This is a genomic window from Brachybacterium paraconglomeratum (assembly GCF_003994255.1).
GTDB lineage: Bacteria > Actinomycetota > Actinomycetes > Actinomycetales > Dermabacteraceae > Brachybacterium > Brachybacterium conglomeratum.
Window position 1 is genome coordinate 1 of record NZ_ML133860.1, and the last position, 164,741, is coordinate 164,741.

Consider the following 164,741-nt stretch of genomic DNA (forward strand, 5'->3'; position numbering starts at 1 on the left):
GACGACGAACTCCGCACCGTTCAGGACATGCTCAACGCAAGACCCCGAGTCATCCTCGACGGCGCCACCCCCAGTGAGACACTCGACGAACTGATCACCACAGTCGCACTCACCGACTGAAGCGGCCTGAGGTGAAGCGGTCGAAACCTGCCACTCGAATTCTTTCGCGCCGCGCCCGTTCGCGGCCGGCCTGCGGCGCGGAGGGGAGCACAGGTGCGCGGGCCAGGGCACGGGCGCCGGAGCACGTCGGGCCAGGGCACGGGCTCAGTGAGGGGCACGAGCGCCGGTGACCGTCCAGCGGCGCCTTCAGACGATGCCGCTCAGGCGGCGCCCATGTACGCCAGCGCCCGGCGCACCAGCAGGTCGCGGCCCCCGTCCATCTCGTGGAGCGGGGAGGAGTCACCCAGCAGCTCGTCCACCCCGAACCAGGACAGCTCCAGGGCATCCTCCTGCGGGGCGGTCTCCCCGTCGATCGGGACCACGTAGGCCAGCGAGATCGCGTGCTGGCGCGGGTCGTGGAAGGGGGAGACGCCGGGGGTGGGGAAGTACTCCGCGACCGTGAACGGGACGGGGGAGACGGGGATGCGCGGCATCGCCATCGGCCCGAGGTCCTTCTCGACGTGCCGGGCGATCGCCTCGCGCAGCGTCTCGTGGATCAGCACCCGTCCGGAGACGATCGCGCGCACGATCTGACCGGCGCCGGAGGCGCGCAGCAGCAGCCCCACCTCGGCCACGGCCCCGTCCACGTCGGTGCGCACGGGCACCACGTCGACGTAGGTGATCGGCAGGTGACGGCGCAGGTCGGAGACGCGCTCCGGATCGAACCAGGAGCCCTCGGAGTCCACGGCGGTGCGGCTGCTCATGCGTTCCCTCCCGGGATCGGTGCGGTGGTGGCGGCGGCGCTCGTGGCGCCGGCGGTGGTGCGGGGCGCGAGCTGCGCCTTGTCGACGATGAAGCGGGGGTTCTGCGCCCGGGTGGGCACTTCGACGGCGTGGTCGACCTGTTCGCCGGCGATCATCCGCACCCGCCAGGTGGTGCCCTCGAGCTCGATCAGCGACAGCGTCGCGTTCGGGATAGAGGGCAGGGGGCGCTCGATGATCCCCGAGAACAGGAAGCGGATCAGGGTGCCGTGCGCGACCAGCAGCACCTTCTGGCCGGGGTAGCGGGTCTCGAGGTCCTCGAGCGCGTCGTAGCCGCGGTCGGCGACGGCCTGATGGTCCTCGCGGCCCGGGAACGAACGGCCCGGATAGCGGGCCTCCATCTCCTCGACGGGCTGTCCCTCGGCCGCGCCCCAGTCGATCTCGACCAGACGCGGCTCCGTGCCGCCGAAGGGGATGTGGTGGTCCTCGCCGATGATGCGGCCGGTCTGCTCGGCGCGCTGCAGCGGGGAGGTGATGACCACGTCCCAGTCCACGGCGGGCAGCTGGTCGAAGGCGGCGTGGGCCTGCGCGATCCCCGTGTCGTTCAGCGGGATGTCCGAGGACCCCTGGAAGAGGTTCTGCAGGTTGAAGTCCGTCTGCCCGTGGCGGACGAGCCCGAACAGGGTCATGGGGCGCTCTCCTCGATCTCGAGCCGTGTGCGGTCGTCTGCGCGGCCGCCGCCTCCGCGGCCGCCGCATGCGTGCGCGAGAAGGGACTCGAACCCTCACGCCCTCGGGCACTGGAACCTAAATCCAGCGCGTCTGCCAATTCCGCCACTCGCGCGCCGGACCAGCCTAGCGGGCGCGTCGCGGTGCGCCCGAACCGCCTCGTCGACGTGCTCCGGTAGGCTCGGGCGGTCGGAGGCGCATGACCGGACCGGTCCCGGTCGGCACAGCGCGCCCCACCCGTCACGGACACCGATCCCCGACCTCTCAGGAGTTCCCCATGAGCGCCCTCGCAGGCAAGACCGCCGTCGTCACCGGATCCTCGCGCGGGGTCGGTGCGGCCACCGCGAAGCTGCTCGCCGCCGAGGGCGCGAACGTCGTCATCAACTACCGCCAGAAGGCGCCCCGGGCGAACAAGGTCGTCGCAGAGATCGAGGCCGCGGGCGGGAAGGCCGTCGCCGTGGGCGCGGACCTCACCACGGCCGAGGGCCTCGAGGCGCTCATGTCCGCCGCGATCGAGAGCTTCGGCGGTCTCGACCTTCTGGTGCTGAACGCGTCCGGCGGCATGGAGAAGGACCTCGGCGAGGACTACGCCATGCGCCTGAACCGCGATGCGCAGGTCGCCGCGCTCGAGGCCGGCCTCGCGCACCTGCCCGCGGGCGGTCGCGTCGTGTTCGTGACGAGCCACCAGGCGCACTTCATCGACGACGTCGAGACCATGCCCGAGTACGAGCAGGTCGCCCGCTCCAAGCGCGCCGGCGAGACCGCCCTGACCGAGCGCCTCCCGGAGATGCGCGACAAGGGCGTCACCTTCGTCGTCGTCTCGGGCGACATGATCGAGGGCACCGTCACCGCGACGCTGCTGGACCGCGCCCGCCCCGGCGCGCTGGAGCAGCGCCGCGAGGCGGCCGGGAAGCTGTACTCGGTCGAGGAGTTCGCGGCCGAGGTTGCGAAGATGGCGACGGCCGACGTGGAGACCGGGCACGTGGAGCTCGTCGGCGGCGCCGACGACTTCCTGGCCCGCACCCAGGGCTGATCGTCCGACCCGTACCCTCGATCACGATACGATCTGCACAGCAGACCCTGATCAACCCGGAGGCAGTGGTGGCAGACAAGAAGAGCCTGGACGACATGCGCGACGAGGCCTATCGGCGTCAGGACAACCTCGCGTCCGACATCGATGAGCTGATCGACCGCGTGAACCCGAAGAACGCCGTGACCCGCTGGAAGAACGAGCTCGTCGGCTCGGTCAAGGGTTTTTCGGCCGCCGGTGACGGGAAGTCCGACTCGACCCTTCCTGTGGTCGTGGGCGGCGTCATCGGCGCGGTCGTGCTCGGCGCGGGCATCGCGGTGCTGGTCGCCCGCTCGCGTCGCGAGCCGACGCGGGGCGAGAAGGTCGCCGCCGCCATGAAGGAGGCGCGGCGCAGCACCGAGCGCTCCGCGAAGAAGGCCGCGAAGTCCGTGAAGAAATCCTCGCTGCCCCGCTCCAAGGGGGCGGAGAAGCAGGCCGCCGAGCTCGGCGCGATCCTGCAGGAGGCCGCGAAGCGGGCCGAGAAGAAGGTCGCCGCCGCCGGCAGCTGACCTCCGGCCGAGAGGCATCCACGGCGCCCTGGACCCCCGAACGGGTCCGGGGCGTCGTCGCGTCCGGGGGCGCGAGCACGTGGCCGACGGGCTGGCACACGGCCAGCATGCGGCCGACGAGCCGATACACAGCCGACGGCCCCGCGCCGCCCCGCTGCGGACCGGCCGGTCGGGACTCAGTCCACCCGACCGTCGAGGTAGAGCCACACCCCGTGCTCGCGCACGAAGCGGGAGAGCTCGTGCTGCACGGACCGGCCGTGGGGCCCCTTCGAGATCGCGGTGAACTCCACGGTGCCTGCGTCGTCGAACGGGCCGCCGGCTGTCGTCGAATGGATCTCGAGCCGGAGCCAGCGCACCTCCTCGGCGAGCGAGGCGGCGAGATCCTCCCGTGAGGGGGCGGTGGTGGGGTGCCAGCTTCGCAGCAGGTGCTCGAGGTCCTGCACGGCGAAGGCGGTGTACCGCGAGCGCATCAGCGCCTCGGCCGTCGGGGCACGACGCTCGCGGCGCAGCACGGGCCCGCAGCAGGCGCCGAGCACGTCACCGCTTCCGCAGGGGCAGCGGGCGTCGTCGGGCAGGGGAGCGGGGGAGTCGGCCATGGTCCCAGTATCGCGGTCGGACCTGGCAGGATCGCCCCATGACCGATCGCGACCCCGACAGCCCGGCCACCGGCACCGACGACGGGCCCGGCGCCGCCGGCCCGGCCGCACTGCCCGGCGGCTACCGCCTGGAGCACGCCGCTCCGAGGAACGAGGAGTACGTCCGTCTGCGCGAGATCGCGGGGCTCAGCCCCCGCACCTCGGAGCAGGCGGTCGGCGCGCTCGAGAACAGCTGGGCCTGGACCACGATCCGCACCGCCGACGGCGGCCTCGCCGCGATGGGCCGCACCCTCGGCGACGGCACCTGGTACTTCCACCTCGCCGACATCGCCACCGACCCCGACCATCAGCGCCGCGGCCTCGGACGCGCCGTGATGGAGGACCTCATCGACCGGATCGAGCGGGCCGCGCCCCCGCACCCGTACATCACCCTGCTCGCCGATCCGCCGGGCCAGCACCTCTACCGCTCCCTCGGCTTCATCGACTCGGACCCCAGCCTCGGCATGCGCCTGCCCCGCTGACGGGGCCGCCCGGGAGGCCTCGTGGGCCCGGCCGGCCGACACCGCGCCGGCAGGCCCGTCGGCCGCACGACCGACGCCGTCCCCACGGGGCCATCGGCCGAGGTGCGGAGCGCCGTCGTGGTTCCCTATTCTGGATTGATGAAGTCCTTCGAGATCGACGAGAACGACCCCCGCACACCGCTGGAGCGGATGCTCGCGGGGGACTGGTACCGCGCCGACGACCCCGAGATCCAGGCCGCCTTCCGCCACGCGCTGGAGGAGTCCGACCGCTTCGGTCGCGAGTACCCCGCCGATCCCGACGGTGCGCAGGAGATCCTCCGCGAGCTGCTGGGGACCTTCGGCGAGGGCGCGCACGTGCGGGCGCCGCTGCAGGTGGACTACGGCAGCCGTCTCCACATCGGGGAGGGCACCTTCGTGAACTTCGGGCTGACGGCCCTGGACGTCGTGGACATTCGCATCGGCCGCAGCTGCCAGCTCGGCCCGAACATCCAGCTGCTCACCCCGATCCACCCGCTGGAGCCCGGGCCGCGCCGGGACGGCTGGGAGGCGGCGGAGCCGATCACCATCGGCGACAACGTCTGGATCGGCGGGGGAGCGATCATCATGCCGGGCGTGACCATCGGCGAGGACTCCGTGATCGGCGCGGGGTCCGTGGTCACCCGGGACATCCCGGCGCGCAGCCTCGCTGTCGGCAGCCCCGCGAAGGTGATCCGCGAGCTCTGAGCGGTCGGTCCGGTCGGCGTCGGCAAAGGCGCGGTCAGACGCTCGTCGGCGGCGCGATCAGGCGCTCGGCGTCGGCGCGTCCGCGTTCCTGCCCATGCGCTCCTGCCGACGGCCGCGCCCGCGTCGCTCAGCGGCGCGACCAGCCCTTCGTGGACGGGCCCACCGTCGGCCGCCATCCGGTCTCGGACATGAACCGCACCGAGGAGACGCGCAGCGAGCGCCGCTGCACCTCGAGCCGGGTGCCGACGATCGCCTGCGTGATCTCGGGATAGAACTTCGCCGGCGTCTCGACCCCGGCTTCCATCGCGAGATCCTTCGCCCAGCGGCCGCGGGTGATCGGCTCACCGCCGACGTTGTAGAAGCCGCTGTCGGCCCGCAGCGCGGCGACGAAGGCGAGACCGGCATCGGTGTGGTGGAGCAGGGTGATGTAGTTCTCGGGCTTGCCCAGCAGGATCGGGTCGCCCTCGCGGGTGGCCTTCAGCGCATGGGTGGTCTGCGGGTCGCGGCCGAACAGCTGGCCGAGGCGCAGGACCACGGCGCTGCGGCCGGAGGTCGCGAAGTCCACCGCCGCTCGCATCTCCCGCACCCGGGGGCGGAACGCCTGGTTGCGCACGGACAGCGGCTGGTCCTCGGTGATCCAGTCGGTGCCGTTGTCCGGGTAGAGGAAGACGGAGGACTCCTGGATCAGCTTGCGCACGCCCGCGTCGGCGGCGGCCTTCGCGATCGCGATGGAGGCCTCGAGGTGGAGGCGGTCGTCCTCGCGCCAGGCCAGGGGGCGCAGGCCCGCCATGCCGACGGGCACGTGGGCGAGGGTGTTGATCACGACGTCATGGCCGCGGAAGGCGCGGGCGAGGTCGGTGGCGTCGAAGACGTCGGCGACCACGGCGGCGCCGCCGCGGCCCTCGACGATCGGTACACCGGAATCGCGGCGGGTGATGCCTGTGACCTCGTGCCCGGCGGCGACGAGCGCCTCGACGGCCTCCTGACCGAGCACTCCGGTGGCACCGGTGACCGCGATCCTCACGCTGACCTCCTCCGCTGAGGGCCGTTCCCCGGCCCTCGCGCTGACTTCCCTTGGGAGGTCCGAGTCTAGGGGACCGGCGCAGGTCCCCGCGCCGCCGATGGTCTCTGTGGCTCGGGCGGCACCATCGGTCCGACGGTCTCACCTTTCGCCGCATGATCGACCTCGAGCTGTTCCCGTTCCGTGCGGAGGGAGGGCTGTGGGCGCACGGTGCTGGCACCCGAGAGGCGCGTGAAGGCGTGCAAAGGTCGCGTGACGCCGCATGGAGGAGGCTCTCTGCCGCTCGCCCTTCCATTCGGTTCACGGCCTGGGCATGGTCCGCCGGTCGGTCTACGGTCGAAGGAGAGCACAAGGCTGAGCCGGCCCGAACGCTCTTGCTGCCGACGTGATGCACGTTGCGACGCTGCTCGCGGACAGTGCCTCTCCCGGACGTCGGCTCGTCTCATGTCCGGCGGCCCCACGCCTCCTCGTCTCACGTGCCCACCGCGTGAAGGCCATCGTCCGGAGGCAGGTCGATCACGTCGCAGAGAGCCGACAGAACGGAGAGTTCGACGATGCCGCGGAAACGCCGCCCCTTCGACGCCACATGGCTGCCCTTCGGAATGATCATCGGCTTCGCGCTGTCCATCGGCATCCTGCTGCCCCTCACCGGCAGTGTGCTGATCACCGCCGGAGCAGGCCTCCTGCTCGGTGCCGCCCTCGGCATCGTGCTTGGCCTTCGGCCTTGACGTCGCCCGGTCTCGGGCTCGCAGGGTCGCACGTCCTGGCCGCTGAGGGAGGGCCGACCAGATCAGCCGCGCCTGATCACGACGTGTCCGTGGGGGGACCTCGTCGATGGCCTCGGACTGTTCCGGGACACGAAGAAGCCCCACCGGATGACCGGTGAGGCTTCTTCCTCGGGTGCGCCATCAGGGACTCGAACCCCGGACCCGCTGATTAAGAGTCAGCTGCTCTAACCAACTGAGCTAATGGCGCCGACAGAGAAGAACCTTACCCCCGCGACGCCCGCTGTCCAACTCGAGAGGCCGCGCTGTGAGCGAGGGAACAGCGAGGGGCGACGAGGAGGGCCAGCGAGCAGGGGCATGGGGGCCGTCGACGCCGCGCTCACGCGAAGCGCTGCACGGCCACGGGATGGGCCGCGACGAGCTCGCGGATCTCCTCGTCCTCTGGATCGGCGAGCACCTCGGCCAGCGGGCCGCGGGCAAGGATCCGGCCGCGGCCGAGCACCGCGATCTCGGGGCACAGCCGCTGCAGCAGCTCGATGTCGTGGGAGGCGATGAGCGCGCCGATGCCGAGGCGCTCGATGGTCGCGCCGAGGGAGCGGGCGAGGCGGGCGCGGGTATTGGGGTCCACGGCGGTCAGCGGCTCGTCCAGGACGAGCAGCTCTGGCCGGGTCGACAGCGCGGTCGCGAGGGCGACGCGTTGGATCTCGCCGCCGGAGAGGGTGCGCATGGTGCGCGGCAGGAAGCGCTCCTCGAGCCCGACGCTCTCCAGCATCTCGGCGGGGGAGACGGAGTGGGTGCGGCCGCCCTTGCGGGCCTCCTTCGCGGCGAGCTGGAGGCGGGAGTCGACGGTCTCGCGAGGGTCCGTGATCGTCATCGCGTACTGGGAGACGAAGCGGACGGCGGCGCGGAAGCGGCGCCTGTCCTTCCCCCGCAGCTTCGCGACGTCCCGCCCTTCCCACTGGACGCGGCCGGCGCTGGGACGGTGCTCCCCGGCGAGGGCCGCCAGCAGCGTGGTCTTGCCCGCGCCCGAGGCTCCCAGCAGGCCCAGCGGCCCCTGCCCGGCACGCAGCTCGAGGTCCACCCCTTCGAGCACGACCTCACCGGGATAGCCGGCGTGCAGGGCGGTAGCGGTGAGGGCGGTGGGTGCAGGCATCGGTGACTTTCTCGCGGAGTGTGCGGCCTCGGTCACTCTAGCCAGCCCGGCTGGACCGCGCCGGGGAACACCCTCGGAGCGGACCACCCGGGCGGGCGACCAGACGGCTCCCGACGAGGCCCGACGCGGTCCCACGGAGTCAACCCACGACGTCCTTCGAGAGGAACGAGCGCATCATCCGGGCGAGCTCCTGGACGGGACCGTCGTCATGGGTCGGACCCTGCATCGCCCGCACCGTCTTCTCGCGGACGGCCAGGTTCAGCACGAGCCCGAGCAGCGCCCTGCCGGCGAAGCCGGGATCGACGCCCCTGCGCAGCATCCCCTGCTCGCCGTAGGCGGTGAAGCACTGCTCGAAGATGTTCTCGTGCACGCGTCGCAGCCGCGCCATGCGGAAGCGTCCCGGGTGATCGCCACTGACCGCTTCGGCGGCGAGCGTGGCCAGCAGCCGCACGTGCAGGGCCCCCGGGTGCCAGGTCGCCGCGAGCTCCTGCATGAGCGCCTCCGGCTCGACACTCAGCCGCTCGACCTCCTCGAGGGTCCGCTGCGTGCGGTCCTCGAGAGAGTCGATGACCGTGTGGAGCAGGCTGTCCTTCGAGGGGAAATGGTGCATGAGCCCCGGATGGGAGATCCCGATGTGGCCGGCGATGTCGCGCAGGCTCGCCCCGTGATAGCCGTGCTCGGCGAACATCTCGGCGGCCCCGGCGAGGATCTCCTCCCGCCTGCTGCGCGGTGCGATGCCCCGACGGGCGCGCTCGGTGAGGATCGTCGGGCTCGCCGCGGCGGACGGGAGCCGTCGGGAATCGTCGGATCCAGCGGTCGCCGGGGCATCGGCCCGCCGGTGGAGCCGCAGCGGCGGCGAATCCGAGCCGTCGGCCCTCGGGGCGGCGGAGCTGAGCGGGCACGACGGGAGCGTCCCGGGTGCCTTGATGCTCAGGGGCACCGCCTGCTCGGGATCGGCGAGGTCGATCGCCTGACGCAGGGGGAGGAGCCCATCGACGTCGATGTGCTGCATGTCCAGGAGGTCCAGGGTGAGGCGCGGAGCAGGTTCGAGACCCCGGGCCTGGGCCACGACGGGGAGCACGGAGTCGTAGGTCCGGGCGGTGAGGCATCCGGCGATGGAGAGGACGACCTCGTGGAGGTCCAGATCGACATGGACCGTCACGGAGAGGGAGTGGGGCATGAGAGGAGGCCGTTTCGTGCACGCTGGCGGAGAGGCCTCCTGCTAGACCTCACCCGGAGCCTAGCCCACCCGGGGACGAGCCGCGCTCCTGCGTCTCGAACGACGTGGTCGAGGGCGCGGAACTCACCGAGGCGACGAGCTGGGCCGCCAGCTCGCTCCACGTGACGTCGCGGTGTTCGAGGCCGTCGTGGGAGCTCGACGGCCTCCTCCCGGCTGCATCGGTGGCGGCCCGTGAGGATCCCTACCGCATGGTCGGTCTCCGTGCGGGACGCCGACGCGGCCCGGCCCCGGCATCGCTCGTCCGGGAGCGCTGCCGGGGCCGGCCCGGTCGGCGCGCGAGGACAGGGGCCGGGCGCGCCGACGCGGGTGGGTGGGTCAGCGGGCGCCGAGACGCCGTGCCAGCAGGCCCTCGGCGAGCTCCGCACCCTTCGTGCTGTCGCTCTGCGCCCTGCCGAAGAGGTCGGCGCGCTCGGTGTCGCCGGCCTCCTCCGCGTCGGTGCGGTAGGTCTCCAGTCGCAGGGCGTTGGAGGGGCACTGCTCCGCGAACCAGATCGGGTCGTCGTTCTCGTCCTTCGTCCCGGTGATCCGTCCACCGCCGTCGGCGAGGTGCATCATCGCCCCTCTCTCCGGTCGTCCGTCGATCGGTCGTGCGGCACAGTCGTCAGGACGGCACCTGCGTGTCCCACCCCATGCCCCGTCGCCATGAGGGTCAACCGGCCACGGCGCCCCTGCAGGCCGGAGTCGTGGACCGATCGGACGGCCGGGCGCGGACCGCGCTGAGTAGGGTCGAGCTCATCGAGTCGCGCCCTGAGACAGGACAGCGGTGCGGAGACGAGCGGTGCGCGGCGACGCGCACGGAGGACACGAGGAGACGGAGGCGCGGGCATGACCAGTCCCCGACGGCCCACGGCGCTGCTGCTCGTCGCGGCGGCGTCGATCCTCCTGGCCGGCTGCCAGGGCGGCTTCCCCGCGGATCCCCAGGGCACCCTCGACCGGGCCCGAGAAGGCGTGCTCCGGGTCGGTGTCAGCGAGAACCCGCCCTGGACCGACGTGGCCCCGGACGGCACCGTCGGCGGCTCCGAGGCCGAGCTGCTCACCGACTACGCCCAGACGATCGACGCCGAGGTCGAGTGGGTGCCGGCAGGGGAGAGCACCCTGGCGGCGATGATGCGGGAGGGACAGCTCGACGTGGTCGTCGGCGGGCTCGCCTCCGACGTCCCCTGGACCTCCGAGATCGCCACGACGCGCCCCTACACCACGACCACGGGGCCCGACGGCGCAGAGGTGAAGATCGTCGTCGGAGTCCAGCCGGGCGAGAACGCGCTGATGACCGACATCGAGCGGTTCCTCGCCGAGCGCGGGGGCGAGCTGTGAACGGCTCCGAGGGCGAGGGCGGCGAGGAGGCGACGGGGTCGGGCCACGACGCCTTCGGCGAGGAGCAGCGCGAGACGCTGCGCCGGGCCCGACGCCTCGAGTGGATCACGCTGGCCTGGATGTCGGCGACCGTCGCGCTGGTCGCGCTCGTCGCGGGGCAGTCCCAGGCGATGCGGGCCGCCTGGGCGGAGGACATGCTCTCGCTGCTGCCCCCGATCGCCTTCCTCGTCGCGGCGCGCCGGATCCGCAAGAGGCCCGACCGCCTGCACCCCTACGGCTTCCACCGCTCGATCGGGGTCGCCCACCTGGTCGCCGCGATCGCGCTGCTCACGATGGGCGGCTATCTCGCGATCGACTCGGTGATGACCCTGGTGACCGTCGAGAGGCCGCCGATCGGACTGACCGTCCTCTTCGGCCACGCGATCTGGTCCGGCTGGCTGATGGTCGCCGTGATGGCGGTGACCAGCATCGGCCCGGTGTTCCTGGGGTACAAGAAGCTCGCGCTCTCCGAGACGCTGCACGACAAGGTGCTGTTCGCCGATGCCGACATGAGCAAGGCCGACTGGTCCACCGCGGTCGCCACCATCGCCGGTGTGATCGGGGTGGGGCTCGGACTCTGGTGGGCGGATGCGACCGCCGCGCTGCTGGTGTCCGTCTCGATCCTGCATGACGGGGTGAAGAACCTTCGCAGCTCGATCGGCGGGCTCACCGACGCCGAGGCGCGGACCTTCGACGACTCCGCACCGCATCCGCTGACGCGCCGGATCGAGGAGCGGGCGAAGGAGGAGTCTTGGGTGGGGGAGGCCTCGGCCCGGGTCCGCGACGAGGGGCACGTCTTCCATGCCGAGGTGTTCGTGGTCCCCGCCGCGGGGACCGAGCCGACCCTCGACCGGATCGCCGCGCTGCGCGACCGGATCGAGGAGCTCGACTGGAAGGTGCACGACGTCGTCATCGCCCCCGTTCCCGAGCTGCCGCCTGCGCAGACCTTTCGGTCGACACTGCGGACGGGGCCGACGGCGCCCCCTAGCGTGGAATGAGAACCCCGAGATCACCACCGGAAGGCTGGACCATGAGAGCAGTGACCTGGCAGGGCACCGAGCACGTGAGCGTCGAGACCGTGCCCGACCCGATCCTCCAGCAGCCCACCGACGCGATCGTCCGCATCACCTCCACCGCGATCTGCGGCTCCGACCTCCACCTGTACTCGGTGCTCGGACCGTTCATGACACCCGGCGACATCATCGGCCACGAGCCGATGGGGATCGTCGAGGAGGTCGGCTCCGAGGTGACCGGGGTGCGCCCCGGGGACCGGGTCGTGGTCCCCTTCACGATCTCCTGCGGGCACTGCGCCATGTGCGGGCAGGGGCTCCCCTCCCAGTGCGAGACCACCCAGGTGACCGAGCGCGGCACGGGAGCCGCGCTGCTGGGCTACTCGAAGCTCTACGGCCAGGTCCCCGGCGGTCAGGCCGAGCACCTCCGGGTGCCGCACGCCGACTACGGTCTGATGAAGGTCGGCACCGAGCTGCCCGACGACAACTACCTCTTCCTCAGCGACATCCTCCCCACCGCGTGGCAGGCCGTGCAGTACGCCGGTGTTCCGGCGCACCGCACCCTCGCGGTGATCGGCCTGGGACCTGTCGGCCAGCTGTCGGCCCGGATCGGGCGTCACCTGGGGGCCCGCGTGTTCGGCATCGATCCCGTCCCCGAGCGCCGGGCCATGGCCGAGCGTCACGGCATCGAGGTGCTGGACCTGAACGAGGACGCCGTGGGCGAGATCCGCGAGCGCACCCAGGGACGCGGGCCCGACGCCGTCGTCGACGCCGTGGGCATGGAGGCCGAGGGCAGTCCGGTCGCCGGTCTCGCCCAGACCCTCGCCGGCAAGCTTCCCGACGCGGTCGCGCAGCCGCTCATGGAGCGCGCCGGGGTGGACCGGCTCGCTGCCCTGCACACCGCCATCGACCTCGTGCGCCGCGGCGGGACCGTGTCCCTCTCCGGCGTCTACGGCGGCGCGGCCAGCCCCATGCCGCTGCTGACGATGTTCGACAAGCAGCTCCAGCTGCGCATGGGCCAGTGCAACGTGCGGGTCTGGACCGACGCGCTGCTGCCGCTGGTCGAGGACCCCGAGGACCCACTGGGCGTCGGCGACCTGGTCACCCACCGGCTTCCTCTGGAGGAGGCGGCCGTGGGCTACGACCTCTTCCAGCGCAAGCACGACGGCTGCATCAAGGTGGTCCTCGACCCGACGATCGCCTCCGCCCCGACGACTCCCTGAACCGCTCCCGACGCACCGCCGCGGACACCCACCACCGAGACCGAGGAGGACACATGTCCGATCAGCTCACCTTCACGAACCCCGTCACTCGCTTCCCCGACATCTCCCCGCCGAAGCAGGACCAGCCCGAGCCCGGACTGGATGCCGAGCTGATCCCCGGCACCGACCGCGGCGAGAAGTCCTATCGCGGCACCGGCCGCCTCGAGGGCCGTCGCGCGCTGATCACCGGCGCCGACTCCGGCATCGGCGCAGCGGTCGCGATCGCCTTCGCGCGGGAGGGTGCGGACGTCGCGCTGAACTACCTCCCCCAGGAGGAGGAGGACGCCCAGCACATCGCGGGCGTGATCCGGGAGGCGGGGCGCACCGCCGTGCTGCTGCCCGGCGACCTCACCGACGCGGACTTCTGCCGCCGACTCGTCGAGGACGCCGTGGAAGGGCTCGGCGGTCTCGATGCGCTGGTGAACAACGCGGGCCGACAGATCGCGGTCGAATCCCTCGAGGAGATCGACGACCAGCAGTGGGAGGACACCTACGCGGTGAACATCCACGCGATGTTCCGCATCACCCAGGCCGCGCTGAAGCACCTCCCCGCCGGCTCCACGATCGTGAACTCCACCTCGATCCAGGCCTATCAGCCCTCGCCCACGCTCGTGGACTACGCCTCCACCAAGGCGGCGATCAACAACTTCACCAAGGGGCTCGCCCAGCAGCTCGCTCCGCGCGGCATCCGCGTCAACGCAGTCGCGCCGGGCCCGATCTGGACCCCGCTCCAGGTCTCCGACGGACAGCCCAAGGAGGCGCTGCCGGAGTTCGGCAAGAGCACGCCGCTCGGCCGCGCCGGCCAGCCCACCGAGCTCGCGCCGGCCTACGTCTTCCTCACCTCCTCCGAGTCCAGCTACGTGCTCGGGGAGACCCTCGCCGTGACGGGAGGGAGCCCGACCCCGTGAGCCCGGACCGCACGACGCGCACCGCGGAACCGGGAACGACGCCGCGCACCGCGTTGCTGCTCGTCGACCTGCAGGAGGCCTTCTTCGAGGCTCCCGGCCTCGCCGGCGCCCGCGCCGACGTCCTCGCCGCGGTGGGGGCGCTCGCGGACGGAGCTCGCGAGGCCGGGGCCCCGATCCTGCTGGTGACGACCGAGCACAGTCGCGATCGCTCCACCTGGACGCTGAGCATGCTCGAGGACGACCACGGCTACCTGTTCCACGACGATCCGAGCACCGCTGTGGTGCACGAGCTGGACACCTCCGGGATGACCGGCGTCGAGAAGACCCGCGACAGCGCCTGGTTCGGGACCGACCTCGCCCTGAGGCTCCGGAACCTGGGCGCGGACCGGGTGCTGATCGCCGGCGTCTCGACCCACGCCTGCATCGCCCAGACCGCCCGGGACGCCTATGCCCACAACGTCCGCGCCGCGGTGGTCGAGGATGCGGTCGCCGACGAGCGGACCGAGCACATGCGCACCGTCCTCGACCTCCTGGTCGACGATCGGCAGGCGGAGCTCGTGACGCTCGAGGATGCCCTCGGACGTCTGCGGTCCTGAGCGTCGCGCGGCACGCTCTCAGGAGGCGCGGTGGGCCTGGCGATCCGGATCGGGGTCCTAGTGGCCGGGGCGCGGGGCGCCGTCGTCAGGCCGCAGCCGGACCGGCAGACGTTGTACCCGTGCTCGGCGAACATCTCCGACGCGCCGTCGAGGATCTCCTCCCGACGTCCTCGGGGCGGTGTGCGCAGGTTGTCGCCGTCGGGCTCTGTCCGTGGGGATGACGGTCGGTGGTCCCCGTCCGTCGCGTCGTGGCCGTGAGACGGCTCAGTGGCGGCTCCATGCATCGGTGTGCTCCTCGTCCCTCGCGGTGCGTCGGTCAGAGGCGGTATGTCGCGTCCGCTCCGTCCGGGCATGTGATCGGCGCCACGTCGTCACCAGCGTAGGCGATGCCCGGCTCCGCGGACCCCGAAGCCGTCCTGTCAGGAGCGCACGAGCCGGGCGATCGCGGCAGAGGCCTCCTTGAGCTTCTCCTCGCCCTCGGGGCCGCCGGAGCGGGCCGCGTCCAGGACGCAGTGCTGCATGTGGTCGTCCAGCAGGCCCATCGCCACGCCGTCCAGCGCGCTCTTCAGCGCGGAGATCTGCGTGAGGATGTCGATGCAGTACTTCTCCTCGTCGACCATCCGGTGCAGACCCCGGGCCTGGCCCTCGATCCGCTTCAGGCGCGCGAGATAGCGGGACTTGTCGGTGATGTAGCCGTGGTGGTGCTCGTGGCCCTCGGCGGCACCGGCCTCCGCGGCGCCCGTCACGGGAGCCTCGGCGGCGCCGGCGACGGCGTCAGTGGGATCGATGGTGGGCATGGGGTCCTCCTGGGGTGGGCGACCGGGGAGAGCGGAGCGGGCGGTCAGGCCGCGGCCTTCTGACGGTTCTCGGGCGTGGCGGAGGCCGACGCCTGCGGGTTCTCCAGCGCACGGCTGCGGAAGGACCGCAGGCGCAGGCTGTTGCCGACCACGAACACGCTGGAGAACGCCATCGCGGCCCCGGCGAGCATCGGGTTCAGCAGGCCCAGCGCCGCCAGCGGGATGGCCGCGACGTTGTACGCGAAGGCCCAGAACAGGTTGCCCTTGATGGTGGAGAGGGTACGACGGGACAGGCGGATCGCGTCGGCCGCGGAGCGCAGGTCGCCGCGCACCAGGGTGATGTCCCCGGCCTCGATCGCGACGTCGGTCCCGGTGCCCATCGCGAGCCCGAGGTCGGCCTGGGCGAGCGCCGGGGCGTCGTTCACGCCGTCGCCGACCATCGCGACGATCCTCCCCTGCTCCTGGAGCCGGGTGACCTCGGCGATCTTGTCTTCGGGCATGACCTCGGCGATGACCTCGCCGATCCCGACCTCGGCCGCGATGTGCTCGGCCACGGCGCGGTTGTCGCCGGTGAGCAGCACAGGGGTGAGGCCGAGGCCCTTCAGCTGGGTGATGGCCTCGGCACTGGTGGGCTTGACGACGTCGGCGACGACGAGCACGCCGCGCGCCTCGCCGCCCCAGACCACGACCACGGCGGTCTCGCCGCGGGCCTCCGCGGACGCCTTCGCGGTGGCGAGCTCGGCGGGCATCGCGGCGCCGTCCAGCAGGTTCTCCCGTCCGACGAGGACCCGGGCGCCCTCGACGGTGCCGCGCACTCCGCGACCGGCGAGGTTCTCGAAGTCGGTCACCTCGGGCAGGGTGCCGTCGGCCCCCGCCGCCCCCCGGGCGGCAGCGCCCTGCGCGATGGCCTGGGCGATCGGGTGCTCGGAGGCGTTCTCGACGGCGCCGGCGCGGCGCAGCAGCTCTGCCGGGTCGGTGTCGGGGGCGGCGACCGCCTCGGTGAGGGTCATCCTCCCGGTGGTGACGGTGCCGGTCTTGTCCAGCAGCACGGTGTCGACGCGGCGGGTGGACTCGAGCACCTCGGGCCCCTTGAGCAGGATGCCCATCTGGGCGCCGCGGCCGGTGCCGACCAGCAGGGCGGTGGGGGTGGCGAGGCCGAGCGCGCAGGGGCAGGCGATGATCAGCACCGCGACGGCCGCGGTGAAGGCGGCCTCGGCGCCGTTCCCGGTCAGCAGCCAGGCGGCGAGGACGACGATCGCGATGACGAAGACGATCGGCACGAAGATGCCCGAGACCCTGTCGGCGAGGCGCTGGATCTCGGCCTTGCCGGACTGGGCGTCCTCCACCATCTGCGCCATGCGGGCGAGCTGGGTGTCGGCGCCGACGCGGGTCGCGCGGACCACGAGGCGGCCGCCGGCGTTGACGGTCGCGCCGGTGACGGCGTCGCCCTCGCCCACCTCGACGGGCACGGACTCGCCGGTGAGCATCGAGGCGTCCACGGCGGAGCTGCCCTGCTCGACGACGCCGTCGGTGGCGATCTTCTCGCCGGGTCGGACCACGAAGAGGTCTCCCTCGGCGAGCTCGCCGACGGGCACGCGCACCTCGGCGCCGTCCTTCAGCACGGCGACGTCCTTCGCGCCCATGTCCAGCAGGGCGCGCAGCGCGGCGCCGGCCTGGCGCTTCGAGCGCTTCTCGAGATAGCGGCCCAGCAGGATGAACATGGTCACGCCCGCGGCGACCTCGAGGTAGATGTTCGCCGCGCCGTCGGTCCGGCCGATCGTCAGCGAGAACTCATGGGTCATCCCCGGCATCCCCGCGCTGCCGAGGAACAGGGCGTACAGCGACCAGAGATAGGCGGCGGTCACGCCGACGGAGATGAGCGTGTCCATGGTCGTGGCGCCGTGGCGGAGGTTGATCGCGGCGGCGCGGTGGAAGGGCCAGGCCGCCCACACCACGACGGGGGAGGTGAGCGTCAGGACGAGCCACTGCCAGTTCGTGAACTGCAGCGCCGGCACCATCGACAGCACGATCACCGGGATCGTGAGGAGCGCCGCGCCGATCAGGCGCTGGCGCAGGGAGCGCAGCTCGGGATCCTCCGACTCCTCGGCGTCCTCCCCCTCGGAGCGCTCCTTCGGCGGGGCGGGGAGGGCGGCGGTGTAGCCGGCCTTCTCGACCGTGGTCACGAGCTGCTGGGGGTCGTAGCCTTCCGGCGCCATGACCCGCGCCTTCTCGGTCGCGTAGTTCACCGACGCGCTGATGCCGTCAAGCTTGTTGAGCTTGCGCTCGATGCGGTTCGCGCACGAGGCGCAGGTCATGCCGCCGATCTCGAGCTCGATGCCGACGTCGAGCGGCCGCGGGGCCTCTCTGGTGCTCATCCTGGGGCTTCTTCCTCGCGGGCTGCGACCGCGTCGTATGAGGGGTCGGGACGGGTCCGCGGCGGCCGGTGGGGACCGGCCGCCGCGGGAGGGGAGGGCCGCGCAGGGTGACGTCTCTGCCGCGGGGCGACCCTCGGAGGTCTCAGGCGCGGACGGCGGAGTAGCCGGCCTCCTCGACGGCGGCGAGCACGGCGGCCTCGTCGACCGCGGCGTCGGAGCCGACGCGGAGCAGGCCGGTCTCGTGGCTGACCTCGACGCCGGTGACGCCGGGGACCTCGCCGACCTCCTCGCGGACGGACATCTCGCAGTGGCCGCAGGTCATGCCGGTGACCTGGAAGTCGATCGTGGTCGCGCTCATGGAACTCTCCTCGTGATGATCCGGGTATACCCTCAAGGGGTATCGAACTATCTCCATTTATACCCCCAAGGGGTATATGGATTCAAGGTCCCCGCGGGGGAACGGGGTGTCGTCCGTCACCCCGGGGTGCTTCGATGGGGCCATGAGCATCGATGCCGTTGCCCACATCCGCGAGGAGACCGAGCGGTCCGTCGCCGCCCTCACCTCCGTCGACCCCGAGCAGAGCGTTCCCACCTGCCCCGACTGGACCGCCGACGACCTGCTGTGGCACCTCGCCGAGGTCCACGAGTTCTGGGCGGCGATCCTCGAGTCCGGGGCGACCGACGAGGAGCAGGTCATGGCGATCGAGGAGGGCAAGGACGCGCGGCCCGCCGAGCGCGACGCCCTCCTCGCCCGCCGCGCGAGTGCGACCGAGGCGCTGCTGTCCCAGCTCGTCGCACGCGCCGACGACGAGCCCGCCTGGTTCTGGTACTCCGCCGTCCAGGGCGTGGGGATCACCCGCCGCATGCAGACCCACGAGGCGACGATCCATCGCGTCGACGCCGAGCTCACCGCCGGCCGCTCCGTCACCCCGATCCCGCGGCAGATCGCGGCCGACGGGCTCGCCCACGTGCTCGAGGTGATGTGGCCCGCCGGCTTCGAGTGGATCCCCGACTGGGCCGAGACGCGTCCCGTCGCCGTCGTCGAGATCGCCCCCGAGGGCGGCACCGCCCGGATGCTGGAGATCAGCCGCTGGAGCGGGACCCGGCCCCGTGACGGGAAGGAGTTCGACGCCCCCGTCGGCCGCCTCCTGTCCGAGGGGCAGGCTCCCGGCGACCTGCCTCGGGCCCGCGCCGCCGGCACCGCGCAGGCGCTGGACCTGTGGGCCTGGGGGCGCGAGCAGGCCCTCGCGCACCTGGAGGGCGAGGAGCAGCGCGTGGCCGTCCAGGGAGACTCCGCCGGCATCGCCCAGCTCGCCTCGCTCATCGCCGAGGGGCACGACTGACCTCTCGATCTCGTGGTGCGCCGGCGCCGGCCGTCGGCCGCGCAGGGCCCGCGCGCAGGTGCGGAGCACCCCCGCCCTGCCGCGCGGCGACGGCGCTCAGCCCCGCGGCACCAGAACCACCGGGACATGTGCCCAGCCGCCCACCGGCGCGATCTCCCGCTCGCCGGGCGTCTCGCCGGGGCGCACGTCCGCCGCGGAGAGCAGCGCCTTCAGCAGCGTGAGCAGCTCGAGCGTCGCGAGGGGGCGGCCCGGGCAGACGTGGGGACCGGCGCCGTAGACCAGGTTCCGCTCCGCGTTCCCCGCGGGGTCCAGCGCCTCCGGATCGGGGAAGACCCGCCCGTCACGATTGGCCGAGGTCCAGTGCACCAGCACCCGCTCGCCCGCACCGATCTCGTGACCGGCGAGGGACACGGGGCAGGTCGTGACCCGCCTGTTGGAGACGAAGGGGTCGTCGATGCGCAGCAGCTCGTCGATGATCGCGGTCGCCTCCTCGTCCGAGCCGTCCCGAACCCGGTCCGCGAGAGCGGGGGCATGGGCGAGGGCGTGGAGCAGCACCCCGGTGCACAGCGCGATCGAGCCGAGGTCCCCGCCGGTCCAGTTGCGCAGGATCGAGACGATCTCCTCCTCGTGCAGCGCCCGCTCCGTCGAGCCCGGCACCTCGGGATCCGGCAGCGGCACCCGCAGCCGCAGCAGCGCGGTGGTCGGATCCTCCGGTGCGTCCTGCTCGGCGGCCCGACGGGGTGCGAGCACCGAGCGGATGATCGCGTCGAAGTGCTCGGCGACCTCGCGGGTCCGCTCCAGCTCTCCTGAGCGCGAGGCCTCGTGGTTGTCGGACATCCACTGCAGCAGCTCGGGCTCGAGCACGGCGGGCCAGCCCAGCCACGCGGTCTGCCCGCGCACCGCGAACACCGCGCCGAGCGCCGCGACCGCGTCGATCTCCGTGCCGGCCGCTCCCACCCCGTCCAGCAGCTCCTCCACGAGGCCCCCGGCGACCTCGCGCAGCACGGGGGCGAGGCGGGCCATCTCCTCGGGACCGAAGAACGGATCGGTCGCCGCGCGCATCGCGGCGTGCTCGGCGCCGTCGAGGCCGTTCGGCACCTGGAGGAAGCGGGAGACCTCGGAGGAGAAGCTCTCCGCGTCCTCGACGACCGCGAGCGCCTCGGCGTGGCCGAGCACCACCCAGGTCCCGTCGGGCGTGCGCGCCAGCGGCGAGCGCTCGCGCAGCTCGTCGGTCGCGGAGCGGGGTTCGAGTCCGGCGGGGTCGAAGGTCGGCAGGCTCATGGCCTCACCCTAGCGAGCGCTCCAGGGCCCCGGCCGGGACCTCCTTCCTGCGCAGCCGACCCTCCGCCAGGTGCACGAGCGCCGCGAACAGGAGGAAGGCGAGCAGCACCACGCCGGTCGTCGCCAGCACATGCGGCCAGGACGACGCGGTCGGGTCGAGGAAGGCGTAGGGGTACCAGCCGGTCACGCCCCGCGCACCCAGGTCGCGACGAGATACACGACCGGATACGCCAGCCATGCCAGGACCCGCCGGGCCGACGGGGTGCGGCGCCGCGGGGTCAGGAGCCAGTCCAGCAGCGCCGCGACCGGGGCGAGACGGTGGAGCACGATCCCCGTCCAGCCGATGTCCCAGCGCAGCAGCTCGTCCAGCGGCGCGACCAGCAGCGCGTAGATGGTCCCGGTCATCACGAGATAGAACGCGACCGCGCCGCGCAGGTCGTCCCACCACGGCGGTCGCCGTCGCCGGGACAGCGCCGTCCCCGCCAGCAGCAGGGCGGCGAAGGCGAGGTTGGACTGGTTCGTGAAGAAGGAGAGGTGCTGAGCGAGGGAGCCGTCCCGGATCGCGGTGAGGGTGCTGGTGAGCAGGGCCGCCAGGACGAGGATCGCGACGGCGACCCGTGCGCCGCGGGCCGCGCGGACGGCGGTCGCCGAGCGGCCCGATGGTGCCGCCGGCGGCGGCGTCGCCGCGGGCGCCGCCGATCCGGACTGCTGCGGCGTTGGGCGAACGGCGGGGGAGGAGCGCGGCTCCTGGGCGCCGCTCATGAACCGCGCGGCCAGGAGTCCCGCACCGGGGCACCTCCCTCGACGACGTGCTCTCTCGCACCGGGCAGGGACGTCCAGGCGTCACGGGGACGGTAGCCGAGCTCGAGATGGGTGTTCGTCATGGACCAGCGTCGGTCGGGGTTGTCGGAGATGGCGTAGTACAGCCCGAAGCGGACCTCCGCCTCGATCGCGCACCGCACCACCTCGGTGCAGTCCGCAGGGCTGAGCCACATGGCGCGCAGGATCTCCTCCTCCGCCTCGAGCGGGTCCTCGCTGAACCAGCCGATGCGGAGGCAGATCACGTCCAGGCCGTGCTCGTCGTGGTAGAAGCGGCCGAGGGTCTCGCCGAAGACCTTCGAGACCCCGTACAGGGAGTCCGCCCGCGGCGGCTGGTCGGGGTAGACAGGCCACAGCTCGTGGCGGTCGTACATCCCGAAGGCATGGTTCGAGGAGGCCAGCACCACGCGCCGCACGCCGGCCCGGTGCGCCGTCTCGAGCACGTTGCGCACGCCGACGATGTTGGCCTCGAGCACCGCCTCCCAGCTCGACTCCGGCGAGGAGGCCCCGGCCATGTGCACGACGGTGTCGACGCCGTCCATGAGCGCGGCCACCTCCTCGAGGTCCGCGAGGTCGGCGAGGCGCAGCTGCCTCCCCGGCGGCGCCTCGTCCGGATCGCGGCCGTGGAGGACGAGCTCGTAGTCCTCCGTCAGCGTGCGGGCCAGGTGGGAGCCGATCCCTCCGGTCGCTCCGGTGATCAGGACTCGTCGTCGAGCGGTGTTCCCCGTCATGCCCCCAGTATGGGCCTCGTGGTCCCGGTCACGCAGGCGCGAGGCGAGGATTCTCCGCCGTCCGGGCCGCCTCCAGCAGCGCCTCCGCCACCTGCCCCGTCGCGGAGTTCTGCTCGGCGCCGGGGCGCTGCACCAGCATCAGCGTCGTGGTGCGCGGGCGCTCCGGCTCCTGGAGCTGCACGAGCGAGCCCGCGGCGAGGTCCGCCGCGCACAGCGAGCGCGGCAGCACCGAGTAGCCGGCCCCGGCCCGCACCGCGGCGATCACTGCGTGCAGGGACGGCACCGTCAGGGCCGGGCCCACCGCGGGATGCTGCTTGCCGTACTGGGTGCGCCAGTAGCGGCGCACCACGGGCATGTCGTCGGCCGTGGAGACCAGCGGCACCGCCGCGAGGGCCGCGCAGACCGGCACGCCCTCCGAGCGCGCCTCGACGCGGCCGGCCCAGGCCGGGGCGGCGACCAGCAGATGCTCCTCCTCCGCGAGCTCCGTGACCGAGAGCGCCCGGCCGCGCGGCCGCTGGGCGGTGATCAGCAGGTCGTGCCGGCCCTCGCGCAGCTGCTCGAGCAGCTCCTCGTCCTCCCCGGTCGCCACGTGCACGCGCACCCCGCCCGCGACCAGCGGGGCGAGCGCGGGCAGCACGTGCGAGCACAGCAGCTCCGGGGGCCCTGCCAGGTGCACCGGCGCGGTGCGCCCGTCGAGCTCGCAGTTCCCGCCCGCGACCACGTCGAGATCGTCCAGCGGTCCGGAGATCCGCTCGGCGAGCTCCCGGGCGAAGGCGGTGGGCTCCACCCCGCGCGGCAGGCGCTGGAAGAGCTGGCGCCCCAGCTGCTCCTCGAGGCTGCGGATCTGCGCCGTGACGGTGGGCTGGGTGAGCCCGAGCGCGGGGGCCGCCGCGGTGAAGGAGCCCGCCCGGTGCACGGCGAGGAAGGTGCGCAGCAGGTTGAGGTCCTGGACGGGAGCGAGAGTGGAGGTCGTCACAGCGCCGAGGCTAGCCGCGCCGATGACCTCACGCCATAGGAAGAGGGATACCTCCCATAGGGCCTGCTATTGGCGTGCGCATGTCGGGCCGCACTAGCGTCCCGGACATCGCCGCGCTCGGCGTCCCGCACGGAGCGCCGCCGGCCCGACCGCCCCCGACCCACGGAGGTCCCTCCATGTCCCAGCACCTGCTCGCCCCGATCACCCTGCGCGACCTCACCGTCCGCAACCGGATCTGGGTCCCGCCCATGTGCCAGTACTCCGTCGCCGCCGGTGACGGCGTCGCCACCGACTACCACCTGATGCACTACGGCTCCTTCGCCCGCGGCGGCGCCGGCGCCGTGATCCTCGAGGCCACCGGCGTGGTCCCCGAGGGGCGCATCGCCCCGCAGGACCTCGGCCTGTGGGACGACGCCCAGCGCGAGGCGCTGCGCCCGATCGTCGACCTGATCCACTCCTTCGGCGCGGCGGCCGGGATCCAGCTCGCCCACGCCGGGCGCAAGGCCTCCACCGAGCCCGAGTGGGGCACCCCGCACCCCGGCGCCTCCCTCGCAGGCGCCGACGGCGGCTGGGAGACCGTGGCCCCCTCCGCGATCGCCTACGACCAGCTCACGGAGCCCACCGCCCTGGACGAGGCGGGGATCGACGAGGTCGTCGAGGCGTTCGTCGCCTCCGCCGTGCGCGCCGTCGAGGCGGGCTTCGACCTGATCGAGATCCACGCCGCCCACGGCTACCTGCTGCACGAGTTCCTCTCGCCGCTGAGCAACCAGCGCACCGACTCCTACGGCGGCGAGCTCGCCGGCCGTGCCCGCCTCCTGCTGCGCGTCGTGGACGCGGTGCGCGGCGCTGTCCCCGTCGGCATGCCGCTGCTGGTGCGCATCTCGGCGACCGAGTGGGTCGAGGGCGGCTTCGACCTCGACCAGGCGACCCAGGTCGTCACCTGGCTCGGCGAGCACGGCGTGGACATGGTCGACGTCTCCTCCGGCGGCAACGCCGTGCTGCCCGAGGGGGCGGAGATCCCCGTCGGCCCCGGCTACCAGACGCCGCTGGCCGCGCACCTGCGCGAGCACACCGAGATGCCGGTCTCCGCGGTCGGCATGCTCGATACGCCCTTCCAGGCCGAGCACGTCCTCGCCACCGGTCAGGCCGACGTGGTGCGCGTCGGCCGCGCCTTCCTGCGCGAGCCGAACTGGGGCCTGGACGCCGCCCTCGCCCTGCGCGGCGACGGCGAGATCGTCCCGCCCCAGTACCGGCGCGCCTTCCGCCAGGCCCTGCGCCGCGGCTGAGCGGCTCAGCCTGCCGCGCTGCCCGTCGGCGGCGCGGCAGGCCCGGGCCTGCCCGGGAACAGGCCGCTGCCCCCGCCGGGCGCGGCCTGCGGACGGATCTCCCCGCGCAGCCGCTCCATCCGCTGGTCGAGCTCGTCCGCGACCCGGGCCGCGTCGTCGAGCTCGGCCCGCAGCGCGGGCGGGAGTTTCTTCTCGTACTTGTAGGAGAGCTTGTGCTCGGTGCTGGCCCAGAAGTCCATCGCGATCGTACGGATCTGCAGCTCGACGGGCACCTGCTCCACATGGGTGGAGAGATAGACCGGCACCTGCACGATCAGGTGCAGGGAGCGGTAGCCGTTGGGCTTCGGGGAGGCGATGTAGTCCTTGACCGTGAGCACCTCGAGATCGCCCTGGGCGGCGAGGATGTCCGCGATCCAGTAGGCGTCCGCGACGAAGCTGGTGGTGATGCGGATGCCCGCGATGTCGTGGATCCGCTCGCGGATCGCGCGCACCGTCATCTCGCCCTCGGTGCGCAGCGCCTTCTCCATCAGGGACTCCACCGACTTCAGCCGAGTGCGCACGTGCTCGATGGGGGAGTAGTCGTGCATCTGCTCGAACTCCTTGCGGAGGACCTCCACCTTCGTCAGCACCTCGTCGATGCCGAACTGGTAGTGCATCCGCAGCGCGATGAACTCCTCGTACACCTGCCGCAGCCCCGCCGCGATCTCCTCCTGCTCTGCCGGGGTCGGGACATGCCCGCCGGTGCGCGCCGTGACCAGCTCACGGACCCTGTGCTCAGGGGGCTCCTGCGGTGAAGGGGCTGCGTCCATCCGTCGACTCTCCTCGCGGGATGCGGGTTCGGGAGGTCGATCCTGCCAGAGCGGACTGGGCGCGACGTGGACGCGCGCCGACCGTGGACGGGGCGGTGCCCGAGCCGCCGAGCCGTCGCTCGAGAGGAGCGGGCCGTGGTCCGACCGACCCCGGGATCAGGCGCGCCCGATGCGCGCCTGCCACCACGCCGCCGTCTCCGCGAGGGAGTTGAAGGTGAACACGTGCGGGGCGGCGAGTCCAGGGAGCTCGGCCGCCGCGAGCGCGTCCAGCAGCGGGTCGGGGTCCCAGTGGCCGGGTCCCAGCAGTCGCCGCACGCCGGAGGACTCGGCGGTCAGCATCCGCAGGGAGCGGCCCACCCCGATCCGGGTGCCGATCCGCAGCAGCCGGGTGCGGCTCGCCGGCGCCGCGACGCCCGGGCGCACCGCCATGTCGATCCCGGCCTCCCGCAGCTGCTCCGCCCAGGTCAGCAGGGGGTCCGGGGAGAACAGCATCTGGGTGGCGACATAGGAGGCGTGCTCCGCCTTCCGCCGCAGCAGCTCGAGCGCCGCCGCGGGGTCGGCATGCGGATGCCCCTCGGGATGCGCGCCGACGCCGACCACGAGCCCGCGCCCGGCCGGGGCGATCGCCTCGAGCAGCGTGAGCGCCCCGTCGTAGGGGCCCGCGGGCGGGGTCGCGTCCCCGGCGATGACGAACAGCTCCTCGATGCCCGCGCCGCCGAGCCGCTCCAGGATCCTCTCGAGCGCGTCCGGCCCCTCGACCATCCGCGCGGCGAGGTGCGGGACCGCGACCATGCCCCCGGCGGCGAGCGCCGTCGCCGCCTCGAGCGTCGCCTCGAGCCCCTGGGCGGGGGAGGCGGTGACCGTCACCCGCGACCCGGCGGGCAGGTGCTCGAGCGCGCGCTCGGCGATGCCGGGCAGCGGGATCACCTCGAACTGCGCCTGCCGTGACGCCGGGTTCGGGGGAGGGGAGCCCCCGGGGCCCGACGTCGCGGACGTGCCTGCCCGGTCAGCCACCGGCGGCGGCCTCCCCGGCGAGCGCTCCGACATCGGCCTTCGGCTGCTCCTTCGCCGGGTCGATGAACGGCTTCGGCACCACGGTCGCCGCCACCGGCGGGACGGTGGAGGGGAGACGGGCGCCGGGGCGCTCGCCGACGTCGACCGTGAACTCCGTGCCGAGGGCGGAGAGTCCCGCCGGCACGAGGGCGAGGCCGATGTTCTTCTCGAGCCGCGGGGAGAAGCAGGCGGAGGTCACCTTCCCGACCACCTCGCCGTCGTGCATCACGGGGAAGTGGTCGATCATCGAGCCGTCGTTGTAGGTGCCGAGCCGCTCGCCGCCGATCTCGAGGCCGACGAGCATGCGCCTGGGCCCCTCGGCCTTGACCTTCGCCAGCGCCGCCTTGCCGAGGAAGTCGGCCTCCTGGTCGAGGTCCACCATCCAGTCGTAGCCCATCCCCACCTCGAAGGGGTTGGTGTCCACGGTGATGTCGGCGCCGTGGGCGAGCATCCCGCCCTCGATGCGGCGCATGTGGCACGGGCCGATGACCCGCAGGCCGTGCGGCTCGCCGGCCTCGAGCACCTTCGCCCAGAGCCGCTCCGCGTCGTGCGAGGCGTTCTTGACGTAGATCTCGTAGCCGATCTCGCCGGTGTACCCGGTGCGGGAGACGATCACCTCGATCCCGTCGATCGTGAACTCGTGGAGGTAGTAGTAGCGGATGTCCGCCACCGCTTCGCCCACGAGATCGCGCAGCACGGCATAGGACTTCGGGCCCTGGACCTGCACGGGGCCGACGTCGATCTCCTCGATGCTGACGTCCATCCCGGCGTAGGCCGCGACGCCGCGGGCCCACAGCAGGATGTCGCTGTCGGCGAGGGAGAGCCAGAAGCGGTTCTCCTCCAGGCGCAGCAGGATCGGGTCGTTGAGGATCCCGCCGTGCTGGTCGCAGAGGAAGACGTACTTGCACTGGCCCACCTTGCACTTCGAGAGATCGCGGGTGACCAGCAGGTTGGTGAAGTCGAAGGCGTCGGGGCCGGAGATCTCGATCTGCCGCTCCACGCCGACGTCCCACAGGGTCACGCCCTGCAGCAGGGCCCAGTACTCCGCGAGCGGATCGCCGTAGTGCCGGGGGTGGTACGTGTGGTTGTAGACGCTGTAGAGCGCCACCACGTGCTGTCTCGAGGCGTAGAAGAACGGGGACTTGCGGATCCGGGGGTAGAGCATGACCCCGGGATCGGGGTTCACCGCCATGGTGTCCTCCTCGGGTCGGGACGTCGATGTCCGCTGTCCTCCTACTCTGGCACCCGCGTGCAGTATGCGCAATGGTGTGCGCAATGCGCAACGAGGGCGGTATCCTCGGGCCGACGGCGTCGGAGCGGACGAGGCACAGAGCCCCGGACGCGGCGCCGAGCAGAAGGAGGACGGAGCGAGGGATGACCGAGCGAGCCACGACGGAGCGGAGCACGACGGCCCACGGGGCGGTGCAGTCCGTGGACCGGGCGGTGAAGGTGCTCGAGACGATCGCGCGCGAGGACGGGGCGAGCGTGGCGGCGATCGCCCGTGAGCTGGAGGTCCATGCCTCCACCGCCTCGCGCCTGGTCGCCTCCCTCGAGCGGCACGACCTCGTCGAGCGAGGGGACGACGGCGCCGTGCAGCTGGGCGTGGGTCTGCTGCGCCTGGCCTCCGCTGCCCGGCCGCGCCGGGACCTCACCGCGATCGCGGGCCCGGTCTGCGAGGCGCTCGCCGAGGAGCTCGGGGAGACCGTCAACGTCGCGGTGCTGCGCGGCGGCGTCGCGGTGAACCTCTACCAGGCCCAGGCCCGCAGCACCGTCGCGATGCACAACTGGGTGGGCGACCGGACCGTGCTGCACGCGACCTCGAGCGGGAAGATGCTGCTGGCGCACCTGGACCCGGCCCAGCGACGCGAGCTGTTGCGCGGCGAGCTCGAGTCCTTCACCGCGCGCACCCTCACCGATCCGGCCGCTCTCGAACGGCAGCTGGACGAGGCGCGCGAGCGCGGCTGGGCCCAGGCCGTCGAGGAGTTCGAGGAGGGTCTGGTCGCGCTCGCCGCCCCGGTGCGCGGCCCCGAGGGCACCGTGATCGCGGCCGTCTCCGCCGCTGGCCCCGCCTACCGGCTCGCCCCGGAGCGGCTGCCCGAGGCGGCGGAGGTGCTGCGGGCCGCGACAGAGGAGATCTCCCGCCGCCTCGGCCACCGCGGCGACCTGCGCGACCTCTAGGATCAGCAGATGCTCCTCATCGCCCGGGCCTCGCAGGACGAGATCCTCGCTGCCTTCGCCCCGCTCCGCCTCCCCGAAGACCCTGACCGGACGTGGCACGTGGGGCCCACAGCCCCGAGCGGGTGGACCGCGGCCTGGGTCGAGGAGGAGACGACGCTCCCCGAGACCTGGGACCTGGTGCTCCTCGGCGAGGTCGGGGATCCGCGCGTGGTGCGCGTCCGCACCGGGGGAGCGGAGCGGAGGTTCGCCTGGGACATCCACGACGCGAGCATCCCGGGGGAGGTTCCCGCCGCCATCGCGGCGACGCTCGGGATGCCCGGCACCGAGGCGGCGTTCCGCCTCGCTCTCGAGGAGCACCTGCTCGGGGAGACGACTGCGGAGGAGGAGGACCTCGCCCTCTCCCAGGTCGCCGAGGCCCTCGGCGGGGCCAGAGGCAGGAACGGGCTGCCCGAGCTGGAGAACGACACCTTCCGGGAGGTGCTGCTGGACCGCGGCGATGCCTCGCGACGCCGCGATCTCGCCGAGCAGTTCTTCTACGGGGAGGAGGGCTGGGTGCTCACGGAGATCGGCGGGGACTGGTTCACCGTGCATTCCGCCGACACACCCGAGCTCGGCGCGGGGCCCTTCGACCTCGACGACGCGTCGGGCGAGGACCAGCCGGTGCTCGTGCTGTGGCGCGGCAGCGGCTCCGGCGCCGTCCTCGAGGACCGGGAGGACCTCATGGAGCTCATCCAGTGGAACACCGGCTGGGTCGAGCAGATCGACGACTCCGCAGAGCGTGCCACGACCGGCGAGGCGCTTGTCGAGGCCTTCGGCGTGGGGGAGGGAGCGCGTCGCCTCCGCGATCTGTGCGCCGTGCGGACCGTCGACGGCGATCCCCTCGCCCAGCTGCTCGAGCTGCTGGACATCCCGCGCACCGCCCTGCTGGTCCTGGACGACGACCCCTCGGCCCCCGAGCCGATGTCGATCGACGCGCCGGGCGGCTTCCTCCGCGGGGTGAGGCGGCTCTTCGGAGGGCGCGGCTGACGCGGGCCGGGAGCGATGGTCCCGGCGGGCACGGTCAGCGCCGACGGGAGGAGCCGGCCGGTTCGTGGTCCTCGAGCGGGGCGAGGAAGCGCTCGATCCCGTCCACGACGGCGCGGAAGCGCGGGGAGGCGAACACGTCGAAGCCGTGCTGGGCACCGGGCAACTCCGCGGAGAGGACCGGGGAGGGCGAGCCGGCGCGCAGGTGCGCCGCGAGGTCCCGGGCCTGCTGGACCGGGACCCAGTTGTCCAGCGTGCCGTGGAGCACCAGCATCGGCGGTGCGCCATGCGGTGCATCAGGTGGCGGGACTCGAAGTGTCTGCTGCCGGTGGAGTACCCGCCGCCGTGGAAGTACAGCAGCACCGGGGCGGGGGAGTCCGCCTCATGGTCGCGGCGACGGTACAGGTCCAGGCGGTGCTCGCGCCCGCCCGGGCCGTAGGCGAGGCCCGGGACGCGCTCGACCTCCCGCGGGCGCAGCGGCAGCGGAGACAGCCAGGCCCAGCGGAAGGGGCGCGCCCCCTCCGGGCGGCCCACGATCCGGAGGATCACGGCGCGGCTGCGGGAGATCCGCCGCTGGATCAGCACGAGGCCGAGGAGCACGAACAGCCCGAGGGTGATCCCGGCCGCAGCGGCGAGCGGCCCGAGCGCGGGACCGTCGTCGGAGGGCAGCAGCGAGGGGGCGAGGTTCAGCGTGAGCAGGAGCAGCACCAGCATCGGCAGCTCGTTCAGGGCGACGCTGAGGTAGTACACGGCCCGGGCCAGCAGTAGGGGGCGACGCGGGGGCCTGAGCATGAGGGCGATGACCCCCGCCCAGATCACGAGCGTGAGGAGGAGACCGTAGGACATGGGATCCTTCCGCCGCCCCGCACCGATGCGCCGCGGCCTACGGCGCCCGCAGGACGGGGAGCCGACCGGGATGCGGCGTGTCGCCGCCATCGACCCTAGAGCGAACCGCGGCGTCGGGCCAGGCCCCCGGCGCCGCCGGCACCGTCCGCCGCCGACTCGCCGTGCGAGTGTCGGTAGCCTGCCTCCGAGGCCGCGTGCTGCGGTCGGAGCGAGGAGGAGAGCCGTGGAGCTGCAGGACCTGCTGGACGCGATGAACGCCGGGGAGCGGATCGAGGGCGGCTCGCCGCTGCACGAGGTCATGCACGTGGCGAGCCAGCAGGCGATGCGCGTGACGGCCGAGCTCAACGGCTCCTATCACGAGCCCGCGCGGGTGCGGGAGCTGCTGGCCGAGCTCACCGGCATGGAGATCGCGGAGAGCGTCACGCTCTTCCCTCCGTTGACCGCGGACTTCGGGCGGAACCTCCGCCTCGGCGAGCGGGTGTTCATCAACTCCGGCTGCCGCTTCCAGGACCAGGGCGGCATCACGATCGGCGACGACTGCCTGATCGGGCACGATGTCGTGATGGCGACGCTGAACCATGACATGGACCCGGCGCGCCGTGCGGATCTGCACCCCGCGCCGATCGTCGTCGGGAACCGGGTGTGGATCGGCGCGAAGGCGACCGTGCTGCCCGGGGTCACGATCGGGGAGGACGCCGTGGTGGGCGCCGGGTCCGTGGTGACGAAGGACGTCCCCGCCGGGACGGTCGTCGTCGGCTCCCCGGCGCGGGTGGTGCGCGAGGTGCCGCGGAGCTGAGGGGAGGGCCGGCCGTCGGGCTGCGCGCTGAGGGGCGACCCGACGAGCGAGGGCTGCCACGGAGGTCTCCTACGAGGTGCGGCGTAGTCCGCAAGGTGGCCCGCACGAGCGGCGGGTAAAGAAAAAACGCCCTGTCACCAGGGCGTTTCTTGGGGTGATCGACGGGATTTGAACCCGCGACCGCCTGGACCACAACCAGGAGCTCTACCAACTGAGCTACGACCACCATGTGCGACCTGACGGCCTGCAACGAGAGATCAGCATACCCGGTCCGAGCGGTGCTTTCCTCCACGAAGCGGCTCGCAGGAGTGTGAGACGCATTGCATCGGCGACAGCGGCCCGGACGGCGCCACGACGGCGGGCGCGATCCTCGCTCGGCGTCGCCGGGTGATGCGCCCCAGCAGCCGCCGGACGGATGGCCCGCACGGCACCTGCCGACCGGGCCCTCCCGCGGTCACAGCGGGGCGCCGCTCAGAGCAGCTCGGCGCGCAGCTGCTCGGGCGACTTCGGGGAGAGCAGGCCCGGCGCCACGTCGAAGGGGGTCCGCGCGCCGTGCTCGCCGGTGGCGGCCAGGCGTGCGGCGGCCCGGGCGTAGGCGACCAGCACGCTCGCGGTGAACTCGGGGTTCGACTCCTCCTGCGGGTGGTATTCGATGGTCTGCGTCGTGCCGGGGGAGGACTCGCCGGAGCGGATCACGAAACCGCCGTGGGGCGCGCCCCGGTGGTCGCGGGCGAGCTCCTCGGCGGTGATGAAGTGGACCGTCGTGTCGTAGGGCTCGAAGTAGTGCGGCATCGTCACGATCTCCTCGCGCACCGCCTCGGCGTCGGCGCCCTCTTCGAGCACCACGAAGCACTCGCGCACGTGCTTCTCGCGGGTGCTGAGCTCGGGCCGTTCGCCGGCGCGCACCCGCGCGATCGCGTCCTCGGAGGGGATCGTGTACTGGACGGCGCCGGCGACCCCGTCCACGCGGCGCACCGCGTCGGAGTGCCCCTGGGACAGGCCGCGGCCCCAGAAGGTGTAGGTGTCGCCGGAGGCGAGGATCGCCTCGCCGAAGAGGCGGTTGATCGAGAACAGGCCGGGGTCCCATCCGGTGGAGATCAGCGCCGTGGTGCCGGCCTCGCGGGCCGCGGCGTCCACGGCCGCGTAGTGCTCGGGGATCCGGGCGTGGGTGTCGAAGCTGTCCACGACGGTGAAGCGGGCGGCGAGCTGCGGGGTCTGCGCGGGCAGATCCGACTTCGAGCCGCCGCATAGCACGAGCACGTCGATCTCGCCGGGCATCGACTCGAGCGCGTCCATCGAGCGGACCGCGGTGTCCTCGAGGGCGGTGGTCAGGGTCGACGGGTCGCGGCGCGTGAAGACGCCCACCAGCTCCATGTCCTCCTGGAGGGAGACGGCGAGCTCCACGCCCCGTCCCAGGTTCCCGTAGCCGACGATTCCGAGGCGATGTGCAGTCATTGTCCTTGCTCTGGTCGAGGGGAGGCGCCCGCAGCGGCGGACGCCCTGGTCGATGCTACTGAAGCGCCGCCGACCGGGAGCAGGAGAGCCACGTGACGGGCTCGCGTCCCGCGTTGCACCGCCCCTGGGGGAGGGGGAGACTGGCGGCATGATCGTCGCCTTCTCCGTCCAGCCCACCGGTGCCCCCTCCGACCCGGCCCTCGCCCGCGATCTCGGGGAGGGGGCCGACGCCGCGAGCGTGCACGACGCCGTCGCCGCCGCGGTGCGGGTCGTGCGCGACTCCGGCCTGCCCACCCGCACCTCCTCGATGTTCACCGAGATCGAGGGGGAGTGGGACGAGGTCATGGACGTCGTCAAGCGCGCGACCGACGAGGCGGGCCGCTACGGCTCCCGCGTCTCGCTCGTGCTCAAGGCCGACATCCGCCCCGGCCACGACCGCGGCGAGCTCGACGGGAAGATCGAGCGGATGGAGGCCGCCGCGTCCCGGCTCGAGCAGAGCTGACCTCCGCCCGCCGACAGGACCTGCCCCCGGTGCAGCACCGGGGGCAGGTCCTGTCATCAGCGGCGGGACCTGATCAGAGGTCGCTGTCCAGCAGCCCGTCGCGCAGCGCTGCCGACAGCGCCGGGGCGAGGGGCAGGCGCGGGATCAGCACGCACTGCAGCGCGTGGTAGATGTCGGGCTTGCCCGGCCAGGTCACGCCCTGCGGCTCGTTCTCGGCGTCGAGCTCGTGGAACCACGAGCCCTCCTCGGGATCGAGCAGATAGGTGGAGATGTACTCCCACCACTGCTCGTAGCGCTCGGCCCAGACGCGCTCCCCGGTCACCCGGTGCATCACGGCGGCCGCGGCGACGGCCTCCGCCGCCACCCAGTGCATCCGCTCGGAGGAGACGGGCGCGCCGTCCCAGTCCACGGTGTAGACCCAGCCGGGCTTTCCGTCGGCGCCGAAGGCCGCGGCGGACTTCTCCATCAGGGCGGTCGCGGCCTCGAGCATCCACTCCGGCGCTTCGCCGTCCAGCGCGATGAGGGACGCGCGGGCCTGGAGCACCAGGCGGGACCACTCGATCCAGTGCCCGATCGTGGCGCCGTAGGGGCGGAACGGGTGGGCGGGCTCGTCGCGGTTGTAGTCCAGCAGCGGCGACCACTCCACGTCGAAGTGCTCGGGCAGCGCCCAGTCGTTGGCGCGCGCGAACTCATCGATCGCCCGGGTCGCGATGCCGACGGCACGGTCCAGCCAGCGCCGCTGCCCGGTCACGTCGGCCGCGGCCAGCAGCGCCTCGACCGTGTGCATGTTCGCGTTGATCCCGCGGTACTCCTCGCACTCGGAGAAGCTGCGGTCGAAGGTGTCCACGCTCATCCCGGAGCGCTCGTCGAAGAACTTCGTATCGAGCACAGCGAGCGCCTCGTCCAGCAGCTGCTTCGCACCGGGCCGGCCGGCGGCGGTCGCGGAGGAGGCGGCGAGGACCACGAAGGCGTGGGCGTAGGCTTGCTTGGAGTCGTCCACGGTGCGGCCGCCCTCGACCGAGGCGAACCAGCCGCCGTGCTCGTCGTCGTGGAAGACGCCGCGCAGCGAGGCGATGCCGTGATCGGCGAAGCGGCCGAAGTCCGGGCGGCCCAGCATGTGGCCGAGCGCGAAGGCGTGCGTCATCCGGCAGGTGATCCACAGCTCGGAGGGGCGGGAGAGGTCCGGGGCGCCGGTCTCGTCCAGCCAGGCGAATCCGCCGTCCTCCCGCACCGACTCGGAGCCGAAGACGAGCAGCTCGTCGGCCTCGCCCTCGAGCCAGCTGCGGTGCGAGGCGCGGTCCAGCCAGGGCACGTGCGGAGCGGGCGCGGGCAGGGCCGGGGCGGTCTCGGCGTCCTCGCGCAGCTCGAAGCGGCGCGCGGCTTCCTGGGCCTGGGCGGTGGTGGGGCCGGGCTCGGAGACCAGCAGCACCTCGCGGTAGTACTTCAGCTCCTGGATCGACTCGCGGATGTCGGCGAGCGCGCGGTGGCCGCCATGCTTGGCGGGGATGTTGTAGTACACCCGCGGGAACCAGCGCTTGGCCAGCTCCTTCAGGCTCGAGACGTCGATGGTGCGATAGGAGAGCCAGCCGGCGAACTCGGGCACGTCGCGGTCCAGGAAGGCGCGGTCGGTGCCGACGCTGTTGCCGGCCAGCGGCGCCTTCCCCGGCTCGGGGCAGTGCTCCTTGACGTAGGCGAGGCACTGCGCCTCTGCCTCGGCGAGGGTCATGCCGCCGTCGAGCTCCTCGAGCAGGCCGGAGACGGTGTGCATGTTCACCACGAAGGGATCCATGCCCTGCAGCGCCTCGGCCGGGGGCTTGATCACGACGTCGACGCCGTCCCCGAGGATGTTCAGATCGGCGTCGGTCACGAGGACGGCGATCTCGACCAGCGCATCACGCTGCTTGTCGAGCCCGGTCATCTCGCAGTCGACCCAGATGATGCGGTCGTTGATGGCACGAGTGGAGCTGGAGGTCACCGGACAACAGTAGCGCGAGGCCCGATGCCCCGGGCGGCCTCCGGGGAGGGGTGGGGACGAGCGTGCCGTCCCCGGGTAGTTACCCTGAGGTCATCTGGTGTCGACGACGAGCCGACGAGAGCCCCGGGAGGGATCCGCCATGAACATGTACCTCCGCCTGCTGCTGTTCCTGCTGCGAGTGCGCGCGAAGTCCCCGCTCGGCATCTGGGACACCTCTCGTGCGAGCTTCCGCGTGAACCCGGCCGACCTCGACGTGCAGCGCCACATGAACAACGGCCGGTACCTCTCGATCATGGACCTCGGCCGCATGGACCTCATGCTCCGCTCCGGCTTCTGGAAGCGGATCACCGACGCCGGCTGGTACCCGGTGGTCGCCGGGCAGACCATCACCTACCGCCGCTCTCTCACCCTCGGGCAGAGGTTCGAGCTCGCCACCCGCGTGATCGGGTACGACGAGCGCTGGATCTACATGGAGCAGGTGTTCCGCCGCGGCGACACCGTCATCGCCGACGCGATCGTCCGCGCCCGCTTCCTGCGCAGCTCCGGCGGGTCGGTCGACGTGCAGGAGGTGCTGGACCTGGTCGGGCAGCCGCCCGCGGACCTCATGCTGCCGGACTGGGTGGAGACCTGGAACCGCGAGTCCTCCGCGCACAGCCGGGCGCTGGCGGACCAAAACCGCGGCCGCTGAGCTCTCGTCGGCCCGACACGGCGGACTGCACGGATGACGGCCTGTGACAGGAGGGCGTGACGAGCGCTCGGCCCGTCCCTACGGTGGCGCCGTGACACTCTCCGACACCACCACCGACACCTTCTCCCTCACCACCGCGACCTCCGTCTCCGCCGCCGACCTCGCCGACAGCGCCGCCGCCCGCGCCGACCGCCTCGACGCGGCGGGCACCGCCTGGGGCGAGCGCATCGACGCCCGCCGAGACTCCGCACAGCTCACCTACACCGTCAACGGCCAGGGCGTCGGCGCCGTCGCGAGCACGCTCCGCGCCGGCCGCCACGAGTTCGCCGTGGACGAGCCCGCTGCCCTCGCGGGCGACGATCTCGCCGCGAGCCCCGTCGAGGTCGCGCTCGGCGCCCTGATCTCCTGCCAGGTCGTGGTCTACCGGCTCTACGCGCACGCGCTCGGCATCCAGGTCGACGACATCGACGTCACCGCGGAGGGAGACCTCGACGCGGCGCGGCTCTTCGGCAAGGACGAGTCCGTGCGGGCCGGGTTCGGGGACGTGCGCCTGCGCGTCCGCCTCACGGGACCGGAGAGCGCCGAGCGCTACGAGGAGCTCCGCGCGGCCGTCGACGCCCACTGCCCCGTCCTGGACCTCTTCCAGAACCCGACGCCCGTCACCACCCGCGTCGAGGTCGCCGCCGGCTGACCTCGACCGCGTCGGGCGCCCGGCCCGCAGTGCCGAATCGGTGTCGCGGAGGGGGATATCCGGCGCGACGGACAGCAGCCGGATCCGGTCGGGAACGGAGCATCTCCGCGCGCGCCGCCTCGGCCTGGACGACGTAGATCCTGCCGGTGCGGGACATGCCCACACCCCTCTCGCGTCCGTCGGTCGGCTCGACGGCACGGGCGCGCCCTGCCTCGAGGCCGCGGCTCCGCGGCACGCTCCGCCAGGGGAGGCGGGGTCACTCCAGTGCCGCGGAGCGCCGCCTGACCTCCTCTACCAGGCTGATCACCAGCAGGACCACCACGACAGCCAGCAGGACCCACTGCTCGTACGGGATCGCGAGCATGCCGGCGACCCCGAGCGCGGCGAGATAGACGATGTGCAGCACCTTCAGCGGCACGCCCAGCAGGCGCGCGCCGAAGGGGGTGCGGGCGAGTCGCAGGAGGAGCAGCAGCGCGATCGCGCCGAAGCTCAGCACCTTGAGGATCATGGGCGGCCTCTCGAAGGCGGTGCGGGGCTATGAGCGCCCCCAGCAGGACTCGAACCTGCAACCTACGGATTAGAAGGCCGTTGCTCTATCCATTGAGCTATGGAGGCTGACGGCGCACGAGTCTACCGACGCTGCGGCGCCGCCACGGCCAGGAACGCAGTCCGTCTCAGCGACGTCGGCCACGCCGCGGGGCCGCCGACGGGGCCGGCGCGCCGGGTCCGGCCTGGCAGCGGGGGCAGAACCACAGCACCCGTGCCTCGGTGCCCTCGAGCCGCGGTTCGGCGAGCTCGTCGCGCTGGATGCGGGTGCGGCAGCGGCGGCACTGCTTCCCGCCGCGGCCGTAGACCCACAGGTCCCCGTCCCGGCCGAGCATCCCGCCGGTGGTCACCCGCACCTCCCGGTCCCGGTTCAGCTCGAGCAGACGATGGGCGAGGTCGACGAGCGCGCCGGGGTCCTTCTCCGCGGAGACGGGAGCGGCGGGGTGGAGCCGGCGCAGGAAGCACAGCTCGCTGCGGTAGATGTTCCCGATCCCGGCCATGATGTGCTGGTCCAGCATCGCGAGGCCGATCGGTCGCTCCGGCTCGGCAGCGAGGTTCGCGAGCGCCCGCTCCCGCAGGGAGGGGTCCTCGTCCCAGGCGGGATCGAGCAGGTCCGGGCCGAGGCTCCCGAGCAGCTGCTCCTCGTCGGCCGTGCGCAGCAGCTTCACCTGCTTCACGTCGTAGGCGATCGCCCGCATCTCACGCCCGTCCTCGTGCCGGGCCTCGAGCGCGATGCGGATCGTGGACGGGTCTCGAGGCCCGGCGCTGGTGTCGCTCGAGCGCAGGGCCCTGCCGTCCACGTGCCAGATCCCGTCCATCATCAGATGGCTGTGCAGCGTCATCGGCGGCGCACCGGGCACTGGCGGGACGAGCCGGATCAGCAGGTGCTTGCCCCGCGGGCGCACCTCGCGGACGGTCCAGTCGACGAGGTCCGCGGTCGCCGCACGCGGGACCCGGAGGTCGCAGACGGTGAGCACGGCGCCGGCGAGCGCGTGGTCGAGGATCCGGCACTGGCGCGCGACGGTGTCGCCCTCGGGCATCAGCGATCACCCGCCCGCAGCCTCAGCGAGCGCGGGGAGCGGTAGCAGCCGGCCTCCGCGAGCGCGGCCGTGATCGCCGCGACCGGCTCGGTGTCGATCCCGTGCCCGTCGATCCGCTCGATCCGCAGCTGCGGGAGGCGGGAGTCCTCGGCGATCGCACGGACGAGCTGGGCGGCGGCCTCGGGCGTCGCCTCCTCGTCGGCCCACCACAGCAGGTGCTTGCCCCCCTTGTCGACATAGGCCTGGACGTGCCCGTCCCGCAGCAGCACGAGCGCACCGGCGCGGCGGGCGGGCCGTGCCGTCGTCCCTTCGGGCGGGGTGATCGGCAGCGCCGGCCAGGGCAGCGCCGCGCCGTAGGGGTTCGCCGGATCGGTCGCGGCGAGCGCGACGGCGACCGCCTCGGCCGACGGGCCTGCCGCGCCGCCGTCGGGCCCGTCGGCGCCGCGTCCGGCCTCCGCCTCCCGGTCCCGGTCGCGCAGCAGGTCCACCGCCTCGGCGGGCGCGAACTGGGAGGCGCCGAGCCCGTCGACGAAGTAGCCGCGGCGGCAGCTGCCGTTCTCCTCGAGCGCGGAGAGCACCCGGTACACCGCGGCGAACCCGCCGGTGACGTCCTCGACGTCCATCGCCCCGCGGGTGACCACGCCGTGACGGTCCAGCAGCAGCGTCGCGAGCGCCGCGGCACGGGCGGCGGGGTCGACCGGCTCGACCCGCACCGCGGACCAGCGCCCGGCGCCGACGGGCCGGGTCACGAGCTCGGAGCGGCTGGACGCGCCCTGGCGCATCATCGCTGCGGAGAGCCGCGCCGCGCCCCGCCGTCCCAGGCTGCGCGAGCGTGTCGGGGTGCGGGCCGACGGTGCCTTGGCCGGCCCGCGGCCGTAGGAGCGCAGCGCCTCGAAGGAGTCGTTGGTGACCAGGCCCGTGAAGGCGAGGTCCCACAGCGCCTCGTGCAGGTCCTGCGGCCGGGCCGCCTCCCCGTCGTCGGCCAGCGCGGTGAGGATCTCGCCGTGCCGCAGCGCGCCCGGGGTGGTGCGCAGCAGGGCCAGGATCCGGCTCGCGATAGAGCCGTCCGGGAGGGCGTCGGCGGCCGCCTCGAGCGCGTCGGCGTCGAGCCCCAGGGGGAGGGCGTCGGCGAGGTGGAGACGGATCCAGCCGTCGTCGGCGCCGAGTCGGCCGTGCCCGGTCCACACCAGCTCCCCGCTCGCGAAGGCGGCATCCAGCAGGGCGGGCGTCACCTCCGGCAGCCTCGCCGGCAGCACTTGGGACTCCCAGGCCGACAGCGGCAGCGACACCCCGGCGAGCTGATCCACGACCGAGAGCAGACCGTCCTGCCCGGTCCAGGTGCCGCGCTCCCGTCGGCCGCCGGGGCGGCGCCCCACCAGGTGCTGCCACTGGCCGAGGAAGCGCGCGTAGACGGGCCCCGCGACGGGCGCGATCTCGCGCCGGGAGGCGGCGAGGCTCGCGCGGCGGATGCGGCGCAGCACCTCGACCTCGACCCATTCCTCGCCCTCGCGCCCGGGCGTGAACTCGCCCTGGGACAGGACCCGCTCGGCGGTGAGCTGCTCGAGTGCGGCGCGCGCCACGCCCGGGGCGAGACCGAAGGCCTGCACCGGTGCGTCGGCGAGGAAGGGGCCACGGCCGCGCGCCCAGCGGGAGAGCAGCTGGGGGACCGCCCGGTCCACCGCGGCCAGGTGCACCTCGGGGATCCCCGGCGGCAGCGCCGTGCCGAGCGCATCGCGCAGGAGGCCCGCGTCCTCGATCGCCGCGAGATGCTCCGCCCCGGCGATCCGCACGGTGATCACGCGGCGGGACTGCTCGAGCTCGCTGCGAGCCGCGTCGAGATCGAGGCCGTCCACAGCGCGCTCGGCGAGCTGCGCGGGGGTGAGCGGGCCCAGACGGCGCAGCGCGTCCGCGATCTGCTCGGGCCCGCGCAGCGCCCGCTCCTCGGTCAGGCCCTGCAGGCGCTGCTCGACCTCGGCGATCACCTCGGCATCCAGCAGCTCGCGCAGGCTCACCGTGCCCAGCAGCTCGGCCAGCAGCGACTGGTCCAGCGCCAGCGCGGCGGTGCGACGCTCGGCCAGCGGCGCATCGGTGTCGTACAGGAACTGCGCCATGTAGCCGAACAGCAGCGAGCGCGCGAAGGGAGACGGAGAGGGAGTCTCGACCTCGCGCACCTGCAGGCGACGCCGCCTGACCTTCGTCATCAGCTCGACCAGGGCCGGCAGGTCGTAGACGTCCTGGAGGCACTCCCGCGCCGCCTCGAGCATGATCGGGAAGTCCGGATGCGGCCTGGCCACCTCGAGCAGGTGCGCGGCGCGCTGACGCTGCTGCCACAGCGGCGCCCGCTGGTTCGGGTCACGGCGCGGCAGCAGCAGCGCCCGGGCCGCGCACTCCCGGAACCGGGCGGCGAACAGGGCGGAGGAGCCGACGAGACGGCGCACCTCCTCCTCGATCTCCTCGGGCGTGAACACGAACAGGTCCGCGCCGGGCGGCTGCTCGCCGTGCGGGATGCGCAGCACGATCCCGTCGTCCCCGGCCATGACCTGGCCGTCCAGGCCGTAGCGCTCCTCGACCCGGGCGCCGACGGCGAGGGCCCACGGCCCTGTGATCCGCTGCCCGGCCGCGCAGTGCAGCACGACGCGCCAGTCCCCGAGCTCGTCGAGGAAGCGCTCGACGACGAGCTGGTCCGGGCCGGGCACCGCGCCGGTGACCTGCTGCTGCTCGTCGAGCAGGTCGAGCAGGACGGTGCGCGCGTTGTCATCGAGGCCGAGGCCGGTGAGGCGTTCGTCGGCCTCGGAGCGGGGGAGGGCGGCGAGCTCGGACTGCGCGGCGGAGATCGCTCGGCCGAGGCTCGCGGGCCGCCCGTCCCCGTCGCCGTGCCAGAACGGGATCCGCCCGGTGAGCCCGAAGGCGGGGGAGACCGTGACGCGGGAGGCGGTGATCTCCTCGATGCGCCAGCTGCTGGTCCCCAGCGTGATCACGTCCCCGCGTCGGGACTCGTAGACCATCTCCTCGTCGAGCTCGCCCACGCGCCGCGGCTGGGTGTCGCCCTCGGCGGCGACCAGGTGCACGGGATACAGGCCCCGGTCGGGGATGGTGCCGCCGCTGGTGACCGCGAGACGCTGCGCGCCGGGCCGGGCGGTGAGTGTGCCGGCCTCGCGATCGTGGACGAGCCGCGGCCGCAGCTCGGAGAAGTCGGTGGAGGGATAGCGCCCGGCGAGCAGGTCGACGGTCTGGTCGAAGGCGGAGCGGGGCAGCGCCCGATAGGGGTGCGCCGAGCGGACCAGGTCGTACCAGGCGTCGACCTGCAGGTCCTCCATCGCGGCGGCGGAGACGGTGTGCTGGGCGAGGACGTCCAGGGCGTTGCGCGGCACGGTCAGCGGCTCGATCCGCCCGGCGACCGCCTCCTGCACCGCGACGGCGGAGCGCAGCACGTCCACTGCGTGCAGCGGGTGCAGTGATCCCTCGGAGACCGCGCCGACGTCGTGCCCGGCCCGGCCCACCCGCTGCAGCAGGCTCGAGACCGACATCGGCGCCGCGACCTGCAGCACCAGGTCCACCGCGCCCATGTCGATGCCGAGCTCGAGGGAGCTGGTCGCGACCACGCAGCGCAGCGTCCCCGACTTCAGCTGGTCCTCGATCCCGGCCCGGACCTCCTTGGACATCGAGCCGTGGTGGGCGCGGGCGATATCCTCGACCTCGACGAGCTCCTCCGCCTCCCCGTCGGGCCCCGCAGCCGCCTCCGTCGTGACCCGTCTCGCGTGCAGCCGGTTCAGCTTCCCGGTGAGGCGCTCGGCCTGGCTGCGGGAGTTCGTGAACACGATCGTGGAGCGGTGGGCGAGGACCTCCTCCAGCACCGCCCGCTCGACGTGGGGCCAGATCGTCCCCGAGACGTCCTCGTCGTCGACCGCATCGGCGGGCGGCTCGATCGCCTGCAGGTCCGCGACCGGGAGCGTGATCCGCATGTCCCAGCGCTTGGTCGACGGCGGCCGCACCACCACCGCGTCCCGTCCTCGCGCAGAGCCGGCGAGGAAGGCGGCGACCTCCTCGACCGGCTCCACCGTCGCCGACAGCCCGATTCGCTGCGCCGGGGCGGGGAGCATCGCATCGAGCCGCGCCAGGGACAGCGCCAGGTGCACGCCCCGCTTCGTGCCGGCCACGGCATGGACCTCGTCGAGGATCACCGTGTCCACGCCGCGCAGCGTCTCCCGCGCCTGCGAGGTGAGCATCAGGAACAGCGACTCGGGGGTGGTGATGAGGATGTCCGGAGGATGGGTCGCGAGCCGGCGCCGCTCCGCCGGCGGAGTGTCCCCGGTGCGTACGCCCACGCTCAGCCGGCGCCGGGGCAGGCCGAGCCGCTCCGCCGTGCGCGCGGTGCCCACGAGCGGCGAGGTCAGGTTCCGCTCGACGTCGACGCCGAGCGCCTTCAGCGGCGAGATGTACAGAACGCTCGTCGCGGCAGACGACGGCGTCGGAGAACCGGCCAGTCGGTCGATCGCGCTGAGGAACGCGGCGAGGGTCTTGCCCGACCCCGTCGGCGCGACCACGAGGGTGTCCTGCCCCTGCTCGATCGCCTCCCACGCCGCGGCCTGCGCCGGGGTGGGCGCCTCGAAGGACTCCTCGAACCACGCCGTCGTGGCAGGGGAGAACGAGGAGGGCAGGCGCGGACGGGGCGTGGCCATCGCACCATTGTGGACCGCCGCCCCGACACCCGGGCCCGCCGGCCGACCGGGGGACCGTTTCCCGGCCGCCCCTGCCCCTGCTCAGCGCCTCGTGGCAGGATGGATCACACGGCGGGGTCCGCACCGGCTGGTCCCGCGCAGAACTGACGAAGGGATGATCCATATGGCGGAGTACACGCTTCCCGATCTCGATTACGACTACGGCGCGCTGGATCCCTCGATCTCGGGGAAGATCATGGAGCTGCACCACTCCAAGCACCACGCGACCTACGTCAAGGGTGCGAACACGGCGCTGGAGAAGCTCGCCGCGGCCCGCGAGGCCGGGGACTTCGGATCGATCAACCAGCTCTCGAAGGACCTCGCCTTCAACCTGGGCGGTCACACGAACCACTCGATCTTCTGGAAGAACCTCTCCCCGGAGGGCGGCGACAAGCCGACCGGCGAGCTCGCGCAGGCGATCGATGAGTACTTCGGCTCCTTCGACTCCTTCCGTGCGCACTTCACCGCGGCGGCGCTGGGCATCCAGGGCTCGGGCTGGGCGGTGCTGGCCTACGAGCCGATCGGCGGGAACCTGGTGATCGAGCAGTTCTACGATCAGCAGAACGGTGTGCCGGTGGCGACGATCCCGCTGTTCCAGCTGGACATGTGGGAGCACGCCTTCTACCTCGATTACCAGAACGTGAAGGCGGACTACGTCAAGGCGATCTGGAACATCGTGAACTGGGCCGACGTGCAGGCCCGCTTCGAGGCCGCGCGCTCGTCCGCGTCCGGTCTTGTCGTGCCCCAGGCCTGAGCCTCTCGCACCTGACGCCGACGGGCGGGCCTGATGGTCCGCGTCCCGGCGGCACGAGCGGCCGGTCCCTCCTCGGAGGGATCGGCCGCTTCGCGTTCTGACGCCGCGGTGCTCCGTGTCCGGGCAGACCACGCCCCGCATCCTGGAGGCCTGCCGCTCCGGGTGCGGGCTCCGCCCGTGACCGTTCCTCCCCAGCCCCTTGCCGTCCACAGGATCGGCCCCGCCCTGGAACGGGCGGCACCGCCCGGCGACGCTGAGGTCACTCGGCAGGGTGCCGAGGCCGGGGAGCTCCCCGGCAGCCAGGAAGGACAGCGCCATGCGCGACATCCAGACCACGCTGATGGGGAACGTCACCGCCGATCCCAGCGAGCACCGGCAGGAGGACGGATCCACCAGCGTCAAGCTTCGGATCGCCGTCACCGGCCGCTACTACAACACCGCCACGCAGGACTTCGCCGACCGCAAGACCGAGTTCGTCACCGTCTTCGCCCGCCGCGGGCTGGGCCAGAACGTGATGCGCTCGATCCACAAGGGACAGCCGCTGCTGGTCACGGGCCGGCTGAACACCTCGGAGTGGCAGGGCACCGACGGCATCACCCGCTACTCCCTGAACCTCCAGGCCGAGTCCATCGGCCACGACCTCACCTACGGCTCTTCCCAGTTCACCAAGCCGCTGCGCGCGCAGGACGTCCCGAACCTGGACCCGAACTCGGGGGAGATCCTCACCGAGGCGAGCTCGGCGAACCCCGAGGATGCGGACGAGACGGAGGGCGAGGACTCGCTCGCGCCGGCCTTCTGAGCCGCACCGCGGTGCAGGCGGACGAGGCGGCGGTCGACCGACGGGACGCGCTCCGTCGGTTGAGCCCGTCAGCGGATCCCGACGGGGGAGGGGGTCAGCTCCCGGACTGCAGGGTCTGCACCAGCGCCTCGGAGATCTCCGGCAGCAGCGCGGCGCCGAGGACGTAGCCGTCCTCGTCGCCGCGGTGCGCCGCCGACCAGGTGGTGCCGTCGCCCAGTGCCGCGACCACCACGCGCAGCACACGCCCCGACGGCAGCGCGGCGCCGCCGGCGCTCTGCTCCCCGTCGCGGACCGACCAGGCCGCGGGCGCGAGATCGCAGGCGATCGCGCCGCCGGCGGCCATGTCCGGCCACTGCACCTTCTCGAGCGCCGCGAGCGGATCCTCCTGCCCGTCGGACGGACCGGAGGGAGCGGCGCCCTCGTCGAGGTCGATCGGTGTGAGGTGCAGGTCGTCGTGGGCGTTCGCGCCCTCGCCCTCGGCGCCCAGCAGCGCGGCGAGGGCGGGGGAGGCGGCGATCAGCTCCGCGCTGCGGGCGAGCGCGAAGAGGCGCGGAGCGGGCAGCGGGCCGTCCTCGACATGGCGGGCGACCTCGAGCACGGCGGCGGCGAGCGCGGCCGTGGGCGCGTCCAGCGGGTCCTGGGCAGGAGTCGTCATCGGATCGAGAGGTCCCTTACAGGTTCGGCCTGACAGAATGGGGTGACCGCCGTGCGACACGGCGGCACCACACTGTACCCGGGCCGCGTTCTGGGACCCCACGACGTCGGGGGCCCCGTGTGCGCTCCGACTTCGAGGCACCAGAGGTTATCTGTGAGTTTCTCCGCCCAGTTCGGCGACATGCCGCGGCCGCGCCCACGACCGGCCCCCGACGGAGGCTCCGGCGAGCCCCGGAGGATCTCCCCTCTGATGATCACGGTGATCGCGCTCGGCGTGCTCATCGCGCTCCTCGTCCTCGCCTCGGAGGTGTGGACGAAGTACCTGTGGATGGACCAGCTCGAGTTCACCGACGTGCTCGTCACGCGGTGGGTCACCCAGGCGCTGCTGTTCGTCGCCGGCTTCGTGGTGTTCGCCGTGCCGCTGTTCCTCAGCCTCCGCATCGCGTACACCAAGCGCCCGGTCTACCCGCCGATCACGCGGGAGCAGGAGGCGCTGGAGCAGTTCCGCGCCGCGGTGGACCCGCTGCGCCGCGGCCTGACCTACGGCGCGCCGATCGTGATCGGCGCCTTCGGCGGGCTCGCGCTGTCCCGTCGCTGGCAGGACGTGCAGCTGTTCCGGCACCCGCAGGACTTCGGGCAGACCGACCCGGTCTTCAGCAACGACATCTCCTTCTACGTCTTCATCCTGCCGGTGATCGACGTGCTGGTCTCCTTCGGGCAGTTCGTGCTGCTCGTCTCCATCGTCGGCGCCCTGATCGGCCACTTCGTCTACGGCGGCGTGAGCTGGGGTCAGGAGAGCGGGCTCGAGGTCACGCGCACCGCGCGCCGCCACCTCGGCGTGCTCGCCGCGATCTACGTGCTCTTCCTCGGCGCGGGGCACTGGTTCCAGCGATACGACCTGCTGACCGCCTCCCACACCCGCTTCGAGGGCGCCTCCTACGCGGACGTCCACGCGATCCTGCCCGCGCAGACGATCCTCGCGATCGCCGCGGTGGTGGTCGCGGCGCTGTTCGTGGTGTGGATCTTCCGCTCGGACTGGCGCATCCCCGCGATCGGCGCCGGGCTGATGATCCTGTCCACCCTCGCCGTCGGCAACCTCTACCCCTGGGCCATCCAGCAGTTCCAGGTCCAGCCCAACGAGCGCGCGCTCGAGCAGCCCTACATCCAGAACAACATCGACGCGACCCGCACCGCGTTCGACCTCGACGACGTCACCGAGGTCCCCTACACGGCCAGCACGGACGCGACCTCGGGTGCGCTGCGCGAGGACGCCTCGACCACGGCGCAGATCCGTCTGATGGACCCCAACGTCATCTCGCCCACCTTCGAGCAGCGCGAGGCCAACCGTCGCTACTGGGGCTTCGACGACGTGCTCAGCGTGGACCGCTACGAGATCGACGGTCAGCTGCAGGACACCGTGATCGGCGTGCGCGAGCTGCGGCCGGACAAGTTCGGCCTCTCGGACCGCTCCTGGGTGGACCAGCACATCACCTACACGCACGGCTACGGCGCCGCCGCCGCGCACGGCAACCGTCGCAACTCCGACGGCGAGCCGAGCTTCCTTCAGTCGGGCGTGCCCGGCGAGGGCGCGTTCGGCGAGTACGAGGAGCGGGTCTACTTCGGTCGCCACTCCCCGGACTACTCGATCGTCGGAGCGCCCGAGGGGGCCGACCCCCAGGAGTTCGACTACCAGCAGGGCAGCACGGACGACGAGCAGGGCGGCGAGCAGGTCTACAACACCTTCCAGGGCGACGGCGGTCCCGCCGTCGGCAGCTTCTTCAACCAGCTGCTGTACGCGATCAAGTTCCGCGACCCGAACATCGTGATCTCGAACTACCTCAACGAGGAGTCGCAGATCCTCTACGACCGCGACCCGCAGCAGCGTGTCCGCGAGGTCGCGCCGTTCCTGTCGCTGGACTCGCAGATGTACCCCGCCGTCGTGGACGAGCAGATGGTGTGGGTGGTCGACGGGTACACGACCACGACCGAGTACCCCTACGCGCAGTCGGTCGACCTCGAGCAGACGGTCAACGACTCCCAGACCGATCCGAACGCCTCGGCGAGCAACCGCCAGCGTTCGGCGAACTACATGCGCAACTCCGTGAAGGCGACCGTGAACGCCTTCGACGGCTCGGTGACGCTGTACACCTGGGACACCGAGGACCCGATCCTGAAGTCCTGGGCCGAGGTGTTCCCGGACGCCCTCCAGCCCGCCTCGGAGATCAGCGGCGAGCTGATGTCGCATCTGCGCTACCCGGCGGACTACTTCAAGGCGCAGCGCCAGATCCTCTCCACGTACCACGTCACCGACGCGGACGACTTCTTCACCCAGCAGGACTTCTGGCAGGTGCCGCCGGACCCGACGGTCCCGGCGCCCACCAACCCCGACGGCAGCGCCGGCCAGCAGGCCCCGCAGCCGCCGATGTACCTCACCATGCAGATGCCGGACGAGGAGCAGCCCCGCTTCACGCTCTCCTCGAGCTTCATCCCCTCCGAGGGGCAGAACGTGCTCACCGGCTTCCTCGCGGTCGACTCGGAGACGGGCAACACCGAGGGGAATCCGGCGGACAGCTACGGCGACATGACGCTGCTGCGGCTGCCGACCTCCAATCCGGTCAACGGTCCCGGACAGGTCCAGGCGACCTTCAACGCCGAGCCGAACGTGTCCCAGGCGCTGAACCTGCTGCAGCAGGGCGCCTCCGAGGTCATCAACGGCAACCTGCTCACCCTGCCCGTCGGCGGCGGCCTGCTCTACGTGCAGCCCGTCTATCTGCAGTCCTCGCAGACCGGCGGCGGCACCCAGTACCCGCTGCTGCAGATGGTGCTGGTCTCCTTCGGCGACCGGATCGGCTTCGCGCCGACGCTGGACGAGGCGCTCGACCTGGTCTTCGGCGGCGACTCGGGAGCCTCCGCCGGCGATGCGGAGGTCACCGACTCCGATGCCCCCAGCGGCACGGCCGACGCCGAGACCGGCGAGGGCACCGTCGAGGAGGGAGACGGGGAGGCCCCCGCTGAGGGCGAGCAGCCGCCCGCCGAGGGCGAGCAGCAGGCTCCCGCGGCTGACGGCACCCCCCAGCAGCGCCTCGACCAGGCGCTGACCGACATGGACACCGCGGTCGCCGACTCCGAGAAGGCGATGGCAGAAGGGGACTGGGCCGCGTATGGCGACGCGCAGGACCGTCTGGCCGATGCGCTGAACCGGGCTGTCGAGGCCAACCAGGAGCTCGGCGGGTCCGGCACGCCGGCGGCTTCCGACGGTGGCGGGGAGGGCTGACCCCCCGCCTTCGACCGCCGGGAGCATCCCGGATCCGAGGACGCCCGTCGCGGCGCCGGCTGAGGCCGGTGCGCGGCGGGCGTCCTCGTCGTCGGAGGGGCGCGGAGCTGCGCAGCGGAGGCCGCGGACGTGGTGCGCGACGCGGGTCGCGAGAGTCGCAGCAGGGCCGTTCAGGCACGAGAGCGCAGGTGAACTGCCCGTGAACGTGGCATGGCCCACGTCGGAGGCCTTTCGGCTGGACTCGGGGGCCGGGTCGTCCTAGAGTTACTGATGTCGCCGCGGGGTGGAGCAGTTCGGTAGCTCGCCGGGCTCATAACCCGGAGGTCGTAGGTTCAAATCCTGCCCCCGCTACGAAGGAAGGCCCTCGATCAGCAGAAATGCGGATCGGGGGCCTTCGTGTTCTGCCGTGTTCAGCGCCGGGGGCTCGTAATCGGTCCTGCCGGTGCCGCCGAGCACCTCGACCTCGGCCGAAGCTGCCTCCACCAGGCAGGCCTCGACCGGACCCAGGACGACGCTTCCCCGCTCACCCGCGAGAAGAACCCCCCCCCCCCCCCGCCAGCGCCGGCATCCTGCCCAGCACCTGCTAGTGGCTGAACGACCCACTGCCGACGATCACGAGCCCTCCTCGGTGTACTTCCGCTGGCGCTCCCTCTGCCCATGGGTGAGCGTCTTGAGGTCGGTGCGCTGGTCGAAGCTCGAGCCGAGCGCGCCGGCCACGACGCCCATGGCGGCACTGAGCCACGCGATGTCGAGGTAACGGGTGAAGACGGGAGGCTGCCCGGTCACGTCCTCCATGTACTCGGGAGCGATGACGATCAGGCCTCCGGCGAGGATGAGCAGGACCAGCGCCGCGTAGAGCACGAGGACGCACAGCACCAGAGTGACCACCGTGGAGAGGTTGTAGAGCAGGACGACCCGTGCGAGATTCTCCCGCTCCGGCGAGTCCCAGAGCCCGTTGCTGGCGATGAGCCATGCCGTCATCGCCGCGATCGCGAGGAGCCCGACGCCGATGAGCCGCGGCGTCGACAGGTAGGTGGACATGACCCAGATCGAGTTGTAGAAGATGCCGAATGCGCCGGTGGCCGCTGCCGCTGCAAGGGCGCTCGAGAGGCGCGGCGCCGTCTTCACGGGCTCGTTGCCGGCGACCATCCCGAGGACGGTGCGGAGACCGCCGGTGAACCGGCGTGCCCGGAGCGTCGAATGGTCGTTGCCGTCCGGGCTCTGGGCCCAGCGGAGCCAGGACCGGTCGAACATCGAGGGGTCCCGGGGCTCGCTGGTCGGCTTCAGCCGCACGGTGCACGCCATCAGTGTGTCGAGGACGCGGCGGCGGCTGAAGAACGCTCCGAGCGTGGGGCACGAGACGACGGCGATCCTCTCGTCGGGGAAGATCTCTGCGATCAGGGGATGGCCATCGTCCAGTCGCGGGATCTCGGTCAGCAGCAGCACCGCGTCCGGTGATCCGTACTCGCGTGCCAGCTCGACGGCGTCGGAGAGATCGAGGGAGTTGTCGGGGCGCAAACGGAGCATCGCGGTCTGGACGTTGAGAGTGATCGGGGGGCTGAACTCCTCGTCGAGCAGCTCCTGCAGGTCATCCTGGATCGATCGCGCTCGGGCCGTGGGTAGGCCCGGGTCGGCCACCAGCAGCACGTTCACCCCGGACTTCGGACTGTCGCCCATATGATCTCCTCCCATGTCCTCGGACGCTTGCAGGCTACGTCACAGCCGGAGGGTGCGCCGAGTCGTCGACCGGCCGGTGGGGCCGGCCTGTCCGGGACACGCTCCGCGCGCTGTTCGCGGGGATCGAGGGTGGCATCGGGTCTGCCATCCCCACGGCGCGACCGCGGACCGGGCAGTGTGCACGGCGTCGGTGGCAAGCCCCCGGAGCTCGTGACGATCTACTTGGGCGTGAACGACTCCTGGCACTGCACGACGTGTAGGGGTACGCCCTCGTCGATCTCGATCACCGCGGAGCCCAACATCAGGAGCGGACGGCCCTACCCGTCACCGCAGCGGCGCGGTGACGTCGACGGACAGGAACCCGCGCTGGAACGAGCGCGCATCGAGGACGAGCAGCTCCGCCGGCCGCACCGGGTTCCGCAGATGCACGTGTCCGCTCGTCGCGTCGGCGCCGACGACGGCGAAGACATGGTTCGGCGGCAGGGGACCGGCCGCCGACGGCACCCGCGGGCTCAGCGGATGCGTGGAGGCGCAGAGTGCGCGTCCTTCGGTCAGCCAGGCGAGGATCCGGGCGGCATCGGGAAGGCGCAGCCGGGTGCTCACCCGCTCGCCGAGCAACAGCGCGAAGCCGTAGCGGGCCAGGCCCCGCTGCAGGAAGGCGTAGTCCCCCGCGATGTGACCGGCGATCGCCTTCTCGAGCACACCCACCCAGCCGGGGTTCGCGCCGTCGCGCTGGCCGTACTGGAACACTCCGCGCGCATCGACGGGGAGGCGACGGTCTACCCGCAGCGGCTCCTCCAGGGCCGGCAGGCGGACAGCCGCGATCCCGTCCGCCTCCTCGCCGATCAGCGCCCGCAGGCGCTCCGGCGCGGTCTCGTGGACGGCGAGCATCGGCGCCATCAGCCAGCAGTCTCCGAGACGTCCCTGCCGGGGGCGCAGCAGCACCGGAGGGGAGAGCGGGCCGCGGTCCAGGGCGAGCGCGGTGGCGTGCGGGCCGGGGGAGAGGTGCAGGACGCCGTCGGCCCCGGGACGCGCTGCGCGCGCCCGCCCTTCCAGGGCGAGCGCGCGCAGGGTGCGGCGCCAGGTGCGCACGCGCGGGCGGGAGCCGCTCACGAGGTCTCCCGCCCGATGACTCATCGGGACGCTCAGTGCGCCTCGGCCGGGACGATCTTCTGCCCGGTGCGCTCCATGACCTCGGCGAACCAGGGCTGGGAGATGTCGAAGGCCTTGTGGCCGGCGACGCGGTCGAACTCGACCGCGCGCAGCACGTCGCCGCGCTCCTCGTCGTGGCCGATGAGACCCGAGCCGCCCTCGAGGGCGACCTGCACGGCGTAGTCCGTCATCGACTTGATCAGGCGGATGTCCTCGGGGTTCGCCTTCGCGGAGCGGGAGAAGTAGCCCGACTTCTGGACCATGACCTTCTCCGCGCCGAGCTTCTCGGCGAACTGCTTCGCGAACCACTGGCCGGGGTTGATCGTGTCGATCTTGACGTGGCCGAAGGGGTCCTTCTCCGGCTCCTCGCCGCGCTCCTGCATCTCGGCGACGATCTCGGGGATGCCCGCGCCCTCGGAGAGGAAGATGTTCACGCAGCCGGTCTCGTCCATGACCTTCCGCAGACGAGCGGCCTCGGCCTCGATGTCGAGCTTGAGCTCGGGCAGGAACACGGCGTGCACGTCCCAGCGGTCGGCGGAGTGGCCGATGCCGGGCAGCCACTCCTGCTGGGAGTGCCACTGCTGGTAGTACTCCGCCGCCTGCGCGGTGAGATACCCGCAGGCGCGGCCCATGATCTCGTGGACGATCAGCATCTTCGGGTTCGAGCCGTGCTCGGCGATGATGTTCTGCGCGAAGATGCTGGTCTGCTCCGCGGCGGACTTCGCGCCGAGCGACTGGCGGATCGGGACGATGTCGTTGTCGATGGTCTTGGGCAGGCCGACGACCTGCATCTCGTGGCCGTGCTCGTGCAGGTAGGCGGCGAGGTCCGCGGCGGTGGTGTTGGTGTCGTCGCCGCCGATGGTGTGCAGCACGTCCACACCGTCGTCCTTGAGCTTGTTCGCGGCGACCTCCAGGGCGTTCTCGCCCTCCTGGATCAGGCCGCGCTTCACGAGGTCCTTCGTGTTGGTGAGCTTCACGCGGGAGTTGCCGATGGGGGAGCCGCCGTAGTTGTGCAGGATGCCCGCCTTCGCGCGCACCTCGTCGTCGACCACGATCTTCTCGCCGGAGAGCAGGCCCCAGTAGCCGTGCTTGTAGGCGATGATCTCCACGTCCGGCACCAGCTCGGTGTAGCGCTCGATCAGTCCGCCGACGGCGGAGGAGAGGCACGGGGCGTAGCCCCCGGCGGTGAGCAGTGCGACGCGCTTGACGGTCATAGGGCGGAACCTCCGAGAGTCCGGGAACGGGCGCGCGGGAGGACAGGGTCGATCCCGCGACGCTGGGTCCCGCCATCGTACCGAGCGCCGGCCCCGGCTGCCGCCGCGCGGGTCCCGGCGGACAGCGGCCGGCCGGGGCTCAGCGCTCCCGGGCGACGAGCGCCTCGAGGACCTCCTCGTGCAGCAGCGAGTTCGTCGCCACCGCATTGCCGCCGAACGGCCCGGGCTCGCCGTCCAGGGAGGTGAAGCGGCCGCCGGCCTCGGTGACGATCGGGACCAGCGCGGCCATGTCGTGCAGCTTCAGCTCGGGCTCGCAGGCGACGTCCACCGCGCCCTCGGCCACGAGCATGTAGGACCAGAAGTCGCCGTAGGCGCGGGTGCGCCAGAAGCGCTGCATGAGGTTCAGCATCTCGGGCAGCAGCTCGTGATCGGCCCAGCCGTGCAGCGAGGAGTAGGACAGCGAGGCCTCCTCGAGCGTGCTCACCGTCGAGACCTGCAGGCGCGTCGCGCTGCTGAGTCGGGAGCCGGTCCAGGCCCCGGCGCCCTCCCCGCCCCACCAGCGGCGTCCCAGCGCCGGCGCGGAGACGAGGCCGACGACGGGGCGGCCGTCCTCGATCAGGCCGATCAGGGTGCCCCAGACGGGCACGCCGCGCACGAAGTTGCTGGTCCCGTCGATCGGGTCGATCACCCACTGCCGCGGGGACGCGCCGGTGGAGCCGAACTCCTCGCCGATCACCTGGTCCCGCGAGCGGGAGCGCGAGAGCTGGGAGCGCACCAGCTGCTCGGCGGCCCTGTCGGCGTCGGTGACCTCGGTGAGATCGGGCTTGGTCGAGATCTCGAGGTCCTGCGCCTTGAACCGGGAGGTGGTCAGCTGGTCCACGGCATCGGCGAGCACATGGGCGAGGCGCAGGTCATCGGCGTAGCGGCTGGACATGGGGTCCACGATAGGGTCCCGCGCCCCCGTCGGGCCGCAGCGACTCGGCGCTCAGACGTCCCAGGGGTCGTTGCGGCGCAGCGCCTCGGCCAGGCGACGGTAGGAGGCCAGGCGCGCAGGGCCCGCGGTGCCGGCCTCGCCCTCGTCCACGAGATCGTCGAGGGCGCAGTCGGGCGCGTCCTCGAGGTGAGTGCATCCGCGCGGACACTGCTCGGCGAGACCGGCGAGGTCGGCGAAGGCGTCCAGCAGCTCGTCGGGGTCCACGTGCCCCAGGCCGAAGGAGCGCACGCCCGGGGTGTCGATCACCCAGCCGTCGTCCTCCGGCAGCTGCATCGCGAGCGCCGAGGAGGAGGTGTGGCGGCCGCGCCCGGTGACGTCGTTGACCACGCCGGTGGCGCGGCTCGCGCCGGGGACCAGGGCGTTCAGCAGGGTGGACTTGCCCACTCCGGAATGGCCCACGAGCACGCTGATCCGTCCCGAGAGTCGCTCGCGCAGCTGCTCGAGGCCGATGATGCCGGGGCGCTCCGGATCCTCCGCCTCAGTGGGGGACTCCCGACGGGTCACCACGTGCTCCAGGCCGAGCGGGGCGTAGGCGGCGAGGAAGTCCTCCGGGGCGCGCAGGTCCGCCTTCGTCAGCACCAGCAGGGCGTCGATGCCGGCGACGTAGGCCGCGACCAGGCAGCGGTCGATCATGCCGCCGCGCGGCTCGGGATCGGCCAGCGCCGTCACCATCACCATCACGTCGACGTTCGCGACCAGGGGTCGCTCGGTCGAGTCGTCGTCGTCGGCGCTGCGGCGCAGGAAGGAGCTGCGCTCCTGGATCCGCACGATCCGGGCGAGGGTCCCCTCGCGCCCCGAGGTGTCGCCGACGAGGCCGACGAGGTCGCCGGGGACGACGGGGGAGCGGCCGAGCTCCCGGGCGCGCATCGCGGTGACCGCGCGCTGGTCCTCGGTGCCCTCGCCGACGACGGTGCGCCAGCGGCCGCGGTCGACGGACACGACGCGAGCCGTGATCGCGTCGTCGTGCGTGGGGCGGTCCTTCGTGCGGGGGCGGGAGCCGCGTCGGTTCGGGCGGATCCGCACGTCGGACTCGTCGAAGTCGCGGACGGACCGCCTCACCACGAGGTGGCCTCCTGGGCGCGCGGGGACCGGTGCGCCCCGTGCCTGGGCGCACCCGATCCGCGCGGCACGGGGCTCACGCGTCGCCCTCCGCCGGCTCGGGGTGGAGCATCGACAGCCACATCCCCACGAAGTCGGGGAGGGTCTTCTGCGTGGTGCCGACGTCGACCACCTGCACGCCGGGGACGCGCAGGCCGATGATCGCGCCGGCGGTCGCCATGCGGTGGTCCTCGTAGGTCTCGAAGACGGCGCCGCGCAGCGGGCCCGGCGTGATCACGAGCCCGTCGGGCAGCTCCTCGGTGCGGGCGCCGACCTTCGTCAGCTCGGTCGCCAGCGCCTTGAGGCGATCCGTCTCGTGCCCGCGCAGGTGCGCGACGCCGGTGATCCGCGAGGGGGAGTCCGCGAGCGCGCACAGCGCCGCGACGGTAGGGACGAGCTCGCCGACGGCCGACAAGTCCGCCTCGATGCCGTGCAGCGCATCCGTGCCGCGCACCACCACCGCCTCGTCCTCGCGCCACACCTCGGCGCCCATCCGCGTCAGCAGCTCCCGGTACGCGTCGCCGGGCTGGGTGGTGGTCTCCGGCCAGTCGTCCACCGCGATCGTGCCGGCGGTGACCATCGCCGCGGCCAGGAACGGCCCGGCGTTGGAGAGGTCCGGCTCGACGACGACCTCCAGCGGACGGATCGGGCCGCACGCGACCCTCCAGGAGTGACGGCCCTCGGCGTCGACCTCGTGCGAGGCCTCGACCCCGGCGCGGCGCAGCGTCTCCAGGGTCATGTCGATGTGGGGCAGGGAGGGGAGCTCCTTCCCGACATGGACGAGCTCGAGGTCCGTCTCCGCCCGCGCCGCGACCAGCAGCACGTTGGAGATGAACTGGCTGGAGGCCGAGGCGTCCACCTCGACCCGGCCGCCGGGCAGCGTGCCCCGGCCGTGCACCGTGAACGGCAGCCGGCCCGGCTCGCCGTGCTCGGTCACCTCGACGCCCTGGCCGCGCAGCACCTGGACGACCGCGTCCATGGGCCGCACGAGCGCGGCGTCGTCACCGGTGAAGCGCACGTCGCCGTGGCGCAGCGCCGCCAGCAGCGGCACGAAGCGCATCACGGTCCCGGCCAGGCCGGTGTGGATCTCGATCGGCTCGGCGGGGTGCTCGCAGGCCGGCGGGATCGGGGAGACGTGCAGCACCCCGTCGCGCACCTCCAGCACTGCGCCGAGCCGCTCGAGCGCATCGCGCATCAGCCGCGTGTCGCGGGAGACGAGCGCGCCGCGCAGCGTGGACGGCTCGCTCGCCGCGGCGGCGAGCAGCATCCAGCGTGCGGTGAGGGACTTCGACCCGGGAACCCGCACCAGGGCGTCGACCGGCTGGTCGGCGACCGGTGCGTTCCACAGCACCTCGGAACCCACGGAGATCAGCCGTGCTGGTCGGCGAGCTGCTTCTGGGCGGTGGAGACGGCGCCCTTGGCCTTCTTCTCCAGCTTCCCGGCCTTCTTCTCGAGCTCGCGCTGCTTCTGCGCGGCCTTCTTCTGGCTGCGCTCGACGAACTTGTTCGCCCGGTAGCCGAGCGAGGGGCGGCCGTCGTGGTCGACGACGGCCAGGAGCACGCCGCCCAGCAGGCCGGCGTCGGTGAGGATGGACTGCACCTCGGCGACGAGCTCCTCGCCGCGCAGCTCCCAGACCTTCTTCCGACCGGCCCAGCCGACGGAGGTGGTCACGAGCAGGGCAGCGGCGGCGGCGCGGGGTGCGCGGTTGGTCGCGTAGAGGACGCCGGCGCCCGCGGCGACGACGCCGGCGGCGCGCACCACGGCGCGGGAGTCGATGAAGCCCGGCGCGGAGCTCTTGGTCAGCGCCGAGTCGACCGCGTCGAAGGCCTGCGGGTAGACGTCGATCTCGCGCTCGGGGTGGAGCGCGGTGCGCACGCCCTCGAAGACGAAGGGGGCGGCGAGCAGCGGTCGTGCGATCCGGCGGACCAGGGCCATGGTGTCCTCACGTTCTGAGCGGGTAACGACGGTCCGGTGATCAGCCCTGTCGGGAAGATCACCGACCCCCACACTACCGCCCGAGGAACATCCCCTACGCCCGTCGCGTTGCACTGGACGGTGCGGACACGGTTCCGCGCCCCCGTCGGGACCCCGACGGGACGGTCGAGCACGCCGGCGGGTGCCGGGGAGGGAGCGGCGCATGACGACCGGACTGCTGGAGCGCGCCCCCGCGATCCCGGGTGGCGTAGGTTTGGGGACGATGACGCAGACACAGCCCACTTCCGACCACGGGACCGGCATGCCCTCCGCGGAGCAGCCCGATCCTGCGGCGGACTTCGACTTCGAGACCGAGGCGCTCTCGCATCTGGACTCCCTCTACGGCGGCGCGCTGCGGATGACCCGCAACCCGCACGACGCCGAGGACCTGGTCCAGGACACCTTCGTGAAGGCGTTCCGCGCCCAGGACCGTTTCACCCCGGGCACGAACATGCGGGCGTGGCTGTACCGCATCATGACCAACAGCTACATCTCGAGCTACCGCAAGCAGCAGCGCCGCCCCAAGGAGGCCTGGACCGACACGGTCGAGGACTGGCAGCTCGCAGAGGTCTCGAGCCACTCGAGCACGGGCCTGCGCTCGGCGGAGGCCGAGGCGCTGGACCACCTGCCGGACTCCGCGGTGAAGGACGCGCTGTCCGAGCTGCGGGAGGACTACCGCATGGCGGTCTACCTCGCCGACGTCGAGGGCTTCGCCTACAAGGAGATCGCCGAGATCATGGACACGCCGATCGGCACGGTCATGTCCCGGCTCCATCGCGGGCGGCGCCAGCTGCGCGAGAAGCTCACCGATCATGCCCGGCGCACGGGCTTCCTGCGTGCGCAGCCCTCGGCGGGGGACGCCGCCGACGACACCGGAGCCGGCACCGCGGACCGGGAGGAGGAGCGATGACCCAGAACGACCGCGCGATGCGCGAGACCTCGAGGCGCGAGACGGCGACCGGCTCGACGCGCGACATGAGCTTCGGGCTCGAGGAGGCGCTCGACGGCGAGCTCCCCCGCGAGACCGTCGAGCGGATGCGCCGCCACACCGACGACTGCCCCGAGTGCGCCGACGAGTGGGAGCGCCTGCGCCGGCTGAAGGAGCTGGTGCGCCGCAGCTGCGCGGACCGCGCCCCCTCCGACCTGCGGGCCCGCATCGCCGACACGTGCCGCACCATCACGGTGACCACCACCAGCACGAGCACGACCACCGAGGCCGACGGCTCCACGGTGCGCGTCACCCGCTCGACGACCACGCGCCGCACTCTGCCCCCGGCCTGAGCTGCGGGGCGTCGGCTCCGTCGCCGAGCATGACGAAGGGCTCCTCCCATCGGGAGGAGCCCTTCGTCATGTCGCCATCGGCGACGGCGCGGTCAGCTGTTGGGCCGCTTGCCGCGATTCGCGCTGTTCTTGCGGCGAGCCTTGCGCTTGCGTCCTCGCTTGCTCATCACGCTCTCCTTCCTTCACCCGGAATGAACCCGTCGATCATGCCATATCGGAGGCTCCGCGCGGAGCCTCGTCCGAGCCCCTCGCAGCACCTGAGTCGGACCTCACCCGCCCGCGGGCCGGCCGCCCGCTGCTCGGCCCGCGTCCTCGCCCAGAAGGACCGAGTGGCAGGTTCGGACCGGTATCCCTGCGTGATACCGGTCGATACCTGCCACTCGAGGAGAGAGGAGGCCGGCTGGGCCGTCCGAGGCGTCCTGGGTGGACGAGCGGGTGTGCGGGCAGCCGGAGAGCCGACCGGGCCGGGCGACTCCGAGCGCTGCATCTGGACCGTCACAAAGCCGTGGAAGCGGTCCAGATGCAGCACTCGGTGGAGCGGAGGTCAGCGGGAGGTGCCGAGCCAGGCGCCGAAGCCGCTGTGCAGCACCAGCCAGGCGATCAGGCCGTAGCCGGTCTGCCCGGGGTGGTCGCCGGCGGAGCGGGCGAGGTCGCTCTCCCACTGGTCGTGGCCCACCAGCCCGCCGACGGTGTCGACGTAGGGGATGCGGCGCCGCGCGCAGACGTCCTCGAAGGCACCGGAGAGCTCGCGCACGCCCGCGGTGGTGGCCGGGTCCCGGCTCGGGGCGGGGCCCACCACGAAGGCGGGGATGCGCAGACGCTCGAGGCCGTCGAGGATCTTGGCGAGGTTCAGGCGCGAACGGGCCAGGGAGATCCCGGCCTCGACGTCGGCGCGGCCCATCGCGAGCACAACCCGGTGGTCGACGGAGCCGTCGGCGCGGCCCTGCTCGGAGAAGCGACGCTTGACGTCGGCGTCCCAGCGCTCGGCCAGCTCCGCGGAGGTCTCGCCCGGCAGCGCCGCGGAGAACACGTCGATGCGGCAGTCGGCACCCTGCTCGCTGGCCACGGCCCGGCCCAGCCAGCCCAGCGCTCGGGCGTCGCCGATCCCGGCGAGGAGCTCGTCGCCGAGCGCGATGATCCGGATCCGGGAGCCCGGATCCGGGACGGGCGAAGTGGGCACGGTCTGCACCGGGACCTCCTGGAAGGGGACGGGGTCGGTTCACTCTAACGGCGGCGGGGGGCCCCCGCGGCGCCCCGGCCCCCCCCCCCCCCCCCCCCCCCCCCCCCCCCGCGGGTCGCTCAGGCCTCGAACGCGCGGGTGAGCAGATCCTCCTGCTCGGCCTTGTGCGCGGAGGTCGAGCCGGTGGCCGGGGAGGCCGAGGCCGGACGGGCCACGACCCGCAGGGTGCGCCCCACCTCGACGGCGAAGTTCATCGCCATGAAGCTCCAGGCGCCCTGGTTCTGCGGCTCCTCCTGGACCCACACCAGCGGCGCATCGGGGTAGGCGTCCAGGGCGGTGCGCAGCTGCGCCTCGGGCAGCGGGTAGAGCTGCTCGACGCGGACGATCGCGGTGTCGGTGGCACCGAGCTTCTCTCGGCGCGCCACGAGATCCCAGTACACCTTGCCCGAGGCGAGCAGCACGCGGCGCACGCCTGCCGGGTCCACGGTCGTGTCCGGCAGGACCGGCTCGAAGGTGCCGGAGGTGAAGTCCTCGACCGCGCTGACGGCCGCCTTGTTGCGAAGCATCGACTTCGGGGTGAAGACGATCAGCGGCTTGCGCGGCTCGGTGAGCGCCTGCTTGCGAAGCAGATGGAAGTAGCTCGCCGGGGTGGACGGCACCGCGACCCGCATGTTCTCCTCCGCGCACAGCTGCAGGAAACGCTCGATCCGGGCGGAGGAGTGGTCCGGCCCCTGGCCCTCGTAGCCGTGCGGCAGCAGCATGACCACGCTCGAGTTCTGGCCCCACTTCTGCTCGGAGGCGGAGATGAACTCGTCGATGATCGTCTGGGCGCCGTTGACGAAGTCGCCGAACTGCGCCTCCCACAGCACCAGCGAGTTCGGGCTCTCCACGGAGTAGCCGTACTCGAAGCCCAGCGCCGCGAACTCCGAGAGCGAGGAGTCGTAGACGTTGAAGCGTGCCTGGTCGTCGCTGAGATAGGACAGCGGGGTCCAGGTGTCGCCGCTCTCGTGGTCGATCAGCACGCTGTGACGCTGCACGAAGGTGCCGCGGCGCGAGTCCTGGCCGGCCAGGCGCACCCGGTGGCCCTGCATCAGCAGGGAGCCGAAAGCGAGCAGCTCGCCGTAGGCCCAGTCGATCCCGCCCCGCGAGGACATCTGCGTGCGGCGCTCGAGCACCTGGCGCAGCTTGGGATGGACGGTGAAGGACTCGGGGACCTCCGCATGCGCCTGCCCGATCCGCGCCACGACCGATGCGTCGACCGCGGTGACGGCCTGCTCGGGCGCGTCGCCGCCCTGCTGCGACTCCGGCAGGTCCAGGCCCTGCACGTTGGCCTCCGCGGGCTTCGCGGAGCCGGCTTCGGAACGGGTCGAGGCGAAGGCCTCGTCGAGGTGCTCCTGGAAGTTGCGCACCAGGCCCTCGGTCTCCTCCTCGGTGAGGTCGCCGCGCTCGACGAGGGTCTCCATGTACTGCTTGCGGGTGGAGACCTTCTCGTTGATGAGCTTGTACATCTCCGGCTGGGTCATCGAGGGGTCGTCGCCCTCGTTGTGGCCGCGGCGGCGGTAGCAGACCATGTCGATGACCACGTCGCGGTGGAACTTCTGGCGGTACTCGAAGGCGATCTCGGCGACCCGCACGCAGGCCTCGGGATCGTCGCCGTTGACGTGGAAGATCGGCAGCTGGGTCGACTTCGCGACGTCGGTGGAGTAGAAGGACGAGCGCGAGGAGTCCGGCAGCGTGGTGAAGCCGATCTGGTTGTTGATGATCACGTGGATCGTGCCGCCGGTGCGGTAGCCGCGCAGCTCGGAGAGGTTCAGCGTCTCCGTGACCACGCCCTGGCCGGCGAAGGCCGCGTCGCCGTGGACGAGCACCGGCAGCACCGGGAACTCCTCGGGACGCTCGAGGCGGTCCTGCTTGGCGCGGACGATGCCCTCGAGGACGGGGTTGACGGCCTCGAGGTGCGAGGGGTTGGCGGCGAGGTAGACCTTCGTGGACTTCCCGTCGTGGGAGGTGTAGGTGCCCTCGGTGCCCAGGTGGTACTTCACGTCACCGGAGCCGACCTTCTCGCCGTAGTTGCCCTCGAACTCCTGGAAGATCTGGCCGTAGCTCTTGCCGGCGAGGTTGGAGAGCACGTTGAGGCGGCCGCGGTGGGACATGCCGATCGCGACCTCCTCGAGCCCGTCGTGGGCAGCGCCGTGCAGCACCGCATCGAGCATCGGGATGACCGACTCGCCGCCCTCGAGGGAGAACCGCTTCTGGCCGACGAACTTCGTCTGCAGGAAGGTCTCGAACGCCTCGGCGGCGTTGAGGCGATCCATGATGTGGGCGAGCTCCGCCTTCTCGAAGGGCTTGCGCGGCGTCTCCATCTTCAGCTGGATCCACTGGCGCTCCTCCGGGTCGGAGATGTGCATGTACTCCACGCCGATGGTGCGGCAGTACGCATCGCGCAGCACGCCGAGGATGTCCCGCAGCGTCATCTGCTCCTTGCCGCCCACGCCGCGGGTCGGGAAGGTGCGGTCGAGGTCCCACAGCGTCAGGCCGTAGGTCTCCACGTCGAGGTCCGGATGGTTGCGGGCCTTGTACTGCAGCGGATCGGTGTCCGCCATGAGGTGCCCGCGCACGCGGAAGGAGTGGATCAGGTCCATCACCCGGGCCAGGCGCTCCGAGGTGGTGTGGCGGAAGGGGTTGTCCGGCACCCAGCGCACGGGCTGGTAGGGCAGGCGCAGCGAGGCGAAGACGCGGTCGTAGAAGCCGTCCTTGCCCAGCAGCTTGTCCGCCATCCGCTTGAGGAACTCGCCCGAGGCGGCGCCCTGGATGATGCGGTGGTCGTAGGTCGAGGTCATCGTCATGACCTTCGAGACGGCGAGCTCGGCGAGGGTCGCCGGGCTCGCGCCCTGGAACTGGGCGGGGTAGTCCATCGCGCCGACGCCCACGATCACGCCCTGGCCCTTCATCAGGCGGGGGATCGAGTGGACGGTGCCGATGCCGCCGGGGTTGGTCAGCGAGACGGTGGTGCCGGTGAAGTCGTCCATCGTCAGCTTGCCGGCGCGGGCCTTCTTGACGACCTCCTCGTAGGCCCTCCAGAAGCCGCGGAAGTCGAAGCGCTGCGCCGCCTTGATGTTCGGCACCACGAGGCCGCGGGAGCCGTCGGGGCGGGGCATGTCGATGGCGAGGCCGAAGTTGACGTCCTCGCGCTTGAGCAGGAGCGGCTTGCCCTTCTCGTCGACGTCGAAGCCGTTGTTCATGTCGTTGATCTCGGTGACCGCCTCGACCATCGCCCAGCCGATCAGGTGGGTGAAGGAGACCTTGCCGGCGCGGTGGCGCTTGAGGTGGTTGTTGATCACGATGCGGTTGTCGAACAGGAGCTTGACCGGCACGTCGCGCACCGAGGTCGCGGTCGGGACGGTGAGGGACTCGTCCATGTTCCTCACGACGGCGGCGGCCGGGCCGCGCAGCTTCGTGGGCTCCGGCTCGTGCAGCTCGACCGCGGGGATCTGCGCGGTGGTCGTGGGGACCTTGGCCGGACGGTCGGAGGTCGTGGAGACCGCGGGAGTCCTCGGGGCGGGCGTCGAGGTGGGTTCGTTCACGGCAGGGGATTCCTTCGCGGGCGTCGAGGCGGCCGACGGGGCGGCCGGGGAGGAGGGGGCGGGCGTCGGCGACGGGGCCGGAGCGGGGGTGGAGGTGGCCGGCGCGGGCGCCTCGTCAGCGGCGTCGTCGGGCGCGGTCGCGGCGGCGGGCGCCGCATCGGGGGACGAGGGAGGAGCCGTCACGGGCGGCGCCGTCGCCGCCTCGGAGGTCTCCGGGCCCGGCCCGGGGGCGTCGGGGGCCTCGGCGCGTGCCGAGCTGGTGGAGGCGAAGTGCTCCGCCCAGCTGGGGTCGACGCTCGAGGGGTCCTCCCGCCACTGCTCGCGGAGCGCGTCCACGAGCCACTGATTGGGGCCGAACTCCGCGGAATCGGAGTCCTGTGTCTGCTGTGACACTCTGAGATCGCCAGCCTTCTCACAATCGAGAGATACGGATGGCTCCAGCGTAACGGCCCGCGGGTCCCGGTGCGCGCCGCGGCGCAGGTCGCGCGCGGCACGGGACGCCGGTGGTGGGGGACATCACGCCACCGGGCCGTGATCGGGGATCACGACCCGGATCAGGGAGGACCGACCCTCCTGCGCTCCGGTGCTGCGGGGGTCGTCGAGCACCTCGATCGTGCCTCCGTGCAGGCCCACCGCCCAGCGCGCGATCGCCAGGCCCAGGCCCGTCCCGCCGGAGGAGTCCGCGGCCCCGCCGCGCTGGAAGCGCTCGAAGACCCGGTCGCGGTCCTCGCGCGCGATGCCGGGGCCCTCGTCGTCGACGTCGATCCGCACCCCGTCGTCCTCCCCGGTGCGGGAGGCGCTGATGCGGATGCGTCCGCCGGCGGGGGAGTGGCGGGCGGCGTTCTCCAGCAGGTTGTGGATCACCTGGTGGAGCCGGGCGGCGTCGGCCGCGACGGAGAGGTCCGGCGGGTCGACGTCGACGATCCAGCGCACGTCCCGCCCTCCGGCGGCGAGGGCGGCGGCGTCGACGACCTCGTGGAGGAAGGGGGTCAGCTCGACCTCCTCGAGGTCGAGGTGGATCACTCCGGCGTCCAGCCGCGAGAGGTCCAGGAGGTGGTCGACGAGCTGGGAGAGCCGCTCGGTCTCGGTCAGGGCCACCTCGAGCGCGGCGGGATCGGGCTCGGTGACGCCGTCGACGAGGTTCTCCAGCTGGGCGCGCAGTCCCGCGACGGGCGTGCGCAGCTCGTGGGAGACGTTCGCGACGAGGTCCCGGCGCGTGCGGTCGGTCTGCTCGAGCTCGGCGGCCATGACGGAGAAGGCCTCGGCCAGCTGCCCCACCTCGTCGCGGCTCGTGGCGCGCACCGGTCCGCTGTAGTCCCCGCGCGCCATCGCCTGGGCGGCCGCGGTCATCTGCCGCAGCGGGGAGGTCATGCCCCGGGCGAGCAGCTGGGTGGAGACCAGTGCGGCGATCACGACCAGCGGCAGGGACAGCAGCGGCTCGATCCCGGCGCGGATGCTCACCTGCGTCAGCAGCGCCGCGACGGTCACGCTCACGCCCACCAGGATCCCGAGCTTGACCTTGAAGGAGCGGAAGCGGTCAAGCGGGCGCACGTCCAGCCGCTCGGGGACCCGGCGGCGGGCGTGCGGGGCAGGGGCCTCCCCGCCTCCGGAGCGGGGCCCGATCACGAGTCCGAGGTCGGCTCGTGCGGGGTGGGCATCGAGTGCAGGTCCGTCACGGCGCCCTCGGAGCCGGCGGCCGGGGCGTCCTCCTCGGGATTCTCCGGGATCTCGAGCGCGTAGCCGACGCCGTGCACGGTGCGCACGAGGTCCGCGCCGAGCTTGCGGCGCAGCGCCTTGACATGGGAGTCGACGGTGCGGGTGCCGGTCGCGTCGACCCAGTCCCACACGTCGGCGAGCAGCTGCTCGCGGGTGAGCACGGTGCCGGGGGCGTTGGCCAGGCACAGCAGCAGGTCGAACTCGGTGGGCGTGAGATGGGCGGGCACCCCGGCGCGCATCACCCGTCGGCCGGCGCGGTCGATCACGAGGTCGCCGAACTGCAGCGCCTCCTGCTTCTCCGTCTCGCCCGGTGCGGGAGGGCCCGCGCGGCGCACCCGGCGCAGCAGCGCCTTCAGCCGCGCGACGAGCTCGCGGATGGAGAAGGGCTTGGTCATGTAGTCGTCGGCGCCGACGCCGAGGCCGACGAGCATGTCGGTCTCGTCGTCGCGCGCGGTGAGCATGAGCACCGGGACCGGCTCGTCGGCTTGGATGCGTCGGCACACCTCGAGCCCGTCGAAGCCGGGGAGCATCACGTCGAGCACGACGAGGTCCGGGCGCACCTCGGCGACGGTGCGCACGCCGGAGGGGCCGTCGAGGGCGGTGGAGACCTCCCAGCCCTCGGCGGTGAGCCGGTCGGCGATCGCGCGGGTGATCGTGGGCTCGTCCTCGATCACCACCACGCGCACGGGTGAGGAGTCGGCGGCTGAGCTGCGGTCCGGGGTCGACATGGGGGTCACTCTAGACGGCGTGCCTCGGACGATCGCGGAGGCGGAGGGTGCCCCACGACTCCTGCACAGAACTCCCACGGCGCCTGCCGGAGCGCTCCCCAGCAGGGGTGCGCGGGACCCCGCGGAGTCCGCATCGCGGGCCTGGAACGGCCCGCAGCAGTGACGCGCACCCCTCCCGGGTGGCGCTCCCGTCAAGATCTCCCCACCTTTCAGCCGACATGGCAAAAACTTGGCAATGACCCGGTCGCCGAGCTCGCTCAACGCGCTGACCTGCACATAGGTTGGTCGACGTTGTTCAGCGACGCGTACTTCCCCGTCCGGCGTCGCGCACGGGACAGCTGCCGTGCCCGAACGGATACACGGACGAGACTCGCAGTCGAAACGGAAGAGGATCTCAGGTGGCGAATCATCGCGCTGATGGACGCGCCGCGGTGCGCAAGCACCGTACGGTCGGAGGAACGCACCGCGACCACGCCCTGCCCGCGGGCGCCGTGAAGGCAGGCGTCCTCGGCGTCCTCGCCACCGCCACCATCGCCGCTCCTCTCGCCGCCGCCGCCGCGGGCGTCGACGAGGCCGCCCCGGCCGAGCCGATCGCCCAGGCCCCCGCCGCCGCACCGCAGGCCGCCGCCGCGATCGCCCCCGTGGCCCTGCCCGGCGCGACCGACGCCGCGGCTGCGACCACCGAGGCGGCCGTCGAGGAGCGCGCCGTCGAGGGCGGCGCCGCGAGCCGCTCCGAGGAGCGCACCGCCCCCGCCGCCGCGGAGGACCCCGCCGACGACGAGGCCGAGAGCACCGGCATCGAGGTCTCCGTGCCCGAGCCCGAGCCCGTCGTGACCGAGGCCGCCGCAGGTGCGGAGGGCGCCGACGGCACCGCCTCCGCCGACGGCACCGACTCCGTCGAGGGCTCCGACTCCGCTGAGGGCGAGGCCGTCGTCGGCGGCGACTCCGGCTACATCCGCCCCTCCTCCGGCGCCATCACCTCCGGCTACGGCGGCCGCATCCACCCCGTGCTCGGCTACTACAAGGGCCACGACGGCGTCGACTTCGGCGCCGCCTGCGGCGCCCCGGTCAAGGCCGCCAAGTCCGGCACCGTCGTCGCCGTCGAGTACCACCACGCCTCCGGCAACCGCGTGAAGATCGACCACGGCAACGGGGTCGTCACCGGCTACTACCACCTCCAGGGCTTCAACACCTCGGTCGGCGCGACCGTCGCCCAGGGCGACACCATCGGCTACGTCGGCTCGACCGGCCGCTCCACCGGCTGCCACCTCCACTTCGCGAAGATGGACGAGGCGGGCAACTACTCCGACCCGATGTCTCTGCTGCGGTGACCTCCTCCGGCGCGCCCGTCGTCCTCGGGGTCGAGTCCTCCTGCGACGAGACCGGCTTCGGGATCGTCTCGGACGGGATCCTGCTGGGCCAGGGCCTCGCCTCGAGCGCCTCCCAGCACGCGATGTTCGGCGGCGTCGTCCCCGAGATCGCGGCCCGCGCGCACCTCGACGCGGTCGTCCCGACGCTGCAGATCGCCCTCGACGACGCGGGCGTGCAGGCGCGGGACATCACCCATGTCGCCGTGACCTCCGGTCCCGGCCTCGCCACCGCCGTCCACGTGGGACTGGCCGCCGCGAAGTCCATCGCCTGGGCGCTGGACAAGCCCCTGTACGGGGTGCACCACCTCGCCGGCCATGCCGCCGCCGACACCCTCGAGCACGGCCCCCTGCCCGAGCAGTCCATCGTCCTGATCGTCTCCGGCGGGCACACTTCGATCCTCGCCGTCGGCGACCTCGTGCGCGATCCGATCGAGCACCTCGGCGACACCCTCGACGACGCAGCGGGGGAGGCCTTCGACAAGGTCTCGCGCCTGCTGGGCCTCGGCTACCCGGGCGGGCCTGCGATCTCCCGCGCCGCGGTCGGCGGCGATCCGGCCGCCTTCGCCTTCCCGCGCGCCATGCTGCGGCCCCGGGACGCGCCCTTCACCTTCTCCTTCTCCGGGCTCAAGACCTCCGTGGCCCGCACCGTGGAGACCCTCGAGCGCGCCGGCGAGCCCGTGCCCGTCGCGGACATCGCCGCCTCCTTCGAGCAGGCCGTCGTCGACGTGCTGGTCACCAAGGCGCTGCGCGCCGTGCAGGAGCGCGGGCTGGACACCCTCGTCATCGTCGGCGGGGTCGCCGCGAACGCGCGCCTGCGGGCTGTCGCCCAGGAGCGCTGCGACGCCGCCGGGGTCGAGCTGCGCATCCCGCCGCCGCGGCTGTGCACCGACAACGGCGCGATGATCGCCGCGGTCGGCGACCTGCTGGTGCGCTCCGGCGCCGAGCCCAGCGGCCTCTCCATCGCCGCGGACCCCTCCGCCGTGCTCCACGGGGCCCAGCTCCCGCTGCTGCGGTGAGGTCCCTCTCACACCCTCGGTCGCTCGCGCCGCCGGCGTGCTCGATCGCCCCCAGGTGTTGCTAGACTCCTGGAGTCCGCCCGCGTAGCTCAGTGGATAGAGCGTCTGCCTCCGGAGCAGAAGGTCGTAGGTTCGAATCCTGTCGCGGGCACCGAGTTCCGAGCCGCGTCCCCGATCGGGGACGCGGCTCGAGTCGTCCCGGGGGCTCAGCCCTGCTCGCCGCGCAGCTTCCGCAGGCGCTGCAGCACCTCGCGCGCCGCGACGGTGTCCGCGATGCGCAGGGCCGCCGCGGTGTCGCCGCCGCCCACCTTCAGCGTGACGTCCTGCTCCTCGGCCTCGGCGAAGACGGACTCGTCGGTCACGTCGTCGCCGAGGTAGAGCCAGGCGTCGGAGGCGCTGGCCCGGGCGAGCGCGTCGACGGCGACGCCCTTGGACGTGTGCACCACCGAGAACTCGACGACCTCCTTGCCGGGGGTGACGGTCACGTCCGGCAGGGTGGTGGCGTACTCGAGCGCGGACTCCGTGGCGTTGATGCCGCCTCGGCCCCGGGCGCTGCGGGTGTGCAGCACCGCGGCGGTGGGCTTGGTCTCCACCTCGGTGCCCGGATGCGCTCGTGCGATGCGGCGCAGAGTCGCCGTGATCGTCGCGAGCAGCTCCTCCTTCTCCGGTGTCATCGACAGCGCGGAGCGGTCCAGCACCTCGGCCTGCATCCACGGCGGCAGCGCACCGACCTCCGCGCCGTGCGAGCCGACGAGCACCACCGAGCTCGGCATCTGCGTGTGCCGGTCCAGATCCTCCAGTGCGCGGCCGGAGACGAGCGCCACCGCGACGCCGGGCATCTCGGCCAGGTCCCGCAGCGCGCCGAGCGCCTCGGCATCGGGCTGGACCGCATCGCGGTCCTCGACGATCGGGGCGAGCACACCGTCGAAGTCCGAGGCGATCAGCAGACGCGGAACGTCGGCGAAGGCGCGCAGCGCCTCGTCGATCTCCTCGGGCGCGCTGGGCTCGTCGCCGCGCAGCCTCACCACGGGCACCGCGGCCTGCGCTTCGCGCCCGGCGTGCTCGAGGTGCTCGAGGAAGTCGTGCGCCCAGGACTGCACGTCGTTCTCCATCACCTGATGGCGCAGGGAGCGCATCGCCTCCTCCTGCTCCTCCTCGGGCATCGCCAGGGCGCGCAGGATCGCGGACTTCAGCTCGTCGATGTCGTGGGGGTTCACCAGGACCGCCGCGCGCAGCTCGTCCGCGGCGCCGGCGAACTCGCTCAGCACCAGCACGCCCTGCAGGTCCGGACGGGAGGCGACGTACTCCTTGGCGACGAGGTTCATGCCGTCCCGCAGGGCGGTGACGAGCACCACGTCGGCGGCCATGAACAGCGCGGTCATCTCGCGGCGATCGAAGGAGTGGTGCTGGTAGGACACGGCCGGTCGGCCCAGCGGTGCGTGCTCGCCGTTGATGCGGCCGACGGTCAGCTCGACCTCGTCCCGCAGCTGCCGGTAGGCCTCCACCCGCTCCCGCGACGGCGTCGCGACCTGGATCATCACCGTGTCGTGGGGATCGATCAGACCGTCGTCCAGCAGCTCCCCCCAGGCCTTGAGCCGGTGGCGGATGCCCTTGGTGTAGTCGAGCCGGTCCACCCCGAGCACCACCTTCGCCGGGTCGCCCAGGTCGTGGCGCAGGGCCCGCGCACGCTCGCGGATCTCCTCGTCCTCGGTGAGCGCGGAGACGGCGGAGGAGTCGATCGAGATCGGGAAGGTGCGCACCTCGACCTCCCGCATCGGGGCGGCGCCGACGCCCGGCACCGAGATCGTCAACCCGTCCACGTGGTAGCCCAGCAGCTTCCGCACCGCGGCGACGAAGTTCAGCGAGTCGCTCTCGCGCTGGAAGCCGATCAGGTCCGCGCCGAGCAGCCCGCGCAGGATCGAGTTGCGCTTGGGCAGCTGGGAGAACAGCTCGACGGAGGGGAAGGGGATGTGGTTGAAGAAGCCGATCCGCGCGTCGGAGCGCTTCTCCCGGATCATCCGGGGCACGAGCTGCAGCTGGTAGTCGTGCACCCAGATCGTGCCGCCGGGGGCGGCGACGGGTGCGGCGGAGTCGGCGAAGCGGCGGTTCGTCGCGAGATAGGAGTCCCACCAGCCGCGGTGGAACTCGGGATCGACGATCACGTCGTGGTAGAGCGGCCACAGGGTCGCGTTGGAGTAGCCCTCGTAGTAGCGCTCCACGTCCTCCTGCTCGAGCCGCACCGGGTACAGGCTCATCCCGTCGGCCTCGAAGGGGGCGGGCGGCTCGCCCGGCGATCCTGCCCAGCCCACCCAGGCGCCGGAGTCCACCGTGCGCATCACCGACTCCATCGCGGTGACCAGGCCGCCGGGGCTGGTGACCCATTCGGTGGCCCCGTCGGGGAGGGTGCGGGAGTCGACGGGCAGGCGATTGGCGACGACGACCAGCTCGTGCGAGCGGTCCTTGGGGGTGGGGGTGGTGGGCACCGGTACTCCTTCACGGGTCGAGCACTGAGGCGGCGGAGCGTCGCGTCGGGCTCTCATGAACGGGCCCCCGCGGCACCCGCGCCGATGCTGCGAGCCTATCAAGTGCGATCGCTCACGCGCCGTCCGCCCCGGACTGTGCACTGGGTCCTCACCAGGCCCTTCATGCGCCCGCGACCAGTGCGGACGACGTCCGACCGAACGGTGGGCGGGCCGGCGCGAGCTGTTCGCGGTGCGGACCCGCGCCCGCTCGAGCGGGCCGGGCTCGTACGATTCCGGGGCGCCGACGGCGCGGCCCGCCCGTGCGGCGGGCTCGAGCGAGACCAGGAGCCCCCATGCGCGCCCACGAAGCCGGTGCCCTCCACGGCAACGACGCGGCCCCCACGTGGCTGCCCTACCCCAGCGACGTCAACACCCTGATCGACGGCCTGTGGTCCCGCACCACCCGCCGCACCGAGGACGGCGCGGTCGAGGTGGGCGGGGTGAGCGTCGCCCGGATCGCCGAGGAGGTCGGCACCCCCGCCTTCGTGCTCGACGAGGACGACTTCCGTCACCGGGCGCGCGCCTTCCGCGACGCATTCGCCGAGGCCTTCCGCCCCCTTGCCGGGGCCGACGTCTACTACGCGGGCAAGGCCTTCCTGTGCGGCGCCGTCGCCCGCTGGGTCGAGGAGGACGGCCTGGGCCTGGACGTGTGCACCGGCGGCGAGCTCGCCGTCGCCCTGCGCGCCGGCTTCCCCGGCGAGCGGATCGCCCTGCACGGCAACAACAAGTCCCTCGCCGAGATCCGCCGCGCCCTCGAGGCGGGCGTGGGCCGGATCGTCGTGGACTCCCTGGACGAGATCGACCTGGTCGACGCGGTCGCCGCCGAGCTCGGCCTGCGCGCCGCCGTGATGCTGCGGGTGACCACGGGCGTGGAGGCGCACACCCACGAGTTCATCGCCACCGCCCACGAGGACCAGAAGTTCGGGCTCTCCCTCACCGGCGGCACGGCCTTCGAGGCCGTGCGCCGGGTCCTGGCCGCCGAGCACCTCGACCTCGTCGGCCTGCACTCCCACATCGGCTCCCAGATCTTCGACACGGGCGGCTTCGAGGTCGCGGCCCGGCGCGTGCTGGACCTGGTCGCGCAGGTGCGCGACGAGCTCGACCACACGATCACCCAGCTCGACCTGGGCGGCGGCTTCGGCGTCATGTACAACACCCAGCACACGCCCTCGACCCCGGAGGCCCTCGCCAGCGGGATCGCGGGGATCGTGGAGAAGCAGTGCCACGAGCTCGAGCTCGAGGTCCCCCACATCTCCTTCGAGCCCGGCCGCGCGATCGCCGGCCCCTCCACCCAGACGCTCTACACCGTCGGCACCGTCAAGGACGTGCGCCTGGGCGGCCCCCACCACCGCGTCTACGTCTCCGTCGACGGCGGCATGAGCGACAACGTCCGCACCGCCCTGTACGACGCGGACTACTCCTGCCTGCTCTCCGGCCGCGTCTCCGAGGAGCAGCCCGAGGTGGTGCGCGTGGTCGGAAAGCACTGCGAGAGCGGCGACATCGTGGTCAAGGACGAGTACCTCCCCGCCGACGTGCGCCGCGGCGACCTGGTCTCCGTCCCGGTCACCGGCGCGTACTGCTACTCGCTCGCCTCGAACTACAACCACGTCCCGCGCCCGCCCGTGATCGCGGTGAAGGACGGGGAGATCCGCACCCTGATCCGTCGCGAGACGGAGGAGGACCTGCTCGGCCTCGATGTCGGCTGAGCCCGCCCCTCCCGCGAACCGCCCGCCCGGCCGGCCCGCCGTGACCAGGACGCCCGCGTTCATACGCGGTCACGCGGGCGCGGCCACCTCGGCTACAGTGCACACGCCCGCCCCTCCCGCCCGTCGGCCCCTGTGGAAGGACCCTTCGCAGATGTCACAGACCGTCCCGCAGCCTCCGGCGAGCCCGGACAGCTCCTCCCTCCCCGCCCTGCGCGTGGCCGTGCTCGGCGCGGGCACGGTCGGCACCGAGGTGCTGCGCCTGATCGCGCAGCAGGGGGACGAGCTCGCCCACCGCATCGGCGCCCGCCTCGAGGTCACCGGGGTGGCCGTGCGCGACCGGACCAAGGACCGCGGCGAGCACGTGCCCGCCGCGCTGCTCACCGACGACCCCAGCGCCCTGGTGCGCGAGGCCGACCTCGTGATCGAGGTGATGGGCGGCATCGAGCCGGCCCGTGCCCTGCTGCTGGAGGCGATGGAGCACGGCGCGAGCGTGGTCACCGCGAACAAGGCGCTGCTCGCCCAGGACGGCGCCTCCCTCTACGAGGCCGCGGACGTGCACGGCGTGGACCTCTCCTTCGAGGCCGCCGTCGCCGGCGCCATCCCGCTGGTCCGTCCGGTGCGGGAGTCCCTCGCCGGGGACCGGATCCAGCGCGTGATGGGCATCGTCAACGGCACCACGAACTACATCCTCGACGCCATGACGCGCACCAGCGCCGACTTCGGCGACGCGCTCGCGAGCGCGCAGGAGCTCGGCTACGCCGAGGCCGACCCGACGGCCGACGTCGAGGGCCACGACGCCGCGGCGAAAGCATCGATCCTCGCGTCGCTGGCCTTCCACTCCCGGGTGCGCCTGGCCGACGTGCACTGCGAGGGCATCACCTCCGTCTCCGCGCAGGACATCGCCGCCGCCGGGCGGATGGGCCGCACGATCAAGCTGCTGTCGATCGTCGAGCGGGTCGAGGAGGAGAACGGGGAGCGGATCTCCGCCCGCGTCTACCCGGCGCTGATCCCCGACTCCCACCCGCTGGCCTCAGTCTCCGAGGCGTACAACGCGGTGTTCATCGAGGCCGAGGCGGCCGGCTCCCTGATGTTCTACGGCCAGGGCGCCGGCGGCGCGCCGACCGCCTCCGCGATCCTCGGCGACGTCGTCTCCGCGGCACGCTCCCGCGTGCACGGGGGAGTGGGGCCGCGCGAGTCCCGCTACGCAGAGCTCGAGTCGATCCCGCTCGAGGAGCTGCGCAGCGCCTTCTACATCTCGCTGACCGTGCAGGACCGTCCCGGCGTGCTCGCCGAGATCGCCGGGACCCTCTCGGGCTACGGCATCTCGATCTCGACGATCCACCAGGAGCTCCTCCACTCGCGGGAGGAGGGCTCCCAGGCCCTCGCCCACATCGGGATCAGCACCCACCGGGCGCTCGAGAGCGCGATGACCGCGTCGCTGGACATGTTCTCCTCGACCGCGACCGTGCTCAGCATCGACTCCGTCCTCCGCATCGAAGGAGATTGACCCCATGGCCCATCAGTGGCGCGGCGTCCTCGCCGAGTACCGCGAGCACCTGCCCTTCGAGGACGGTGACACCCTGCTGACCCTCGGGGAGGGCGGCACCCCCCTGGTCCCCGCCCCTGCACTCTCCGAGCGCGTCGGCGCCGAGGTGTACGTGAAGGTCGAGGGTATGAACCCGACCGGCTCCTTCAAGGATCGCGGCATGGTCTCGGCGATGTCGCGGGCCGTCAGCGACGGCGCGACCGCGGTGGTGTGCGCCTCGACCGGCAACACCTCCGCCTCCGCCGCGGCCTACGCGACCGCGGCCGGGATCACCTGCGCGGTGCTGATCCCTCAGGGCAAGATCGCCGCGGGCAAGCTCGCCCAGGCCGTGGTGCACGGCGCGAAGCTGATCCAGGTCGACGGCAACTTCGACGACTGCCTCGAGATCGCCCGCAAGCTCGATGCGGAGCACCCGATCGAGCTGGTGAACTCCGTGAACCCCTTCCGGCTGCAGGGGCAGAAGACCGCCGCCTTCGAGGTCGCCGACGCGCTGGGCCGCGCCCCCGACATCCATGTCCTGCCCGTCGGCAACGCCGGGAACATCTCCGCCTACTGGATGGGCTACAAGGAGTACCGCGAGAAGGGGATCACCGACTCGCTGCCGGCGATGTGGGGCTTCCAGGCCGCGGGCGCCGCCCCCTTCGTGGCCGGCCATCCGATCACGGAGCCCGAGACGATCGCGACGGCGATCCGCATCGGCGCCCCCGCCTCCTGGCATCTGGCCGTCGAGGCCCGCGACGACTCCGGCGGCCTGATCGACGCGGTCTCCGACCAGCAGATCCTCGACGCCCAGAAGCTGCTCGCCGGCGAGGTGGGGATCTTCGTGGAGCCGGCCTCCGCCGCCGGCATGGCCGGGCTGCTGCAGCAGGCCGAGCGCGGGCAGGTGCCCGCTGGTGCGACGATCGCGATCACCGTGACCGGCAACGGCCTGAAGGACACCGACACCGCGCTCACCCAGCACGACCTCACCCCGACGGTGGTGCCGGTGGACATCGCGGCGGCTGCGGAGGCCATCGGACTGTGAGGATCCAGCACACCCAGGTGTCCGTGCAGGTCCCCGCGACCTCCGCGAACCTCGGCCCGGGCTTCGACACCCTGGGCCTGGCGCTGGACCTGTGCGACGAGCTGAGCGTCCGGGCGACCACCGGCGGTCTCGAGATCACCGTCGACGGCGAGGGCGCGGGCTCCGTGCCCCACGGCGAGGAGCACCTGGTGGTGCGGGCCCTGCGACGCGGCCTCGACCACGCCGGCGCTCCCCAGAGCGGGCTGGCCCTGCACGCCGTGAACCGGATCCCGCACGGCCGCGGGCTGGGCTCGAGCGCCGCAGCGACCGTGGCCGGGCTCCTGCTCGCCCGGGGGATGGTCTCGGAGCCGGAGGCGCTCGACGACGAGACGGTGCTCCAGCTCGCCACCGAGTTCGAGGGCCATCCCGACAACGCCGCGCCCGCGCTGATGGGCGGGCCGGTGCTCTCCTGGATGCAGGGGCCTCTGGCGCGGGCCGTGCCGCTGCGCCACGCTGCGGAGGTGCTGCGCCCCGTGGTGCTGCTGCCCACCGCGACGCTGTCCACCCACCGGGCGCGGGGCCTGCTGCCCGCGGAGGTTCCGCACGCCGACGCGGTGTTCAACGCCTCGCGCGCCGCGCTGCTGGTCCACGCCCTGGCCGGAGCGCCGGAGCTGCTGATGGAGGCGACCGAGGACCGGCTCCACCAGGAGCAGCGCGCCCCCGGCATGCCCGAGAGCGTCGAGCTGATGCGGGTGCTGCGCCAGGAGGGCCATCCCGCGGTGATCTCGGGCGCGGGCCCCTCCGTGCTCGTGATGGCGGGCAGCCGCCGCGAGATCGCACCGCTGGTCCGCCGCTTCGTCCGCGACCCCGCGGGCTGGCGGATCGCCGAGGTGGCGCTGCGTGAGCAGGCCTCGGCCCCTGTGGTAGGTTGACCCTGCGTCCAGGCGACATCGCACGACGCTGATCCCTGCACCATGGTCCCCTCGCGGGATCCTCTGCGCAGATCTCCGCGCCCCCGATGTGCTCGCTGAGCTGTCTCTCCGAGCAGCGCCGCGCACGGTCCCCGCATCTCCTCGTCGAGATGCCCCACGGGTCCGTTCGCCGCCCTCGACGCGCCCCGAAGCACACCGGCAGGTCGGTCGCGGATGCCCCGCACCGCGGACGAACACCCTGCACGGACCCGCCGCCGCAGCGCCCGGGCACGTTCCCCGGCCCTGAGCGGCATCCAGACCAGACATGAACCGGCGCAGCCGGTTCGACAGGAAGGAACCCGGGTGAACGACACCACCTCCGGCGCGGACCTCGCGGCGAAGAAGCTCCCCGAGCTGCAGGCCATGGCCGCCGAGCGCGGCATCAAGGGGGCCCGGCGACTGCGCAAGGGCGAGCTGATCGAGGCGCTCCGTGGGGGAGCGGTCCCCGCCTCGGCCGGCGCCTCCGCCCCTGCTCAGAGCGCCCCGGCGCCCGCCGCGGAGCCCACCGCTCCCACGTCGTCAGCGTCGACGTCCGCCGCCTCGGCGCCCGCCGATGCCGCCTCCTCCGCTCCCGAGGCCGCCGGCTCGTCCGACGCGACCTCCGAGCGTCCCCGCACCCGCTCCCGCTCGCGCAGCACCCGCGAGGCCTCCGTCCCCGAGGCGACCGCCCCCGATCTGGGCATCGAGCTGCCCGACCGCAGCGCCGCCCGCGAGGACTCCGAGACGCAGCAGGGCGGCCGCGGCCGCCGCGGCGACCAGCAGGACCAGGGCGGGCCCGACCAGCAGAACCGCGACCAGCAGAATCGTGACCAGCAGGGGCGTGATCAGCAGGGTCGTGATCAGCAGAACCGCGACCAGCAGAATCGTGACCAGCAGGGCGGCCGCGACCAGCAGCAGCGCGGCGGCCAGGGCCGTGGCGATCAGCAGAACCGCGACGGTCAGCAGAACCGTGACGGCCACCAGAACCGCGGCCGGCAGAACGAGCAGGGCGGGTCTTCGCGCCGCCGCCTCGAGGACATCGAGCTTCCCGACCGATCGGGCGAGCAGCAGGACGACCAGGGCGGCGACGGCTACGACGACGACCGCCGCGGTCGCTCGCGCAGCCGCAGCCGCTCGCGCGACCGCAAGCGCCGCGGCCGCGGCGGCGAGCAGGGCGGTCAGGGCGGCCAGAACCAGCAGGGCGGTCAGGGCTCGCAGGACGACAACGAGGTCCGCGAGGGCGACGAGCTGATGACCATCGCGGGCATCCTCGACATCCGCGACAACCACGCCTACGTGCGCACCACCGGCTACCTGCCCGGCCCGAGCGACGTCCATGTCACGATGAACCAGGTCCGCAAGTACGGCCTGCGCAAGGGCGATGCCGTGACCGGCCAGGTCAAGGCTCCCCGCGAGGGCGAGGAGCAGCGCGTCGAGCAGGTCCAGCACCACGGCGGCGGCCGCAACCGCCGCGGCAAGGGCGGCCAGAACCAGGGCAAGTTCGCCGCGCTCGTGCAGGTCGACACCGTCAGCGGCATGCCCGTCGAGCGGGCCCGCCAGCGGGTGGACTTCTCCAAGCTCACCCCGCTGTACCCGGACGAGCGTCTGCGCCTGGAGACCGCGCAGAACTCCGTCGCGCCGCGGATCATCGACCTCGTCTCGCCGATCGGCAAGGGCCAGCGCGGTCTCATCGTCGCGCCCCCGAAGGCCGGCAAGACGATCATCATGCAGCAGATCGCCAACGCGATCACCGCGAACAACCCCGAGGTCCACCTCATGGTCGTGCTCGTCGACGAGCGCCCCGAGGAGGTCACCGACATGCAGCGCACGGTCAAGGGCGAGGTCATCGCCTCGACCTTCGACCGCCCCGCCTCGGACCACACCATCGTCGCCGAGCTCGCGATCGAGCGCGCGAAGCGCCTGGTGGAGCTGGGCAAGGACGTCGTGGTGCTGCTGGACTCGCTCACCCGCCTCTCCCGCGCCTACAACCTCGCGGCCCCGGCCTCCGGTCGGATCCTCTCCGGCGGCGTGGACGCCTCGGCGCTGTACCCGCCCAAGCGCTTCTTCGGCGCGGCGCGCAACATCGAGCACGGCGGCTCGCTCACCATCCTCGCCTCGGCGCTGGTGGAGACCGGCTCGAAGATGGACGAGGTGATCTTCGAGGAGTTCAAGGGCACCGGCAACATGGAGCTGCGCCTGTCCCGTCACCTCGCCGACAAGCGGATCTTCCCGGCGGTGGACGTCAACGCCTCCGGCACCCGCCGCGAGGAGGTGCTGATGGGCAAGGATGAGCTCTCGATCATGTGGAAGCTGCGCCGGGTCCTCGGTGCCCTCGAGCAGCAGCAGGCGCTCGAGCTGCTGCTGGAGCGGGTCAAGAAGACCCAGTCCAACACCGAGTTCCTCATGACGGTCCAGAAGAACACCCCGAGCGTGGGGGCGCGCAGCGGCGAATGATCCCGCTGCCGCCACGGCCGACGGACGGGCCGGGAGCGCTGCCCTGCGCAGCGGTCCCGGCCCGTCCGTGCGCGAGCGGTCGTTCCGGGGCGCGCCGTCCCGGCGGGGACGGGCGCATCTGATCCGGCGAGCTCCGGGGAAGCGCTTGTGACCGGTCGTCGGAGCGGCTACCGTAAGGGATAGTGAACGTTCACGACGAGCGGGCCCTCCAGGTCGCTTCGCCGAGCGTCCACGGCCGACGACGCCCGCCCCCATCGAAGGATCCCGCCCCATGAGCACCTCCTCCACCCCGTTCCGCTGGGCCGTCCTCGGCCCCGGGGCGATCGCCCGCCGCTTCGCCTCCCAGCTGCCCGACTCGGAGCACGGCGTCCTCGTCGCCGTCGGCAGCAGCTCGCCCGAGCGGGCCCGCGCCTTCGCGGAGGAGTTCCCGCTCGAAGGGCCCGCGTTCGTGGGCGACTACGAGCAGGTCCTCGCCAGCGACGAGGTCGACGCCGTCTACGTCTCCACCGTGCACACCGGCCACGCCCGTCTCGCCGCCGCCGCCCTCGAGGCCGGCAAGCACGTGCTCGTCGAGAAGCCGCTGACCCCGAACTCCGGCACCACCATGGCGCTGCTCGACCTCGCCGCCCGCTCCGGGAAGGTGCTGCTCGAGGCGTACATGTACCGCTTCCACCCCCAGACCGTGCGGGTCCTCGAGCTCGTGGCCGAGGGCGCGATCGGCGAGCTCGTCCACGTCGACGCCTCCTTCGCCTTCGACACCGGATCCCGCAGCGGCCGCCTCTTCGACACCGCCACTGCCGGCGGCGGGATCCTCGACGTGGGCTGCTACCCGCTCTCGCTCGCCCGCTTCGTGGCCGGCGCCGCCGTGGGCCGTCCCTCCGTCGAGCCCGCCTCGCTCACCGGCCGCGGCACGATCGGGGAGACCGGGGTCGACGAATGGGCCGTCGCCGAGCTGAGCTTCCCCGGCGGCGCGACCGCCTCCCTGCGCACCGGCGTGCGCCTGGCCGATCCGCAGTCCGCGACGATCACCGGCTCCCGCGGCGTGATCCGCCTGTCGGACCCGTGGGGCCTCGGCGAGGAGCAGGTGATCGAGCTCGATGTGGTGGGGGAGGAGCCGCGCCGGCTCGAGATCCCCCGCGCCTCTGCCTACGCGCTGGAGGCCGATGCGCTCGTCCGCGCGGCCCGCAAGGGCGGTGAGGTCCCCGAGCTCACCGCCGAGAACTCCCTCGGCCAGGCCCGGGCCCTGGACGCCTGGCGCGAGGAGCTCTCGCTGCGCTTCCCCTTCGAGGCCGACACCGCCGACATCCCCACCCTCACCGGCCGGCCGCTGCAGGCCGGCAGCGTGCCCACCGGCGCCGGTGTGCCCATGGCCTACGGCAGCATCCCGGGCGTGGACAAGCAGGTCTCCCGCCTCGTGATGGGCTGCGACAACCAGATGAACCTCGCCCACGCCTCGGCGATGTTCGACGCCTTCTTCGAGATGGGCGGCACCACCTTCGACACCGCCTTTATCTACGGCGGCGGGTACATCGAGAAGCTCGTGGGGCAGTGGGTCCGCAATCGCGGCGTGCGCGAGGACGTCGTGATGATCACCAAGGGCGCGCACACCCCGCACTGCGATCCCGAGTCGATCACCCGCCAGCTCGAGGAGTCCCTCGAGCGGCAGGGCACCGACTACGCGGACCTGTACATGATGCACCGCGACAACACCGACATCCCCGTCGGCGAGTTCGTGGACGTCATGGACGAGCACCTGCGCGCGGGCCGGATCCGCGCCTACGGCGGCTCGAACTGGACCCCGGAGCGGGTCGACGAGGCCAACGCCTACGCGAAGGCCAACGGCCGCACGGGCTTCACCATCCTCTCGAACCACTTCGGCCTTGCCGAGGCGCTGGACGTGCCGTGGGCCGGCTGCGTGCACGCCACCGACCCTGACTCCAAGGCCTGGCTCGAGGAGCGGGGCATCGCCCTCCTGCCCTGGTCCTCCCAGGCCAGGGGCTTCTTCACCGGCCGCGCCCACCCCGAGGACCGTTCCGACGCCGAGCTCGTGCGCTGCTACTACAGCGAGGAGAACTTCGAGCGCCTCGCCCGCGCGGAGGAGCTCGGCGCCGAGCGCGGCGTGCCCGCCACCGCGATCGCGCTCGCCTTCGTGCTGCACCAGCAGTTCCCGACCTTCGCTCTGTTCGGGCCGCGCAGCATCGGCGAGATGCGCTCCTCGACCCTCGGACTCGGCGTCGAGCTCAGCGCCCAGGAGATGGCCTGGCTCGACCTGCGCTCCCCGTCCCGATGAGCAGGCAGGGCCGGCGGGCGACGATCATCGACGTCGCCGCCCGCGCCGGGGTCTCGCGGCAGACGGTCTCGCGGGCGCTGAACGACATGCCCGGCATCAGCGGCGAGACTCGCGAGAGGGTGCTCGCCGCGGCGAAGGAGCTGAACTACCGGCCCTCCCGCTTCGGGCGGGGACTGGTCGAGCAGGGACCGACGACGCTCGGCCTCGTCGTCGGCCGGCTCTCGAACACCTACTACGCGGAGCTCGGTGCGGCTGTGGTGCGCGCCTGCGCCCCGCACGGCTGGAACGTCGTCCTGGCCGAGGCGGGCGACGCCCCGCAGCCCGAGAAGGTCGCCGCGGACCTCTCACGTCGCGTGGACGCGCTGGTCGGCTACGGCGTGGCGACCGCCGGGATCCGCGGGGGCGGCATGCCGATCGTGCAGGTCGACGGCACGCCCGAGCAGATCGACCAGGCCGGCGTGCTCGAGCTGCCGCGCACGGAGGCGATGGCGGACCTCGCCGAGCACCTGCGGGAGCGGGGCGTGCGGCGCCCCGTCGTGCTCGACCACGGCACGCGGGAGACCGACGAGCGCACCCGCGCCCTCGTCGGCGCCCTGTCGGGCCTCGTCGTGGGCGGGGAGGTGCCCGTGCGCACCGTCCATCCCCACGAGGGGCACGAGGAGGCGCTGCCGGAGCTCCTCGCCGGGGGCACCGACGCGCTGGTGGCCTTCAACGACGAGCTCGCCGTGCGAATGCTGCGCGCCCTGCGCCGCTCCGGCATCGAGGTGCCCTCCCGCGTGCGCGTGACCGGGGTGGACGGCCTCGAGATCTCGACCCTGGTCTCCCCGGAGCTGACCACGCTCGCCCTCGACATCGACCTCGTCGCCCGGGAGGCCGTCGAGCTGGTCGCCGGGATGCTCGAGGGGACCGTGCCGCTGCGGGGCGAGGAGGCCCACCGCCGGGTCGACTACCGGCTCGTGGTGCGCGAGTCGACCTGAGCGCCCCGCGGGCGGGACTGCACCCGCCCGCGGGCGGGTCTGCAGGGCGGGGCCCCGCGCCCGACGGGCGCATCCGCCCCCGGCTGCTGCGATGTTGCGCACGCCGCACCGCGAGCCCTCGCCCCGCCCCGCCCCGGCGTGGCAGACTGTGACGTCGGTTCTGGTTCACGGCGCCCGCCGGGCGCCGACCCAGCGACCCCGAGCAAGGAGAGACATGAAGGCTGACATCCACCCCGCATACGTCGAGACCCAGGTGACCTGCACCTGCGGCAACACGTTCACCACCCGCAGCACCAAGACCGACGGCGCCATCAGCACCGAGGTCTGCTCCGCGTGCCACCCCTTCTACACCGGCAAGCAGAAGATCCTGGACACCGGCGGCCGCGTCGCCCGCTTCCAGGCCCGCTACGGCAAGAAGAACTCCTGACCGGAGTGTCAGCGGCGAGGGTCACGGCCGCCTGCGCGGCCTGATCCACGCACAGCAGGTCTCCGACGCCGGTGCGCGCCCCAGGGCGTGCACCGGCGTCGTCGCGTGCAGGCGGGATCTGCAGGAACCGGGGAGGAGCACGGATGAGCGAGCACGAGGACGGCGACCGACTGGCCACCCTGCGGCGGGAGCACGCCTCCCTGCAGGCATCGATGGCGGACCCGACGCTGCACGACGACCCGGCCCGGGCCCGTCGCGTCGGCCGACGCTATGCGGAGCTCGAGGGGATCCTGGAGGCCGCGGACCGCGTGTCCTCCACCGCCGAGGACCTCGCCACCGCCCGTGAGCTCGCCGAGCTGGGGGAGGACGACGAGGAGCTCGCCGCCGAGACCGAACGGCTCGCCGAGCGCCTCCGGGCCGAGCGCGCGCACCTCGAGGACCTGCTCGCCCCCCGCGACCCCGACGACTCCCGCGACGTGATCCTGGAGATCAAGGCCGGCGCCGGCGGCGAGGAGTCCGCGCTGTTCGCCGCCGAGATGCTTCGGATGTACCGCTCCTTCGCGGACGCCCGCGGCTGGCGCACCGAGGTGCTGACCTCCTCCGAGACCGAGCTCGGCGGCCTGAAGGACGTCACCGTCGCGATCGCCGCCCGTGGCGCCGGCGCACCGGGAGAGGGCGTCTACGCGCACCTCAAGCACGAGGCCGGGGTCCACCGCGTCCAGCGGGTCCCGGTCACCGAGTCCCAGGGCCGCATCCACACCTCCGCCGTAGGCGTGCTGGTGCTGCCCGAGGCCGACGAGACAGACGAGTCCGAGCTGCTGGCCGAGGCGATGGCGCCCGCGAACCTGCGCATCGACGTCTTCCGCTCCTCCGGCCCCGGCGGCCAGAGCGTGAACACCACCGACTCCGCCGTGCGGATCACGCACGTGCCCACGGGACTGGTGGTCTCCTGCCAGGACCAGAAGAGCCAGCTGCAGAACCGCGAGCAGGCCCTGCGGATCCTGCGCACCCGGCTGCTGGACGCGCGCCGCGCCGAGCAGGAGGCGGCCTCCTCCGCCGCGCGCCGCTCCCAGGTGCGCACCGTCGACCGCAGCGAGCGGATCCGCACCTACAACTTCCCCGAGTCGCGGGTCGCCGACCACCGCACCGGCTACAAGGCGAACAACCTCGCGCAGGTCCTCGCCGGCGACCTCGGCGAGCTGATCGACTCCTCCCGCCGCGCTGAGCGCGAGGCCCGGCTGGCCGAGGCGGCCCGCGAGGGCACGGAGGACCCGGCATGAACGGCACGGCGGAGGGTGCCGAGCAGACCCGGGCCGACGGCGGGAGCCCCGGCGGCCGGGCACCTGGTGGAGAGGCTCCCGGGGGAGGGACCCCCGGAGGACGGACGCGCCTCCGCCTGCGCGCCGCCCTCGCCGGGACCACCGCGCGCCTCGGCGCGGCGGGCGTCCCCGCGCCGAGCGTCGACGCCCGGGCGCTGATCGCCCACGCCGCACGCACGGACCGGCCGCTCGTCCTGCTCGACGAGCTCCCGGAGGACTTCGACGCGCGCCTCGAGGCCGCGACCGCACGGCGCGAGGCGCGCGAGCCGCTGCAGCTGATCCTCGGCAGCGCCCCGTTCCGCCGCCTCGAGCTGCGGGTGCGCCCCGGCGTGTTCATCCCGCGTCCGGAGACGGAGCTCGCCCTGGACCTGCTGCGCGAGCACGCGAGCGGGCCGCTCGAGCAGATCGTGGACCTCTGCACCGGCAGCGGCGCGCTCGGCGCGGCCGTGCTCGACGAGCTGCCCGGCGCCCGCGTGCTGGCGGTCGAGGTCGACGGCGCCGCCGCGGAGCTCGCCGCCGAGAACCTCGAGCTCGCCGGTCCCGGCCGCGGCTTGGTGCTGCACGCCGACCTGCTGGGGGAGGTCCCGGAGCTCGCCGCGGCGGCCCCCGTCGACGCCGTCCTCTCGAACCCGCCCTACATCCCCGCCGGCGCCGTGCCCCAGGACCCCGAGGTCCTCGCGCACGACCCGCACCGCGCCCTCTTCGGCGGGGGAGAGGACGGTCTCGCGGTCCCGCGCGCCGTCGTGGCCTGGGCGGCGCGGCTGCTGCGACCCGGCGGCCTGCTCGTGATGGAGCACGCCGACGTGCAGGGCGGGGCGACGCGCGCCCTCGCCCGCGACCACGGCGGCTTCGAGGGGATCCTCACGGCCCCCGACCTCACCGGACGCGACCGCTTCCTGATCGCGCGCCGTCGTGCATCGGAGTCGCAGGACGGACATGGGAGACTGTCACGGTGAGCGTGCACGACACCCAGAACCCAGAAACCCGCGAGGACGCCCTCGCCGCCGCCGTCGACGCCGTGCGGGGCGGTGGTCTCATCGTCCTGCCGACCGACACCGTCTACGGGATCGGCGCCGATGCGTTCACCCCGCAGGCCGTGCAGGACCTGCTCGAGGCGAAGGGCCGCGGCCGCGACACCCCGCCGCCCGTGCTGATCGGCGACCACGCCGTGCTGATGGCGCTGGCGACCGACCTGCCCGAGTACGTCGAGGACCTCGCCGAGGCGCTCTGGCCCGGTGCGCTGACCATCATCCTCACCGCCCAGCCCTCGCTCACCTGGGACCTGGGCGAGACCCGCGGCACCGTCGCCCTGCGCATGCCGGAGGACGAGACCGCCCTCGAGCTGCTGCGCCGCACCGGCCCGCTCGCCGTCTCCAGCGCGAACCGCCACGGCAAGCCGGCGGCGACCTCCGTGATCGACGCCGCGACCCAGCTCGGCGACGCGGTCGAGGTGTACCTCGACGGGGGCGCAGCCCGGATCGGCGCGAGCTCCACGATCCTCGACGCCACCGTCACGCCTGCCGAGATCGTGCGCGAGGGCGCCATCACGAAGCAGCAGATCATCGACGTGGTCGGCGACATCTTCACCGCCCCCGAGCCCGAGCCCTCCCAGCAGGAGGCCGAGGACGCGGCAGGGGCGCAGGGCGAGGACGGCGAGTCCGGGACCTCGACGGAGAGCGCCGAGGGCGCCTCCGACGCGGCGCCCGACGGCGAGGCCGACGGGGACGCCCCCTCCGTCCTCGACCTGCCCTCCGAGCCCGAGCTCGAGAGCGTTCCGCAGGGCCCGGCCGAGACGCCGCTGGCCGCTCCCGGCGAGGACGCCGCCGCGCCGTCGGACGTCGCGTCCTCCACCTCCGACCCCTCGACCGCTGAGGCCTCGACCGCCGGATCCTCGGACTCCGGGTCCCCGACCTCCGAGCCCTCGACCTCCGGGTCGACGACCGCCGCGCCGGAGGACCGGCCGGACGACGGCCCCGCCCGCCCGGAGCACATGCCCGGGTGAGGATCTACCTGTTCCTGCTGCTGCTCGCGGCGGCGGTCACCTTCCTGGTGACGCCCGCGGTGCGGCTGCTGGCCCGGCGCGCCGGGGCGATGACCGCGGTGCGGGAGCGCGACGTCCACGACGCCGTCACCCCGCGCCTGGGAGGGCTGGCGATGCTCGCCGGCGTGGTCGCCGCGATGCTGATCGCGAGCAACGTGCCCTTCCTCGAAGGACTCTTCCACGACTCCCGCCAGCCCTGGGCGATCCTCTCCGCCGCGGCGCTGGTGTGCCTGCTCGGCGCGGCCGACGACCGCTGGGACCTCGACTGGATGACCAAGCTCGCCGGCCAGGTGCTCGCCGCGCTGCTGCTCGCCTGGCAGGGGGTGAGCCTGGTGACCCTCCCGATCAACGGGATGACCGTCCTGTCGGGGCGCGCGGCCCTGATCCTCACGGTCCTCGTGGTGGTGGTCAGCATGAACGCCGTGAACTTCGTCGACGGCCTGGACGGCCTCGCTGCCGGGGTGATGGCGATCGGCGGCTCCGCCTTCTTCTACTACGCGTACATGCTCACGCGCGACACCTCGGCCTCCGACTACTCCTCGCTCGCCGCGCTGCTGACCGCCGTGATGATCGGGGCCTGTCTGGGCTTCCTGCCGCACAACCTCACCCGGGCCCGGATCTTCATGGGGGACTCGGGCTCGATGCTGCTGGGCCTGCTGCTCGCGGCCTCCACCATCGCCGTCACCGGCCAGGTCGACCCCGTGACCCTCTCCGGCGCAGACTTCTTCGGCCAGTTCCTGCCGATCCTGCTGCCGATCGGCGTGATGGTGATCCCCATCCTCGACTTCGGCCTCGCCGTGGTGCGACGGATCGGCTCGGGGAAGTCCCCCTTCCACGCCGACAAGGCGCACCTGCACCACCGCCTGCTGGGCCTGGGGCACTCCAAGCGCACCGCGGTGCTGATCATGTACACCTGGACGATCGTGATCTGCGCGGGCCTGCTGCTCCCGCTGATGGCCCCGCGGCACGTGGTCGGGATCTTCTGGGCGATCGGGATGCTCCTGGCCGTCCTGCTCACCTTCGACCCGCTCAGATGGCGGCCCGGCCGCCACCGGAAGGACTCCGATGCCCGCTCAGCCTGAGACCCCCGCCTCCTCGAGCCCGCGCTCCCCGCGGCGGGCCGCGAGCGACCGCTCCATGCAGCGCGCGACGCTGATCGCCGCCGGCGTCGGCCTGGTCGCCGATCTCGTCCTGCTCGCGATCGCGGCGATCCGCCCCGAGAGCGCCGCCCTGTTCGGCGCGCTGGTGGGCACCGGGCTCACCCTGGCGATCGTCCTCCCGACCGTCGCGATCACCTTCGCCGGGCCCCGCCTCACGCCGGTGAGCATGGCCGCGACCGTGCTGGGCTCCTGGGCGGTCAAGATGTTCGCTGTGATCCTGGTCCTACTGCTGGTCAGGGACGTCGAGTCCGTCTCGAGCACATGGATCGGGCTCGCACTGCTGGTCGGTGCGGTCTCGGCCGTCCTCATCGAGGCCGTGGTGCTGGCCCGTACTCGGCAGCCGCTCGATGTGGACCCTGCCGCGAGCCCCGACGAGCACTCCTAGGACCCAGGCCGGAAGGCGATCCTCTGTTATGCTTCACGAGGTGTTCGAGCGCTGATCACGGAGCATAACCGGGAGCGGGCAGAGCACTGATCGACCAGCCAGGCCGCCCCGTCCACGTCCATCGTTGGACACCATGGAGGCCGCATCCGGGACGGCACCGATCGAGAATGACACCGAGGCACGGCACCCCGCTGTCGGCCCCAGACCACGGGAGATCGAGCTGAACACCGCAGACCTCAGTCCCACGCTGCACGCCGAGGAAGACTCGTTCTTCCACATCCCGACGCTGGGTGACTTCTTCCCCGACGCGATCCTCTTCGAAGGCACCGTCTTCGAGTTCAACCGGGTCCAGCTCGTGCGTCTCATCGTGCTTGCGGCCGTGCTCATCTTCATGTGCATCGTCGCCTCGCGCGCAAAGCTGGTCCCCGGCCGGGTCCAGAGTGCGGTCGAGCTCGTCATCGACTTCGTCAACAACAACATCATCGCGAACACGCTGGGCCTGAAGGACGGCAAGCGCTTCGCCCCGATGCTGATCACGATGTTCGTGTTCATCTTGTCGATGAACCTCGCCGGAGTCGTCCCCGGCCTCAACCTCGCCGGGACCTCGGTCATCGGCCTGCCGCTGCTGATGGCGCTGTGGACCTTCGTGACCTACGTGGGCGCCGGCATCCGCAAGCACGGCTTCCTCGGCTACCTCCGCGCCGAGACGATGCCCCCCGGCATCCCGTGGCCGATCTACATCCTGCTGATCCCGATCGAGCTGCTCCAGGTCGTCGTGATCCGCTGGGCCTCACTGACCATCCGACTGCTGGCGAACATGGTCGCCGGGCACATGATGATCGTGGTGTTCATCGGCATGACCCACGCGCTGCTGTTCTCGGGCGACTGGCTGATCGCGATCTCGCCCTTCGCCGGCGCGATGGCGATCGGGATCTACGGATTCGAGATCTTCGTGGCCGCGCTGCAGGCCTTCATCTTCACGATGCTGACCGCCGTGTACATCCAGCTCGCCACCTCCGACGAGCACTGACCCCCGCTGCGGCGGCAGGTCACCCGGCCCCGCCGAGCGGTCCCCGACCTTCCCGACCCCCAAGAACCTGATCGTCGCCCCCAGCGCGGCACAACGAAAGGAAACACCCCATGGAGTCCACCATCCTCGCTGAGGTGACCGGCAACATCGCGACCCTCGGATACGGCCTCGCCGCGATCGGCCCGGGCATCGGCCTCGGCATCCTCGTCGGCAAGACCGCCGAGGCGCAGGCCCGTCAGCCCGAGATGCGCTCGCAGCTGCAGACCACCATGCTGATCGGTGTGGCCTTCACCGAGATCCTCGCGCTGCTGGCGATCGTCACCGGCCTGATCTTCTGAGGCAGAATCCATGATTCTTGCCGAAGAAGACACCGTACCCGGCTGGCGGCTGCTCATCCCGCTCCCGGAGGAGATCGTCTGGTCGGCGATCTTCCTGCTGATCTTCGCGGGCGTCTTCATGAAGTTCGTGCTCCCGCGCATGAACGCCGTGCTCGACGAGCGCAGCGAGAAGATCGAGGGCGGCATCCGACATGCGGAGCAGGTCCAGGAGCAGGCCGACCAGCTCAGGAACGACCAGGAGCAGGAGCTCGCGGCGGCGCGTCAGGAAGCCGCTGCGATCCGCGAGAAGGCCCGCGCCGACGGCCAGAAGATCGTCGACGAGGCCCGCGCCCGTGCCGAGGCGGAGAACGAGCGCGTGCTCTCCGCAGGACGCCAGCAGCTGAACGCCGAGCGGGTCGCCGCCTCGACGGAGCTGCGCGGCGAGGTGGGAAACCTCGCCAGCGATCTCGCCTCGAAGATCGTCGGGGAGTCCCTCACCGACGACGAGCGCTCCCGCCGTGTGATCGACCGGTTCCTGGACGACCTCGAGTCGAGCCAGACCACCACCCGATAAGGACCCGTGATGCGAGGAACCTCCTCCACCTCCTTCGCCGAGGTGCTCCGACAGGCAGAGGCCGCCCCCGCGGCCGACGCCGTGCCGGAGACCGAGGCCGAGGAGCTGTTCTCGGTGGCCGATGCCATCGATTCCAGCAACCAGCTGGTGCGCATGCTCTCCGATGCCGGCCGCCCCGCGGCCGTCAAGGAGGCCGCCGTGCGCTCGCTGTTCGACGGCCGGGTCGGGCCCCGCACCCTCGAGCTCGCGCTCGAGGTCGTGCGGCGGCGCTGGTCCGAGCAGGAGGACATCCTCGACGCCCTCGAGCTGCTCGGGGTCTCGACCCTCCTCGACCTCGCCCTGCGCGAGGGAGTGCTGGAGCAGATCGAGGGGGAGCTCTTCCAGGCCTCCCGCCTGATCGACGGCAGCGGGGACCTCACCTCGGCCCTCGACGGGGCTCGGGACGAGCCCGCTCGTCGGGCGGTGCTGCTGCGCCGGCTGCTGGAGGGCCGCGTGCACCCGCTCACGGTCATCCTCGCGGCGCGCGCGGTCGGACGTCGCAGCGAGCTCAAGCCGGCCCGTCGTGTCGAGGAGTTCGCTCGGTTCGCCGCGGACCGTCGCCGGCGCGCCTTCGCGGAGGTCGCCAGCGCCGTCCCGCTGAACGAATCGCAGCAGGCCCGCCTCTCCGCGGTCCTGGCCGGCATCTACGGCCGTGAGGTGCAGCTGAACCTCCAGGTCGACCCGGAGGTCGTCGGCGGGCTCCGGATCCAGGTCGGCGACGACCTCTACGACGCCACCGTGCTGGCCAGGCTCTCGCGGGCCCGGTCCTCGCTCGTGGCCTGAACCAGCCCTCGACGCCCCGGCGTCCCCCAGCACTGACCAGACACTCCCCATCGCGGGGAGACCGAGAGGAAGCGAAGCACCAGATGGCGGAGCTCACGATCAGCCCGGAGGAGATCCGGAACGCCCTGGACACCGCAGTGTCCACCTACCAGGCAGGCGCCACCGAGCGCGAGGAGATCGGCCGCGTGAGCGAGGCCGCCGACGGCATCGCGCGCGTCGAGGGCCTCCCGAACGTCATGGCCAACGAGCTCGTCCGCTTCGAGGACGGCACCCTCGGCCTCGCCCTGAACCTCGAGCTGCGCGAGGTCGGCGTCGTCGTCCTCGGCGAGTTCAGCGGCATCGAGGAGGGTCAGCAGGTCCGCCGCACCGGCCAGGTGCTCTCGGTCCCCGTCGGCGACGGCTACCTCGGCCGCGTCGTGGACCCGGTCGGCGCCCCGATCGACGGCCTCGGCGAGATCGAGACCGTCGGCCGCCGCGCCCTCGAGCTGCAGGCGCCCGGCGTCATGCAGCGCAAGGCCGTCAAGGAGCCGATGCAGACCGGTCTGAAGGCCATCGACGCGATGACCCCGATCGGCCGCGGCCAGCGTCAGCTGATCATCGGCGACCGCCAGACCGGCAAGACCGCGATCGGCATCGACACGATCCTGAACCAGAAGGCCAACTGGGAGTCCGGCGACCCCTCGAAGCAGGTGCGCTGCATCTACGTCGCCGTCGGCCAGAAGGGCTCGACCATCGCCTCGGTGCGCGCCACCCTCGAGGAGGCCGGCGCGCTGGAGTACACCACGATCGTGGCCGCCCCCGCCTCGGACCCCGCGGGCTTCAAGTACATCGCCCCCTACACCGGCTCGGCCATCGGCCAGCACTGGATGTACGAGGGCAAGCACGTCCTGATCGTCTTCGACGACCTCTCGAAGCAGGCCGAGGCCTACCGCGCCGTGTCGCTGCTGCTGCGCCGCCCGCCGGGCCGCGAGGCGTACCCCGGCGACGTGTTCTACCTGCACTCCCGCCTCCTCGAGCGCTGCGCCAAGCTCAGCGACGAGATGGGCGGCGGCTCGATGACCGGCCTGCCGATCATCGAGACCAAGGCGAACGACGTCTCGGCCTACATCCCGACCAACGTCATCTCGATCACCGACGGCCAGTGCTTCCTGCAGTCGGACCTGTTCAACGCGAACCAGCGCCCGGCGGTCGACGTCGGCATCTCGGTCTCCCGCGTCGGCGGCTCCGCGCAGACGAAGGCCATGAAGGCGGTCTCGGGCACCCTGAAGCTCTCGCTCGCGCAGTTCCGCGACCTCGAGGCCTTCGCGATGTTCGCCTCCGACCTCGACGCGGCCTCGAAGCAGCAGCTGCACCGCGGCGCTCGCCTGATGGAGCTGCTCAAGCAGTCGCAGTACTCGCCCTTCCCGATGGAGGAGCAGGTCGTCTCGATCTGGGCGGGCACCAAGGGCAAGTTCGACGACGTCGAGGTCGAGGACGTCCGCGACTTCGAGGCCCAGCTGCTGGAGCACCTGCGCCACAACGGGGGCGTGCTCGAGACCATCCGCACCACCGGCAAGTTCGAGTCCTCGACCGAGGAGGAGCTCTCGAGCATCCTCGACCAGGTCAAGCAGGACTTCCTGGCCGGGAAGGGCGAGGGCGCCGCGCGCACCGACGAGAACGGGCGCTTGGACGCCGGCGAGATCGAGCAGGAGCAGATCGTCCGAGGCTGATGCGAGCTGCCGCCGCCCCGCACGGGGCGGCGGCACCCGCCGGCCACGCACCGATCTCGCACGAGGAGAGCAATGGGAGCCCAGCAGAGGGTATACAAGCAGAGGATCCGCTCCGCCCAGGGGATGAAGAAGATCTTCAAGGCCAAGGAGATGGTCGCGGCCTCGCGCATCGCCAAGGCGCACGCCAGGGTGGAGGCGACCACGCCGTACGCCGAGGCGCTCACCCGCGCGATCGGCTCGGTGGCGACGCACTCCACGGAGATCTCGCACCCGTTCCTGGACAGCGAGCGGCACGAGACCGGCCGCGTCGGCATCCTGATGATCACCGCGGACCGAGGCATGACCGGCCCCTACTCGCACAACGTGATCCGGGCCGCCGAGCAGCTGGCCAACACGCTGCGCGACGAGGGCAAGACCCCCGTGATGTACGTCGTCGGCCTCAAGGGCGAGTCGTACTACCGGTTCCGCAACCGGCCCCCGCACCGCGCGTGGACGCCGTACAAGGAGAACGAGATCCCGGAGCTCGGGCGGGAGATCGCCTCGGTGCTCACCGACGACCTCCTCACCGAGGACCCTGAGGTCCACCTCGATGAGATGTACGTGGTCGGCACCCGCTTCGAGTCCCGGTTCCTCCAGCGCACCACGTCCGTCCGCATGGTGCCGATGGGCCTGGTCGAGGCGGGCGCCGAGCAGGACGCGCCTACCTACCCGCTCTACGAGTTCGTGCCGGACGCGGACGCGGTGATCGAGGAGCTGCTGCCCCGGTACATCCGCTCGCGCATCACCAACATCCTGCTGCAGGCGATGGCCTCCGAGCACGCCTCCACGCAGCGTGCGATGAAGACCGCGACCGACAACGCCCAGACGCAGATCGACAAGTTCACCCGGCTGGCGAACTCCGCCCGCCAGGCGGAGATCACCCAGGAGATCACGGAGATCGTCGGCGGCGCCGACGCGCTCTCGGGATCCGGCCGCACCGAACGCTGAGACATCCGCCGACACATTGTGGCCGACCCCGCCCCAGCGTCGGCTCGACATGGAGAGAACACATGACCACCACCACTGACAGCCAGGCCCCCGTCGCCTCGGCGCCGACCGCCACCGGGCGCGTCGCGCGCGTCACCGGCGCCGTCGTCGACATCGAGTTCCCCCCGGGGAACATCCCCGACCTCTACAACGCGCTGACCATCCAGATCGAGGACACCGGCTCGGGCCTCGAGGCGTCGACCCTGACCCTCGAGACCGCCCAGCACCTCGGCGACGGCATGGTGCGCGGCATCGCGCTGAAGCCCACCGACGGCGTGGTCCGCGGCCAGGCCGTGACCGACACGGGCGCCCCGATCTCGGTGCCGGTCGGCGATGCGACCCTCGGCACCGTGTTCGACGTGATCGGCACCCCGCTGAACAAGCCCGCCGATCAGCTGCAGATCTCCGAGCGCTGGCCCATCCACCGCAAGGCACCGAACTTCGACCAGCTCGAGTCGGCCACCCAGATGTTCGAGACCGGTATCAAGTCGATCGACCTGCTCACCCCCTACGTCAAGGGCGGCAAGATCGGCCTGTTCGGCGGCGCGGGCGTGGGCAAGACGGTGCTCATCCAGGAGATGATCTACCGCGTGGCCAACAACCACGACGGCGTGTCGGTGTTCGCGGGCGTCGGCGAGCGCACCCGTGAGGGCTGGGACCTCATCGAGGAGATGACCGAGTCCGGCGTCATCGAGAAGACCGCCCTGGTCTTCGGCCAGATGGACGAGCCGCCGGGCACCCGTCTGCGCGTCGCGCTCTCGGCCCTGACCATGGCCGAGTACTTCCGCGACGAGCAGGCGCAGGACGTGCTGCTGTTCATCGACAACATCTTCCGCTTCACCCAGGCGGGCTCCGAGGTCTCCACCCTGCTGGGCCGCATGCCCTCCGCGGTGGGCTACCAGCCGAACCTGGCCGACGAGATGGGCGTGCTCCAGGAGCGCATCACCTCGACCCGCGGCCACTCGATCACCTCGATGCAGGCGATCTACGTCCCGGCCGACGACTACACCGACCCGGCCCCGGCGACGACCTTCGCCCACCTCGACGCCACCACGGAGCTCTCGCGAGAGATCGCCTCGCGCGGCCTCTACCCGGCGATCGATCCGCTGGCCTCGACCTCGCGGATCCTCGACCCCCGCTACGTGGGCCAGGACCATTACGACACCGCGGTGCGCGTGAAGCAGATCCTCCAGCGCAACAAGGAGCTGCAGGACATCATCGCGATGCTTGGCGTGGACGAGCTGTCCGAGGAGGACAAGGTCATCGTCTCGCGGGCACGCCGCATCCAGCAGTTCCTCTCGCAGAACACCCACCTCGCCAAGCAGTTCACCGGCGTGGACGGCTCGGACGTCCCCATGAAGGACACCATCGAGGGCTTCAAGGGCATCTGCGACGGCGAGTTCGACCACATCACCGAGTCGGCCTTCTTCAACGTGGGCGGCATCGACATGGTGCTGGAGAACCAGCACCGCATCGACAAGGAGCTCGGCGCGTGAGTGCGCTCGAGGTCACCTTCGTCACCGCCGACCGGACCGTCTGGACCGGGCAGGCCTCGCAGGTGGTCGTGCCCGCGATCGACGGCTCGATGGGCATCCTGCCGCAGATGCAGCCGACGCTCGCGATCCTCGGCGACGGCGTGGTGCGGATCCACGACCTGGACGGCCATGTCGACGAGCGCTCAGTGTCGGGCGGCTTCGTCTCCGTGGACTCGGACGTCGTGACCATCGGCGTCGACGATGCGGAGGCCCAGGCGCCGCACGCCGACCGGATCTGAGCGGCGGCGCATCGCAGATGGACGACAAGGGCATCCCGATCCTCCTGGTGGGGGTCGGGATGCTCGTCGTTCTGGTGGTGCTCGCCGCGCTGCTGGTCGCTCAGCGCCAGGTGCTGGGCTCGCGCAGCCGTGGCGCCTTCGAGTGCTCGCTGCAGCGGCGGGGGATCGTGGGCGGTGAGCGCTGGCAGCACGGCATGATGCGTTTCGGCACCGACCGCCTGCGCTGGTTCCGTGCGTTCTCGGTGCGGATCGGTCCCGAGGTGGTGATCCGCCGCGGTGAGATCGTCGAGGTGAACCGGCGCCGGCTCCCGGCCCGTGTCGAGGGCGGCCAGGAGGCCTACCTCCTCGAGTTCACCCTGCTCGACCTCCGCGAGGTCCACGCGATCGTCGACCTCGTCCCGGGCGCGGCGCTGAACTCCTGGCTCGAGGCCGCACCGACGGGGCTCGTCATCGGCGACGCGGACTGAGCCGAGCGGTCGGCGACGGGCCGGGCGGACTCGGGCGGCGCCGGGCCCGGACCACCGGGCCGGACGGAGCCCTGGCAAGCCCGGCCTCAGACCTCGCGGCCGCCCCGCAGCACCGTGACCGGGCGCAGCGCCCGGTCCACCATCAGCACATCGGCCCGTCGACCGGCGGCGAGGGAACCGATCTCGTCCTCGAGCCCCAGCACCCGGGCAGGGACGGTCGAGGCCGCGCGGACCGCGGCGACCAGCTCGACGCCCGCCTCGAGCACCGCATGGCGCAGCACCTCGACGAGGTGCGCGGTCCCGCCCGCGATCGCCCCGCCCTCGGTGAGCGTGGCGACGCCCTCGGCGACGGTCACGTCGAGCGCCCCGAGCCGGTAGCGGCCGTCGGCCATCCCGGCGGCGGCCATCGCGTCGGTGACCAGCACGACGCAGTCCTCCGCGGCGATCGAGAAGACGTGCGCGACGGTGCGCGCATCGAGGTGCACGCCGTCGGCGATCACCTCGACCACCATCTCCCCGCGCGAGGCGGCATCGAGTGCCGCGAGGGCCGGGCCCGGGTCGCGGTGGTGGATCGGGCGCATCCCGTTGAAGAGATGGGTCGCCGTGGGCAGCGGGGAGCGCCCGCGGCGGCGACGCAGCGCCGCGATCGAGCGGTCGACGGCGCGGGCCATCTCCGCGCTGCCGCCGTCGGTGTGGCCGAGCGAGGGGACGGCGCCGCTGCTCGCGAGCGCGTCGATCACCTCGTCGGCCCCGGCGGCCTCGGGGGCGACGGTCATCGTCGCGAGAGCGCCGCCGGCGATCTCGGCGAGCTCGCGCACCAGCGCCGGGTCGCCGTCCGTGAGATGGGCGGGGTTCTGCGCCCCGCGGCGGGCCTCCGAGAGGAAGGGGCCCTCGAGGTGGATCGCGGCGATCTCCCCGTCGCGATGGAGACCGGCGAGCTGGGCGACCTTCTCGCGCAGAGTCGCGGCGTCGGCGGTGACGAGGGAGGCGACGAGGGAGGTGGTGCCGTGCCGGCGGTGCTCGAGGACGGCCGTGAGCATCTCCTCGGCGCCCTCGGAGTCGGGGAAGGAGGCGCCACCGCCGCCGTGGCAGTGCAGGTCCACCAGCCCCGGCAGGATCAGCCCGTCGTGCTCGAGGACGCGGCTGTCCTCGGGAAGGAGCTCGGCGGGCGCGTGGGCGGCGGGGCCGGCCCAGAGGATCCGCTCCCCGGCGCAGAGCACCAGGGCGTCGGGGACCAGCCCCTGCTCGAGCACGGCGGTGCCGCGCAGGGCGAGGTCGGCGGTCGGCGCGGAGAGGTCGGTCGGCACGGGCACGTCGGTGGGCATGCGCACTCCCGGGGTGGATCGAAGGGGATGGGGCTCAGAACAGGCGCGACTCCGCGTCGTCGATGCCGCGCAGGGCGTCGTAGTCGAGGGTGACGCAGTCGATGCCGCGATCGCCGGCCAGCACCTTCGCCTGCGGCTTGATGGCCTGGGCGGCGAAGATGCCGCGCACGGGGGCGAGCAGCGGGTCGCGGTTCAGCAGCTCGAGATAGCGGGTGAGCTGCTCGACGCCGTCGATCTCGCCGCGGCGCTTGATCTCGATTGCGACGGTGCCGCCGTTCTCGTCGCGGGCGAGGATGTCCACGGGGCCGATCGCGGTGAAGTACTCGCGGCGCACCAGCGACCAGCCGTCGCCGAGCGTCTCGATGTTCTCGGCGAGGAGCGCCTGCAGATGCGCCTCCACGCCGTCCTTCTGCAGGCCGGGGTCGACGCCGAGCTCGTGGGAGGAGTCCTCGAGCACCTCGTGCAGCCGCACCCGGAGGCGATCGCCGGACTTGTCGTGGACCACGTCCCACTGCTCGATCCAGTCGCCCTCGGGATCGGACTCCGCCTCGGCGTCGTCACGGCGCGAGGTGGTCAGCGTGCAGGGCGGGCTCATCCAGTTCAGGGGTTTGTAGCTCCCGCCGTCGGAGTGCACGAGCACGCTTCCGTCGGCCTTGACGATCAAGAGCCGGGGAGCGAGCGGCAGGTGGGCGGTGAGTCGACCGGTGTAGTCGACGGAGCAGCGGGCAACGACGAGACGCACCCCGACAGGGTACGACACCTGCGGCGGGCCTCTGCCGACGCGGCGGGGCGCGCCGGGAGCCGCGGCGAGGGAGCGGCCCGGCGCCGGTGAGAGGGCGATGAGAGGGGTGTGAGAGGTGCTTCACCCCGGGTGCCCATGCTCACGGAGGCCTGGTCGCCGACGCGCCGTGCTCGTATCGTGGAGCGGTCCCGTGTCCGGGGCCTGGCGGCCCCCATCGAAGGAGCAATCCACCGTGCAACGACTCCTGGCCGTCCTGCTGGTCCTGATCGGACTGATCGGGCTCGTGCTCGGCCGTCTGGGCGAGACCACCTGGGCCCCCGAGACCGAGACCACCGCCACGGCGACCCTGGAGGATCCGGGTCCCGCCGTCGTGATCGACCCGGGTGTGCTCTACGTGGGCGGCGAGAAGGGGGAGGTCGTGATCGAGGGCGCCTCCGACGTCTCCGTGATCACCGCCTCGAACAGCGACATCGACGCCTATCTCGAGGGCGTCCACCACACCCGCGTCACCGGCGCCTCCGACTGGAGCACGTTGAGCACCGAGGACGTCGAGCCCGACGGCGCCGCGGAGATCTCCGACCCGACCGGCTCGGACCTCTGGCGCTCCGTGGACACCTCCGCCAGCCCCTACACCCTGGACATCGGCGAGTTCTGGGCCGCGGAGAACGGCGAGAACGAGCAGGTCTACCGCTCCCTGCTGATCGTCACCGACGGCACCGCCGCCGGCGCCGACAAGATCTCGATCACCTGGCCGGTGGACGACGAGAACGAGTGGGTGCCCTACGCCTACGCCGGCGGCGCCGCGATCGCCGTGATCGGCCTGGTGCTCCTGGTCGTCTCGATCGGCCGCCGCGGCGACGAGGACGAGGGCGAGCTGCTCGAGGAGCCCCAGGAGGCGCGCTCGAGCGCGGCGCGCACGTCGCTCGCCACGGGCGGCGCCGCAGCCGGGGCCGCGGCGGGCGGCCTCTCCCAGGACCGGGACGGCTCCAACGCCGACGCCGACAGCTCCGACGCTCCCCGCGCGGAGGACCCCCTGGACGCCCCCGGCGCCCGCGAGGTCGGCGAGCAGAGCGTGTGGTCCATCGGCGACAGGGCCGACGACGCGGGGACCGGCGCCGACGGCACCGCCTCCGACGCCGGCTCCGACGGCGGCTCCCCGGGCGCGGACCCCTCCGGCGACGACGCGGACCAGGAGCGACGATGACCCCCCAGACGCTGCGCGGCACCGCGCGGAAGGACACCGTGATGAGCACTCGACCCGTCGGCCGCCGTGGCCTCCTGCTCGGAGCCGGTGGCGTGCTCGCCACCGGACTGCTCGCCGCCTGCGGCTCCGAGCCCTCCGCACCGCCCGCGCCGCCCACCGGCAAGCAGCTCGCCGAGCCCACGCCCGTGCAGACCACCGAGCAGATCGAGGAGATCGTGCCCGAGGTCAACGCCGCCGTGGTCGCGGCAGACGAGGCGAAGGACGCCGCGAAGCTCGCCCCGCGCGTCTCCGGCTCCGCCGCGGAGTTCCGCAAGGCCGTCTACGGCCTGATCGAGAAGGCCCCCGAGTGGGCCGAGGACCTCAAGGTCCCCGGCGCCGGGACGATCGTGCCCATGAGCTCGGTCAGCGCCGAGTTCCCGCGCGTCGCGATCGCGCTGGTCGAGGACTCCGTGCAGGACGGCGTGCCGTACTTCCTGGCGATGCAGCAGAAGGACGCGAAGTCCGGCTACACCGCCTGGGGCTGGGCCCAGCAGGCGGTCGGCGTGGACATGCCCACCGTCCCCAACGCCGTGGTCGGCTCCGAGGCGCTCACCGCCGACGCCGAGGGCCTGGTCATGACCCCGGCGCAGGCGCTCGAGCTCTACGCGAAGGTGCTCACCGACGGCGACGCCGCGGACCCCGACGACAAGCTCGCCGCGAACCCCTTCCAGACCGGCACGCACGAGCGCATCCAGGCCGAGCGCAAGGAGCTGAACAAGGGCGTGGAGTGGGACGAGGCCGGCACCATCCGCGAGACCTACTCCGTGCGGGACGGCGAGCTCGCGGGCCTGCGCACCGAGGACGGCGGCGCGATCGTGATGGCGACGCTGATGTCCTCGCGCAAGGTCGCGATCAAGGACGGCGCGACCATGCGCTACGCGGAGGACAACAAGTACACCAAGGTGATCGGCACACGCGAGTTCACCAAGCAGTACGTGCGCGAGTTCGGCACCCACGTGGCGCTCTACATCCCCTCGGCCGACGCCGGGGGCCAGGTCCAGCCGATCGGCGCGACCCAGACCGCGCTCGCCGCCAGCGGGGAGTGACCCCGCCGGCGGTGACGCCCGCGAGAACGTGCGGCCGCGGGGCCGTGATCCGCGTCCGGTCCCGCCGGCCCCGGGTCCGCTCCCGGGAGCCACTCCCTAGACTGGTGCGGTCACGCACCCGTCGAAGGAGTACCTAAGTGTCCGATCCGTACGGCATCATCGATCTCGCCGCGCTCAAGCAGCCCGCCGGCGGCGCTGGGACGACCGACGCGGGAGAGCCCTCCGCGCACGAGGTCGCCGTCACCGAGCAGGGCCTCGAGCAGCTCATCGCCGACTCGCAGCAGATCCCGACCCTCCTGCTGGTCACCAGCGGCCGGGTGCCCGAGGGCCCGACCTATCTCGCCGCCCTGCGCCGCGGCGTCGACGCGAAGGGCGGCGCGCTGCGCCTGGCCGTCGTCGACGCCGACACCCAGCAGCGGGTCGCCGCCGCGCTGCGGGTCCAGCAGCTGCCCACCCTGCTGCTCCTGCTGCAGGGCCAGCTGCAGCCGATCGTCGACTCCGTGCTGCCCGAGGCGGAGATCGACGGCCTGCTGAACCAGGTCGTCGACGTCGCCCGCCAGCAGGGGATGGAGCTGCCGGGCGGCGAGGCCGAGCAGGCCGCCGCTCCCGAGGAGCCGCTGCCGCCGCTGCTGGCCGAGGCCTACGAGGCGATCGAGCGGGGCGACCTCGACGCCGCCGTCGCCGCCTACCGCAAGCAGCTCCAGGAGAGCCCCGCCGACGGCGAGGCGAAGGCGGGCCTCGCCACGGTCGAGCTGATGCGTCGCACCCAGGGCGCGGACCTCGCCGCCGCCCGTCAGGCCGCGGCCGACGCCCCCGCCGATCTCGACGCCCAGCTGCTGGTGGCGGATCTCGACATGCTCGGCGGCCACGTCGAGGACGCCTTCACCCGCCTGCTGGACCAGCTGCGCGGCGCGGACCAGGAGACCAAGGACGCGGTGCGCACGCGCCTGCTCGAGCTGTTCGAGGTCGCCGGGGCCGACGACCCCCGCGTGGCCCCGGCCCGCAAGCGCCTCGCGAACCTCCTGTACTGAGCCGCGCCGGGCCGGCGCCCCGCGCTGCAGGTCATGAGCCGCTGTGCTCCACTCCTGGAACACAGCGGCTCATGGCGTTGCGGCAGCCCTGGGGCGGGCCGCGCCCCTCGTGCTCAGCCCTCGCGCAGGCGGGCGGGGGCGAGGACCACGGCGCCGAGCGGCGGCACCGAGAGGCGCACCGAGTGGTCGCGCCCGTGCTGGGGGAGCGGCTCGGCGTGGACCCGTCCCAGGTTCCCGACCCCGCTGCCGCCGTAGACCGGGGCGTCGGAGTTCAGCACCTCGAGCCAGTCCCCGCCCTCGGGCAGCGGGATGCGGTGCTCGTGCCACGGCTCGGGCGAGAAGTTCACGACCACGACCACGGGATCGCCGGCCTCGTCGCGTCGGACGAAGGAGAGCACGTTGTGCTGCGCGTCGTCGCCGATCAGCCACTCGAAGCCGCCCGGGTCCTGGTCCCGCTGGTAGAGCGCCGGGAACTCGGCCTGGACCGCGTTGAGATCGCGGACCAGTTGCTGCGCCCCGCGGTGCAGCGGGTACTCCAGCAGCCACCACGGCAGCCCGGCCTGCTCGGACCACTCGGTGCCCTGGGCGAACTCGATCCCCATGAACACCAGCTGCTTGCCCGGATGCGTCCACTGGAAGGTGAGATAGGAGCGCAGCGTCGCGGCCTGCTGCCAGTCGTCGCCCGGCGCCTTGCGCAGCAGCGAGCCCTTGCCGTGCACGACCTCGTCGTGGCTCAGCGGCAGGATGAAGTTCTCCGAGTACTGGTAGACCATCGAGAAGGTCAGCTCGCCGTGGTGGTACTGGCGGTTGATCGGGTCCTGGCCCAGGTACTGCAGGGTGTCGTGCATCCAGCCCATGTTCCACTTGAACCCGAAGCCGAGGCCGCCGGTCTCGGTGGGGCGGGTGACGCCGGGGAAGGAGGTGGACTCCTCGGCGATCATCACGATGCCGGGCGCGCGCTTGTACGCGGTCGCGGTGGTCTCCTGCAGGAAGGCGATGTTCTCGAGGTCCTCGCGGCCGCCGTGGCGGTTGGGCACCCACTGGCCGTCCTCGCGCGAGTAGTCGAGGTAGAGCATCGAGGCGACCGCGTCGACCCGCAGCCCGTCGACGTGGAACTCCTCGAGCCAGTAGCAGGCGTTGGCGACCAGGAAGTTGCGCACCTCGTGACGGCCGGTGTCGAAGATGTACGTGCCCCAGTCCGGGTGCTCGCCGCGGCGGGGATCGGCGTGCTCGTACAGCGGGGTGCCGTCGAAGCGGCCCAGCGCCCACTCGTCCTTGGGGAAGTGGGCCGGCACCCAGTCCATGATCACGCCGATGCCGGCGCCGTGGAGGGTGTCGATGAGGTGGCGCAGCTCGTCGGGGGAGCCGAGCCGGGAAGTGGGCGCGTAGTAGCCGGTGACCTGGTAGCCCCAGGACCCGCCGAAGGGGTGCTCGGCGACCGGCATGAACTCGACGTGGGTGAAGCCCATCTCGGCGACGTACGCGGTGAGCTCCTCGGCGAGCTCCCGGTAGCCCAGGCCCGGCCGCCAGCTGGCCAGGTGCACCTCGTAGATCGACATGCGGGAGGAGACCGCCTCGGCGGAGGCGCGCTCGGCGAGCCAGTGGTCGTCGGTCCACTCGAAGTCGCTGACGGTGATCACGGAGCCGGTCGCGGGCGGCACCTCGGCCGCGCGCGCCATCGGGTCGGCCTTCTCGCGCCAGGTGCCGTCGGCCCCGAGGATCCGGAACTTGTAGACCTCGCCGGCCCCGACCCCGGGCACGAACAGCTCCCAGACGCCGGAGGTGCCCAGCGAGCGCATCGAGTGCAGGCGACCTTCCCAGCTGGTGAAGGAGCCGATCACCTGGACGGCGCGGGCGTTCGGCGCCCAGACGGCGAAGGAGGTGCCCTCCACCCCGTCCACGGTGCGCACGTGCGCACCGAGCGCCCGCCACAGCTCCTCGTGGCGGCCCTCGCGGATCAGGTGCAGGTCGAGCTCGCCGATCGTGGGCAGGAAGCGGTAGGGCTCCTCGAGATCGACCCAGTTCTCCCCGGCGGACCAGGTGACCCGGATCCGGTAGGAGGGGACCTCCGTGAGCGGCAGGGCGACGGTCCAGATCCCGTCGTGCTCGTGCTCCATCGCGTGGGCGGAACCGTCGGGCAGGAGCACCGCGACCTCGCTCGCGAAGGGCTTGAGGGTGCGCACGGTGACTCCGCCCTCGTACTCGTGGGCGCCGAGGACCGCATGGGGCTCGTGGTGGCTGCCGGTCGCCGTCGCGCCGAGCTCGTGCTCGCCCAGCGGCATCACCGGGACGGGACGGTCGGTGCTCTCCGTGGTGTGGGACATGTCAGCTCTCCTCGGGGTGGACGATGCGCAGCACGTGGGCGGGCCGGTCGGCGGCGCTCAGGATGACGAAGGGCTCCTGGTCCCAGCGGAACCGCTCGCCGGTGAGCAGGTCCTCGACCTCGAAGCTCCCCTCGACGCCGAGCGAGTCGAGCTCGAGGTGCAGGCGGGTGGAGGCGTCGCGGTCGTGGGCGGTCAGCGAGACGACCAGCACCGTGTCGGGGCGGCCGGTGCCGCTCGCGTCGGCGTCGAGGTGCTTGGAGAAGACCAGCACCTGCGGGTCGTCGGCCTCGTGGAAGCGGATGGTGGTGAGGGTCTGCAGCGCGGGGTGCTCGCGCCGGATCCGGTTCAGGGTGCCCAGCAGCGGCTCGAGGCTCTCGCCGCGGGTGAGCGCGCCGGCGTAGTCGCGGGGCTTGTACTCGTACTTCTCGTTGTCGATCTGCTCCTGCGCGCCGGGCCGGGGGACGTCCTCGACCAGCTCGTAGCCGGAGTAGATGCCCCAGGTCGGCACGAGGGTGGCGGCGAGGATCGCGCGCAGCACGAAGGCGCGCCGCCCGCCGGAGCTCATGTACGGGGTGAGGATGTCGTGGGTGGTGGGCCAGAAGCTCGGGCGCATGTAGGGCGCCGCCTCGACCAGCTCCTCGAGGTACTCCTGCAGCTCCTCGGCGCTCTCGCGCCAGGTGAAGTAGGTGTAGGACTGGTGGTAGCCGACCTTGCCCAGGGTGTGCATCATCGTCGGCCGGGTGAACGCCTCGGCCAGGAAGATCACCTCGGGGTGCTTCTCGGCGAACTCCGCCAGCAGCTCCTCCCAGAAGCGGACCGGCTTGGTGTGCGGGTTGTCGACGCGGAAGAGGGTCACGCCGTGGGCGACCCAGTGCTCGAGCACGTCGCGGATCGCGGCGTAGAGCCCCTCGTAGTCCGTGTCGAAGCTGAGGGGGTAGATGTCCTGGTACTTCTTCGGCGGGTTCTCGGCGTAGGCGATGGTGCCGTCCGCCCGCACCACGAACCACTCGGGGTGCTCCTGCACCCACGGGTGGTCGGGGGAGCACTGCAGGGCGATGTCCATCGCCACCTCGAGGCCGAGCTCCTTCGCCCGGAAGACGAAGGCGTCGAAGTCCTCGATCGTGCCGAGGTCGGGGTGGATCGCGTCGTGGCCGCCCGCGGGCGAGCCGATCGCGTAGGGGGAGCCGGGGTCGCCCGGCCGCGTCTCCAGGGTGTTGTTGCGCCCCTTGCGGAAGGTGGTGCCGATGGGGTGGATCGGGGTCAGGTAGGCGACGTCGAAGCCCATCTGTGCGATCCGGTCCAGGGAGCGGGCGGCGGAGCGCAGCGTGCCGGAGGTCCAGCCGTGCTCGGGGTCGAAGTGCGCACCCTCGGAGCGGGGGAAGAACTCGTACCAGGAGCCGTACAGGGCGCGGCGGCGCTGCACCTCGAGGCGGAAGGGGCCGGCGACGGTGACGCCCTCGCGCAGCGGCCGCTCGGCGAGGATGCCGCGCAGGTCGGCGGCGAGCGCCGGGGCGATCCGGGCGGTGACCGGCAGGCCGGGGGAGCGCAGCGACTCGAGCGCGGCGGAGACCACCGGCCCGTCGGAGGCCGGTCGCGTGCCCTCGGCGATCTCGGCGAGCACCCGCTCGAGCACGAGCACGCCCTCGTCGCAAGTCAGCTCCGGGTCGACGCCGGCGGGGATCTTCACCTCGGCCACATGGGCCCAGGTGTCGTACGGGGCGGAGAAGGCCTCGATGCGGAAGGTCCAGGTGCCCAGCTCGTCGGGCCGGATCGTGGCCTCCCACAGGTCCAGTCCCGGGTTCGTCGAGCGCAGCGGCCGACGGGTCTCGACCCCGGTGGGGGAGACCAGCACCAGCTGCACGCCCATCGCGTCATGGCCCTCGCGGAAGGCGTTGGCGCGCACCGCGACGGTCTCGCCCTCGACGCAGCGGGCGGGGAACCTCCCGCCGTCGACGACGGGCTGCACGTCCATGATCGGGATGCGGCCGATCCCGGCGTCCAGCCCCGTGCGGAAAGTGGTCTCGGACATGGCCTCTCCTGCCTGAGCGCTCCCTGGTCACAGGGGGCTCTGCGACGATCGCGGTGACTGACCTCACGATAGCCGCTCGGGGAGGGGCGGCGTGACTCAGGGAGCGATGCCGAGCACCACGACGCCGCCGGACGCGACGGTGACCGTGCGGTCACCGATCGGTCCGGGCGGCAGGTCCTCGGGGGACTCCAGCGCCGTGTCCAGCAGCACCTTCGCCGCGCCCTGCGGCCAGGGGGCCTCCGGCAGGCGCACCTCGGTCGGCTCCGCGGCGCCGGAGAGGATCACCAGCAGGTGCTCGGCGCCCTCGCGGCCGTGGACCGCCGGGCGCAGCATGACCAGCACGTGCCGGGCGGGGTCCATCCACTCCTCATGCGCCATCGGCGCCCCGGTCTCGTCGAACCAGGCGATCTGTCCGGCGTCGAGCTGCTCCGGGTCCGCCGGGCGCAGGAAGTGCGGGGCCCGCAGCTGGGGGTGCTCGCCGCGCAGCTGCAGCAGGCGCACCACGGTCGCGCGCAGCCTCTCCGCCGCCGCGGTGCGGCGCCAGTCGACCCAGGAGATCTCGTTGTCCTGGCAGTAGGCGTTGTTGTTGCCGCGCTGGGTGCGGCCCCGCTCGTCGCCCGCGGTGAGCATCGGCGTGCCCGACGCCAGCAGCAGCGTGGCCAGCACGCTGCGGGCGGTGCGCCGGCGGGCGGCCTCGATCTCCTCGCGGCGCGGGTCGCCGGGCGGGAGCTCGCCCTCGTGCCCGTGGTGGAAGGAGCGGTTGTCCGAGGTGCCGTCTCGGTTGTCCTCGCCGTTGGCCTCGTTGTGCTTGGACTCGTAGGCGGTGAGGTCGCGCAGGGTGAAGCCGTCGTGGGCGGTGACGTAGTTGATCGAGGCCCAGGGGGCGCGCAGGCTGCGCCCCTCGGGCAGGCCCGGCGGGTCCTGACGGGTGAACATGTCGGAGGAGCCGGCCAGGCGCGTGGCGAGGTCGCGGACCCCGCCGATCCCCGGCTCCCCGGTGCGCTCGCGGGCGGCGCGGTCGGCCAGCCAGAAGGAGCGCACGTCGTCGCGGAAGGCGTCGTTCCACTCGGCGAAGGGGGCGGGGAAGTTCCCCGTCTGCCAGCCGCCGGTGCCCACGTCCCACGGCTCGGCGATGAGCTTCACGTCCCGCAGCGCGGGGTCGGTGACGATCGCGCGCAGCAGCGGATGGTCGGCGCGGAAGCCGCGGTCGTCGCGGCCGAGCGTGGTGGCGAGGTCGAAGCGGAACCCGTCCACGTGCACCTCCTGCACCCAGTAGCGCAGGGAGGCGAGGACCAGGTCCATCGTGTGCACGGAGCGGGGGTCGAGGGTGCCGCCGGTGCCGGTGACGTCCTGGGGGACGCCGTGGTCGGTCCAGTAGTACTCGAGGTTGTCCAGGCCGCGCAGCGAGAGGGAGGGGCCGTCGCCGCCGCCCTCGGCGGTGTGGTTGTAGACCACGTCGAGGATCACCTCGAAGCCGGCCGCGTGCAGGCGGCGCACCATGGTCTTGACCTCCTCGAGCACCGCCTGGGCGCCGGCCTGCTGGGCGGCGGCGGTCGCGAGGGAGGGCTCGGGGGCGAAGTACGACATGGTCGAGTAGCCCCAGTAGTTCGCCAGCCCCAGCCGGGTCAGGTGCGGCTCGTCCATCGCGGCATGGATCGGGAGCAGCTCGATGCTGGTCACGCCCAGGTCGCGCAGGTAGCCGGTGACGGCGGGGTGGCCGAGCCCGGCATAGGTGCCGCGCTGCTCCGGCGGCAGCTCCGGGTGCAGCCGGGTGAAGCCCTTGACGTGCAGCTCGTAGAGCACGGTCGCGTCCCAGTCGACCATCGGCCGCAGGTCGTCCTGCCAGTCGAAGGCGTCGTCGACCACCACGGACCACACGGCGGAGTCGCCGCTGTCGACCTCGCTGCGCTGGGGGACCTCGTCCCGGCGGTCCAGCATCGCGTCGACCTCGAAGGGGAAGAAGGCGCTCAGCAGAGGGGAGGAATGGGAGACGCCGCGCGCCCGGGGATCCAGCAGCAGCTTGCGCGGATTGGCGAGCATCCCGCTGCCGGGGTCCCACGGGCCGTCGACCCGCAGCCCGTAGCGGGTGCCGGGGGTCATGCCGGTGACGTGGTCCCAGTGCAGGCCCCCGTCGTAGTGGCGCAGCCTCTGGCGGTGCTCGGCGGCGCCCTGGCGGAGGCACAGGTCCACCGCTCGGGCGCGGGGGGCGGCGACGGCGAAGGTGCCCCGTCCCTGCTCGTCGACGACGAGGCCGGGGGAGGTGGGGGCGACGGGCGGGGTCGCACGGTCGAAGCGGTCTGCAGGCACGGGCCCAGTGTCCCAAACCGGCCTCCGCCGTCCCACTCGAGGTGGGCGGGGTCTCCCGGGCGGAGGGCTGATCCCGTGCGCGGCGGATCCCCTCCGGGGCGGTCGCGTCGGTGGGCGGCGTCCCCGCCCGGTGCCGTCGGACCGCTAGGATCGGTGCGGTGGTGCGGCCCCGTCGCCGACGGGGAGGCGCCGCCGGCTGGGCCGCGGGCGCCTCGGCGTCCGGCCGCCTCGGGGGAGGGGCCGGAGCGCCTCCGGACCTCTGCACGGCGGTCACCAGCACCGATGGCACGAATCGATCGCATGACGGGGGATCCGCAGCGCATGAGCATTCCACCCACCCAGCAGCCCGGGTCCTCGGCGCGCCCCCCGGCGCCGCCCGCCCGCCCCGCGCCGCAGGGCTCGGCCCCGAGCGCCTCAGGACCGGGCGCCCCGCCTCAGGGCGTCCAGGGCCAGGCGGTCCAGGGCCACGGCGCCCCTGCGCGACGGCCCGGCGGCTTCGCCCCCGCCGCCCGCGCGATCTCCCCCGGCGATCTCGAGCGCAGCGGCGCGATCGTCTCGACGATCACGAAGGTGTTCCAGTCGCGCGTGGTGGGCCAGGAGAACCTGCGCCTGTCGCTGCTGACCGCGCTGGCCGCCGGCGGGCACGTGCTGCTGGAGTCGGTGCCGGGCCTGGCGAAGACCACCGCCGCGAGCGCGCTGGCCTCCTCGATCACGGGCTCCTTCGCCCGTATCCAGTGCACCCCCGACCTGATGCCCAACGACATCATCGGCACCCAGATCTTCAACTACGGCTCGGGCACCTTCACCACCCAGCTCGGGCCGGTCCACGCGAACGTGGTGCTGCTGGACGAGATCAACCGCTCCAGCGCCAAGACGCAGTCGGCGATGCTCGAGGCGATGCAGGAGCGGCAGACCTCCATCGGCGGCGAGGTGTACCGCCTGCCCGAGCCGTTCATGGTGCTGGCGACCCAGAACCCGATCGAGGAGGAGGGCACCTACGTCCTCCCCGAGGCGCAGATGGACCGCTTCCTGATGAAGGAGATCCTCACCTACCCGCGCCCCGCCGAGGAGCACGAGATCCTCGACCGCTCCACCGCCGGCAGCCTCACCGGCCCCCGCGAGGCCGTCGGCACCGTCACCCTCGAGGACGTCCGCTTCCTGCAGCAGATGGTCGACCAGGTCTACGTCGACCCCGCCGTGAAGCGGTACATCATCGACCTGGTCTTCACCACGCGCGGCTCCGGCCCCCGCCCGGTCCCGAACCTCACCCAGTCGGTGCGCGTCGGCGCGAGCCCCCGCGGCTCCCTCGCGCTGATGCGGGTGGGCCAGGCGCACGCCCTGCTGCACGGCCGCGACTACGTCACCCCCGACGACGTGCGCGCCATGCGCTACGGCGTGCTGCGCCACCGCCTCGTGCTGACCTTCGACGCGCTCGCCAGCGGCATCAAGCCCGAGCAGATCATCGACGCGGTGTTCCACGCCGTGCCGATGCCCTGACCGGCCGCGCACGAAGGGACCGCGATGGCGACCTCGCTCCTCACCCGGGTCAAGGCCCGGGTGGACCTGCACACCTCGAACCGGGCGCGCGGCCTCATCCAGGGCCGCGGCCGTTCGCTGTTCAAGGGCAGCGGCGAGGACTTCGATGACCTGAAGTACTACCAGCCCGGTGACAAGATCTCCGACATCGACTGGAAGGCCACGGCCCGCTCCGGCGAGCCGTTGATCCGCCAGTTCAACGAGGAGCGGGTGCGGCACCTCTCGATCGTGGCGGACACCTCCTCGTCGATGGCGGCGACCGCGGCCGACGGCTCCTCCAAGCGGGACGCGATGGTCCTCGCCGCCGGGATGGTGTGCTTCCTGGCCCAGAAGAGTGGCGACCTGGTCGGCATGGTCGGCGGCAGCGAGTCCTCCCCGCTCCAGCTGCCCTCCCGCTCCAGCGACGGTCATCTCGAGCTGCTGCTGCGCACCATCCAGCAGGGCACCACCACGGCGTCCCCGAGCGCGGACAGCGCCTGGCTTCTCGAGCGCGCCTTCCGCATCACCACCCGCTCGACGCTGATGGCCCTGATCACCGACGAGGCCCATCCCTCCGTGGAGGACTTCACGCTGCTGCGCCGCCTGACCACCCGCCACGACCTGCTGGTGATCCGCATCGCCGATGCGGACCCGCTGCAGGGCGAGGAGCTCGACCACGACGTGGTCGACGTCGACGTCCCGCGCGAGATCGCGTCCATGGCGCGCACCTCGGCGAAGGTCGCCCGGGACGTGGCCGCCTACCGCCGCGCCCGCAGCGAGGGCATCACCGAGATGCTCGACCGCCTCCACGTCAGCCACCTGCTCACGCGCGGCGAGACCACGGTCGTGGACGACATGATCGCGATGCTGCGCGCCCGGGAGTACCGCCATGCCCGTGCCTGACCCGCTGCTGCGCCCCGCCGCGCGTCTGCTCGCCGAGCCCGCGCCCGGCGAGATCATCGACCCGCCCCAGTACTCGATCGCCTGGGTGATCCTCGCGGTGCTGTGCGTGCTGGTGATCATCGCCCTGGTCGTGGGGACGCTGAAGATCACCCGCGCGATCGAGAAGCGGATCGCCTACCGCTCCCGCCCCAGCGACCTCGAGTCGCTGAAGGCCGAGTTCCTGCGCGCCGTGAACGAGCTCGCCGACCGGCACGAGGCCGAGGAGCTCGGCGCCCGCGAGGGCCACCACGAGCTCACCGGCGTCATGCGCCGCTTCGTCAAGCGCACCACCGGCCACGACGTCACCAGCCAGGACCTCGCCACGCTGCGCGCCGATCAGCGCACCCGCGCGGTCGGCGAGCTGATCGCGGATCTCTACGAGCCCGACTTCGCCCTGGCGTCGGACCGCGAGCTGCGGGAGTCGGTGCGGCGCGCGCGGGAGGTGATCCGGGAATGGTCATGACCTTCTGGTGGGTCACCGCCCTGCTGCTGCTGGCCGCGATCGTGGTCTGGGCGATCACGTTCTGGAACCGTCGCTCCCTGCGCCGCTCCCCGGTGCTGATCGCGAACTCGCAGTACATGGACCGGATCCCGAGCTTCGCCCGGGCCCAGCGGGCTGCGCGCGTGGTGCGCGCCGCCCAGGTCGGCATCGCCGTCCTCGCGGTGCTCGCCGCCTCGCTGCTCTCGGGCCGGATCGCGAGCGAGCGGATCGAGACTCCCGAGTTCGCCAGCCGCGACATCGTGCTGTGCCTGGACGTGTCGGGCTCGATGTACGAGTACGACACCGAGATCCTCTCCACCTTTGCGGAGATGGTCGACTCCTTCGAGGGGGAGCGGGTGGCGCTGACGATCTTCAACTCGACCAGCCGCACCGTCTTCCCGCTGACCAACGACTACGACCTCATCGAGCGCGAGCTGCGCGAGGGCGCGGAGGCGATCGACTTCGACGAGTTCGGCTACCGGCTCGGGAACAAGGACTATCCCGAGGAGAAGGTGCGCCAGTACGTCGAGTTCGTCGAGGGCACCAAGGGCATCCCCGACGAGGCCTCGATCGTGCCCGACGGGCTCGCGTCCTGCGCGCAGGTCTTCGACCAGGCGGAGCAGGACCGGTCGCGCTCGATCATCTTCGCGACCGACAACGAGGTTAACGGCGAGCCGGTGTTCACCCTGCAGGAGGCGACCCAGCGCGTCGCCGACCGCGAGATCGACCTGTACACCTTCTATCCCGGCGCCTACGAGTGTGGCCCCGGCTGCTTCGAGGAGCTGCAGACGGCGACCGAGGACCAGGACGGCGAGCTGTACGAGTCCTCCGACCCCCAGGCGATCCCCTCGATCATCGGCGAGATCCAGAAGAACCAGGCCGAGGTGCTCGGGGCGGAGCCGTCCGTGGTGCGCACCGACCATCCCGCGATCGGCTTCACCCTGACCTTCCTGTCCCTGGTGGGGATCCTCGTGCTGGGCTGGAGGTCGCGCTGATGCACCTCGAGATGCTGATGCCCCTGTGGGCGATCATCCCGCTGTTCGGGGCGATGCTGGTGCTGTGCACGGTGATGGTCGTGCGCCGTCCCCGCCAGCGCGGTGCCTGGGCGCGGCGCACCCTGATGGTGCTGCTGCTGCTCGTGGTCGCGCTGCGTCCGGTGACCCCGATCGAGGGGGAGGAGACCCAGCGCATGAACGCGAACGTGTTCTTCGTCGTGGACCGCACCGGGTCGATGAACGCCGAGGACTACGCCGGCGAGCAGCCGCGCCTGGAGGGCGTGAAGCAGGACATGCAGCAGGTGATGTCCATGACCGAGGGCGCCCGCTACTCGATCATCGCCTTCGACTCCACCGCCACCGAGCAGCTCCCGCTGACCACCGACGCGGGCGCCGCGAAGGCCTGGGTCGACACCCTGACCACCGAGCCCACCGCCTATTCGACCGGCTCCAACGTGGACCGGCCGCTGCCGTCCCTGCTGAGGGAGATCTCCGACGCGAAGCGCGAGGACCCCGACTCGTCCGTGCTGGTGTACTTCCTCTCCGACGGCGAGAACACCGACGAGCAGGAGTCGGAGTCCTTCTCGCAGGCTGCCGGCTTCGTCGACGGCGGCGGCGTGCTCGGCTACGGCACGGCCGAGGGCGGGCCGATGAAGATCCAGGGCGGCGAGGAGGACGGCGAGTACATCACCGGCTCCGACGGGCAGCCCGGCATCTCCACGATCGACGAGCAGCAGCTGCAGACCATCGCGGGCGAGCTCGGCGTGCCCTATCTGCACCGCACCGACCCCGAGGCCCCGATCGAGGGCACCATGGACGGCATCACCCTGCGTCCGGTCCCGACGGAGTCCACCCGGGGCGTGGCGAGCTTCGACGACTGGTACTGGCTCGCCTCGATCCCGCTGACGGCCCTGCTGATCTGGGAGCTGGGGGAGATGACCTACCGGCTCCCGCGCCGGCTGGACCGCCACGACATCCGAGGAGCACAGCGATGAGCACGTCCCTCGACCCGCGCCCCGCGGCGCCGGCCCCCTACGAGTCCCGGCCGCCCGCGCTCGCGCAGGACACCCGCGGCAGCGCGAAGGACTTCGGGCTGAACCGGGCCCGGCTGCGGAAGGTGCGGATCATCGTGTTCGCGATCCTGGCCCTGCCGATCCTGGCCCTGGCCCTGCTGGCGCTGAAGTTCGTCTCCATGCCGATCGCGCAGGCCACCCACCTGGACGCCTACGGGGAGCAGGACTACCCGGCCGCGATCGAGCGCCTCGCCCCGGTGCAGGTCGCCAACTGGTTCGAGCCCTACCTCCCGCACCTCTCCGAGGGCACGGCCCTGCTCCAGCAGGGGGAGGACGCGGCCGCGGAGGCCGAGCTGCGGACCGCGCTGGAGGAGTGTAACTCCCACAGCGACCTGAACTCCCCGATGCACGCCCAGTGCAAGATCCTCAACAACCTCGCGCTCTCCATCGAGCGCCAGGCCGACCTGATCGAGGACCCCCAGGCCCGCGCCGACCGGCTCTTCGAGGCCGAGGAGCTGCTCGCCCCGTGCGCCGGCGGCGGAGGCGGCGGCGAGGGCGAGGGTCAGGGCCAGGGCGGCGGCGGTGGCGGCGAGGGCACCGGCAACGAGGACTCCGAGACCACCGAGGAGAACGGCGAGCGGGTCGAGGAGAAGCGCCGCGGCGCCGACGAGGAGGCCGGCAACGATCCCGACGCCCGCGGCGAGGAGCAGGGCGGCGAGGGGGAGGAGCAGGGCGACACCCCGCAGCAGCAGGACCCCGGCGAGCCGAAGCAGGACGACCCCGAGGGCGACGGCCCCGAGGAGGAGAATCCCACCGACGGCTCCTCCGAGGAGGACAGCAAGGACGACGAGGTCGAGCAGCGCAACCGTGACGCCCAGGGCGGCGACGGCGGCGACGAGACCGGAGGCTCCCCGCAGGACCCGGAGCGTCCCTGGTGACCGCCGACGCGACGAGCCCGGAGCGCGCCTATCTCGATCACGCCGCGACCACGGTCCTGCGCCCCGCCGCCCGGGACGCCTTCCTGGAGGCCTCGACCGCCTGGGGCAACCCCTCCTCGGTCCACACCGCCGGCCGGCGCGCCCGCGGAGTGCTCGATGAGGCGCTGAGTCGCATCGCGGAGCTGCTCGGCGTGCCCCGCAGCTGGCTGATCATGACCTCCGGCGGCACCGAGGCGGACAACCTCGCGCTGCGCGGCGCGCCGCTCGGGGTGCGGGCGAAGGACCCGGGCCGCACCGCCGTCGCGGTCGCCGCGACCGACCATCCCGCCGTGCTCGCCACCGCCCGCGCTCTCGCCGCCGGCACCGAGCCGTTCGCGCTGCGGGAGCTGCCCGTCGACCCCCGCGGCGTGCTGCGGACCGACGGGGTCGAGCAGGCGCTGGCCGACTCGCGTGTCGGCGTGCTCAGCGCCGCGCTCGTGAACAACGAGACCGGCGCCGTCCAGGACATCGCCGCGCTCGCCGAGGCGGCCCGCGCCCACGGCACCCTCCTGCACACCGATGCGGTCCAGGCCGCCGGGCACGTGGCTCTGCCCGGTCCCGAGGACGTGGACCTGATGTCCCTGTCCGGGCACAAGATCGGCGCCCCCGTCGGCGTCGGCGTGCTCGTGGCGCGGCCGGGCGTGGCCTTCGCGCCGACCAGCACCGGCGGCGGACAGCAGCGCGGGGTCCGCTCCGGCACCCTCGACGCCGCCCAGGCCGCGGCCTTCGCCGCCGCGCTCGAGGAGGCACTCGCGGAGCGGGAGCAGCGCTCCGCCGAGGTGCGGCAGCTCTCCGCGCGCCTGCGCCGCGGGATCGCGGAGATCGACCCGTCCGTCCGCTTCACCCTGCCGGAGGACTCCCCGCAGTCCGGGCACATCCTCCACCTCGTGCTGCCCGGCGCGGACAGCGATGCGCTGCTGTTCCTGCTGGACGAGCGCGGGATCGACACCTCCGCGGGCTCGGCCTGCTCGGCCGGGGTCACCCAGGCCAGCCCCGTCCTCGCCGCGATGGGCGTGACCGACGAGGACTCACGCGGCGCGCTGCGGCTGTCGCTGGGCTGGACGAGCACCGAGCGCGACGTCGAGCTGCTGCTGGCCGCGCTGCCGGAGGCGCTCCAGCGGGCCCGCGCCGTCGGCTCCCTGCGCCGCTGAGCACGGGGCGCATCTCACGTCCCCAGAGCTCTGGGGGAGGGGCCCCGGCTCCGTAGACTCGTGGGGATGCGCCCGCAGGGGCGGGCAGGGACGCACCACGGAGGAGGACGCACCATGAAGGTGCTCGCGGCGATGAGCGGCGGCGTGGACTCCGCCGTGGCGGCCGCACGGGCCGCCGAGGCCGGCCATGAGGTGGTCGGCGTGCACATGGCGCTGTCGAAGAGCCGCGACCAGACCCGCACCGGCTCCCGCGGCTGCTGCACCGTCGAGGACGCCTCCGACGCGCGCGTCGCCGCCGAGAGGATCGGCATCCCCTACTACGTCTGGGACCTCTCCGACGACTTCCACGACCTGGTCGTGGAGGACTTCCTCACCGAGTACGCGGCCGGCCGCACCCCCAACCCGTGCGTGCGCTGCAACGAGCGGATCAAGTTCGCCTCCCTCCTCGAGCGGGCCACGGCGCTGGGCTTCGACGCGGTGTGCACCGGGCACTACGCCTCGATCCGCGCCGACGGCCCCGGCGGTGCCCCCTCCCTGCACCGCTCCCGCAACCAGGCCAAGGACCAGTCCTACGTCCTGGCCGTGATGGGCCCGGAGGCGGCCCGACGCTCCCTCTTCCCGCTCGGCGAGGACGAGACCAAGGAGGCCGTCCGCGCCGAGGCGCGGAAGCGCGGCCTCGGCGTCTCCACCAAGCCCGACAGCTATGACATCTGCTTCGTCGCCGACGGCGACACCCGCGGCTTCCTCGAGCGGCACCTCGGCGAGGCGCCCGGGGAGGTCGTCGACACAGGCGGCACGGTGCTCGGCACCCATCGCGGCACCCACGGCTTCACCGTCGGACAGCGCCGCGGCCTCGGGATCCAGCAGCCCGCCGCCGACGGCGCGCCCCGCTACGTGGTCGACATCGACCCCGCCTCCCGACAGGTGGTGATCGGCGCGGCCGAGCTGCTCTCCCGCCGCGAGCTGGTCGCCACCGACCTGATCGCCTTCGAGCCGCTCGAGGCCGGCCGCGCCGTCACCGCGCAGATCCGCGCCCACGGCGAGGCGCTGCCCGGAAGGATCCTCGAGGTCCCCACCGCGGCGACGACACCCGCGAGCGGCGGCACGTCCGGCGGCCTGCTGCGCGTCGCCCTCGACACCCCGGTGCGCGGCGTCGCGCCCGGCCAGACCCTCGTCCTCTACGACGGCGACCGCGTGCTCGCCGCAGCCACCCTGGAGCGTCGCCCATGAGCCCCCTGCTCACCCTCACCGGTGACGGCACCTTCCGCGCCCCGACCACGGAGGAGGCCCAGCGCCTCGATCTGCCCGACGACCCGCACCTCGCCGCGCTGCTGCGCCTGCGCGCTCTGCTGGGCGACGACCTCGAGGAGCAGATCGCGACCCGGCTCTACCTGCCCTCCGCGCTCGGCCTGGACGAGACCGACCACCTGCTGCCCGCGACCCTCGCCCTGCTCGCCGAGACCACGGGCGACCTGGTCAGCTATGGCTGGCGGCTCGGCGCCGGGACGGGCCTGGCCTGGCAGCACGCCCGCGAGCTGCGGGCCCGGGTGCTGGACGCGGCCCGGATCGCCTGGCTCGGCTACGAGGGCACGGTCATGGCCACGACCCTCGGGCCCGCGACCCTCGCCGGCGCCACCTTCCTGCAGTCCGGGGAGCGGACCCTCGCCGATCCCGGCGCGGTGCGGGACCTGCCGATGCTGCTGGCCGAGGGGCTCGTGGACCATCTCACCGAGCTGCGTGAGCGCGTGCCCGGCGGTCACCAGCACGTGCTGGTGCGCGAGGACGCGGTCGCCGCGATCCACCAGGGCCGCATCCCCACGCCCTCGGGCCGCCGGCGCTACGACCCGCTCCCTGCCCCCGAGATCGCGGTGCTGTGGCGCTCGCTGTACGTGGCGCTGGAGGACTACGGCCTGGACGCCCGCGACGTGACCCTCGGCGTCGGCGCCGACATCGCCCTGCTGCGGGCTGCGCGCGAGGCGGGCGCCCGGCGCATGGCGATCGCCCCGCGCCGCCTCCCGTCGCTGTCCACTCCCGAGGGCCGCGCGCTCTGGGAGGGCATCGCCGAGGCCGCCGACGACGGCTGCGCCTTCGAGATCGTGGTCGACCCCCGCCCCGGCGGAAACCTCGCTCCCGAGCTCGAGACGATGCTGGAGACCTGGAGGCGCCTCGGACATGCCGAGACCGATGCCGCGGGCGTCACGGTCATCGCGCACACCGGCGCCTCCCACGGCCTGCACTCCGGCCGGGTGGATCCCTCCGCCCAGCCCGAGCACTCGACCCTGCTGGACGAGGCGGCGCTCGAGGCGATGCTGCGGATCGCCCCCACCTGGGCGGAGCGCGTCTCCGCCTGATCCCGGCCCGGGAGGGCGCGGCCCGTCGGCCCCGTGCGCGACAATGTCCCCGTGACGACGAACGAGCCCGACCCCCGCCCCGCCGACGAGACCGCCGATGCCCAGCAGCGCATCGCCGAGCTCACCGCCCGCATCGAGCAGGCGCGGGTGGACTACTACGAGCACGACGCCCCGACCATGGCCGACGGGGAGTACGACGCGCTGGAGAAGGAGCTGCGGGCGCTGGAGGAGGAGAACCCGCAGCTGGCCTCCGAGGACTCGCCCACCCGCACCGTCGGCGGCGCAGCGGCCGGGGGCCTGCCCACGATCGTGCACGCCGAGCGGATGCAGTCGCTGGACAACGTCTTCTCCCTCGAGGAGCTGCGCGAGTGGTGCGAGCACGCCGCCGCGGAGCTCAGCGCCCCGGTGCGCTTCCTGAACGAGCTGAAGATCGACGGGCTCGCGATCAACCTCCGCTACGAGGACGGCGAGCTCGTCACGGCCGCGACCCGCGGAGACGGCCGCACCGGCGAGGATGTCACCGCCAACGCGCTGCGCATCGAGGGGATCCCGCAGAAGCTCGAGGGGGAGGGGCATCCGCCGCTGGTGGAGGTGCGGGGCGAGGTGTTCATGCCCACCAAGGCCTTCGCGGCGCTGAACGACCTGCAGGTCGAGCTGCGCGAGCGCGCCGTGGCCGAGTCCCGCACCCGCTGGGAGGCGCGCAGCACCACCGGCACCCGCGCCTTCGACGAGGACCGCGAGATGCTCGCCGCGACACGCCGCTTCCCCACCTTCGCCAACCCCCGCAACACCGCCGCGGGAGGCCTGCGCCAGCAGCTGGAGAAGAAGGACGGCCTCGAGCGCGAGGCCGGGGAGGCGCGCCTGGGCTCGCTGCGCCTGACCGTCCACGGCCTCGGCGCCTGGCCGGACCCGCCGGTCGACTCCCAGTCCGAGATGTACGAGCTGCTGAAGTCCTGGGGCCTGCCCACCAGCGCCCACCTCGGCGTCGCCGACACGGTCGACGAGGTCGCCGCCTACGTCGAGCACCACGGGGAGCACCGCCACGACCTCGAGCACGAGATCGACGGGATCGTCGTCAAGGTGGACTCCTTCGCCCAGCAGCGGGCGCTGGGCTCCACCTCCCGCGCCCCGCGCTGGGCGACCGCGGTGAAGTTCCCGCCCGAGGAGGTCACCACCAAGCTGCTGGACATCCAGGTGCAGGTGGGCCGCACCGGCCGCGTCACGCCCTTCGGGATCATGGAGCCCGTGCTGGTCGCGGGCTCCACCGTCGAGAAGGCGACTCTGCACAACCAGTTCGACGTCGAGCGCAAGGGCGTGCTGATCGGCGACACGATCGTGCTGCGCAAGGCCGGGGACGTGATCCCCGAGATCCTCGGCCCGGTCGAGTCGCTGCGCGACGGCACCGAGCGACCCTTCGTCATGCCGACGGAGTGCCCCGCCTGCGGCACCGAGATCCGACCCGAGAAGGAGGGGGACAAGGACTGGCGCTGCCCGAACCGCCGTAACTGCCCCGCCCAGGTCACCGGCCGGGTCGAGCACGCCGCCTCCCGCGGCGCCTTCGACATCGAGTCCCTCGGCGAGGAGAGCGCGATCGCGCTGACCGACCCCGACAAGCGCCGCCCCGAGGCGCTCGCGGCGCTTGCCGAGGGCCACGCGGTCTACCTCCCGATCCGCGACGTCTCCGACACCGAGCTCGACGCCTTCGCGGTCGTCAAGAACGGCGACGTGGTCCAGGGCACCGACGGGGTGCCGCTGCTGCGCATCACCTCGGTGGACGACCCGCTGCTGCCCGCCGTGCAGGAGCCCGTGATCGACACCGGCGCGGACCTCTTCGACCTCACCGCCGACGCGCTCGCCGACGTGTTCGTGTGGCAGCCGGAGCGGCGTGACGGCGTGCCGACGGGGGACTGGCGCATCCAGCCCGCCTTCTGGACCCGCCCCCAGTTCCGCCACTACAAGCGCGAGAGCACCTGGAAGCAGGTCAAGGAGCCCACGGCGCTGAAGACCACCGAGGAGCTGATCGCGGAGCTCGAGAAGGCGAAGGACCAACCGCTGTGGCGAGTGCTGGTGGCGCTGTCGATCCGGCACGTCGGCCCCGCCGCCGCGCGCTCGCTCGCCACCGCCTACGGCACGATGGACGCGATCCGCGAGGCGAGCGTCGAGCAGCTCGCCGAGACCGACGGGGTCGGTCAGATCATCGCCGAGGCCGTGGTGGAGTGGTTCGAGACCGACTGGCACCGCGAGATCGTCGACGGCTGGGCCGCCTCCGGCGTGCGGATGGCCGACGAGGTCGAGGAAGGCTTCGTGAAGACCCTCGAGGGCCTCACCGTGGTGGTCACCGGAGGGCTCGACGGCTTCACCCGCGACGGCGCGAAGGAGGCGATCATCACCCGCGGCGGGAAGGCCTCCGGCTCCGTCTCGAAGAAGACCGACTTCGTGGTCGTCGGCGAGAACGCCGGCTCTAAGGAGACCAAGGCCCGCGACCTCGGCCTGCGGATCCTCGACGAGGCCGGGTTCGTGGCCCTGCTCGACGGCGGTCCGGACGCGGTCGCACTGCCGGAGGAGGCCGGGGACGACGGGGACGACGCCGAGTCGGAGTGACCGCCCCCAGACCCAGGAGCAGCGACGCAGGAGGACGAGCGGGCCGACGGTCTCGACACCGCTCACCCGTGATGGAAGGGTGCGTGATGCACATCGCACCCGACAGGAAGGCCGCTCGACCATGAGCGCCCAGCGTCACGCACAGCACTCCGACCCGACCACGACCTCTCATCCACCTGCGCCCCGCCTCGGCGTCGATCGACGCACGCTGCTGCGTGGAGCAGGCCTGCTCGGCGCGGTCGCCGCGACCGGTGCCTCGCTCGCTCCCGCCCAGGCCGCCCCCGCGCCCACGACGGTGGATCCGGCCGCCTTCCGGCTGACCGCCGATTACACGAAGTACACCGCACGGGTCGAGGCGCTGCTCGAGCAGGCCGGGCGGGCGAGCGTCAGCCAGGTGATGGACGACGCCAACCACGAGCGCACCCCCGCCACGGTGATCGACACCCAGGTCCACGGCTTCCGCTTCGCCACGAGTGACGAGAACGACCCCGACGCCTTCCCGCAGGGGATCGCCACCAGCCGCGATGCGGTGGGCACCGCGGGCAACGGCCGCTACGACGGCCGTCAGGTGATCGCCGTCAGCTTCTACAACAACTCCCCGAAGTCCAGCCGCATCAACCTCATCGACTGGGACGCGAACTACCCCAATGCGTACCGACGGATCCTGCTGGTCGAACCGACCGGGACCGCGGAGGAGCCCAGCTTCCGCGACGTGGAGATCCATGCCGGCGGGATCGCCTGGTACGGGGACCTGCTCTACGTCGCGGACTCCGCCGCGAAGCCCGGCGGGATGAGGGTGTTCGACATGAGCAAGATCCTCACCACGGACACCGGCGGCACGAAGGACCAGATCGGTCGGGTGGGCGACACCTTCTACGCGCACAACTACGCCTACGTCCTGCCGCAGGTCGGCACCATCTCCTCGGAGCTGGAGGCGGGCACCGAGCCGCTCGTGTGGTCCACGATCTCGCTGGACCGTGTGACCCGCTCGATCGTCATGACCGAGTACCGCTGCGACGACAGCTGCGACAACTACCCCACGGGCACCACCCGCGCGGTGCGCTTCGACTTCCAGGACGGTGGTCCCACCTCCGCCGGGACCACGACCGCGAGCGAGGCGCTCGAGGTGCCGCTGCACTTCCTCAACGGCGTCGGCTCCCACAACGGGCGCTGGTGGTTCAACAGCTCCCGCCACAAGACCCTGAGCTACTGGTCCGGCGAGGGAGCGCTCACCACCTATCCCTGGGTCTCCTGGGGACAGTCGATCAGCTACTGGGAGGACGCGGACGGCCCCGACCTCCTGTGGTCCCTCACCGAGGGCGAGGGATTCCGTGCGGTGTTCGCCGTGAAGCAGGCCGGCTACAGCTGACCTGCCTGTCGCTCACGCCTGCTGCGCGAGCGCCAGCGGCAGGACCGGCCCGGAGCCCGCGCGGCGCAGCATCCGGGCGGCGACGGCCATCGTCCAGCGAGTGTCGATCACGTCGTCGACCAGCAGGATCGGCGCACCGTCCAGGGCGTCGAGCCGTGCCTGCAGCTCGGCGCCCACCGCGAAGCGCTCCCAGAGGTCGGCGACGCGGAAGGCGCTGTTCCCGCCGCCGCGCAGCGGTGCGGCGTCGGGGGAGAGGTCGAGGGCGCCGAGGTCCTCGAGCCGTCCGATCGAGGCGATGCCCGCGGCGAGGGAGCCCACCAGCTGCGGGCGCGTGGTCGAGGGGACGGCGACCACGGCGGCGGGGCGCTGCTGCCAGTCCCAGTCCCTCAGCACCTCGACGATCCGGTTACCGATCCGCTCGGGCACGACCGCGTCGACGGGACGGCCGTCCTCGTCGGTGCGCAGCAGCTCCCGCAGCGGCACCGCCCAGCCCAGATCCGACATGCGCGCGATGACCCGGCCCTCCACGGCGCGCTCGCCCTCCGGGATCCGGCCCTTCGGCGCGCCGGCGCCGAGCAGCCGGTCCAGGCCCGAGGGCCAGCTCGCCCGCGGCTCGACCGGCACGCCGACCCGCTCCAGCAGTGCCGCGACGCGCTCCTCGGCGCCGCCCTCGCCCGCGCTGGTCGCCGGTGCGTCCGGCGCTGGGTACCAGGGCCCCGCGCAGACGTCGCAGCGCCCGCAGGGCACGGCGGTCTCATCGTCGAGCTGACGGGCGAGGAACACCATCCGGCACTGCTCGGGTCCGCCGGCGAGCGCCTCGTACTCGAGCATCGCCTGCTGCTCCTCGCGGCGGGCGCGGGCGACGGTCTCGTAGCGCTCGGCGTCGTAGTGCCAGGGCGCGCCGGTGGAGACCCAACCGCCCTTGACGTTCTGGACCGCGCCGTCCACGGCGAGCACCTTCAGCAGCAGCTCGAGGGCGCTGCGGCGCACGTCCACCCGCGCCTCGAGCGCCGGGGTGGACAGCGGCGCGGAGGATTCCGCGAGCGCGGCGAGGACCTGCGAGGCGGACTCCTGGGTGGGCATCGACGCAGTCGCGAAGTACTCCCAGATCGCCCGGTCCTCCTTCCCCGGCAGCAGCAGCACGTCGGCCCGGTCGGTCGCACGGCCCGCGCGGCCCACCTGCTGGTAGTAGGCGACGGGGGAGGAGGGCGCCCCGAGGTGGATCACGAAGCCGAGGTCCGGCTTGTCGAAGCCCATGCCCAGCGCGCTGGTCGCGGCGAGGGCCTTGACCTCGTTGTCCTTCAGCGCCTGCTCGAGCTCGGCGCGCTCCTCCGGATCGGTGCGGCCCGTATAGGCGCGCACGCGACGCCCGGGTCGGTCCAGCAGGGAGGCGAGATCCTCCGCGGCGGAGACGGTCAGGGCGTAGATGATCCCCGAGCCCTCGAAGGAGTCCAGGTGCCGCACCAGGTAGTCCAGGCGCTGCCGGTCATCGGCGAGGCTCATCGATCCCAGCCGCAGCGACTCCCTGGTGAGCGAACCGCGCAGGGTCAGCACCTCGCCGTCGGCGCCGCCGGTGCCGAGCTGCTCGGCGACGTCGGCGACCACGCGGGAGTTCGCGGTCGCGGTGGTCGCGAGGACGGGCACCTCGGAGCCGAGCTCGGCGACGAGGTCCCGCAGCCGGCGGTAGTCGGGCCGGAAGTCGTGGCCCCAGTCGGAGATGCAGTGGGCCTCGTCGATCACGAGCAGCCCGCAGCGGTCCACCAGGCGCGGCAGCTGCTCCTCACGGAAGCGGGGATTCACCAGGCGCTCGGGGGAGACCAGCAGCACGTCGATCTCATCGGCCGCGAGGCCCTCCTCGATGGCCCGCCACTCGGTGGGGTTCGCGGAGCTGATCGCGTCGGCCCGCACCCCGGCCCGCCTCGCGGCCGCGACCTGATCGCGCATCAGCGCGATCAGCGGGGAGATGATCAGCGCCGGCCCCGCTCCGCGCCGACGCTGCAGCAGCGCGGAGAGAAAGTACACCGCGGACTTCCCCCAGCCGGTGCGCTGGACGACCAGCACGCGGCGCCGCTCGGCGACCAGCGCCTGGATCGCCTCGAACTGGCCGGGGTGGAAGCGGGCGTCCTCCCGCCCGGTCAGGGCGCGCAGCGACTCGAGGGCCTCCTCGTGCAGCGCGGCGCTGTCGGTCGGGGCGGCGGGGGAGTGCGGCGTCGTGCTCATGGACCCAGTGTGGCAAGCCGGACCGACGCCCGACGACCCAGCGACGCCGTCGTGGACATCCACGCGCAGGGGAGGAACGGTCCTGGGCGGGTGTCTGAGACAGCTCTCATGCACCTCTCATCCCCTGCGCACCCCGTCTCATCCGGCGCCTCTAGTGTTCCGGCCATGACCTCCTCAGCGCTGCACCGTCGCTCCGCCGGAGCCTCCGTCCCCGACACCCCTGCCACCCGACTCCTCGCCGGCCTCCTGGCGGGAGCCCTGCTCACCGCCGTGGCCCTGCCCGCCCGTCACTACCCCGCGGAGGGTGAGGTGCGGGACTCCTTCCCCTTCTCCCACTACCCGATGTTCTCCGCCCGGCGCTCGGCTCACTACCGGGTCGCGCACCTGCTCGGCATCGACGCCGACGGCACCTCCCGGCCCCTGCACTACAGCTATCTCGGCACCGGCGGGCTCAACGCCGTGCGCCGCCAGGTCCGCAGGCGGGTGCGGGACGGCGACGGGCAGCACCTCGCCGAGCACGCCGCCGCGCTGGTCGCCGCTCGCGACCGCGCCGAGGACCGCGGGATCCTCGAGGTCCGCATGGTCCGCGGCCGCTACCACCTCGATTCCTACCTGCGCGGCAGCGACCGCGAGGGCTTCACCCGCTCGATCGAGCTGGTCGGCGCGGCGCCCGTCCCGGGCCGTCGCCCCGCCGCTGTGGTGGAGGCCGGACGATGAGCCCCCTGCTGCGCCGTCTCGCGGACACCGCCCGACGGCACCTCGCCCCCGCCGCGCCCCCGACCGCCCCCGCCCTGCTGCGCCTCGCCGTCGGCGGCTACCACCTGTGGCACGTCGGCCGCCGACGCTCGCTGTATCGAGGCGTGCACCGCACCGCCTCGGAGAGCTTCGACCCCGTGGGCGTGGCGCGGGTGCTGAAGAAGCCGCTCCCGCCCCGGGTCGCGGACGCGCTGGTGGATGCTTCCCTGGTCACGGGGGCGCTGTTCACCGCCGGGATCGGGCACCGGGTCACCGGCCCGCTGCACTCGGCGCTGCAGACCTGGAACTTCAGCTACCGCAACTCGTGGTCGATGGTCTTCCACCACGAGAACAACCTGGTGCTGCACACGATGGTGCTCGGCGCCGCGCCCGCGGCCGATGCCCTCAGCGTGGATGCGGTGCTGCGCGACGGGACGCTGCTGCCCGAGCGGCGCTCGTGGATGTACGGCGCGACGCCCGCCGTGATGAACGGCGCCGTCACCCTGACCTACCTGTTGGCAGGTCTCGCGAAGCTCACCGGCTCCGACGGGATGCGGTGGGCGAGCGGTGCGTCGATGCGCAGCCAGGTCGCGGTGGACTCGCTGCGCAAGGAGATGCTCGGCGAGGGATCGAACCCGCTGCTGCGCGTCCTCGGCCCGCACACCGGGCTGTTCGCGGTGATGGCGGCGGGATCGCTCGTGCTCGAGCTCGGCGCACCGCTGGCCCTCGCCGACCGCCGTCTCGGATGGCTGTTCGCCGCCGGCGCCTTCTCGATGCACTGGGGGATCAAGGCGATCATGCGGATCACCTTCCCGTACAACCTCTCGGGCGTGCTCTACCTGCCGCTGCTGCTCATGCCGCCGCCGGAGCGGCGCTGAGCGGTCTCAGGACTCGGAGTTCTCGGGGTCCCCGGCGGACTCCGAGGACTCGGCCGACGGCGCGCCCTCGCGCTCCAGCCGACGCAGACGCTCCGAGGTGGACTCGGAGTCGCTCAGCGGGTCCTCCTTCGTCGCCAGCGCCCGACGCATCCGCTCTTCGAGCTCCTGCGCCTCACGGATCCTCGGATCCTCGGAGGCCTGCTCGCCGTCCTCAGGATCGTGCGAGGTGTAATCGATGTTCGGATCGACGGACATGGCGGGTCCCTTCGGTGCGATGCGGCGGAGACGGAAGTCTAACCCTCCGTGGGGTGCTGCGGACCGTCACCCGTCCCGTCCCCGCTGCGGAGACCGCTTCGCGATCACGATTCCTCGACTGATTGAGTCCACGGGTTCGGCGGTGCATGCCGTGCGAGCCCCGCCGCAGGGGAGACGGTCGTGGGTCGGGACCGCCACTGATGGTCCTCAAGCATCTGCACCCATCTCTCGATCGCCTTATGCGTCGGTCGCGAGAAGCGGTCCCAGGCTCCTGAGATCGGCATGCCATGGGCGAGCACGGGATCGTACGGCATCGTGAAATGGTCCTGGCCGTGACCTGATCCTCTGCGAGCGGGACCATGGACCGCGCTGCGGGCGATCGTCACATGCGGACCGATGAGACGCGGGCCTGGAGCAGCCAGCTCCTCGACCGTGCGGTCGACGACGGCATCGCCTTTCGACCCGACCGGGGCCACCAGGACGACGTGTCCCGTGGCCAGTGCCGCCATCACCTTCTCGAGGGAGAATCGTCCACCTTCGCGGATACGTCGCTCCCCGATCACCGTGGGGAAGGGCGCTCCGACGCGACGCTCGAGCACCTCGGGATCGTGGCTGGCGATCTCCGGGAGATCCTCGGCGCGCCCGGAGTGCCCGAGGAGGGAGAGAGCGACGAGCGTCGTCGTACCGGCTCCGCCGGTGAGCCCGAGGAATGTCAGCGTCGTCATCATCAGCTCCGTTCGCGCTTCGCCAGGTCGGCGGCGGTGAGCGCTACCTGCATGACGTACGGCCGCTCGCCACGGCGGACGTAGCGGCCACGCCCGGGAGGCATGCGCTCTGGATAGATCCGAGGGAGGACCGGGCCCTCTGCGCGGTCACCGGACATGAGGAGAGTCGCCCCGCCGGTCTCGCGCAGCGCCAGGACGACGGGGTAGTACATGGCTCTGCTCGCTCCGGAGACAGGACGTGTCAGAACGATGTGCAGGCCCAGATCTCTCGCCGAGGGCAGGTGAGGCATCAGCGGGGCCAACGGTTCCTCCCCGCCGGCGGAGACGATGTCGTGGTCGTCGACGAGCAGCACCACCATCGGGGCCTTCTTGTTCTCCTCCGCTGTCCTGGTGGGCCTCCTCTCCATCTCGACGGCGATGGACGAGGCGAGACCGGAAGCCTGCCTCGATGAGGTCGCGTGAGCTGCGAGGTACTCCTCCGGGATCACCTCGGGCACCTGGCCGCGAGGATCGATCACCGCGATGGCGAGCTCCTCGGGGGTGTACCTCGCGATGAGGGCCTCGGCGATGGTGCGGAGGGCACTGGTCTTGCCGCACTTCGCGTCCCCGAGCACGAGAAGGTGCTGGTCCCCGTCCGTGAAGTCCCAGAAGGCCGGGTCCATGGTGTCCTGACGGAGACCGAGGGGGACAGCCCGGGGCTCGTCCACCACATCGGGCATCTCCGAGCTGGCCAGGACGGGCGGCAGGAGGCGGATGGGGGCGGCGGACGGCCCGCCCCACGACTGCGCCGAGGTGCGCGCGAGCTCCTCCAGGGCGTCTCCGACTTCGCTGTGCTCGACGATCTCGAGCGTCGGCTGTGCGATCTGGCCGAGGAGGCCTGCATCGGAGAGCGCGCGCCCCGGCACATCGTCCGGGATGGTCTCGGCGAGCTTGCGGTCGATCACGGACTCCGTGGGGTCGTTCAGCCGGAGCTCGATCCGAGTGCCGAACAGCGACTGGTGCGCCATGCGCATCTCGCCCCATCGACTCAGTGTGACGACGAGGTGGATCCCGAAGCTCGATGCACGGCCCATCAGGTCCAGGAAGGCGGGCTCGAGGGACTCGAGATCGGTCCGCAGCGCCCCGTAGCCGTCCAGCAGCACGACCACGTCGGCGCTCTGGAGCTGCGGGAGTCTGCCCGAGGAATGGAGCTGGCGGAGGTGTGCGACCGACTCGATCCGATGCTCCTTGAAGAGCCTTTCGCGCTGGGCGATCATCCCTGCCAGCTCCTCGACCAGCCGAGTGATCCGAGTCTCGTCGCCGCGGGTGGCGACGCCTCCGACGTGCGGGAACTGCTCGAGCCTGCGCAGGCCGGACCCGGTGAGGTCCATGCCGTAGATGGCGACCTGCTGCGGTGTGCAGGTGAGAGCGAGCGATGCGCCGATGGTCCTCAGCAGCGTGCTGCGCCCGGTCTGCGGCGCACCGGTGATGATCAGATGACCGCCTGCACGTGTCAGGTCCACGACCCATGGAGCCTGGGATTGGCGCATCGGATCGTCCTGGAGCCCGATGGTCACGCTCAGGCCGGATGCGCCGGAGTCCGCTCCTTCGAGGACGTGGCCCAGCGCGAGCCCGCTCTCCAGCGGGGGAAGCCATACCGGTGGCAGGCCTCCGGGACCGGATCTCAGGTGGTCGACCATCTCGTCGACGAGGCTCCGGCCCACATCAGGCCGGTGGAGGACCGGCGCTTCCGGCGCATCCTCACCGGTCGCGATGCCGTTGTATGTGGGAAGGAGGAAGACACGGCGCTCGTCCTCAACCGGGGTGCGCTGGACCGCGGTGGGCATCGGCCCGGAGACGTAGCCTGCACGGAATCTCTGATAGATGCTCGTGTCGACCTTGAGATATCCGTAGCCGGGCAGGGAGGGGAGGCTGAACGCGTCCGCCGTATCGAGCACGATCTGCGATTCCGCTTCGCTGAAGGTGCGCAGCCCCAGTCGGTAGGAGAGATAGGTGTCCAGGCCGCGAAGCTGCCCGCCCTCGATGCGCTGGCTGGACAGGAGCAGGTGGACGCCGATGGATCGGCCGATACGACCGATCTGCAGGAAGAGGTCGATGAACTCGCGCTCCGCGGTGAGCAGCTCGCCGAACTCGTCGATGACGACGAGGAGATGCGGCATCGGTGGGAGGTCGGGATTGGTGCGACGCAGTTCGCGATAGTGGGTGATCGACGGCGAGGAATCAGCATCCTTGAGCAGCTGCTGGCGTCGGACCACCTCGCCCTGGAGCGAGGAGCGGGCCCGGACGGTCAGCTGGGGGTCGTCGGCGAGGTTGTCGATGAGCCCGGCGATGTGGGGGAGTCCGGAGAACGGGGCGAAGGCCGCACCGCCCTTGTAGTCCACCAGGATCATGGAGAGGTCTTCGGGAGAGTGGCCGAGCGCGAGCGACAGCACGAGGGTCCGCAGCAGCTCCGACTTGCCGGATCCGGTCGCGCCGATGCAGATGCCGTGAGGACCCATGCCTTGCTGTGCGGCTTCCTTGAGATCCAGATGCATCGGGGATCCATGATCATCGACCGCGAAGGGGACGCGGAGGAACTCCGAGGGGATCCGCGGCTTCCACAGGGACTCGAGCGGCGCCGGAAGGGACGGGTCGATCCCGAGGAGGTCGGTGATCTCTGTCGCGCTCTCGACGTCCGGGGCCATCGCCGCACCGAGCGTGCGGTGAGCCGCGAGATCACGGGCGATCGCGGTGAACTGCCAGACAGGCGTCTCATCGGGCTCGAAGGTGACGGTCCGTGCGGTTCCACTGCGCGCCTCGTGGGTGAGCGTCGGCTCATCGCGCAGATCGATGCGGATGTCGACGTCATCGGGTTCGTCCAACCGGTCGTCGAGGAGGTGCACGTGCACGATTCCGAGCTGACCGGGCGTGAGGCTCGACTCCGGGAGTCGAATGCTCTCCGCCGGCCCGCCGTGCTGGTCCGCCACCACGAGAAGGCTCGAGACGCTCCCGGCCGTGCCGTGCGCCCCTCCCCGGCGGGCGATCGCGGCGGAGTGGACCCTGTCCACCAGCTCCGGCCCGAGGACCTGCGAGAGCGCGGAGACGTCGGGAGCGATCCTGCGAGCCGGGACAGGGCCGTCGAAGAGCGAGGAGGACTGGACGTGGGGAAGGAGATCGATCCCCTGCCAGTCGAGCGCTCTGTCGCGTCCGAACGCGGCGGCGATGCGCAGGTCCTCGGGCAGCTGATGGGACGCGAGCTGGGCGAGGAGGGAGCGCACCAGCGGGACCGTCCTCGAGCGGTCGCCGATGACTGCGACGACTGAGGCCTCGTGGAGCTCGGCCACGGCGGGCATGCCCGGGATCGACGTCATGGTCGAACGGAGCAGGCCGGCCTCCTCCAGGAGGACCGGGTCCTGCGGCTCGATCGGGGACTCCGCGGAGGGGACATGCAGCGTGAACCAGGGAAGGTCCGCGGTGCCGATCCGGGCGGAGAGATGATCGGAATCCTCGCGACGCCGCTCCCACCGTCGAGCAGGATCACGGGTGTGATCGAGGAGACCAGAGGGGGCCGGATGGAGCAGACGGGCGTGCAGCAGCGCCTCGTCGGACTCGGAACGCAGCTCTCCGCGAACGCGCTCGAGATAGTCGAGGTACAGCTCGCGCTGTCTGCGCATCTGACGGATGCCGCGACCTCGACTCGAGACGGCGAAGATGATCCCGCCGGCGATCGCGACGAGGAAGACGATCGCAGCGACGAGCATGAACAGCGGCTGGCCATTGCGGAGCACGACCATCATCGTCACCGAGGTCAGGGCGCCGACGACCGGCAGGAGCATCTGGAGCGGGGCGCCTCCGGAGTCATCGGGCTGGACAGGGGGCGGCGCCAGCTCCCGCGTGTCCGGGCGGGAGTGCGGGTGGACGGTGCGGGTAGGGCGGGTCGTGCCCGCAGGGGCGCTCATGCATGACCTCCGGTCGCTGCAGGGGCCGGCGGCGTGACCACCATGCTCACCAGGTCCCCGCACAGTCGATGGAGCTCATGGGCCGCACGGCTGTCGGGCGGCAGAGTCTCCTCCGTCGAGAAGCTGCGTCGCCGGTCATACGGGATCACGACCGCTGGGACGGGGAACTGCTCGACGAGTCTCCGGGTCGCCGGCGTGGCGGTGCGGTGAGCGTCGACGAAGCACACCGCCGTCGGCACGAGCTCGGTCAGCGGAGCCACGACCCGTGCGGCGTCGTCCATGCCACGACGCGATGCCGAGACGACGAGGCAGACCGCATGGGAGGCGTCGGCGATCGCTTGGAAGGAGGAGAGAGGCACCTGGCCCCAGTCGGTCACGCTCAGCTCCGCACGCGACGGCTGCGCAGAGATGACCTCACGCCATGCCTCGAGCGCACCGGGCCATGCCTCGGAGGGCAGGGAGACCCGTTCCACTGAGCTCCCCTTCGGCAGCGCGGGAACCGGACTCGCACCTTGAGCGTCGATAAGGCGCACCCTCTCGCCGCGCAGCCTGGCGAGCATGCCGGCGACGTCGGCAGCCAGCGTCGAACATCCCACGCCGCCCGATGCTGACAGCACAGCGATGTGCCTGCTGAGGGGGAGCGGCACGCCGAGCGAGCTCTCCTGGGCGATCAGAGCGGAAAGCCCGCTCTCCGTGCTCGCACGAAGAAGCGTCCGGAGCTTGCCGAGGTGGCGCGCTCTCATCGGAACACCGCGAACAGGTCGTCGAAGATGCCCAGGACACCGAGGGCGCTCGGGATGACCGCCAGCACAGCGATGAGCTCGAGCATCGAGAGCCACCGCCTGGCACGCGCCCTGACGACCGCTGCCGGGCGGACCACCGTGGCGAGCACGGCGAGCACCGCGATGCCTGCAGCGATGACCGCCCTGATCGGATCATCGATCTCAGCGGTGGTCACGAGCCAGCTCCCCACGCCCAGCAGCACCATGATCGCGACGAGCGACTTCTGCACGATCAAGGGGAACAGCCGCGACCTCAGCACCGAGATCAGGAAAGCGATGCCACCGAGGATCGGACCCCAGAACCCCTCACCGGTCAGCAGGAAGGCGGCAGCGAGTCCGAGGGGCGGAAGCACCGCGGCGATGCTCCACGTCAGGGCCGCGAAGCTATCCTCGACCACGGTCTCGAGCTCGGACCGGACGGCAGGAGTACCCGCGATCACGAGGTCGTCGAAACGAGTGAGGCCGCTGGCCGCGGCAGCGATTCCGGGCAGCAGGCCGAGGAGCGCTATGTCGACGACGGTGATCACCGTGCTGATGACGATGGGATCACCATCGGGGGCGAGGACGTGAAGGAGCACGATCGCTCCCGAGTTGGCGAGACCGAGGAGACCTCCGGCGAGCGCGGAGCCTCGACGCGAACCCCAACCAGGGACAGCCGCCACGATCGACCACAGTATTCCCGTGGCCGCGGCGAAGCGGAGATGCGACTCTGCCGACCCGGTGAGGGCCAGGGAAGCAGCGAGCCCCGCGCCGCCGGCCAGCGACGCGAGGACGACGGCGACGCGCTCCGCCTCACGACGCGCCGCGATCACCGCGAGGACGACGGCGACTCCGACGACGAGCAGAGCCGGGGTCGCAGACGAAGAAGCGGCATCCATCCCTGTCGTGACGGCGTAGAAGGCGCCGATACCGGCGACGACGGAGGACGCGACCGACGTGGCGGTAGGCCCCCAGATGTCCTTCCGGGTCCCTCGCAGGCGCGCGACGGTGTCGGTGACGTCAGCGACCTCGGGGGACTGCGGCGCATCGTCGACCTCGACGACACGGATCATCGCTCCGTGTGCGACTTGCTGTTCCCGCAGGGACTGATCGGCATTGATCCTTCGTCCGAGGGTGGTCACGAGCGTGGGCGCGCTTCCTGTCCCCGGTGGTTCGTCCAGGAGGTCGAGCACTTCCGGGAGGAGCGCGCCGACCGGCTCGTCGTCGGGCAGGACGATGTCGGCGGTGCGCCGGGAGCCGAAGAAGGTCAATCTCGTGTACTGCACTATTTCTCCTCGACGACCGTGAGCGTGTCAGGATCCACGGTCACCCCGGTGGCGGGGTCGGTGTAGTACCCCGTCTCGGGGTCGAAGTACCAGCGGGTGCGGGTGTCGACGAGTCGTCCCTGCGGGTCGGTCGCCAGCATCGTCTCGGGATCGACCTCGAAGCCCGTGGCCGGGTCCAGATGGACATCTCGCTCCTCGTCGTAGAGCAGTCCGGTGCTCTCGTCCTCGACCAGACCGTCCCGGGGCTCGAGCGGGTTCGAGGCCAGGGCTTCCTGGAATGCGGTCACGGCCTTCTCGTTCTCCTGGCGGTCGAGGTAGCCCACGACGAAGCCCGCGCCCACGGTCCCCAGTCCGAGGACCGCGGCGAGCACGAGCGACCCGGTGAATCGGCCGGCATTCGTCGTGACCTTGCGACGTGCCGTCAGCGGCCCGTGGACCATCGCTGCGAGAAGCCGTTCCCGGTGAGTCCTCGTGGACTCGATGAGGAGCCGATCGGGATCGGTCATGAGGTCCTCGCCATCGCATCACGTCTCGCCAGGTGCAGCCGTCGTTCTCCGAGGACCAGGTCCACGGCGTTCGGGGCGATCGTCGACGTCCCTGGGGGCACGTCACTTCGGAGCCCGGCGATCTCGATCGCGGTCGCTCCACGGTCCGTCAGGGCATCGATGCGGATACCTCCGGGAACGAGGCGCACAGCCGCGTGGACCCGGTCGACGGTGCGGCTGAAATCCGTGAGGGCGATCTCGGTCGCTCCTTCGGCATGGGTCTGGACCTCGGGCCGGTGCCCGATCACCGCCTCCCGGCGCACCGAGTAGCGCCGACCGTCGTCCAGCTCGATCGTCAGATACGCAGGAGTCGAGGAGGACAGGACCTCAGAGGCGTCCGAGGGCAGCGGATCCTTCGACAGCGCGATGCGAACCGGTTCGGCTCCGCCGGTCAGATCGAACGTTCGCGATGACCGCAGGTGGGGCGCAGTCGGCATGCCGGTGGCGGAATCGACGGTGCGCAGGCGGAGCACGAGAGCTCCGAAACCAGCACCGAAGCGGCGATGCAGGGCGAACCACACGAGCAGCCCGAGGACGACGACGAGAAGCACAGACGCTGCGATCCACACCGGAGAGAACCGGGCGCCGTGCGCCGTCCCGCCGGCTGCGGCGGCTCCGGCGATGAGCAGTGCGAGGTCGATCACAGAGGCCCCGACGAGGCGACCCGTCTGCGCCGTCTCAGGCGTGGACGGAACCGCGCCGTGTCGGCGCGAATCGCTCCCCGTCATCGCCTTCATCCCCCCGGATGCTGTTCTTCGGTCATGGACCCCGGGCGCGAGCCTATCCATAAGTGACCGAGCGGTTGCAACGCCGGCCCAGGGCATGCGAGGGTGTCCGCGTTCACAGCTCAGTGCACGTCGTCTTGGGGTAGGAGACACACCGATGAACATGAAGTTCGACATGGAGTCCGACACGCTCCACCGCTTGGGGCAGCGGTCGCAGACGGAGTCCGACGACCTCGGCACACACGTCCGCGCACTCGTAGAGGCCGCGGAGCCGCTCGCCGGGCAGTTCAACGGCCCGGCCCGCGCCACGTTCGATAATTTCAAGGCGCGCACGGACAGCATCGCGAACGCGCTCAACTCCGCGCTCGCCGGGATCGTCGGTTCCATCGAGGGGCAGGACCGGGCGTTCACCACCGGCGCCCAGGACGGCGCCGCCGTGCACGAGGGCGGCGAGTCGCGGACCGACTTCAGCGGAGAGGCGTTCCTCAGCCGGATCGCACCGCAGGCCTGAGGACTCGGAACAACACTCATTCAGGGGGAATGATGAACGCTGGGCAGAACCAGATCGATCGCAACTCGTACAACATCGGCTCGTCCGAGAGCGCGCAGGCGAACTTCGAGCAGGTCGCCGCGCGCCTCGAGGCGCTTCTCGACCGCCGCGACGGCGACGTCAAGGCCGCGATGGCGGAGTACCAGGCGGACGGCGTCTCCGAGGAGTACGCAGCGCTCGAGCGGCAGTGGAACTCCGCCGGCACGCAGGTACGGGCCGTCATCACGGCGATCCGCAATTCGCTCCAGGAGAACGACGAGGTCGCACGCCGCGCACTGGCGATTGCCAAAGCGGCTATTCCCGGCTGATGCCGGCAGTGCTGCACCCGGTCGCGGACTCGTGGCCGGCGGATCTCCTCGTCTACGAATCACGCGCACAGACGGTTGTCCTCAGCGCCGCTCTGAGCGGCTTCCTCGACGACGTCGAGACGTCCGACCGTCGGCCGGTCCTGCTGACCCCTGCGACATCGCGGATCACGTGGGCGGTCGCCGATCGCCTGCGGCGGGCCGGAGGCATGTGGGCTTTCCGGGACAGCTCCGGAAGCCTGTACAGCGCACTCTCGGGCTATGAGGTGCAGGAGCTCACCGAGCTGTGGGAAGAACCCGCCTCTGACAGCCGACGCCACGAGGCCTTCACGAGAAAGCCCTTCGCCGGGCACGCCTGCTTGTCCGTGGACATTTACGCCCGTCAGCGCGCCGACTCCGGGACAGTCATCGGCGAACTCGGAGACACCTTCCTGCAGGATCTCGATCTCCCGGAACTCGCCGCATGGGGCGTGCACGAACCCGCGACCAGGCGATGGAACCCCGCTGCGATGACTCGGTCCATCCAGGAGCAGATGCCCGCCTCGCGCCCCCATCTCGCCGTGAACGGGTACAATTCGGCGCTCTCCACCACCGTGGCCAGAACTCGCACCGGGCTGCTCGAGAACACCCGCGGCCTGATCTGGATCGGCGACTACGAGATGCACCGAAAGCTCGGCGGAGCAGCTCACATCGCGCGGCACGAGCAGGTGAACAGGGCGCTCACCAGGCTGGCGGAGGACTTCCGCCCCACCGTGGCGATGGTATCGCTGGCCCATGCTGTCCAGACCGACTACGGGCTCGGCCAGAGGGCGGCGTCGCGGTGGCCGGACGAACCGGCTGCTGTGCTCATCGGTGCGTGGGCAGTGAGGGACTTGGGCCTGGACGTCGACGATCTCGCTCGGAAGCACGATGTCGAACACGTCGGATCCCGGCGCGCTCCCAGCGTCCTGCTGCGGCTGTCGGGGCCCGACCCGGTGTGGGCCCAGTTCGTCGCCTTTGCGCACGACCTCGACGAGGAGCGCCTCGCGTCGGCACTCGCGGTGGACTTCGAACGTGCGGATCGGGGGCGTTCCTGATGCCTACCGAGATCGTCGTGCTCAGTGATCGCCCGATGGACACCGAGATCGCCAACCGGGCACTCACCGAGCTCCTGCCGGACGCCGAGAGCTTCGAGTTCGCGGAGTCGGGGCTGTCGTTGTATGTCGACCTGAGCCAGACCACCGTGATCTCGGCGTTCCCGAGCGTCGAGGTGACCATCGGCGGGGCGGGAACCGACCTGCTCGTGAGCAGACCTCGCCGGCATTACCAGTACTGGACCGACATCGTGATCCCGGACCACAGCCTTGCCGAGACCGCTCGCGAAGCGGTGGAACGGATGGCACAGGCGTTCTCCGGGGTCGTCTGCGACAGGAAGTGATGACATGAGCAGGTGGAACATCGACCCCGCGGGGGTGCAGAGCGTCCTCGACTCGGTGGGCGAGGACAACGAGGGGCTGCACAAGGCAGTGGGCGAAGAGCAGCTTGCCGATTGCTACACGGGGCTGGACTGGGGCGACGGACTGACCGCATGCATTCCCGACGCCCTGAATCGCCTCATGGAGGACCAGCAGACGAATCTCGCCACGATCATCAACGGGATCGACGCGGGACGGCTGGGAGTCGCCAACGCGACGACCGCGTACAACAACGGCCAGGAAGAGATGATCGGCGTCTTCCAGACCAAGGCGGCGACCGCAGCCGACGACGGGGATTTCAGCTACTTCGAGAAGCACGGGCTGCTCGGCTGACAAAGGGGGAGAGATGACAGTTCCGGCAGGGGGCGGGGCGCCGGATCCGGTGGACCTCGAGGGCCTCATCAACCCGATTCACTTCGTGTGCCGATCCATGCACCTGGACACGAAGCAGATCCACAGCGGCGCAGATGCGCTGCGAACCATGGGAAGAGACGTGAGAGATCAGGTCTCCGGGATCCGGATGAGCTGGTCGCGGCTTCCGGCGAGCTATGAGGGGCCTGAGCAGGAGCAGGTCTACACACTGATGGACGACCCGCGTGACGCGGCCGAGGACATGAAGAAGAGGCTGTTCTCCGCAGCGACCCATCTGGATACCTACGCGGACATCATCCAGGGCATCAGCCTCGACCTCCTCATCCTGGAAGACGAGGCGTGGGAGTTCCGCGCCGAAGCCCAGGCCGGGTACGAGGAGGCGAAGCCGAAATCCGGTTCCCTGAACGCCCCGAGTTTCGGCACGGAGATGAAGGAGGTCGCGTGGTGGGAGCACAGTCCCGCCAGGCAGCGCAATGAAGAGCTGCTCGGACGTCATGCGGTCCTGATCGAGAAGGTGTCGAACGCGGCGACGTATTGCGCGAACAGGATCAATGAGCTGCAGATGGGGACGCTCGAGGAGAGCTACACGCCGGTCACGGCCGATCAGGTCCTGAACTCGTCCGAGCCGATGCCGTGGGGCAATCCCGACCCCGAGCCGAAGAACTGCGGGCAGTCGGTCGCGGTCGGAGCTGGCACCTGGGCGAAGGACACGTGGTACGGCGCTACGTCTTTCTTCGGATTCGACGGAGATGAGACGACTCCACGTGGAGAGACTGCCAAGCAGGCTTGGCTCGGCACGGTGGACTTCATCTCTGCGGCATCAGTAGCTATTTCGCCGGTTTCGTATCTCGCCTATGTCCCAGGGATCTCAGACACTGAACCCGCGCAGGTGATCAAGGATCGCCACCGGACCGCCCGTGACGGAGTCGGCGCGATGGTCGGCTGGGACGGCGCGGAAGCTGCGGCTGGTGGTGACGGCTGGCATCAGTGGAAGGAAGATCCCGTCGCGATGGGCACCCAGGTCGGGATGGACGCGGTCCTGATCGCGGTTCCGATCGGCGGCTGGGCGGCAGGGGCCGGCAAGGCCGGCATCAAGGGCAGTCGCGCGGCCGGCGCCACCGGTCGCGGTGGCAAGACCACGCGAGTGGCAGGGGGTGCGCTGGACTTCCTGTTCCCTGGTGGTGGTCGCCTTGTCGAGGGTGCGTCGACGGTCTTCAGCAAGCGCCTCTCGGCGTCCGGGAGCCGCACGAGTGTTCTGGACGAAGTGGACTTGGCGGAGACCGCTCCGCCGGCTGTCCCGCGGGACCGGACTGCGACGGACGATTCATCGCCGACCGGTGCGGATAGCGACCGCACTCCCTGGCGAGAGGACCGCGTGGGAGAGCCGTCCACCACGGTCCCCGATGACCGAGCAGCGGGCAGAGACAGCGCCGACGACTCGACGACAGCAGAGTCCAACCGCACCGACGACCCTGAGATGCCTGATCAGGAACATGCTCCAGCAGATACACCTGCCACGAAGGAGGCGCCTGAGTCTGAATCGGTCACGATGACCGAACGGGAGCGCGGCGAGGCTCGAGCGCAGGAGGCGGCGGCGGCAGTCGCCGAGGAACGGCGACGTCCTGGAACTGCCGCCACGACGTACCGCCCGTCGACGTACGAAGGTCCCTCGGGCCGCGAGACCAAGGCGTACAAGGGCATCATGTCCAGGCCCACCCCGGGCGAGGCGCAGGCCGCATTGGACCGCGCTCCACAGAACAAGTATGGACAACCAGTCGATCACCGCAACGGTCGGCCGTTGCTGCTCGAAGACACCGCAGGTCGCCGTGGCTGGACCATGCGATGGGATCCCGACGCGGGGGAGTGGGTCGCAGAGAACCGCAGCCTGGCAGGCCACGGCATGGACGCGAAGGGGATCCCGAACAGTTACGGCTACGATGGCAACGGAGACCTCCTCCCGTACGCGAACCACAGACCGTCGTACTCCGTAACACAGGTCGAAGACGTTTGGACAGCCTCGCGTCAACGAGTTAAAGACGAGATGGAGTTTGGGAAGCTTAGAAATCTCCCGAAATTCGAGAACGATCGGCAGATGTACGTCCGCGCTCGAGACCATGCCGTTGGGGGTGATGTTTTTACAGCCTCCAATGGAGAAAAGTGGCGTTTGATTGAGTGGACGCCAGGTGAATCTCGCGCCGGCAAATGGGATATGGGGCATTCTGAAACAGCGAAATACTCAACCTTGCATGATGAATATATGCGCGGAGAAATGACAACCAAGGAGTTCGTCGAAGAGTATCGGAAGGCGAAGTACTATCAGGCTGAGGATCCGTCTCGAAATCGTTCCCACGATGACGAAAGGTGATCCTCGAGTGATCAGTGGGTGCTAGGAGGGTGTTTTGATGGCAAAGATGGATCATCCGTTCTATCGTGCCAAGGAGGTGTCGTATCAGGACTTTGAGGAGTGGTTTGAGGGATTTGGTGCTATAGATTGGCAGGATCGGCGCTGGAGGAGGGCGCTCGCCGGGGCTCTTCGAAATCCGTCGCCGGAAGATCGGGTCGCCATTGCAAGCCTTCTTCTTGATCATGGTTCAGACCCGTCGGTAGTGATTGATGACGACAACATCAATGTTCTCCACGTGCTCTTCTCTGGGAGCTTCCGCGAGCACAATTTTCGAGCGGAGGCGAAGGTCCTGAAGCGCCTGCTTGACGGCGGTGCGGATATTAATCTCCGGTCACCTCGCTTCGGACTTCCGCTGGAAGCCTTGGATTCGATGGCTGCCAGCGATGAGCATCTGAAGCCTTTTTATGACGTAGTCTTCGCAAGACCTGATATCGATATGTCGATCATCGTCAACAAAGTGACCGGTTTTTCGTTGGGGGAGAAGCTCGTGAGGTCGCCTCGCGACGTACTTCCGGGGCTCGTGCGTGAGTACATGGAACGAACCGAAGGGAGGAACGAGTGATGAGTGAGTCGATCGAGTTCATCCCGAAGGCCGGGGCGTGCCTGGCGACGCTGAACGTGCTGGAGGGGCGTGGGAAGGTGCGATGGATGGTGCGTCGTCCGTCGCAGGCGCCGGCGGACAACGGGTGGCAGATCATGAGCCACATCGATGAGTCCGACTACCTCAACGACACGTCGAACTGGCGGATCGTGGACTTCAACGAGCTGTGCGCGATCGAGCCGGCGCTGATTGGGATCTGGGACCTCCCGGTCGGTTCGGACCTGCAGCTGGTGCGGGACGAGACGGGCCTGCACATCGTCGACACTCCCACTGGGCGGGAGATCCCGCGGGAGGAGCTGTTCGTCCCGCCGCAGTTCCGCGGCCAGTAGCCTCACCGCATGGCATCCCGCACCCGTCGACCGGCGTCCCCTGCCCTCACCGGCACCGCACTCCTGGAGACGCTGCTCGGCGGCTGGCGGGCGCTGTCTCGCCTTGAGGTGGACGGCTTCGCGGTGCTCCGCTCCCGCGGCGTGACCCGCCGCGCGAACAGTGTGGTCCCGCTGGAGCCGTCGTCCGACCCCGGGGTGCTCGATGCCGCCGTGACGAGGATCGAGGGGCTCCTCGACGCGGCAGGGGAGAGGCCGGTCTTCCGCCTGTTCACGGGCGAGGGCCTCGACCACGAAGCCGAAATCCGGTTCCCTGAACGCCCCGAGTTTCGGCACGGAGATGAAGGAAGTCGCGTGGTGGGAGCACAGTCCCGCCAGGCAGCGCAATGAAGAGCTGCTCGGACGTCATGCGGTCCTGATCGAGAAGGTGTCGAACGCGGCGACGTATTGCGCGAACAGGATCAATGAGCTGCAGATGGGGACGCTCGAGGAGAGCTACACGCCGGTCACGGCCGATCAGGTCCTGAACTCGTCGGAGCCGATGCCGTGGGGCAATCCCGACCCCGAGCCGAAGAACTGCGGGCAGTCGGTCGCGGTCGGAGCTGGCACCTGTGCGAAGGACACGTGGTACGGCGCGACGTCCTTCATCGGATTCGACGGCGATCCGACGACTCCGCGTGGAGCGACTGCCGGGCAGGCTTGGCTCGGCACGGTGGACTTCGTCTCTGCGGCATCAGTAGCTATTTCGCCGGTTTCGTATCTCGCCTATGTCCCAGGGATCTCAGACACTGAACCTGCCCAGGTGATCAAGGATCGCCACCGGACCGCCCGTGACGGAGTCGGCGCGATGGTCGGCTGGGACGGCGCGGAAGCTGCGGCTGGGGGTGACGGCTGGCATCAGTGGAAGGATGATCCCGTTGCGATGGGCACTCAGGTCGGGATGGACGCGGTCCTGATCGCGGTTCCGATCGGTGGATGGGCGTTCGGCGCCGGCAAAGCCGGCCTGAAGGGCAGTCGCGCCGCCACCGCCACCCGCGGTGGTAAGACCACGCGAGTGGCCGGGGGTGCGCTGGACTTCCTGGTCCCTGGTGGTGGTCGCCTTGTTGAGGGTGCTTCGACGGTCTTCAGCAAGCGCCTTTCGGCCTCCGGTAGCCGCACGAGCGTTCTGGACGAAGTGGACTTGACGGAGACAGCTCCGCCGGCTGTCCCGAGGGACCGGACCGCGACGGACGATTCGTCTCCGACCGGCGCGGATGGCGACACCACCCCCCTGCGTGATGACCGTACAGGCGGTTCGTCCACCGCGGCGAACGATGAGCGAGCAGCTGGCAAGGACAGCACCGACGACTCGACCACGACAGAGGTTGACCGCACCGACGGTTCGAGAGAGACCGTTCGGGAGCATGCTCCCGCAGACACCCCTTCCACGAAGGAGGCGCCTGAGTCTGAATCAGTCACGATGACCGAACGGGAGCGCGGCGAGGCTCGAGCGCAGGAGGCAGCGGCGGCAGTCGCCGAGGAACGGCGACGGCCTGGAACTGCCGCCACGACGTACCGCCCGTCGACGTACGAAGGCCCGTCAGGCAGAGAGACCAAGGCGCACAAGGGCATCATGTCCCGCCCCACCCCTGGTGAGGCGCAGGCCGCATTGGATCGCGCACCACAGAACAAGTATGGACAGCCGGTCGATCACCGCAACGGTCGGCCGTTGCTGCTCGAGGACACCGCAGGTCGCCGTGGCTGGACCATGCGATGGGATCCCGACGCAAGGGAATGGGTCGCCGAGAACCGCAGCCTGGCAGGCCACGGCATGGACGCGAAGGGGATCCCGAACTCATACGGCTACGATGCCAACGGAGACCTCCTCCCGTATGCCAATCACCGGCCGAGCTACAGACCTGGGCAAGTTGAAGATGTCTGGACACTTTCTCGCGAGGAGCTGGCTCCCCGTTTGAGAGAGGGTGGTGACTTAGCTGATCTTCCCCCACTCAGACACGAGAATGAAATGTGGGTGCAAGTGAGGGATGACTCTGGGGCTGAAGATGTCGTTGACCTCGGTAAAGATCGGGGTAAATGGCGCAGAATCGAGTGGTACCCTGGGCAGTCGAGACTGGATGTTTGGGATATGGGGCACATACCTAAACAAAAGTATGCCGCAATGCACGATAGGTATATGCGGGGCCAAATGACTACCGAGGAATTTTTGGCAGAGTATCGCGATGAGTCCAACTATCGGGTGGAGGACCCGCCTAGGAACCGTTCTCACGTTGACGAAAAAAGACGAGTATCTGGGTGATCTCTAATGACTAGGAATCCACGCTTGCTCGCCAAGCGTTCCACTTTAAAGGAGTTCCTCGAGGAGGTTAGGGCCCGGGGTCCTGTTGACTGGTCGGATCCTCTTTGGGCGGAAACGCTTTCTGGTGCCATTGCAAACAAGTCTCCTGAGTATCGTGTGGCAATAGCCAACTTCGTTCTTGAACAGGGGGTTGACCCCTCAGTTGTGGATGATGGAGACCGCACGAATATCCTTCATGAGCTCTTTGTGGGCGGTGAGAGAGGGCATAACTTTGAGCTCGAGGCGCCGCTTTTGGAGCGGCTTCTAGATGGAGGGGCCGATATAAATCTCCGATCGCCCCGCTTTGGCCTGCCTTTGGAGGCCCTCTCGTCGATGGGTGCATCTGACGAGAAGCTCCAGCCGTTCTATGATGTTGTTTTCGCACGGCCGGATATAGACATGTCCGCTATCATTAACAAGCATGGATCGACGCTCGGCGAACTGCTCATAAGTACAACCCGGCCCGACATGACGAGGCGGGCTCAGGAGTACATGGAACGAACCGAAGGGAGGAACGAGTGATGAGTGAGTCGATGGAGTTCATTCCGAATGCCGGGGCGTGCCTGGCGACGCTGAACGTGCTGGAGGGGCGCGGGAAGGTGCGGTGGATGGTGCGTCGTCCGTCGCAGGCGCCGGCGGACAACGGGTGGCAGATCATGAGCCACATCGATGAGTCCGACTACCTCAACGACACCTCGAACTGGCGGATCGTGGACTTCAACGAGCTGTGCGCGATCGAGCCGGCGCTGATCGGGATCTGGGACCTCCCGGTCGGCTCGGACCTGCAGCTGGTGCGGGACGAGACCGGCCTGCACATCGTCGACACCCCCACCGGGCGGGAGATCCCGCGGGAGGAGCTCTTCGTCCCGCCGCAGTTCCGCGGCCAGTAGCCTCACCGCATGGCATCCCGCTCCCGTCGACCGGCGTCCCCTGCTCTCACCGGCACTGCACTCGTGGAGGCTCTGCTCGGCGGGTGGCGGGCGCTGTCCCGCCTCGAGGTGGACGGCTTCGCGCTCCAGCGCTCCCGCGGTGTCACCCGCCGCGCGAACAGCGCTGTCCCGATCGACCCGCCGACGGACCCCGACTCCCTCGACGCTGCGCTGACGAGGGTCGAGGGACTGCTCGGCGCCGCGGGGGAGAGCCCCACGTTCCGCCTCTTCTCCGCCGACGGCCTCGACCACGAACCCGTCCGCGCGGCTCTCGAGCAGCGCGGCTATGCAGCCGGACCACCTGTCCATGTCCTGCTCCGCCCGCTCGCCGACCTCCGCGCCGCCCCAGATCCGCGGGCCGCGATCACCGTTGGCGCCCCGCCCGAGGACTGGCTCGAGGCGTCCTGGCGCCTCGCCCCGCGTCCCGAGGAAGGCGCTCGCGAGACGCTGCGCGACCTCATGGCCGGCACCCCCGGCATCTACCTCGCCCTTACCGACACTGCCTCGAACTCCCGCGAGTCCGTCGCCGTCGGCCGTGCCGCGCTCGTCCCGCACCGCCGCCGCACGATCGCCGTGCTCGACCAGATCGCCGTGGACCCGGGCCGCCGACGGGAGGGGCTCGGGCGGGCCGTGGTGCGCTCCCTGCTCTCCCTCGCCGCCGTCCAGGGCGCGGACCTCGCCCTGCTCGAGGTCGGGACCGGGAACACCGCCGCCCGCGCCCTGTACCGCGGCGAGAAGTTCGCGCCGGTGGGCGAGTACCGCTATCTCACCCGGCCCTGAGTCGGCCCGACGCCGCGCCGCACCCGCGCGTGAGCGGCGCCCCTGCGCGGCCGTCGAACCGGAGCGCGCGCCCGTCCTAGACTGTCCCCATGCCTTCGATCGGACGAGATGACGTCGCACGCCTCGCCGACCTCGCACGGATCCAGCTCACCGAGGAGGAGATCACCCGCTTCGCCGGCGAGTTCGACTCCATCATGGACGCTGTCGCCTCCGTCTCCGAGGTCGCCTCCGAGGACGTCCCCGCGACCTCCCACCCCATTGCCATGACGAACGTCTTCCGCGAGGACGTCGTGACCGAGACCCTCACGCAGGAGGAGGCGCTGGCCGGCGCCCCCGATGCGCAGGACGGCCGCTTCGCCGTCCCGCAGATCCTGGGCGAGGAGTGAGAGAGAGCATGACCGACTCCACCAGCACCCCCGACATGATCCGCCGCAGCGCCGCCGCCCAGGCCGCCGCGCTGCAGGCCCGTGAGACCTCCTCCGAGGAGCTCACTCGCGCCCACCTCGACCGCATCGCGGCCGTCGACGGCGACCTGAACGCCTTCCTCCACGTCAACGAGGAGGAGGCCCTGGCCACCGCGCGCGAGGTCGACTCCCGCCGCGAGGCCGGCGAGGAGCTGCACCCCCTCGCGGGCGTGCCGATCGCCGTCAAGGACGTCCTGGTCACCAAGGGCCAGCCCACCACCGCCGGCTCCAAGATCCTCGAGGGCTGGGTCCCGCCGTACGACGCGACCCTCGTCGAGAAGCTCCGCGCCGCGGGCCTGCCGATCCTCGGCAAGACCAACATGGACGAGTTCGCGATGGGCTCCTCCACCGAGACCAGCGCCTACGGCCCCACCCGCAACCCCTGGGACCCGGACCGCATCCCCGGCGGCTCGGGCGGCGGCTCCGCCGCGGCGGTCGGCGCCTTCGAGGCCCCGCTCGCGATCGGCACCGACACCGGCGGCTCGATCCGCCAGCCCGGCGCCGTCACCGGCACCGTGGGCGTCAAGCCCACCTACGGCTCCGTCTCCCGCTACGGCCTGATCGCCATGGCCAGCTCCCTGGACCAGGCCGGTCCCGTCACCCGCACCGTCGAGGACTCGGCGCTGCTGCACGAGCTGATCGCCGGGCACGACCTGCGCGACTCCACCTCGCTGCCGGACCCCGTCGGCGCCTACGCCGAGGCGGCCCGCAAGCGCGACGTGAAGGGCCTGCGCATCGGCGTGATCGAGGAGCTCGAGGGCGAGGGCTTCGCCCCCGAAGTCCGCGCCCGCTTCACCGAGTCCCTCGACCAGCTCGAGCGCGCCGGCGCCGAGATCGTCCGGGTCTCCTGCCCGAACTTCGAGTACGCGCTCGGCGCCTACTACCTGATCATGCCCTCGGAGGCCTCCTCGAACCTCGCCAAGTTCGACGGCATGCGCTTCGGCCTGCGGGTGATCCCCGAGGACCACCCCACTGCGGAGAACGTCATGAAGGCGACCCGCGGCGCCGGCTTCGGCGACGAGGTCAAGCGCCGCATCCTGCTGGGCACCTATGCCCTCTCGGCCGGCTACTACGACGCCTACTACGGCAGCGCCCAGAAGGTCCGCACCCTCGTCCAGCGCGACTTCGCCGCCGCCTTCGAGAAGGTCGACGTGCTCGCCTCGCCGACCGCGCCCACCGTCGCCTTCCGCCTCGGCGAGAAGATCGACGACCCCACCGCGATGTACATGAACGACATCGCCACCATCCCCGCCAACCTCGCCGGCACCCCGGGCATCTCCCTGCCCTCGGGTCTCGCCGAGGACGGCCTGCCCGCCGGCATCCAGTTCCTCGCCCCGGCCCGTGCCGACGAGCGCCTCTACCAGGTGGGCGGCGCCCTCGAGGCGCTGCTCGAGGACTCCTGGGGCGGACCGCTGCTGGCCAAGGCTCCCGAGCTCGCAGGAGGCGCAGCCCGATGACCACCACCGACATCACCCCCGTCGACTTCGACGAGGCGATCGACCGCTACGACCCGGTCCTCGGCATCGAGGTCCACGTCGAGCTGGGCACCGCGACCAAGATGTTCGACGGCGCGCCGAACATCTTCGCCGCCGAGCCGAACACCGCGATCACCCCCACCTCGCTGGGCCTGCCCGGCTCGCTGCCGGTCGTGAACGCCAAGGCCGTCGAGTACGCGATCCGGATCGGCCTGGCGCTGAACTGCTCCATCGCCGAGACCTGCCGCTTCGCGCGCAAGCAGTACTTCTACCCCGACCTCACCAAGAACTTCCAGACCTCGCAGTACGACGAGCCCATCGCCTTCGACGGCTGGGTCGACGTCGAGCTCGAGGACGGGGAGATCGTGCGCGTCGAGATCGAGCGCGCCCACATGGAGGAGGACGCGGGCAAGAACACCCACGTCGGCGGCGCGACCGGCCGCATCCACGGCGCGACCCACTCCCAGGTGGACTACAACCGCGCCGGAGTGCCGCTGGTCGAGATCGTCACCAAGCCGATCCCGGACACCAAGGGGCGTGCCCCCGAGGTCGCCGCCGCCTATGTCCGCACCCTGCGCGACATCTTCCGGGCCCTGGACGTCTCCGAGGCGCGGATGGAGCGCGGCAACGTCCGCGCCGACGTCAACGTCTCCCTGCGCACGGACCCGAGCGCCCCGCTCGGCACCCGCACCGAGACCAAGAACGTCAACTCCTTCCGCTCCATCGAGCGGACCGTGCGCTTCGAGATCTCCCGTCAGGCCGGGCTGCTCGACGCCGGCGAGTCGATCGTCCAGGAGACCCGCCACTTCCACGAGGACACCGGCGGCACCTCCTCGGGCCGCCCGAAGTCCGACGCGGAGGACTACCGCTACTTCCCCGAGCCGGACCTGGTGCCCGTCGCGCCGAGCCGCGAGTGGGTCGAGGAGATCCGCGCCGCGCTGCCCGAGCTGCCCGCCGCCCGCCGGCGCCGCCTGCTGGGGGAGTGGGGCTTCACCGACCTCGAGATGCGCGACGTCATCAACGCCGGTGCCCTCGACCTCATCGAGCAGACCGTCACCGCCGGCGCCTCCGCCCAGTCCGCCCGCAAGTGGTGGATGGGCGAGCTCGCCCGCGTGGCGAAGGACCGCGACGTCGAGATCGAGGACCTTGAGATCACCCCGGCGCAGGTCGCCGAGCTGCAGGGCCTGGTCGACGGGAAGAAGATCAACGACAAGATCGCCAAGCACGTGCTGGTGAAGGTCCTCGACGGCAACGGCGACCCCGCCGCGATCGTCGAGGCCGAGGGCCTGGCCGTCGTCTCCGACGACTCCGTGCTCACCACCGCCGTGGACCAGGCGATCGCCGACAACCCCGACGTCGTCGCGAAGATCCAGGGCGGCAAGGTCCAGGCGATCGGCGCCCTGATCGGCCCGATCATGAAGGCCACCCGCGGCCAGGCCGACGCCGGCCGCGTCCGCGAGATCATCATGGAGAAGCTCGGCGTCAGCTGAGCCCTCGCCGCACAGCGCACGAAGGACGGGCCGCCCCGCACAGGGGTGGCCCGTCCTCTCTGCGTCTGGCCCGAGGGCGTCCGCGCGGACGCGGACCCCCGCCGCGCTGCAGACCTTCGCGCCGCCGCGCAGATGTGAGTGTCTCCACGGGGTAGGTCAAGAACAGGTAAAGGATCGGCGGGTCGGATTGTCGGACAAGTGCGCCGAGGTGATGGGTAAAAGCCCATGTCATGCACAGGTTCCGTCCAGTCCGAGGGTCGCTGGGTGCGACGCGGCGCACAGGTTACCCCTGGGTACAGTCATTCGTCGTCCGCTGCGGCGCCTCCCTCTCCGGTGACCGGCGCCCTGCGGGCCCCGAGTACCCGACCCGGCGGATCCCCGCCGAAGGAGAACCCCCCCAGATGCCTGGAATAGACGCGGCCGTCGAGACGATCTTCGGCCCCATCGCCGCCTTCCTCAGCGCCGTCGTGTTCTACAAGGCGCCGATCTTCGGCGGCGTCCCGATCATCGTCGTGTGGCTGATGGCGGCCGCGATCTTCCTGACCGTCTGGCTGCGCTTCCAGCCGATCACCGGGCTCAAGCACTCGATCCAGGTGATCCGCGGCCGGTACACCGCCAAGACCGACCCCGGCGAGGTCTCCAGCTTCCAGGCCCTCGCCACCGAGCTCTCCGGCACCGTCGGCCTCGGCAACATCGCCGGCGTCGCGGTCGCGATCGCGGCCGGCGGCCCCGGCGCGGCGCTCTGGATCGCGATCTTCGGCTTCTTCGCGATGAGCGTGAAGATGGCCGAGGCGACCCTCGGCGTCATGTACCGCAAGGTCAACGCCGACGGCACCACCGAGGGCGGCCCCATGTACTACCTGCGCGACGGCCTCGCGCAGATCGGCCGCAGGCGCCTGGGACGCGTGCTCGCGGTGCTGTACGCGATCTTCACCCTCGTGGGTGTGTTCGGCGCGGGTAACCTCTTCCAGTCCAACCAGGTCGCCGCGATCGTCGCCTCCTCCACCGGCAGCGAGTTCCTCTCCGGCAACCAGTGGCTGATCGGCGCGGTCATGGCCCTGCTCACCGCGATCGTGATCCTCGGCGGCGTCACGAAGATCGCCCGGTGGACCTCCGCGATCACGCCGGCGATGGCCGTGCTCTACGTGCTGTGCACGCTCGCGATCATCCTGGTGAACATCGAGGCGCTGCCCGCCGCGGTCGCCACGATCTTCACCAGCGCCTTCACGGCCGACGGTGTCACCGGCGGCATCATCGGCGTGGCCGTCATCGGCATCCAGCGCGCGCTGTTCTCCAACGCCGCGGGCGTCGGCTCCGCGGGAATGGCCCACAGCGCCTCGAAGACGAAGGAGCCCGCCACCGAGGGCTTCACCGCCCTGTGGGAGCCGCTGGTCGACTCGATCGGCGTGTGCATGCTGACCGCGATCGCGGTCGTCATCACCGGCGTCTACCAGGGCGGCGGCGAGGACGGCGTGGCGCTGACCGCGGCCGCCTTCGGCACCGTCGCGGGCTGGTTCCCCTCCCTCCTCACCGTCGCCGTCGCCCTGTTCGGCTTCTCGACCGTCCTGGCCTACGCCTACTACGGCGAGCTCAGCGCCAAGTTCCTCTTCGGCAGCTCCGCGCTGGTGCAGAACGCCTTCCGCATCGCCTGGGTGCTCGCCGTGATCGTCGGCGCCGCGATCTCGCTGGACTCCGTGATCGCCTTCTCCGACGCGATGTTCTTCCTCATGTCGGTCCCGAACCTGCTGGGCATCTACTTCCTCGCCCGTGTGCTGCGCCTGGAGATCCTGCGCCACCGCTACCGAGTGAGCGTCGGCGCCCTCTCCGAGGTCGAGTCGGACCTCCAGGTGGGCATGGGCTCCCACGAGCCCACGGCGGAGCAGGTCGCCGCCGAGGAGCATCGCACCCTGACCGAGGAGCTGCGCCTGGCCGACCTCCACCGCCAGCTCGCCGAGGACCCCGACTTCCCCGTCCGCGCCGACCATCACGACGAGGACCTCGCCTCGCCGATGGGGGAGACGGACTACGACGACTGGGCTCAGGATCCCGAGGGGGATGGCGACCCGCAGGCGGAGCGCAGCCCGGCCGGGGCCTGAAACCTGGCTCGCCGTGCATGACAGGGGCCGTTCCGGGCGCACCGGGACGGCCCCTCGTCGTGAGCACGGGTGACGGACATCTGTCCATCGCGGAGCCCCCGGGGCGGCACCTTCGCGTGCCTGTGTCCACGGCTTTTGCCCGATCCGGCGACATCGTGGCGCTTCTCATCCGGACCGCGTCCGGGATTGTGAACACTCCGCCTTGCGTATTCAGGGTAGGCAACCCTTACTGCGCAGGTCCGGATGGCCCGCGCCCCAGGAGGCCGGCGATGCGGAGTTCTCGGACCACGGCTTCCGCGTGCTGCGCGAGCGCGCCGCGATCGGGTACACGGGCGACGCCTACCACCGCACCCGCACCACGAACCCGCACCGCAAGATGCTCGCCGCGCTCTGGCGCGAGAACCCGCTCGCGCAGCTCGCACCGGGGGAGCGGGTCTTCACCATGGCGGCGCTCCTGCACCGCGACCACGAGGGCCGCTCCGTCGCCGCGGCGATGCAGCGCGCCTCCGGCCTGCCACCCGTGCAGTGGCTCGCCGGGTACCTCCGCGCCTACCTGCGACCGCTGGTCCACCTGCTCCTCGCCCACGACGTGGTGGTGATGCCCCACGGCGAGAACCTGATCCTGCGCGTGCGGGAGCAGCAGGTGATCGGCGCGTTCTACAAGGACATCGGCGAGGAGATGGCGGTGGTGGGCCACCGTCCGCTGCCGGAGGGCATGGAGCGGGTGCGGGCCGTGGTGCCGGGGGAGGAGAAGGCGCTGTCGATCTTCACCGACGTCTTCGACGGGGTGCTGCGTCACCTCGCCGGGATCCTCGACGCCGACGGGATCCTCCCCGCCGACCGATTCTGGGGCCAGGTCGCGAGCGTGCTCGACGAGTACGAGGCCGATCACCCCGGCCTCGCCCGCGGCCTCGCCGGCGACGTGGACCTCCGCGCCGGCTCCTTCGCCCACTCCTGCCTGAACCGTCTCCAGCTGCGCAACACCCTGCAGATGGTCGACCTCGGCGACCAGGCCTCCTCGCTGCTGTACGCCGGGAGGATGGACAACCCCGTCGCGAGGGTCGGCGCGGCCGTCTGAGGGAGGAGCAGTGTGATGCCCGTCCGGTGTCCGGATGGTGACACCGCCATCTCGCATGGCGGCGTAGCATGACGGGCATGGCTCAGCTCCGTTCCCGCACCTCGACCCACGGCCGCAACATGGCAGGTGCCCGCGCCCTCTGGCGCGCCACCGGCATGAAGAGCGGCGACTTCGGCAAGCCGATCATCGCGATCGCGAACTCGTACACGCAGTTCGTCCCCGGCCACGTCCACCTCAAGAACATGGGTGACCTGGTTGCGAGCGCGGTCGAGGAGGCCGGCGGCGTCTCCAAGGAGTTCAACACCATCGCCGTCGACGACGGCATCGCCATGGGCCACGGCGGCATGCTCTACTCGCTGCCCAGCCGCGACCTCATCGCCGACTCGATCGAGTACATGGTCAACGCCCACACCGCCGACGCGCTGGTGTGCATCTCGAACTGCGACAAGATCACCCCCGGCCACCTCATGGCCGCGATGCGCCTGAACATCCCGGTCATCTTCGTCTCCGGCGGCCCCTCCGAGTCCGGCAAGCCCGTCGAGGGCGTCACCGAGAACCGGATCGACCTGGTCGATGCGATGTCGCTGTCCGCGAACGACTCGATCACCGACGCGCAGCTCGCCGAGGTCGAGGAGAACGCCTGCCCCACCTGCGGCTCCTGCTCGGGCATGTTCACCGCGAACTCGATGAACTGCCTCACCGAGGTGCTCGGCCTGTCCCTGCCGGGCAACGGCACCACCCTCGCCACCCACGCCTTCCGCAAGGAGCTCTTCCTCGAGGCGGGGCGGAAGATCGTCGAGCTCGCCACGCGCTACTACGAGGAGGACGATGAGTCGGTCCTGCCCCGTGCGATCGCGACCAAGGCCGCGTTCTCCAACGCGATGGCCATGGACGTGGCGATGGGCGGCTCGACCAACACGATCCTGCACATCCTCGCCGTCGCGATCGAGGCCGGCGTCGACTTCGGCCTCGACGACATCGACCGCATCTCCCGCTCCGTGCCGACGCTGTCGAAGGTCGCCCCCAACGGCACCGCCCACGTCGAGGACGTCCACCGCGCCGGCGGCATCCCCGCGATCCTCGGCGAGCTGGACCGGGCCGGGCTGCTGGACCACACCGTCCACACCGTCCACTCCCCGGACCTCACCAGCTGGCTGGCCGAGTGGGACGTGCGCGGCGGCAAGGCCTCGAAGAAGGCCGAGGCCCTCTTCCACGCCGCCCCCGGCGGCGTGCGCACCACCCAGGCCTTCTCCACCACGAACACCTGGGACGAGCTCGACCTCGACGGCGAGAACGGCGTGGTCCGCGCCGTCCCCCACGCCCACACCAAGGACGGCGGCCTCGCCGTGCTCAAGGGCAACCTCGCCCGCGACGGCGCCGTGTTCAAGACCGCCGGCGTCACCGAGGACCTCTTCCACTTCGAGGGCACCGCGGTGGTCTGCGACTCCCAGGAGGAGGCGGTCCAGAAGATCCTGGACAAGACCGTCAAGGCCGGCGACGTGGTGGTCATCCGCTACGAGGGCCCCAAGGGCGGTCCCGGCATGCAGGAGATGCTCTACCCCACCTCCTTCCTCAAGGGACGGGGCCTCGGGAAGACCTGCGCGCTGATCACCGACGGCCGCTTCTCCGGCGGCACCAGCGGCGTCTCCATCGGCCACATCTCCCCGGAGGCGGCCGAGGGCGGGCTCATCGGCCTCATCGAGGACGGCGACACGATCATCATCGACGTCGACAAGCGCCTGCTCGAGCTCGACGTGCCCGAGGACGAGCTGGCCCGTCGCCGCGAGAACAAGGGCGCCCTGCCCTGGCGGCCGGAGAACCGCGACCGCAAGGTCTCCCAGGCCCTGAAGGTCTACGCCCACCTCGCCCGCTCGGCGACCTACGGCGCGACCCGCCGCCCGCTCGACTGAGAGCAGCACCCGCACCCGACGAGAACGGCCGTCGCCCCCTTCCGGGGCCGACGGCCGTTCCGCGTGCCGGGACGGGTCACGCCCCGAGCGCGGCCTCGTAGCGCTCCAGCGCGATCTCGGCGACGAGCAGATGATCGCCGAGAGGGGCGGTGACCACGTCGGCCCCCGAGGCGGCGACCAGGTCGTGGAAGTGGCCGGGGGCGAGCACATAGCTCGCCACCACCACCCGTGCGTCGTCGGCCAGGCCCTCCCGCGCCGCAGCGACGGCGTCGGCCACTGGTGGTGTGGCCGCATAGGCGAACCCCGTCGTCACCTCCCGCCCGAGCCGCTCGGAGAGCAGGCGCGCCATCTCCTCGACCTGCGCGACTCCCTCGGGGTCCCGCGTGCCGGAGCCCGCCATCACCACCGCGTCACCGTCGCGCAGGCCCGCCTCGACGAGGCGCTGCGCCATCACCTCCGCGAGCCGCGGGTCCGGGCCGAGCGGCGCGGCGGCCGTCGCGGCGCGGCCGGCGACCGCCCCGCCGATGTCATCCTTCACGTGATAGCCGAGGGAGAGCAGCAGCGGCACCACGACCGCCTCGACCTCCTCGCCCTCGCGTGTGCGGGCCTCGGCGGGCCGGGCGTGGGCGGCGACCACCGCGGCCACGTCCGGGGACTGCACGTCCACGAACGCCTCGCGCACCGCGCCCGGCGCCTGCGCGGCGATCCGGCGCAGCAGGGCGCGCAGCACGTCCCGTCCCTCCCGCGAGCGGGTGCCGTGGGAGCAGCCGATCAGCACCGGGGCGGGGGAGCGGTCGGAAGCGGGCCCGTGCTCCGGCAGGTCGACGGCCTCACGGCCCGAGCCGTGCTCCGGGGCCTCCGCCGCGGCGGCCGGCTGCTCCGGGCGCAGGAACCCCTCGGCCGCGGTCCGGCCGACGGCGATCACCGCTGGGTGCCCGATGACGGCCTCCGCGACGACCTGCTCGATGTCCGCGAGGGTGCCGCGCACCTGGCGCTGGCCCGGCAGGGTCGCCTCCTGCACCACCGCGACCGGGGTCGCGGGATCGATCCCGTTCAGCAGCGCCTGGGCGACCAGCCGCGGAAGCCACTCCACGCCCATCATCAGCACGGTGGTGGTGCCGGGGTCGGCGAGCGCCGCGAGATCGGCGGGGCCCAGGTCGCCGTGGGCGTTGACCACGTGCACGGCGACGGCGGTGCCGCGATGGGTGACGGGGACGTCCCCGGCCGCGGGACCGGCCAGCGCCGAGGTCACCCCGGGCACCACCTGCACGTCGATGCCCGCGGCGCGGCAGGCGAGGACCTCCTCGCCGCCGCGGCCCAGCACGAACGGGTCCCCGCCCTTCAGCCGCACCACGCGCCGTCCCTCGCGGGCGATCGCGACGAGCAGCGCGCCGATGTCGTCCTGCCGCATGGAGTGCGCGCCGGGCCGCTTGCCCACGTCGATCACCTCGACGTCGGCCCCCAGCTCGTCCAGCAGCGCGCGGGGCCCGAGCCGGTCGGTGACCACCACGTCGGCCTGGCGCAGCAGGTCCAGGCCCCGCACCGTGATCAGGTCCCAGGCGCCGGGGCCGCCGCCCACGAGGGCGACGGCCCCGGGCTCGAGGTGGGCGCCGGTCAGGCCGTTCACGCCTCCCCGCCCGTGCCGGGGCGCGGCGCGGCGGAGACGTGCACGTGGCCGTCGACCACCTCGACGTCGAACACCGCGATCGGCAGCTTCTCGCCGCCGCCGGAGTCGAGCACCGCGCCGGTGTCGAGGTCCCAGCTCTGCTTGTACATGGGGGAGGAGAGGGTGGGGACGAGCCGCCCCTCCGTCTCGCCCTCGACCGTGAGCAGATGGGTGCCCACCAGGCCGCGGGAGAGGATGTTCGAGCGGGAGTAGGGGTCGTGCTGCTGGACGGCGCGCACGCTCCCGTCGTCCAGCAGGAACACCGCGATCTGGGTGCCGTCCGGCAGGAGCGCCGCGGCGCCCCGCTCCGGGGTCAGCGCGCCGAGCGGGCAGATCGGCACGAGGGCGTCGGCGGGGGCGGTCATCACTGGTCCTCCTGCGAGATGTGGGCGGCGCCGGCGAGGGCGTGCTCCTTCGCCGCGAGCGGGGTCGGGAAGGTGGTCTCCGGGGCGTCCTCCGGCCGGGCCGGGCGCACCTGCTCGCGCTCGAGCACGTAGCGCAGCGTCTTGTCGTGCAGGTCCGGGGCGTTGATGAAGGACACGAACTTCGCGCGCCGCTCCGGATCGTGCACCGCCTCGGCCCACTCGTCGACGTAGGTGTCGGTGTGGCGCTGCATGGCGGCCTCGAGCTCCTCGCCGATGCCGAGGGAGTCCTCGACGATCACGCGGCGCAGCTCGTCGATGCCGCCGGGGTACTCCTCGACCCAGCGGGCGGTGCGCTGGAGCTTGTCCGCCTCGCGGATGTAGAGGATGAGGAAGCGGTCGATGCAGCGCTGCAGGGTCTCGTCGTCGAGGTCCTCGACGAGCAGCTGCGCATGAGCGGGCTGGGCGCCGCCGTTCCCGCCGACGTACAGGTTCCAGCCGCGGTGCGTGGCGATCACGCCGACGTCCTTCGCCTGCGCCTCCGCGCACTCGCGGGCGCAGCCCGAGACGCCGATCTTGATCTTGTGCGGGGAGCGCAGCCCCCGATAGCGGCGCTCGAGGTGCGAGGCCATCGCGGTCGAGTCGCCCACGCCGTAGCGGCACCAGTTGGTGCCCAGGCAGCTCTTCACCATCCGCAGCGATTTCCCGTAGGCGTGGCCGGACTCGAAGCCGGCCTCGACCAGGCGCTCCCAGATCTCCGGCAGCTGCTCGAGCCGGGCCCCGAACATGCCGATCCGCTGGGCGCCGTTGACCTTCACGTACAGGCCGTAGTCCTTCGCGACCTGGGCGAAGACGAGCAGCTTCTCGGGGGTGACCTCGCCGGCGGGCATCGCGGGGATCACCGAGTAGGTGCCGTCCTTCTGGATGTTCGCCATGACGTGGTCGTTGGTGTCCTGCAGCGAGCCGAGCTGACGGCCCACCGGGCTGTGACGTTTGCCGGAGAGGGCGCCGAGCGAGGACAGGATCGAGGCGACCGTGGGGCGGCAGACCGCGCAGCCGCGGCCCGCGCCGGTGCCGTGCGCGGCGACGACCTCGGTGAAGGTCTCCTGGCCGCCCTCCTCGACGAGCCTGTACAGCTCGGCGCGGGAGTGGTCGAAGTGCTCGCACAGCGCGCGGGAGACCTCGATGCCGCTCTTGGCCAGCTCCTGGTTCAGCAGCTTCGTCAGCGACGGGACGCAGGAGCCGCACACGGTGCCGGCGGTGGTGCACTCCTTGATCGCGCCGATCGTGTGGCAGCCCTGCTCGTTCACGGCGTGGCGCACCGTGCCCGCGGAGACGTTGTTGCACGAGCAGATCACCGCGTCGTCCGGCATCTCCGCGCCCGCGAGCGCATCGCCCGCGCCCTCCGGCGCGATCACCGCGGAGGGGTCGGCGCCCAGGGCCCGCCCGGTCATCGGGCGCAGCTGCGAGTACAGCGCGATGTCGCCGACGAACACGCCGCCGAGCAGGGTCGTCGCGTCGTCGCTCATCACGAGCTTGCGGTACTGGCGGTGCACGGGGTCGACGAAGGACACCTCGAGCGCGTCGGGGGTCATGGCGTTGACGTCGCCGAAGGCGGCGGCGTCAACGCCCACGCCCTTGAGCTTCGTGCCGTCCTCGCCGCGCTGGTGGGTGCGGGTGCCGCCGAGGAACCGGTCGGCGACCACGTCGGCCATGTCGTTGCCGGGGGCGATCAGGCCCGCGCACACCCCGTCGAAGGAGGCGCACTCGCCGATCGCCCAGATGTCCGGGTCGGAGGTCTGGCAGCTCTCGCCCACGACGATGCCTCCGCGCTCGCCGACGGCGAGGCCGGCCTCGCGGCCGATCCGGTCGCGGGGGCGGATGCCGGTGGAGAAGACGACGACGTCGGCGGGCAGCTCGCTGCCGTCGGTCAGCTCCGCGGTGCCGATCGCGCCGTCCTCGGCGGGACGGAAGGCGGTCGCGCCCACGCCGGTGCGCACCTCGATGCCCTTGTCCTGGATGAGCAGCCGCAGCATCTCGCCGCCGCCGTCGTCGAGCTGGACGGCCATCAGCCGGTCCGCGAACTCGACCACGGTGGAGCGGGCGCCGAGGTCCTGCAGCGCGGCCGCGGCCTCGAGGCCGAGCACGCCGCCGCCGACGACGACGCCGCGGACCTCGCGGCCCAGCGCCTCGCCGCGCTCGGCGACCCAGGCGGCGAGGGACTCGACGTCGTCGACCGTGCGATAGCTGAAGGAGCCGGGCAGGTCCTTGCCCTCGGCGCGGGGCGCCCAGGCCCAGGATCCGGTGGCGAGCACGAGCCGGTCGTACTCGTGGACGGTGCCGGAGGCGCAGGTGACGGTGTGCGCGGAGCGGTCCACGCTCTCGGCGGCGTCGCCCGTGACCAGCGTGATCCTCGGGTCGGCCCAGACCCCGGTGTCCAGGGCGAGCATCTCGGCGCGGCGGTGGCCGAACCAGTCCGAGAGGTGCACGCGGTCGTAGGGATGCTGGGTCTCCTCGCCGATCACGGTGAGGGTCCAGTCGCCGGTGGGGTCCTGGGACTGCATCCGGGCCGCGAAGCGGTGCCCGGTCATGCCGCCGCCGATCACGACGATGCGGGTGCCCGGCGGCAACGGCGTCCCGGCGGCGGGGGCGAGGGGGGAATGGCCGGTGGCGTTCATGGCTGTGCGCACGGTCCTCTCTGGAGCGGGTGACCTCGTCCATACCGTAAGCAGAACCGGACGCCGTGCGCAGGACTTTCGTCGCTCCGTCGGGCCTCGCCGCGGGGCCCCTCCGGACTTTCCCCCGCGGACTCGCGAAGCGCGTCGCGCCTGCGCCGATGCGCCGGCTGCCCGCAGGGTCTCGCGATCCGGACAGGCGGCCCCGGCCACGGCCCGGGGCCTATGGTGGGTGCATGCAGACGATCCTTCTCGTAGTTCCCGAGCGCGGCTGACGCCCACTCGTCGCTTCGAGACGTCATCCGCGCCCCTCCCCGAGCCCCAGGCGGAGGGGCTTTTTCGTGCCCGGCCCGCGGGATGGCGCGACGGGAGGGGCGGGGAGCATGTTCCACTCACCGCCACCGCCCACCGTCCGAGACGACGAAGGAGTTCCGATGACCGGACAGCAGATGACCGGCGCGCAGGCGCTGGTCGAGTCCCTCGAGCATGCCGGGGCAGAGGTCGTCTTCGGCCTTCCCGGCGGCGCGATCCTGCCCACCTACGACCCGCTGATGGACGCGAAGAAGCTCCGTCACGTGCTGGTCCGGCACGAACAGGGCGCCGGCCACGCCGCCTCCGGCTACGCCCACGCGACCGGCAAGGTCGGCGTGTGCCTGGCGACCTCCGGCCCCGGTGCCACCAACCTCATCACCGCGATCGCCGACGCCCAGATGGACTCGATCCCGCTGGTCGCGATCACCGGCCAGGTCGGCTCGATGTTCATCGGCACCGACGCCTTCCAGGAGGCGGACATCGTCGGCATGACGATGCCGGTGACCAAGCACAACTTCCTGGTCAAGGACGCCGCGGAGATCCCGAAGGTGATCAAGCAGGCCTTCCACATCGCCTCGACCGGCCGGCCCGGCGCGGTGCTGGTGGACGTCACCAAGGACGCCCAGCAGGACATGATGGAGTTCGTCTGGCCCGAGACCCTGGACCTGCCCGGCTACCGCCCGGAGCCGCGCCCTCACGGCAAGCAGATCCGCGAGGCGGTGCGCCTCATGCTCGAGGCGAAGCGCCCGGTGTTCCTGCTCGGCGGCGGCGTGCTGCGCGGCAGCGCCACCGACGAGGTGCGCGAGCTCGTGGACGCCTCGGACATCCCCTTCACCACCACCCTCATGGCGCGCGGCGCCCTGCCGGACTCCCACCCGAGCCACCTCGGGATGCCCGGCATGCACGGGACTGTCGCCGCGGTCTCGGCCCTGCAGCGCGCGGACCTGCTGATCAACATCGGTGCCCGCTTCGACGACCGGGTCACCGGCCGCCTGGACTCCTTCGCGCCCGGCGCGAAGATCATCCACGCGGACATCGACCCCGCCGAGATCTCGAAGAACCTCGTCGCCGACGTGCCGATCGTCGGTCAGGCCGGCCAGATCGCCAAGGCGCTGACCGAGGAGCTCCGCGCCCGCCTGGCCGAGTCCGACACCCGCGACTACGAGGGCTGGTGGGGCACGCTGGACATGCTCCGGGAGAACTACCCGCTGGGCTGGACCGCGACCGAGGACGGCTTCACCGCCCCGCAGAAGGTGATCTCCCGCATCGGCGCGATTTCCGGGCCCGACTCGATCTACGTCGCGGGCGTGGGCCAGCACCAGATGTGGTCGGCCCAGTTCGTCCAGTACGAGAACCCGCGCACCTGGATCAACTCCGGGGGGCTGGGAACCATGGGCTACTCGGTGCCCGCGGCGATGGGCGCCAAGGTGGGCATGCCGGAGAAGACGGTGTGGTCCATCGACGGCGACGGCTGCTTCCAGATGACCAATCAGGAGCTCGCCACCTGCGTCATCAACGACATCCCGATCAAGGTCGCCGTCATCAACAACAGCTCGCTGGGCATGGTGCGCCAGTGGCAGAACCTGTTCTACGACCAGCGCTACTCGAACACCGAGCTGAACACCGGCCATGGCTCGCGCCGCATCCCGGACTTCGTCAAGCTCGCCGACGCCTACGGCTGCGTGGGCCTGCGCTGCGAGCGGGACGAGGACATCGACGACACCATCCGCCAGGCGATGGAGATCAACGACCGCCCCGTGATCGTGGACTTCACCGTCAGCGCCGACGCGATGGTGTGGCCGATGGTGCCGGCCGGCGTGTCCAACGACGAGATCCAGATCGCCCAGGGCATGAGCCCCGAGTGGGAGAGGGACATCTGAGCATGACCACCAACCAGCAGCAGGCCCCGACCGGTACCCCCGACTACGTCATGTCGCCGAACAGCCAGACCCTCTCGGTGCTGGTGGAGAACAAGCCCGGTGCGCTCACCCGCGTCACCGCCCTGTTCTCCCGTCGCGGCTACAACATCTCCTCGCTCGCGGTGGGACCCACCGAGCATCCGGAGATCTCCCGCATCACGGTCGTGGTCGACGTCGAGCAGCACCGGCTCGAGCAGATCACCAAGCAGCTCAACAAGCTCGTCAACGTCCTCAAGATCGTCCAGCTCGACCCCCGCCAGACGGTCCAGCGCGAGCTGATCCTCATCAAGGTCACCGCCGACAGCTCCACCCGCACCCCGGTGCTGGAGATCGTGCAGATGTTCCGCGCGAAGGTCGTCGACGCCGCCTCGGACTCCGTGACGATCGAGGCGACGGGCACGCAGGACAAGCTCACCGCCCTCCTCGGCATGCTCGAGGAGTTCGGGATCCGCGAGATCGTGAAGTCCGGCGAGGTCGCGATCGGGCGCGGCGGTCGGGCGATCACCGACCGCGCGCTGCTGTCCTGACCCCGCCCCGCTGACCGAATAGCAAGACCCTTTCTCACATCGCAGGACGAGGGGCGATACGATCGCCTCGACGCCCGCAGCCGACCATCGAAGGAGCACAACGTGGCTGAGATCTTTTACGACGACAACGCCGATCTGTCCATCATCCAGGGCAAGAAGGTCGCGGTCGTCGGCTTCGGCTCGCAGGGCCATGCCCATGCGCTGAACCTGCGCGACAGCGGCGTCGAGGTCCGCGTGGGCCTGCGCGAGGGCTCGAAGTCCGCCGCGAAGGCCCAGGAGGAGGGCCTGACCGTCGGGACCGTCGCCGAGGTCGCCGAGTGGGCGGATCTGATCATGATCCTCACCCCCGACCAGGACCAGCGGAAGGTCTTCGCGGACTCGATCAAGCCCCACCTCTCCGAGGGCAAGGCGATCGCCTTCGCGCACGGCTTCAACATCCGCTTCGGCTACATCGAGGTCCCCGAGGGCGTCGACGTGCTGCTGATCGCCCCGAAGGCCCCCGGCCACACCGTGCGCCGCGAGTTCGTCGCCGGCCGCGGCATCCCGGACATCGTCGCCGTCGAGCAGGACGCGACCGGATCCGCCTGGGACCTCGCCCTGTCCTACGCCAAGGGCATCGGCGGCACCCGCGCCGGCGTCATCAAGACCACCTTCACCGAGGAGACCGAGACCGATCTCTTCGGCGAGCAGGCCGTGCTGTGCGGCGGCATGAGCCACCTCGTCCAGGCCGGCTTCGAGACCCTCACCGACGCCGGCTACCAGCCGGAGATCGCGTACTTCGAGGTCCTCCACGAGCTCAAGCTCATCGTCGACCTCATGAACGAGGGCGGCATCGCCAAGCAGCGCTGGTCGATCTCCGACACCGCCGAGTACGGCGACTACGTCTCCGGCCCCCGCGTGGTCACCGACCAGACGAAGGCCGACATGAAGGCGATCCTCGCCGACATCCAGTCCGGCGCCTTCGCCAAGCGCTTCATCGACGACCAGGACAACGGCGCCCAGGAGTTCAAGAAGCTCCGCGCCGAGGAGGCCGAGCACCCGATCGAGAAGGTCGGCAAGGACCTGCGCAAGATGTTCTCCTGGAGCGCGCAGTCCATCGACTCGGACTACGTCGAGGGCAGCGCCGCGCGCTGACCCACCCGGTCCCCACACAGCGGCGGGAGCACCCTCGAGGTGCTCCCGCCGCCGTCCTTCGTACAACGGTCTCGCATCCTGTCCCGCGTTCCCGCCTGGCGGACACAGGGCGACGCGGTCCCCTGAAACCCGTCGCACCCGAGGGCGTGAGCGACGACCGCCATCCGTACCGGAGGAGAATCCGTGACGCGTCCTGTCGTGCTCATCGCTGAGGAGCTGTCGCCCGCCACCGTCGAGGTCCTGGGCCCCGACGTCGAGGTCCGCAGCGTGGACGGCACCGACCGTACCGCGCTGCTCGCCGCAGTGGCGGAGGCCGATGCCCTCCTGGTCCGCTCAGCCACCCAGGTCGACGCGGAGGTGTACGCCGCGGCCCCGAAGCTGCGCGTCGTCGCCCGCGCCGGCGTGGGCCTGGACAACGTCGACGTCCCCGGCGCCACCACCGCGGGCGTCATGGTCATCAACGCCCCGACCTCCAACATCGTCTCCGCCGCGGAGCTCGCGATCGCGCTGATCCTCGCCTCGCTGCGCAACCTCGGCCGTGCCGACTCCTCCGTGAAGGCCGGCCGCTGGGAGCGCAAGCAGCTCACCGGCGTCGAGCTGCTGGAGAAGACCGTCGGCGTGGTGGGCTTCGGCCGCATCGGACAGCTCGTCGCCGAGCGCCTGCGCCCCTTCGGCGTGACGCTCCTGGCCTACGACCCCTACGTCAACCACGCCCGCGCCGCCGAGCTCGGCGCCCGCGTCGTCGAGCTCGACGAGCTGATGCGCGAGGCCGACGTGCTCACCGTCCACATGCCCAAGACCCCCGAGACCACGGGCCTGATCGGCGCCGAGGAGTTCGCGCTCGCGAAGCCGAACCTCCACGTCGTCAACGCCGCCCGCGGCGGCCTGATCGACGAGGAGGCGCTGTACACCGCGCTGAGCACCGGGCAGATCGCCGGGGCCGGCCTGGACGTGTACTCCTCCGAGCCGCCCGCGAAGAGCGAGACCGCCGCGAAGCTGCTCGAGCTCGAGAACATCACCCTCACCCCGCACCTCGGCGCCTCCACCGCCGAGGCGCAGGAGAAGGCCGGCGTGGCGGTGGCGAAGTCCGTGCGCCTGGCGCTCGCGGGCGAGCTCGTCCCCGACGCGGTCAACGTCGCCGGCGGCGCGATCGACGACCTGGTCCGCCCGGGCGTCGCCCTGTCGGACCGGCTCGGCCAGCTCTTCACCGCCCTGGCCGGCGAGGCACCCGAGGTGCTCGACATCGAGGTCCACGGCGAGATCGCCTCCCGCGACGTCACCGCGCTGAAGCTCTCCGCCCTGCGCGGCATGTTCCGCTCCGTGGTCACCGAGCAGGTCAGCTACGTCAACGCCCCCGTCCTCGCCGAGGAGCGCGGCATCGCCGTCAACCTCGTCACCGACGAGACCACCGAGCGCTTCCGCAACGTCATCACCCTGCGCGGCACGCTGCGCGGCGGCGACGTCGTGGCCGTCTCCGGCACGCTCAGCGGCGTGGACCAGGAGCACAAGCTCATCGACGTCTTCGGCCATGCGCTCGACGTGCCGCTGAGCGACCACCTGCTGATCCTGCGCTACTCGGACGGGCCCGGCCTGATCGGCAAGTACGGCGCGCTCCTCGGCGAGGCCGGCATCAACATCGCCGGCATGCAGGTCTCCCGCGTCCGCCGAGCCCAGGGCGCCGAGGCCCTCGTGGTCCTCGACCTGGACGAGTCCGTCTCCCGCGAGTTCGCCGAGGAGCTGGGCGCCGCCATCGACGCGCGCTCGATCCACGCCGTCGATCTCGTCTACTGATCCCATCCCCTCCTCAGGAGCAGCACCCGCCATGAGCACCATCCCCGCCCCGAGCATCCTGGACCTCGCCGTCATCGAGGGCGACGGCATCGGCAAGGAGGTCGTCCCCCAGGGCCTGCGCGCTCTCGAGGCCGCCCTCGAGCCCGCCGGTGTCGCGGTCCGCACCACGGACTACGACCTCGGGGCGGGGCGCTGGCACCGGACGGGGGAGACCCTGACCGACGAGGACATGGCGGCGCTGGCGAAGCACGACGCGATCCTGCTCGGCGCCGTCGGCGACCCCGGCGTGCCCTCCGGTGTGCTCGAGCGGGGCCTGCTGCTGAAGCTCCGCTTCGGCTTCGACCACTTCGTGAACCTGCGCCCCACCCGCCTGGTCCCGGGCGTCTCCACCCCGCTGGCCGAGCCGGGCGAGGTCGACTTCCTCGTCGTGCGCGAGGGCACCGAGGGCCCCTACGTCGGCAATGGCGGCTCCATGCGCACCGGCACCCCCCTCGAGGTCGCCACCGAGGTCTCCCTGAACACCGCCGTCGGCGTCGAGCGCGTGGTCCGCTACGCCTTCGAGCAGGCCGAGGCGCGCCGGGGGAAGCTCACCCTCGTGCACAAGCACAACGTGCTCGTCCACGCCGGGCACCTGTGGCGCCGGATCGTCGAGGAGGTCGGCGCCGAGCATCCGGGCGTCGAGGTCGACTACGCCCACGTCGACGCGATGATGATCTACCTGGTCCAGGACCCCTCCCGCTTCGACGTCATCGTCACCGACAACCTCTTCGGCGACATCGTCACCGATCTCGCCGGCGCCATCGGCGGCGGAATCGGCCTCGCGGCGAGCGGGAACGTCAACCCCACCGGCGCCTTCCCCTCGATGTTCGAGCCCGTGCACGGCTCCGCCCCCGACATCGCCGGCCAGGACAAGGCCGACCCCACCGCGACCGTGCTCTCGGTCGCGCTGCTGCTGGACCACCTCGGCCACGTCGAGCCCGCCGCCGCGGTCCGCGCCGCGGCCGAGAACGACCTGGCGGCCCGCGCGGCGGATGCGTCGCTCGCCTCTCGTGGCACCGCCCGCATCGGCGACGACCTCGTCGCCGCGATCACCGGGCGCTGAGAGCCCGCACCTGACACACTGACCCTGCCGAACCCCGCCGAGGAGATCCCCGTGAGCGCACTCGCCTTCCCCCAGACCAGCACCACCCGTCGCGTGGGCGACGACGAGCGCGCCAGCATCCTCGCCGCCCCCGGGTTCGGCCAGCACTACACCGACTTCATGGCCCGCGCCCGCTGGACCGTCGAGGGCGGCTGGGGCCAGGACGAGGTGGTGCCCTACGGCCCGCTCGAGCTCTCGCCCGCCTCCGCCGTCCTGCACTACGGCCAGGAGATCTTCGAGGGTCTCAAGGCGTTCCGCCACGCCGACGGCTCGGTGTGGACCTTCCGCCCCGAGGCGAACGCCGAGCGCATGCAGCGCTCCGCCCGGCGCCTGGCGCTGCCCGAGCTGCCGGCCGAGGACTTCCTGACCTCGCTGAAGGCCGTCGTCGCGGCCGACGAGCCGTGGGTGCCCGAGGCGACCAGCGAGGAGTCCCTCTACCTGCGACCCTTCATGTTCGCCAGCGAGGAGTTCCTCGGGGTGCGGGCCGCGCACGAGGTGGACTACTACGTCATCGCCTCCCCGGCCGGTCCCTACTTCCCCCGCGGCGTCCAGCCGCTGGTCGTGTGGATCACCGACGAGTACGCCCGCGCCGGCGCCGGCGGCACCGGCGCCGCGAAGTGCGGCGGCAACTACGCCTCCTCGCTGCTGGGCAAGCGGGAGGCCGCGGAGAACGGCGCCGACGAGGTGCTCTTCCTCGACTCCGAGACCCACACCTCGATCGACGAGCTCTCCGGCATGAACGTCGTCGCTATCACGAAGGGCGGCCGCCTGCTCACCCCGTCCCTGACCGGCTCGATCCTCGAGGGCGTCACCCGCCTGTCGATCCTGCGCCTCGCGGAGGACCGCGGCCTCGAGGTCCTCGAGCAGAAGCTCGTGATGAGCGAGGTCCAGCAGCAGCTCGAGTCCGGCGAGATCACCGAGATGTTCGCCTGCGGCACCGCCGCCGTCATCAACCCCATCGGCGAGTTCCGCTCGAAGGAGGGCTCCTGGACCGTCGGCGACGGCGGCTCGGGCGAGGTCACCCTGGCGCTGCGCAAGGAGCTCACCGACATCCAGTACGGCCGGATCCCGGACCGTCACGGCTGGCTGACCCGGCTGGTGTGAGCGGGTCATGACCATTCCCACGATCGAGGCCTTCCACCTCTACGACACCACCCTGCGCGACGGCTCCCAGCAGGAGGGGCTCACCCTCTCGGTGACCGACAAGCTCGCCGTCGCCCGCCATCTCGACGACCTCGGCGTGACCTACATCGAGGGCGGCTGGCCGGGCGCCGTCCCGCGGGACACGGAGTTCTTCGTCCGCGCCGCGACCGAGCTCGAGCTGTCCACGGCACGTCTGGCCGCCTTCGGCGCGACCCGCAAGGCGGGCGTCGACGTCGCCGAGGACCCGCAGGTGCGCGCGCTCGTCGACTCCGGTGCGCCGACGATCACCCTGGTCGCGAAGTCCGATCTCCGCCACGTCACGGGCGCGCTGCGCACCACCGCCGAGGAGAACCTCGCGATGGTCCGCGACACGGTCGCGCACCTCGTCGGCCTCGGACGCGAGGTGTTCGTCGACGCGGAGCACTTCTTCGACGGCTTCCTCCACGACCCCGACTACACGACCTCCGTGCTGGTGGCCGCGCACGAGGCCGGCGCCGCGGTGCTGGTGCTGTGCGACACCAACGGCGGCATGCTCCCGCACCAGGTCACCGAGATCATCGAGGACCTGCGCTCCCGTCTCGAGGCGGCCGGTGCGGGCGAGGCTCGGCTCGGCGCCCACACCCACAACGACACCGGCTGCGCGGTCGCGAACGCGATCAGCGCCGTCCGGGCGGGGATCACCCACGTCCAGGGCTGTGTGAACGGCTACGGGGAGCGCACCGGCAACGCCGACCTGATCACGCTCCTGGCCGACCTCCAGCTGAAGATGGGCATGGACCTGGTGCCCGAGAAGACCCTCGCCGAGGCCACCCGGATCTCCCACGCGATCGGCGAGATCGTGAACATGCCCGTCAGCCCCCGCGCCCCCTACGTCGGGGCGAGCGCCTTCGCGCACAAGGCCGGGCTGCACGCGAGCGCGATCCGGGTGGATCCGGACCTGTACCAGCACACCGATCCCCGCGCGGTCGGCAACGACATGCGCATGATCATCTCCGACATGGCCGGCCGCGCCTCGATCGAGCTCAAGGGCCGCGAGCTCGGCTTCGAGCTCGCCGATGAGCCGGAGCTCCTCTCGCGCCTCGCCCGGACCGTGAAGCAGCGCGAGGCGGAGGGCTACTCCTACGAGGCGGCCGACGCCTCCTTCGAGCTGCTCCTGCTGGACGAGCTCGGCCGCGTGCCGAGCTACTCCTCGGTCGAGTCCTGGCGGGCCACCTCCCAGCTCGGCCGCGACGGGACCCTCGAGACCGAGGCGACCGTGAAGCTGCGGGCCGACGGCGGGGGAGAGCGGGAGCGGAGGGTCGCGATCGCCGAGGGCAACGGCCCCGTCAACGCCCTGGACCTCGCCCTGCGCGAGGCGCTGCGGGAGCGGCACCCGGAGGTCGACGAGTTCGAGCTGCGGGACTTCAAGGTGCGGATCCTCGACTCCCAGCACGGCACCGACGCGACCACGCGGGTGCTCGTGCGCACCTCGGGCCGGGGCCTGGAGTTCCAGACCGTGGGCGTGGGACCCAACGTCATCGAGGCCTCCTGGGAGGCGGTCTTCGACGCGTACACCTACGGGCTCTACAAGTCCGGTGTTCCGGGGGTCTCCCACGCCGGGGAGCGCTAGTGTGACCCCATGACGACCTACGTGCTCACCGCCATCGGGGACGACCGACCGGGCCTCGTCGCCGCCCTCGCCGCCGCCGTCGACGAGCACGGCGGCAGCTGGGTGGACAGCCAGCTCGCGCTGCTGGCCGGGAAGTTCGCCGGCATCGTGCAGGTGGACCTCCCCGACGAGTCGGTCCAGGGCTTCCTCTCCGCGCTCGAGGGCCTCGAGGCCGAGGTCGGGCTCGCGGTGGAGGCCGCCGTCGCCGAGCAGACCGCTCCGCCCGGTCCCGCCCGCGCCCTCCGCCTGCACCTGCTGGGCCAGGACCGCACCGGCATGGTCCGCGAGGTCACCACGGCACTGCGCTCTCAGGGCGCGACCATCGACGGACTGCGCTCCTGGACCCGTGAGGCGCCCGAGGGCGGCGGCATGCTCTTCGAGGCCGAGGCCGAGCTGCGCCTCCCGGCAGAGTCCGACGAGGCGGACGTGCGCGAGGCGCTCGAGACGATCGCCGCGGAGCTGATGGTGGACCTGGAGCTCGACGCCCCTGAATGAGCCCGTGAGCACTCAGCGACGACGAATTCCGTAACTCTCCGGTCGCGAAATTCGTCGCACTCCGGGCGGTGGCTTACTGGATATCCCGGGAAAAGTTTCTTCCGGGACGGAAGTCCTCTAGTGTGGCTCGAAGGGCCGAGGATGCTTACGACGTACAGTTCCCCTCTGCGGGGCGTCGTCGAGCAGTGCTCGATCCTCCTGCCCGCATCGTCCGAGGAGTCGCTCGATGACCGGATCCCCGTCCTCCGCCGCCGCGACCATCTCCGCCAAGGATTCCGTCCCGCCCGGAGCCTGGAGAGCTCTCCTGCTGGTCACCCTCGGTTTCGGAGTGAACTTCTGGGCTTGGGCGCTGCTCAGCCCGCTGGGCCCGGTCTACGTCGAGCAGGGTCTCGCGCAGGACGCCTCGCTGATCGTGGCTCTGCCGGTCCTGGTCGGCTCCCTGGGCCGGATCCTGATGGGCGGCCTGACCGACCGGTTCGGCGGGCACCTCATGTTCCCGCTGGTGTCCCTGCTGACCGTGATCCCGGTGCTGTTCCTCGGCCTCGTCGGCCAGTATTCCGGCTCTTCGCATTTAAGGGTGTAGGAGGGGTCTGAAGCCGCCGGCTTCGAGGAGGCTGCGAGCGATGTAGTGGACGAGGTTGCGGAAGCCCAGTGCGGAGCCGCGGAGGTGCTCGAGCCGGCCG

The 164,741-nt window shown here is 71.8% G+C and carries 146 protein-coding genes and 6 tRNA genes; 93 read left to right on the forward strand and 59 right to left on the reverse strand.

Features of this window, described 5'->3' with window-relative positions:
• Nucleotides 1-320: 320 nt before the first annotated feature.
• The 3 genes from DS079_RS13780 to DS079_RS13790 all read right to left on the reverse strand — a co-directional run bounded on the left by DS079_RS13780 (nt 321) and on the right by DS079_RS13790 (nt 1,703).
• Entirely contained in the window at nt 321-863 is a 543-nt protein-coding gene (locus tag DS079_RS13780) for a DUF4916 domain-containing protein (protein ID WP_126988437.1), read from the reverse strand.
• The gene (locus tag DS079_RS13785) at nt 860-1,549 is read right to left on the reverse strand and encodes a histidine phosphatase family protein (protein ID WP_126988438.1); all 690 of its coding nucleotides are present in this window, start codon (nt 1,547-1,549) and stop codon (nt 860-862) included. The genes DS079_RS13780 and DS079_RS13785 overlap by 4 nt, the downstream gene beginning before the upstream one ends.
• A 72-nt stretch (nt 1,550-1,621) precedes the next feature.
• Nucleotides 1,622-1,703: transfer RNA gene (locus tag DS079_RS13790), tRNA-Leu, on the reverse strand.
• A gap of 162 nt (nt 1,704-1,865) precedes the next feature.
• Between DS079_RS13790 and DS079_RS13795 the strand changes: the two genes are divergently transcribed.
• Entirely contained in the window at nt 1,866-2,621 is a 756-nt protein-coding gene (locus DS079_RS13795) for an SDR family oxidoreductase (RefSeq protein WP_010549733.1), read from the forward strand.
• Nucleotides 2,622-2,689: 68 nt separating this feature from the next.
• Nucleotides 2,690-3,166, forward strand: a complete 477-nt coding sequence (locus tag DS079_RS13800; protein WP_126988439.1) for a hypothetical protein — start codon at nt 2,690-2,692, stop codon at nt 3,164-3,166.
• A 176-nt stretch (nt 3,167-3,342) separates the two neighbouring features.
• Here the strand turns inward: DS079_RS13800 and DS079_RS13805 are convergent, their stop codons facing one another.
• On the reverse strand, nt 3,343-3,762 hold the full coding sequence (locus tag DS079_RS13805) for a YchJ family protein (RefSeq protein WP_126988440.1): 420 nt from the start codon (nt 3,760-3,762) through the stop codon (nt 3,343-3,345).
• Between the two features lie 38 nt (nt 3,763-3,800).
• Here DS079_RS13805 and DS079_RS13810 point away from each other — a divergent pair, with 38 nt between their 5' ends.
• Complete coding sequence (locus DS079_RS13810) at nt 3,801-4,283, forward strand: GNAT family N-acetyltransferase (protein WP_126988441.1); 483 nt, start codon at nt 3,801-3,803, stop codon at nt 4,281-4,283.
• Nucleotides 4,284-4,421: 138 nt separating this feature from the next.
• Entirely contained in the window at nt 4,422-5,006 is a 585-nt protein-coding gene (locus tag DS079_RS13815) for a sugar O-acetyltransferase (protein WP_053918269.1), read from the forward strand.
• A 127-nt stretch (nt 5,007-5,133) separates the two neighbouring features.
• On the opposite strand, the gene DS079_RS13820 is transcribed toward DS079_RS13815, so the two are convergent.
• Both DS079_RS13820 and DS079_RS17170 read right to left on the reverse strand, forming a co-directional pair.
• On the reverse strand, nt 5,134-6,030 hold the full coding sequence (locus tag DS079_RS13820) for an NAD-dependent epimerase/dehydratase family protein (RefSeq protein WP_126988442.1): 897 nt from the start codon (nt 6,028-6,030) through the stop codon (nt 5,134-5,136).
• A gap of 469 nt (nt 6,031-6,499) precedes the next feature.
• Nucleotides 6,500-6,637: a hypothetical protein gene (locus tag DS079_RS17170; protein WP_164736262.1), complete on the reverse strand. Its 138-nt coding sequence runs from the start codon at nt 6,635-6,637 to the stop codon at nt 6,500-6,502.
• Here DS079_RS17170 and DS079_RS17650 point away from each other — a divergent pair.
• On the forward strand, nt 6,630-6,755 hold the full coding sequence (locus DS079_RS17650) for a hypothetical protein (RefSeq protein ID WP_271190719.1): 126 nt from the start codon (nt 6,630-6,632) through the stop codon (nt 6,753-6,755). The two genes, DS079_RS17170 and DS079_RS17650, sit on opposite strands and share 8 nt — an antisense overlap.
• A 173-nt stretch (nt 6,756-6,928) precedes the next feature.
• Here DS079_RS17650 and DS079_RS13825 read toward each other — a convergent pair.
• The 4 genes from DS079_RS13825 to DS079_RS13840 all read right to left on the reverse strand — a co-directional run bounded on the left by DS079_RS13825 (nt 6,929) and on the right by DS079_RS13840 (nt 9,700).
• Nucleotides 6,929-7,002 (reverse strand) — tRNA-Lys (locus tag DS079_RS13825).
• Between the two features lie 129 nt (nt 7,003-7,131).
• A complete protein-coding gene (locus DS079_RS13830; RefSeq protein WP_126988443.1) occupies nt 7,132-7,905 on the reverse strand; it encodes an ABC transporter ATP-binding protein in 774 nt (257 codons plus the stop codon).
• Nucleotides 7,906-8,044: 139 nt separating this feature from the next.
• Nucleotides 8,045-9,085 (reverse strand): TetR/AcrR family transcriptional regulator, encoded by a 1,041-nt coding sequence (locus DS079_RS13835; RefSeq protein WP_126988444.1) that lies wholly within the window; start codon nt 9,083-9,085, stop codon nt 8,045-8,047.
• A 375-nt stretch (nt 9,086-9,460) separates the two neighbouring features.
• The gene (locus tag DS079_RS13840) at nt 9,461-9,700 is read right to left on the reverse strand and encodes a hypothetical protein (RefSeq protein WP_126988445.1); all 240 of its coding nucleotides are present in this window, start codon (nt 9,698-9,700) and stop codon (nt 9,461-9,463) included.
• 270 nt (nt 9,701-9,970) lie between these two features.
• Between DS079_RS13840 and DS079_RS13845 the strand changes: the two genes are divergently transcribed.
• Genes DS079_RS13845 through DS079_RS13865 form a run of 5 tightly spaced genes read left to right on the forward strand, consistent with a single transcriptional unit; the run spans nt 9,971 to nt 14,274 of the window.
• Complete coding sequence (locus tag DS079_RS13845; protein ID WP_126988446.1) at nt 9,971-10,459, forward strand: transporter substrate-binding domain-containing protein; 489 nt, start codon at nt 9,971-9,973, stop codon at nt 10,457-10,459.
• Nucleotides 10,456-11,496, forward strand: coding sequence for a cation diffusion facilitator family transporter (locus DS079_RS13850; RefSeq protein WP_126988447.1), 1,041 nt, complete (start codon nt 10,456-10,458; stop codon nt 11,494-11,496). The genes DS079_RS13845 and DS079_RS13850 overlap by 4 nt, the downstream gene beginning before the upstream one ends.
• A 32-nt stretch (nt 11,497-11,528) precedes the next feature.
• On the forward strand, nt 11,529-12,731 hold the full coding sequence (locus tag DS079_RS13855) for a zinc-dependent alcohol dehydrogenase (RefSeq protein WP_126988448.1): 1,203 nt from the start codon (nt 11,529-11,531) through the stop codon (nt 12,729-12,731).
• A 53-nt stretch (nt 12,732-12,784) separates the two neighbouring features.
• Nucleotides 12,785-13,678 (forward strand): SDR family oxidoreductase, encoded by an 894-nt coding sequence (locus tag DS079_RS13860; RefSeq protein WP_126988449.1) that lies wholly within the window; start codon nt 12,785-12,787, stop codon nt 13,676-13,678.
• Nucleotides 13,675-14,274: a cysteine hydrolase family protein gene (locus tag DS079_RS13865; protein ID WP_126988450.1), complete on the forward strand. Its 600-nt coding sequence runs from the start codon at nt 13,675-13,677 to the stop codon at nt 14,272-14,274. The genes DS079_RS13860 and DS079_RS13865 overlap by 4 nt, the downstream gene beginning before the upstream one ends.
• A 419-nt stretch (nt 14,275-14,693) precedes the next feature.
• On the opposite strand, the gene DS079_RS13870 is transcribed toward DS079_RS13865, so the two are convergent.
• The 3 genes from DS079_RS13870 to DS079_RS13880 form a co-directional block, all read right to left on the reverse strand.
• Nucleotides 14,694-15,071 (reverse strand): metal-sensitive transcriptional regulator, encoded by a 378-nt coding sequence (locus DS079_RS13870; protein WP_241237671.1) that lies wholly within the window; start codon nt 15,069-15,071, stop codon nt 14,694-14,696.
• 44 nt (nt 15,072-15,115) lie between these two features.
• Entirely contained in the window at nt 15,116-17,446 is a 2,331-nt protein-coding gene (locus tag DS079_RS13875; RefSeq protein ID WP_126988451.1) for a heavy metal translocating P-type ATPase, read from the reverse strand.
• Between the two features lie 142 nt (nt 17,447-17,588).
• The gene (locus DS079_RS13880; RefSeq protein ID WP_010549713.1) at nt 17,589-17,804 is read right to left on the reverse strand and encodes a heavy-metal-associated domain-containing protein; all 216 of its coding nucleotides are present in this window, start codon (nt 17,802-17,804) and stop codon (nt 17,589-17,591) included.
• A gap of 142 nt (nt 17,805-17,946) precedes the next feature.
• Between DS079_RS13880 and DS079_RS13885 the strand changes: the two genes are divergently transcribed.
• Entirely contained in the window at nt 17,947-18,789 is an 843-nt protein-coding gene (locus tag DS079_RS13885; RefSeq protein ID WP_126988452.1) for a maleylpyruvate isomerase family mycothiol-dependent enzyme, read from the forward strand.
• Between the two features lie 96 nt (nt 18,790-18,885).
• Here the strand turns inward: DS079_RS13885 and DS079_RS13890 are convergent, their stop codons facing one another.
• The 5 genes from DS079_RS13890 to DS079_RS13905 are packed head-to-tail and all read right to left on the reverse strand — an operon-like array spanning nt 18,886 to nt 22,596.
• The gene (locus DS079_RS13890) at nt 18,886-20,070 is read right to left on the reverse strand and encodes a cytochrome P450 (protein ID WP_126988453.1); all 1,185 of its coding nucleotides are present in this window, start codon (nt 20,068-20,070) and stop codon (nt 18,886-18,888) included.
• A 4-nt stretch (nt 20,071-20,074) separates the two neighbouring features.
• A complete protein-coding gene (locus DS079_RS17500) occupies nt 20,075-20,257 on the reverse strand; it encodes a hypothetical protein (protein WP_241237672.1) in 183 nt (60 codons plus the stop codon).
• Nucleotides 20,254-20,832, reverse strand: a complete 579-nt coding sequence (locus DS079_RS13895) for a Pr6Pr family membrane protein (protein WP_241237673.1) — start codon at nt 20,830-20,832, stop codon at nt 20,254-20,256. The genes DS079_RS17500 and DS079_RS13895 overlap by 4 nt, the downstream gene beginning before the upstream one ends.
• A complete protein-coding gene (locus tag DS079_RS13900) occupies nt 20,829-21,620 on the reverse strand; it encodes an NAD-dependent epimerase/dehydratase family protein (RefSeq protein ID WP_126988454.1) in 792 nt (263 codons plus the stop codon). Before DS079_RS13900 ends, DS079_RS13895 begins: the two co-directional genes overlap by 4 nt.
• Before the next feature lie 28 nt (nt 21,621-21,648).
• On the reverse strand, nt 21,649-22,596 hold the full coding sequence (locus DS079_RS13905; RefSeq protein WP_126988455.1) for a LysR family transcriptional regulator: 948 nt from the start codon (nt 22,594-22,596) through the stop codon (nt 21,649-21,651).
• 176 nt (nt 22,597-22,772) lie between these two features.
• Between DS079_RS13905 and DS079_RS13910 the strand changes: the two genes are divergently transcribed.
• Nucleotides 22,773-23,882, forward strand: coding sequence for an NADH:flavin oxidoreductase/NADH oxidase (locus DS079_RS13910; RefSeq protein WP_126988456.1), 1,110 nt, complete (start codon nt 22,773-22,775; stop codon nt 23,880-23,882).
• Between the two features lie 5 nt (nt 23,883-23,887).
• Here DS079_RS13910 and DS079_RS13915 read toward each other — a convergent pair whose 3' ends face one another.
• The 3 genes from DS079_RS13915 to DS079_RS13925 all read right to left on the reverse strand — a co-directional run bounded on the left by DS079_RS13915 (nt 23,888) and on the right by DS079_RS13925 (nt 26,936).
• Nucleotides 23,888-24,691 carry a GTP pyrophosphokinase gene (locus DS079_RS13915; protein ID WP_126988457.1) on the reverse strand — a complete coding sequence of 268 codons (804 nt, stop codon included), beginning with the start codon at nt 24,689-24,691 and terminating at the stop codon, nt 23,888-23,890.
• Nucleotides 24,692-24,847: 156 nt separating this feature from the next.
• Nucleotides 24,848-25,618 (reverse strand): methylenetetrahydrofolate reductase, encoded by a 771-nt coding sequence (locus tag DS079_RS13920; protein WP_241237674.1) that lies wholly within the window; start codon nt 25,616-25,618, stop codon nt 24,848-24,850.
• Between the two features lie 79 nt (nt 25,619-25,697).
• A complete protein-coding gene (locus DS079_RS13925; protein ID WP_126988459.1) occupies nt 25,698-26,936 on the reverse strand; it encodes a glycine cleavage T C-terminal barrel domain-containing protein in 1,239 nt (412 codons plus the stop codon).
• A gap of 182 nt (nt 26,937-27,118) precedes the next feature.
• Between DS079_RS13925 and DS079_RS13930 the strand changes: the two genes are divergently transcribed.
• Together DS079_RS13930 and DS079_RS13935 are read left to right on the forward strand one after the other, a co-directional pair.
• Entirely contained in the window at nt 27,119-27,922 is an 804-nt protein-coding gene (locus DS079_RS13930) for an IclR family transcriptional regulator (RefSeq protein WP_126988460.1), read from the forward strand.
• Nucleotides 27,923-27,931: 9 nt separating this feature from the next.
• Nucleotides 27,932-28,948, forward strand: a complete 1,017-nt coding sequence (locus tag DS079_RS13935) for a hypothetical protein (RefSeq protein WP_126988461.1) — start codon at nt 27,932-27,934, stop codon at nt 28,946-28,948.
• A 34-nt stretch (nt 28,949-28,982) separates the two neighbouring features.
• On the opposite strand, the gene DS079_RS13940 is transcribed toward DS079_RS13935, so the two are convergent.
• Complete coding sequence (locus DS079_RS13940) at nt 28,983-29,219, reverse strand: alpha/beta hydrolase family protein (protein ID WP_126988462.1); 237 nt, start codon at nt 29,217-29,219, stop codon at nt 28,983-28,985.
• Between the two features lie 795 nt (nt 29,220-30,014).
• Here DS079_RS13940 and DS079_RS13945 point away from each other — a divergent pair.
• On the forward strand, nt 30,015-30,587 hold the full coding sequence (locus DS079_RS13945; RefSeq protein WP_126988463.1) for a sugar O-acetyltransferase: 573 nt from the start codon (nt 30,015-30,017) through the stop codon (nt 30,585-30,587).
• Nucleotides 30,588-30,737: 150 nt separating this feature from the next.
• Here the strand turns inward: DS079_RS13945 and DS079_RS13950 are convergent.
• Nucleotides 30,738-30,813 (reverse strand) — tRNA-His (locus DS079_RS13950).
• 245 nt (nt 30,814-31,058) lie between these two features.
• Nucleotides 31,059-32,042 (reverse strand): diaminopimelate dehydrogenase, encoded by a 984-nt coding sequence (locus tag DS079_RS13955; RefSeq protein ID WP_126988464.1) that lies wholly within the window; start codon nt 32,040-32,042, stop codon nt 31,059-31,061.
• A 148-nt stretch (nt 32,043-32,190) separates the two neighbouring features.
• On the opposite strand from DS079_RS13955, the gene DS079_RS13960 reads away from it, so the two are divergent.
• Nucleotides 32,191-32,544, forward strand: a complete 354-nt coding sequence (locus DS079_RS13960; protein WP_126988465.1) for a thiamine-binding protein — start codon at nt 32,191-32,193, stop codon at nt 32,542-32,544.
• A 73-nt stretch (nt 32,545-32,617) separates the two neighbouring features.
• Here the strand turns inward: DS079_RS13960 and orn are convergent, their stop codons facing one another.
• Nucleotides 32,618-34,519 carry an oligoribonuclease gene (gene orn, locus DS079_RS13965; RefSeq protein ID WP_126988466.1) on the reverse strand — a complete coding sequence of 634 codons (1,902 nt, stop codon included), beginning with the start codon at nt 34,517-34,519 and terminating at the stop codon, nt 32,618-32,620.
• Between the two features lie 139 nt (nt 34,520-34,658).
• Here orn and DS079_RS13970 point away from each other — a divergent pair, with 139 nt between their 5' ends.
• Both DS079_RS13970 and DS079_RS13975 read left to right on the forward strand, forming a co-directional pair.
• Nucleotides 34,659-35,207 carry an acyl-CoA thioesterase gene (locus DS079_RS13970; protein WP_126988467.1) on the forward strand — a complete coding sequence of 183 codons (549 nt, stop codon included), beginning with the start codon at nt 34,659-34,661 and terminating at the stop codon, nt 35,205-35,207.
• Nucleotides 35,208-35,298: 91 nt separating this feature from the next.
• Nucleotides 35,299-35,898: an OsmC family protein gene (locus tag DS079_RS13975; protein ID WP_126988468.1), complete on the forward strand. Its 600-nt coding sequence runs from the start codon at nt 35,299-35,301 to the stop codon at nt 35,896-35,898.
• Between the two features lie 256 nt (nt 35,899-36,154).
• Here DS079_RS13975 and DS079_RS13980 read toward each other — a convergent pair whose 3' ends face one another.
• The 4 genes from DS079_RS13980 to DS079_RS13995 form a co-directional block, all read right to left on the reverse strand.
• Entirely contained in the window at nt 36,155-36,406 is a 252-nt protein-coding gene (locus tag DS079_RS13980) for a hypothetical protein (protein WP_053918101.1), read from the reverse strand.
• Between the two features lie 34 nt (nt 36,407-36,440).
• Nucleotides 36,441-36,513 (reverse strand) — tRNA-Arg (locus tag DS079_RS13985).
• A gap of 59 nt (nt 36,514-36,572) precedes the next feature.
• Complete coding sequence (locus tag DS079_RS13990) at nt 36,573-37,484, reverse strand: DNA-formamidopyrimidine glycosylase family protein (protein ID WP_126988469.1); 912 nt, start codon at nt 37,482-37,484, stop codon at nt 36,573-36,575.
• Nucleotides 37,484-42,163, reverse strand: coding sequence for an ATP-dependent helicase (locus DS079_RS13995; RefSeq protein ID WP_126988470.1), 4,680 nt, complete (start codon nt 42,161-42,163; stop codon nt 37,484-37,486). Before DS079_RS13995 ends, DS079_RS13990 begins: the two co-directional genes overlap by 1 nt.
• 163 nt (nt 42,164-42,326) lie before the next feature.
• Here DS079_RS13995 and DS079_RS14000 point away from each other — a divergent pair, with 163 nt between their 5' ends.
• Both DS079_RS14000 and DS079_RS14005 read left to right on the forward strand, forming a co-directional pair.
• On the forward strand, nt 42,327-42,956 hold the full coding sequence (locus tag DS079_RS14000; RefSeq protein ID WP_126988550.1) for a superoxide dismutase: 630 nt from the start codon (nt 42,327-42,329) through the stop codon (nt 42,954-42,956).
• A gap of 316 nt (nt 42,957-43,272) precedes the next feature.
• Nucleotides 43,273-43,755, forward strand: a complete 483-nt coding sequence (locus DS079_RS14005) for a single-stranded DNA-binding protein (RefSeq protein WP_241237675.1) — start codon at nt 43,273-43,275, stop codon at nt 43,753-43,755.
• A 94-nt stretch (nt 43,756-43,849) separates the two neighbouring features.
• Here the strand turns inward: DS079_RS14005 and DS079_RS14010 are convergent, their stop codons facing one another.
• Nucleotides 43,850-44,410, reverse strand: a complete 561-nt coding sequence (locus DS079_RS14010) for a PPA1309 family protein (protein ID WP_126988471.1) — start codon at nt 44,408-44,410, stop codon at nt 43,850-43,852.
• Nucleotides 44,411-44,659: 249 nt separating this feature from the next.
• Here DS079_RS14010 and DS079_RS14015 point away from each other — a divergent pair, with 249 nt between their 5' ends.
• The gene (locus tag DS079_RS14015; RefSeq protein WP_241237676.1) at nt 44,660-47,683 is read left to right on the forward strand and encodes a UPF0182 family membrane protein; all 3,024 of its coding nucleotides are present in this window, start codon (nt 44,660-44,662) and stop codon (nt 47,681-47,683) included.
• 277 nt (nt 47,684-47,960) lie between these two features.
• Nucleotides 47,961-48,034 (forward strand) — tRNA-Met (locus DS079_RS14020).
• Nucleotides 48,035-48,295: 261 nt separating this feature from the next.
• On the opposite strand, the gene DS079_RS14025 is transcribed toward DS079_RS14020, so the two are convergent.
• From DS079_RS14025 to DS079_RS14055, 7 genes are all read right to left on the reverse strand, one after another.
• Nucleotides 48,296-49,360, reverse strand: a complete 1,065-nt coding sequence (locus DS079_RS14025) for a hypothetical protein (protein WP_126988472.1) — start codon at nt 49,358-49,360, stop codon at nt 48,296-48,298.
• A 324-nt stretch (nt 49,361-49,684) separates the two neighbouring features.
• A complete protein-coding gene (locus DS079_RS14030) occupies nt 49,685-50,473 on the reverse strand; it encodes a C2 family cysteine protease (protein ID WP_241237677.1) in 789 nt (262 codons plus the stop codon).
• A 32-nt stretch (nt 50,474-50,505) separates the two neighbouring features.
• Nucleotides 50,506-51,726 (reverse strand): pyrophosphate--fructose-6-phosphate 1-phosphotransferase, encoded by a 1,221-nt coding sequence (locus DS079_RS14035; protein ID WP_126988473.1) that lies wholly within the window; start codon nt 51,724-51,726, stop codon nt 50,506-50,508.
• Between the two features lie 139 nt (nt 51,727-51,865).
• Complete coding sequence (gene hisN, locus DS079_RS14040) at nt 51,866-52,660, reverse strand: histidinol-phosphatase (protein WP_126988474.1); 795 nt, start codon at nt 52,658-52,660, stop codon at nt 51,866-51,868.
• A gap of 51 nt (nt 52,661-52,711) precedes the next feature.
• Nucleotides 52,712-53,782 (reverse strand): ribosome small subunit-dependent GTPase A, encoded by a 1,071-nt coding sequence (rsgA, locus tag DS079_RS14045; RefSeq protein ID WP_164736265.1) that lies wholly within the window; start codon nt 53,780-53,782, stop codon nt 52,712-52,714.
• A 73-nt stretch (nt 53,783-53,855) separates the two neighbouring features.
• Entirely contained in the window at nt 53,856-55,181 is a 1,326-nt protein-coding gene (aroA, locus tag DS079_RS14050) for a 3-phosphoshikimate 1-carboxyvinyltransferase (RefSeq protein ID WP_126988476.1), read from the reverse strand.
• Nucleotides 55,182-55,186: 5 nt separating this feature from the next.
• Nucleotides 55,187-55,753, reverse strand: a complete 567-nt coding sequence (locus DS079_RS14055) for a DoxX family membrane protein (protein ID WP_126988477.1) — start codon at nt 55,751-55,753, stop codon at nt 55,187-55,189.
• A gap of 262 nt (nt 55,754-56,015) precedes the next feature.
• On the opposite strand from DS079_RS14055, the gene DS079_RS14060 reads away from it, so the two are divergent.
• Entirely contained in the window at nt 56,016-56,702 is a 687-nt protein-coding gene (locus tag DS079_RS14060; protein WP_126988478.1) for a sigma-70 family RNA polymerase sigma factor, read from the forward strand.
• Complete coding sequence (rsrA, locus tag DS079_RS14065; RefSeq protein ID WP_126988479.1) at nt 56,699-57,073, forward strand: mycothiol system anti-sigma-R factor; 375 nt, start codon at nt 56,699-56,701, stop codon at nt 57,071-57,073. Before DS079_RS14060 ends, rsrA begins: the two co-directional genes overlap by 4 nt.
• A gap of 92 nt (nt 57,074-57,165) precedes the next feature.
• Here rsrA and DS079_RS17750 read toward each other — a convergent pair whose 3' ends face one another.
• The 5 genes from DS079_RS17750 to DS079_RS14085 all read right to left on the reverse strand — a co-directional run bounded on the left by DS079_RS17750 (nt 57,166) and on the right by DS079_RS14085 (nt 64,281).
• Nucleotides 57,166-57,240, reverse strand: a complete 75-nt coding sequence (locus DS079_RS17750) for a 50S ribosomal protein bL37 (protein WP_369801468.1) — start codon at nt 57,238-57,240, stop codon at nt 57,166-57,168.
• A gap of 377 nt (nt 57,241-57,617) precedes the next feature.
• The gene (locus DS079_RS14070; RefSeq protein WP_126988480.1) at nt 57,618-58,262 is read right to left on the reverse strand and encodes a GDSL-type esterase/lipase family protein; all 645 of its coding nucleotides are present in this window, start codon (nt 58,260-58,262) and stop codon (nt 57,618-57,620) included.
• 110 nt (nt 58,263-58,372) lie between these two features.
• Nucleotides 58,373-62,230, reverse strand: coding sequence for a multifunctional oxoglutarate decarboxylase/oxoglutarate dehydrogenase thiamine pyrophosphate-binding subunit/dihydrolipoyllysine-residue succinyltransferase subunit (locus DS079_RS14075; protein ID WP_126988481.1), 3,858 nt, complete (start codon nt 62,228-62,230; stop codon nt 58,373-58,375).
• Nucleotides 62,231-62,353: 123 nt separating this feature from the next.
• Nucleotides 62,354-63,463 (reverse strand): HAMP domain-containing sensor histidine kinase, encoded by a 1,110-nt coding sequence (locus tag DS079_RS14080; protein WP_164736266.1) that lies wholly within the window; start codon nt 63,461-63,463, stop codon nt 62,354-62,356.
• Nucleotides 63,460-64,281: a response regulator transcription factor gene (locus tag DS079_RS14085; RefSeq protein WP_126988482.1), complete on the reverse strand. Its 822-nt coding sequence runs from the start codon at nt 64,279-64,281 to the stop codon at nt 63,460-63,462. Before DS079_RS14085 ends, DS079_RS14080 begins: the two co-directional genes overlap by 4 nt.
• A gap of 398 nt (nt 64,282-64,679) precedes the next feature.
• Between DS079_RS14085 and DS079_RS14090 the strand changes: the two genes are divergently transcribed.
• From DS079_RS14090 to DS079_RS14100, 3 genes are all read left to right on the forward strand, one after another.
• A complete protein-coding gene (locus tag DS079_RS14090) occupies nt 64,680-65,612 on the forward strand; it encodes a M23 family metallopeptidase (RefSeq protein WP_241237678.1) in 933 nt (310 codons plus the stop codon).
• The gene (tsaD, locus tag DS079_RS14095; RefSeq protein WP_126988483.1) at nt 65,609-66,667 is read left to right on the forward strand and encodes a tRNA (adenosine(37)-N6)-threonylcarbamoyltransferase complex transferase subunit TsaD; all 1,059 of its coding nucleotides are present in this window, start codon (nt 65,609-65,611) and stop codon (nt 66,665-66,667) included. Before DS079_RS14090 ends, tsaD begins: the two co-directional genes overlap by 4 nt.
• A gap of 78 nt (nt 66,668-66,745) precedes the next feature.
• Nucleotides 66,746-66,818: transfer RNA gene (locus DS079_RS14100), tRNA-Arg, on the forward strand.
• Nucleotides 66,819-66,873: 55 nt separating this feature from the next.
• On the opposite strand, the gene DS079_RS14105 is transcribed toward DS079_RS14100, so the two are convergent.
• A complete protein-coding gene (locus DS079_RS14105) occupies nt 66,874-69,150 on the reverse strand; it encodes a bifunctional alpha,alpha-trehalose-phosphate synthase (UDP-forming)/trehalose-phosphatase (RefSeq protein ID WP_126988484.1) in 2,277 nt (758 codons plus the stop codon).
• A 332-nt stretch (nt 69,151-69,482) separates the two neighbouring features.
• Between DS079_RS14105 and lysA the strand changes: the two genes are divergently transcribed.
• The 22 genes from lysA to DS079_RS14215 all read left to right on the forward strand — a co-directional run bounded on the left by lysA (nt 69,483) and on the right by DS079_RS14215 (nt 93,166).
• Nucleotides 69,483-70,895, forward strand: coding sequence for a diaminopimelate decarboxylase (gene lysA, locus DS079_RS14110; protein ID WP_126988485.1), 1,413 nt, complete (start codon nt 69,483-69,485; stop codon nt 70,893-70,895).
• 151 nt (nt 70,896-71,046) lie between these two features.
• Nucleotides 71,047-72,402, forward strand: coding sequence for a homoserine dehydrogenase (locus DS079_RS14115; protein ID WP_126988486.1), 1,356 nt, complete (start codon nt 71,047-71,049; stop codon nt 72,400-72,402).
• A 4-nt stretch (nt 72,403-72,406) separates the two neighbouring features.
• On the forward strand, nt 72,407-73,465 hold the full coding sequence (thrC, locus tag DS079_RS14120) for a threonine synthase (RefSeq protein ID WP_126988487.1): 1,059 nt from the start codon (nt 72,407-72,409) through the stop codon (nt 73,463-73,465).
• Complete coding sequence (gene thrB / locus DS079_RS14125; protein WP_126988488.1) at nt 73,462-74,376, forward strand: homoserine kinase; 915 nt, start codon at nt 73,462-73,464, stop codon at nt 74,374-74,376. The genes thrC and thrB overlap by 4 nt, the downstream gene beginning before the upstream one ends.
• Nucleotides 74,377-74,718: 342 nt before the next feature.
• Nucleotides 74,719-76,848, forward strand: a complete 2,130-nt coding sequence (rho, locus tag DS079_RS14130; RefSeq protein WP_126988489.1) for a transcription termination factor Rho — start codon at nt 74,719-74,721, stop codon at nt 76,846-76,848.
• 271 nt (nt 76,849-77,119) lie between these two features.
• Complete coding sequence (locus tag DS079_RS14135; protein ID WP_126988490.1) at nt 77,120-79,138, forward strand: aldo/keto reductase; 2,019 nt, start codon at nt 77,120-77,122, stop codon at nt 79,136-79,138.
• Nucleotides 79,135-80,115, forward strand: a complete 981-nt coding sequence (locus tag DS079_RS14140; protein WP_126988491.1) for a LacI family DNA-binding transcriptional regulator — start codon at nt 79,135-79,137, stop codon at nt 80,113-80,115. Before DS079_RS14135 ends, DS079_RS14140 begins: the two co-directional genes overlap by 4 nt.
• A 214-nt stretch (nt 80,116-80,329) precedes the next feature.
• Complete coding sequence (rpmE, locus tag DS079_RS14145; RefSeq protein WP_010549604.1) at nt 80,330-80,542, forward strand: 50S ribosomal protein L31; 213 nt, start codon at nt 80,330-80,332, stop codon at nt 80,540-80,542.
• Nucleotides 80,543-80,685: 143 nt separating this feature from the next.
• Complete coding sequence (gene prfA / locus DS079_RS14150; RefSeq protein ID WP_126988492.1) at nt 80,686-81,822, forward strand: peptide chain release factor 1; 1,137 nt, start codon at nt 80,686-80,688, stop codon at nt 81,820-81,822.
• Complete coding sequence (prmC, locus tag DS079_RS14155) at nt 81,819-82,817, forward strand: peptide chain release factor N(5)-glutamine methyltransferase (protein WP_126988493.1); 999 nt, start codon at nt 81,819-81,821, stop codon at nt 82,815-82,817. The genes prfA and prmC overlap by 4 nt, the downstream gene beginning before the upstream one ends.
• Entirely contained in the window at nt 82,814-83,863 is a 1,050-nt protein-coding gene (locus DS079_RS14160; protein WP_126988494.1) for an L-threonylcarbamoyladenylate synthase, read from the forward strand. Before prmC ends, DS079_RS14160 begins: the two co-directional genes overlap by 4 nt.
• Nucleotides 83,860-84,984 carry a glycosyltransferase family 4 protein gene (locus tag DS079_RS14165; RefSeq protein WP_126988495.1) on the forward strand — a complete coding sequence of 375 codons (1,125 nt, stop codon included), beginning with the start codon at nt 83,860-83,862 and terminating at the stop codon, nt 84,982-84,984. The genes DS079_RS14160 and DS079_RS14165 overlap by 4 nt, the downstream gene beginning before the upstream one ends.
• A complete protein-coding gene (locus DS079_RS14170) occupies nt 84,968-85,447 on the forward strand; it encodes a Cg1360 family ATP-synthase-associated protein (protein WP_053917589.1) in 480 nt (159 codons plus the stop codon). Before DS079_RS14165 ends, DS079_RS14170 begins: the two co-directional genes overlap by 17 nt.
• Before the next feature lie 133 nt (nt 85,448-85,580).
• Nucleotides 85,581-86,477 (forward strand): F0F1 ATP synthase subunit A, encoded by an 897-nt coding sequence (atpB, locus tag DS079_RS14175; RefSeq protein ID WP_241237679.1) that lies wholly within the window; start codon nt 85,581-85,583, stop codon nt 86,475-86,477.
• Nucleotides 86,478-86,587: 110 nt separating this feature from the next.
• Nucleotides 86,588-86,815: an ATP synthase F0 subunit C gene (atpE, locus tag DS079_RS14180; protein WP_010549597.1), complete on the forward strand. Its 228-nt coding sequence runs from the start codon at nt 86,588-86,590 to the stop codon at nt 86,813-86,815.
• Nucleotides 86,816-86,825: 10 nt separating this feature from the next.
• Nucleotides 86,826-87,368 (forward strand): F0F1 ATP synthase subunit B, encoded by a 543-nt coding sequence (locus DS079_RS14185; RefSeq protein WP_126988496.1) that lies wholly within the window; start codon nt 86,826-86,828, stop codon nt 87,366-87,368.
• Nucleotides 87,369-87,377: 9 nt separating this feature from the next.
• Nucleotides 87,378-88,190: a F0F1 ATP synthase subunit delta gene (locus DS079_RS14190; RefSeq protein WP_126988497.1), complete on the forward strand. Its 813-nt coding sequence runs from the start codon at nt 87,378-87,380 to the stop codon at nt 88,188-88,190.
• A gap of 83 nt (nt 88,191-88,273) precedes the next feature.
• Nucleotides 88,274-89,899, forward strand: coding sequence for a F0F1 ATP synthase subunit alpha (atpA, locus tag DS079_RS14195; RefSeq protein WP_010549594.1), 1,626 nt, complete (start codon nt 88,274-88,276; stop codon nt 89,897-89,899).
• A gap of 72 nt (nt 89,900-89,971) precedes the next feature.
• Entirely contained in the window at nt 89,972-90,886 is a 915-nt protein-coding gene (locus tag DS079_RS14200) for a F0F1 ATP synthase subunit gamma (protein ID WP_126988498.1), read from the forward strand.
• Nucleotides 90,887-90,948: 62 nt separating this feature from the next.
• Nucleotides 90,949-92,421: a F0F1 ATP synthase subunit beta gene (gene atpD, locus DS079_RS14205; RefSeq protein WP_053917592.1), complete on the forward strand. Its 1,473-nt coding sequence runs from the start codon at nt 90,949-90,951 to the stop codon at nt 92,419-92,421.
• The gene (locus tag DS079_RS14210) at nt 92,418-92,699 is read left to right on the forward strand and encodes a F0F1 ATP synthase subunit epsilon (RefSeq protein WP_010549591.1); all 282 of its coding nucleotides are present in this window, start codon (nt 92,418-92,420) and stop codon (nt 92,697-92,699) included. The genes atpD and DS079_RS14210 overlap by 4 nt, the downstream gene beginning before the upstream one ends.
• Before the next feature lie 17 nt (nt 92,700-92,716).
• Nucleotides 92,717-93,166 carry a DUF2550 family protein gene (locus DS079_RS14215; protein WP_126988499.1) on the forward strand — a complete coding sequence of 150 codons (450 nt, stop codon included), beginning with the start codon at nt 92,717-92,719 and terminating at the stop codon, nt 93,164-93,166.
• Nucleotides 93,167-93,252: 86 nt separating this feature from the next.
• On the opposite strand, the gene DS079_RS14220 is transcribed toward DS079_RS14215, so the two are convergent.
• Both DS079_RS14220 and nucS read right to left on the reverse strand, forming a co-directional pair.
• A complete protein-coding gene (locus tag DS079_RS14220; RefSeq protein WP_126988500.1) occupies nt 93,253-94,491 on the reverse strand; it encodes an N-acetylglucosamine-6-phosphate deacetylase in 1,239 nt (412 codons plus the stop codon).
• 34 nt (nt 94,492-94,525) lie between these two features.
• Nucleotides 94,526-95,233 (reverse strand): endonuclease NucS, encoded by a 708-nt coding sequence (nucS, locus tag DS079_RS14225; protein WP_062950313.1) that lies wholly within the window; start codon nt 95,231-95,233, stop codon nt 94,526-94,528.
• A gap of 232 nt (nt 95,234-95,465) precedes the next feature.
• On the opposite strand from nucS, the gene DS079_RS14230 reads away from it, so the two are divergent.
• From DS079_RS14230 to DS079_RS14240, 3 genes are all read left to right on the forward strand, one after another.
• A complete protein-coding gene (locus tag DS079_RS14230; RefSeq protein WP_126988501.1) occupies nt 95,466-96,437 on the forward strand; it encodes a hypothetical protein in 972 nt (323 codons plus the stop codon).
• Nucleotides 96,434-97,522 carry a hypothetical protein gene (locus DS079_RS14235; protein WP_126988502.1) on the forward strand — a complete coding sequence of 363 codons (1,089 nt, stop codon included), beginning with the start codon at nt 96,434-96,436 and terminating at the stop codon, nt 97,520-97,522. The genes DS079_RS14230 and DS079_RS14235 overlap by 4 nt, the downstream gene beginning before the upstream one ends.
• Nucleotides 97,523-97,659: 137 nt before the next feature.
• Nucleotides 97,660-98,553 carry a co-chaperone YbbN gene (locus DS079_RS14240; RefSeq protein ID WP_010549585.1) on the forward strand — a complete coding sequence of 298 codons (894 nt, stop codon included), beginning with the start codon at nt 97,660-97,662 and terminating at the stop codon, nt 98,551-98,553.
• Between the two features lie 113 nt (nt 98,554-98,666).
• Here DS079_RS14240 and glgB read toward each other — a convergent pair whose 3' ends face one another.
• The 3 genes from glgB to glgX form a co-directional block, all read right to left on the reverse strand.
• Complete coding sequence (gene glgB / locus DS079_RS14245; RefSeq protein ID WP_126988503.1) at nt 98,667-100,877, reverse strand: 1,4-alpha-glucan branching protein GlgB; 2,211 nt, start codon at nt 100,875-100,877, stop codon at nt 98,667-98,669.
• Between the two features lies 1 nt (nt 100,878).
• On the reverse strand, nt 100,879-102,906 hold the full coding sequence (locus tag DS079_RS14250) for a maltotransferase domain-containing protein (protein ID WP_126988504.1): 2,028 nt from the start codon (nt 102,904-102,906) through the stop codon (nt 100,879-100,881).
• Between the two features lie 96 nt (nt 102,907-103,002).
• The gene (glgX, locus tag DS079_RS14255; RefSeq protein ID WP_126988505.1) at nt 103,003-105,213 is read right to left on the reverse strand and encodes a glycogen debranching protein GlgX; all 2,211 of its coding nucleotides are present in this window, start codon (nt 105,211-105,213) and stop codon (nt 103,003-103,005) included.
• A 321-nt stretch (nt 105,214-105,534) separates the two neighbouring features.
• Between glgX and DS079_RS14260 the strand changes: the two genes are divergently transcribed.
• From DS079_RS14260 to DS079_RS14310, 11 genes are all read left to right on the forward strand, one after another.
• Nucleotides 105,535-106,710, forward strand: coding sequence for an AAA family ATPase (locus tag DS079_RS14260; RefSeq protein WP_126988506.1), 1,176 nt, complete (start codon nt 105,535-105,537; stop codon nt 106,708-106,710).
• 24 nt (nt 106,711-106,734) lie between these two features.
• A complete protein-coding gene (locus DS079_RS14265; RefSeq protein WP_126988507.1) occupies nt 106,735-107,631 on the forward strand; it encodes a DUF58 domain-containing protein in 897 nt (298 codons plus the stop codon).
• On the forward strand, nt 107,618-108,133 hold the full coding sequence (locus DS079_RS14270; protein ID WP_126988508.1) for a hypothetical protein: 516 nt from the start codon (nt 107,618-107,620) through the stop codon (nt 108,131-108,133). The genes DS079_RS14265 and DS079_RS14270 overlap by 14 nt, the downstream gene beginning before the upstream one ends.
• A complete protein-coding gene (locus tag DS079_RS14275; protein ID WP_010549578.1) occupies nt 108,124-109,146 on the forward strand; it encodes a vWA domain-containing protein in 1,023 nt (340 codons plus the stop codon). Before DS079_RS14270 ends, DS079_RS14275 begins: the two co-directional genes overlap by 10 nt.
• The gene (locus tag DS079_RS14280) at nt 109,146-110,141 is read left to right on the forward strand and encodes a vWA domain-containing protein (RefSeq protein WP_126988509.1); all 996 of its coding nucleotides are present in this window, start codon (nt 109,146-109,148) and stop codon (nt 110,139-110,141) included. The genes DS079_RS14275 and DS079_RS14280 overlap by 1 nt, the downstream gene beginning before the upstream one ends.
• Nucleotides 110,138-111,097, forward strand: a complete 960-nt coding sequence (locus DS079_RS14285; RefSeq protein WP_126988510.1) for a hypothetical protein — start codon at nt 110,138-110,140, stop codon at nt 111,095-111,097. Before DS079_RS14280 ends, DS079_RS14285 begins: the two co-directional genes overlap by 4 nt.
• Nucleotides 111,094-112,287, forward strand: a complete 1,194-nt coding sequence (locus DS079_RS14290; protein WP_164736267.1) for a cysteine desulfurase family protein — start codon at nt 111,094-111,096, stop codon at nt 112,285-112,287. The genes DS079_RS14285 and DS079_RS14290 overlap by 4 nt, the downstream gene beginning before the upstream one ends.
• Before the next feature lie 114 nt (nt 112,288-112,401).
• On the forward strand, nt 112,402-113,517 hold the full coding sequence (gene mnmA / locus DS079_RS14295) for a tRNA 2-thiouridine(34) synthase MnmA (protein ID WP_126988512.1): 1,116 nt from the start codon (nt 112,402-112,404) through the stop codon (nt 113,515-113,517).
• Nucleotides 113,514-114,638 carry a hypothetical protein gene (locus tag DS079_RS14300; RefSeq protein ID WP_126988513.1) on the forward strand — a complete coding sequence of 375 codons (1,125 nt, stop codon included), beginning with the start codon at nt 113,514-113,516 and terminating at the stop codon, nt 114,636-114,638. The genes mnmA and DS079_RS14300 overlap by 4 nt, the downstream gene beginning before the upstream one ends.
• Nucleotides 114,639-114,689: 51 nt before the next feature.
• The gene (locus DS079_RS14305) at nt 114,690-117,239 is read left to right on the forward strand and encodes an NAD-dependent DNA ligase LigA (protein ID WP_164736268.1); all 2,550 of its coding nucleotides are present in this window, start codon (nt 114,690-114,692) and stop codon (nt 117,237-117,239) included.
• A gap of 121 nt (nt 117,240-117,360) precedes the next feature.
• Nucleotides 117,361-118,608 (forward strand): hypothetical protein, encoded by a 1,248-nt coding sequence (locus tag DS079_RS14310; RefSeq protein ID WP_206516176.1) that lies wholly within the window; start codon nt 117,361-117,363, stop codon nt 118,606-118,608.
• A 12-nt stretch (nt 118,609-118,620) separates the two neighbouring features.
• Here the strand turns inward: DS079_RS14310 and DS079_RS14315 are convergent, their stop codons facing one another.
• Nucleotides 118,621-120,828: a RecQ family ATP-dependent DNA helicase gene (locus DS079_RS14315; RefSeq protein WP_126988515.1), complete on the reverse strand. Its 2,208-nt coding sequence runs from the start codon at nt 120,826-120,828 to the stop codon at nt 118,621-118,623.
• Nucleotides 120,829-120,993: 165 nt separating this feature from the next.
• Between DS079_RS14315 and DS079_RS14320 the strand changes: the two genes are divergently transcribed.
• Complete coding sequence (locus DS079_RS14320) at nt 120,994-121,545, forward strand: hypothetical protein (protein WP_126988516.1); 552 nt, start codon at nt 120,994-120,996, stop codon at nt 121,543-121,545.
• Nucleotides 121,542-122,441, forward strand: coding sequence for a hypothetical protein (locus DS079_RS14325; protein ID WP_126988517.1), 900 nt, complete (start codon nt 121,542-121,544; stop codon nt 122,439-122,441). Before DS079_RS14320 ends, DS079_RS14325 begins: the two co-directional genes overlap by 4 nt.
• A gap of 6 nt (nt 122,442-122,447) precedes the next feature.
• Here the strand turns inward: DS079_RS14325 and DS079_RS14330 are convergent, their stop codons facing one another.
• The 7 genes from DS079_RS14330 to DS079_RS14360 all read right to left on the reverse strand — a co-directional run bounded on the left by DS079_RS14330 (nt 122,448) and on the right by DS079_RS14360 (nt 130,688).
• A complete protein-coding gene (locus tag DS079_RS14330; protein ID WP_053917615.1) occupies nt 122,448-122,696 on the reverse strand; it encodes a hypothetical protein in 249 nt (82 codons plus the stop codon).
• 104 nt (nt 122,697-122,800) lie between these two features.
• A complete protein-coding gene (locus DS079_RS14335) occupies nt 122,801-123,424 on the reverse strand; it encodes a hypothetical protein (protein WP_126988518.1) in 624 nt (207 codons plus the stop codon).
• Complete coding sequence (gene eccCa / locus DS079_RS14340; protein WP_126988519.1) at nt 123,424-127,359, reverse strand: type VII secretion protein EccCa; 3,936 nt, start codon at nt 127,357-127,359, stop codon at nt 123,424-123,426. The genes DS079_RS14335 and eccCa overlap by 1 nt, the downstream gene beginning before the upstream one ends.
• Nucleotides 127,356-128,102: a nucleotide-binding protein gene (locus DS079_RS14345; RefSeq protein ID WP_126988520.1), complete on the reverse strand. Its 747-nt coding sequence runs from the start codon at nt 128,100-128,102 to the stop codon at nt 127,356-127,358. Before DS079_RS14345 ends, eccCa begins: the two co-directional genes overlap by 4 nt.
• Nucleotides 128,099-129,406, reverse strand: a complete 1,308-nt coding sequence (locus DS079_RS14350; RefSeq protein ID WP_164736269.1) for an EsaB/YukD family protein — start codon at nt 129,404-129,406, stop codon at nt 128,099-128,101. Before DS079_RS14350 ends, DS079_RS14345 begins: the two co-directional genes overlap by 4 nt.
• Nucleotides 129,406-129,912: an OCRE domain-containing protein gene (locus DS079_RS14355; RefSeq protein WP_053917620.1), complete on the reverse strand. Its 507-nt coding sequence runs from the start codon at nt 129,910-129,912 to the stop codon at nt 129,406-129,408. Before DS079_RS14355 ends, DS079_RS14350 begins: the two co-directional genes overlap by 1 nt.
• A complete protein-coding gene (locus DS079_RS14360; protein WP_126988522.1) occupies nt 129,909-130,688 on the reverse strand; it encodes a hypothetical protein in 780 nt (259 codons plus the stop codon). The genes DS079_RS14355 and DS079_RS14360 overlap by 4 nt, the downstream gene beginning before the upstream one ends.
• A gap of 145 nt (nt 130,689-130,833) precedes the next feature.
• On the opposite strand from DS079_RS14360, the gene DS079_RS14365 reads away from it, so the two are divergent.
• The 19 genes from DS079_RS14365 (at nt 130,834) to ilvD (ending at nt 149,245) form a co-directional block, all read left to right on the forward strand.
• Entirely contained in the window at nt 130,834-131,187 is a 354-nt protein-coding gene (locus DS079_RS14365) for a hypothetical protein (RefSeq protein ID WP_126988523.1), read from the forward strand.
• A 32-nt stretch (nt 131,188-131,219) separates the two neighbouring features.
• A complete protein-coding gene (locus DS079_RS14370) occupies nt 131,220-131,534 on the forward strand; it encodes a pore-forming ESAT-6 family protein (RefSeq protein ID WP_126988524.1) in 315 nt (104 codons plus the stop codon).
• Nucleotides 131,534-132,607 carry a DUF6177 family protein gene (locus DS079_RS14375; RefSeq protein WP_126988525.1) on the forward strand — a complete coding sequence of 358 codons (1,074 nt, stop codon included), beginning with the start codon at nt 131,534-131,536 and terminating at the stop codon, nt 132,605-132,607. The genes DS079_RS14370 and DS079_RS14375 overlap by 1 nt, the downstream gene beginning before the upstream one ends.
• Nucleotides 132,607-132,948 carry a hypothetical protein gene (locus DS079_RS14380; protein WP_126988526.1) on the forward strand — a complete coding sequence of 114 codons (342 nt, stop codon included), beginning with the start codon at nt 132,607-132,609 and terminating at the stop codon, nt 132,946-132,948. The genes DS079_RS14375 and DS079_RS14380 overlap by 1 nt, the downstream gene beginning before the upstream one ends.
• Before the next feature lie 4 nt (nt 132,949-132,952).
• Nucleotides 132,953-133,318 (forward strand): DUF6507 family protein, encoded by a 366-nt coding sequence (locus DS079_RS14385; protein WP_126988527.1) that lies wholly within the window; start codon nt 132,953-132,955, stop codon nt 133,316-133,318.
• Between the two features lie 49 nt (nt 133,319-133,367).
• Nucleotides 133,368-135,722, forward strand: coding sequence for an HNH/ENDO VII family nuclease (locus DS079_RS14390; RefSeq protein WP_164736270.1), 2,355 nt, complete (start codon nt 133,368-133,370; stop codon nt 135,720-135,722).
• 37 nt (nt 135,723-135,759) lie between these two features.
• Complete coding sequence (locus DS079_RS14395) at nt 135,760-136,323, forward strand: ankyrin repeat domain-containing protein (protein WP_126988529.1); 564 nt, start codon at nt 135,760-135,762, stop codon at nt 136,321-136,323.
• Nucleotides 136,323-136,691: a DUF2185 domain-containing protein gene (locus tag DS079_RS14400; protein ID WP_126988530.1), complete on the forward strand. Its 369-nt coding sequence runs from the start codon at nt 136,323-136,325 to the stop codon at nt 136,689-136,691. Before DS079_RS14395 ends, DS079_RS14400 begins: the two co-directional genes overlap by 1 nt.
• Nucleotides 136,692-136,700: 9 nt before the next feature.
• Nucleotides 136,701-137,078: a hypothetical protein gene (locus DS079_RS14405; protein WP_126988531.1), complete on the forward strand. Its 378-nt coding sequence runs from the start codon at nt 136,701-136,703 to the stop codon at nt 137,076-137,078.
• Nucleotides 137,029-138,984, forward strand: a complete 1,956-nt coding sequence (locus tag DS079_RS14410; RefSeq protein WP_126988532.1) for an HNH/ENDO VII family nuclease — start codon at nt 137,029-137,031, stop codon at nt 138,982-138,984. The genes DS079_RS14405 and DS079_RS14410 overlap by 50 nt, the downstream gene beginning before the upstream one ends.
• A gap of 24 nt (nt 138,985-139,008) precedes the next feature.
• Nucleotides 139,009-139,545 (forward strand): hypothetical protein, encoded by a 537-nt coding sequence (locus tag DS079_RS14415; RefSeq protein WP_126988533.1) that lies wholly within the window; start codon nt 139,009-139,011, stop codon nt 139,543-139,545.
• Complete coding sequence (locus DS079_RS14420) at nt 139,545-139,913, forward strand: DUF2185 domain-containing protein (RefSeq protein ID WP_126988534.1); 369 nt, start codon at nt 139,545-139,547, stop codon at nt 139,911-139,913. Before DS079_RS14415 ends, DS079_RS14420 begins: the two co-directional genes overlap by 1 nt.
• 9 nt (nt 139,914-139,922) lie before the next feature.
• On the forward strand, nt 139,923-140,732 hold the full coding sequence (locus tag DS079_RS14425) for a GNAT family N-acetyltransferase (RefSeq protein WP_126988535.1): 810 nt from the start codon (nt 139,923-139,925) through the stop codon (nt 140,730-140,732).
• Nucleotides 140,733-140,821: 89 nt separating this feature from the next.
• On the forward strand, nt 140,822-141,118 hold the full coding sequence (gene gatC / locus DS079_RS14430) for an Asp-tRNA(Asn)/Glu-tRNA(Gln) amidotransferase subunit GatC (protein WP_053916864.1): 297 nt from the start codon (nt 140,822-140,824) through the stop codon (nt 141,116-141,118).
• An 8-nt stretch (nt 141,119-141,126) separates the two neighbouring features.
• Nucleotides 141,127-142,653, forward strand: a complete 1,527-nt coding sequence (gatA, locus tag DS079_RS14435; protein ID WP_126988536.1) for an Asp-tRNA(Asn)/Glu-tRNA(Gln) amidotransferase subunit GatA — start codon at nt 141,127-141,129, stop codon at nt 142,651-142,653.
• The gene (gene gatB, locus DS079_RS14440; protein WP_126988537.1) at nt 142,650-144,161 is read left to right on the forward strand and encodes an Asp-tRNA(Asn)/Glu-tRNA(Gln) amidotransferase subunit GatB; all 1,512 of its coding nucleotides are present in this window, start codon (nt 142,650-142,652) and stop codon (nt 144,159-144,161) included. The genes gatA and gatB overlap by 4 nt, the downstream gene beginning before the upstream one ends.
• 401 nt (nt 144,162-144,562) lie before the next feature.
• A complete protein-coding gene (locus DS079_RS14445; RefSeq protein WP_126988538.1) occupies nt 144,563-146,257 on the forward strand; it encodes an alanine/glycine:cation symporter family protein in 1,695 nt (564 codons plus the stop codon).
• A 202-nt stretch (nt 146,258-146,459) separates the two neighbouring features.
• Nucleotides 146,460-147,335, forward strand: coding sequence for an IucA/IucC family protein (locus DS079_RS14450; RefSeq protein WP_309298681.1), 876 nt, complete (start codon nt 146,460-146,462; stop codon nt 147,333-147,335).
• Between the two features lie 77 nt (nt 147,336-147,412).
• A complete protein-coding gene (gene ilvD, locus DS079_RS14455; protein WP_126988539.1) occupies nt 147,413-149,245 on the forward strand; it encodes a dihydroxy-acid dehydratase in 1,833 nt (610 codons plus the stop codon).
• Between the two features lie 76 nt (nt 149,246-149,321).
• Here ilvD and cobA read toward each other — a convergent pair whose 3' ends face one another.
• Genes cobA through nirB form a run of 3 tightly spaced genes read right to left on the reverse strand, consistent with a single transcriptional unit; the run spans nt 149,322 to nt 153,951 of the window.
• Nucleotides 149,322-150,872, reverse strand: coding sequence for a uroporphyrinogen-III C-methyltransferase (gene cobA / locus DS079_RS14460; RefSeq protein ID WP_126988540.1), 1,551 nt, complete (start codon nt 150,870-150,872; stop codon nt 149,322-149,324).
• Entirely contained in the window at nt 150,869-151,276 is a 408-nt protein-coding gene (locus DS079_RS14465; RefSeq protein WP_126988541.1) for a nitrite reductase (NAD(P)H) small subunit, read from the reverse strand. The genes cobA and DS079_RS14465 overlap by 4 nt, the downstream gene beginning before the upstream one ends.
• A complete protein-coding gene (nirB, locus tag DS079_RS14470; RefSeq protein WP_126988542.1) occupies nt 151,276-153,951 on the reverse strand; it encodes a nitrite reductase large subunit NirB in 2,676 nt (891 codons plus the stop codon). Before nirB ends, DS079_RS14465 begins: the two co-directional genes overlap by 1 nt.
• A gap of 431 nt (nt 153,952-154,382) precedes the next feature.
• Between nirB and DS079_RS14475 the strand changes: the two genes are divergently transcribed.
• From DS079_RS14475 to DS079_RS14515, 9 genes are all read left to right on the forward strand, one after another.
• Nucleotides 154,383-156,140 (forward strand): acetolactate synthase large subunit, encoded by a 1,758-nt coding sequence (locus DS079_RS14475; protein ID WP_126988543.1) that lies wholly within the window; start codon nt 154,383-154,385, stop codon nt 156,138-156,140.
• 50 nt (nt 156,141-156,190) lie between these two features.
• Complete coding sequence (gene ilvN, locus DS079_RS14480; protein ID WP_029360997.1) at nt 156,191-156,706, forward strand: acetolactate synthase small subunit; 516 nt, start codon at nt 156,191-156,193, stop codon at nt 156,704-156,706.
• A gap of 102 nt (nt 156,707-156,808) precedes the next feature.
• A complete protein-coding gene (gene ilvC / locus DS079_RS14485) occupies nt 156,809-157,840 on the forward strand; it encodes a ketol-acid reductoisomerase (RefSeq protein ID WP_126988544.1) in 1,032 nt (343 codons plus the stop codon).
• 183 nt (nt 157,841-158,023) lie between these two features.
• A complete protein-coding gene (serA, locus tag DS079_RS14490) occupies nt 158,024-159,631 on the forward strand; it encodes a phosphoglycerate dehydrogenase (RefSeq protein WP_126988545.1) in 1,608 nt (535 codons plus the stop codon).
• A gap of 31 nt (nt 159,632-159,662) precedes the next feature.
• Nucleotides 159,663-160,733, forward strand: a complete 1,071-nt coding sequence (locus tag DS079_RS14495) for a 3-isopropylmalate dehydrogenase (protein WP_126988546.1) — start codon at nt 159,663-159,665, stop codon at nt 160,731-160,733.
• Between the two features lie 51 nt (nt 160,734-160,784).
• On the forward strand, nt 160,785-161,876 hold the full coding sequence (locus tag DS079_RS14500; RefSeq protein WP_126988547.1) for a branched-chain amino acid aminotransferase: 1,092 nt from the start codon (nt 160,785-160,787) through the stop codon (nt 161,874-161,876).
• 7 nt (nt 161,877-161,883) lie between these two features.
• Nucleotides 161,884-163,524 (forward strand): citramalate synthase, encoded by a 1,641-nt coding sequence (gene cimA / locus DS079_RS14505; RefSeq protein WP_126988548.1) that lies wholly within the window; start codon nt 161,884-161,886, stop codon nt 163,522-163,524.
• 9 nt (nt 163,525-163,533) lie between these two features.
• On the forward strand, nt 163,534-164,058 hold the full coding sequence (locus DS079_RS14510) for a glycine cleavage system transcriptional repressor (RefSeq protein ID WP_126988549.1): 525 nt from the start codon (nt 163,534-163,536) through the stop codon (nt 164,056-164,058).
• A gap of 226 nt (nt 164,059-164,284) precedes the next feature.
• Nucleotides 164,285-164,641, forward strand: a complete 357-nt coding sequence (locus DS079_RS14515) for an MFS transporter (protein WP_309298682.1) — start codon at nt 164,285-164,287, stop codon at nt 164,639-164,641.
• Nucleotides 164,642-164,741 lie beyond the last annotated feature (100 nt).

Bases quoted from the DNA above. Each gene is read 5' to 3' on its own strand.
- DS079_RS14275 (WP_010549578.1), top strand. From the start codon at position 108,124: ATGGTCATGACCTTCTGGTGGGTCACCGCCCTGCTGCTGCTGGCCGCG.
- DS079_RS14200 (WP_126988498.1), top strand. From the start codon at position 89,972: ATGGGAGCCCAGCAGAGGGTATACAAGCAGAGGATCCGCTCCGCCCAG.
- DS079_RS13805 (WP_126988440.1), bottom strand. From the start codon at position 3,762: ATGGCCGACTCCCCCGCTCCCCTGCCCGACGACGCCCGCTGCCCCTGC.
- DS079_RS14300 (WP_126988513.1), top strand. From the start codon at position 113,514: ATGAGCCCCCTGCTCACCCTCACCGGTGACGGCACCTTCCGCGCCCCG.
- DS079_RS14010 (WP_126988471.1), bottom strand. From the start codon at position 44,410: ATGACGACTCCTGCCCAGGACCCGCTGGACGCGCCCACGGCCGCGCTC.
- DS079_RS14515 (WP_309298682.1), top strand. From the start codon at position 164,285: ATGACCGGATCCCCGTCCTCCGCCGCCGCGACCATCTCCGCCAAGGAT.
- thrC (WP_126988487.1), top strand. From the start codon at position 72,407: ATGGCCCATCAGTGGCGCGGCGTCCTCGCCGAGTACCGCGAGCACCTG.
- DS079_RS14465 (WP_126988541.1), bottom strand. From the start codon at position 151,276: ATGACCGCCCCCGCCGACGCCCTCGTGCCGATCTGCCCGCTCGGCGCG.
- DS079_RS14360 (WP_126988522.1), bottom strand. From the start codon at position 130,688: ATGAAGGCGATGACGGGGAGCGATTCGCGCCGACACGGCGCGGTTCCG.
- DS079_RS14400 (WP_126988530.1), top strand. From the start codon at position 136,323: ATGAGTGAGTCGATCGAGTTCATCCCGAAGGCCGGGGCGTGCCTGGCG.
- eccCa (WP_126988519.1), bottom strand. From the start codon at position 127,359: ATGAGCGCCCCTGCGGGCACGACCCGCCCTACCCGCACCGTCCACCCG.
- DS079_RS13900 (WP_126988454.1), bottom strand. From the start codon at position 21,620: ATGACGGGGAACACCGCTCGACGACGAGTCCTGATCACCGGAGCGACC.
- rsrA (WP_126988479.1), top strand. From the start codon at position 56,699: ATGACCCAGAACGACCGCGCGATGCGCGAGACCTCGAGGCGCGAGACG.
- DS079_RS14055 (WP_126988477.1), bottom strand. From the start codon at position 55,753: ATGGCCCTGGTCCGCCGGATCGCACGACCGCTGCTCGCCGCCCCCTTC.
- rpmE (WP_010549604.1), top strand. From the start codon at position 80,330: ATGAAGGCTGACATCCACCCCGCATACGTCGAGACCCAGGTGACCTGC.
- DS079_RS13875 (WP_126988451.1), bottom strand. From the start codon at position 17,446: ATGAGCACCAGAGAGGCCCCGCGGCCGCTCGACGTCGGCATCGAGCTC.
- DS079_RS13815 (WP_053918269.1), top strand. From the start codon at position 4,422: ATGAAGTCCTTCGAGATCGACGAGAACGACCCCCGCACACCGCTGGAG.
- DS079_RS13785 (WP_126988438.1), bottom strand. From the start codon at position 1,549: ATGACCCTGTTCGGGCTCGTCCGCCACGGGCAGACGGACTTCAACCTG.
- DS079_RS17650 (WP_271190719.1), top strand. From the start codon at position 6,630: ATGATCATCGGCTTCGCGCTGTCCATCGGCATCCTGCTGCCCCTCACC.
- DS079_RS13855 (WP_126988448.1), top strand. From the start codon at position 11,529: ATGAGAGCAGTGACCTGGCAGGGCACCGAGCACGTGAGCGTCGAGACC.
- atpD (WP_053917592.1), top strand. From the start codon at position 90,949: ATGACCACCACCACTGACAGCCAGGCCCCCGTCGCCTCGGCGCCGACC.
- DS079_RS14140 (WP_126988491.1), top strand. From the start codon at position 79,135: ATGAGCAGGCAGGGCCGGCGGGCGACGATCATCGACGTCGCCGCCCGC.
- DS079_RS13780 (WP_126988437.1), bottom strand. From the start codon at position 863: ATGAGCAGCCGCACCGCCGTGGACTCCGAGGGCTCCTGGTTCGATCCG.
- DS079_RS14495 (WP_126988546.1), top strand. From the start codon at position 159,663: ATGAGCACCATCCCCGCCCCGAGCATCCTGGACCTCGCCGTCATCGAG.
- DS079_RS13995 (WP_126988470.1), bottom strand. From the start codon at position 42,163: ATGGCCACGCCCCGTCCGCGCCTGCCCTCCTCGTTCTCCCCTGCCACG.
- DS079_RS13845 (WP_126988446.1), top strand. From the start codon at position 9,971: ATGACCAGTCCCCGACGGCCCACGGCGCTGCTGCTCGTCGCGGCGGCG.
- DS079_RS13925 (WP_126988459.1), bottom strand. From the start codon at position 26,936: ATGGCGGTGAACCCCGATCCCGGGGTCATGCTCTACCCCCGGATCCGC.
- DS079_RS14250 (WP_126988504.1), bottom strand. From the start codon at position 102,906: ATGTCCGAGACCACTTTCCGCACGGGGCTGGACGCCGGGATCGGCCGC.
- DS079_RS13935 (WP_126988461.1), top strand. From the start codon at position 27,932: ATGCTCCTCATCGCCCGGGCCTCGCAGGACGAGATCCTCGCTGCCTTC.
- nirB (WP_126988542.1), bottom strand. From the start codon at position 153,951: ATGAACGCCACCGGCCATTCCCCCCTCGCCCCCGCCGCCGGGACGCCG.
- ilvN (WP_029360997.1), top strand. From the start codon at position 156,191: ATGTCGCCGAACAGCCAGACCCTCTCGGTGCTGGTGGAGAACAAGCCC.
- DS079_RS14315 (WP_126988515.1), bottom strand. From the start codon at position 120,828: ATGAGCACGACGCCGCACTCCCCCGCCGCCCCGACCGACAGCGCCGCG.
- DS079_RS14115 (WP_126988486.1), top strand. From the start codon at position 71,047: ATGTCACAGACCGTCCCGCAGCCTCCGGCGAGCCCGGACAGCTCCTCC.
- DS079_RS14025 (WP_126988472.1), bottom strand. From the start codon at position 49,360: ATGGGCGACAGTCCGAAGTCCGGGGTGAACGTGCTGCTGGTGGCCGAC.
- DS079_RS14235 (WP_126988502.1), top strand. From the start codon at position 96,434: ATGACCCCCCAGACGCTGCGCGGCACCGCGCGGAAGGACACCGTGATG.
- DS079_RS14385 (WP_126988527.1), top strand. From the start codon at position 132,953: ATGAGCAGGTGGAACATCGACCCCGCGGGGGTGCAGAGCGTCCTCGAC.
- DS079_RS13895 (WP_241237673.1), bottom strand. From the start codon at position 20,832: ATGAGCGGCGCCCAGGAGCCGCGCTCCTCCCCCGCCGTTCGCCCAACG.
- DS079_RS13860 (WP_126988449.1), top strand. From the start codon at position 12,785: ATGTCCGATCAGCTCACCTTCACGAACCCCGTCACTCGCTTCCCCGAC.
- DS079_RS13890 (WP_126988453.1), bottom strand. From the start codon at position 20,070: ATGAGCCTGCCGACCTTCGACCCCGCCGGACTCGAACCCCGCTCCGCG.
- DS079_RS14260 (WP_126988506.1), top strand. From the start codon at position 105,535: ATGAGCATTCCACCCACCCAGCAGCCCGGGTCCTCGGCGCGCCCCCCG.
- DS079_RS13990 (WP_126988469.1), bottom strand. From the start codon at position 37,484: ATGCCCGAGGGCGACACCGTCGCGCGCCAGTGCCGGATCCTCGACCAC.
- atpE (WP_010549597.1), top strand. From the start codon at position 86,588: ATGGAGTCCACCATCCTCGCTGAGGTGACCGGCAACATCGCGACCCTC.
- mnmA (WP_126988512.1), top strand. From the start codon at position 112,402: ATGAAGGTGCTCGCGGCGATGAGCGGCGGCGTGGACTCCGCCGTGGCG.
- DS079_RS14445 (WP_126988538.1), top strand. From the start codon at position 144,563: ATGCCTGGAATAGACGCGGCCGTCGAGACGATCTTCGGCCCCATCGCC.
- DS079_RS14215 (WP_126988499.1), top strand. From the start codon at position 92,717: ATGGACGACAAGGGCATCCCGATCCTCCTGGTGGGGGTCGGGATGCTC.
- gatB (WP_126988537.1), top strand. From the start codon at position 142,650: ATGACCACCACCGACATCACCCCCGTCGACTTCGACGAGGCGATCGAC.
- DS079_RS14375 (WP_126988525.1), top strand. From the start codon at position 131,534: ATGCCGGCAGTGCTGCACCCGGTCGCGGACTCGTGGCCGGCGGATCTC.
- DS079_RS14395 (WP_126988529.1), top strand. From the start codon at position 135,760: ATGGCAAAGATGGATCATCCGTTCTATCGTGCCAAGGAGGTGTCGTAT.
- DS079_RS14170 (WP_053917589.1), top strand. From the start codon at position 84,968: ATGCCCGCTCAGCCTGAGACCCCCGCCTCCTCGAGCCCGCGCTCCCCG.
- DS079_RS14475 (WP_126988543.1), top strand. From the start codon at position 154,383: ATGACCGGACAGCAGATGACCGGCGCGCAGGCGCTGGTCGAGTCCCTC.
- DS079_RS14510 (WP_126988549.1), top strand. From the start codon at position 163,534: ATGACGACCTACGTGCTCACCGCCATCGGGGACGACCGACCGGGCCTC.
- DS079_RS14135 (WP_126988490.1), top strand. From the start codon at position 77,120: ATGAGCACCTCCTCCACCCCGTTCCGCTGGGCCGTCCTCGGCCCCGGG.
- ilvD (WP_126988539.1), top strand. From the start codon at position 147,413: ATGGCTCAGCTCCGTTCCCGCACCTCGACCCACGGCCGCAACATGGCA.
- DS079_RS17170 (WP_164736262.1), bottom strand. From the start codon at position 6,637: ATGATCATTCCGAAGGGCAGCCATGTGGCGTCGAAGGGGCGGCGTTTC.
- DS079_RS14285 (WP_126988510.1), top strand. From the start codon at position 110,138: ATGAGCACGTCCCTCGACCCGCGCCCCGCGGCGCCGGCCCCCTACGAG.
- DS079_RS14420 (WP_126988534.1), top strand. From the start codon at position 139,545: ATGAGTGAGTCGATGGAGTTCATTCCGAATGCCGGGGCGTGCCTGGCG.
- DS079_RS13910 (WP_126988456.1), top strand. From the start codon at position 22,773: ATGTCCCAGCACCTGCTCGCCCCGATCACCCTGCGCGACCTCACCGTC.
- DS079_RS13960 (WP_126988465.1), top strand. From the start codon at position 32,191: ATGATCGTCGCCTTCTCCGTCCAGCCCACCGGTGCCCCCTCCGACCCG.
- DS079_RS13810 (WP_126988441.1), top strand. From the start codon at position 3,801: ATGACCGATCGCGACCCCGACAGCCCGGCCACCGGCACCGACGACGGG.
- DS079_RS14310 (WP_206516176.1), top strand. From the start codon at position 117,361: ATGAGCGCCCAGCGTCACGCACAGCACTCCGACCCGACCACGACCTCT.
- prfA (WP_126988492.1), top strand. From the start codon at position 80,686: ATGAGCGAGCACGAGGACGGCGACCGACTGGCCACCCTGCGGCGGGAG.
- DS079_RS14405 (WP_126988531.1), top strand. From the start codon at position 136,701: ATGGCATCCCGCACCCGTCGACCGGCGTCCCCTGCCCTCACCGGCACC.
- hisN (WP_126988474.1), bottom strand. From the start codon at position 52,660: ATGTCCAGCCGCTACGCCGATGACCTGCGCCTCGCCCATGTGCTCGCC.
- lysA (WP_126988485.1), top strand. From the start codon at position 69,483: ATGCGCGCCCACGAAGCCGGTGCCCTCCACGGCAACGACGCGGCCCCC.
- DS079_RS14335 (WP_126988518.1), bottom strand. From the start codon at position 123,424: ATGATGACGACGCTGACATTCCTCGGGCTCACCGGCGGAGCCGGTACG.
- gatA (WP_126988536.1), top strand. From the start codon at position 141,127: ATGACCGACTCCACCAGCACCCCCGACATGATCCGCCGCAGCGCCGCC.
- DS079_RS13930 (WP_126988460.1), top strand. From the start codon at position 27,119: ATGACCGAGCGAGCCACGACGGAGCGGAGCACGACGGCCCACGGGGCG.
- DS079_RS14270 (WP_126988508.1), top strand. From the start codon at position 107,618: ATGCCCGTGCCTGACCCGCTGCTGCGCCCCGCCGCGCGTCTGCTCGCC.
- DS079_RS14425 (WP_126988535.1), top strand. From the start codon at position 139,923: ATGGCATCCCGCTCCCGTCGACCGGCGTCCCCTGCTCTCACCGGCACT.
- DS079_RS13915 (WP_126988457.1), bottom strand. From the start codon at position 24,691: ATGGACGCAGCCCCTTCACCGCAGGAGCCCCCTGAGCACAGGGTCCGT.
- DS079_RS14280 (WP_126988509.1), top strand. From the start codon at position 109,146: ATGCACCTCGAGATGCTGATGCCCCTGTGGGCGATCATCCCGCTGTTC.
- cimA (WP_126988548.1), top strand. From the start codon at position 161,884: ATGACCATTCCCACGATCGAGGCCTTCCACCTCTACGACACCACCCTG.
- DS079_RS13880 (WP_010549713.1), bottom strand. From the start codon at position 17,804: ATGAGCGCGACCACGATCGACTTCCAGGTCACCGGCATGACCTGCGGC.
- prmC (WP_126988493.1), top strand. From the start codon at position 81,819: ATGAACGGCACGGCGGAGGGTGCCGAGCAGACCCGGGCCGACGGCGGG.
- DS079_RS13870 (WP_241237671.1), bottom strand. From the start codon at position 15,071: ATGCCCACCATCGATCCCACTGACGCCGTCGCCGGCGCCGCCGAGGCT.
- DS079_RS14370 (WP_126988524.1), top strand. From the start codon at position 131,220: ATGAACGCTGGGCAGAACCAGATCGATCGCAACTCGTACAACATCGGC.
- DS079_RS14330 (WP_053917615.1), bottom strand. From the start codon at position 122,696: ATGTCCGTCGATCCGAACATCGATTACACCTCGCACGATCCTGAGGAC.
- DS079_RS14060 (WP_126988478.1), top strand. From the start codon at position 56,016: ATGACGCAGACACAGCCCACTTCCGACCACGGGACCGGCATGCCCTCC.
- DS079_RS14185 (WP_126988496.1), top strand. From the start codon at position 86,826: ATGATTCTTGCCGAAGAAGACACCGTACCCGGCTGGCGGCTGCTCATC.
- DS079_RS14355 (WP_053917620.1), bottom strand. From the start codon at position 129,912: ATGACCGATCCCGATCGGCTCCTCATCGAGTCCACGAGGACTCACCGG.
- DS079_RS13885 (WP_126988452.1), top strand. From the start codon at position 17,947: ATGAGCATCGATGCCGTTGCCCACATCCGCGAGGAGACCGAGCGGTCC.
- DS079_RS13970 (WP_126988467.1), top strand. From the start codon at position 34,659: ATGAACATGTACCTCCGCCTGCTGCTGTTCCTGCTGCGAGTGCGCGCG.
- DS079_RS14035 (WP_126988473.1), bottom strand. From the start codon at position 51,726: ATGACCGTCAAGCGCGTCGCACTGCTCACCGCCGGGGGCTACGCCCCG.
- DS079_RS13955 (WP_126988464.1), bottom strand. From the start codon at position 32,042: ATGACTGCACATCGCCTCGGAATCGTCGGCTACGGGAACCTGGGACGG.
- DS079_RS14345 (WP_126988520.1), bottom strand. From the start codon at position 128,102: ATGAGAGCGCGCCACCTCGGCAAGCTCCGGACGCTTCTTCGTGCGAGC.
- DS079_RS13830 (WP_126988443.1), bottom strand. From the start codon at position 7,905: ATGCCTGCACCCACCGCCCTCACCGCTACCGCCCTGCACGCCGGCTAT.
- DS079_RS14410 (WP_126988532.1), top strand. From the start codon at position 137,029: ATGAAGGAAGTCGCGTGGTGGGAGCACAGTCCCGCCAGGCAGCGCAAT.
- DS079_RS14015 (WP_241237676.1), top strand. From the start codon at position 44,660: ATGATCACGGTGATCGCGCTCGGCGTGCTCATCGCGCTCCTCGTCCTC.
- DS079_RS14265 (WP_126988507.1), top strand. From the start codon at position 106,735: ATGGCGACCTCGCTCCTCACCCGGGTCAAGGCCCGGGTGGACCTGCAC.
- DS079_RS14220 (WP_126988500.1), bottom strand. From the start codon at position 94,491: ATGCCCACCGACGTGCCCGTGCCGACCGACCTCTCCGCGCCGACCGCC.
- DS079_RS14000 (WP_126988550.1), top strand. From the start codon at position 42,327: ATGGCGGAGTACACGCTTCCCGATCTCGATTACGACTACGGCGCGCTG.
- DS079_RS13795 (WP_010549733.1), top strand. From the start codon at position 1,866: ATGAGCGCCCTCGCAGGCAAGACCGCCGTCGTCACCGGATCCTCGCGC.
- DS079_RS14325 (WP_126988517.1), top strand. From the start codon at position 121,542: ATGAGCCCCCTGCTGCGCCGTCTCGCGGACACCGCCCGACGGCACCTC.
- DS079_RS14320 (WP_126988516.1), top strand. From the start codon at position 120,994: ATGACCTCCTCAGCGCTGCACCGTCGCTCCGCCGGAGCCTCCGTCCCC.
- DS079_RS13835 (WP_126988444.1), bottom strand. From the start codon at position 9,085: ATGCCCCACTCCCTCTCCGTGACGGTCCATGTCGATCTGGACCTCCAC.
- gatC (WP_053916864.1), top strand. From the start codon at position 140,822: ATGCCTTCGATCGGACGAGATGACGTCGCACGCCTCGCCGACCTCGCA.
- atpA (WP_010549594.1), top strand. From the start codon at position 88,274: ATGGCGGAGCTCACGATCAGCCCGGAGGAGATCCGGAACGCCCTGGAC.
- DS079_RS13940 (WP_126988462.1), bottom strand. From the start codon at position 29,219: ATGCTGGTGCTCCACGGCACGCTGGACAACTGGGTCCCGGTCCAGCAG.
- atpB (WP_241237679.1), top strand. From the start codon at position 85,581: ATGGAGGCCGCATCCGGGACGGCACCGATCGAGAATGACACCGAGGCA.
- DS079_RS14190 (WP_126988497.1), top strand. From the start codon at position 87,378: ATGCGAGGAACCTCCTCCACCTCCTTCGCCGAGGTGCTCCGACAGGCA.
- DS079_RS14365 (WP_126988523.1), top strand. From the start codon at position 130,834: ATGAACATGAAGTTCGACATGGAGTCCGACACGCTCCACCGCTTGGGG.
- glgB (WP_126988503.1), bottom strand. From the start codon at position 100,877: ATGTCCCACACCACGGAGAGCACCGACCGTCCCGTCCCGGTGATGCCG.
- DS079_RS13980 (WP_053918101.1), bottom strand. From the start codon at position 36,406: ATGATCCTCAAGGTGCTGAGCTTCGGCGCGATCGCGCTGCTGCTCCTC.
- DS079_RS14380 (WP_126988526.1), top strand. From the start codon at position 132,607: ATGCCTACCGAGATCGTCGTGCTCAGTGATCGCCCGATGGACACCGAG.
- DS079_RS14085 (WP_126988482.1), bottom strand. From the start codon at position 64,281: ATGTCGACCCCGGACCGCAGCTCAGCCGCCGACTCCTCACCCGTGCGC.
- DS079_RS14005 (WP_241237675.1), top strand. From the start codon at position 43,273: ATGCGCGACATCCAGACCACGCTGATGGGGAACGTCACCGCCGATCCC.
- DS079_RS13840 (WP_126988445.1), bottom strand. From the start codon at position 9,700: ATGATGCACCTCGCCGACGGCGGTGGACGGATCACCGGGACGAAGGAC.